General features: G+C 73.9%; 202 protein-coding genes, 2 pseudogenes and 3 riboswitches (2 of these 207 only partly in view). Of the genes and pseudogenes, 105 read left to right on the top strand and 99 right to left on the bottom strand.

Annotated features, from left to right (window positions below; all coding sequences use genetic code 11):
• Nucleotides 1-516, top strand: the 3' portion of a protein-coding gene (locus OU787_RS08485; protein ID WP_268658974.1) for a hypothetical protein. The gene continues 147 nt to the left of window position 1, outside the view; only the last 516 of its 663 coding nucleotides appear in the window; the start codon falls outside the window, past its left edge; the stop codon is at nt 514-516.
• 25 nt (nt 517-541) lie between these two features.
• Here OU787_RS08485 and OU787_RS08480 read toward each other — a convergent pair whose 3' ends face one another.
• A complete protein-coding gene (locus tag OU787_RS08480; RefSeq protein ID WP_268658973.1) occupies nt 542-1,654 on the bottom strand; it encodes an acyltransferase family protein in 1,113 nt (370 codons plus the stop codon).
• Between the two features lie 187 nt (nt 1,655-1,841).
• Between OU787_RS08480 and OU787_RS08475 the strand changes: the two genes are divergently transcribed.
• Complete coding sequence (locus OU787_RS08475) at nt 1,842-4,886, top strand: bifunctional [glutamine synthetase] adenylyltransferase/[glutamine synthetase]-adenylyl-L-tyrosine phosphorylase (RefSeq protein ID WP_442788440.1); 3,045 nt, start codon at nt 1,842-1,844, stop codon at nt 4,884-4,886.
• Nucleotides 4,887-5,019: 133 nt separating this feature from the next.
• Here OU787_RS08475 and OU787_RS08470 read toward each other — a convergent pair whose 3' ends face one another.
• A complete protein-coding gene (locus OU787_RS08470; RefSeq protein WP_030460735.1) occupies nt 5,020-5,970 on the bottom strand; it encodes a phosphatase PAP2 family protein in 951 nt (316 codons plus the stop codon).
• Between the two features lie 343 nt (nt 5,971-6,313).
• On the opposite strand from OU787_RS08470, the gene pulA reads away from it, so the two are divergent.
• From pulA to OU787_RS08435, 7 genes are all read left to right on the top strand, one after another.
• Nucleotides 6,314-11,875 carry a pullulanase-type alpha-1,6-glucosidase gene (gene pulA, locus OU787_RS08465; protein ID WP_268658971.1) on the top strand — a complete coding sequence of 1,854 codons (5,562 nt, stop codon included), beginning with the start codon at nt 6,314-6,316 and terminating at the stop codon, nt 11,873-11,875.
• A gap of 437 nt (nt 11,876-12,312) precedes the next feature.
• On the top strand, nt 12,313-14,658 hold the full coding sequence (locus OU787_RS08460) for a M4 family metallopeptidase (protein ID WP_268658970.1): 2,346 nt from the start codon (nt 12,313-12,315) through the stop codon (nt 14,656-14,658).
• Nucleotides 14,659-14,862: 204 nt separating this feature from the next.
• The gene (locus OU787_RS08455; protein ID WP_030464555.1) at nt 14,863-16,191 is read left to right on the top strand and encodes an ammonium transporter; all 1,329 of its coding nucleotides are present in this window, start codon (nt 14,863-14,865) and stop codon (nt 16,189-16,191) included.
• Nucleotides 16,188-16,526 carry a P-II family nitrogen regulator gene (locus OU787_RS08450; RefSeq protein ID WP_030464556.1) on the top strand — a complete coding sequence of 113 codons (339 nt, stop codon included), beginning with the start codon at nt 16,188-16,190 and terminating at the stop codon, nt 16,524-16,526. The genes OU787_RS08455 and OU787_RS08450 overlap by 4 nt, the downstream gene beginning before the upstream one ends.
• A gap of 281 nt (nt 16,527-16,807) precedes the next feature.
• A complete protein-coding gene (locus OU787_RS08445; RefSeq protein ID WP_030464557.1) occupies nt 16,808-17,956 on the top strand; it encodes a macrolide family glycosyltransferase in 1,149 nt (382 codons plus the stop codon).
• A 312-nt stretch (nt 17,957-18,268) separates the two neighbouring features.
• Entirely contained in the window at nt 18,269-20,392 is a 2,124-nt protein-coding gene (locus OU787_RS08440) for a carbohydrate binding domain-containing protein (protein ID WP_035957726.1), read from the top strand.
• A gap of 115 nt (nt 20,393-20,507) precedes the next feature.
• A complete protein-coding gene (locus tag OU787_RS08435; protein WP_268658969.1) occupies nt 20,508-20,747 on the top strand; it encodes a hypothetical protein in 240 nt (79 codons plus the stop codon).
• A gap of 19 nt (nt 20,748-20,766) precedes the next feature.
• Here OU787_RS08435 and OU787_RS08430 read toward each other — a convergent pair whose 3' ends face one another.
• Nucleotides 20,767-21,513: an SDR family oxidoreductase gene (locus tag OU787_RS08430; RefSeq protein WP_442788439.1), complete on the bottom strand. Its 747-nt coding sequence runs from the start codon at nt 21,511-21,513 to the stop codon at nt 20,767-20,769.
• Nucleotides 21,514-21,919: 406 nt separating this feature from the next.
• Between OU787_RS08430 and OU787_RS08425 the strand changes: the two genes are divergently transcribed.
• The 5 genes from OU787_RS08425 (at nt 21,920) to OU787_RS08405 (ending at nt 26,922) form a co-directional block, all read left to right on the top strand.
• Nucleotides 21,920-22,954, top strand: coding sequence for an alpha/beta hydrolase (locus OU787_RS08425; protein WP_268658967.1), 1,035 nt, complete (start codon nt 21,920-21,922; stop codon nt 22,952-22,954).
• 285 nt (nt 22,955-23,239) lie between these two features.
• Nucleotides 23,240-24,001, top strand: coding sequence for a hemerythrin domain-containing protein (locus tag OU787_RS08420; RefSeq protein ID WP_030463561.1), 762 nt, complete (start codon nt 23,240-23,242; stop codon nt 23,999-24,001).
• A gap of 202 nt (nt 24,002-24,203) precedes the next feature.
• Nucleotides 24,204-24,920: an acyl-CoA-like ligand-binding transcription factor gene (locus tag OU787_RS08415; protein WP_268658966.1), complete on the top strand. Its 717-nt coding sequence runs from the start codon at nt 24,204-24,206 to the stop codon at nt 24,918-24,920.
• Nucleotides 24,921-25,065: 145 nt separating this feature from the next.
• Complete coding sequence (locus tag OU787_RS08410; RefSeq protein ID WP_268658965.1) at nt 25,066-25,821, top strand: SDR family NAD(P)-dependent oxidoreductase; 756 nt, start codon at nt 25,066-25,068, stop codon at nt 25,819-25,821.
• 60 nt (nt 25,822-25,881) lie between these two features.
• On the top strand, nt 25,882-26,922 hold the full coding sequence (locus tag OU787_RS08405; protein WP_030463558.1) for an NAD(P)-dependent alcohol dehydrogenase: 1,041 nt from the start codon (nt 25,882-25,884) through the stop codon (nt 26,920-26,922).
• Between the two features lie 110 nt (nt 26,923-27,032).
• Here the strand turns inward: OU787_RS08405 and OU787_RS08400 are convergent, their stop codons facing one another.
• Nucleotides 27,033-27,506 (bottom strand): pyridoxamine 5'-phosphate oxidase family protein, encoded by a 474-nt coding sequence (locus OU787_RS08400; RefSeq protein ID WP_268658964.1) that lies wholly within the window; start codon nt 27,504-27,506, stop codon nt 27,033-27,035.
• Nucleotides 27,507-27,576: 70 nt separating this feature from the next.
• On the opposite strand from OU787_RS08400, the gene OU787_RS08395 reads away from it, so the two are divergent.
• Complete coding sequence (locus tag OU787_RS08395) at nt 27,577-28,128, top strand: DUF1697 domain-containing protein (RefSeq protein WP_030463556.1); 552 nt, start codon at nt 27,577-27,579, stop codon at nt 28,126-28,128.
• Nucleotides 28,129-28,185: 57 nt separating this feature from the next.
• Here the strand turns inward: OU787_RS08395 and OU787_RS08390 are convergent, their stop codons facing one another.
• A complete protein-coding gene (locus OU787_RS08390) occupies nt 28,186-29,226 on the bottom strand; it encodes a helix-turn-helix transcriptional regulator (RefSeq protein ID WP_268658963.1) in 1,041 nt (346 codons plus the stop codon).
• A 183-nt stretch (nt 29,227-29,409) separates the two neighbouring features.
• On the opposite strand from OU787_RS08390, the gene OU787_RS08385 reads away from it, so the two are divergent.
• Nucleotides 29,410-29,808 carry a VOC family protein gene (locus tag OU787_RS08385; protein WP_268658962.1) on the top strand — a complete coding sequence of 133 codons (399 nt, stop codon included), beginning with the start codon at nt 29,410-29,412 and terminating at the stop codon, nt 29,806-29,808.
• 7 nt (nt 29,809-29,815) lie between these two features.
• On the opposite strand, the gene OU787_RS08380 is transcribed toward OU787_RS08385, so the two are convergent.
• The 4 genes from OU787_RS08380 to OU787_RS08365 form a co-directional block, all read right to left on the bottom strand.
• Complete coding sequence (locus tag OU787_RS08380; protein ID WP_081967285.1) at nt 29,816-30,598, bottom strand: TetR/AcrR family transcriptional regulator; 783 nt, start codon at nt 30,596-30,598, stop codon at nt 29,816-29,818.
• Between the two features lie 128 nt (nt 30,599-30,726).
• A complete protein-coding gene (locus OU787_RS08375; RefSeq protein ID WP_030463552.1) occupies nt 30,727-30,936 on the bottom strand; it encodes a 4-oxalocrotonate tautomerase family protein in 210 nt (69 codons plus the stop codon).
• Between the two features lie 69 nt (nt 30,937-31,005).
• Entirely contained in the window at nt 31,006-31,752 is a 747-nt protein-coding gene (locus OU787_RS08370; RefSeq protein ID WP_232795183.1) for an SDR family oxidoreductase, read from the bottom strand.
• 136 nt (nt 31,753-31,888) lie between these two features.
• The gene (locus OU787_RS08365) at nt 31,889-32,464 is read right to left on the bottom strand and encodes a MarR family winged helix-turn-helix transcriptional regulator (RefSeq protein WP_268658961.1); all 576 of its coding nucleotides are present in this window, start codon (nt 32,462-32,464) and stop codon (nt 31,889-31,891) included.
• A 93-nt stretch (nt 32,465-32,557) separates the two neighbouring features.
• Between OU787_RS08365 and OU787_RS08360 the strand changes: the two genes are divergently transcribed.
• Complete coding sequence (locus OU787_RS08360; RefSeq protein ID WP_030463549.1) at nt 32,558-33,202, top strand: MBL fold metallo-hydrolase; 645 nt, start codon at nt 32,558-32,560, stop codon at nt 33,200-33,202.
• 67 nt (nt 33,203-33,269) lie between these two features.
• Here OU787_RS08360 and OU787_RS08355 read toward each other — a convergent pair whose 3' ends face one another.
• The 5 genes from OU787_RS08355 to OU787_RS08335 all read right to left on the bottom strand — a co-directional run bounded on the left by OU787_RS08355 (nt 33,270) and on the right by OU787_RS08335 (nt 38,374).
• Nucleotides 33,270-34,241, bottom strand: coding sequence for a DUF1152 domain-containing protein (locus OU787_RS08355; RefSeq protein ID WP_268658960.1), 972 nt, complete (start codon nt 34,239-34,241; stop codon nt 33,270-33,272).
• 131 nt (nt 34,242-34,372) lie between these two features.
• Nucleotides 34,373-35,335: a DUF1152 domain-containing protein gene (locus OU787_RS08350; RefSeq protein WP_268658959.1), complete on the bottom strand. Its 963-nt coding sequence runs from the start codon at nt 35,333-35,335 to the stop codon at nt 34,373-34,375.
• 69 nt (nt 35,336-35,404) lie between these two features.
• Nucleotides 35,405-36,244 carry a siderophore-interacting protein gene (locus OU787_RS08345; RefSeq protein ID WP_268658958.1) on the bottom strand — a complete coding sequence of 280 codons (840 nt, stop codon included), beginning with the start codon at nt 36,242-36,244 and terminating at the stop codon, nt 35,405-35,407.
• Nucleotides 36,245-36,384: 140 nt separating this feature from the next.
• A complete protein-coding gene (locus tag OU787_RS08340; RefSeq protein WP_268658957.1) occupies nt 36,385-36,744 on the bottom strand; it encodes an arsenate reductase family protein in 360 nt (119 codons plus the stop codon).
• An 85-nt stretch (nt 36,745-36,829) separates the two neighbouring features.
• Nucleotides 36,830-38,374, bottom strand: a complete 1,545-nt coding sequence (locus OU787_RS08335; RefSeq protein WP_268658956.1) for a glycosyltransferase family 39 protein — start codon at nt 38,372-38,374, stop codon at nt 36,830-36,832.
• A 442-nt stretch (nt 38,375-38,816) separates the two neighbouring features.
• Between OU787_RS08335 and OU787_RS08330 the strand changes: the two genes are divergently transcribed.
• Complete coding sequence (locus OU787_RS08330) at nt 38,817-39,932, top strand: PP2C family protein-serine/threonine phosphatase (RefSeq protein WP_268658955.1); 1,116 nt, start codon at nt 38,817-38,819, stop codon at nt 39,930-39,932.
• Between the two features lie 79 nt (nt 39,933-40,011).
• Here OU787_RS08330 and OU787_RS08325 read toward each other — a convergent pair whose 3' ends face one another.
• The 5 genes from OU787_RS08325 to OU787_RS08305 all read right to left on the bottom strand — a co-directional run bounded on the left by OU787_RS08325 (nt 40,012) and on the right by OU787_RS08305 (nt 44,464).
• Nucleotides 40,012-40,926 (bottom strand): ABC transporter substrate-binding protein, encoded by a 915-nt coding sequence (locus tag OU787_RS08325; RefSeq protein WP_030460738.1) that lies wholly within the window; start codon nt 40,924-40,926, stop codon nt 40,012-40,014.
• A 283-nt stretch (nt 40,927-41,209) separates the two neighbouring features.
• Nucleotides 41,210-41,791, bottom strand: a complete 582-nt coding sequence (locus OU787_RS08320; RefSeq protein WP_268658954.1) for a hypothetical protein — start codon at nt 41,789-41,791, stop codon at nt 41,210-41,212.
• Between the two features lie 83 nt (nt 41,792-41,874).
• Complete coding sequence (locus OU787_RS08315) at nt 41,875-42,372, bottom strand: hypothetical protein (RefSeq protein WP_030460740.1); 498 nt, start codon at nt 42,370-42,372, stop codon at nt 41,875-41,877.
• Nucleotides 42,369-44,132: an alpha/beta hydrolase gene (locus tag OU787_RS08310; RefSeq protein WP_051817047.1), complete on the bottom strand. Its 1,764-nt coding sequence runs from the start codon at nt 44,130-44,132 to the stop codon at nt 42,369-42,371. The genes OU787_RS08315 and OU787_RS08310 overlap by 4 nt, the downstream gene beginning before the upstream one ends.
• A 2-nt stretch (nt 44,133-44,134) precedes the next feature.
• Nucleotides 44,135-44,464, bottom strand: a complete 330-nt coding sequence (locus OU787_RS08305; protein ID WP_157852383.1) for a type VII secretion target — start codon at nt 44,462-44,464, stop codon at nt 44,135-44,137.
• Nucleotides 44,465-44,715: 251 nt separating this feature from the next.
• Here OU787_RS08305 and OU787_RS08300 point away from each other — a divergent pair, with 251 nt between their 5' ends.
• Complete coding sequence (locus tag OU787_RS08300; RefSeq protein ID WP_268658953.1) at nt 44,716-45,450, top strand: hypothetical protein; 735 nt, start codon at nt 44,716-44,718, stop codon at nt 45,448-45,450.
• A gap of 38 nt (nt 45,451-45,488) precedes the next feature.
• Here OU787_RS08300 and OU787_RS08295 read toward each other — a convergent pair whose 3' ends face one another.
• Nucleotides 45,489-47,036: an MFS transporter gene (locus OU787_RS08295; protein WP_268658952.1), complete on the bottom strand. Its 1,548-nt coding sequence runs from the start codon at nt 47,034-47,036 to the stop codon at nt 45,489-45,491.
• 128 nt (nt 47,037-47,164) lie between these two features.
• Between OU787_RS08295 and OU787_RS08290 the strand changes: the two genes are divergently transcribed.
• Nucleotides 47,165-47,956, top strand: a complete 792-nt coding sequence (locus OU787_RS08290) for a TetR/AcrR family transcriptional regulator (protein WP_268658951.1) — start codon at nt 47,165-47,167, stop codon at nt 47,954-47,956.
• Here the strand turns inward: OU787_RS08290 and OU787_RS08285 are convergent.
• The 4 genes from OU787_RS08285 to dacB all read right to left on the bottom strand — a co-directional run bounded on the left by OU787_RS08285 (nt 47,953) and on the right by dacB (nt 53,259).
• Nucleotides 47,953-49,437 (bottom strand): pyridoxal phosphate-dependent decarboxylase family protein, encoded by a 1,485-nt coding sequence (locus tag OU787_RS08285; protein WP_268658950.1) that lies wholly within the window; start codon nt 49,435-49,437, stop codon nt 47,953-47,955. The genes OU787_RS08290 and OU787_RS08285 overlap by 4 nt on opposite strands.
• Nucleotides 49,434-50,792, bottom strand: coding sequence for an MFS transporter (locus tag OU787_RS08280; protein WP_268658949.1), 1,359 nt, complete (start codon nt 50,790-50,792; stop codon nt 49,434-49,436). Before OU787_RS08280 ends, OU787_RS08285 begins: the two co-directional genes overlap by 4 nt.
• The gene (locus OU787_RS08275; RefSeq protein ID WP_051817050.1) at nt 50,789-51,406 is read right to left on the bottom strand and encodes a TetR/AcrR family transcriptional regulator; all 618 of its coding nucleotides are present in this window, start codon (nt 51,404-51,406) and stop codon (nt 50,789-50,791) included. Before OU787_RS08275 ends, OU787_RS08280 begins: the two co-directional genes overlap by 4 nt.
• Nucleotides 51,407-51,639: 233 nt before the next feature.
• On the bottom strand, nt 51,640-53,259 hold the full coding sequence (gene dacB / locus OU787_RS08270; RefSeq protein WP_268658948.1) for a D-alanyl-D-alanine carboxypeptidase/D-alanyl-D-alanine endopeptidase: 1,620 nt from the start codon (nt 53,257-53,259) through the stop codon (nt 51,640-51,642).
• 275 nt (nt 53,260-53,534) lie between these two features.
• Here dacB and OU787_RS08265 point away from each other — a divergent pair, with 275 nt between their 5' ends.
• On the top strand, nt 53,535-54,110 hold the full coding sequence (locus tag OU787_RS08265; protein WP_030460751.1) for a TetR/AcrR family transcriptional regulator: 576 nt from the start codon (nt 53,535-53,537) through the stop codon (nt 54,108-54,110).
• Nucleotides 54,111-54,324: 214 nt separating this feature from the next.
• On the opposite strand, the gene OU787_RS08260 is transcribed toward OU787_RS08265, so the two are convergent.
• Together OU787_RS08260 and OU787_RS08255 are read right to left on the bottom strand one after the other, a co-directional pair.
• The gene (locus OU787_RS08260) at nt 54,325-54,831 is read right to left on the bottom strand and encodes an FBP domain-containing protein (RefSeq protein ID WP_268661835.1); all 507 of its coding nucleotides are present in this window, start codon (nt 54,829-54,831) and stop codon (nt 54,325-54,327) included.
• Nucleotides 54,832-55,150: 319 nt separating this feature from the next.
• A pseudogene (locus OU787_RS08255) lies at nt 55,151-57,613 on the bottom strand (MMPL family transporter); the annotation flags it as partial.
• Between OU787_RS08255 and OU787_RS08250 the strand changes: the two are divergent.
• Together OU787_RS08250 and OU787_RS08245 are read left to right on the top strand one after the other, a co-directional pair.
• On the top strand, nt 57,612-59,009 hold the full coding sequence (locus OU787_RS08250; protein WP_268658947.1) for a sensor histidine kinase: 1,398 nt from the start codon (nt 57,612-57,614) through the stop codon (nt 59,007-59,009). The pseudogene OU787_RS08255 and the gene OU787_RS08250 overlap by 2 nt on opposite strands.
• Entirely contained in the window at nt 59,006-59,686 is a 681-nt protein-coding gene (locus tag OU787_RS08245) for a response regulator (protein ID WP_268658946.1), read from the top strand. The genes OU787_RS08250 and OU787_RS08245 overlap by 4 nt, the downstream gene beginning before the upstream one ends.
• 130 nt (nt 59,687-59,816) lie before the next feature.
• On the opposite strand, the gene OU787_RS08240 is transcribed toward OU787_RS08245, so the two are convergent.
• On the bottom strand, nt 59,817-60,539 hold the full coding sequence (locus OU787_RS08240) for an HAD family hydrolase (RefSeq protein WP_268658945.1): 723 nt from the start codon (nt 60,537-60,539) through the stop codon (nt 59,817-59,819).
• Nucleotides 60,540-60,761: 222 nt separating this feature from the next.
• Between OU787_RS08240 and OU787_RS08235 the strand changes: the two genes are divergently transcribed.
• Nucleotides 60,762-61,490 (top strand): GntR family transcriptional regulator, encoded by a 729-nt coding sequence (locus OU787_RS08235; protein ID WP_030460757.1) that lies wholly within the window; start codon nt 60,762-60,764, stop codon nt 61,488-61,490.
• A gap of 17 nt (nt 61,491-61,507) precedes the next feature.
• On the opposite strand, the gene OU787_RS08230 is transcribed toward OU787_RS08235, so the two are convergent.
• The gene (locus OU787_RS08230) at nt 61,508-62,692 is read right to left on the bottom strand and encodes a zinc-binding dehydrogenase (RefSeq protein ID WP_268658944.1); all 1,185 of its coding nucleotides are present in this window, start codon (nt 62,690-62,692) and stop codon (nt 61,508-61,510) included.
• A 221-nt stretch (nt 62,693-62,913) separates the two neighbouring features.
• Entirely contained in the window at nt 62,914-65,007 is a 2,094-nt protein-coding gene (locus OU787_RS08225) for an alkaline phosphatase D family protein (RefSeq protein ID WP_268658943.1), read from the bottom strand.
• A 384-nt stretch (nt 65,008-65,391) separates the two neighbouring features.
• Here OU787_RS08225 and OU787_RS08220 point away from each other — a divergent pair, with 384 nt between their 5' ends.
• From OU787_RS08220 to phnE, 3 genes are read left to right on the top strand one after another with little or no spacing between them, the layout of a single operon-like run.
• Complete coding sequence (locus OU787_RS08220) at nt 65,392-66,306, top strand: phosphate/phosphite/phosphonate ABC transporter substrate-binding protein (RefSeq protein WP_030460760.1); 915 nt, start codon at nt 65,392-65,394, stop codon at nt 66,304-66,306.
• Nucleotides 66,306-67,019 carry a phosphonate ABC transporter ATP-binding protein gene (locus OU787_RS08215; protein WP_030460761.1) on the top strand — a complete coding sequence of 238 codons (714 nt, stop codon included), beginning with the start codon at nt 66,306-66,308 and terminating at the stop codon, nt 67,017-67,019. The genes OU787_RS08220 and OU787_RS08215 overlap by 1 nt, the downstream gene beginning before the upstream one ends.
• Nucleotides 67,016-67,837: a phosphonate ABC transporter, permease protein PhnE gene (phnE, locus tag OU787_RS08210; RefSeq protein ID WP_268658942.1), complete on the top strand. Its 822-nt coding sequence runs from the start codon at nt 67,016-67,018 to the stop codon at nt 67,835-67,837. Before OU787_RS08215 ends, phnE begins: the two co-directional genes overlap by 4 nt.
• An 81-nt stretch (nt 67,838-67,918) precedes the next feature.
• On the opposite strand, the gene OU787_RS08205 is transcribed toward phnE, so the two are convergent.
• The 4 genes from OU787_RS08205 to OU787_RS08190 all read right to left on the bottom strand — a co-directional run bounded on the left by OU787_RS08205 (nt 67,919) and on the right by OU787_RS08190 (nt 71,565).
• A complete protein-coding gene (locus tag OU787_RS08205) occupies nt 67,919-68,914 on the bottom strand; it encodes a helix-turn-helix transcriptional regulator (RefSeq protein WP_268658941.1) in 996 nt (331 codons plus the stop codon).
• A 175-nt stretch (nt 68,915-69,089) separates the two neighbouring features.
• Nucleotides 69,090-70,268 (bottom strand): hypothetical protein, encoded by a 1,179-nt coding sequence (locus OU787_RS08200; protein ID WP_268658940.1) that lies wholly within the window; start codon nt 70,266-70,268, stop codon nt 69,090-69,092.
• A gap of 107 nt (nt 70,269-70,375) precedes the next feature.
• Complete coding sequence (locus OU787_RS08195; protein WP_268658939.1) at nt 70,376-70,717, bottom strand: hypothetical protein; 342 nt, start codon at nt 70,715-70,717, stop codon at nt 70,376-70,378.
• Nucleotides 70,714-71,565 carry a hypothetical protein gene (locus OU787_RS08190; protein ID WP_268658938.1) on the bottom strand — a complete coding sequence of 284 codons (852 nt, stop codon included), beginning with the start codon at nt 71,563-71,565 and terminating at the stop codon, nt 70,714-70,716. The genes OU787_RS08195 and OU787_RS08190 overlap by 4 nt, the downstream gene beginning before the upstream one ends.
• A gap of 358 nt (nt 71,566-71,923) precedes the next feature.
• Between OU787_RS08190 and OU787_RS08185 the strand changes: the two genes are divergently transcribed.
• A complete protein-coding gene (locus OU787_RS08185; RefSeq protein ID WP_268658937.1) occupies nt 71,924-72,535 on the top strand; it encodes a Crp/Fnr family transcriptional regulator in 612 nt (203 codons plus the stop codon).
• A 30-nt stretch (nt 72,536-72,565) separates the two neighbouring features.
• Here the strand turns inward: OU787_RS08185 and OU787_RS08180 are convergent, their stop codons facing one another.
• Together OU787_RS08180 and glnA are read right to left on the bottom strand one after the other, a co-directional pair.
• Nucleotides 72,566-73,024: a hypothetical protein gene (locus OU787_RS08180; protein WP_268658936.1), complete on the bottom strand. Its 459-nt coding sequence runs from the start codon at nt 73,022-73,024 to the stop codon at nt 72,566-72,568.
• 177 nt (nt 73,025-73,201) lie between these two features.
• Nucleotides 73,202-74,614: a type I glutamate--ammonia ligase gene (glnA, locus tag OU787_RS08175; protein ID WP_268658935.1), complete on the bottom strand. Its 1,413-nt coding sequence runs from the start codon at nt 74,612-74,614 to the stop codon at nt 73,202-73,204.
• A 321-nt stretch (nt 74,615-74,935) separates the two neighbouring features.
• Here glnA and OU787_RS08170 point away from each other — a divergent pair, with 321 nt between their 5' ends.
• Nucleotides 74,936-75,403: an RDD family protein gene (locus OU787_RS08170; RefSeq protein ID WP_030920344.1), complete on the top strand. Its 468-nt coding sequence runs from the start codon at nt 74,936-74,938 to the stop codon at nt 75,401-75,403.
• Between the two features lie 144 nt (nt 75,404-75,547).
• Here OU787_RS08170 and OU787_RS08165 read toward each other — a convergent pair whose 3' ends face one another.
• The 7 genes from OU787_RS08165 to OU787_RS08135 all read right to left on the bottom strand — a co-directional run bounded on the left by OU787_RS08165 (nt 75,548) and on the right by OU787_RS08135 (nt 82,959).
• Entirely contained in the window at nt 75,548-76,234 is a 687-nt protein-coding gene (locus tag OU787_RS08165; RefSeq protein WP_030460766.1) for a DUF4191 domain-containing protein, read from the bottom strand.
• 109 nt (nt 76,235-76,343) lie between these two features.
• On the bottom strand, nt 76,344-76,496 hold the full coding sequence (locus tag OU787_RS08160; RefSeq protein WP_162870027.1) for a hypothetical protein: 153 nt from the start codon (nt 76,494-76,496) through the stop codon (nt 76,344-76,346).
• Between the two features lie 226 nt (nt 76,497-76,722).
• Nucleotides 76,723-77,679, bottom strand: a complete 957-nt coding sequence (gene lipA, locus OU787_RS08155; protein WP_030460767.1) for a lipoyl synthase — start codon at nt 77,677-77,679, stop codon at nt 76,723-76,725.
• A gap of 142 nt (nt 77,680-77,821) precedes the next feature.
• Nucleotides 77,822-78,595 carry a lipoyl(octanoyl) transferase LipB gene (gene lipB, locus OU787_RS08150; protein ID WP_442788625.1) on the bottom strand — a complete coding sequence of 258 codons (774 nt, stop codon included), beginning with the start codon at nt 78,593-78,595 and terminating at the stop codon, nt 77,822-77,824.
• Between the two features lie 148 nt (nt 78,596-78,743).
• Nucleotides 78,744-80,636, bottom strand: coding sequence for a helix-turn-helix domain-containing protein (locus OU787_RS08145; protein ID WP_268658933.1), 1,893 nt, complete (start codon nt 80,634-80,636; stop codon nt 78,744-78,746).
• A 128-nt stretch (nt 80,637-80,764) separates the two neighbouring features.
• Nucleotides 80,765-82,129: an MFS transporter gene (locus OU787_RS08140; RefSeq protein ID WP_268658932.1), complete on the bottom strand. Its 1,365-nt coding sequence runs from the start codon at nt 82,127-82,129 to the stop codon at nt 80,765-80,767.
• Nucleotides 82,130-82,185: 56 nt separating this feature from the next.
• Nucleotides 82,186-82,959: a 3-hydroxybutyrate dehydrogenase gene (locus tag OU787_RS08135; RefSeq protein ID WP_030460771.1), complete on the bottom strand. Its 774-nt coding sequence runs from the start codon at nt 82,957-82,959 to the stop codon at nt 82,186-82,188.
• A gap of 298 nt (nt 82,960-83,257) precedes the next feature.
• On the opposite strand from OU787_RS08135, the gene OU787_RS08130 reads away from it, so the two are divergent.
• On the top strand, nt 83,258-84,856 hold the full coding sequence (locus tag OU787_RS08130) for a regulator (protein WP_232795003.1): 1,599 nt from the start codon (nt 83,258-83,260) through the stop codon (nt 84,854-84,856).
• Nucleotides 84,857-85,054: 198 nt separating this feature from the next.
• Here the strand turns inward: OU787_RS08130 and OU787_RS08125 are convergent, their stop codons facing one another.
• Nucleotides 85,055-86,374: an NAD(P)/FAD-dependent oxidoreductase gene (locus OU787_RS08125; RefSeq protein ID WP_327059364.1), complete on the bottom strand. Its 1,320-nt coding sequence runs from the start codon at nt 86,372-86,374 to the stop codon at nt 85,055-85,057.
• Nucleotides 86,375-86,822: 448 nt separating this feature from the next.
• The gene (locus tag OU787_RS08120; RefSeq protein WP_268658931.1) at nt 86,823-87,746 is read right to left on the bottom strand and encodes a TIGR01777 family oxidoreductase; all 924 of its coding nucleotides are present in this window, start codon (nt 87,744-87,746) and stop codon (nt 86,823-86,825) included.
• A 295-nt stretch (nt 87,747-88,041) separates the two neighbouring features.
• Between OU787_RS08120 and OU787_RS08115 the strand changes: the two genes are divergently transcribed.
• Nucleotides 88,042-88,545, top strand: coding sequence for a GNAT family N-acetyltransferase (locus OU787_RS08115; RefSeq protein WP_030460775.1), 504 nt, complete (start codon nt 88,042-88,044; stop codon nt 88,543-88,545).
• Nucleotides 88,546-88,700: 155 nt separating this feature from the next.
• Here the strand turns inward: OU787_RS08115 and OU787_RS08110 are convergent, their stop codons facing one another.
• The 7 genes from OU787_RS08110 to cobU all read right to left on the bottom strand — a co-directional run bounded on the left by OU787_RS08110 (nt 88,701) and on the right by cobU (nt 97,234).
• Complete coding sequence (locus OU787_RS08110; protein ID WP_268658930.1) at nt 88,701-89,216, bottom strand: DUF4240 domain-containing protein; 516 nt, start codon at nt 89,214-89,216, stop codon at nt 88,701-88,703.
• A gap of 133 nt (nt 89,217-89,349) precedes the next feature.
• Nucleotides 89,350-91,143: a 2-oxoglutarate dehydrogenase, E2 component, dihydrolipoamide succinyltransferase gene (gene sucB / locus OU787_RS08105; protein ID WP_268658929.1), complete on the bottom strand. Its 1,794-nt coding sequence runs from the start codon at nt 91,141-91,143 to the stop codon at nt 89,350-89,352.
• Between the two features lie 58 nt (nt 91,144-91,201).
• On the bottom strand, nt 91,202-92,608 hold the full coding sequence (gene lpdA / locus OU787_RS08100; protein ID WP_106973967.1) for a dihydrolipoyl dehydrogenase: 1,407 nt from the start codon (nt 92,606-92,608) through the stop codon (nt 91,202-91,204).
• 363 nt (nt 92,609-92,971) lie between these two features.
• Nucleotides 92,972-94,468, bottom strand: coding sequence for a leucyl aminopeptidase (locus OU787_RS08095; RefSeq protein WP_123556321.1), 1,497 nt, complete (start codon nt 94,466-94,468; stop codon nt 92,972-92,974).
• Nucleotides 94,469-94,692: 224 nt separating this feature from the next.
• Complete coding sequence (locus OU787_RS08090; RefSeq protein ID WP_442788437.1) at nt 94,693-95,487, bottom strand: adenosylcobinamide-GDP ribazoletransferase; 795 nt, start codon at nt 95,485-95,487, stop codon at nt 94,693-94,695.
• A 56-nt stretch (nt 95,488-95,543) separates the two neighbouring features.
• Nucleotides 95,544-96,662, bottom strand: a complete 1,119-nt coding sequence (locus OU787_RS08085; RefSeq protein ID WP_268658928.1) for a nicotinate-nucleotide--dimethylbenzimidazole phosphoribosyltransferase — start codon at nt 96,660-96,662, stop codon at nt 95,544-95,546.
• An 11-nt stretch (nt 96,663-96,673) separates the two neighbouring features.
• Nucleotides 96,674-97,234 carry a bifunctional adenosylcobinamide kinase/adenosylcobinamide-phosphate guanylyltransferase gene (gene cobU, locus OU787_RS08080; protein ID WP_051817084.1) on the bottom strand — a complete coding sequence of 187 codons (561 nt, stop codon included), beginning with the start codon at nt 97,232-97,234 and terminating at the stop codon, nt 96,674-96,676.
• A gap of 92 nt (nt 97,235-97,326) precedes the next feature.
• On the opposite strand from cobU, the gene OU787_RS08075 reads away from it, so the two are divergent.
• Nucleotides 97,327-97,527, top strand: a complete 201-nt coding sequence (locus tag OU787_RS08075; protein WP_030460953.1) for a hypothetical protein — start codon at nt 97,327-97,329, stop codon at nt 97,525-97,527.
• A gap of 27 nt (nt 97,528-97,554) precedes the next feature.
• Here the strand turns inward: OU787_RS08075 and OU787_RS08070 are convergent, their stop codons facing one another.
• Together OU787_RS08070 and OU787_RS08065 are read right to left on the bottom strand one after the other, a co-directional pair.
• Nucleotides 97,555-98,265, bottom strand: coding sequence for a class I SAM-dependent methyltransferase (locus tag OU787_RS08070; RefSeq protein WP_035955682.1), 711 nt, complete (start codon nt 98,263-98,265; stop codon nt 97,555-97,557).
• 191 nt (nt 98,266-98,456) lie between these two features.
• Nucleotides 98,457-99,059, bottom strand: a complete 603-nt coding sequence (locus tag OU787_RS08065; RefSeq protein WP_030460955.1) for a DUF3043 domain-containing protein — start codon at nt 99,057-99,059, stop codon at nt 98,457-98,459.
• Nucleotides 99,060-99,263: 204 nt separating this feature from the next.
• Here OU787_RS08065 and OU787_RS08060 point away from each other — a divergent pair, with 204 nt between their 5' ends.
• Together OU787_RS08060 and pspAA are read left to right on the top strand one after the other, a co-directional pair.
• A complete protein-coding gene (locus OU787_RS08060; protein ID WP_081966988.1) occupies nt 99,264-100,052 on the top strand; it encodes a PspA/IM30 family protein in 789 nt (262 codons plus the stop codon).
• A 27-nt stretch (nt 100,053-100,079) separates the two neighbouring features.
• Complete coding sequence (pspAA, locus tag OU787_RS08055) at nt 100,080-100,373, top strand: PspA-associated protein PspAA (RefSeq protein WP_030460957.1); 294 nt, start codon at nt 100,080-100,082, stop codon at nt 100,371-100,373.
• A gap of 98 nt (nt 100,374-100,471) precedes the next feature.
• Here pspAA and nadA read toward each other — a convergent pair whose 3' ends face one another.
• Entirely contained in the window at nt 100,472-101,653 is a 1,182-nt protein-coding gene (gene nadA / locus OU787_RS08050) for a quinolinate synthase NadA (RefSeq protein ID WP_268658927.1), read from the bottom strand.
• A 181-nt stretch (nt 101,654-101,834) separates the two neighbouring features.
• Between nadA and OU787_RS08045 the strand changes: the two genes are divergently transcribed.
• The 3 genes from OU787_RS08045 (at nt 101,835) to OU787_RS08035 (ending at nt 104,903) form a co-directional block, all read left to right on the top strand.
• Nucleotides 101,835-102,761 (top strand): NADP-dependent oxidoreductase, encoded by a 927-nt coding sequence (locus OU787_RS08045; protein ID WP_268658926.1) that lies wholly within the window; start codon nt 101,835-101,837, stop codon nt 102,759-102,761.
• 167 nt (nt 102,762-102,928) lie between these two features.
• On the top strand, nt 102,929-103,390 hold the full coding sequence (locus OU787_RS08040) for an Lrp/AsnC family transcriptional regulator (RefSeq protein WP_268658925.1): 462 nt from the start codon (nt 102,929-102,931) through the stop codon (nt 103,388-103,390).
• Between the two features lie 145 nt (nt 103,391-103,535).
• Nucleotides 103,536-104,903 carry a pyridoxal phosphate-dependent decarboxylase family protein gene (locus OU787_RS08035; RefSeq protein ID WP_268658924.1) on the top strand — a complete coding sequence of 456 codons (1,368 nt, stop codon included), beginning with the start codon at nt 103,536-103,538 and terminating at the stop codon, nt 104,901-104,903.
• Nucleotides 104,904-104,906: 3 nt separating this feature from the next.
• On the opposite strand, the gene OU787_RS08030 is transcribed toward OU787_RS08035, so the two are convergent.
• Complete coding sequence (locus OU787_RS08030; RefSeq protein ID WP_030460962.1) at nt 104,907-105,788, bottom strand: GNAT family N-acetyltransferase; 882 nt, start codon at nt 105,786-105,788, stop codon at nt 104,907-104,909.
• Between the two features lie 206 nt (nt 105,789-105,994).
• On the opposite strand from OU787_RS08030, the gene erpA reads away from it, so the two are divergent.
• A complete protein-coding gene (gene erpA / locus OU787_RS08025; RefSeq protein WP_030460963.1) occupies nt 105,995-106,348 on the top strand; it encodes an iron-sulfur cluster insertion protein ErpA in 354 nt (117 codons plus the stop codon).
• Nucleotides 106,349-106,430: 82 nt separating this feature from the next.
• Here the strand turns inward: erpA and OU787_RS08020 are convergent, their stop codons facing one another.
• Together OU787_RS08020 and OU787_RS08015 are read right to left on the bottom strand one after the other, a co-directional pair.
• The gene (locus OU787_RS08020; protein ID WP_030460964.1) at nt 106,431-107,057 is read right to left on the bottom strand and encodes a hypothetical protein; all 627 of its coding nucleotides are present in this window, start codon (nt 107,055-107,057) and stop codon (nt 106,431-106,433) included.
• Nucleotides 107,058-107,142: 85 nt separating this feature from the next.
• Nucleotides 107,143-107,361, bottom strand: coding sequence for a hypothetical protein (locus OU787_RS08015; protein ID WP_030460965.1), 219 nt, complete (start codon nt 107,359-107,361; stop codon nt 107,143-107,145).
• Between the two features lie 204 nt (nt 107,362-107,565).
• On the opposite strand from OU787_RS08015, the gene OU787_RS08010 reads away from it, so the two are divergent.
• Nucleotides 107,566-108,543: a carbohydrate kinase family protein gene (locus OU787_RS08010; RefSeq protein WP_030460966.1), complete on the top strand. Its 978-nt coding sequence runs from the start codon at nt 107,566-107,568 to the stop codon at nt 108,541-108,543.
• A 9-nt stretch (nt 108,544-108,552) separates the two neighbouring features.
• On the opposite strand, the gene OU787_RS08005 is transcribed toward OU787_RS08010, so the two are convergent.
• Nucleotides 108,553-109,947 (bottom strand): cysteine desulfurase/sulfurtransferase TusA family protein, encoded by a 1,395-nt coding sequence (locus OU787_RS08005; protein WP_030460967.1) that lies wholly within the window; start codon nt 109,945-109,947, stop codon nt 108,553-108,555.
• A 353-nt stretch (nt 109,948-110,300) separates the two neighbouring features.
• Between OU787_RS08005 and ctaC the strand changes: the two genes are divergently transcribed.
• The 4 genes from ctaC to OU787_RS07985 all read left to right on the top strand — a co-directional run bounded on the left by ctaC (nt 110,301) and on the right by OU787_RS07985 (nt 114,876).
• On the top strand, nt 110,301-111,161 hold the full coding sequence (gene ctaC / locus OU787_RS08000) for an aa3-type cytochrome oxidase subunit II (protein WP_030460968.1): 861 nt from the start codon (nt 110,301-110,303) through the stop codon (nt 111,159-111,161).
• The gene (gene ctaD / locus OU787_RS07995) at nt 111,158-112,936 is read left to right on the top strand and encodes an aa3-type cytochrome oxidase subunit I (RefSeq protein ID WP_442788436.1); all 1,779 of its coding nucleotides are present in this window, start codon (nt 111,158-111,160) and stop codon (nt 112,934-112,936) included. Before ctaC ends, ctaD begins: the two co-directional genes overlap by 4 nt.
• Nucleotides 112,933-113,349, top strand: a complete 417-nt coding sequence (locus OU787_RS07990; protein ID WP_030460969.1) for a cytochrome c oxidase subunit 4 — start codon at nt 112,933-112,935, stop codon at nt 113,347-113,349. Before ctaD ends, OU787_RS07990 begins: the two co-directional genes overlap by 4 nt.
• A 219-nt stretch (nt 113,350-113,568) precedes the next feature.
• A complete protein-coding gene (locus tag OU787_RS07985) occupies nt 113,569-114,876 on the top strand; it encodes a L,D-transpeptidase (RefSeq protein ID WP_081966994.1) in 1,308 nt (435 codons plus the stop codon).
• A 70-nt stretch (nt 114,877-114,946) separates the two neighbouring features.
• Here the strand turns inward: OU787_RS07985 and OU787_RS07980 are convergent, their stop codons facing one another.
• Nucleotides 114,947-116,380, bottom strand: coding sequence for a purine-cytosine permease family protein (locus OU787_RS07980; RefSeq protein WP_030460971.1), 1,434 nt, complete (start codon nt 116,378-116,380; stop codon nt 114,947-114,949).
• 109 nt (nt 116,381-116,489) lie between these two features.
• Between OU787_RS07980 and OU787_RS07975 the strand changes: the two genes are divergently transcribed.
• Complete coding sequence (locus OU787_RS07975) at nt 116,490-117,122, top strand: TetR/AcrR family transcriptional regulator (RefSeq protein WP_030460972.1); 633 nt, start codon at nt 116,490-116,492, stop codon at nt 117,120-117,122.
• Nucleotides 117,123-117,147: 25 nt separating this feature from the next.
• Nucleotides 117,148-118,752, top strand: coding sequence for an amidohydrolase (locus tag OU787_RS07970; RefSeq protein WP_030460973.1), 1,605 nt, complete (start codon nt 117,148-117,150; stop codon nt 118,750-118,752).
• Between the two features lie 76 nt (nt 118,753-118,828).
• On the opposite strand, the gene OU787_RS07965 is transcribed toward OU787_RS07970, so the two are convergent.
• From OU787_RS07965 to ctaE, 5 genes are all read right to left on the bottom strand, one after another.
• Complete coding sequence (locus tag OU787_RS07965; RefSeq protein ID WP_030460974.1) at nt 118,829-119,194, bottom strand: GntR family transcriptional regulator; 366 nt, start codon at nt 119,192-119,194, stop codon at nt 118,829-118,831.
• A 106-nt stretch (nt 119,195-119,300) separates the two neighbouring features.
• Nucleotides 119,301-120,959, bottom strand: coding sequence for a cytochrome bc1 complex cytochrome b subunit (gene qcrB, locus OU787_RS07960; RefSeq protein WP_030460975.1), 1,659 nt, complete (start codon nt 120,957-120,959; stop codon nt 119,301-119,303).
• On the bottom strand, nt 120,956-122,011 hold the full coding sequence (gene qcrA, locus OU787_RS07955; RefSeq protein WP_232795017.1) for a cytochrome bc1 complex Rieske iron-sulfur subunit: 1,056 nt from the start codon (nt 122,009-122,011) through the stop codon (nt 120,956-120,958). The genes qcrB and qcrA overlap by 4 nt, the downstream gene beginning before the upstream one ends.
• A gap of 8 nt (nt 122,012-122,019) precedes the next feature.
• Complete coding sequence (qcrC, locus tag OU787_RS07950; RefSeq protein WP_030460977.1) at nt 122,020-122,841, bottom strand: cytochrome bc1 complex diheme cytochrome c subunit; 822 nt, start codon at nt 122,839-122,841, stop codon at nt 122,020-122,022.
• A gap of 91 nt (nt 122,842-122,932) precedes the next feature.
• Nucleotides 122,933-123,553 (bottom strand): aa3-type cytochrome oxidase subunit III, encoded by a 621-nt coding sequence (gene ctaE / locus OU787_RS07945; RefSeq protein ID WP_030460978.1) that lies wholly within the window; start codon nt 123,551-123,553, stop codon nt 122,933-122,935.
• Nucleotides 123,554-123,858: 305 nt separating this feature from the next.
• Between ctaE and OU787_RS07940 the strand changes: the two genes are divergently transcribed.
• From OU787_RS07940 to OU787_RS07930, 3 genes are all read left to right on the top strand, one after another.
• Complete coding sequence (locus tag OU787_RS07940) at nt 123,859-124,284, top strand: hypothetical protein (RefSeq protein WP_030460979.1); 426 nt, start codon at nt 123,859-123,861, stop codon at nt 124,282-124,284.
• 131 nt (nt 124,285-124,415) lie between these two features.
• Nucleotides 124,416-125,489: an anthranilate phosphoribosyltransferase gene (gene trpD / locus OU787_RS07935; RefSeq protein WP_030460980.1), complete on the top strand. Its 1,074-nt coding sequence runs from the start codon at nt 124,416-124,418 to the stop codon at nt 125,487-125,489.
• Nucleotides 125,490-125,683: 194 nt separating this feature from the next.
• A riboswitch (SAM riboswitch) is annotated at nt 125,684-125,801 on the top strand.
• Between the two features lie 48 nt (nt 125,802-125,849).
• The gene (locus tag OU787_RS07930) at nt 125,850-127,214 is read left to right on the top strand and encodes an aminotransferase class V-fold PLP-dependent enzyme (protein WP_030460981.1); all 1,365 of its coding nucleotides are present in this window, start codon (nt 125,850-125,852) and stop codon (nt 127,212-127,214) included.
• Nucleotides 127,215-127,218: 4 nt separating this feature from the next.
• Here the strand turns inward: OU787_RS07930 and OU787_RS07925 are convergent, their stop codons facing one another.
• Complete coding sequence (locus tag OU787_RS07925; RefSeq protein WP_030460982.1) at nt 127,219-127,500, bottom strand: Lrp/AsnC ligand binding domain-containing protein; 282 nt, start codon at nt 127,498-127,500, stop codon at nt 127,219-127,221.
• Nucleotides 127,497-128,300, bottom strand: a complete 804-nt coding sequence (locus OU787_RS07920; protein WP_232795018.1) for a rhomboid family intramembrane serine protease — start codon at nt 128,298-128,300, stop codon at nt 127,497-127,499. The genes OU787_RS07925 and OU787_RS07920 overlap by 4 nt, the downstream gene beginning before the upstream one ends.
• A 149-nt stretch (nt 128,301-128,449) precedes the next feature.
• On the opposite strand from OU787_RS07920, the gene OU787_RS07915 reads away from it, so the two are divergent.
• From OU787_RS07915 to OU787_RS07890, 6 genes and pseudogenes are all read left to right on the top strand, one after another.
• Complete coding sequence (locus OU787_RS07915; protein ID WP_030460984.1) at nt 128,450-128,716, top strand: hypothetical protein; 267 nt, start codon at nt 128,450-128,452, stop codon at nt 128,714-128,716.
• A 180-nt stretch (nt 128,717-128,896) separates the two neighbouring features.
• Nucleotides 128,897-130,281: pseudogene (locus OU787_RS07910) on the top strand (NYN domain-containing protein).
• Between the two features lie 184 nt (nt 130,282-130,465).
• Complete coding sequence (locus OU787_RS07905; protein ID WP_030460986.1) at nt 130,466-131,503, top strand: C40 family peptidase; 1,038 nt, start codon at nt 130,466-130,468, stop codon at nt 131,501-131,503.
• A 376-nt stretch (nt 131,504-131,879) separates the two neighbouring features.
• A riboswitch (cyclic di-AMP (ydaO/yuaA leader) is annotated at nt 131,880-132,036 on the top strand.
• 10 nt (nt 132,037-132,046) lie between these two features.
• Complete coding sequence (locus OU787_RS07900) at nt 132,047-133,126, top strand: C40 family peptidase (protein WP_030460987.1); 1,080 nt, start codon at nt 132,047-132,049, stop codon at nt 133,124-133,126.
• Nucleotides 133,127-133,334: 208 nt separating this feature from the next.
• Nucleotides 133,335-134,381 carry a C40 family peptidase gene (locus tag OU787_RS07895; RefSeq protein WP_081966990.1) on the top strand — a complete coding sequence of 349 codons (1,047 nt, stop codon included), beginning with the start codon at nt 133,335-133,337 and terminating at the stop codon, nt 134,379-134,381.
• A gap of 226 nt (nt 134,382-134,607) precedes the next feature.
• Nucleotides 134,608-135,657: a hypothetical protein gene (locus tag OU787_RS07890; protein WP_051817086.1), complete on the top strand. Its 1,050-nt coding sequence runs from the start codon at nt 134,608-134,610 to the stop codon at nt 135,655-135,657.
• Between the two features lie 74 nt (nt 135,658-135,731).
• Here OU787_RS07890 and OU787_RS07885 read toward each other — a convergent pair whose 3' ends face one another.
• Both OU787_RS07885 and OU787_RS07880 read right to left on the bottom strand, forming a co-directional pair.
• On the bottom strand, nt 135,732-136,634 hold the full coding sequence (locus OU787_RS07885) for a carbohydrate kinase family protein (protein ID WP_030460990.1): 903 nt from the start codon (nt 136,632-136,634) through the stop codon (nt 135,732-135,734).
• 103 nt (nt 136,635-136,737) lie between these two features.
• Nucleotides 136,738-138,096, bottom strand: coding sequence for a glycosyltransferase family 87 protein (locus tag OU787_RS07880; RefSeq protein WP_051817087.1), 1,359 nt, complete (start codon nt 138,094-138,096; stop codon nt 136,738-136,740).
• A gap of 256 nt (nt 138,097-138,352) precedes the next feature.
• Here OU787_RS07880 and OU787_RS07875 point away from each other — a divergent pair, with 256 nt between their 5' ends.
• The gene (locus OU787_RS07875; RefSeq protein WP_030460992.1) at nt 138,353-139,498 is read left to right on the top strand and encodes a glycosyltransferase family 4 protein; all 1,146 of its coding nucleotides are present in this window, start codon (nt 138,353-138,355) and stop codon (nt 139,496-139,498) included.
• Between the two features lie 225 nt (nt 139,499-139,723).
• Here OU787_RS07875 and OU787_RS07870 read toward each other — a convergent pair whose 3' ends face one another.
• Nucleotides 139,724-141,520 (bottom strand): AMP-dependent synthetase/ligase, encoded by a 1,797-nt coding sequence (locus OU787_RS07870; protein ID WP_030460993.1) that lies wholly within the window; start codon nt 141,518-141,520, stop codon nt 139,724-139,726.
• A 247-nt stretch (nt 141,521-141,767) separates the two neighbouring features.
• Here OU787_RS07870 and OU787_RS07865 point away from each other — a divergent pair, with 247 nt between their 5' ends.
• From OU787_RS07865 to OU787_RS07845, 5 genes are all read left to right on the top strand, one after another.
• A complete protein-coding gene (locus tag OU787_RS07865) occupies nt 141,768-142,199 on the top strand; it encodes an SRPBCC family protein (RefSeq protein ID WP_030460994.1) in 432 nt (143 codons plus the stop codon).
• A gap of 8 nt (nt 142,200-142,207) precedes the next feature.
• Nucleotides 142,208-143,374: an ArsA family ATPase gene (locus OU787_RS07860; protein ID WP_030460995.1), complete on the top strand. Its 1,167-nt coding sequence runs from the start codon at nt 142,208-142,210 to the stop codon at nt 143,372-143,374.
• Nucleotides 143,375-143,417: 43 nt separating this feature from the next.
• Nucleotides 143,418-143,726, top strand: a complete 309-nt coding sequence (locus OU787_RS34790) for a DUF5304 family protein (protein ID WP_030460996.1) — start codon at nt 143,418-143,420, stop codon at nt 143,724-143,726.
• Nucleotides 143,727-143,922: 196 nt separating this feature from the next.
• Nucleotides 143,923-144,864, top strand: a complete 942-nt coding sequence (locus OU787_RS07850) for an ROK family glucokinase (RefSeq protein WP_030460997.1) — start codon at nt 143,923-143,925, stop codon at nt 144,862-144,864.
• A gap of 160 nt (nt 144,865-145,024) precedes the next feature.
• Nucleotides 145,025-145,795 carry an endonuclease/exonuclease/phosphatase family protein gene (locus OU787_RS07845; RefSeq protein ID WP_051817088.1) on the top strand — a complete coding sequence of 257 codons (771 nt, stop codon included), beginning with the start codon at nt 145,025-145,027 and terminating at the stop codon, nt 145,793-145,795.
• A gap of 51 nt (nt 145,796-145,846) precedes the next feature.
• Here the strand turns inward: OU787_RS07845 and OU787_RS07840 are convergent, their stop codons facing one another.
• Both OU787_RS07840 and OU787_RS07835 read right to left on the bottom strand, forming a co-directional pair.
• On the bottom strand, nt 145,847-146,251 hold the full coding sequence (locus OU787_RS07840) for a hypothetical protein (protein ID WP_327059363.1): 405 nt from the start codon (nt 146,249-146,251) through the stop codon (nt 145,847-145,849).
• 233 nt (nt 146,252-146,484) lie between these two features.
• Nucleotides 146,485-147,264 (bottom strand): alpha/beta hydrolase, encoded by a 780-nt coding sequence (locus OU787_RS07835; protein ID WP_030461000.1) that lies wholly within the window; start codon nt 147,262-147,264, stop codon nt 146,485-146,487.
• A gap of 176 nt (nt 147,265-147,440) precedes the next feature.
• Here OU787_RS07835 and OU787_RS07830 point away from each other — a divergent pair, with 176 nt between their 5' ends.
• From OU787_RS07830 to OU787_RS07820, 3 genes are all read left to right on the top strand, one after another.
• Complete coding sequence (locus OU787_RS07830; RefSeq protein ID WP_268661831.1) at nt 147,441-148,292, top strand: lysophospholipid acyltransferase family protein; 852 nt, start codon at nt 147,441-147,443, stop codon at nt 148,290-148,292.
• A 129-nt stretch (nt 148,293-148,421) separates the two neighbouring features.
• A complete protein-coding gene (gene macS, locus OU787_RS07825; protein ID WP_268661830.1) occupies nt 148,422-149,534 on the top strand; it encodes a MacS family sensor histidine kinase in 1,113 nt (370 codons plus the stop codon).
• Entirely contained in the window at nt 149,524-150,195 is a 672-nt protein-coding gene (locus OU787_RS07820; RefSeq protein WP_030461003.1) for a response regulator, read from the top strand. Before macS ends, OU787_RS07820 begins: the two co-directional genes overlap by 11 nt.
• 13 nt (nt 150,196-150,208) lie before the next feature.
• Here the strand turns inward: OU787_RS07820 and OU787_RS07815 are convergent, their stop codons facing one another.
• The 5 genes from OU787_RS07815 to OU787_RS07795 form a co-directional block, all read right to left on the bottom strand.
• Nucleotides 150,209-151,102 (bottom strand): transporter substrate-binding domain-containing protein, encoded by an 894-nt coding sequence (locus OU787_RS07815; RefSeq protein WP_030461004.1) that lies wholly within the window; start codon nt 151,100-151,102, stop codon nt 150,209-150,211.
• Nucleotides 151,103-151,111: 9 nt separating this feature from the next.
• Entirely contained in the window at nt 151,112-152,101 is a 990-nt protein-coding gene (locus OU787_RS07810) for a hypothetical protein (RefSeq protein ID WP_268658923.1), read from the bottom strand.
• A gap of 2 nt (nt 152,102-152,103) precedes the next feature.
• Nucleotides 152,104-153,003 carry a S1 family peptidase gene (locus tag OU787_RS07805; RefSeq protein ID WP_268658922.1) on the bottom strand — a complete coding sequence of 300 codons (900 nt, stop codon included), beginning with the start codon at nt 153,001-153,003 and terminating at the stop codon, nt 152,104-152,106.
• The gene (locus tag OU787_RS07800; protein WP_051817089.1) at nt 153,000-153,350 is read right to left on the bottom strand and encodes a CU044_2847 family protein; all 351 of its coding nucleotides are present in this window, start codon (nt 153,348-153,350) and stop codon (nt 153,000-153,002) included. Before OU787_RS07800 ends, OU787_RS07805 begins: the two co-directional genes overlap by 4 nt.
• A gap of 105 nt (nt 153,351-153,455) precedes the next feature.
• Entirely contained in the window at nt 153,456-155,393 is a 1,938-nt protein-coding gene (locus OU787_RS07795; RefSeq protein ID WP_268658921.1) for an anthranilate synthase family protein, read from the bottom strand.
• A gap of 303 nt (nt 155,394-155,696) precedes the next feature.
• On the opposite strand from OU787_RS07795, the gene OU787_RS07790 reads away from it, so the two are divergent.
• On the top strand, nt 155,697-157,028 hold the full coding sequence (locus tag OU787_RS07790) for a class II 3-deoxy-7-phosphoheptulonate synthase (RefSeq protein ID WP_030909098.1): 1,332 nt from the start codon (nt 155,697-155,699) through the stop codon (nt 157,026-157,028).
• A 131-nt stretch (nt 157,029-157,159) separates the two neighbouring features.
• The gene (locus OU787_RS07785) at nt 157,160-157,408 is read left to right on the top strand and encodes a (2Fe-2S)-binding protein (RefSeq protein WP_030461010.1); all 249 of its coding nucleotides are present in this window, start codon (nt 157,160-157,162) and stop codon (nt 157,406-157,408) included.
• A 42-nt stretch (nt 157,409-157,450) separates the two neighbouring features.
• Here the strand turns inward: OU787_RS07785 and bfr are convergent, their stop codons facing one another.
• Nucleotides 157,451-157,933, bottom strand: a complete 483-nt coding sequence (gene bfr / locus OU787_RS07780; protein ID WP_030461011.1) for a bacterioferritin — start codon at nt 157,931-157,933, stop codon at nt 157,451-157,453.
• 298 nt (nt 157,934-158,231) lie between these two features.
• On the opposite strand from bfr, the gene OU787_RS07775 reads away from it, so the two are divergent.
• On the top strand, nt 158,232-158,861 hold the full coding sequence (locus OU787_RS07775) for a sulfite oxidase-like oxidoreductase (protein WP_030461012.1): 630 nt from the start codon (nt 158,232-158,234) through the stop codon (nt 158,859-158,861).
• A gap of 10 nt (nt 158,862-158,871) precedes the next feature.
• On the opposite strand, the gene pknB is transcribed toward OU787_RS07775, so the two are convergent.
• From pknB to thiO, 5 genes are all read right to left on the bottom strand, one after another.
• Entirely contained in the window at nt 158,872-160,608 is a 1,737-nt protein-coding gene (gene pknB, locus OU787_RS07770; protein WP_268661829.1) for a Stk1 family PASTA domain-containing Ser/Thr kinase, read from the bottom strand.
• Nucleotides 160,609-160,623: 15 nt separating this feature from the next.
• Nucleotides 160,624-160,941, bottom strand: coding sequence for a hypothetical protein (locus OU787_RS07765; protein ID WP_268658920.1), 318 nt, complete (start codon nt 160,939-160,941; stop codon nt 160,624-160,626).
• 115 nt (nt 160,942-161,056) lie between these two features.
• Complete coding sequence (locus OU787_RS07760; protein WP_030461015.1) at nt 161,057-161,848, bottom strand: thiazole synthase; 792 nt, start codon at nt 161,846-161,848, stop codon at nt 161,057-161,059.
• 3 nt (nt 161,849-161,851) lie between these two features.
• Nucleotides 161,852-162,061 (bottom strand): sulfur carrier protein ThiS, encoded by a 210-nt coding sequence (thiS, locus tag OU787_RS07755; RefSeq protein WP_030461016.1) that lies wholly within the window; start codon nt 162,059-162,061, stop codon nt 161,852-161,854.
• On the bottom strand, nt 162,058-163,212 hold the full coding sequence (thiO, locus tag OU787_RS07750) for a glycine oxidase ThiO (protein ID WP_268658919.1): 1,155 nt from the start codon (nt 163,210-163,212) through the stop codon (nt 162,058-162,060). Before thiO ends, thiS begins: the two co-directional genes overlap by 4 nt.
• A riboswitch (TPP riboswitch) is annotated at nt 163,208-163,320 on the bottom strand. (Overlaps the previous gene by 5 nt.)
• A 78-nt stretch (nt 163,321-163,398) precedes the next feature.
• On the opposite strand from thiO, the gene OU787_RS07745 reads away from it, so the two are divergent.
• From OU787_RS07745 to OU787_RS07730, 4 genes are all read left to right on the top strand, one after another.
• A complete protein-coding gene (locus tag OU787_RS07745; protein ID WP_268658918.1) occupies nt 163,399-164,598 on the top strand; it encodes an NAD(P)/FAD-dependent oxidoreductase in 1,200 nt (399 codons plus the stop codon).
• A gap of 16 nt (nt 164,599-164,614) precedes the next feature.
• Nucleotides 164,615-164,980, top strand: coding sequence for an Rv2175c family DNA-binding protein (locus OU787_RS07740; RefSeq protein ID WP_030461019.1), 366 nt, complete (start codon nt 164,615-164,617; stop codon nt 164,978-164,980).
• Nucleotides 164,977-165,624: a thiamine phosphate synthase gene (thiE, locus tag OU787_RS07735; protein WP_030461020.1), complete on the top strand. Its 648-nt coding sequence runs from the start codon at nt 164,977-164,979 to the stop codon at nt 165,622-165,624. The genes OU787_RS07740 and thiE overlap by 4 nt, the downstream gene beginning before the upstream one ends.
• Nucleotides 165,625-165,842: 218 nt before the next feature.
• Nucleotides 165,843-166,508, top strand: a complete 666-nt coding sequence (locus tag OU787_RS07730; protein WP_268658917.1) for a VanZ family protein — start codon at nt 165,843-165,845, stop codon at nt 166,506-166,508.
• A gap of 7 nt (nt 166,509-166,515) precedes the next feature.
• Here OU787_RS07730 and OU787_RS07725 read toward each other — a convergent pair whose 3' ends face one another.
• The gene (locus tag OU787_RS07725; RefSeq protein ID WP_268658916.1) at nt 166,516-167,622 is read right to left on the bottom strand and encodes a polyprenyl synthetase family protein; all 1,107 of its coding nucleotides are present in this window, start codon (nt 167,620-167,622) and stop codon (nt 166,516-166,518) included.
• A 182-nt stretch (nt 167,623-167,804) separates the two neighbouring features.
• Between OU787_RS07725 and metF the strand changes: the two genes are divergently transcribed.
• Together metF and OU787_RS07715 are read left to right on the top strand one after the other, a co-directional pair.
• Nucleotides 167,805-168,719: a methylenetetrahydrofolate reductase [NAD(P)H] gene (gene metF, locus OU787_RS07720; RefSeq protein ID WP_030461023.1), complete on the top strand. Its 915-nt coding sequence runs from the start codon at nt 167,805-167,807 to the stop codon at nt 168,717-168,719.
• 105 nt (nt 168,720-168,824) lie between these two features.
• Complete coding sequence (locus tag OU787_RS07715; protein ID WP_268658915.1) at nt 168,825-169,643, top strand: hypothetical protein; 819 nt, start codon at nt 168,825-168,827, stop codon at nt 169,641-169,643.
• Between the two features lie 7 nt (nt 169,644-169,650).
• On the opposite strand, the gene OU787_RS07710 is transcribed toward OU787_RS07715, so the two are convergent.
• Nucleotides 169,651-171,039, bottom strand: a complete 1,389-nt coding sequence (locus OU787_RS07710; RefSeq protein ID WP_268658914.1) for a phytoene desaturase family protein — start codon at nt 171,037-171,039, stop codon at nt 169,651-169,653.
• A gap of 45 nt (nt 171,040-171,084) precedes the next feature.
• On the bottom strand, nt 171,085-171,684 hold the full coding sequence (locus OU787_RS07705) for a DUF4126 domain-containing protein (protein WP_030461026.1): 600 nt from the start codon (nt 171,682-171,684) through the stop codon (nt 171,085-171,087).
• Between the two features lie 503 nt (nt 171,685-172,187).
• Between OU787_RS07705 and OU787_RS07700 the strand changes: the two genes are divergently transcribed.
• The 3 genes from OU787_RS07700 to OU787_RS07690 all read left to right on the top strand — a co-directional run bounded on the left by OU787_RS07700 (nt 172,188) and on the right by OU787_RS07690 (nt 174,217).
• Nucleotides 172,188-172,733, top strand: coding sequence for an SAV_6107 family HEPN domain-containing protein (locus tag OU787_RS07700; RefSeq protein WP_244256735.1), 546 nt, complete (start codon nt 172,188-172,190; stop codon nt 172,731-172,733).
• Between the two features lie 124 nt (nt 172,734-172,857).
• Nucleotides 172,858-173,610, top strand: a complete 753-nt coding sequence (locus OU787_RS07695) for a methyltransferase domain-containing protein (RefSeq protein WP_030461028.1) — start codon at nt 172,858-172,860, stop codon at nt 173,608-173,610.
• A 229-nt stretch (nt 173,611-173,839) separates the two neighbouring features.
• Nucleotides 173,840-174,217 (top strand): DUF3040 domain-containing protein, encoded by a 378-nt coding sequence (locus tag OU787_RS07690; protein ID WP_030461029.1) that lies wholly within the window; start codon nt 173,840-173,842, stop codon nt 174,215-174,217.
• Nucleotides 174,218-174,386: 169 nt separating this feature from the next.
• Here the strand turns inward: OU787_RS07690 and OU787_RS07685 are convergent, their stop codons facing one another.
• The 3 genes from OU787_RS07685 to OU787_RS07675 are packed head-to-tail and all read right to left on the bottom strand — an operon-like array spanning nt 174,387 to nt 179,153.
• The gene (locus OU787_RS07685) at nt 174,387-176,807 is read right to left on the bottom strand and encodes a transglutaminase family protein (RefSeq protein ID WP_268658913.1); all 2,421 of its coding nucleotides are present in this window, start codon (nt 176,805-176,807) and stop codon (nt 174,387-174,389) included.
• On the bottom strand, nt 176,804-178,132 hold the full coding sequence (locus OU787_RS07680; RefSeq protein WP_268658912.1) for a DUF58 domain-containing protein: 1,329 nt from the start codon (nt 178,130-178,132) through the stop codon (nt 176,804-176,806). Before OU787_RS07680 ends, OU787_RS07685 begins: the two co-directional genes overlap by 4 nt.
• 1 nt (nt 178,133) lies before the next feature.
• On the bottom strand, nt 178,134-179,153 hold the full coding sequence (locus tag OU787_RS07675) for an AAA family ATPase (protein ID WP_030461032.1): 1,020 nt from the start codon (nt 179,151-179,153) through the stop codon (nt 178,134-178,136).
• Nucleotides 179,154-179,810: 657 nt separating this feature from the next.
• Here OU787_RS07675 and rsmH point away from each other — a divergent pair.
• The 16 genes from rsmH (at nt 179,811) to OU787_RS07595 (ending at nt 198,201) form a co-directional block, all read left to right on the top strand.
• Entirely contained in the window at nt 179,811-180,779 is a 969-nt protein-coding gene (rsmH, locus tag OU787_RS07670) for a 16S rRNA (cytosine(1402)-N(4))-methyltransferase RsmH (RefSeq protein WP_030461033.1), read from the top strand.
• Nucleotides 180,780-180,905: 126 nt separating this feature from the next.
• Nucleotides 180,906-181,373 carry a cell division protein FtsL gene (locus OU787_RS07665; protein ID WP_327059362.1) on the top strand — a complete coding sequence of 156 codons (468 nt, stop codon included), beginning with the start codon at nt 180,906-180,908 and terminating at the stop codon, nt 181,371-181,373.
• Nucleotides 181,374-181,803: 430 nt separating this feature from the next.
• A complete protein-coding gene (locus OU787_RS07660; RefSeq protein WP_327059361.1) occupies nt 181,804-183,657 on the top strand; it encodes a peptidoglycan D,D-transpeptidase FtsI family protein in 1,854 nt (617 codons plus the stop codon).
• A 1-nt stretch (nt 183,658) separates the two neighbouring features.
• Nucleotides 183,659-185,338 (top strand): UDP-N-acetylmuramoyl-L-alanyl-D-glutamate--2,6-diaminopimelate ligase, encoded by a 1,680-nt coding sequence (locus OU787_RS07655; RefSeq protein ID WP_369795018.1) that lies wholly within the window; start codon nt 183,659-183,661, stop codon nt 185,336-185,338.
• Nucleotides 185,335-186,738: a UDP-N-acetylmuramoyl-tripeptide--D-alanyl-D-alanine ligase gene (locus tag OU787_RS07650; protein ID WP_030463148.1), complete on the top strand. Its 1,404-nt coding sequence runs from the start codon at nt 185,335-185,337 to the stop codon at nt 186,736-186,738. Before OU787_RS07655 ends, OU787_RS07650 begins: the two co-directional genes overlap by 4 nt.
• Nucleotides 186,735-187,796, top strand: a complete 1,062-nt coding sequence (mraY, locus tag OU787_RS07645) for a phospho-N-acetylmuramoyl-pentapeptide-transferase (RefSeq protein WP_030463147.1) — start codon at nt 186,735-186,737, stop codon at nt 187,794-187,796. The genes OU787_RS07650 and mraY overlap by 4 nt, the downstream gene beginning before the upstream one ends.
• Entirely contained in the window at nt 187,781-189,223 is a 1,443-nt protein-coding gene (murD, locus tag OU787_RS07640; protein ID WP_268658911.1) for a UDP-N-acetylmuramoyl-L-alanine--D-glutamate ligase, read from the top strand. The genes mraY and murD overlap by 16 nt, the downstream gene beginning before the upstream one ends.
• Before the next feature lie 109 nt (nt 189,224-189,332).
• On the top strand, nt 189,333-190,700 hold the full coding sequence (gene ftsW / locus OU787_RS07635) for a putative lipid II flippase FtsW (protein WP_030463145.1): 1,368 nt from the start codon (nt 189,333-189,335) through the stop codon (nt 190,698-190,700).
• 6 nt (nt 190,701-190,706) lie between these two features.
• Nucleotides 190,707-191,813 (top strand): undecaprenyldiphospho-muramoylpentapeptide beta-N-acetylglucosaminyltransferase, encoded by a 1,107-nt coding sequence (gene murG, locus OU787_RS07630; RefSeq protein ID WP_030463144.1) that lies wholly within the window; start codon nt 190,707-190,709, stop codon nt 191,811-191,813.
• A complete protein-coding gene (locus OU787_RS07625) occupies nt 191,806-192,579 on the top strand; it encodes a cell division protein FtsQ/DivIB (protein ID WP_268658910.1) in 774 nt (257 codons plus the stop codon). Before murG ends, OU787_RS07625 begins: the two co-directional genes overlap by 8 nt.
• 334 nt (nt 192,580-192,913) lie before the next feature.
• The gene (gene ftsZ, locus OU787_RS07620) at nt 192,914-194,131 is read left to right on the top strand and encodes a cell division protein FtsZ (protein WP_030463142.1); all 1,218 of its coding nucleotides are present in this window, start codon (nt 192,914-192,916) and stop codon (nt 194,129-194,131) included.
• Nucleotides 194,128-194,862: a peptidoglycan editing factor PgeF gene (gene pgeF, locus OU787_RS07615; RefSeq protein WP_030463141.1), complete on the top strand. Its 735-nt coding sequence runs from the start codon at nt 194,128-194,130 to the stop codon at nt 194,860-194,862. The genes ftsZ and pgeF overlap by 4 nt, the downstream gene beginning before the upstream one ends.
• A complete protein-coding gene (locus tag OU787_RS07610; RefSeq protein ID WP_268658909.1) occupies nt 194,859-195,647 on the top strand; it encodes a YggS family pyridoxal phosphate-dependent enzyme in 789 nt (262 codons plus the stop codon). Before pgeF ends, OU787_RS07610 begins: the two co-directional genes overlap by 4 nt.
• 194 nt (nt 195,648-195,841) lie before the next feature.
• Nucleotides 195,842-196,465, top strand: a complete 624-nt coding sequence (locus OU787_RS07605) for a cell division protein SepF (protein WP_030463139.1) — start codon at nt 195,842-195,844, stop codon at nt 196,463-196,465.
• A 76-nt stretch (nt 196,466-196,541) separates the two neighbouring features.
• The gene (locus tag OU787_RS07600; RefSeq protein WP_030463138.1) at nt 196,542-196,832 is read left to right on the top strand and encodes a YggT family protein; all 291 of its coding nucleotides are present in this window, start codon (nt 196,542-196,544) and stop codon (nt 196,830-196,832) included.
• A gap of 46 nt (nt 196,833-196,878) precedes the next feature.
• Nucleotides 196,879-198,201, top strand: a complete 1,323-nt coding sequence (locus OU787_RS07595; protein WP_030463137.1) for a DivIVA domain-containing protein — start codon at nt 196,879-196,881, stop codon at nt 198,199-198,201.
• Nucleotides 198,202-198,422: 221 nt separating this feature from the next.
• Here the strand turns inward: OU787_RS07595 and ileS are convergent, their stop codons facing one another.
• Nucleotides 198,423-201,554 (bottom strand): isoleucine--tRNA ligase, encoded by a 3,132-nt coding sequence (gene ileS / locus OU787_RS07590; RefSeq protein ID WP_268658908.1) that lies wholly within the window; start codon nt 201,552-201,554, stop codon nt 198,423-198,425.
• 587 nt (nt 201,555-202,141) lie between these two features.
• Between ileS and OU787_RS07585 the strand changes: the two genes are divergently transcribed.
• The 3 genes from OU787_RS07585 (at nt 202,142) to OU787_RS07575 (ending at nt 204,457) form a co-directional block, all read left to right on the top strand.
• Nucleotides 202,142-202,645: a TraR/DksA family transcriptional regulator gene (locus OU787_RS07585; RefSeq protein ID WP_035956970.1), complete on the top strand. Its 504-nt coding sequence runs from the start codon at nt 202,142-202,144 to the stop codon at nt 202,643-202,645.
• A 136-nt stretch (nt 202,646-202,781) separates the two neighbouring features.
• Entirely contained in the window at nt 202,782-203,474 is a 693-nt protein-coding gene (lspA, locus tag OU787_RS07580) for a signal peptidase II (protein WP_442788624.1), read from the top strand.
• Between the two features lie 113 nt (nt 203,475-203,587).
• Nucleotides 203,588-204,457, top strand: a complete 870-nt coding sequence (locus OU787_RS07575) for a DUF3592 domain-containing protein (protein ID WP_268658906.1) — start codon at nt 203,588-203,590, stop codon at nt 204,455-204,457.
• A gap of 11 nt (nt 204,458-204,468) precedes the next feature.
• On the opposite strand, the gene OU787_RS07570 is transcribed toward OU787_RS07575, so the two are convergent.
• Complete coding sequence (locus OU787_RS07570; protein ID WP_268658905.1) at nt 204,469-205,986, bottom strand: FMN-binding glutamate synthase family protein; 1,518 nt, start codon at nt 205,984-205,986, stop codon at nt 204,469-204,471.
• Between the two features lie 226 nt (nt 205,987-206,212).
• On the opposite strand from OU787_RS07570, the gene OU787_RS07565 reads away from it, so the two are divergent.
• A complete protein-coding gene (locus OU787_RS07565; RefSeq protein ID WP_268658904.1) occupies nt 206,213-207,151 on the top strand; it encodes an RluA family pseudouridine synthase in 939 nt (312 codons plus the stop codon).
• A 1-nt stretch (nt 207,152) separates the two neighbouring features.
• The gene (locus OU787_RS07560; protein ID WP_268658903.1) at nt 207,153-207,629 is read left to right on the top strand and encodes a GNAT family N-acetyltransferase; all 477 of its coding nucleotides are present in this window, start codon (nt 207,153-207,155) and stop codon (nt 207,627-207,629) included.
• A 24-nt stretch (nt 207,630-207,653) separates the two neighbouring features.
• Here OU787_RS07560 and OU787_RS07555 read toward each other — a convergent pair whose 3' ends face one another.
• Nucleotides 207,654-208,664, bottom strand: a complete 1,011-nt coding sequence (locus tag OU787_RS07555; protein ID WP_268658902.1) for a mechanosensitive ion channel family protein — start codon at nt 208,662-208,664, stop codon at nt 207,654-207,656.
• 148 nt (nt 208,665-208,812) lie between these two features.
• On the opposite strand from OU787_RS07555, the gene OU787_RS07550 reads away from it, so the two are divergent.
• Together OU787_RS07550 and OU787_RS07545 are read left to right on the top strand one after the other, a co-directional pair.
• Nucleotides 208,813-211,593 carry an alpha/beta fold hydrolase gene (locus OU787_RS07550; protein WP_268658901.1) on the top strand — a complete coding sequence of 927 codons (2,781 nt, stop codon included), beginning with the start codon at nt 208,813-208,815 and terminating at the stop codon, nt 211,591-211,593.
• Between the two features lie 76 nt (nt 211,594-211,669).
• Complete coding sequence (locus tag OU787_RS07545) at nt 211,670-212,542, top strand: ABC transporter permease (protein ID WP_051818070.1); 873 nt, start codon at nt 211,670-211,672, stop codon at nt 212,540-212,542.
• Between the two features lie 52 nt (nt 212,543-212,594).
• On the opposite strand, the gene OU787_RS07540 is transcribed toward OU787_RS07545, so the two are convergent.
• The 3 genes from OU787_RS07540 to OU787_RS07530 form a co-directional block, all read right to left on the bottom strand.
• Entirely contained in the window at nt 212,595-213,149 is a 555-nt protein-coding gene (locus tag OU787_RS07540) for a hypothetical protein (RefSeq protein WP_030464158.1), read from the bottom strand.
• 118 nt (nt 213,150-213,267) lie between these two features.
• Nucleotides 213,268-215,160: a serine/threonine-protein kinase gene (locus OU787_RS07535; protein WP_268658900.1), complete on the bottom strand. Its 1,893-nt coding sequence runs from the start codon at nt 215,158-215,160 to the stop codon at nt 213,268-213,270.
• Nucleotides 215,161-215,445: 285 nt separating this feature from the next.
• The gene (locus tag OU787_RS07530; protein ID WP_030464156.1) at nt 215,446-216,447 is read right to left on the bottom strand and encodes a serine protein kinase RIO; all 1,002 of its coding nucleotides are present in this window, start codon (nt 216,445-216,447) and stop codon (nt 215,446-215,448) included.
• Between the two features lie 487 nt (nt 216,448-216,934).
• Between OU787_RS07530 and OU787_RS07525 the strand changes: the two genes are divergently transcribed.
• The 4 genes from OU787_RS07525 (at nt 216,935) to OU787_RS07510 (ending at nt 220,857) form a co-directional block, all read left to right on the top strand.
• Nucleotides 216,935-217,348 (top strand): helix-turn-helix domain-containing protein, encoded by a 414-nt coding sequence (locus tag OU787_RS07525; protein WP_268658899.1) that lies wholly within the window; start codon nt 216,935-216,937, stop codon nt 217,346-217,348.
• Nucleotides 217,348-217,728: a DUF4180 domain-containing protein gene (locus OU787_RS07520; protein ID WP_268658898.1), complete on the top strand. Its 381-nt coding sequence runs from the start codon at nt 217,348-217,350 to the stop codon at nt 217,726-217,728. The genes OU787_RS07525 and OU787_RS07520 overlap by 1 nt, the downstream gene beginning before the upstream one ends.
• 204 nt (nt 217,729-217,932) lie before the next feature.
• Nucleotides 217,933-220,146 (top strand): M9 family metallopeptidase, encoded by a 2,214-nt coding sequence (locus tag OU787_RS07515; RefSeq protein ID WP_268658897.1) that lies wholly within the window; start codon nt 217,933-217,935, stop codon nt 220,144-220,146.
• Nucleotides 220,147-220,260: 114 nt separating this feature from the next.
• Nucleotides 220,261-220,857, top strand: coding sequence for a dienelactone hydrolase family protein (locus tag OU787_RS07510; RefSeq protein WP_268658896.1), 597 nt, complete (start codon nt 220,261-220,263; stop codon nt 220,855-220,857).
• 24 nt (nt 220,858-220,881) lie between these two features.
• On the opposite strand, the gene OU787_RS07505 is transcribed toward OU787_RS07510, so the two are convergent.
• Complete coding sequence (locus OU787_RS07505) at nt 220,882-221,985, bottom strand: winged helix DNA-binding domain-containing protein (protein ID WP_268658895.1); 1,104 nt, start codon at nt 221,983-221,985, stop codon at nt 220,882-220,884.
• Nucleotides 221,986-222,035: 50 nt separating this feature from the next.
• Nucleotides 222,036-222,743 (bottom strand): hypothetical protein, encoded by a 708-nt coding sequence (locus OU787_RS07500; protein WP_268658894.1) that lies wholly within the window; start codon nt 222,741-222,743, stop codon nt 222,036-222,038.
• Between the two features lie 167 nt (nt 222,744-222,910).
• Between OU787_RS07500 and dnaE the strand changes: the two genes are divergently transcribed.
• Nucleotides 222,911-226,468 (top strand): DNA polymerase III subunit alpha, encoded by a 3,558-nt coding sequence (gene dnaE, locus OU787_RS07495; RefSeq protein ID WP_268658893.1) that lies wholly within the window; start codon nt 222,911-222,913, stop codon nt 226,466-226,468.
• 81 nt (nt 226,469-226,549) lie between these two features.
• Here the strand turns inward: dnaE and OU787_RS07490 are convergent, their stop codons facing one another.
• The 3 genes from OU787_RS07490 to OU787_RS07480 form a co-directional block, all read right to left on the bottom strand.
• Nucleotides 226,550-227,083, bottom strand: coding sequence for an RDD family protein (locus tag OU787_RS07490; protein WP_051818105.1), 534 nt, complete (start codon nt 227,081-227,083; stop codon nt 226,550-226,552).
• Nucleotides 227,084-227,173: 90 nt separating this feature from the next.
• Nucleotides 227,174-227,623 (bottom strand): type II toxin-antitoxin system PemK/MazF family toxin, encoded by a 450-nt coding sequence (locus OU787_RS07485; RefSeq protein WP_030464260.1) that lies wholly within the window; start codon nt 227,621-227,623, stop codon nt 227,174-227,176.
• A gap of 37 nt (nt 227,624-227,660) precedes the next feature.
• Nucleotides 227,661-228,545, bottom strand: a complete 885-nt coding sequence (locus OU787_RS07480; protein ID WP_030464259.1) for a LysR family transcriptional regulator — start codon at nt 228,543-228,545, stop codon at nt 227,661-227,663.
• A gap of 29 nt (nt 228,546-228,574) precedes the next feature.
• Here OU787_RS07480 and OU787_RS07475 point away from each other — a divergent pair, with 29 nt between their 5' ends.
• Both OU787_RS07475 and OU787_RS07470 read left to right on the top strand, forming a co-directional pair.
• Nucleotides 228,575-229,444 carry a dihydrodipicolinate synthase family protein gene (locus OU787_RS07475; protein WP_268658892.1) on the top strand — a complete coding sequence of 290 codons (870 nt, stop codon included), beginning with the start codon at nt 228,575-228,577 and terminating at the stop codon, nt 229,442-229,444.
• 169 nt (nt 229,445-229,613) lie between these two features.
• A protein-coding gene (locus OU787_RS07470) for an aspartate-semialdehyde dehydrogenase (RefSeq protein ID WP_268658891.1) crosses the window boundary here: on the top strand, nt 229,614-229,785 show its beginning. 857 nt of this gene lie beyond the right edge of the window; 172 of the gene's 1,029 nt are visible here — the first part of the coding sequence; the start codon lies at nt 229,614-229,616; the stop codon falls past the right edge of the window.

The following is a 229,785-nucleotide window of genomic DNA, read 5'->3' as shown; positions in this document are numbered from 1 at the left end:
CGAAGGAACACCGAACTCAAGAACCGCCGCTCGCTGGACGACGCCCGCGCACGACTCGACTACCTGGCCCAGTGGTTCACGACCTATGCGACGGTCGCGCCAGGGCCTGAGGTCGAGTCGATGCGGCGATGGGTGGCCGCCTGCCTGGACACGGAGTTGGTGGCACTCCGAGCGGTGTCCCGGGAGGAACGGCGCGAAGAGCGGATGTCGTTCTGGGGACGGATGAGGGCGCTGCTGCTGCTCCACCCTTTGCACTCGGTGGCCGGCTGGATTGTGAGGGTGGCCTTCTACTTCGGTCTGGTGACGGTCTGCGGTGTGCTTCCCAAGATGTTGTCGGATCCGCGTACGGGTTGGGGCGACCGGATCGGGGCGTCCTTGCTGTTGCTCGTTCTCGGCTTCGGGGTCCTGGCCGGTCTGTGGTTCCTCGCCGTCCGGTTGTCTCCACGGAGTGAGGCATTGCAGGCGTTTCGTTCGGACCGGAGGCCTGGGGGCGGCGGGCCCGACGCCGCGCGCTGATCCGACCGGACCGGCCGGGCCGGACCTACGTCAGCGAGGAGGAGTCCTCGGGCGGTCGGCGGCCGGTCGGCTCACTGGCCGTCCGGGGCCGGACCACCTGCGGGGGCGGGGGAGTGGTGGGGCGGTCGCGCAGGAGGCGTTCCAGGGGTTGTTCGACGAGGTGGTGGAGGGTGCCGGCCAGGGTGAGGGAGGTGGTGAGGAGGAGGAGCCAAACGGCGGCGGTGGGGAGGCCGGGGGCGGGGTGGCCGTAGTGGTGGAGCCAGGGGCGGAAAGTGATCTCGTGGATCAGGTACCAGGCGAAGGACCAGTCGCCGAGGCGGGTCCACGGGCGGCGGGCGAGCGGGCCGGCGGGGCGGTGCAGGTCGGCCTGGGCGGCGGCGGTGATCAGGGCGGCGAACAGCGGGGCGGACAGGAGCTGGGAGGCGATGTACGGGCTGTGCCACGCGGGGTCGGGGACGGCGTGGTGCCAGGGGATCAGAGCGAGATGGAAGGCGGCCACGGCGAGGGCGGTGGGGAGCAGCGGCAGGACGGGCAGGCGGCTGCGGCGGACGGCCAGGGCCAGGGCGGCGCCGAGCAGGAACTGGGGGGTGCGGCTGAGCGGCAGGTAGTCGAGGAGCCAGCTGCGCAGCGAGGCATCGGCGACGGCGGAGCCGGCCAGCCACAGCAGCGGGCCGCTCGCGCAGCACAGCGCGGCGGTGCGCAGGCCGGGCCGCAGCCGCAGCAGCAGCGGGAAGAGCAGGTAGAACCAGCCCTCGTCGCCGAGCGACCAGCCCGCCGGGTTGCCGCCCATCACGGTGCTCCGCCCCCACGGGTGCAGCAGCGGCAGCGACCACAGGGCGGCGGTGACGGGCATGGCGGCGCCGACCGCGGCGAACACCGCGAGCGAGGCGCCGGTGGTCAGGGCGTGCAGCGGCCAGATCCGGGCGAGGCGGCGGCGGTAGAAGCGGAGGGCCGGGACGGGGGCGTCCGCGTACGTCCAGGCGAGCACGAAACCGGACAGCACGAAGAAGAACGTCACGCCCGAACGCCCGTACCAGGCAAGGGGGCTGAGCACCGGCAGGGCGCCCACCTGGCGGGACAGGTGGTAGCAGACGACCAGCAGCGCGGCGAGGAAGCGCAGGCCGGTGAGGGAGGGCAACCGGGAGGGAAGTCGGGCGGGCAGCCGGGCGGGCGGTATCCGGAGAGGTGTCACTCCGGGCCAACGAGCCGGGCGGCGGGGTGTCACGGGCGGGGCGAACGGGTTGACGGTGCGTCACGGGGCGCGTCCGGGGCGGGCGGGAACGTACGCTTCGGAGCAGGGATCGGCGACGGGAAGCGGGAGCACGGTGGAGGAACGGGCCGGGAGCCGGGTCAGCCGGTTGGAGACCCGACTGGTGCGGCGCGGGTTCTCCGATCCGGACCAGGCGGTGCGGCTGCTCGACGAACCGGCGCTGCACGGGCTGGCCGGCGATCCGGTGCTGCTGGACGCGCTGAGTGCCGCGGCCGATCCGGACCAGGCGCTGTTCGGGCTGGCCCGGCTGCTGGAGGCGCTGGATCCGCACGAGCGGCACACCCTGCGCGACACCCTGACCGCCGCCAAGCCGCTGCGGGACCGGCTGCTGGGCGTCCTGGGCGCCTCGACCGCGCTCGCCGACCACCTGGCCCGGCACCCCCGCGACTGGCACGCCCTGGTCTCCTTCGAGCTGCGCGACATCCACCCCGGGCGCGGCGACTTCCTCGGCGAACTCACCCGCCGGGTGTGGGCCGAGCCGGAGGGCGACCGGGCCGACGCGCTGCGCGCCGCCTACCGGCGCTGCCTGCTGGCCATCGCCGCCCGCGACCTGTCCGGCACCACCGACCTGCCGCAGGCCGCCGCCGAACTCGCCGACCTGGCCGGCGCCACCCTGCAGGCCGCCCTCGACATCGCCGCCGAGCAGGACCCGGAGGCCGCCGCGGCCGCCCGGCTGGCGGTGATCGGAATGGGCAAGTGCGGCGGCCGCGAGCTGAACTACGTCTCCGACGTGGACGTGATCTTCGTGGCCGAGGCCCGCGAGGGCGTCGACGAGCAGAAGGCCGTGCAGGCCGCCACCCGGCTCGCCGCGCACGCCATGCGGCTGTGCTCCGACACCACCGGCGAGGGCACCATCTGGCCGGTCGACGCCAACCTGCGCCCCGAGGGCCGCAACGGCCCGCTGGTGCGCACCCTGGCCAGCCACCTCGCCTACTACCAGCGCTGGGCCAAGACCTGGGAGTTCCAGGCCCTGCTCAAGGCCCGCCCGATCGCCGGCGACCCCGAACTCGGCCGCGCCTACGCCGAGGCCGTCGCCCCGCTGGTGTGGCAGGCCGCCGCCCGGGAGAACTTCGTCACCGACGTCCAGCAGATGCGCCGCCGGGTGGTCGACGCCATCCCGGCCGGGGAGCTGGACCGGCAGCTGAAGCTCGGCCCCGGCGGCCTGCGCGACGTCGAGTTCGCCGTCCAGCTGCTGCAACTCGTGCACGGGCGCACCGACGAGGCGCTGCGCAGCGGCAACACCCTGGAGGCGCTGGCCGCGCTCAGCGCCGGCGGCTACGTCGGGCGGGCCGACGCCGCCTCGCTGGACGCCGCGTACCGCTTCCTGCGCACCCTGGAGCACCGGATCCAGCTGCAGCGGCTGCGCCGCACCCACCTGATGCCCACCGACCCCGCCGACCTGCGCCGGCTGGCCCGCACGATGGCCCCCCAGCTCGGCCCGGACAGCAAGGGCGACCCGGTGGCGGCCCTGCAACGGGAGTGGAAGCGGCACGCGGTGGAGGTCCGGCGGCTGCACGAGCGGCTGTTCTACCGGCCGCTGCTGGACGCCGTCGCCGAACTGCCGGTCGCCGAACTGCGGGTCACCGGCTCCGGAGCCGCCGGGCTCAGCACCGAGGCAGCCAAGCAGCGCCTGGCCGCCCTCGGCTACGCCGACCCGGCCGCCGCGCTGCGGCACATCTCCGCGCTCGCCTCCGGCGTCAGCCGCAAGGCCGCCATCCAGCGCACCCTGCTGCCGGTGCTGCTCGGCTGGTTCGCCGACTCCGCCGACCCTGACGCCGGGCTGCTCAACTTCCGCCAGGTCTCCGACGCGCTCGGCCGCACCCCCTGGTACCTGCGGCTGCTGCGCGACGAGGGCGCCGCCGCCGAACAGCTCGCCCGGGTGCTGTCCGCCGGACGCCTCGCCCCCGACCTGCTGCTGCGCGCCCCCGAGGCGGTCGCCATGCTCGGCGACGCCGGCGGCCTCGTCCCGCGCGGCCGGGCCGCGCTGGAGGCGGAGGTGCTGGCCGCCGTCGGCCGGGCCGGCAGCCCCGCCGCCGCAGTCGCCGCGGCCCGGGCCGTCCGCCGCCGCGAACTGTTCCGCACCGCCGCCGCCGACGTCCTCGGCCGGCTCGACGAGGACCCGGCCCGCGCCCTCGACCTCACCGGCGAGGCCCTCACCTCGATCACCGCCGCCACCCTGCAGGGCGCGCTGCGCGCCGCCGTCGACGGCTGGGAGGCCCGGGGCGGCGAGCTGCCCACCCGGATCGCGATCATCGCGATGGGCCGGTTCGGCGGCCACGAACTCGGCTACGGCTCGGACGCGGACGTGCTGTTCGTGCACGATCCCCGGCCCGGCGTCCCCGACGAGGAGGCCGCCCGGGCCGCCCGCGAGGTGGTCGGCGAACTGCGCACCCTGCTGGCCGCCCCGTCCGTCGAACCCCCGCTGCTGGTCGACGCCGACCTGCGCCCCGAGGGCCGCAACGGCCCGCTGGTGCGCACCCTCAGCTCGTACGCCGCGTACTACGCGCGCTGGTCGCACGCCTGGGAGAGCCAGGCGCTGCTGCGGGCCGAGCCGATGGCCGGCGACCCCGAGCTCGGCGCGCGCTTCCGGGAGCTGATCGACCCGCTGCGCTACCCCGGTGCGGGCGTCCCCGACCGGGACCTGATGGAGATCCGCCGGATCAAGGCCCGGATCGAGGCCGAACGGCTGCCGCGCGGCGCCGACCCCACCACCCACACCAAGATCGGCCGCGGCGGCCTGGCGGACGTCGAGTGGACGGTGCAGCTGCTGCAGCTCCGGCACGGCCACGAGCTGCCGGCCCTGCGCACCACCCGCACCCGGGCGGCGCTGGCCGCCGCGACGGAGGCCGAGCTGGTCGACCGGGAGGACGCGGAGGTGCTGGACGCCGCCTGGGTGCTCGCCTCCCGGGTGCGGGCCGCGGTGATGCTGGTGCGCGGGCGCGCGGGGGACAGCTTCCCCGGCGACGCGCGGGAACTGGCGGGGGTGGCGCGCTACCTCGGCTACGGGGTGGGGCACTCGGGGGAGCTGGTGGACGAGTACCGGCGGACGACGCGGCGGGCGCGCCGGGTGGTGGAGCGGCTGTTCTACGGCGGGGAGTAGCGCGCAAGCGCGGGCTTCGGGTGGGCGCACAGCAGGATCGCGGCGCAGGAGGGTGGTCCGTCCTGTGCCGCGATCCTGCGGGAGGTGCGTGGCCGGTCGCGCAGTTCCCCGCGCCCCTGGCGGCGTGCCGGCGCTAGGCGTTGACCTTGGTGTCCCACTGGGCGGGGACGGTGAGTTCCCGGTCGGCCGGTTCGCCGGGCCGGCGGGGGAGGCGGTAGACCCAGGTGTGGTAGATCAGGCGGGCGGAGAGGAAGCCGACGGCCAGGCAGACCTCGCCGCCGACCGCGTCCAGCCAGAAGTGGTTGGCGGTGGAGACGATCACGCTGAGGGTGGCCAGGGGGTAGGCCAGGCCGAGCAGGCGGACCCAGGTGCGGCGGGCGAGGAAGAAGATGGTCAGGCCGCACCACATGGACCAGCCGATGTGCATGGAGGGCATCGCCGCGTACTGGTTGGAGACCGTCGCCCCGGCGCCGGAGGCCAGCGAGCCCCAGGTCTGGTGGAGGGTGACGGTGTCCAGGAAGCCGCCGCCGGTCATCAGGCGGGGCGGGGCCAGCGGGAAGCAGTAGAAGCCGACCAGGGCGATGCCGGTGGTGACGAACAGCACCGTCCGGGCGGCGGCGTAGCGGCCGGGGTGGGAGCGGTAGAGCCAGACCAGCACGCCGATGGTGATGATGAAGTGCAGGGTGGCGTAGTAGTAGTTCATCCCGACGATCAGCCAGCTGACCGAGTTGACGCCGTGGTTGATGGAGCGCTCGACGGCGATGCCGAGGGTGTGCTCCAGGTTCCAGACCCAGGTGGCGTGCTTCTGGGCGATCTCGGCCTGCTCGGGGACGGCGTTGCGGACCAGCGAGTACAGCCAGTAGCTGAGGCCGATCAGGGCGAGCTCGAAGAGCAGGTGCGGCCGGCGCGGGGTGCGGCGCTGCTCGCGCAGGCGGCCGCGGACGGCGGCCCCGGGTGACCGGGCGACGCGGGTGGCTCCGCCGGGCGTACGGGCGGTGCGGTCCGTGCCCGGGTCGGAACCGGTGTGCGTGGTCCGGTCGGCACGTTCGGCGCCGGTTGTCTGGATCTCGGTCGGTTCCCCCATGGACGAGAAGTCTGCCAGACCAGGTGTGGCCGCTTGCTCATCCTCTGGTTGGGGATTCTTCACCGATTGTCCCCCTACGGGGGTAGGGGTCGATCGGTTCTCGAGGCGCATGCCGTCCATTGTGGCGCGCGGGTTACGAGGGGTCGAACCGGGGTCTGGTTCGGGCACGCACCCCGGCGGGGGCGGGGGAGCGGCCGCGGGGCGGGCCGGGACGGGGCTCAGGTCACGACTCGGTATGACTCCGGGGCGAAACCGCTTTCGCATCTTGCTGAAACATCTTGCAGGGCGCTAGGTTCCACGCCACCCACCCCATGCCCGAGCGCCCCCGAGGGAGAGCCCTGCCGTGGCCGACGCCCCGTTCCGCCCCCAGCGCCGCACCACCCCCTACCGCCGTCCCGGACGGGCCGCCGTCCTGGTCGCGGCCTCGCTGATCGCCGCCACCCTGGGCGCCGCCCCGCTGGCCGCGGCCGCGCCCGCCAAGCCCGCGGCCCCGCCGTCCGACAAGGACCTGGCGGCCACCGCGAGCCGGCACGACCTGACCCGCGAGCAGTTCTACTTCGTGCTGCCGGACCGCTTCGCCAACGGCAGCACCGGCAACGACACCGGCGGCATCACCGGCGGCCGGATGGACAACGGCCTCGACCCGGCCGACAAGGGCTTCTACCACGGCGGTGACCTGCAGGGCCTGATCGACAAGCTCGACTACATCCAGGACCTGGGCACCACCGCGATCTGGATGGCGCCGATCTTCAAGAACCAGCCCGTGCAGGGCGCCGGGGCGGACGCCTCGGCCGGCTACCACGGCTACTGGATCACCGACTTCACCCAGGTCGACCCGCACTTCGGCACCAACGCCCAGCTCAAGGAGCTGATCGACAAGGCGCACAAGCGCGGCATCAAGGTCTTCTTCGACGTCATCACCAACCACACCGCCGACGTCATCGACTACGCGGAGAAGACGTACGACTACCGCTCCGAGGGCGCCTACCCGACCCTCGACGCGGACGGCAACCCGGTCGACGAGACCGCGGTCGCCGACGCCCGGGCGCAGTGGCCGAACACCACCAAGGACTCCTTCCCCTACACCCCGGTGTTCCGCGACCAGGCGGGCACCACGGCGAAGACCCCGTCCTGGCTGAACGACCCGTCGCTGTACCACAACCGGGGCAACTCGACCTTCGTCGGCGAGTCCGCGACCGAGGGCGACTTCTCCGGCCTGGACGACCTGGACACCCAGAACCCCAAGGTCGTCGCGGGGATGGAGAAGATCTACCAGCAGTGGGTCGCCGAGACCGGCGTCGACGGCTTCCGGATCGACACCGTCAAGCACGTCAACCTGGCGTTCTGGGAGCAGTGGGCGCCCGCGCTGAAGCAGTTCGCCGCGCAGCAGGGCAACAAGAAGTTCTTCATGTTCGGCGAGGTGTACTCGGGCGACCCGGCGATCACCTCCCCGTACGTCACCAAGGGCAAGCTGCAGGCCACCCTGGACTTCGCGTTCCAGGAGGCGGCCCGCTCGTACGTCTCGCAGAACGGCTCGGCCAAGGCGCTCAGCGCGCTGTACGCGCAGGACTACCGGTACACCACGGCCGACACCGACGCCTACGAGCTGCCGACCTTCCTCGGCAACCACGACATGGGCCGGTTCGGCTCCTTCCTGCAGAGCGACAACCCGGGCGCCTCGAACGACGCGCTGCTGGCCAAGGACCGGCTCGCCAACGAGCTGCAGTTCCTGACCCGCGGCCAGCCGGTGGTCTACTACGGCGACGAGCAGGGCTTCACCGGCGCGGGCGGCGACAAGGACGCCCGGCAGGACATGTTCGCCTCGAAGACCCCCTCCTACAACACCGACACCGTGATCGGCGGCGAGTCGGGTTCGAAGGACCGGTACGGCCAGGACGGTGCGCTGTACCAGGGCATCGCGGGCCTGGCGAAGCTGCGCAAGGACAACCCGGCGCTGGCCGACGGCGCCCAGGTCGAGCGGTACGCGGCGGACGGGCCGGGCGTGTACGCGTTCTCCCGGATCGACGCCAAGGAGCAGGTCGAGTACCTGGCGGCGGTCAACAACGCCGCCGAGGCGAAGACCGTCACGCTGGACACCTTCTCGGCGGGCATGGACTTCGACGGCCTGTACGGGTTCAAGGGCAAGGTCACCAGCGGCGCGGACGGCAAGGTGACGGTCACCGTGCCCGCGATGTCCTCGCTGGTGCTGAAGGCCGAGCACAAGCTGGCCAAGCCGGCGGCCGGTCCGTCGATCACCGCCAGCGCGCCCGACAACGGCTCGTACGGCACCGTCACGCTGGGCGCGAGCGTGCCCGGCGGCGGCTTCAACCGGGTCACCTTCGCCGCGCAGGTGGGGGACGGGGCCTGGCAGACGCTCGGCACCGCCGACAACGGCGTGTACCGCGTCACCCAGAACCTGGACGGGGTCGCGCCGGGGACCGTCGTCCGGTTCAAGGCCGTGGTCGAGGACTCGGCGGGCCGACTGGCCTCCACCACCGGGGAGTTCACCACCGGGCAGCAGCCGGCGGCGCCGGCGCCGAGCGCGGTGTCGCGCGAGTACGCGGTGGTGCACTACCAGCGCAAGGACGGCGACTACGACGGCTGGAACCTGTACACCTGGGGCGACATCGCCGACGGCGAGGCGACCACCTGGCCGGCCGGGCACGGCTTCGTCGGGCGGGACGCGTACGGGGCGTTCGCGTACGTGAAGCTCAAGGGCGGGGCGTCCGACGTCGGGTTCGTGGTGGAGAACAACGGCACCAAGGACGTCGACCAGGACCGGCACATCGACATCTCCGCCACCGGCGAGGTGTGGATCAAGGAGGGCGACGCCACCGTCCGCACCGCGAATCCGGACGCGGCGCAGCCGGTGCCCGAGGGCAAGGCGGTCATCCACTACCGGCGGGCCGACGGCAACTACACCGGCTGGGGCCTGCACGACTGGACCGGCGCGGCCGCGCCCACCGACTGGGGCAGCCCGCTGATGCCGGCCCGGCAGGACGCGTTCGGCGCGGTCTTCGAGGTGCCGCTGGCCCAGGGCGCGACCAGCCTCAGCTACATCATCCACAACGGCGGCGACAAGGACCTGCCGCAGGACCAGTCGCTCGACTTCGCCACCTCCGGCCGGGAGATCTGGATCATCGGCGGCCAGGAGGGCCACCTGCTGCCGCAGGCCGGCGGCACCTCCTCGCAGCTCGACCTGGGCTCGGCCAAGGCCCAGTGGATCGACGCGAAGACCGTCGTGGTGCCCGCCAACTACGGTGCGGGGGACGCCCAGTTGAAGGGCGGCACCAGCGCCCAGCTGATCTACGACCCCGAGGGCGGGCTGAGCGTCGACAAGGGCGTGCTGTCCAAGCCGGGCCACTGGATCCGGCTCAACCAGGCGGCCGGCCTCACCGACGCGCAGAAGGCGAAGTTCCCGCACCTGGCCGGGTACCGGGCGTTCACCGTCGACCCGCGCGACGCGGGCCGGATCACCGCCGCGCTGCGCGCCCAGACGGTGTTCACCGAGCACCTGCCCAACGGCGCCGCGCTCGCCGCCACCGGCGTGCAGACCCCCGGCGTGCTGGACGACCTGTACGCGGCCAAGGCGGCCTCGGCGCAGCTCGGCCCGGTGTACTCGGGCGACCAGGGCAAGGGCAACAACGGGAACGGCAAGGACAAGGACAAGGGCGACAAGCGGAAGGTGACGCTGTCGCTGTGGGCGCCGACCGCGACCGACGTGGCGGTGCAACTGTTCGACAAGGCGAGCGGCGGTACCCCGAGGACCGTGCCGCTGAAGCGGGACGACGCGTCCGGCGTCTGGTCGCTGACCGGGGACGCCAAGGACCTGGACGGCAAGTACTACCTGTACCAGGTGAAGGTCTGGGCGCCCAGCGTCCAGCAGATGGTCACCAACCTGGTCACCGACCCGTACTCGACCGCGCTGGCCGCGGACTCCAAGCGCAGCCTGGTCGCCGACCTGTCCTCGGCCGCGACCAAGCCCAAGGGCTGGGACCAGCACCGCAGTCCGGAGGCGATCCCGGCGGTCAAGCAGCAGATCCAGGAGCTGCACGTGCGGGACTTCTCGTCCGCCGACAGCACCGTGCCGGCCGACGAGCGGGGCACCTACCTGGCGTTCACGCAGTCCAGGTCGGCGGGCATGCAGCACCTGAAGGACCTCGCCAAGGCCGGCGTGACCACCATCCACCTGCTGCCGACCTTCGACATCGCCACCATCCGGGAGAACCGGGCCGACCAGAAGCTCCCGGCCTGCGACCTGGCCGCGCTGGCCGCCGACTCCGAGAAGCAGCAGGAGTGCGTGGCGGCCGTGCAGGCCGACGACGCCTACAACTGGGGCTACGACCCGCTGCACTACACGGTGCCGGAGGGCTCGTACGCCACCGACCCGAACGGCACGGCGCGCACCGAGCAGTTCCGCGCAATGGTGCAGGCGATGCACGAGGCGGGCCTGCGGGTGGTGCTGGACGTGGTGTACAACCACACCGCGGCCGCCGGGCAGGACGACAAGTCGGTGCTCGACAAGGTCGTCCCCGGCTACTACCAGCGGCTCAGCGACAGCGGGAAGGTCACCACCGACTCCTGCTGCGCCGACACCGCGCCCGAGCACGCCATGATGAACAAGCTGGTCGTGGACTCGGTGGTGACCTGGGCCAAGCAGTACCGGGTGGACGGCTTCCGGTTCGACCTGATGGGCCTGGACCCGAAGTCGACCATGCTGGACGTGCAGTCGGCGCTGCGGGCGCTCACCCCGCAGAAGGACGGCGTCGACGGATCGAACGTCTTCCTGTACGGCGAGGGCTGGAACTTCGGCACCGTCGCCAACGACGCCCGGTTCGTCCAGGCCACCCAGACCAACATGGCCGGGACCGGCATCGCCACCTTCAACGACCGGATCCGGGACGCCGGGCGCGGCGGCAACTACGAGCTGTCCTCGGCCCCGCAGCAGGGCTTCGCCTCCGGCCTGTTCACCGACCCGAACGGCTCGGCCGACAACGGCACCCCCGAGCAGCAGAAGGCCCGGCTGCTGCACCAGATGGACCAGGTCAAGGTTGGCCTGACCGGCAACCTGGCGGCGTACAAGTTCACCGACAGCAGCGGGAAGCCGGTCACCGGCAGCGGTGTCGACTACAACGGCTCGCCGACCGGCTACGCGGCCAACCCCGGCGAGGCGGTGGAGTACCTGGACGCGCACGACAACGCGGACCTGTACGACGCGCTGGCCTTCAAGCTGCCGCAGTCCACCTCGCCCGCCGACCGGGCCCGGATGCAGGCGCTCGGCCTGTCGCTGACGGCGCTGAGCCAGGGCCCGGGCTTCGCCCAGGCCGGCAGCGACCTGCTGCGCTCCAAGTCGCTGGACGCCAACTCCTTCGACTCCGGTGACTGGTTCAACTCGATCAGCTGGGACTGCAAGCTCGGCAACGGCTGGGGCCGCGGCCTGCCGATGGCGGCCGACAACCAGTCGATGTGGGCCCGCGACAAGCAGCTGCTGGCCGACCCGAAGCTGCGGATGGGCTGCAACGAGACGGGCGCCAGCACCGCCATCTACCAGCAGTTCCTGAAGATCCGTCAGTCCTCGCCGCTGTTCGCGCTGGCCAGCACGGCGGAGGTGCAGCGCCGGCTGTCCTTCCCGCTGTCCGGCACCGCGGGGGAGGACCCGGGCGTGATCACCATGCACCTGGACGGCACCGGGCTGAAGGGCGCCGAGAAGGGCATCACGGTGGTCTTCAACGCCACCCCGACCGCGCAGACCCAGACCGTGGCGGGCCTGCGCGGCAGCAGGCAGGAACTGCACAAGGTGCAGGCGAAGGGCAGTGACCCGGTGGTGAAGCAGGCCGCCTTCGACCCGGCTACGGGCACCTTCACGGTGCCGGGCCGGACGGTGGCGGTGTTCGTCCAGAACTGATTGTTTCCCGGCGGTAACAGGGGCCTCACCTCCGGGTGGGGCCCCGCTCCGTGGTGGCCGAAAATCGACGCTCGCGGCGAGGTTTGGCATGGACCTTTCCGACGCTGTCCCACATGCCGGACCATGCGGGGGTGTTCGAGGGGTCGAGGGGCAGTCATTAATCGGTCAATCAGTGGCATGCATCTGTCATTCACGAGGTGTTTGCTGCCAGGATTCCCCCGGCTGCGGACCGACAGGTAGCCCCAACTCCCGCCGGTGGAACCCTCCCCAGGACTCCGGCGGCCGCAGCCCGGCACGCGTACCCCACGTGCCCGGTACCGCGTACGTGCACCGCACCCCGAGCCGCGACCGGCGGCAGGGGCCCCCGCTGCGCCGCAACCGCGGCCAGATTCTCTCCACCGCTCGTGACCCCGCGACGGTCGGTAAAGGAGTCCCGCATGTCTCGCTACACGCATGCCCGCGTGAGCATGGCCGCCCTGGCCGCCACCACCGCCCTGCTGGTGACCGCGATCCCGGTGGCCGTGGCCCAGGCCGCCCCCACCGCCGGCGCCCAGGTCGCCGGCCAGCAGGCGGCCGCCGGGCACGCCCAGCTGATCGCCGACGCGGGCACCCGCTCCGCCGGCTTCGCGCAGGGCCTGGGCCTGGGCTCGGCCGAGAAGCTGGTGGCCAAGGACGCGTTCAAGGACGCCGACGGCACCCAGCACTTCCGCTACGAGCGCACCTACAACGGACTCCCCGTGCTCGGTGGCGACCTGATCGTCCACCAGGCGGCCAACGGCACCACCAAGGGCGTCGACCGGGCCTCCACCGCCTCGCTGACCGGCCTGTCCACCACCCCGAAGCTGGCCGCCGCCAAGGGCCAGTCCACCGCGCTCGCCGCCGAGGCCGGCTCCGCCCTGGAGACCGCGCCCCGCCTGGTCGTCTGGGCCGCCGACAACAACCCGCGGTTGGCCTGGGAGACCGTGGTCTCCGGCACCGAGAAGGACGGCACCCCGAGCAAGCTGCACGTGATCACCGACGCCACCACCGGCGCCGTGATCCAGAAGGTCGAGGGCGTGCAGACCGGCACCGGCAACGGCGTCTTCGTCGGCAACGTCACCATCGGCACCACGCTGTCGGGTTCGACGTACCAGATGAAGGACGCCACCCGCGGCGGGATGTACACCACCAACCTGAACAACGGCACCAGCGGCAACGGCACCCTGTTCACCAAGTCGACCGACAGCTGGGGCGACGGCACCGTCTCCAACAAGGAGTCCGCGGCCGTCGACGCCCACTACGGCGTCTCGATGACCTGGGACTACTACAAGAACACCTTCGGCCGCAACGGCATCCGCAACGACGGCGTCGGCGCGTACAGCCGGGTCCACTACGGCAGCAACTACGTCAACGCGTTCTGGGACGACACCTGCTTCTGCATGACCTACGGCGACGGCTCGGGCAACACCCAGCCGCTGACCGAACTCGACGTCGCGGGCCACGAGATGACGCACGGCGTCACCTCCAACACGGCGGGCCTGAACTACTCGGGCGAGTCCGGCGGCCTGAACGAGTCCACCTCGGACGTGTTCGGCACCATGGTCGAGTTCTACGCGAACCTGCCCAAGGACAACCCGGACTACCTGATCGGCGAGCTGATCAACATCAACGGCGACGGCACGCCGCTCCGTTACATGGACAAGCCCTCCAAGGACGGCTCCTCGGCCGACTCCTGGTACAGCGGCGTCGGCAACCTCGACGTCCACTACTCCTCCGGCGTCGGCAACCACCTCTTCTACCTGCTGTCCGAGGGCAGCGGCGCCAAGGTGGTCAACGGTGTCAGCTACAACTCGCCGACCGCCAACGGCATCACCGTCACCGGCATCGGCCGGGACAAGGCCGCCGCGATCTGGTACCGCGCGCTGACCACCTACTGGACCTCCACCACCAACTACGCCAGCGCCCGGGCCGGCATGCTCTCCGCCGCGACCGACCTGTACGGGGCCAACTCGGCCGAGTACAACGCCACCGCCACCGCCTGGGCCGCCGTCAACGTCGGCAGCGCCCCCAGCACCGGCGGCCCGACCGTCACCAGCCCGGGCAACCAGTCCACCGCGCTGAACGGCTCGGTCAACCTGCAGGTCAAGGCCACCGGTGGCACCGCGCCGCTCAGCTACTCGGCCACCGGCCTGCCCACGGGCCTGTCGATCAACGCCTCCACCGGCGTGATCAGCGGCACCGCCACCGCGGCCGGCACCTACAACGTGACCGTCACCGCCAAGGACGCCGCCAACAAGACCGGCACCGCCTCCTTCACCTGGACCGTCACCTCCGGCGGCGGCACCGGCTGCACCCCGACCCAGCTGCTCGGCAACCCCGGCTTCGAGACCGGCACCGCCAGCCCCTGGACCGGTACCTCCGGCGTCGTCGACAACTCCACCTCCCAGCCCGCCCACAGCGGCTCCTGGAAGGCCTGGATGGACGGCTACGGCTCCAGCCACACCGACAGCCTCACCCAGACCGTCACCATCCCGGCCGGCTGCAAGGCCACGCTGAGCTACTGGCTGCACATCGACACCGCCGAGACCACCACCTCCACCGCCTACGACAAGCTCACCGTCACCGTCAACGGCACCACGGTCGCCTCGTACTCCAACCTCGACAAGAACACCGGCTACGCCCAGAAGAGCGTCGACCTGTCGGCCTACGCGGGCCAGAGCGTCACGGTGAAGTTCAACGCGGTCGAGGACTCCTCGCTGCAGACCTCCTTCGTGATCGACGACACCGCCGTCCAGACCGGCTGAACCCGGTGAACCGGCCGTTGCCCGGCAGCCGCACCAGCGGCCGCCGGGCAACGGCGTGTCCGGGGCCGGCACCGGTGCCCGGGGTGCCGGGGACGGCGCCCGGGGTGTCCGGACGGTGAGATTTTGGAAACTCCGGGGAAACCCGAAACACCGCCGAAACACCCGCGACGGCGACGCGAAATCCGGCCCGGCGACACTCCCCGCATGCTCCTCGCTGACTCCCCACCCACCCTGGACAGCGGCGACACCGCCTGGCTGCTGGCCTGCACCGCGCTCGTGCTGCTGATGACCCCGGCCCTGGCGCTGTTCTACGGCGGCATGGTGCGCACCAAGAGCGTGCTCAACATGATCATGATGAGCTTCGTGTCGATCGCCGTGGTCACCGTGGTCTGGCTGCTGGCCGGCTACTCGCTGGCCTTCGGCAAGGACGCCGGCTGGGGCCTGATCGGCTCCCTCGACCACCTCGGGATGGCCGGCATCACCCCGCACAGCCTCACCGGGCACGTCCCCACCCTGCTGTTCGCCACCTTCCAGCTGACTTTCGCGATCATCACCGCCGCGCTGATCTCCGGCGCCATCGCCGACCGGGCCAGGTTCGGCTCCTGGGTGGCCTTCACCGCGGTGTGGACGCTGCTGGTGTACGTGCCCGTCGCGCACTGGGTGTTCGCCCCCGACGGCTGGATCCTGAAGGACCTCGGCGCCCTCGACTTCGCCGGCGGCACCGTCGTCGAGGTCAACTGCGGCGCCAGCGGCCTGGCCCTGGCCCTGCTGCTCGGGCCGCGCCTGGGCTTCAAGAAGGAGGCGATGCGCCCGCACAACCTGCCGCTGGTGCTGCTCGGCGCGGGCCTGCTCTGGTTCGGCTGGTTCGGCTTCAACGGCGGCTCCGCGCTGGGCGCCAACGGCCTGGCCGCCGCCGCGGTCCTCAACACCCAGGCGGCCGGCTGCGCGGGCCTGCTCGGCTGGCTGCTGGTGGAGAAGAAGCGCGACGGCCACGCCACCACCCTCGGCGCCGCCTCCGGCGCGGTGGCCGGCCTGGTCGCCATCACCCCGTCCTGCGGCAGCGTCGACCTGCTCGGCGCGCTGGTGATCGGCCTGGCCGCCGGACTGGTCTGCTGCTACGCCGTCAGCTGGAAGTTCCGGCTGAACTACGACGACTCGCTCGACGTGGTCGGCGTGCACTTCGTGGCCGGCGTCATCGGCACCCTGCTGATCGGCCTGTTCGCCACCGCCGCGATGACCGGCGGCCCCACCGGGCTGCTGCACGGTGGCGGGATCGGCCAGTTCGGCAAGCAGCTGGTCGCCGTCCTGGTGGTCGCCGGGTACGCGTTCGCCATGACGTACGGCATCGGCCGGGCGATCGACCGGCTGATGGGCTTCCGGGCCGCGCCCGAGCACGAACTCACCGGGTTGGACCTCGCCGTGCACGCCGAGACCGCGTACGATCACGGCGTCCTGGGCCACGGCTCCGCCACCGCCCACGCCAGCCTGCACCAGCACGGTGCGCCCGCCTCCGACAGGACCCGCCCCGCATGAAGCTGATCACCGCCGTCGTCAAGCCGTTCAAGCTGGACGAGGTCAAGACCGCGCTGCAGGAGCTCGGCGTGCACGGGCTGACCGTCACCGAGGCCAGCGGGTACGGGCGGCAGCACGGGCACACCGAGGTGTACCGGGGTGCGGAGTACCGGATCGACCTGGTGCCGAAGGTCCGGATCGAGGTGGTGGTGGAGGACGAGGACGCCGAGCGGGTCACCGACGCCATCGTGGCCGCGGCCCGGACCGGGAAGATCGGCGACGGCAAGGTGTGGACGGTGCCGGTCGAGGGCATCGTCCGGGTCCGCACCGGCGAGCGCGGACCGGACGCGGTCTGACGATCCGTCAATCTGCTCTGCTCTCCCGGGTGTTGCCGCGCCCGGGAGTTCTGCCCGCCCGTTAATCCGGATGCGGTCCGGCCGCATCCGGGCTAGGGTCGCCGGCATGTCCTCCTTCCACCAGATCTACGGCTGACGCGGCCGGGGCAGTGCCCCGAGCCCCCGCGTCCCGCCCGCCCCGCGCGCCTTCGTGACGGCGCCCCGGCGGTGCGGTGTGTTGTCCACGCCCCCGTAGAACGGAAGCAGGTGCTCCTCCCGTGACCCGTCGCGCCCACATCGCCATGATCGGCATCCCGGCCGTCAGCCACGTCCGCCCCAGCCTGGAAGTGATCCGCGAACTCGTCGCCCGCGGCCACCGGGTGACGTACGTCAACGACCCCTCGGCCGCCGGGCTGATCGCCCCCACCGGTGCCGAGCTCGTCCCCCACCCCTCCACCCTCCCGGTCGCCGACCACGACTGGCCCGAGGACGCGATCGGCGCCATGCGGGTCTTCCTGGAGGACGCGATCGCCATGCTGCCCCGGCTGCACGCGCACTACGACGCCGATCCGGCCGACCTCTACCTGTACGACATCGGGGCCTACGCGGCCCGGGCGCTCGCCGAGGCGCAGGGCCGGCCGGTCGTGCAGCTCTCGCCGACGCTGGTCGGCTGGGACGGCTACCAGCAGGAGATCGGCGCCCAGCTGCGGCAACTGCCCGGCGCCGACGCCTACTTCGACCGGTTCGCCGGGTGGCTGGCGGGCAGCGGCGCCACCACGCTCGACGTGGACGACTTCTCCGGACGGCCGGTCCGGGCCGTCGCCATGATCACCGAGGCGATGCAGCCGCACGCCGACCGGGTCGACCGGGCGGCGGTCGACTTCGTCGGCCCGTGCTTCGACCTGCGGGCCGAGCAGGGGAGCTGGCGGCGGCCGGCCGGGGCGGAGAAGGTGCTGCTGGTCTCGCTCGGCTCGGCGTTCACCCGGCAGCCGGAGTTCTACCGCAACTGCCTGGCCGCCTTCGGCGACCTGCCCGGCTGGCACCTGGTGCTGCAGATCGGCAGGCACACCGACCCGGCGGAGCTGGGGGAGGTCCCGCCCGGCGTCGAGGTGCACCCCTGGGTGCCGCAGCGGGCGGTGCTGGCGCAGGCCGACGCCTTCGTCACGCACGCCGGGATGGGCGGCTGCGGGGAGGGCCTGCTCGCCGGGGTGCCGATGATCGCGGTGCCGCAGGCCGCCGAGCAGTTCATGAACGCCGACCGGCTGGTCGAGCTCGGCGTGGCCCGCCGGATCGACACCGCGGACGCCACGCCGCAGGCGCTCCGCGCGGCGCTGGCCGAGCTGGTCGGCGACCCGGAGGTGGCGGCCCGCTCGCGCGCGCTGAGCGCGCGGGCGCGGTCCGAGGGCGGCACCGCCCGCGCCTGCGACCTGATCGAGCAGCAGCTGGGCTGACCTCCCCGGGGGCGCCGCACCGCGCCGGTCCACCGTTGACGAACGGTCAGCGGCGGGCCGGCGCGTCCGTTTTCCCGGCCCGTTCTCCCGGTCACGGCGGCCCGCCGCCTCCCTTGACGGGCGTCCGGGCGGACCCTATGGTCATGCCACTGCAAGTTTCCAGCAAGTTTCAACGCCTTTGCAGCGTCCTTGCAGTAGCGACCCTCCCCCCGTCGCGCTGACGGCACACCCCCGCCGTCGCGGCCCCCCACCCTGCCGCCTCCCGTCCCGCGACCTGCGTCCGCGGTGCGGGCCTCCCCCAGGAGCGCTCCCTTGCCCACCTCCGCCCCCGCCCGCAGAAGGCGGCTCGCCGCCGCCACCACCGCGCTCGCGGCGCTCGGCCTCTCGGTCGGCGCCGGGCTCTCGCTCGCCCCCACCGCCACCGCCACCCCGCCCGGCGGCAAGGACGTCACCGCCACCCTGTTCGAGTGGAAGTTCGACTCGGTGGCCAAGGCGTGCACCGACACCCTCGGCCCCAAGGGCTACGGCTACGTCGAGGTCTCCCCGCCGCAGGAGCACATCCAGGGCGCCCAGTGGTGGACCTCCTACCAGCCCGTCAGCTACAAGATCGCCGGCCGGCTCGGCGACCGCGCCTCGTTCCAGAACATGGTCAGCACCTGCCACGCCGCGGGCGTCAAGGTGGTCGCCGACGCGGTGGTCAACCACATGACCGCGGGCAGCGGCACCGGCACCGGCGGCACCAACTACACCAAGTACAACTACCCGGGCTACTACCAGGACCAGGACTTCCACTCCTGCCGGACGCAGATCACCAACTACGGCGACCGCTCCAACGTGCAGAACTGCGAGCTGGTCGGCCTGGCCGACCTGAACACCGGCTCCGGCTACGTCCAGCAGACCATCGCCAACTACCTGAGCGACCTGCTCACCCTGGGCGTCGACGGCTTCCGGATCGACGCCGCCAAGCACATCGCCGCGAGCGACCTGGCCGCCATCAAGTCCAAGATGAGCAACCCGAACGCCTTCTGGGTGCAGGAGGTCATCTACGGCGCGGGCGAGGCCGTCCAGCCCTCCGAGTACACCGGCAACGGCGACGTCGACGAGTTCCGCTCCGCGACCTGGCTGAAGAGCGCCTTCAACGGCGGCAAGATCTCCGACCTGCAGAGCTGGGGCAGCGGCCTGCTCGGCTCCGCCCAGGCCCGCACCTTCGTCGACAACTGGGACACCGAGCGCAACGGCTCGACCCTGAACTACAAGTACGGCTCCGCCTACACGCTGGCCAACGTCTTCATGCTGGCGAACCCGTACGGCTCGCCGAACGTCTACTCCGGCTACGCGTTCAGCAGCAACGACGACGGCCCGCCCAACGGCGGCACCGTCAACGCCTGCTACCAGGACGGCTGGAACTGCACCCACGCCTGGCGCCAGGTCGCCAACATGGTGGGCTTCCGCAACGCGGTCGCCGGCACCGGCATGACCAACTGGTGGTCCAACGGCAACAACGCGATCGGCTTCGGCCGCGGCAGCAAGGGCTACGTGGCGATCAACCGGGAGTCCGGCGCGATCACCCAGACCTTCCAGACCTCGCTGCCGGCCGGCACCTACTGCGACGTCCAGCACGGCGACCCGGTGAACGGCGGCTGCACCGGCCAGACCTACACCGTCGGTTCGGACGGCAAGTTCACCGCCACCGTCGGCGCGGGCGACGCGGTCGCCCTGTACGTCGGCGCCGGCGGCACCGCCACCGCCACGCCCACGCCGTCCGCCTCCGCGTCGCCGTCCGCCTCGCCGACCGGCAGCGGCAACAGCGCCACCGTCTTCTACTCGACCGACAAGAACTGGTCGGCCTACGACCTGCACTACGCCCCCAACGGCGGCAGCTGGACCACCGCCCCCGGCGTGGCCATGGACGCGGCCTGCACCGGCTGGGTGAAGAAGACCGTCAGCCTCGGCACCGCCACCGGCCTGGCCGCCACCTTCAACAACGGCAGCGGCACCTGGGACAACAACGGCGGCAGCAACTACGCCCTGGGCACCGGCAACGTCACCGTCAAGGACGGCGCGATCGGCAGCGGCGACCCGTGCGCCACCGCCACCGCCTCCCCGTCCGCCTCGGCCTCCGCGTCCTCCTCGCCGTCGGTCGGCACCGGCGCGTCCTTCGCGGTCAACGCCACCACCACGGTCGGCCAGAACATCTACGTGGTCGGCGACGCGGCCGAACTGGGCGGCTGGGACACCTCGAAGGCGCTGCTGCTCTCCTCCGCCGCCTACCCGGTGTGGAAGCTCGACGTGGCGCTGAACGCCGGGACCGCGATCCAGTACAAGTACGTCCGCAAGGACGCCGCCGGGAACGTCACCTGGGAGAGCGGCGCCAACCGCACCGCGACCGTCCCGGCCAGTGGCGAGGTCGCGCTGAACGACACCTGGCGCAGCTGAGCCCGGCCCCGGCGGCGATCGGTAGGTCACGGCCCGGGCGGCCAAACCGCCCGAACGGATGGAATCCCGGCTCCGGGGGGAGTCGGGAGGCCCGCCCGCTGGAAGCATCGGGCGGGTGAGCACCACCACCCCCACCCACCCCCACACCCCCATCCTGGACGTCGAACTCCGCGGCGGCCGCTGGGACGGACACCTCAAACGGGTCCGCCCCAGCGCGCCGCCGCCGTCGTTGCGGATGGTGCTGCGCGCCGAACTCCCCGACCCGGCCCGCGGCGAGCAGTGGCCCACCACCAGCGTCTACCGTTACGACCCGGACGGGCCCCGGCCGACGTACCGCCACTCGCACGACGAGTGAGGCCGCCGCCGACGGGCCCTCAGCCCCGGCCGATGTACGGCATCGCGGTGGCCATCACGGTGGCGAACTGCACGTTCGCCTCCAGCGGCAGCTCCGCCATGTGCCGCACCGTCCGGGCCACGTCCGCGACGTCCATGGTCGGCTCGGGCGCGGTCCGCCCGTCCGCCTGCCGCACCCCCGTGTCCATCGCCGCCGTCATGTCGGTGGCCGCGTTGCCGATGTCGATCTGCCCGCAGGCGATCCGGTACGGGCGGCCCTCCAGCGACAGGGCGCGGGTCAGGCCGGTGACGGCGTGCTTGGCCGCGGTGTAGGCGATCGCGTGCGGGCGCGGCACGTGGGCGGAGATCGAGCCGTTGTTGACGATCCGTCCGCCCTGCGGGTCCTGCTCCTTCATCCGGCGGAACGCGGCCCGCGCGCACAGGAACGCGCCGGTCAGGTTGAGGTCGACCACGGCCCGCCAGTCGGCCGCCGCCACCTCCTCGACCGGGGCGGAGCGGCCGAACGTCCCGGCGTTGTTGAACAGCAGGTCGATCCGGCCGAAGTGCCCGACGGCCGCGTCGAACAGCGCCTCCACCTGCTCCTCGTCGGTGACGTCGGCGGGCACCGCCAGGACGCGGTCCGGCCCGAGCCCGGCGGCGGTCTCCGCCAGCGGGGCGGCCCGGCGCCCGGCCAGCACCAGCCGCCAGCCGGCCCGGGCGAGCTCGCGGGCCACGGCGCGGCCGACGCCGCTGCCCGCACCGGTGATCACGGCAACCTGCTGGGACACGCGCACACTCCTCGGGTGGATCCGGGACACCGAACCACCATGATCGCCGGGCCGGGGCGCCGCGTCAGCTGGAGGACCGTCCAAGCCGCGCCGCGCCACCGGACCCCCGGCCCGGTGCGGACTTCCGGCCCGGCGCGGATCCCCGGCCCGGCGCGGATCCCCGGCCTGGTGCGGACCCCCGCCGACCGGCCGGAGCACCCCCGCCGACCGGTGGGTTGTGGGCCCCGCCGCAACCGGCCCGGGGGGAGGCACGTCATAGGATCACGGGAGGCCCGGACCGCCGCAGCGCGCGCGGCCGGGGCCGCAACCCTGGGCGAAGCTGCCGCCCGCGGCAGCCGTCCCCGACACTCACTGACCAGGGCCCCCACCCGGCTGCCGGGCCGGCCCCCCGCCCGGAGAGACCACCGTGCTGCCGCAGCCCCGCCCCGCCGCCCGCCGCCCACTGGCGGCCGCCGTCGCCCTGCTCGCCCTCACCGTCCCGCTCGCCGCCTGCGGCAGCTCCGGCAGCGGCGCCGACGCCGCCCGGGCCGCGATCTCCACCGGCCAGAACTCCGGGTCCGCGGCCGCCGCGCCGCCCAGCAGTGCCCCGCCGAAGCCGACCAAGGTCCTGATGCCGACCGGCCCGGCCACCCAGTTCACCAAGGCCCGGGACACCCCGGCCGGCCCGATCATGATGACCACCCTGGCCGGCGCCAAGTCCGGCGTCAGCGGCAAGGTCTGGATCTGGCTGCCGCCCGAGTACAACGACCCGAAGTACGCCAAGACCGGCTTCCCGGTGCTGACCCTGTACGCGGGCGGGCAGAGCGCCGGCTACAACACCTGGACCGACAACCAGCTGCCGATCCAGGAGATCGACCAGCAGCTGGTCGCCCAGGGCAAGGCCCACCCGTTCATCATGATCATGCCGGTGCAGAACCTGGACTCCAACGAGTCCAAGGCCCTGGAGTGCGCCGACATCCCCGGCCAGCCGAAGATCGGCACCTGGATGGCCGAGGACATCCCGGCCTTCGTCCGCGCCAACTTCCGCACCATCAAGGGCCGGGACGGCTGGGCCGTGATGGGCGCCTCCACCGGCGCGTTCTGCAGCGCCAAGCTCGCGCTCCAGCACCCCGACGTGTTCAAGGCCGCGGTGCCGATCGACGGCTACTGGAACCCCGACTCGCCGCTCTGGAAGGGCCACGAGCAGGAGCGCCTGGCCAACAGCCCCGACCAGCTGATCGCCGCCGGCGCCGCCGACGTGCGGATGCTGGCCACCGCGGGCGGCGCCAACCCGTACGAGATCAAGCTGGTGAAGAACTGGGTCGCCAAGGCCAAGGCCCCCACCACCGTGGAGTACTACGAGCAGCCCGGGGGCAAGCACCTCACCTCGGACTTCAAGAAGATGATCCCCACCACGCTGGAGTGGCTGACCGCCAACACCGCCGGGCCGGAGTCCGACTGACCGCGTCCGCGTCGGCGCCCGCACCTCCTGTGTCCGCGCCCGCACCCTTCCGTGTCCGCGTCCCCTGCGGCCGTGGACACGCCCGGGCCCGGGGAGGCGAAGGCAAAACTTCGCCAAAAACCGGGCCCGGAACCCCCGCAACGCTCTGACCTGCACATCAATCGGTCGTTCATTCACCCCTGATGGACTGCGGTCACCCTGGAGCCGTGGACCGGAGAACTGGACCGGGGTGTCGCACCGCGACCCCCGCTCCGGCCAGCCCCAGACCGTCGTGAAGAGAGCGCCATGTCCCGTCACCTGCTGTCCGTTGGTCCCGAGACCGCCCCTGCCCGGCAGGACCAGGCGCCCGCCGCGACGACCGACCCCGCCCCGACCGCCGACCCCGCCACGGTGTCCGAGCCGATCCCGTTCGCCGGGCTGCGCCTGGTGCACGCCGCCGTCCGGCGCGACCTGGCCCGGATCCCGCAGGCGCTGCGCCTGCTCCAGCCCGAGGACCGCGACGCGGCCGAAGCCCTCAAACGGCACTGGGACTTCGTCAACGCCATGATCACCTGCCACCACGAGCAGCAGGACACCCGGCTGTGGCCGGTGCTGCGCCGCTTCGCGCCCGAATTGCGGCTGCTGCTCAACTGGCTGGAGTCCGACCACCACAACCTCGACCAGTGCTTCACCCGCACCACCACGCTGGTCGGCATCGCCACCCGCGACCCGGCCAGCGCCTGGCCGGTCTCCTACGCGGTCGAGGAACTGGCCGCCCGGGTGGAGACCCACCTGCGGATCGAGGAGCGCCAGCTGCTGCCCCGGATGGCGGGCGTCTTCCAGCCCGGCTCCCGGATCGGCACCCTGCCCGAACTGCTCGACCTGCTGCGGGTCGCCGACGGCCCGTCCGCGTCCGACGCCCTGGTGTGGCTGCTGGAGGGCGTCGCCCCGGAGCAGATCGACCGGCTGCTCGCCGACTGCGACGACGAGACCGTGCGCCACTGGCCGCACTGGCGCGACACCTACGCCCGCTGCACCGACCGGCTGTGGGGGCCGACCGGGCAGTAACGGACCACCGGCCCGCCGCCGCCCGACGGGCCGGTCGTGATGTCCCGGCGGGACTGATGTCCCGCCGGGACATTTTCGGGAGTACGGTGGGGCCATGAACACCGACCGGCCCGCGCCGCACACCGCACCCGCGTCCGGGCCTGCACCCGCGTTCGGGCCTGCGTCCGGGCCCGGCCCCGGGGCTGTGTCCGGGCCCGGGGCTGTGTCCGGGACCGGTGCGCAGGGCGTCCCCGGGCCGCGCGGCACCGGGCCGGACGCGGTGGAGCCGGATGCGGCAGGGCGGGACGAGGCAGGGCCCCGGGACGGGGGCGGGGGTGGGGCCGGGCGGCGCGACCGCAAGGCCCGGCGCACCCGCGAGGCGATGGCCGCCGCCGCGCTGCGCCTCACCCTGGCGCACGGCTTCGCCGCCCTCGCCGTCGAGGACGTCACGGACGCCGCCGACGTCTCCCGCCGCACCTTCAGCCGCCACTTCGGCTCCCGCGAGGACGCCGTCCTGGACTGCCTGCGCGCCGACTTCGCCCGGATCAACGAGGCGCTCGCCGCCCGGCCCGCCGCCGAGTCGCCGGTCGCCGCCTACCGGGCCGCCGTCGCCGCCTGGCTGCACGACCCCGACCCCGAGCACCCCGCCTGGCACCGCCGCCCCGGCATGCGCGACCTGTTCGTCCTGATCGACGAGGAGCCCGCGCTGACCGCCGCGTTCCGCCGGATCTCGGTCGCCGAGGAGGAGCAGTCGATCAGGCTGGTCGCCGCCCGGCTCGGCCTGCACCCGGAGACCGACCTGCGCCCCGCCGTCGCCGTCGGCCTCGGCGTCGCCGCCCTGCACGCCGCCACCCGCACCTGGGTGCGCGACCCCGCGGGCGACCTGCCCACCCTGCTCGACCGCGCCTTCGACCTGGCGGCGGCCGAACCCCCCAGCTGACCACGGAAACTGACGAACCGTCAGCCCGCGGTCCCCACCAGCACCACCCCGCACCACCACGCACCACCCCGCGCCGACCACCCGTCGGCCGGGACCAGTACCACCCGCGCCCACCCCTTCGCGCGGCGCACGAGAGGAACCACCCATGACCACCCAGGAGTTCGCCGGCCGCACCGCCCTCGTCACCGGAGGCGCCTCCGGCATCGGCCTGGCGACCGCCACCCTGCTCGCCGAGCGCGGCGCGCAGGTCGCCGTCGCCGACTACAACCTGGACGGCGCCCGCGCGGCCGCCGCCGCGATCGAGGCCACCGGCGCGAAGGCGCTGGCCGTGCAGCTCGACGTCACCGACCCGGCCTCGGTCGAGGCCGCCGTCCGGGCCACCGTGGACGGCCTCGGCCCGCTCAGCCTCGCCGTCAACAACGCGGGCATCGGCGGCCCGGTCGCCCCCACCGGCGAGTACGAGCCGGAGGCGTGGCGCCGGGTGCTGGCCACCAACCTGGACGGCGTCTTCTACTCGATGCGCTACGAACTGCCGGAACTGCTGGCGGCCGGCGGCGGCTCGATCGTCAACATGGCCTCGATCCTCGGCACCAACGGCTTCGCCGGCTCGCCCGCGTACGTCGCCGCCAAGCACGGCGTGGTCGGCCTGACCAAGACCGCCGCGATCGAGTACGCCCCGCAGGGCGTGCGGGTCAACGCGGTCGGCCCCGGCTTCATCGACACCCCGCTGCTGAAGGACACCGACCCGGAGGGCCGCGAACTGCTGATCTCGCTGCACCCCGCCGGGCGGCTCGGCCGGGCCGAGGAGGTCGCCGAGCTGACCGTGTTCCTGCTGTCCGACCGGGCGTCCTTCGTCACCGGCAGCTACCACCTGGTCGACGGCGGCTACGCCGCCCGCTGAGCCGCCGTCAGGGGGGCCGTTTCCCCGGGGGGGACCCGCGCGCGAAGGAGCGTCGAAACCATGAAGGCAGTCCAGTACCGCACCGTCGGCGGCCACCCCGAGGTGGTCACCGTCCCCGATCCCGAGCCCGGCCCCGGGCAGGTGCTGCTGAAGGTCACCGCCGCGGGCGTCTGCCACTCCGACATCGCCGTGATGAGCTGGTCCGCCGAACAGCTGCCGTTCCCGCTGCCGCTGACCCTCGGCCACGAGGGCGTCGGCACCGTCGCCGGGTTCGGCGCGGGCGTCACCGGCCTCACCGAGGGCGAGTCGGTGGCCGTGTACGGCCCGTGGGGCTGCGGCAGCTGCGCCAAGTGCGCGGAGGGCAAGGAGAACTACTGCCTGCGGGCCACCGAACTCGGCATCATGCCGCCCGGGTTGGGCGCGCCCGGCGCGATGGCCGAGTACCTGGTCGTCGACGACCCGCGGCACCTCGTCCCGCTCGGCGACCTCGACCCGGTCCGCACCGTCCCGCTCACCGACGCCGGGCTGACGCCGTACCACGCGATCAAGCGCTCGCTGCCGAAGCTGCTGCCCGGCTCGACGGCGGTGGTGATCGGCACCGGCGGCCTCGGGCACGTGGCGATCCAGCTGCTGCGGACGATGACCGCGGCCCGGGTGATCGCGCTCGACGTCACCGAGGAGAAGCTCGCCCTGGCCCGCACGGTCGGCGCGCACGAGGCGGTCCTCTCGGACGGCGCGGCGGCCGGCAAGGTGCGCGAACTCACCGCCGGGCTGGGCGCGCAGGCCGTCTTCGACTTCGTCGGCGCCCCGCCCACCACGGCCCTGGCCGGGCAGCTGGCCGCCGTCGAGGGCGACGTCACCATCGTGGGCATCGGCGGCGGCACCCTGGCGGTCGGCTTCGGCGCGACGCCGTACGAGGTCTCCGTCACCTCCCCGTACTGGGGCAGCCGCTCCGAGCTGATCGAGGTCCTCGACCTGGCCCGGGCCGGCGCGGTCGACGTGCACGTCGAGACGTACGGCATCGACGAGGCGCCGCTCGCCTACGAGCGCCTGCACGCGGGCAAGATCAACGGCCGGGCGGTGATCCTCCCCAACGGCTGACGGCCCGTCGGCCCGTCGGCCCGTCGGTTCGTCGGTTCGCGGCCGGTGGCGGCTCCCTGCGCTCTCCGCAGGGGGTCGCCACCGGCCGTTCGCGTCAACCGGCCTTCGTGCTACCGGCGTTCGACCACCCGGACGGGGCCGCCCGGGTGCCAGCTGCTGATCACCAGGTGGTCGCCCGCGACCTCGGTCAGCACCGCGCCGGTGAGCTCCAGTCGGAACGCGTGGTAGGGGCCGGGCGGCGGTTCGGGCAGGCCCGCCTCGTACCCGGCGATCTCCGCCGGGTCGGTCAACTCGACGGCGCGCAGCGAGAGTTTGGCGTCCCCGCCGGCCAGGTCGGTGCCGGGCCCGGGGTTGGCGTGCAGCGCGCAGCGGCCGTCCCGGCGCAGGTCGGCGGCCTTGACCGCGCCGGCCATCGAACCGAGGTACAACTCGGCCCCGTGGAAGTCGACTTCGGTGCCGCTCACCCGGGGCGAGCCGTCCTTGGTGAGGGTGGCCAGGACGTGGTGCTTGTGCGCCTCGAAGCGGGCCCGGATCCGCGGGGCGAGGCCGGGGGCCTGCTGCTCGAACTCCTGCCAGGTCGTCATGGCGCGCAGTGTAGGCGCCGGGCCCGACAGTTCCCGGGAGGTGTCGGCGGCGCGGCCTACACTCGGCCGCATGGAGACCTACATCGCCTTCCTGCGGGCGATCAACGTCGGCGGCCGCACCGTGAAGATGGACCGGCTGCGGGAGCTGTTCGCCGGGCTGGGCCTGGAGGGCGTGCGGACGTACATCCAGAGCGGGAACGTCTTCTTCCGCACCGCCGAGACCGACCGGGCGGCGCTGGCGGCCCGGATCGAGGCGGGCCTGGCGGACGGGCTCGGCTACCCCGTGCCGGTGATGCTGCGGACGGTCGAGGAGGTCGAGGCGCTGCTCGCGCTCGACCCGTTCGCCGCGGTCGAGCCCGCCGAGGACAAGCGGCTGTGCGTGCTGTTCCTGTCCGAGCCGCTGCCGGACGAGGTCGCCGCCGCGCTGCCGGTCGCCTCGCCGAAGGGCGACTGGGAGATGGTCGGCGCCACGGCGGACGCGGCGTTCGTGGTGATGTACGTGCGCAACGGCCGGCTGAACGGGAACCCGGCCACCGCCTTCCCCAAGTCCTACCGGGGGCAGGCGACTTCGCGGTTCTTCCACACCACCGCGAAGATCGCCGCCGCGGCCCGCAAGGGCTGACGGGCCCGGACCCCGGGGCCCGGGCCTTGGGCTCCGGACCCCGGGCCTTGGGCCGCGTCAGTGCGGGCGGGCCGCGGCGGCCAGCCGTTCGGCCAACGCCGCGACCAGGCTGCGGAGTTGCTCCGGTTCGACGATCGTGAACGGGCGGTCGAGGGCCGCCAACACGCCCGGGAGCCAGTCGAGTTCGGCCACCCGCAGCTCGACGTCCGACCATCCGTCGGCGTCCGGTTCGCCGACCAGGGCCAGCCCGGCCGGCAGTTGCGCGCGGATCCGGGCCGCGTCCGCCCGGATCCGCAGCCGGACGCGGTGCCGGTGCGGGGCGGTGGCCAGGGCGTGCAGGACGCGCTCGGCCGGGTCCGGCCCGGCGGGCGGCTCGAAGGTGCCCGGCAGCGGGCGGGGCGCGGCCAGCCGGTCGAGCCGGAACAGCCGCTCCGCGTCCGCCCCGGTGTCCCACCCGGTCAGGTACCAGCGGCCCGCGTGCAGCACCAGCCCGTACGGCCGGACGGTCCGCTCGCGGGTGCGGCTGCCGGTGGCGGCGTCGTCGGTGGCGTCGCCGGTGGGGTCGCCGGTGCGGCGGTCCGCGCTGGTGTAGCGGAAGGCCAGCGGGCGGCGGTGGCGCACCGCGTCGGCGACGGTCAGCAGCGCCTCCGGGTCCGGAACGGCAGCGGAGGCCGCGGCGGCGGAGCTCGCGGCGGCGGGTGCGGCGGTGAAGGCCAGGGTCGACAGCAGGGCGTCCAGGCGGTGGGCGAGCCGGGGCGGCAGGACCCGGCGGATCTTCGCGGCGGCCGTCTCGCCCGCGGTGGCGGAGGCGGCGGACAGCCCCGCCCGCTGCGCGGCGGCCAGGCCGAACAGGGCCGCCAGCGCCTCCTCGTCGGTGAGCATCAGCGGCGGCATCCGGTGCCCGGGCGCGAGCCGGTAGCCGCCGTAGCGCCCGCGGACCGACTCCACCGGCAGGTCGAGGTCGACCAGGTGCGCGACGTACCGGCGGACGGTGCGCTCGTCCACCTCCAGCCGTTCGGCCAGCTCCGCGACGGTGCGGACGCCGCCGGACTGCAGCAGCTCCAGCAGGGCGAGGACACGGGCCAGGGGTCGGGTCATGGCGTCGATTCTCCTCCCGATACCGGGCGGATTCCGTCCGGTATCACCGCTAGCGTCGGAATCCGGAACCGGCCGCACCCGGTGTCCGGCGCCGCAGGCCGGTGCCGGACGCCGGTGCCGGACGCCCGGTGCTGAACGCCGGGGCCGGAACCACCGCACTGGAACACCGCACGGGAGCACCCCATGAACCTCGTCTCCGTCCGACTGATCACCGCCGACGTCGACCGCCTGGTCGCGTTCTACGAGCAGGCCACCGGCCTGACCGCCGTCCGGGCCACCCCCGACTTCGCCGAACTCCGCACGCCCGCCGGGACGTTGGCGATCGGCAGCACCCGCACCGTGCCGCTGTTCGCCCCGGGCTCGGCCGAGCCAGCCGCGAACCGCAGCGCCATCGTGGAGTTCCTGGTCGAGGACGTCGACCTGCTGCACCGCCGACTGGCCGACAGCGGCGCGGAGTTCGTCAGCGGGCCGACCACCCTGCCGTGGGGCAACCGCTCGCTGCTGCTCCGCGACCCGGACGGCACCCTGGTCAACTTCTTCACGCCGATGACGCCGGAGGCCCGGGCCCGGCAAGGGGTCTGACGGTCCGTCAGGAGGCGGGCGGCTGCTGGAGGGTGTTCAGCCAGACCAGCAGCAGGGCCGTCTCCGCCTCGCCCAGCGGGCCGGGGCGCTGCTTCAGCTGGGCCTCCAACTGGCGGGCGGCGGAGGCGAGTCGGTCCTCCTCGGGGGCGGGCGCGGCGGCCGACTCGTTCAGGCAGGAGGCGAAGACCGCGTCCCGGACCCGGGTGGACAGCTCCGGGTCGGCGAAGCGGTCGGGCTGGGAGAGCATGCTCAGAGTGACGCCGACGTTGGCCGCCAGGATCGCCTGCGCGGCCTGCTCGGTGGGGATCCGCAGGGCGCCGGCCGCCGCGCACCGGTCCAGGGTCTGCTTGAGCATGTCGAAGATCCGGGTGGCCGGTTCGGGCACCTCGGGCAGGACGGGCGAGAACATCAGCCGGTACAGCGCCCGGTTGGTCAGCGCGAAGACCATGTGGTCGTCCCAGCCCGCCCGCAGGTCGGCGACCGGGTCGGCGGTGACGGCGAGGGCCCGCTTGCGGTCGATGTAGCGCTCGAAGCCGTGCGCGACCAGCGCCATCAGCAGGCCGTTCTTGTCGCCGAACAGGCGGTACAGCACCGGCTGCTTGACGCCGACCGCGTCGCACACGGCGCGGGTCGAGACGTCGTTGTCCGCGGACTCCTCGAGCAGGTCCTCGGCGGCTTCGAGCATCCGGGAACGGAGGTCGCCGGTCCCCCGGGGGGCGGTGCCGGCGGGGGCAGTGCCGGTGGGGGTGGTACCTGCGGGGGCGGTACCGGTGGTGCCGGCGTCGTGCATGGCCTGTTCCTCGATTCCTCGCTGCCCGGGCCAGCGTAGTGGAGGGCGGCGCCGGGCCCTCCCGGTCGGGCGCGCGGGCGGGCCGGGCCGGGAGGGGGGTGGTGCTGCGGTGGTGCTGCTGTTCGGTGCTACTCGGTGCCGTTGAGCATGGCGGCGGTCAGGACGTGGCCGCCGATGCCCCAGCCGCCGTCGGTGACCTCCTCGACCAGCACCATGGTGTTCTGGCGGGCCCGCTCACCGTAGAGCTCGGCGTACAGGTCGGTGACGCGGTCGACGATCAACTGCTTCTGCTCCGCGGCCAGGGTGCCGGCGGGGACCTTGAAGTTGGCGAAAGGCACGGTGCTCTCCTCGTGAGGGGCGGTACTGGTGACGGTGACGGTGGTGGTGCGGGAGGGACTGGTGGCGGGTCAGACGATCCCGCCGTTGCTGCGGATGTTCTGGCCGTTGATCCAGCGGCCGGCCGGGCCGGCCAGGAAGACGGCCAGTTCGGCGATGTCCTCGGGGGTGCCGAGCCGTTCGAGCGGGGGCTGTGCGGCCAGCCGGTCGATGGTGGCGGCGTCCTTGCCGTCCAGGAACATCGCGGTGGCGGTGGGGCCGGGGGCGACGGTGTTCACGGTGACGTCCCGGCCGCGCAGCTCGCGGGCGAGCACCAGGGTCAGTGCCTCGACCGCGCCCTTGCTGGCCGCGTACGCCCCGTAGGCGGGGAACTGCAACCCGACCACCGAGGTGGAGAAGTTGATCAGCGCCCCGCCCCGGCGCAGTCGGCGGGCGGCCTGCTGGGCGACCACGAAGGTGCCGCGGACGTTGACCCGCTGGACCTCGTCGAAGTCGGCCAGGTCCAGTTCGGCGACCGGCGCCAGCCGCATCACCCCCGCGGTGTGCACGACCACGTCCAGCCCGCCGAACTCGGCCTCCACCAGGTCGAACGCGGCGGCCATGGCGTGCTCGTCCGCGACGTCCCCGCCGACGGCCACCGCCCGCCCCCCGGCCCCGACGACCTCGGCGACCAGCGCTTCGGCCTTGGCCCGGTTGCCGGAGTAGTGGACGGCGACGGGGTACCCGGCGGCGGCGAGCTGCCGGACCACGGCCCGGCCGATGCCGCCGGAACCGCCGGTGACCAGGGCGACCCGGGGTGCTGATTCGGTGCTGGACATGGCACGGCCCTCCGTCATTTCGATGATCTCGCTGTGCTGCTGTCAACGATAACAGAGTTTTGGATCGTTGATACGGAGATTCTGTTGTCATCGAAACGGAGGGGTTGGCCGCCGGGTTCGCCGACGGCCCCGCGGCTCACCAGGCCCCGCTGATCGGCCCCCGGTCGCCCGCCCGTCCCGCACTGCCCGCCGTGCTCGCTTCGCCCGCGCCGTCCGCGTCGCCCGCGTCGTCCGTCGCGCCCAGCTCGGTCGCGATCCGGTCCAGCAGGGGGAGGGCTCGGGCCAGCAGGAGTCGCTCGGACTCGTCCAGGCTCGCGGTGAGCGCACGGGCGAGCAGGCCCACCCGCTGTCGCCGGTCGGCCTCGATCGCGTTCCGGCCCTGCGTGGTCAGGGTGAGCACCTTCTTGCGGGCGTCGTCCGGGTGCGGCCCGGCGGTCAGGTGGCCGGCCTCGGTGAGCTCCTTGACCGTGGCGGCCATGGTCTGGTGCCGCACGCCGCGGCTCGCCGCGAGTTCCGCGGTGGTCATCGGGCCCTGCCGGTCGAGCAGGTCCAGCACCGTCGCCGGGATGGGGGCGAGCTGGTCGTGCGGCCGACCGGCCCGGACCAGGCCGCTGATCGCCGCCCGCAGCTCGGCCGCGAGGTGCTCGGCCGCGAGCCGCTCGGCGGCGGGCTGTTCGGTCCGGGGCTCGGGGGAGGGGGAGGGGTGTGCCATGCGGTCACGCTACCAGTTGCACAGTCCGGACTGTACAGTCCAGACTGCACAGTCTCGCCTGTACATCTCTGCGGTTCCGTGAAAGGACTCCCGATGCGGCTGACCAAGCACGCCCACGCCTGCGTGACGCTCACCAAGGACGGCGCCCGGATGGTCGTCGACCCCGGCGCCTTCACGCCCGACGCCGCACAGGCGGTGGCCGGCGCGGCGGCGGTGCTGATCACCCACGAGCACTTCGACCACTTCGACGAGGAGGTGATCGGCGCGGCCCTGGAGGCCCGCCCCGAGCTGCGGGTCTACGGCCCCGCCGCGGTGGTGGAGCGGTGGACGGCGGCCCGGCGCGGCCAGGTGACGGCCGTCGCCGCCGGGGACGCGTTCACCGCGGCCGGCTTCGACGTCACCGTCCACGGCGACCTGCACGCCGCCATCCACCGCGACATCCCGCGCGTCGCGAACCTCGGCTACCTGGTCGACGGGCAGGTCTACCACCCGGGCGACGCCTACCACGTGCCCGAGGCCCCGGTCGGCACGCTGCTGCTGCCCGCCGCCGGCCCGTGGACCAGGACCGGCGAGGCCGCCGACTACGTCCGGGCGGTCGCCCCCGGGCGGCTGGTGCAGATCCACGAGGCGATGCTCAGCGAGATCGGGCAGCAGTCGATGGCCCGCATCCTCAGCCCGGGCATGCTCACCGACGTCCCGCTGGAGATCGTGCCGCCCGGCGACAGCATCGAGGTCTAGCAGGTCCAGCGGGTCTAGCAGGTCCAGCGGGTCCGGCGCCGGGGTCGGGTGCGGGACCGGGCGGGCCTCAGTGCGGGAAGGGGCGGGCCGGGCGCTGCCGGGGCAGGTCCTCGCGGAAGTCGGCGATCACGGAGGCGATCTCCCGGGTCGTGGCGGTGCCCTCCAGTCGGTCCAGGTAGAGGTTGCGGGCGGCCAGGGCCTCGACCGTGACGCCGAAGTACAGCGTCATCAGCGGGTTGACGAACAGCGTGCTGTCGCCGGTGTGCTCGGTGAAGCGGACGTTGCCGAACTCGCCGCGCAGCGCGGCGGCGACCGAGCCCTGCACGATGCTGGCCCGCTCGGGGTGCTCGGCGCGGGCGCGGGCCACGGCGTCCAGGTAGTGGGCGGCCTCGGGGGAGTCGGCGGGGATCGAGAACGCGCCGAGGTAGCCGCCGTCGCGGTGCAGGGCAGCGAGATTTTCCAGCACCAGGGCGTGGCTGACGCCGTGGTGGGCGTCGACGCCGAAGCCGAGGCAGGCGACCAGGCGCTGCGGCACGTTCCGGAGCCCGGCGACGGCCGCCAGCGAGGCCATGTCCTCCTCCGGGGTGCCCAGGCCCGCTTCGTCGCCGCGCAGCAGGATGTCGGTGCCGCCGTCCACCAGCAGGATCGCGTCGATCCCGAGCCGCCGCACCAGCGTCCGGTAGGCGGTCCGCAGCGGTTTGACCCCGGTCGAGGCGAACGCCCAGACGGCGTCCGGCAGTTGGTGGTCGCGCAGCCAGCGGGCCAGCGAGCGTTCGGGGAACTTGGTTTCGGCGGACGGGGTGTCGGGCGTGATCCGGGCCAGGTGCGGTCCGGCCCAGGCCCCGCCGTCCAGACCGTAGTGGTGGGTGAAGGACAGGTTCGCCAGGTGGACTTCGCGCCCGGCGGCCCGCAGCGCGAGGGCGAGCGGCAGTCCCGCGTACACGTCGTGGCCGCCGCCCGCGCCGGCGATCAGGATCCGTTCGGCGCCCAACAGGCGGGTGAGCAGCGGTGGTTGGAAGAACGCATCGGTGGTGGTCATCGGGGGCGGAGGCTAGCAGCCGCCCGGCACCGGAGGGGACCGGTTTTCCTGCGGGCCACCCGCCCGGGGCCAGGCGCGCAGGGCTGCCGGGCGCGCAGGGCGGCCAGGTGCGCAGGGGGGCAGGGCGGGTCTCAGTGCGGGAAGGCCCGGGGTGGGCGCTGTCGGGGGAGGGAGTCCTGGAAGCGGCCGATGGCGGCGGCGACCTGGCCGAGCAGGACGGTGTGTTCCAGGCGGTCCAGGTAGAGGTGCCGGGCGGCGAGGGCTTCGACGGTGGCGCCGAAGTAGAGGGTCATCAGCGGGTTGATGAACAGGGCGCTGCTGCCGGTGCGTTCGGTGAAGCGGACGTCGCCGAACTCGCCGCGCAGCGCGGCGGCGACCGAGCCGTGCACGATGCTGGGGTGTTCGGGGTGCTCGTCGCGGGCGTGGGCGACGGCGTCCAGGTAGTGGGCGGCCTCGGGGGAGTCGGCGGGGATGGAGAACGCGCCGAGGTAGCCGCCGTCGCGGTGCAGGGCGGCGAGGTTCTCCAGCACCAGGCTGTGGCTGACGCCGTGGTACGCGTCGATGCCGAACCCCAGGCAGGCGACCAGGCGTTGCGGGATCTCGTCGAGTCCGGCGACGGCGGCGAGCGAGGTCATGTCCTCCTCCGGGGTGCCGAGTCCGGCCTCGTCGCCGCGCAGCAGGATGTCGGTGCCGCCGTCCACCAGCAGGATCGCGTCGATGCCGAGCAGGTCGACCAGCGCCCGGTACGCCGCCCGCAGCGGCTGTACCCCGGTGGGCGGGAACGCCCAGACGGTGTCCGGCAGTTGGTGGTCGCGCAGCCAGCGGGCCAGCGAGCGTTCGGGGAAGTACCGGTCGGCCGAGCGGACGTCCGGCGTGATCCGGGCCAGCTCGGGGGCCGCCCAGACGTCCAGGTCCAGCCCGTGCAGGCTGCTGAACGAGAAGTTCGCCAGGTGGACTTCGCGCCCGGCGGCCCGCAGCGCGAGGGCGAGCGGCAGTCCCGCGTACACGTCGAAGCCGCCGCCCGCCCCGGCGATCAGGATCCGTTCGGCGCCCAGCAGGCGGGTGAGCAGCGGCGGCTGCAGGAGACTCGTCACCCGCGGGAAGGTAGCAGCCGCCGGCTCCGGCCCGGGGCCCTTTCCGCAGCCGGGGCCCCGGGGGTCCGGTCAGCCGGGCTGGGAGCGGTGGAGGAGTTCGCGGGCGTCGGCGAGGTCCTCGGGGGTGGGGGCGTCGTCCTGGGTGAGGTGGGTGCGCCAGTAGCCGGTGGAGCGGACGGCGGAGCGGGGGAGGCCGCGGTCCTCGACCAGGTGGCGGCGGAGGGCGCGGACGGTGGCGGCCTCGCCGGCCAGCCAGGCGGGGCCGGGGTCGGGCGGGAGCGCGGCGGAGCGGACGGCGGCGAGCAGGCGGGCGCCGTGCGGGGCGTCCCCGCGGTGCACCCAGTGGGCGGTCAAGTCGCCGAAGCCGAGCAGGGGTTGGTGCTCCTCGGGGCCGGCGACCTCGATCCAGGCGTGGGCCCGGGCGTCGGCCGGCAGGGCCTCGACCAGGGTGCCGAGGGCGGGCAGCGCGGACTCGTCGCAGGCCAGCAGCAGCGGCCGGCCGCCGTCCAGCGGGAACGGGCGGGCGGACTCGGGGGAGGGCCCGGACATCGCCAGCACCTGCCCGGGCCGGGCCCGCGCGGCCCACGCGGCGGCCGGTCCGACCGCGCCGTCCTCCCCGAGGCCCTCCCCGGAGGCTCCGGGCAGGACGAAGTCGACGTCCACGGTGTGGAGTTCGGCGTCGTGGGCGCGCAGGGTGAAGGGCCGCACCCAGGGGCGGCGGGCCGCGGGGACGGCGTGGTACCGGCCCACCAGGTCCTGGCCGGGGCGCGGGAAGTGCAGCTCGACCTGCTGGTCGGGCCCGGCCAGGGCGAACCCGCCGGGCGGCAGCGCGAAGGTGACCCGGACGGTCCGCGGCGTGGGCCGGCACACCGCGGTGACGGTCAGGCGGCGGATCGGCAGGTCGGACACGGTGCGCTCCCGGCAGGCTCGGCGGATGGACCGCCCCAGCCTGCCGGGCCCCGCCCACAGACCGCTGTCATCCCGCTGTCACCCGCCCCAAGGGCTCAAGGGGCGCGAGGGGCCCAGGGCGCTCAGGGCGCTCAGGGCGCTCAGTGCGAGAGCACGTCCTGCACCGCGTCCGGGGTCCGCCCGATCACGGTGTAGCCGTCGTCCGCGGTGATGATCGGACGCTGGATGAGGACCGGGTTGGCGGCCATCGCGGCCACCCAGCGGGCCCGGTCGGCGTCCTCGCGGCCCCAGGAGCGCAGGTCCAGCTCCTCGGCCACGGCCTCGTCCAGCCGAGCCACGTCCCACGGCTCCAGGCCCAACCGGCCCAGCACCTCGGCGAGTTCGGCGGCCGTCGGCGGCTCCTCCAGGTAGCGGCGCACGGTGTACTCCACGCCGGCCGCGTCGAGTTCGCCCTGGGCGGTGCGGCACTTGCTGCACTGCGGGTTGATCCAGATCTCCATGGCCGTCCAGCCTACCGACCCCGGCTTATCGACCCCGGCCCGTCCGAGGTCCGTCCCCGGCCGTCGCCGCCCGCGCGAGGCGCGCTCACTGCCCGCGCGCGAGCAGGGTGAGCGTCAGGCCGCCCGCGTGCGAGGTCCGGACCGGCGTGTAGCGGGACTTGAGCGCCTCGGCCTGGGCGGGGGAGAGGTCCGCGTAGGGGTCGGGCGACTCGCCGACGGCGACCACCCACACCCGCGGGTCCGCCCCGAGGCAGTCCGCGGGGACGGGGCACTCCAGCGCGAAGAAGTCGTTCAGCCGGACGGCGTCGGTTCGGACGAACACGTCCCGCAGCCGGTCGGAGCGCGGCAGGTAGTAGCGCACCCCCAGGTCGAGCATCAGGTAGGACGCGCCCCCGCGGGGCGGGACGATCGCGTCACCGGGGCGGTAGTCGGCGGCCAGCAGCGCGGCGGTGCCCTTCAGGTCGTAGTCGTCGTGCGCGTCGGCGGCGCGCAGCCCCCACTGGGTGGGCAGGGCGAGGGCGCCGAGCACCAGCAGCAGGACCGGCCGGACCCCGCGCCGTCCCGGCACCCCCACCCCCACGCCCACCCCGGCACCGGCCAGCATCGCCCAGGCCGGGACGGTGAACAGCAGGTAGCGGCCGGTCCAGTACGAGGAGGAGCCCTGGGACAGGACCCACACGGCCAGCAGGGGCAGCACCGCCAGCAGCACGGCCTGGAGGGCCGCCGCCCGGGACGCCCGGCGGACGCAGGCCGGCACGGCCACCGCCAGCAGCCCGGCCGCCACGGCCCCGGACCCGAACAGGCTCGGCAGGACCTTCACCAGGCCGGACACCGGCGGCGCCCCGATCCAGGAGATCTGCCGGCCCGCCTGCCGCTGCCCGGCCAGCACGAGCGGCAGCAGGGCGACGGCCGCCCCCGCGCAGGCGAGGCCGTACCCGGGCAGCACGTGCCGCCACGGCCGGCCCCGGAGCCGGACCGCCACCACCGCCGCGTGCCCGGCCAGGGCGGCGACGGCCACCAGGTGGAACGCCCCCGCGAGCAGGACGCAGACCGCGTACCCGCACCACCACCGGGGCCGGACGGGCCCCGGCTCCTCCAGCGCCCGGAGCAGGAACCAGGTCGCCGCGGCCACGGCGAGGACGGCGAAGGCGTACCCGCGGGCCTCCTGGGCGTACCGGGAGACCGACGGGAGGGCCGCGAACAGCAGCCCGGCGGGGAGCGCGGCCGGCGCGCCGAAGAGCTTGCCCGCCCCCAACGCGACCAGCGCGGCCGTGGCGGTCATCGCCAGCAGGCCCGGCGCCCGGAGGCTGGTCGGGGAGTCGCCGAACACGGCGATCCAGTAGTGCAGGGCCAGGTAGTAGGCGCCGGAGACCGCGTCGACGCGGTGCAGCAGGTCCAGCAGTTCGCCGGTGTTCCGGGTGGCGGCGCTCCAGGTGGCGAGCTCGTCCCGCCAGAGCTGCGGGGTGCCGATCCGGTAGGCCCCGAGGACGAACGCGAGCGCGGCCGGCCAGAGCCACCGCCCGTGCCGCTCCCCGCGCAGCGCGGACGCGGAGAGCCGGCCGCGGAACCGGAGCCGAGGACGGGGCCGGGGCCGGGGCAGCGGGAGGGGTAAGACGGGCGCGCCGGTCACGGGGGGAGAGCCGGAGGGCACGCGGAGACGTCGGAACATGAGTGGCCGGTTCCTCACTGGAACGATCGGGTGGACAGGGGTTCCGAAGCCCTCGGCTCCGGTTCGGGCGCTCCCGTCCCGGCCGATCGCACGCCAACCACAGCCCCCCGGGCGCAAACTAGCAACCCCCGGCCGCGGCCGTCCCCCGTTTGCGAACACCCGTACGCATCCACGCGCATCCGTGCCCGTCCGTCCGTGTCCGTCCACGCGCCGTGCCTGTCCGTGCGCATCCGTGCCCGTCCGCGCACCTCGGCGGTGACCCGGCTCACAGCACGTCGTCCTGTTCGGCCGGAACGGGCCGAAGGTCCCGAACCGTCGGGACTTTGGCGTGCGGTGGCCGGGAGCCGCCGCACGCGACGATGGAGGGGAGGACCCACCCGTACCCGCCGTTCAGGAGGTCAGCATGGCAGCGTGGCCCGCCACCGCAGTCCGCCCGGCCGGGGCGCGCTGGGAGGCCGCGATGGCGCAGGCGCTGCGCGCCCCGGCCTGGGTGCGGCTGCTGCCGGTGCTGCTGGTGGTCGCCGACCTGGTGATGGAGTGGTCCATCCCCAGCTCGGTCGCGGCCGGCTTCCTGCTCACCGTGATCCCGGTGGTGGTCGCCTTCAGCGGCGGCCCCGCGCTGGTCGCCTGCTCCACCGCCGTCACCGTCGCGCTCCAGGCGCTGCTCGCGCTGCGGGCCGGCCACCTGACCGAGCAGCACCACCTGTGGACGTACCTGGCCACCGCGCTGGCCGGCGCGATGGGCGCGGGGCTGGCCCGGCAGCGCCGCCGCCAGGCCCGCGACCTGGCCCGGGTGCGCGCCGTCGCCGACACCCTCCAGCACACCGTGCTGCGCCCGGTCCCGGCCCGCGCCGGGGGCCTGCGCGCCGCCGGGCTCTACCACCCCGCGCAGGCGGACGTCGGCATCGGCGGCGACCTGTACGAGGTGTGCGAGACCCAGTACGGCACCCGGATCCTGCTCGGGGACGTCCGCGGCAAGGGGCTGGACGCGGTGCGGACCGTCGCCGACGTGATCGGCGCGTTCCGGGTCGCCGCCTACGAGACCGCCGAACTGGGCGAGCTGGCGGCCAAGTTGGACCGCCAGGTGCACCGGGCCGCCGAACAGCGCGGCGACCGCGAGCTGTTCGTCACCGCGGTGCTGCTCGAACACCGCCCCGGCGGGACCGAGCTCGGCCTGGTCAACCGGGGCCACCTGGCCCCGCTGCTGCTGGCCCCGGGCAGCGTCGGCACCGTCCGCTGCCCCGAGGACCTCCCGCTGGGCCTGGGCCACCTGGCGGCCGGCCCCGTCGAGCCGCCCGCCACCGTCCCGCTGCCGCCCGGCCGCACCCTGCTGCTGCACACCGACGGCCTCACCGAGGCCCGCGACCGCACCGGCGCGTTCTACCCGCTCGCCGCCCGCCTGGGCACCCTGCCCGCCACCGACCCGGACGCCGTGGTCTCCTTCCTCGACCGGGACGTCCGCCGCCACGCCGGCTCCCTGACCGACGACGTGGCGGTCCTCGCCTTCACCACCGCCTGAAGCCCGAAGCCTGAAGCCTGAAGCCTGAAGCCCGAAGCCTGAACGCCTGAAGCCGCACCCGCGGGAACCGCCAGGGGGCTCACGGCCCGTTGGTGACCGCGTTCTGGATCGCGCCGACCTGCAGCTGGTGGTCGTTCAGCACCTGGTCGTAACTGCCGTCGGTGATCAGCCGGTTCATCGCCCGCATCAGGACGTCGCGCAGCTGCTGGTCGTCCTTGCGCAGCGCGATGCCGAACGGGCGGGGCTGCAGCTGCGGGCCGCCGACCTGCAGGGTGTTGCCGTTGTCGACGGTCTGCGCGGCGTACGTGACCTTCGGGTAGTCGGTGACGAAGGCGTCCGCGCGGCCCTTCAGGTTGTCGACGGCGGCGCCGTCGCTGTCGGTCTCCATGACGGTCAGCGGCTTGTTGTTGTGGTCGCAGACCGTCTTCTGCCGGCTCACCAGGTCGGCGTGGGTGGTGCCCTTCTTGACCGTGACGGTGTGCCCGCACAGGTCGTCGATCTCGTGGATGTTCTGCGGGTTGCCCTTGTCGACGGCGATGCCGATGCCGGCCATGAAGTAGTCGACGAAGTCCACGCCGGGGTTGACCTGCTTGCCGTCCTTGTCGACGCCCTGCTCGCGCTCGCGGGTGTCGGTGATCCCGGACATGGCGATGTCGTACTTGTGGTCGAGCAGCCCGGGCAGCACGTTGGCGAACGGCCCGACGTCCTGGAACTCCATCCGGACCCCGAGCAGCGCGCCCAGCTTCTGCGCCAGGTGCGGGTCCAGCCCGTCCGGTTCGTTGCGGTCGTTGCGGTACACCACCGGCGCGGCCGTGAACGAGGCGCCGACGGTCACCACCCCGGCCTTGCGCACCCGTTCGGGCAGCAGCGCGCGCAGGTCCGCGGGTCTGTGCGGGTCGTCGCCGATCCCGGCGATGCCGCAGCCGCTCAACAGCAGCGTCCCGCCCATCACGGCGGCGAGCGCGGCGCGCCCCCGCCGGTTCCACTGAGCCATGTCGTCTCTCCCCGTGGTCGACGCGGAACACGACAAGCCCAGGGACGACGGACGGCACGGCGGCATGGCCGCGGAACGCGGCATGGCAATACCGAGGAAGACCCCTCGGCCGGCCGCCGTTCCGGCTAGATCGTTCCGACTATAGCCAGCATGGTCACGACAGCCCAACGCCGCCCGCCAACTACTCTCCGTCAACCCCGGTTTGACGCCCGATCAGCACCCATCGGCCCCGTTTCGTCCCGCCGCCGCCCCACCGCGGCCCCAGCACGGGGGGTGCGCGGGGTCAGGACCAGGCCGGGTCCTCGAAGGACGGCATGGTGTCGGGGCCGCCGTCCTTCGCGGTGGGCAGCGGGCTCGGGGCGGGCCCGAACGGGGCGGTGGTGCGCGGGTCCTGGACCCAGGCGTCCGCCACCACCGTCACGTTGCCGGGCACGCCGATGGTGACGGTCACCCCGGTGCCGTCGGGGGCGGCGGCGCTGATCTCGTCCGCCGAACCGCCCTCGTTCAGGGTGTAGCCGCGGCCCTTCCAGTACGCCTCGACCTGGTCCAGCAGCCGGGACCGGTTGGCGTCCGAGATCCGGGTCAGCACGTACCGGCGGAGCGTCAGCTGCGCGGTGCCGTCGTTGCCGCGGGCCGCGTTCTCGTGCGGCACCGCCCGGAACGCGTCGTCGGCGTACCGCACCGCGGGGCTGAGCGCCCCGGTGGTCCCGGCCACCAGCTCCTGGAGCCGGGCCCTGGCGGTGTCCAGCGCCACCACCGTGCGGCCCGAGCCGCCAGCCGCCCCGTCACCGCCGGACGACCCGCAGCCCGCCGCGCCCAGGCCCAGCACCAGCACCGCGACGGCACCCGCCACCCGCAGCCTCATCCGACCTCCCGCTCCCCACCGATTCCGGCCCGTACGATCCCTCCGGCCCGTCCGGACCGGCCCGCCCCGCCCTGTCCCCGACCCTAGACCGACCAGAACGGGTCCTGCCGCCGGGGCATGGTGTCCATCGCCCCGTCCGGCCCGATCGGCACCGTGCTGTCGCCGCCGAACGGGTACGAGGTGTCCGGCGCGGTCAGCCCGTCGACCCGGGCCAGCAGCGTGCCGTTGCCCGCGAAGCCGATCCGGAACTCGGCCGTCCCGTGCCCGGACTTCGCCCGCAGCAGCGGCAGCACCGGGTCGTCCTCGCCGTCGACCGTCCAGCCGCGCTCCCGCCAGGCCCGGCCCAGCTGGGCGAGCAGTTCGGGGTAGCGGTGCTCGGCCACCCGGGTCAGCAGGTAGCGCCGCTTCTCCAGGTGCGCGGTGCCGTCCGGCTCGCGGGTGAACGCGTGCTCGTGGGCGACCGCGACGTACGGGCCGTCCGCCCAGACCGCGGGCGGGGTGAGCGCGGGGGGAGCGGAGTCCAGCAGCTCGTCCACCGCGGACCGCGCGGCGAGCAGCTCGCGCGCCAGGTCGTCGTTCATCGGTACTCCTGTCCGGACACCCGGTCGCCGTGGCCGGAGACGATCAAGCCCATGTTGCGCAGCGAGTGCCCGTCCCGGCCGTCGCCCTGGTTCCAGTAGTCCGAGTGCGACTCGAAGCCCAGCGGGCCGTCCGCGACGTCGAAGCGGTGCGCCCCGAACTCGCTGCTCGCCGGGTCCTGGCCGAACCACAGCTCGTGCGGGTCGTCGTGCCCGGCGATCTTGTCGCCGATGAACCCGCCGGCCACCGCGCCCAGCGGGCCGGCCAGCACCCCGCCGATGCCCGCGCCGATGCCGATGCCCTTCGCCTCGCTGTGGCTGGGCAGGTGCGAGACCGGGTCGTGCTCGGCCGCGCCCACCCACACGTGGTCGGCGCCGACGCCCAGCTGCCCGGCCTGCTGCGCGCCGGTGCCGGGCGAGCCGACCAGCACGATGTCGTCCGCGGGGATGCCGCCGGGGCGCTGCGCGGCCTGCCCGACGGTGAACGAGCCGTACGAGTGGCCCAGCGCGGTCAGGTGCGCGGGCTGGCCCTCGTGCGAGGCGCGCAGGCCCTGCAGGAAGCCCTGGTACGCCTCGCCGCCCTGCTTGGCCCGGTCCTCGCCGGCCACCGCGAACATGTCCGCGCTGATGCCCTTGACCTGCGGGGTGTCGTAGCCGAGCCAGGCGATCGAGGCGGTGGAGCGGCTCGGGTCGGTGTCGTGCGCGGCCTGCCACAGGTCGCGGGCCCGGTTGGCGTCGCCGCCCGCCATGTTCTTGACCTCGGTGTTCAGGCCCGGCACGTACGCCACCACGTCGTCCGCGGTGTCCGGGTTGCCGTACGCGATGGCGGCCCGGCCCTGGCCCTGGTCGCCGATCACCATCAGGTAGGCGGGCGGCTGCTTGCCCTGGTCGTCGCGGAGCCGGCCCTGGATGGCCTTGAAGCCCTCCAGCTTCTTCTTGTCCCAGTCGGAGAGGTCCTGACGGGAGGACAGGTCGGCGACCATCCGGTCCAGGTTGATCCGGTTGGCCTGGTCGCGGGCCGGGGTCGGCATGCCGTCGCGGTTGCCGAGCTCGGCCGGGTACTTCTGGATCAGGCGCTGCTGCTCGTCCGGCGGGAGCGACTTCCACCAGGCGTTGACCTCGGTCGGCGGGGCGTCCTTGCCGGGCATGCCCGCGCGGACCAGGTCCTCGTCGCCGCCGAACGGGTTGAGCGCGTCCAGCACGGCGCTGTTCAGGCGCATCGCGGCGGTGCCCGGGTCCAGGCCGGCGCCGGTCCGGGCGTCGTTGGTGTACTGGCGCAGGCGCTGCGCGGTGACCTGGTCGGCGTGCGCGGCCTCGGAGAGCGCGTCGGCGATCCGGTCGCGCAGCTCGGTGCCCTGCCGGGAGCGGTCGGGGGCGTCGGGGTCGTGGCGTTCGGCGGCGCTCGGCGGCGGCCAGGAGATCCCGCCGTCGTCCGAGACGGTGAAGCCGCCCGCGTCGGCGTCGGCGAGCGCGGCCCGGAGCTTGGAGCGGGCCAGCAGGAACGCCTCCGCGCCCTCCCGCAGGACGGGCGCGATCCGCGCCAACTCCAGGTGCGCGGCGGTCAGTTTGCCGGTGGTCCGGGCCAGCGACTGCTGGGCGCTGTCCGCGGCGGTGCCGCGCCAGCCGGAGTTGCGCACCCGGCCGTCCACCCCGTCCCGCCAGGTGTCGGCGTGGCCGGAGAACGCGGCGGCCAGCGAGGCGTACGCGTCGGCGGCGGTGAACAGCCGGTTCGGGTCCGCGTCGCGGAGCGTGGGGATGTCCATGGTCACCGCCCCGCCAGTCCGGTCGCCACGTCCTGCTCGGCGCGCCGGTAGTTCGCGGCGGTCTGCCGCAGGTTGCCGCCCTGCCGGTCCATCTCGGCGGAGAGGCTGTCCAGCAGCCGCTTCCACTCGTCCGTGCAGGAGTTCAACTCACTGCCGGTGGTCCAGCCGCGCAGCCCGGCCTCGGCGTCGTCCGAGGCCCCGAGCACCTGCGAAGTGCTCGGCGGCACCTGCTCGGCGACGTTCCCCGCGGTCTGCCCCGCCCCGTCCAACTCGCCGGGCTCCACCTGGAATCCGCCGCCGCTACCGCCGCTGCCGCCCGGGCCCACACTCAACACGCCATCCCCCACCACCGGTGTCGGTCCGACCACTTGAGCGCGCCATGCTAGCGAACCGGAGGCCCGAAGACCCAGCCGTTCACCACCAGTTGGTGCTCTTCCCGCAATTTCTGCACTTGGCGGGCCCTTTGCCCGGCATTTGCCATTCCGGGCAGCCCCGCCCTTTCCCGGCGGGCCGCCGGTACAGTCGGGTGGCCCGGGGATCCAGCCGCCCCCGAACCGTCGGACCGCGAACCGCAGGAGCCCGAGTGAAGCCCACCAGCACCGCCCGGCGCACCGCTCCGGCCCTCGTGCTGCTCGCCGTGCTGGCGGGCTGCTCGGCCCCGCCCCGGCACGACGGCGGACCGCCGGACCAGGTGCCCGCCGACCCGGCCGTCCAGCTGTCGGCCACCCCGTCCGCCCCTGTGTCCGCCCCGGTGTCCGCCCCGGTGTCCGCCGCGCCGTTCGATCCGGCGGCGTGGCCCACCGAGCCGGCGCCCGTGTCCGGCAGGCAGGGCCCGGTGGCCGTGGTGGTCGAGGCCGGGTACAGCGGGGAGGCGTACCTGCAACGGCTCGCCGCCACCTGGGGCGTGACGATGGAGGAACGGGCGAAGGTCGACTTCCCCGGCCGGCCCGCGGTCTGGCACCGGACCGGCCGCCGCACCGCCGACGGCTCCGCCCTCAGCATCAGCGCGACCTGGACCGAGGGCGGTGACCTCGAACTGGCCGGTTGCACGGCGGCCTTCAGCGCTCCCGGGGCGGCCGAATTCCTCGCGGACTGCGCTCGACTCGACTACCCCGGCGCCGATCCGACCGCCTCCGCGGACTGGGTGCGGGGCATGCTGCCGCGCCTGCACAGTGCCTTCGAGACGGCGAAGGGCGCCGCGGTGGACAGCCCGCTGCGGCAGTCCGGCCCGGTCGCCCTCTTGCTCCAGGAGAGCGCCGACCCGTCGCCCGGCGGGGACAACCGCACGGTCTACCTGATCGGCACCGGCCGGAAGTGACGTCTGGTCGGAACGGCCGTCCGGTCAGGCCGTCCCGGTCAGCGCCGGGCCCCGTTCGGGGGCCGGAGCGGCGGCGGGGGCGGGGGCGGGGCGCAGCAGGACGGCGACCAGGGCGGCGGTGACGGCGAGGGTCGCGGAGCCGCAGCGCAGGGCGAGGTGCAGGGCGTCGACGAACGAGGCGTCGACGGCGGCCCGGACGGGGGCGGGGGCGGGGAGGCGCCGGTGGCGGCGGCGCGGCCGGTGAGGGCGGCGACGGCGTGTGCGGCGCCGTCGGCGGGCAGGCCCAGGCGGTGCAGGGCGGTGGTGAGGTTGCCGGTCAGCCGGGCGGTCAGGACGGCGCCGAGGACGGCGATGCCGAGCACGCCGCCGAGTTCGCGCAGCGTGTTGATGGTCGCGGAGGCCATCCCGGTCTGCGCCGGGGCGACCCGGCCGAGCACCGCGATCGACACCGGGGTGAAGGTCAGGCCCATGCCGAAGCCGAGCAGCACCAGCGTCCAGGCGTACGACCAGTAGTGCGCCTGCGCCGGGTACAGCGACAGTCCGCCGAGGCCGACCGCGCACAGGGCGATGCCCAGCACCAGGGGCGGGCGGACCCCGTGACGGGTGGTCAGGCGGCCGGACAGCGGCGCGGCGAACATGATCACGCCGCTCAGCGGCAGCCCCGCGTACCCGGCGGCGGTCGGCGTCCAGCGCATCACGCCCTGCAGCATCAGCGGCAGGAAGAACATCGCGCCGAACATCCCGAAGCTCACCATCAGCCCGCTCAGCAGCGCCCCCGCCAGCACCCGGTCGCGGAACAGCCGCAGCTCCACCATCGGTTCGGCGGACCGCAGTTCGACCGCGGCGAAGAGCGCCAGCAGGACGGCCGCGGCGGCCCCGCAGCCCAGCACCCGGGTGTCCGTCCAGCCCCGGCCCGGGCCCTCGACCAGGGCGTACACCAGCGCGCCCAGTCCGCCGGCGGAGAGCAGCAGGCCGGGCAGGTCGATCCGCCGTTCGCGCGGGGCGATCTCCGGCAGCACCCGGTGGGCCAGCAGCAGGCCGACCGCCCCGACCGGGACGTTGATCCAGAACACACTGGCCCAGCCGAACGCGTCCACCATCGGGCCGCCGACCACCGGCCCGACGGACAGGCCGAGCGCCGAGACGCCCGACCACAGGCCGATCGCCCGGGCCCGTTCCCGCTCGTCGGTGAACACCTCCCGCAGGATCGCCAGGCTGCCCGGCGTCAGCAGCGCCGCCCCGACGCCCTGCAGCATCCGGGCGGCGACCAGCGCCCCGGTGCCGCCCGCGAGCGCGGCCGCGGCCGAGCCGAGCGTGAACAGCGCCAGCCCGAGCCGGAACACCCGGGTGCGGCCGTACCGGTCGCCGAGCGTGCCGCCGGTCAGCAGCAGCGCCGCGTACACCAGGCTGTAGCCCTCGGCGACCCACTGCAGGCCGCTGATGCCCGCGTCCAGGTCCCGGCCGATCCGGGGGAGGGCGATGTTGACGATGACGTTGTCCAGCATCGCCATGAACATCGTGACGCAGAGCGTGGCGAGCGCCTGCCGCTTGCGCCGGGCGTCCTTGCCGTTTCCCGCTGTCTCCACCGATCCCCCTCCGGGCACGCCGAGTACCCCCTAACGGTGTTAGGGGGCGCGATTGCGCACTCAGCATCGCCCTAACGGTGTTAGATTGCAAGCGCGAACCGTGCCCGCCGCCACCCCGAGGAGCACCCGTGGCCCCGAACCCCGCCACGCCGAACCCCGCCACCCCGTCGGACGCCGTCCTGCCGGACGCCGCCGCGCCGGACACCGACACCCCGCCGGACGCCCCCGCGCCGGACGCCCCGGCCCGCGCCCTCACCCGCGCGTGCATCGCCGCCGCCGCGCTGCGGGTCCTCGCCCGCGACGGCCTGGCCGGCCTCTCCATGCGCAAGGTCGCCGCCGAGGTCGGGGTGAAGGCCGCCTCGCTCTACTGGCACGTCCGCAACAAGGAGGAACTCCTCGACCTGCTCAACGACGCGCTCGTCGCGGGCGCCGAAATCCCGCCCCGCACCGGCGACTGGCGCGCCCAGTACCTCGAGTACGGCCGCCGCTACCGCGCCCTGCTGCTCGCCACCCGCGACGCCGCCCGGATCGTGGCCGGCCGCCTCGCCACCGGCCCGCACATCCTGGCCGTGCTGGAGGACCAGCTCGACCGGCTGCGCGGCGCCGGCTTCACCGACGCCGACGCCGCGATGGCCTCCTACCTGCTCTCCGCCTACGTGCAGGGCTTCGTCCTGCAGGAGCAGTCCCCGCTCTCCGCCGCCGAGGCGGCCGGCGCCACCCGCGGCGAGGTCGCCCGCGCCGCCGGGGAGGTCTTCCGCACCCTGCCCGCCGAGACCCACCCCAACCTGGTCGCCCTCGCCGCCGACCTCACCGACCCGGACATGGACGCCCGCTTCGAGTTCGGCCTGCACCGCCTCGCCGACGGCCTCGCCACCCTGCTCCCGACGCCCCGTCAGACGCCCGGCCAAGAGCCCCGCTAGCCGCCCGGCGCGTCCAGGTACGGGCTGTACAGCGCCGACAGGAAGCGGGTGGCGAGCCGGTCGCGCAGCTGCGGGGGCAGGCCGTCGAGCAGGCGGTTGACGCCCGCCATCCGGGTGCCGGCGCCGGGGGAGAGGTCGAGGCCGGCCGCCGGGAGCAGGGCGGCGAAGGACGCGTCGTCCAGGGCGGTGAAGTCGAGCTGCCCGAGCAGGGCGAGGAGCTCGGCGGGCGGGGCGACCGGCCCGCGGGCGCGGACCGCGGCGACGCTGTCGCGCAGCACCGCGAGCAGCCCGTCGACGCCCTCCCCGCTGACGCCGGTGAGCGTGACGTGCAGGCTGGCGGGCAGCCCGTCGACGCTCAGCTGCGGCTGCAGGAAGAAGCCGCGCCCGCGCGACTCGTCCGCCAACTCCCAGAGGTCCAGCGGGTGTTCGCCCGGAGCGGGATCGGTGCCGATCGCCACCAGCGTGGCGTCCGGCGTGCCGAGCACCCGCAGCCCGTCGATCGCGCCGACGCCCGCGACCAGCCGCCGGGTCGCGTCCAGCGCCGCGCGCCCCAACTCCCGGTAGCCGTCCGCCCCGAGGGCCTGCAGGGTGGCCCAGGCGCCGGCCAGCGGGCCGGCGCCCTTGCTGCTCTGCACGGTGGAGTTGACCACCGGGTAGCCGGGCCACTGCGCGCAGGCGAAGTACGCGGCCAGCCGCAGCGCCTGGTCGCGGAAGAGCAGCACCGACGCCCCCTTGGGCGCGTACCCGAACTTGTGCAGGTCGCAGGAGAGCGAGGTGACGCCGGGCACCGACAGGTCGAACGGCGGCACCTCGGCCCCGGCCTCGGCCAGCCAGGGCAGCAGCCAGCCGCCCACGCAGGCGTCCACGTGGCAGGGCAGCCCGCGTTCGGCCGCCGCCGCGGCGATCGCCGCGACCGGGTCGACCACGCCGTGCGCGTACGAGGGCGCGGAGGCCACCACCAGCACCGTCCGTTCGGTGCAGGCCGCGGCCATCGCCTCGGGGACGGCCCGGAAGGTCTCCGGGTCGACCGGCACCGCGACGACCTTCACCCTCAGGTACGCCCCGGCCTTGAAGAACGCGGCGTGCGCCGTCGCGGGCACCACGATCTCCGGCTCGGCGACCTCCGGCCGGGCGTCCCGGGCGGCCTTGACCGCGAGCAGGATCGACTCGGTGCCGCCGCTGGTGAAGATGCCGGGGGTGCGCTCGTCCCCGCCGAGCCGGGCGGCGACCGCGCCGACCACCTGCCGCTCCAGCGCGACGATGCTCGGGAAGGCCGTCGGGTCCAGCCCGTTGACCTCCAGCATGGCCAGGTACGCGCCCTCCGCGGCGGCCCGCACCCCGGGCCGCCCGGCGTCGTAGGTGTACGCGGTGGTGCGCCCGCCCCGGGTGGGCAGGTCGGCGGCGGTGAGCGCGCGCAGCTCGGCGAGCAGCTCCTCGGCGGGGCGCCCGGAATCCGGGAGCCCGAACTGACGGTCCGTCATGAAACCTCTCCAGCAAGCGAGTCGACGACAACGGCGGGGGCGGCCGCGCGGCGGCGCCCGTACGCGCGCAGGGCGGGCAGCGAGGCCAGCATCAGCAGCGCCGGGACGAGGCTGAAGCCGAGCAGCACGCCCGCCCGGGCGGCCGGGGTCTGCGCGACCGGGTGGTCGGTGGTGGAGGAGGCGAACCCGGCGGCGGCCAGCGCCAGCGAGAACAGCCCCGGACCGGCGGCCAGGCCCGCCGTCTCCCCGGCCGTCCACAGCCCGGTGAACGCCCCGGACTGCAGCCGCCCGGTGCGCGCCGCGTCCGCGTGCACGGTGTCCGGCAGCAGCGACAGCGGCAGCACCTGCAGCGCCGCGTACGCCACGCCCAGCACCGCGCACAGCGCCAGCACCGCGCCGACGCGCACCGCGCCCGCCCCGGCGGCCGGCCACAGCGCGGCCGAGGCCGGCACGAACAGCGCGGTCGCCGCGGTCAGGCAGCGCAGCCGCCCCCACCGGGCGGCGGCCCGGCCCCACAGCGGGACGGCGACCGCGCTCGGCGCGACCAGGCAGACGAACAGCACCGAGGTCAGCCCGTAGCCGCCCAGCCAGTACGTGGCGGTGTAGGGGGCGGCCGCCAGCATGATCGCCACTGCGGCGGCCTGCAGCACGAACGCGCCCAGCAACGCGAAGAACGCCCGGTTCCCGCGCGCGGTGCGCAGCGCGGCCCGCAGCCCCAGCGGCTCCGGCCCGGGCCGGGCGGGCACCCGGCGGGCGCCCAGCGCCGGCACCAGCAGCGTCGCCAGCAGCAGGACGGCGACCACGGCGCCCATCACCGCGTACCCGCGCCGCCCGTCCCCGGCCAGCGACACCACGGCGGGGGCGAGCCCGCCCGCGACCAGGATGCCGACGGTCAGGCAGACGATCCGCCACACCATGATCCGGGTGCGCACCTCGGGCCGGTCCGACATCTCCGCGGGCAGCGCCACGTACGGGACCTGGAACAGCGCGAACGCGCTGGAGGCGAGCACGAAGGTGACCGCGACCCAGGCGGCGGCGCCGGAACCGGTCAGCGGCGAGAGGAACATCGCGGCGAACGCGACGGGCAGCGCCAGCGCCCCGGCCAGCAGGATCCGGGTGCGGCGGCCGGTGCGCAGCGCCTCCCGGTCGCTGGCCGCGCCGACGGTCGGGTTGAACAGCGCGTCCCACGCCTTGGGCAGCGCCACCACCAGGCCCGCGACCCCGGCGGGCACGCCCAGCGCGTCGGTCATGAAGTACAGCAGCAGCAGGCCGGGGACGGTCGAGTGGATGCCCGTCCCGACCGAGCCGATCGCGTACCCGGCCAGCTGCCGTCTTCCGATCTCCCCGCCGCTCACCGCCCGCCCCCGATCCCCAGCTCGCGCAGCACCAGTCCGTGCAGGTGCTCCCGGAACCGCGGCACCTGGGCGCGGATCATCGACCGGCAGAAGCCGTGCACCGTCCACAGCACCGTCCACACCGCCAACTCGGCGCGCTCCGGCGGGACTTCCGGCAGCGCGGCGGCCAGCGCGTCGCGCACCGACTCCAGCAGCGGGCGGGTGTACTCCTCCTCCAGCCCGGCGAACTCGGCGGCGTCCGCCAGCCAGCGCCGCATCCACAGCGCGGGGACGTCCGGCCGCTCCAGGCAGAAGTCCAGGTACCGGTCCGCGAACCCGACCGCCGCCCCCGCCGGGTCCGCCCCCGCCCGCGCCCCGAACTCCCGCAGCGCCCCGGCCACCGCCGCCCGCTCCGCCTCGTGCGCCCGCCGCATCACCTCGCGGTACAGGTCGGCCTTCCCGCCCACGTGGTACGCGACCGTGGCCACGTTCAACCCCGCGGCCCCGGCGATCATCCGGGTGGTCGTCCCGTCGTACCCGCGCTCCGCGAACAGCGCGGTCGCCGCCGCGACGATCCGCTCCCGGCTCAGCTCGGCCTGGTTCTGCGCCGCACCCGGCGCCGATGGCTCGGTCATGGCGGGGAGCGTACGCGCGCCGCTTGTCATCAATCAACTGTTTGATTGATGACAGTTGCGTGACATCCGCAGCGGTTCGAACCCATCACCTGAGAACGCCGACAGGCCCGCGACCGTCGACGGGCCCGCGACCGCCGACGGGTCCGCGAACGCCGACAGGCCCGCGACCGTCGACGGGCCCCGCCGCGCAGTGCGGCGGGGCCCGGACGGGGAGCGGGGGACCGAGCGAGGGGTCAGCAGTGCGCGACGGCCTCGCAGTCCTCCCAGCGGGTGCCGGTGTAGGTGTCCCGGCCGTCGCCCGAGGTCGGGGCGGTCAGCGACTTGACCCGCTGCTGGGCGGTGCCGGCGGGCGCCGCGGCGGGGCCGGTGGCGAGGCGGACGGCGATCGCGTCCAGGAGCGGGCGGGGGCTGGTGCCGGCGAAGTCGTTGACCATCACGGCGAAGACCAGCCGGCGCCCGTCGGGGGCGGTGGCGTAGCCGATCAGGTTGTCGACGCCGCCCATCGAGCCGCTCTTGGCGTGCACGTTGTTCTCGGCCTTGGTGCCGCGCATCCGGGCGGCCAGCGTGCCGCCGACCATCCGCTGCGGGTTGCCGGCCACCGGCAGCGCGTTGTACCAGGCGTCGAACCAGGGCTTGCCCTGGACGATCCGGAGCAGGTCGGCCATCTTGGCCGGGGTGATCAGGTCGTAGCGCGACAGGCCGGAGCCGTCGACCTGCCGCCCGGCCGGGGTGCTCAGCCCGTTGGCCTTGAGGAACGCCTGGACCTGGTTGACGCCGGTCGCCCAGTCGCCGCGGCCGCCCTTGACCTTGCCGATCTCCTTGGTCAGGTGCTCGGCGATGCCGTTGTTGCTGATCTTCAGCATCGGGACGATCAGCTCGGCGAGGGTCTGCGACTGGTGCGACACCAGCGGCTGCGAGCTCTCCCGGCCGGTCGCCGCCTGCACGTCGCCGCGCACCACCTGCACGCCGTGCCGGGCCAGCGCGCCCGCGAACACCCGGCCCGCGTAGGTGGACGGGTCCTCGACGGTCACCCAGGAGGTCACCGGCGCGGCCCCGGCCGCGATGCTGCCGGACAGCGCCAGCTCGTTGCTGCCGCGCTTGCGGTCCACGCCGACGGACGAGCCGCTGCCCGCCGCCCCGGTGGCCACCGATCCGGTGAACGCCATCGGCGCCTCGGCCGGGTTCAGGGTGACCTTCGCGGCCTCCCCGGCCGCCCCCGGGGCCACCGTGACCTGCACGGTGTCCATCATGTACTCGGAGTCGTTGGCGACCGTCAGCCCGGAGATCTGCGGGCTGTACGAGTACGGCTCGTCGTCCCAGGCCCAGCCGGGGCCGAGCGGGGTGGAGTCGTAGCGGCTGCCGTCGGCCAGCACCCGGCCGGTGACGGTGGTGACCCCGGACGCCGCGACCTGGGTGGCCAGGTCGTCGAGGTCCTTCACCAGCAGGCTGGGGTCGCCGCCGCCGCGCAGCACCAGGTCGCCGACCAGGGTGGAGCCGTACCGGGTGCCGGTGGTGCGCACCTCGGTGCTGAACCGGTAGTCCGCGCCGAGCAGGTCGAGCGCGGCGGTGGAGGTCACCGTCTTCATGGTGGACGCCGGGGTGAGCAGCGCCTGCGGCTGGTGCGCGTACAGCACCTGGCCGGTGGCGGCGTCCAGCACCTCGACGCCGGTCTGGGCGTTGGCCAGCCGGGAGTCGGCCAGCAGCGCGTTCAGGTCGGCGGTCAGCGCGGCGTCGGCCGGGGTCGGGTCATCGGCCTGGGCGGAGCCGGCGAGCAGGGAGGCGGCCAGCACCGCGGCGGCGGCCAGCGGCACGCTGCGGCGGTAGAGGCGGTGGCGGGGCGGACGTCCGGGCAAGGCTGCTCCAGGGTGCGGGTCGGCCGGGGTGCGCGCGTCACCCACGCCCCCGTTTTGCCATGGACATTACCATTTGAGGGGGTATCAGCTGATCTTCCCGAACGCCCGCCCCGACGGCCCCGCCCCGGACCCCGCCCCGGCGGCCCACCCCCTACACACGCACCGGAGCGGCAAAAGGTCGCACCCGCGCCCCGGATAAACTGACCGCCCGCTCGAAGGGCCCCCCGGGGGCTCCCCGCTCGGCCCCCCGCGGGGCTCCCCACCGGACGAGGAACATGGCTGCGCACGCTGGGCTGACGGTCGAACGCATCACCCGCGCCGCCGCCGAACTCGCCGACCGGGTCGGCATCGAGAAGGTCACCGTCTCCGCGCTGGCCCGGCAGTTCGGGGTGAAGGACGCCAGCTTCTACTCGCACGTCAAGAACCTCCAGGAGATCCGGGTCCGGGTCGCCCTGCTGGCCTCCGACGAGCTGAACCAGGCCCTCGCCGCCGCCATCGCCGGCCGCTCCGGCGGCGAGGCGCTCACCGCCTTCGCGGACGCCTACCGGGACTACGCGCTGGCCCACCCCGGCCGCTACGCCGCCACCCAACTGCCGCTCGACCCGGCCGAGTTCACCGACACTGCGGTGTTCGCCCGGAGCGTCGAACTGACCTACGCGGTGATGCGCCACTACCGCCTCGCCGAGCCCGACCTGACCGACGCCGCCCGCCTGCTGCGCAGCACCTTCCACGGCTTCATCGGCATCGAGAGCGCCGGCGGCTTCAACCACCCCCGCGCCGCCGCCGACTCCTGGCGGCGCATCACCACCGGCCTCCACCACCTGCTGGCGAACTGGCCCCCGGCCCCCTGAGCGGCCGCTCCCCTGGACCCCCGGCGCCCTGAGCGGCCGCTCCCCGCCGCCCCGGCGCCTTCCGGTCCTCAGTGCGGGGAGCGCCCCCAGCCCGAGCACCAGCGCCGCCCGCACCAGCGCGACCCGCACCACCGCCCGTCGACGGGCGCCCGCACCGGCGGACCACCCGTCCCCGTCCCCGCCCTCGTTCCCGTTCCCACCCCCGCCTCCGCGCTCACGGCCGCAGCACCCGTTCCAGGAACGCCGCCAGGTTGCCCCTGGCCCGGGCGACCTTCTCCTCGGTGCTCAGGCTCTCCCGCATCCGCACCCCGCCCGCCGAGGCCCGCCGGCGCCCCCGCACGTACAGCGAGCAGGCCAGGTCGCCGCAGAAGTACTCGCCCGCCGAGGCGTACTCGTCCCCGGACGCCCGCCCGGCCTTGCGCGCCGTCAGCAGCGCCACCCCGGACGCGGCGTGCACCGTCCGGCAGATCGAGCACATCGCCCCCTGCCGCGCCCCCGCCCCCGCCCGCTGCGCCCGCCGCAGCGCGACCCCCACCGGCCGCCCCTCGTGCTCGGCCACCAGGTACCCCCGGTCGGGAGCGCCCGGATCCCGCCACCCGAGGAAGTCCAGTTCCTCCCACGGCAGTTCGGCCAGCCCGCGGGGCAGCGCGAGCCGTCCGGCCTCGCCCTTGGTGCAGTTGACGAACGATGCCCGGATCGCCGGTTCGGTCAGTTCCCGCATGGTTCCCGTCCTCGCCTCCACTCGCGCCTAGGACATCTAGGCTAAAGCCAAGATAGCCTAGGCAGCAGACCGGGCCAAGCCGGTTTCCCGCCCGCCCCTGCACGCCCCAGCCCACCCCGGAAGCGCCCGAAGCCGCCGCCGGGGCCGGACCGCCGGTGGAAGCCCCCGGCGGTCCGGCCCCGGCGGTCCGGCCCTGGCAGTCGGTCGGGCGGTCAGGACATCGGAACCCGCTCCGGCAGCGCCGCTGCCGAAGCCCCCGACCGCCCTCCCGACCGCCCTCCCGACCGTCCTCCCGGCCCGCCGTCAGCCGCAGCGGCCACCACAGCGCGCGGCCGAGCAGCGCGGCCACCGCCGGGACCACCACCAGCGACAGCAGCAGCGCGGAGAGCAGGATCCCGAGCGTCAGCGCGAAGGCGTCCTGCTCGTTGCCCGGCGTGGTGGCCAGGCTGGCGAACGAACCGCCCAGCACCAGTCCGGCGGTGGCGACGGCGGGCGCGGTGTGCCGCACGGCGCGGGCCACGGCGGCCCGGGCCGGGCCGGGGCGGTGCATCTCCTCGCGGATCCGGTCGGCGATCAGGATGTTGTAGTCGGTGCCGAGCGCCACCACGAACAGGAACAGCAGCAGCGGCAGGGTGAAGGCCACGCCGGGCCGGTCCAGCAGGTGCTGGAACACCAGGACGGAGCTGCCGAGGGTGGCGGCGAACCCCAGCCCGACCGAGAGCAGCAGCGCCACCGGGGCGAGCAGGCTGCGCAGGAGCAGCAGCAGGATCAGCGCGATCAGCCCCGCCGCGACCGGGAACACCACCCGCAGGTCGTGGTCGACCACGTCCGCCACGTCGGCGTACACCGCCGAGGTGCCGCCGACGTGGGCGTGCGTCCCGGCGGGGGAGTGGGCGGCGACGGCGGCCCGCAGCGGGCCGGAGACCAGGGCCCGGGCCTGCTCGCTCTGCGGGTCGGCGACGGGGTAGACGTCGATCCGGACGGCCTTGCGGTCCGGGCTGCCCACCGGGTCGGCGACCTGCCCGACGCCCGCGACCTTGCCGAGTTCCCGGGCCAGCCCGGCGAAGGCGGCCGGGTCGACGGCGCCGCCCCCGTCGGCGGTGGCGTACACGGTGGCCGGGTCGGCCGCCCCGGCCGGGAGCGAGCGGGAGATCTCGGCGGCGGTGGCGGCCGAGGGCGTCTTCGAGGGGCCGCCGAGGCCGTAGTCCATCCGCATCCCGACCAGGCCCGCGGCCAGCGCGCCGAGCAGCGCGACGGACGCCAGCAGCGCGGCCGCGGGACGGCGGGCCACCAGCTCGCCGAGGCGGGCGGCGACGCCCGGGCGCGGCTCCCGGCGCAGCGTGCGCGAGGGCCAGAACATGCCCCGCCCGCAGGCGGCGAGCAGCGCCGGCATCAGGGTCAGGCTGCCCAGCAGCATCACCAGCACGGCGACGGCGATCGCCGGGCCGAGCGAGCGGAACAGGCCGAACCCGGCCACGCCCAGGGTGGCGAACGCGGCGACGATGGTCAGCGCGGCCGAGGTGATCGCCGTGCCGACCCGGCCGGACACCTCGGCGGCGACCTGGCGGGCGGGCGCGTCCGGACGGGCCCGCAGCACCTCGCGGTACCGGAACAGCAGGAACAGCAGGTAGTCGACGCCGATGCCGAGCAGCACCACCGAGATCAGGCCGGGGGTGGAGGCGTCCAGCCGCAGGCCGGTGAGCTCGGCCAGGCCCGCGACCGCGCCGCCCGCCGCACCGCCGACCAGCGCCACCGCGAGCAGCGGCAGCACGGCGGCCAGCACGCTGCGGAACACCAGCACGTTGAGCAGCACGATCAGGCCCACCACCAGGATGCCGCCGACGGTCGCCAGGGTCCGGTTCGCGTCGTTGCTGTCCGCAACCTCGGCCACGCCGCCGGTGAAGCCGGTGCGCATCCCGGCCTCGGCGAACCGCTCCCGGGCGGTGTCCCGGAACGTCCGGTAGACGTCCTGCACGCCCTCGTCGGCGACGCTGCCGGCCAGTTCGACGGCCAGCAGTTCGAAGCCGCCGTCCGGGGCGACCATCGCGGGCGCCACCTTCGGGGTCTGCGAGCGGTCGGTCACCAGGAAGGACGGGTCGTCGGCCTTGCGCGGCATCACCACCCGCTGCCGTCCGAGCCGGTCCGCCTCGGCGTCGATCCGCCGCCGGTCGGCGTCCGTGAGCGGGGCGCCGTCGGCGCGGGCCACCAGCACCGTGACGGTGGTGGCGTCGGGCCGCAGCCCGAAGTGGTCCTCGGCGATCCGCAGCGCCGCCGCCGAGTCGTAGCGGGCGGGCAGGAAGTCCGCGGTGTTGCTCCCGGTGACCTTGGCGAACAGCACCGGCGCCACCCCGGTCAGCGCCACCCCGAGGACCGCCCACACGGCGATCACCTTCCAGGCGTGTCTGGTGGAGAATCCGGTCAGTGCGCGGATCACGGTCGCCCTCCGTCTGCGTTGCTGCTGGTCGGACGACGGTCGCCGTCCGATGAACAGCCCATCAGTCCGGGTGCCCCCGGGGCGTCGGGGCGACGGACGATCCGCACCGGGGCCCGCGGGCCCGCACCGCCCCCGCACCCGGGACCTGGCTCCCAGGACCGCTCGCCCCCGGAGACGACGTCCGCCCCGCCGGGCCGGTGCCAGAATGGAGCATCGGGGCTGGTCAGCGGCAGCGCGGCCCGGAACGAGGCCCAGAACGCGGCCCGGAACGAGGCTCAGAACGCGGCCCGGAGCGAGGCCCGGAACGCGACACGAGCGGGACACCGGCGGAACACGGGGGACGGACATGGGACGACCGCAGCAGCACCCGGACACCGCGGCGGCGCCGGACGGCGCGCCGTGGACCCACACCGACGCCCTGGTCGCCGTGGCCGCGGGCCTGTTCGATGCGCTCGGCGCGCTGCTGTTCGCCGCGCTGGACGGCAACCGGGGGCCGGGCCTGCCCGGCTTCCTGCTCGCGCTGCTGGCCGCCCTGCCGCTGCTGTTCCGGCGCGACCGCCCGGTACCGGCGTTCGCCGCGGTACTGGCGCTCGGCGTCGCCGCCGACCTGGCCAGGTCGGGAGCCCCGCACTTCGGGGCGGTCCTGGTGGTCGCGCTGTACTCGGTGGCCCGGGCGAGCACCTTCGCCACGACCGCCGCGGCCGCCCTGGCCGCCTCGGTGACGACCGTCCTCGGCCAGAGCCACTTCCGGACGCCGACCCTGGCCGCGGTGCTGTCCGCCCCGTGCTCCGCGCTGCTGGTGGCCGGGGCCGGCCTCGCGGTCGCCCGCTGGCAGCGCGAGGTGACGGCCAACCGGCAGCTGCTCGCCGACCGCGCGGTGGCCGAGGAACGCCGCCGGATCGCCCGGGAGCTGCACGACGTCGTCGCCCACCACATCACCACCATGCAGCTGATGGCCGGCGGCGCCCGCGCCAACCTCGCCGACCCCGAGGTGGTCCGGGACGCCCTGGTCACGCTGGAGTCCTCCGGCCGCCTCGCGCTGCGCGAGATGCGCCAACTCCTCGACGTGCTGCGGGCCGGCGACGAACCGGACGCCGTCCCGCCCGCCCCGCAGCCCGGCACCGACGACCTGCCCCGCCTGCTGGAGGAGTCCCGCCGGGCCGGCCTGCCCGCCGACCTCACCGTGCACGGCGAGGTCCGCCCGCTGCCGCCCGCCCTCGGCCTGGCGGTGTTCCGGATCGTCCAGGAAGCCCTGACCAACACCCGCAAGCACGCCGGCCCGACCCGCGCCACCGTCCGCCTGACCTACGCCCCGGACCTGCTCACCGTGCACGTCCGCGACCACGGCCCCGGCGCAGGCGCCGGCCCCGGCTCCGGTTTCGCCCGCTCCTCGACCGAGCCCAGCGGCCACGGCCTGATCGGCATGCGCGAACGCGCCGCCCTCCACGGCGGCACCCTCACCGCCACCCCCCACCCCGACGGCGGCTTCGCCGTCCACGCCGAACTGCCGCTCCCCGCCGAGGAACTGACCGACGAGTCCGACGAACTCCCGCCCCCCGTCGGCGATCCCGCCTCCCCCTCCCCCTCCACCGAACCACCCTCCCTCGCCGGTGAGTTCGCCTCTCGGCCCGCCGAACCCGCCCGCGCTGCCCGCCCTGACCGCGAGTTCGCCGAGCCGACCTCCGCCGAGCCGGTCTTCGCCATCCGCGAGTCCGCCGTGCTCCCCGCGGAGGCCCGCCGATGACCCCGATCCGGATCCTGGTCGCCGACGACCAGCCGCTGGTGCGCCGCGGGCTCTGCCTCATCCTCTCGCCCGACCCGGCCTTCGAGGTGGTCGGCGAGGCCGAGAACGGCGCCGCCGCGGTCGAACTCGCCCGCCGGCTGCGCCCCGACGTGGTGGTGATGGACATCCGGATGCCGGTCCTCGACGGCGTCGACGCGACCCGCGAACTCGCCCGAACGGTCCCCGACTGCCGGGTCCTCGCGCTCAGCACCTTCGACCTCGACGAGTACGTGGTCGCCGCGCTCCGGGCCGGCGCCTGTGGCTTCCTCCCCAAGGACGTCTCGCCGGAGGAGCTCGCCGCCGCGATCCGCACCGTCCACACCGGCGAGGCGGTGGTCGCGCCGCGCCTGCTCACCCGTCTGATCTCCACCTACGTCCGCACCACCGCCCCGCAGGCTCCCGCCGCCCCGCGTCCGGTCGCGGCCGAGCTGACCCCCCGGGAGACCGAGGTGTGGCGCCTGATCGCCACCGGCCTCGACAACGACGCCATCGCCGCCGCCCTCGACCTCAGCCGTTCCACCGTCAAGAACCACATCACCTCGCTCTTCGCGAAGCTCGACGTCCGGGACCGGGCCCAGGCCGTCATCGCCGCCTACGAGTCCGGCCTGGTCGCGGCGGGGTTCCCGGGCAGCGGGTGAGCGGTGCGCTGCTGTCATCCAACTCCTCGGCGGCACCCTGGTACTGCTCGGCCTCGGCACCCGCACCACCGCCGCCCCCCGCCCCCGCCCCGGCCACCACCTGACCGGGGCACCGCCTACCGCCCGCCGCCTACCGCTCCTCGACCCCGTCGAATCCGTCGAACCCGTCGAGCAGCGCGGGCAACTCGGCCACGCTGTCCAGCACATGGGTGTGCGGGACGGTCGCGAAGTCGGCGTCGCCATGGGTGCCGGTGCGGACCGCGGCGGCGACCCGGGCGCCGGCCCGGTGGGCGGCGAGCAGGTCGCTGGTGGTGTCGCCGACCGCGGCGAGCCGGTGCACGGACTCGGCGCGGGTGCGCAGCAGGGCGGTCAGCAGCAGGTCGGGGGCCGGGCGGCCGCGTCCCGCGTCGGCGGGGGAGAGGGCCAGGGTGACCAGGCCGTCCCAGCCGAGCGCGCGCAGCAGCCGGTCGCGGGTGGCGGGGGAGAAGCCGGTGGTGAGCACCACGTCGCGGCCGGCCGAACGGAGCCGCTCGATCGCGTCGGCGGCGCCCGGGATCTCGCGGACGCCCGCGCTGTCGACCGTCTCGTCGTACGCGGCCTCGAAGGCCAGGTTGGCGCGTTCGGCCCGGGCCTCGTCGCCCCCGGTGAGGTGGCGGAACACCTCGATCTTCGAACGCCCCATGGTGTCGAGCGCGTAGCGGACGGCCTCGGCGTGCCCGTCCGAACCGGCGGGGAGGCCGATGGCCGCCAGCGCCCGGTGGAAGGCCGCGAGGACGGCGCCGCCGTCCTCGACGGTGGTGCCGGCCATGTCGAGGCAGACCAGCTGGATCGCGGGGCGGGATGCGGTGGTCATGAGGTGTCCTGTTCCTGGAACGGGGGTCGGTGGGGTGGAGGAAAAAGGGGTACGGCTGCGGTACTTGTCCGGACAAGACGCCGGACGTTCACCCGGAGTACCGCCGGGAGTGGGGATGGCGACGCGGGGAGGACGGCCTTTCCGCAGCTCACCCGAGTGGCGCAACCTGTCATGACAGGGGCCCGGTCTGCGGCGGACCGGCCACCTGTAGGGTCGGTTCCCGTGAAGGAATCACTGCACGGCGTCGTCGCCGCCCAGCTGCGCCAGCGGATCCGGAGCGGCTCCTTGAAGGTGGGTGAACTCCTGCCCTCGGAGGCCGAGTTGTGCGAGGAGTTCGCCGCCTCCCGGACGCCGGTGCGGCAGGCGCTGGCCACCCTCCGGGAGGAGGGGCTGATCAGCGGGGGCCAGGGCCGCCGCTCGGTGGTGCTGGACGCGGTGCCCTCCCAGCCGTTCGAGTCGCTGCTCTCCTTCACCACCCGGGCCCGGCTGACCGGCCACGTCCCGGGCCAGCGCCTGCAGGAGATCGCCCTGCGCCGCCCGCAGGCGGCCGTCGCCGCGGCCCTGGAGGTCGACCCGGACGCCCTGGTGGTGCAACTGCTGCGGCTGCGCCTGCTGGACGGCCGCCCGGCGATGCTGGAACGGATGACGTACGTCGAGGCGGTGGGCCGCCCGCTGCTGGGCGCGGACCTCGACGCGGGCTCGATCTACGCCCTGCTCACCGCCAACGGGGTGGAACTGGCCGCCGCCCGCCACACCTTCGACGCGGTCGCCGCCGACGAGACCGACGCGCAACTGCTGGAGGTCGAGGTCGGCGCCCCGCTGCTGCGCGAGCGCCGGATCACCACGGACGCCCGCGGCGTGCCCGTCGAGTGGTCGGAGGACCGCTACCGCCCGGACGTGGCCAACGTGACGGTCACCAACACCCGTTCCGCCCGCTCCGCCCAGCTCTAGCCCCACCCGCCGACGCGTCACCCGCCGACTCCCGTCCGCGAGACCGACGAGACCGACGCGGCCGACGAGACCGACGCGGCCCGCGCGGCCGACGAGACCTGCGGGGCCACCGCCTGCCGGGGCGCCGCGCCGGTGCGGGCCGCCGCGATCGCGTCCTCGATCCGCTCCAGCGGGTGGGCCGCGGCGACCAGCGCGGCGAACGGGAACACCCGGTGACGCTCGCTCAGGAACCGGACGGCGGCATCCAGGTCGCGCGGCCGGTAGTTGTGCACGCCGACCACGGTGTGCAGGCCGCGGACCAGGCGCTCCGGGTCGAGGGCGACGGCCGGCCCGGGGGAGACCGAGCCGACCAGGACGGCCCGCCCGCCGACGGCCAGCGCGTCCAGGCAGCGCTGGACGGCGGCGGGCCGCCCGGAGAAGTCCAACGCGACGTCCACCTCCCCGGGCCGAGCCGCGCCCCCGTCCGCCACCCCGTCCCCGTCCGCCTCTCCGCCCGCGTCCAGCGCCTCGGCGGCCCCGAACCGCAGGGCCTGCGCCCGGCGTTCGGGGTCGGGGTCGACGGCGCTCACCCGGGCCCCGGCGGTGGCGGCCATCGCGGCGGCGGTCAGGCCGAGCATGCCCGCCCCGGTGATCAGCACCCGCCGTCCGGCGAGCGGCCCGGCGGCGTCCAGCGCGGCCGCGACGGTGGCGGTGGCGCAGGAGGCGGGGCTGGCGACGGCGTCGGGCAGGCCGGGCGGGACGGCGACCACGGCGGTGCCGGGCAGCACCACGCAGTGGGTGGCGAAGCCGCCGTTCAGCGGGGCCCGCTGGGACCACGGCTCGTGGCCGTACTTGCGCAGCCGCAGGCACTTGTGCGGCAGGCCGCGCCCGCACCGTTCGCACCGGCCGCAGGACGCGGTCACCGACCAGACCACCCGCATGCCCTCGGCGACCGGCGTGCCGTCCACGCACCGCACGCCGCCCGCGCCCACGCCGACCACCGTGCCGACCTGCTCGTGGCCGAGCAGCGAGGGCGCGGGGGAGGGGCGGTGGCCGGTGACGGTGTGCAGGTCGCTGCCGCACACGGTGGCGAGGTCGATGCGCACCAGCAGCTCCCCGGGCCCGGGCGTGCGGGCGGTGGCGGCCTCCAGCAGGGCGAAGGGCTTGTCCACCCCCTCCCAGCGGGCCAGGCGGACCGGAATCGTCTCCGTCGAAACACTCATGCCCCGAACTTGTCATGAAAACCCGCGCCGATCAACCACTTGTCATGACAAGTAGCGCGAAGAGCGGGCGACCAACGGGTGAACCCCCGCTCCCCGCCGGTCGAACAGCGGAGAACGGGGGTCGGAGCCAGCCGGAACCGGGGGCCGGGGCCGGAGCCAGGGGCCGGGCCGGAACCGGGAGTCGGAGCCGGGTGCCGGATCTGCCTCCGGCGGCCCTCCGATCAGGCCGGGTGCCCCAACTCGGTAGCCGTGCGCCGGACTTCGAACAGCCGCTTGCCGTCCCGGTCGATCCAGGTGGCGGTGAGCGTGGCCGGCGAGACGGTGGTGTCCGCGACCAGCTTCAGGAAGGTGTACGGCTGGACGGCGCTCGCCACCAGCGCCGGATTGCCCGCGTTCAGGCCGGAGATGGTGCTGCCGTGCAGCGGGCTGACGACGAACTGCCACAGGTCGTAGCCGATCCGCGGCCCGTAGTTCAGCGCCTGCGAGCTGTGGATGTCGCCGCTGACCAGGAAGCAGCCGGGGATCTTCTCGGCGGCCAGGAAGTCGAGGATCGCGTCCTTCTCGTACTGGTAGGTGGCCCAGTCGTCGGTCTCCGCGTTGCCCTTGTCGTCCCAGATCATGCCGGAGGCGATGGCCTTGAACGGGGCGGTGCTGGCGCGCAGGGCGGCGCGCAGCCAGTCCCACTGGACCTGCCCGATGCAGGTGGTCTTCGTGGGGTCGGCGAAGCTGGGGGCGGTGGTGCTGAACCAGCGCGGGTCGAGCAGGAAGACCTCGACCGGGCCGCGCCGGAAGGAGGTGTAGACGCCCTGCCCGGCGGTCCTGGTGGTCAGCCGGGTGCCGTCGGCGGCGTGGCCGAAGGAGGCGTTGGCGCGGTAGTCGACGAAGGCGGTGCGGGTGTTGGCCTTCCCGGAGAAGGAGCCGTTGACGCCGTTGGTGCCGAAGTCGTGGTCGTCCCAGGTGAACCAGGTGGGCGTGGTGGCGATCAGGTGGGCCAGCTCCGGCTGGGCGAGGAAGGTGCGGTGCTTGGTGCGGGCCACGGCGAGGTCGCCGGAGTCGATGTAGGGGTTGTCGCCGAGCATGACGAAGCTGTCGCAGCCCTCGTCGACGATCCGCGTCCACACGCTGTTCGGGTCGGACGGGGCGCAGGAGCCCAGCCCCATGGTGACCACCGCGGCCGCGCCCGCCGCGGGCGAGGTGGTGAACGACCCGGCCGGCAGGGCGAACCCGGGCGCGGCCGCCACCGGAGCGATGGTGAACTCGTAGCGGGTGGCGGGCTGCAGGCCCGCGACGTCCACCAGCAGGGTGTTGTCGTTGGCGGTCGAGACCGGGACGTCGACGGCGGTCGACCAGCCGTCGGCCCGGCGCACCGTGCAGCGCCAGGTCGGGTACGCGACCGGGTCCAGGCCCGGCCGGGCCCAGATCCGGGCGCTGCCGGTGTCCACGTGCCCGACCAGCGGGCCGACCGGCGGCTGCGCGGGCATCGGGGTCGGCACCACGGCGGGCGCCGTCCCGGCCCGGACGGCGGCGACGTACCCGGCCAGCGCGGTGAAGAAACTGCTGCTGTCCTGCACCGCGGCGGCGGGCTGGACGGCCGTCCCGGCGCTGTTGAAGCACTTGTCCACGGTCAGGCTGGTCACCAGGAACCGCCCCGTGCCGTGCGCGCCCTCCAGCAGCGCCGGGGTCGTCCCGCCGGTGGTGCAGGCCAGCAGCACCCGCATCGAGCGCCAGGAGCCGACGGTCTCCCAGCTGACCCGGATGCTCGTACTGCGCCCGGTCAGCACCCGCCCGCCGACCACCGGCAGCGCCGCGACCAGCGGGTGGTCGGTGGCCACCGGCAGCACCGTGTCGTAGTCGGCGTCGGTGCGCACCGCGGCCAGTTCGGACGGCAGGTAGGTGACCGCGGCCCCGAGCTGGTCGGACTGCGCGAGGTCCAGCACGGTGCCGCCGGCCGCCGCGAAGTCGCGCAGCGAGGCGGCCTGCGCGGTCACGTAACCCGGGTACACCGGGCCGTTGTTGGTGAAGCTGCCGAACGCGATCAGGTCCACGCCCTGGGCGGTCGCGGGCAGCGTCGGATCGAGCGGGACGACGGTGAAACCGGCCCGCCGCAGCAGTTCGGCCAGACCGGTGGCCTTGGTCCACTGGTCCAGGTACTCCAGGACGGCGGCCCGCGGCGCCGCCGCGGTCGCGGCGTGGGCGGTGGCGGTGGTGGCGGCGGTGACCGCGGTGATGGCGACGGCGGTGGTCAGCGCGGCCGCGCCGCCGACCAGGAAGGACCTCCGGTGGATCCCGTCCGGACTCATGGTGGTGCCCCTCATCTCTGGGTTCTCCTGACGTGTGACGTGCGACCGAAACCGTCGCAGTGTCGAGCACCCGCCAGCAATGACCTGTCACTACAAGTCATGCACTGTTCACCCGGCCCGGCCGCCACCGTCCCGCCGGTCCGCCGGCTCCGATCCGTCACCACTGCGGCCCCGATCAGCAGCGATTCCCCACCTCCGGCCGCTCCTCCCCTCCCCCCCGCCACCCGCGGCCGAGGCCACCGGGAGATGAACGGCAAATGACTTGTCACAACAAGTGGTTGACCTGGCCCGGCGCAGCTGACAGCGTTCCGGTGCCGGCCCACAGCGGCGCCCCGCCCGGCGATGCCGGGCCGCGCGACCCTGCCCGGCTCCTCCCCGCAGCTCACCCCGGAGCCCACCGTGCGCCTTCGCCCCCTCGCCCTCGCCACCGCCGGCGTCCTCGCCGCCGCCCTCTCCCTCACCGCCTGCGGCAGCGACGGCAGTTCCGCCGGCTCCGCCTCCGGCACCTGTCCCGGCGGGAAGATCCGCTTCGGCGTCGAGCCGTTCGAGGACCCCGCCAAGCTCACCCCGGCGGCCAAGGTCCTCGCCGACGCCCTCGGCGAGCGGCTCAAGTGCCCGGTCCAGCTCACCATCACCGAGGACTACTCCGCCGAGGTCCTCGCCCTGCAGAACGGCAAGCTCGACATCGCCATGTTCGGCCCGCTCGGCTACGTCTTCGCCCACCAGCGGGCCGGCGCCGAGGCCGTCGCCTCCTTCGGCGACAGCACCGGCAAGGTCTCCAGCTACACCGCCGGCATCTGGGTGCCCGCCGACTCCCCCGTCCAGGGCGTCAAGGACCTCGCCGGGCACTCGCTCGCGCTCTCCTCGGTCGGCTCCACCTCCGGCGACGCCCTGCCCCGCAAGGCCGTTGTCGACGCCGGGCTCAAGCCCGAGGACGTCAAGGTCAACTACGCGGGCGGACACGCCGAATCGCTGCTCGCCCTGGCCAAGGGCACCGCCGACGCCGCCGAGATCAACTCCCAGCAGCTCGCCAGCGCCACCGCGTCCAAGACCTTCGACCCCGCCAAGTTCCGCAAGATCTGGTCCTCCGACGCCATCCCCAACGACCCGATCACCGTCCGCGGCAGCCTCGACCCGGCGTTCAAGCAGGCCGTCACCGACGCCCTGCTGCACCTGCCCGGCGACAAGGTCGGCGAGATCGGCGCCCTGCTCGCGGTCAAGCCCGCCGCCCCCCTGGTCGCCGTCGACAAGTCCACCTACCAGCCGCTGTTCGACCTCGCCGACACCCTCCACCTGACCGACAAGGACCTCTGATGCTGGTGCTCTCCGACATCACCGTGCGGTACGGCGACCGGCAGGTCCTGGACGGGGTCCACCTCACCGTCCCGCGCGGCGAGTTCCTCGCGGTGCTCGGCGCCAACGGGTGCGGCAAGTCCACCCTGCTGCGCGCGGCCGCCGGGCTCGAACCGGTGGCGGAGGGCACGGTGAGCGTCGACGGCAGGGCGGGCGACCCGCTCGCCCTCGCCATGGTCTTCCAGCAGATCCACCTGGTGCACCGCCGCAGCGTCCTCGACAACGTCTGCGCCGGCGCCCTCGGCCGGCTCCCGCTGCGCCACTCCCTGCACCCGCTGCTCTTCCCGCGCGAACTGCGCGAGGAGGCGATGGCCTGCCTGGACCGGGTCGGCCTCGCCGACCGCGCCCACGACCGGGCCGGCCGGCTCTCCGGCGGCCAGCAGCAGCGCGTCGCGGTCGCCCGCGCGCTGTGCCAGCGCCCCGCCGTCCTGCTCGCCGACGAACCGGTCTCCGCCCTCGACCCGGCGGCCTCCGAACAGGTCCTCGCCCTGCTCGCCGAACTCGCCCACCAGGAAGGGCTCGCCGTCGTCGCCGTGCTGCACCAGCCCGCACTCGCCGCCCGGCACGCCGATCGGGTGATCGGCCTGCGCGAGGGCCGCATCGTCCTGGACGGCGCCCCCGACCGCGACGTCGACCACCTCTACCAGCCCGCACTCGCCGAGAGCCTGTCATGACAACCGCGCCCCGCGGCCTGCGCCGCCTCCCCGTCCCGCCCCGCCCCCGGCGCCCCCGCACCCTCGCCGCGGCGGCCGCCGTCCTGGCCCTCCTCGCCGTCCTGCACGTGATCGCGTGGAACACCACCGAGATGTCGCTCACCGCCCTCGCCGAGGGCTGGCACGGCATGGCCTCCTTCCTCGACGAGGCGTTCCCGCCCCGCCTCGACTGGTCCGTCCTCAAGCCCAGCATCGACGCCGCCCTGGTCACCCTCTGGATCGGCCTGCTCGGCACCACCCTGTCGATCCCGCCGTCCCTGCTCCTGGCCCTGCTCGCCGCCCGCAACGTCGCCCCCTCCCGCCCGGTCCAGCAGGCCGCCCGCTCCCTGCTCTCCTTCCTCCGCTCCGTCCCCGACGTGGTCTTCGCCCTGGTCTTCGTCACCGCCGTCGGCCTCGGTCCCTTCCCCGGCGTCCTCGCCCTGGTCGTCCACAACATCGGCGTGATGGGCAAACTCTGGGCCGAAGCCCTCGAAGACACCGACCCCGGCCCCGCCCAAGCCCTCCGCTCCGCCGGCGCCACCCGCACCCAGACCGCCCTCCACGCCCTCCTCCCCACCGCCACCCCCCGCCTCGCCGGCCTCCTCCTCTACCGCCTCGACGTCAACGTCCGCGCCTCCCTCATCCTCGGCCTGGTCGGCGCCGGCGGCATCGGCTTCCTCATCAACCAGTCCATCAAGCTCTTCCGCTTCGACGAAATGCTCACCCACATCCTCGTCGTCCTCACCCTGATCATCGCCGTCGACCTCCTCTCCGCCACCACCCGCCGCCGCCTCACCTGACCCCGCCCCACCCCGCGCAGTCCTGCCACCAGCAGGCGCCGGCCGTGCGTGGCCGGGTGGACAGGCCCGAAGGTGGGAAGGTCATTGCACGGCACCCCTTGCGTGGCGAGCACCGTTCTCGATGTCGTCGGCGTGGACGATGGCATCCGGGATGTCCGTGAACTGCATGAGGGCCCTGACGGAAACCTTGTAGCTGCGGCCCGCCCTCGCCACCGGAAGGGGGAACTGCCCCGCCCGGATCAGTCGGTAGGCCGTGGACTCCGGAAGCCCTATCACGCCGGCCGCCTCCCGGAGCCCGATGAACGCCGGATAGAGGTCCGAGGCGTAGTAGTAGAGGTTGCTGTTGGAGAACCGCGAGCGGGACAAGCCGGAAGCCTTGACCGCAGGGCTGATCGACCCGGACCGGCGCCCGGCCCGCATGTCCTCGTGGAAACCCTGCACGGCGTCGAAGCAGCCCAGGCCGTGGAGAAGGGCCCCGAGCCGCTCGCCCCTGATCTGCTCCGCGACCTCCGTATTGCGGATGCGGCTGATGTCGATGATCGACGACGCCCGCAGGGAGCAGTCGACGACCGGAGCCTCTGGCGGGGTGAGGGCGTCGATCTGGTCCGTCATGTGCTCGGGGGAACCGGTCCTACCCCGTTGGAAGGCGACCTCGAAGGCCGCCTTCACCATGCGATCCCGCACGAGGCGCGGCGGAACGCCCGTGGCGCTGGAGGCCCAGACCTCCAGCGCGGTCGCCACCATCGCCGAGCGGATCTCCTCACGCTCGACCCGGAAGTCCCGGGCGATCCGGCTGGAGAGCGAACGGAAGCAGGGGGTGATGCAGTCGAGGACGACCAACCGCCAGGTGTCGTCACCGTCCAGGTCGCCCAGCCGGCCCATGGCGATCAAGGACTCCCACAGCCGGGAACTCGGAGCGGACCGGACCCCGGCAAGGATCGCCTCGGCCCGGAAATTCGGATACGTGGGGTGCCGCTTGATGTCGCAATCCTTGACATTCCCCACATGTACGCACACCGGTTCGTTGCCGAAGATCTTTCGGGTGTGCGACTCGATCTGCTGGAAGATCCCTGACATGGCGCGCGCCTCGATCCGTGGTTGTCGCCTGCTGCCGGATTGCGGCATCCGGTCCTCGGCGTCCGATCTGGTTGATGAAAAGCGTGGAGGGAACAGCGGAGGGAAGGCCTGCGGCCGGACGGTGCCGAGGTGAACGGCAGCCGTCGGCCGCGAAGGCCCGCGGCCGGATCCGGGTTCAGGCCGCCAATTTCCTGGCCCGTAGACTCCATGCCTCCAGCACGGTCATGGCCTCACTGAGTTGCGCCACTGCGGTGGCGATGTCCTGGGCCGGGCCCCGGAGTTCGCGGTGTACGGCGATCATCACGTCCATGACGGTCCGGAACAGGGCGAGGGTCTCGGCCCCTTGACGAGCGGCAGCGGAGATCCCGACCAGCTGGTTCAGGAACCCCCGGTCATCAGCGCTCCAACGTGTGGACGGGACCTTCTGGAAAAGGTCGAGTGCGGCCTGCACGGTGGCATCGATGGCAGTCATCCGCCTGGTGAACCCCTGAGCGGACTTCCTCAGTTCGGAGGCCGGACCGGTCAGCGCGGCCGACAGCCTTTTACTGAAGGCGAGTTGGACGCTCATCGGGCTTCCGTCCCGGGCCGCGCGCCGCATGTCGGGGCCCAACTGCTCGGCTGCTGCGGCGATGGCGGTGACCAGCGCGATGATCGCCGTGATGTGGCCCGACGTCGCCTCCAGGCCCGGTGCCAGCCCGGTGAACCGTTCGAGTAGGCCGGGAGGATCGTCCCCCGGGGGATTCGCGGTTCCGGCCGGGCTGCCACTCGGCGGCCCGTCAGGCTCGGCACCGGTCGCACTGTGGTAGGCACGGACGGGGACGAGCGGGGCGAAACCCTCGCGCAGCATCAGCGAGAGCGCCTCGGCCAGTTCGTCCCTGGCCTTGACCAACTCAGCAGGTGAATGGCTGAAAGCGATGGTGCGGAACGGCGCGACGTCGAACGGCAGTCGGCCCGCCTCCCCGATGTGGATGACCGGCTTGCCCGTGGCGTGCCGCAGGCCCAACCCATACATGACATCCGGATCACCGCCGCTCACGTCGGCGATCACCAGGTCGGCTGCCAGCAGCTGCCGGTAGATCTGCTCGGTGATCTCGCCGGTTCGGGAGATCTGGTCGAACCGCACGGGTTCGATGCCGAGTTGGGAACAGGTCGGTTCGACGATCGTTTCGAAGACCAACGGGGCGTCGGTACGGGTCCGGTGGGCGGGTGAGTCGATCTCGGTACGCGGTTTCCCCGTCGGGCCGATGACGAAGCAGCTCTGTGACCGGTCCGCCGTGCGGATACCGGAGTCGGCAACCGCGCCGTCGCTGGTCGGCTGGGCGAGTACGAGGGCGGATGAGGTGCCGGCGGTCATACGAAGTCCTCCAACAAGTGTGGGTCTGAGGCACTGTCATGGCCGTTCGGGCGGTGTGCGGGTCCTGGGCCTGCGCCATCCGGGATGACGCAGGCCCAGGACCGCCTTCACGGGCCGGTGTCCCCTGGGGGGTCGAGCGGCGCGGCGTCTGGGCCGATCGGGCCGACCAGCCGCCGCCACTGCGCACGCAGTTCGCGGAGCAGCTCCTGGAGGCCGACGGCGAGGCCGTGGGCGGCGTGGGAGGTCCGGCGTTCGCAGGAGCGCGACGGATCGCACGGGCAGGTCGACTGGACGACGATGGTGAGGTTGCCGTTCAGGCCGTACACCGCCATGCCCTGTTGGACGGACTGCCTCAGGTGCTGGTGCTGGCCGGCCGGAACGGGGACCGGCAGGTGCCCGGCTGCCGTTGCTGCCGGGCCCGGGGGTGGGAAGGCGGGAGGCGCTGTCATCGGCACGGCCCCTTGCGGGCCGTCGTCGTGGTGAACGAGAGTTGCACGTTGTCCGTGGAGCTGTTCGCCAACGCCATTCCCTGGCCCACCTCCTGAACGACGTCCGTCCGCATCCGGGGCCCGGGGGCCCGAGTCGGGTCCTCATCCGCCGGGAGCGGCATCGGGGCCACCGTCTCGGACGACGTGCCGGGCGGGGGGACGGCGAGCAGGCCGCCGGAGGGGGCGGGTACGTAGATCCAGGCCGGCGCGCGGAACGTCTTGCCCGGTACGGTAGCGATGGTTCTGACGAACCGGTCCGGGTGCAGTGCGCAGTACCGGGCGGCCACGACGTCCTGGTACACGCGGTCCGAGACGATGGCTCCAAGATGCGTCGCGTGCGGACTGGCCTCCGCCATGGCCCACTTGAGCGCACTGGCGTCCACCAGCCGGTGGGCTTCGTTGCGAGCCGCGCCGTAACCGTCGCTGGGCCCGCCCTCGGCGGGCAGCGGACCGCACGTGATGGCAGCCCGCAACCGCACCTGCCGACTGCCGGACGTGGTGTTGTGGAGGGCGAGGCACGCCTGAAGTGCGGGGAGGAACCGGTCCAGCAGCCCCGGAAGGTACTTCGGCGAGAACCCGAAGACGAACCCATCGCCGCTGTCACGGAGGAACAATTTGTTCTCCCGAACCGACTCGAGACCGGCACGGGAGAGCGCTTCGTCGGTCAGTTTGCCGATCACATTGGCGAATTCGGCCTGGATCGAACCCGGTTGCTGGGTGAATGCTTCCTGATCCAGAACGATGACACCGCGGTGGTCGGGCAGCGGCATGCCCAGGAACGTGCGGTTGCCATGGGCAGGGTTGGTCATCGAGCCTCCTGGGCACGTGCTGTCCCGGCCGGCAGCGGATTGCCGGTCCGGCCGTCCGTTCTCGTCCTCCACCAGTGTGGGGCGGCGAGGAACCGCGGCATGGTGCCGTTGGTACCGAGGAGCGGGACCGGAATGTGCTACGCGCGCGCGGTGAAATGGTGTGGATTGCTTGGAATAACCTCGCCAGAATGACACTGAAGGGTGAAATTTTTCTGATGTTTCCCCAATTTTATTCGAATCGGCGAGGAGTGGGCGGGAATGCAATATCTTGCTGGCCATGTACGGTGCTGGGAATGGACGGCGGGCCCTCCCGGAGGGCGCAACTTTCCGAGGCCTGATGGGTGGCCGATGGAATGAGATGACTGAAGGGTGGCGGCCCAAGGTGCTGGAACCCGGTGATCTGCTGATCCGCCAGGGATCTTCCTCGAGCGAGGTCTTCGCGGTGCAGCACGGTTCCTTCAGGGTCGAACGGTGGGAGGAGTGCCGCGACCAGCCCACTGTGCTGGCCTTCCGCGCCGCCGGCGACCTGGTCGGGGAGACACCCATGATCGAACCGGAAGCGCCGAGGACGGCCCAGGTCGTCGCCCACACCCGGGCGGTGGTGCTGGTCGGGCAAGCCGAACGGCTCAATTGTTTCCTGAGGTTCAAGAAGGCCGAGCGCCTGTTCACCACGTACCTCGCACACCGGGCGCACGAGATGTCGGTGGTCCAGGGCCGGGGGGACGCGGAAGTCCGGCTGGCCACCCTGGTGTGGCCGCTCGTTCGCGATGAGCTCCGCAAGACCGGCAACCGGACCGGGCAGGTGGTGCTGAAGGTCAGCCGGGAGCATCTGGCCCAGGGGCTCCAGCTGGGGCACCGCAGGGCTCGCGGATTGCTGGACGGCCTCTCGATCGGGCACTTCCACAGCAAGGGGATGCTGACGATCTACCTGACCCAGTGGGCGGAGCGAGTGTCGGGGCTGCGAGGCTGATCCGCGTGCCACGACGTGACCGGCCGCAGATCAGCCTGAAGCGACGAAAGCAGCACACGCCTCGAACCCGTGGTGCCAGGCCTGGTCCATCAGATAGGCGCCGTTCAAACCACCGTCGGCGAGGTCGACGAAACGGCCTCCTCTGGTGGCGCGGGCCAACCGGCGGAGCAACTCGCGGCGGTCGGCCGCGAAGTGGCTGGTGGCGGAGAGGATCAGCGCGACCGCGATGCGGGAGGGGCGCAGCCCGAGCGCGAGGGCCCGGTTCGCGGACAGCAGGGCAGCGGCTTGCACTGCGGTGTAGGAAGCCACGTGGGCGGCGCAGGCCCGACGGCCGGCCGCTCCGGACTGCCCCGGTACACCGTCCCGCTGCGTTTTGGTGGCGGCTTGGTGGTCGGTCTGGACCCAGTGATCGGCTACGTCCGCTGAAGCTCTGAGCAGTGCGTAGACGGCGGCGAACCGGGTGGCCCGATGGATGGTGTTCGTGGTCATGAGTGCTCCGGGCGATCAGGTGCTGCTCTGGCAGTTGACGGTCAGGGGCGGTAGCCGTGTTCGTTCGAAGGGCTACGCAATTCGAAGAGCCGCACAAAGCGAAGGCCGCCGCCCCGGCAGGGGCAGCGGCCTTCGATACGGGCAATTTCCTGGTCCGTGGACCGGGGAGCCTCTTACTTACAGGTCGTAGTACAGCTCGAACTCGTGCGGGTGCGGCCGCAGCGCGATCGGGGCGATCTCGTTCGTGCGCTTGTAGTCGATCCAGGTCTCGATCAGGTCGGTGGTGAAGACGCCGCCCGCGAGGAGGTACTCGTGGTCGGCCTCCAGGGCGTCGAGGACGGCGCTGAGGGAGGCGGGGACCTGGGGGACGGCGGCGTGCTCGTCGGGGGCGAGCTCGTAGAGGTCCTTGTCGACGGGCTCGAGCGGTTCGATCTTGTTCTTGATGCCGTCGAGGCCGGCCATCAGCATGGCGGCGAAGGCGAGGTAGGGGTTGGAGGCCGGGTCGGGGGCGCGGAACTCGATGCGCTTGGCCTTGGCGTTGGAGCCGGTGATCGGGATGCGGATCGCGGCGGAGCGGTTGCGCTGCGAGTAGACCAGGTTCACCGGGGCCTCGAAGCCGGGCACCAGGCGGTGGTAGGAGTTGACCGAGGGGTTGGTGAAGGCGAGCAGCGAGGGGGCGTGCTTGAGGATGCCGCCGATGTAGTAGCGGGCGGTGTCGGACAGGCCCGCGTAGCCCTGCTCGTCGTAGAAGAGCGGGGAGCCGCCGGTCCACAGCGACTGGTGGACGTGCATGCCGGAGCCGTTGTCGCCGAAGATCGGCTTGGGCATGAAGGTGGCGGTCTTGCCGGCCCGCCAGGCGACGTTCTTGATGATGTACTTGAACAGCATCAGGTCGTCGGCGGCGTGCAGCAGGGTGTTGAACTTGTAGTTGATCTCGGCCTGTCCGGCGGTGCCGACCTCGTGGTGCTGGCGCTCCACCTCCAGTCCGGCCTTGGCGAGTTCGAGGGACATCTCGGCGCGCAGGTCGGCGAAGTGGTCGACGGGCGGGACGGGGAAGTAGCCGCCCTTGTACTTGACCTTGTAGCCGCGCGCGTCGCCCTCCGCGGAGCCGCTGTTCCAGGCGCCGGCCACCGAGTCGATGTGGTAGTAGGACGCGTTGGCGGAGGTGTCGAAGCGCACCGAGTCGAAGACGTAGAACTCGGCCTCGGGCCCGAAGTAGGCGGTCTCGGCGATGCCGGAGGAGGCCAGGTAGGCCTCGGCCTTGCGGGCGACGTTGCGCGGGTCGCGGCTGTAGGCCTCGCCGGTGATCGGGTCCTGGATGAAGAAGTTGATGTTGAGGTGCTTCTCGGTCCGGAACGGGTCCAGCCGGGCGGTGGCGAGGTCGGGCACCAGGGCCATGTCGGACTCGTGGATGGCCTGGAAGCCGCGGATCGAGGAGCCGTCGAACATCAGGGTCTCGGACGGGTCGAAGGTGTCGGCCGGAACCGCGAAGTGCTGCAGCACGCCCGGCAGGTCGCAGAACCGGACGTCGACGAACTTGATGTCGTTGTCCGCGATGTACTGCTTCACCTCGTCGGCGTTGGTGAACATCCGTACTCCTCCTCGGCGTGCACGGTCTGAGTCTCCGTCAGGGGCGACTGGAGCCCCGGTGCAGGGGGCTCACGATAGGAACGGCCCGTTTCCGGCTCGTGACTCGCTTGTTTCCCACATGTTAACCGGGCCATTCGAACGGACGGCAAAGCGGTATGCTTCCGGGCAAATTCCCGGCCCCGCCGCGCCGCTGATCCGTCACTGGTCCAGACCACTTGCGGCAGCCGGCCGAACGGGGTTCACCCCGACGGGAAACCCGGACGGCGCGCCGCCGCCGGGGCCGCCCCCGGGCCCGGCCGTAAGCCCGGTTAGGGTGGATTCGTGGACACCAGAGAAGCACTCGGATCGTGGATCGACGGCCCGAAGGCGGCCGCCGAGAAGATGGGCGCCGAATTCGGCTACCGCGGCGAGCGCCTCGGCCTCCCGCGGACCGGTCCCGGCTCGATGGCCGGCCCCGGCCGCCGGATCGGCGCGCTGTTCGTCGACGGCTGGCTGGTCAGCCTGGTCGCGTACGGCCTGCTGGCGCGCGGCGAGCAGAGCTCCGCGAACCTGTGGACCACCCCGCTGTTCTACGCGGTGACGGTCCTGTTCCTGGCCACCACCGGCACCACCGTCGGCAAGCGCCTGTTCGGCCTGCGGGTGGTCCGGCTGGACGGCACCCGCGCCACCATCCCGCAGGTGCTGCTGCGCACCCTGCTGCTCTGCCTGGTCATCCCGGCCGCCGTCTGGGACCGCGACACCCGCGGCCTGCACGACAAGGCCGTCGGCACCGTCGAGGTCCGGATCTGAACCACCCGGCAACACCGAGCAGCGCCGAGCAACACCGAGCAGCACCCGGGAACGCCCGGCAGCACCCGGGAGACATCGAACGGCCCCGCTCGCGGAGGGAAACCTCGCGGGCGGGGCCGTGGTGTGGTGTGGGGGAGTCGCGCCTCAGCGCATGCCGCCCTTGGGCATCCGGGCGCCCTTCGGCATCGGACCCTTGGGGATCGGCGCCTTGGAGAGCAGGTCGCCGAGCGCGCGCAGCCGGTCGTTGGTCTCGGTGACCTGGGCGGCGCTGATCGCCCGGGGCAGGCGCATCAGGTGGATCTGCAGCTTCTTGAGCGGGATCTCGCCCTCGCCGTTGCCGACCATGATGTCGTGCACCGGGATGTCGCCGACGACCCGGGCCATCTTCTTCTTCTCGGACGCCAGCAGCGGCCGCACCCGGTTCGGGTTGCCCTCGCCGATCAGCGCGATGCCGGCCCGGCCGACCGCCCGGTAGACCGCGTCCTGGCTGCGGGTGACCGCGACCGGGGTCTGGTTCGAGCTCCAGCCGCGCCGGATGTTGCCCAGCACCGCCGCGACCGCGCCCGGCTGGCCCTCCATCTGCCCGAACGCGGCCCGCTCGGCCCGGCGGCCGAACACGATCGCAACCGCCAGCACGGCCACCACGAAACCGAGGATGCCCAGGTAGATCGGGTGGTCCAGTGCGAAGCCGATGGCGAGGAACACGCCGAAGGTCAGCAGGCCGACGCCGGCGATGATCAGGCCGATCTTGGTGTCGACCTGCTTGGTCATGACATATGCCTGGCGGATCTGTGCGAGCCGCCCAGGGGTATCGGATTTTTGCCTCGCCATACCGCTCATGGTACGTGGCGGCACACGCGATCATCCAAGGCGGTGCCGGTTCGTGACCCTGGTCTTTCCCCGAGGGGACCCCGCCGCGGGCCCGGCCCCCACCAGGGGTTCAGGCGCTGCGCCCGAACACCTGCACGGCCTGCTCGCGTTCGCCCGCCAGCCGCCGGTTCTCGCACACCGCCGCCCACGCGTTGCGGCGCGCGCCGCGGATCAACAACAGCTGCTCGGCCCGCCGAAGCGCGGTCCGGATTCCGGTACGCATGACCCCACCAACTCCTCGACCCGGGTACCGCTCCAGCGTCCCGGACGTCCGTTACCGTACGGTGACCCGGCCGTCAATGCCACGTGAAACGTCGACGCCTAGCCCGGACAGCCCCGCACCGGACCGCCCCGCCTCGCTCCCCGGACCGCCCCGCCCCGCCTGCCGGTACGCGGAAGGGCGGGCCCGTTGCGGACCCGCCCCACCAGGAACCACCGTGCGGACCGCCTCAGACCGCCGCCGCTCGCTCCCGGTGCTCCAGCGCCTGCCGGTACAGCCGCCCGGCCCGGTACGAGGAGCGCACCAGCGGACCGGACATCACCCCGGCGAAGCCCAGCTCCTCGGCCTCCTGCTGGAGCTCGACGAACTCCTGCGGCTTCACCCAGCGCTCCACCGGGTGGTGGCGCAGCGAGGGCCGCAGGTACTGGGTGATGGTGATCAGCTCGCAGCCGGCGTCCACCAGGTCGGCCAGCGCCTCGCTGACCTCCTCGCGGGTCTCGCCCATGCCCAGGATCAGGTTGGACTTGGTGACCAGCCCGGCCGCCCGGGCCTGGGTGATCACGTCCAGCGAACGCTCGTAGCGGAAGGCCGGACGGATCCGCTTGAAGATCCGCGGCACCGTCTCGACGTTGTGCGCGAGCACCTCGGGGCGGGAGGAGAAGACCTCGGCGAGTTGCTCCGGGACGGCGTTGAAGTCCGGGATCAGCAGCTCGACGCCCGTCCGCCCGGCCTCGCGGGCGGCGGTCATCGCGTGCACCTGGCGGACGGTCTCGGCGTACAGCCAGGAGCCGCCGTCCTCCAGGTCGTCACGGGCGACACCGGTGATGGTGGCGTAGTTGAGGTCCATCGTGACGATGGACTCGGCGACCCGGCGCGGCTCGTCCCGGTCGAACTCGGCGGGCTTGCCGGTGTCGATCTGGCAGAAGTCGCAGCGGCGGGTGCACTGGTCGCCGCCGATCAGGAAGGTCGCCTCGCGGTCCTCCCAGCACTCGAAGATGTTGGGACACCCGGCCTCCTGGCAGACCGTGTGCAGCCCTTCCTTCTTCACCAGGGACTGCAGGGCGTTGTACTCCGGCCCCATCTTCGCCCTGGTCTTGATCCACTCGGGCTTCCGCTCGATGGGGGTCTCGCTGTTGCGGACCTCCAGCCGGAGGAGCTTCCTGCCGTCGGGTGCGACAGCGGACACGTGCGACTCCTAGAACTAGACGGGGTACCCCTCAGGGTACGCCTGCACTTCAATGGCCTTCGACCGGCCCCGGGCTTGCCTTCGAAAGGCAACGCTCGGCGTGCCGCGCCGATTCCGCTACTGGACGGCGACGACCGGTCCGCTACCGGACGGCGGCGACCGGCTCGGGCAGTTCGGCGAACACCTCGGCCAGCTTCCGTTCCACCGCGTCCACCGCGTCCGGCACCGCGAACGGCCGGCCCAGCTCGCCGCTGAGCGAGGCCACCCCGGCGTCCCGGATGCCGCACGGGACGATCTTGTCGAAGTACGTCATGTCGGGGTCGCAGTTCAGCGCGAAGCCGTGCATGGTCACGCCGCGGGCCACCCGCACGCCGATCGCGGCGAGCTTGCGGTCGTCGCCGCGCTGGCCCGCGTTGGACGGCGCGTACTCGGGGCCGGCCAGCCGCGGGTCGATGCCGAGCGGCAGGCCCATCCGCAGGGTCAGCTTGCCGATCTCCACCACCTGGGAGGGGTCGACCACCGCGCCGGGGATGTCCGCGCCCAGCTTCCACACCCCGCTGCGGCCCTCGATCCGGGTGGTGTCCACCCCGAACCCGGCGCAGGCCCGGATCAGCGCCTCCTCCAGCCGCCGCACGTACGCGACCACGTCGATCGGGTCGGGCAGCTTCACGATCGGGTAGCTGACCAGCTGGCCGGGGCCGTGCCAGGTGATCTCGCCGCCGCGGTTGACCTCGACCACCGGGGTGCCGTCCAGCGGCAGGTCCTCGGGGTTGGTGCGCTTGCCCATCGTGTACACCGGGTCGTGCTCCAGCAGCAGCACGGTGTCCGGTATCTCGTCCGCGACCCGCAGCGCGTGCAGCCGCTGCTGCTCCGCCCACGCCTCCTGGTAGGGGACGGTCCGCTCGCCGATCCCCATCCGCACGAACCGCACGTTCTCGCTCACCACGCCACTCCCTGCCGGCCGACCAGCCCAACCTCGCCACTGTACGCCCGCCGCGGGCACGAGCCGCAGGGCCGCCTCGGCCGCCCGCCGCTCCGGGCCTTGGAACGGCTCCGGCAGCTCCTCAGCCGCCCGCCAACAGCTGCAGCCGCAGCGCGAGTTGCAGCTCCAGCGCCCGCTCCGGCTGGTTCCAGTCGCGCCCCAGCAGCACCTCCACCCGGTCCAGGCGCTGCACCACCGTGTTCACGTGGACGTGCAGCAGGTCCTTGGCCCGGGTCAGGCCGCCGCCGCAGTCGAAGTAGGCGCGCAGCGTGCGCACCAGCTCGGTGCCGCGCTTGGCGTCGTAGTCGAGCAGCGGGCCGAGGGTGGCCCGGACGAAGCCGTCCACGTCGTGCCCGTCGCCCAGCAGCACGCCCAGGAAGCCCAGGTCGGCCGCGCACGCCCCGTCCCCGTCCCGGCCCAGCACCCGCAGGGCGCGCACGCAGCGCACTCCCTCCGCGTACGCGGCGGCCAGCGCGACCGGGCCGCTGGCGGCGCGCCCGGTGCCGACCGTGACCGGGCCGCCCGCCAGCCGGGCCAGCCGTTCCGCGGCGAGCGCGGCCACCGCGCCGTCGCCGCCGCCCTCGTGCGGGACGAGCAGCACCGCGCCCTCGCCGAACTCGGCGCTGATGCCCCGGGAGCCGAACAGGTAGCGGGCCGCGGCCCCGGCCAGCCGGTCCCGGGCGACGGCGTCCTCGGCGACGGCGACCAGGGCCAGATGCGGCCGGTTCAGGTCGACGCCCAGGCGGCGGCCGCGGGCGGTCAGGCCGGCCGGGTCGCGGTCGGGCGCGGTGAGCAGGTCGGCCAGCAGTTCGCCGCGGACCCGGTTCTCGGTCTCGGCGACCGAGCGGCGCAGCAGGAGCAGCAGCGCGGTGACGACGCCGGCCCGTTCGAACACCCGCCGGTCGGCGTCGTCCAGTTCGGGCCGCCCGTGCAGCACCAGCGCGCCCAGCAGTTCCTGCCCGGCGAGCACCGCGCACACCCACTCGGCGCCGTGCCGCACCGCGTGGCCCTCGGCGCGGGAGGCGGCCACCGCGTCGGCCAGGCCGTCGGGGGCGCCGCCGGGGCCGGTGAGCGGGGCGCCCTCGGCGTCGTGCACGGAGGCCCCGCCGTCCAGCAGCGCGGCCACCTCGGCGGCCACGTCGGCCACCTCCGCGCCGCGCAGCACCAGGTCGGTGAGCCGGTCGTGGGCCTGCTCGGCGCGCTGGACGGCCGCGGCGTGGGCCCGGATGACGGCGTTGGCGGCGGCCAGGTCGGCGAGCGCGGCCCGGGTGTCGGCCAGCGACTTGGCGGTGTCCAGGGCGATCGCGGCGTGCGCGGCCAGCGTGCACAGCAGCGCGACCTCGTCGGGGGAGAAGGCCCGCGGCGAGCGGTCGGCGGCGAACAGCACGCCGATCACGCTGCCGCCCAGCAGCAGCGGCACCCCGATGATCGCCACCAGCCCCTCGTCCAGCACGCCCGCGTCGATCTGCCCGGTGTGCCGGAACCGCTCGTCGACCCGGTAGTCGTGGCTGGCGTAGGGGCGGGCGGTCTGCGCGACCAGGCCGCCCAGGCCGTCGCCCAGGCTGAGCCGCAGGGTCTGGAAGATCGGCGAGACCGAGCCGTCGGTGACCCGCATGTACGTGTCGCCGGCCCGCTCGTCGGGGAGGGTCAGGTACGCGGTGTCGGTGCCCAGCAGCATCCGGGCCCGCCGGACGATGGCCTGCAGCACCGCGTCCAGGTCCCGGGAGGCGGCCAGGTCGCCCGCGGTGTCGAACAGCGCGGTCAGCTCGGCCTCGCGTCTGCGGTGCTGGCGCATCGTGCGGTGCACCCGCAGGGCCTGCCAGGTGGCGTCGTCGATCTCGCGCAGCACCTCGGCGGGCGCGCCCCGGCGGCGGGCGTCGGCGAGCACCTCGCCGAAGTCCTCGGTGGCGGCCCCGGTGGCCAGCAGGTCGAGGAGTCTGCGCAGCGCCGGCGCGGCGGTGGTGTGGCGGTCCATGCGGTCTTCCCTTGTCGCTCGTGCCCCCGTGGCCCCCGTGCCCCCGGCCCGCCGCTGGAGAACCGGAGAACGGGCCGGGGCCGCGCCGCCGGGTGCCCGGTGGCGCGGCCCTGATCCTGCCGAAGTGCTCAGAGGCTAGCGGGCGCCTTCACGGAGTCCCCCCGAGCGTCCGCCCCGGTGTCCTCCAGGTCGCTGCCGCGGGTCTCCCGGCCGCACAGCACGGCCACCACGGTGATCACCGCGGCGATCGCCACGTACACCGCGATCGGGGTGGCGCTGCCGTAGTCCTTCAGCAGCGCGGTGGCGATCAGCGGGGCGGGCGCGCCGGCCGCCACCGAGGAGAACTGGGCGCCGATCGAGGCCCCCGAGTAGCGGGTGCGGGTGGCGAACAGCTCGGAGAAGAACGCCGCCTGCGGGGCGTACATCATGCTGTGGAAGAACAGGCCGACGGTGACGGCGACGGTCAGTTGGACGAAGCTCCCGGTGTCGGCCATCCGGAAGAACACGAACGCCCAGACGCCGACGCCGACCGCGCCGACCAGGTAGACCGGCCTGCGGCCGACCCGGTCGGAGAGCGCCCCGAAGGCCGGGATCAGCGCGAACTGCACCGCCGAGCCGATCAGCACGGCGTTCAGCGCGGTCTGCTTGGGCAGGTGGGTCTGGGTGACGGCGTACGCCAGCACGAAGGTGGTCAGCACGTAGTACGAGATGTTCTCCGCCATCCGGGCGCCCATCGCCACCAGCACGTCCCGCCAGTGGTCGCGCAGCACCGCCACCAGCGGCGGCCGCTCCGGCTCGGTGCGCTGCTCGGCGGCCGCCAGCGCGGCCTTGAACAGCGGCGACTCGTCCACCGCGAGCCGGATCCACAGGCCGACCATCACCAGCACCGCGGAGAGCAGGAACGGCACCCGCCAGCCCCAGGACAGGAACGCGGCGTCGGACTGGACGGCCGTCATCAGCGAGAGCACGCCCGCCGCCAGCAGGTTGCCGGCCGGCGCACCGCCCTGCGGCCAGGACGCCCAGAAGCCGCGCCGCCGGCGGTCGCCGTGCTCGGAGACCAGCAGCACCGCCCCGCCCCACTCGCCGCCCAGCGCGAAGCCCTGCACCAGCCGCAGGACGGTCAGCAGGACCGGCGCCGCCACGCCGACCTGGTCGTAGGTGGGCAGGCAGCCGATCAGGGTGGTCGCCCCGCCCATCAGCAGCAGGCTCAGCACCAGCAGCTTCTTGCGGCCGATCCGGTCGCCGAAGTGCCCGAACACCAGTGCGCCCAGCGGCCGGGCGGCGAACCCGATCGCGTAGGTCAGGAAGGACAGCAGGGTGCCGGTCAGCGGGTCGGCCTTCGGGAAGAACACGTGCCCGAAGACCAGCGCCGCCGCCGATCCGTACAGGAAGTAGTCGTACCACTCGATGGTCGTACCGATCAGCGAGGCGGCGACCACCCTGGGCAGGGAGGCGGGTCTCGGATCGCCGGAGGAGGAGGGGAGGGCAGCCATGGCGGATTCCCTTGCAGGTGAGGGGAGTTGAGGGGAGTTGAGCGAAGGTCGGGAACTCAGTGCGCGGTCCAGCCGCCGTCCACCGGCAGGCTCGCCCCGGTGATGTACGAGGCACCCGGCGAGCACAGCCACACGGCCAGCTGCGCCACTTCGTCCGGCTCGATCAGCCGCTTCACGGCGGTGCGGTCGAGCATGATCCGCTCCACCACCTCGTCCTCGTGGATGCCGTGCGCCAGCGCCTGCGCGGCGATCTGCTTCTCCACCAGCGCGGTCCGCACGTACGCCGGGTTCACGCAGTTGCTGGTCACCCCATACGGGGCGCCCTCCAGGGCCACCGTCTTGCTCAGGCCCTCCAGGGCGTGCTTGGCCGTCACGTACGCCGACTTGAAGGCGCTCGCCCGCAGGCCGTGCACCGAGGAGATGTTGACCACCCGGCCCCACTCGCGCTCGTACATGTGCGGCAGGGTGCGGCGCAGGATCCGGAACGGGGCCTCCACCATGACCCGCTGGATCAGCGTGAACCGCTCCACCGGGAACTCGTGCACCGGCGCGACGTGCTGCAAGCCCGCGTTGTTGACCACGATGTCCGCGTCCGCCGGCAGCGCCTCCACCGCGTCCGGGTCCGACAGGTCCGCGACGTGCGCGGTCCCGCCGATCCGGGCCGCCAGCTCCTCGGCGGGGCCGGCCGCCAGGTCGACGACGTACACGTGCGCGCCCGCCGCGGCGAACGCCTCCGCGCAGGCCCGGCCGATGCCGGAGGCGGCCCCGGTGACCAGGGCGGTGCGGCCGAGCAGCGGGGGTTCGGCGGGCGGGGCAGAAGTGGTGTCCATGGCCGAGAACGGTAGGAATCCGCGCGCCCCGCAACGATGTGGGCGGACACCACAGCACGGCCCGCCCCCATGGTTCCCGGCACCATGCGCCCGGAACGCGGGCAGCGGCTCTCGAACTCAAACACGCGACGCCCGTGCTTCCTCACAACGGGCGGGGCTGGTTCACCCGTTCGGAGGATGGGCGGCCCGAATCCACCCATAGCGTCCCAATGCTCGCTACATTCGCGCCGATTCCCGATCAGGGGGCGCCGTCCCGGGCAGGAGGGGCCGGAACGGCGCCTGAGAGGTGTGGACTGCTATGCCCCAACGGCCAGTGATCGACAGCCCCGCGTACCGACCGCTCGACCCGCTCGACCCGCGCCCGACCGGAGCGGCCGAGACTCCTCCGCGCGCGCCCGAGCAACCCGACCCACCGGCCCCCGCGGCCGGGCGCGCCCAGAACCCGCAACTCGCCGCGCTCATCGAGGAGTCCGGCTTCTCGCACGCCGGCCTCGCCCGCCGGGTCGACCAACTCGGCCTGGAGCACGGCCTCGACCTGCGCTACGACAAGACCTCGGTCACCCGCTGGCTGCGCGGCCAGCAACCCCGCGGCGCGACCCCTGCGCTGATCGCCGAGGTCTTCACCCGCCGCCTCGGCCGCCGCCTCACCGCCCAGGACGTCGGCCTCGACGCCTGCGCCCCGGTCTACGCGGGCCTGGAGTTCGCCGAAACCCCGCAGGAGGCCGTCGACATCGTCGCCTCCATGTGGCGCAAGGACAACGGCCCCTACGCCGAACTCCGCAAGATCGCCTTCACCCCCGCCGGACTCGTCGTCCCCAGCCGCGACTGGCTGATCGGCCGCACCGACGAACGCGTCGCCCGCGACGGCACCACCCTCACCCCCGAGGAGCTCCGCACGCCCCCGCAGGGTGCCCGCGTCCCCCCGCAGGGCCCGCGCCGCCCCGCCGGGACCGAACCCGCCGCCGAGAGCCGGGAGACCAGGCCCCCGGTCCGGGTCGGCCGCGGCGACATCGCCGCCATCCGCGCCGTCGGCGACCTGTTCCGCGCCCTCGACCACGCCTACGGCGGCGGCCACGCCCGGCAGGCCCTGGTCCGCTACCTGGAGAGCGAAGCCGAACCCATGCTCCGCGGCCGGTACGGCGAACAGATCGGCCGCGCCCTGTTCGGCGCCGTCTCCGACCTGACCCGGCTGGCCGGCTGGACCTCCTTCGACATCGCCGCGCACGGCCTCGCCCAGCGCTACTTCGTCCAGGCCCTGCGGCTCTCCCAGGCCGCCGGCGACCGCGTCCTCGGCGGCTTCATCCTCACCACCATGAGCCAGCAGGCCGTCCACCTCGGCCACGCCCGCGAGGCCATCCAGCTCGCCCGGGTCGCCCAGCAGGGCGTCGGCACCACCGCCGCCCCCGTCGTCCAGGCCCTCATGCACGCCGCCGAGGCCCGCGGCCACGCCCTGGCCGGCGACGTCCGCGCCTGCACCACCGCCCTGGTCCGCTGCGAACGCGCCCTGGCCACCGCCCGCAGCGCCGACGAAGTCCCGTCCTGGGCCCGGTACTTCGACGACGCCCAGCTCGCCGACGAGTTCGCCCACTGCTACCGCGACCTCCAGCAGTGGCGCCCCGCCGCCCAGCACGCCGAGAAGTCCCTCCGGCTGCGCGCCCCCGCCTACGCCCGCAGCCGCATCCTCTGCCGGCTCGTCCTCGCCTCCGCCCGCCTCGGCATGGGCGACGTCGACGAGGCCTGCTCGATGGCCACCGACTCCCTCCGCGCCGCCGGCGAGATGCGCTCCGCCCGCACCGTCGAGTACCTCCGCGACTTCCACCGCCGCCTCACCCCCTACCGCACCACCCCCGCCGCCCGCGCCTTCGAAGAGGCCTCCCGCCAGGCGGGGGTGATCTGACCCTCGTCGAAGGCCCCGCCAAGGCCCCGCCCGGGGCCTGCCAAGATCCCGTCAAGGCCCCGCCCGGGGCCCGTCAGGGCCCCGGGGAACGGCGGGCCGATGCTGCTGCCGGTCGGAGCCCATCGAGAAGCCCGTGCTGCCGAGGGCCTTGACCGGCACCCCCGCAGAACCGGACCCCGCCGTCCCCCGGTTCCCGCCCTACGCCGCCTCCGCGACCTCCGCCCCGGCCCGCACCCCGAGGTCGCGCAGCACCGCCTCCGCGGCCCGCCGGCCGGAGACCAGCGCGCCCTGGACCGTCCCGGTGTCCCGGTGGTCGCCGCAGACGTACAGCCCGGCGAGCAGCCGGACGGAGCGGCGGAAGTGGTGCGGCGGCGGCATCGAGACGACCGCGTCGGCGGCGTGGCGGACGGTCAGGAACTCCCACCCCGCGGTGGAGGTCCCGTACAGCTCCGCCAGCCGCCGCCGCACGGCGCCCTCGTCGCCGGCCGGCCCGCCGGAGTCGAAGGCGCGGCGGCCGAGCACCGTGGTGGCGATCAGCGCCCGCCCGTCGGCGGCGTACGAGGGGTCGGCGTCGCTGAGCACCAGCGAGTGCGAGATCCCGGAGCGCTCGGCGTCCAGCAGCAGCACGGCCTCGCCCAGCGGCGAGCGCTCCGCCGCGTGGTAGTAGGTGGTGACGGGGTGGAAGCCGGGCTGCCGCAGGCCCGGCAGCAGGGCGGCGGCCGTTGCCGCGTCGGTGGCGACGACCACCGCCCGGGAGCGGATCCGGCCGTGCCCGGCGGTCTCCACGCCGTCCGTGCCGACCGAGGTGACCTCGACGCCCAGCCGCAGGGCGCCCTCCGGCAGCCGGGCGGCGAGCTGCTCGGGGACGGCCCCGATGCCCGCCGCCGGGACGCAGAGCCGGCCCCGGGCGTACGCGCGCAGCACCAGGTCGGCGACCCGGCTGGAGGTGCCCAGCGCGGGGTCGGACAGCAGCGCGCCGAGCAGCGGGCGCAGGAAGCCGTCGACGGTGCGGGCGGGCAGGCCGCGCTCGGCCAGGGCCCGGGCGGCGGTGGTCTCGGGGCGGGCGTGGATCCGGGCCGGGGGCGTCGCGGCGAGCCGGGCCAGGGCGGCGGCCAGCCGGGCCTTCTCGAGCGGGGTGCCGAGCGGTCCGCGGGTGGCGGCCTGCCGGGCGGGGGTGAGCTGCGGGTCGCCGGTCCGGTAGGTGCGGCCGCCGCTGTGCACCAGGACGCCGGGGGCGAGCGGACGCAGCCGCAGCCGGTCGAGGTCGAGGCGGCGGGCGAGTTCGGGGTAGGCGGTGTTGAGCAGGTGGCTGCCGTGGTCGAGCCGGAAGCCGTCGAGTTCGCGGGCGGCCGCCCGGCCGCCGATGCGTTCGGTGGCTTCCAGGACCTGGACGTCCAGGCCCTGGGCGGCGAGCGCGTCGGCGGCGGTCAGTCCGGCTATGCCGGCGCCGACGACGATCGCGTCGGGGTCGCCGGACCGGCCGTGCCGGGCGCGGCCGATGAAGTCCTGTGCGGGCACGAGTGGGTGCTCCCTCCCTGGCGGAGCCCCCGGCGGCCGCCGCGCGCGGCAGGGCCCGCGGGCGAGCGGGCGGGTGCCGGGGCGGGCAGCGGGGGGCGGACGTGGTCCGCACTGGTGATGCCCCGTCATCCGCGGGTCCAGACCGGTGGGTTCCGCCCAATCGGGTCATCACACCGGGCACGGGCACGCAGCGGGTCCGGACGGTCACCCACCGTGCGCCAAACGGGGCGCGCGGGGCGGGAGCGGGCGCGCACCGTCACCACCCGCACCCCGCGCGCCGCCCACTTGCACCCGTGCGCCCCCCGCCGACGCCCCGTCAACTCCCGTAGGCCGCACCGCTCCCGCGCTCACCCTCGGAGCCACCCGTACCTACTCCTGCCGCCTGCCGCGCCCGCCGACTGCACCCGCCCGTCGCACCGTCCCCGCCGCAGCGCCGCCCGCCGCGCCCCTACCGCAGCCCGAGCGCCGCCGCCACGACCGCCCCCGCGTCGGGGTCGCGGAACTCGAACCCGGCCTCCAGCAGCGCCTTCGGCACCACCCGGTGGCTGCCCACCACCTCCACCGCCATCTCCCCGAGCACGGCGCGCAGCGCCCACTCCGGCACCGCGAACACCGCCGGCCGCCCGAGCTGCCGGGACAGCTCCGCGGTCAGGTCGCGGTTGGTGACGGGGTCGGGCCCGACCAGGTTGACCGGCCCGGAGAGGTCCTGACGCTCGATCAGGAAGCGCAGCGCGGCGACCTCGTCGGCCAGCGAGATCACCGACCAGTACTGCCCGCCGCTGCCCAGCCGCCCGCCCAGCGCCAGCCGGAACAGCGGCAGCAGCCGCGCCCCGGCGCCGCCCTTCGGGTCGAGCACCAGCCCGGTGCGCGGGTGCACCACCCGGATCCCGGCGTCCGCGGCGGGCCGCGCGGCGCGCTCCCACTCCTCGCAGACCCCGGCCAGGAAGTCGCCGCCGGCCGGCGCGTCCTCGTCGATCACCCGGTCGCCGGTCTGCCCGTAGTAGCCGACCGCGGAGGCGCTGACCAGCACCTGCGGCGGCTCCTTCAGCCGGGACAGCGCGGCGGCCAGCGTCTCGGTGCCGAGCACCCGGCTGTCCCGGATCTCCCGCCGGTAGGCGTCCGTCCAGCGCCGGTCGCCGACGCCCGCCCCGGCCAGGTGCACCACGGCCCGCACGCCCTCCAGCGCGGCCGCGTCGATCTGCATCAGCTGCGGGTTCCAGCCGACCCCGACCGTCCCGTCCGGCTGCGGCCCGGTGCGCGAGCGCCGCCGCACCAGCCGCAGCACCTCGTACCCGTCCGCCAGCAGGGAGTCCACCAGCGCGGACCCGATCAACCCCGTGGAACCTGTCACCGCGATTCGCATACCGGCCATCCTCGCAGCCCGCCCCCGCCCACCCGTCCAGAAACCCCGTCCCGGATCGGCCCACCTCCCGCTCCTCGACGGCCGGGGCCGTCGGACGCGGCACCAGGCCCTCTCTTTCGGATCTTGTCGGATTAGCGCGCGGCGGTGGGCTCCCCCAGCCCCGAGGGGGGCTGGGAGGTGCCCCCTTGGCTGGGAGTGCCGGCCCGACGCCCTCGTACTGGATGTACTTGGGTGTTGGGCCGGTGCTTCCAGGCGGGATGTCCGGCGTCGCGCGCCCGGCAAGATCCGAAAGAGAGGGCCTAGCATGACCGCCATGCCCTCCAACGATGTGATCATCAGGCCGGCGCGGGACGAGGACGAGCGCGCGATCCGCGCCGTCGACCACGCCATCTGGTCCCCGCTCAGCGAGGTCGCCCCGCGCGGCCCCGAGGACGCGCCGGTCTTCGACCGGGACCACCGCCCCGACCAGTACCTGCTGGCCGAACTCGGCGGCCGCGTGGTCGGCTACGTCCGCCAGATCCGGGAGATCCCGCTCCCCTCCAACGCCCACGTCCGCCAGATCCAGGGGCTCGGCGTCCTCCCCGAGGCCCGCGGCCGCCGCATCGGCGACGCCCTGCTCACCGCCGCCTGCGAAGCCGCCCGCGCCGCCGGGGCCCGCCGGATGACCCTGCGCGTGCTCGGCCACAACACCCCGGCCCGCCGCCTCTACGAGCGCAACGGCTTCCAGGTCCTCGGCGTCCTGCCCGAGCACTTCCTCCTGGAGGACAGCTACGTCGACGACGTCTGGATGGGCCGCACCCTCGCCTGACCCGCCCCGCCCCGCCTCGGCCCGGCCCGGCCCGACCTGACCCGACCCGCCCGGACGGGGCCGGCCGCCGGAGCTGACGCCCCGTCCGGGGCACCGCCCCGCACAGCACCCGGACGGCCGCCACCCGAAAGGCCCGGCCCCCGCCCCGGCCCCGCTCAGTCCCCGTACAGCTCCCACAGCCGCGGGTAGCGGGCGGCCATCACCGCCCCGTCCGCGAAGTCGAAGAAGACGCCCTCGGCGGCCGGCGGCTGACGCACCCCCAGCTCCGGCAGCGGAAGCCCGGTCAGCCGCTCGTACGCCTCGTCGGCGGCGTAGCCGAGCTCCTCCGCGTCGCCGTCCTCCGCCTCGTCGAAGTCCGGCACCAGCTCGGCCAGCGCGTCCGGCTCGTGCACCGCGCCCTCGAAGACCTCCCGGCCCTGGCCGATCAGCCAGCACCGGAAGTAGTCGAAGCCGTCCTCGGAGGCCCCGCCGAGCAGCAGGTAGGCGGCGCCCCACAGCTCCACCGTGTACGCCCGCTGGAAGCGCGCCTCGAACTGCCGGGCGAAGTCCAGCACGTCGTCCGGGGTGAGCCGCAGCAGTTGCTCGACCAGCGCCTCGGCCTGCTCGTCCGGGTCGCCCTCGGCCGCGTCCCGGGCGTCGTCGACCAGTTGCCAGAATCCCGTCTCGTCCATCACCGCTCCAGCCTCCACGATCGCCGCCCCGTTTGCACCCGATCGGCGGGCCGGTCGGGCCGGAGGACGCGGGAGCCCCGCACCGTCCGGGGACGGTGCGGGGCTCCTGAGGAGTGCTTCGCAGCACGGGGCCTTACAGGCCGAGCTCGACCTCGAACTCGCCGGCCTCCAGGATCTCCTTGACCGCGACCAGGTAGCGGGCGGCGTCCGCGCCGTCCACCAGGCGGTGGTCGTAGGAGAGCGACAGGTAGGTCATGTCGCGGATGCCGATGGCGGTGCCGCCGTCGGACTCGATGACCACCGGGCGCTTCACGGTCGCGCCGATGCCCAGGATGGCGACCTGGTTCGGCGGGACGATGACGGTGTCGAACAGCGCACCGCGCGAACCGGTGTTGGAGATGGTGAAGGTCGCGCCGGACAGCTCGTCCGGGGTGATCTTGCTGTCGCGGACCTTCGAGGCCAGCTCCGCGGTCTTCTTCGAGATGCCGGCGATGTTGAGGTCGCCCGCACCCTTGATGACCGGGGTCATCAGACCCTTCTCGGAGTCCACCGCGATACCGATGTTCTCGGTGTCGAAGTAGGTGATGGTGCCCTCGGCCTCGTTGATCCGGGCGTTGATGACCGCGTGGGCCTTCAGCGCCTGGGCGGCGGCCTTCACGAAGAACGGCATCGGGGACAGCTTCACGCCCTCGCGGGCCAGGAAGGAGTCCTTCGCCTTCGCGCGCAGCGACATGATCCGGGTGACGTCCACCTCGACCACGCTGGTCAGCTGGGCCTGCTCGTGCAGGGCCTTCAGCATGTTGTCGCCGATGACCTTGCGCATGCGGGTCATCTTGACGGTCTGGCCGCGCAGCGCGGAGGGCGCGGCGGCGGCCTTCGCCGGGGCGGCGGCAGCGGGGGCGGCGGCGACCGGGGCCGGCGCGGCCTTGGCGGCCTCGGCGGCGGCGATCACGTCCTGCTTGCGGATGCGGCCGCCGACGCCGGTGCCGGCGACGGAGGCGAGCGCGACACCGTGCTCGGCGGCGAGCTTGCGCACCAGCGGGGTGACGTAGGCGTCACCGGCGTCCGCGGCCGGAGCGGCGGCGACCGGCGCGGCCGGAGCGGCCACCGGGGCCGGAGCGGCCGGCGCAGCGGGGGCGGCCGGGGCCGGAGCGGCGGCAGCGGGCGCCGGAGCAGCCGGGGCGGCCGGAGCCGGGGCCGGGGCGGCCGGGGCAGCGGGAGCCGGAGCCGGAGCGGCGGGAGCAGCCGGAGCGGCGGCCGGAGCCGGAGCGGCCGGAGCCGAGCCCGCGGCGCCGATCAGCGCGAGCTGGCCGCCGACCTCGGCGGTCTCGTCCTCGCCGACCAGGATCTTCACCAGGGTGCCCGCCACGGGGGAGGGGATCTCGGTGTCGACCTTGTCGGTGGAGACCTCCAGCAGCGGCTCGTCGACCTCGACGGTGTCGCCCTCGGCCTTCAGCCAGCGGGTGACGGTGCCCTCGGTGACCGACTCGCCCAGCGCGGGCAGCAGCACCGGGGTGGCGTCGCCGGCCGGAGCGGCGGCGGCCGGAGCCGGAGCCGCCGGGGCCTCGGCGGCCGGGGCGGCAGCCGCGGGGGCCTCCGCCACCGGAGCGGCCGGGGCCGGAGCGGCCTCGGCGGCGGGCGCCGGAGCGGCCTCGGCGGCGGGCGCCGGGGCGGCGGCGGGGGCGCCGGAGCCGTCGTCGATGATCGCCAGCTCGGCGCCCACCTCGACGGTCTCGTCCTCGCCGACCTTGATCGAGGCCAGGACGCCGGAGGCCGGCGCCGGGATCTCGGTGTCGACCTTGTCGGTGGAGACCTCGAGCAGCGGCTCGTCGATCTCCACGCGCTCACCCTCGGCCTTCAGCCAGCGGGTGACGGTGCCTTCGGTCACGCTCTCGCCCAGCGCGGGCAGTGTTACTGAGACCGCCATGGTTCCAGCGACTCCTATCAAGTCTTGCGTACAGGAATGAACGGGGACGGGGGCGCGATCAGTCGTGCGCGTGCAGCGGCTTGCCGGCCAGCGCGAGGTGGGCCTCGCCGAGGGCCTCGGACTGGCTCGGGTGCGCGTGGATGAGCTGCGCGACCTCGGCGGGCAGGGCCTCCCAGTTGTAGATCAGCTGGGCCTCGCCGACCTGCTCGCCCATGCGGGCGCCGACCATGTGGACACCCACGACGGCGCCGTCCTTGACCTGGACCAGCTTGATCTCGCCGGCAGTCTTGAGGATCTTGCTCTTGCCGTTGCCGGCGAGGTTGTACTTGAGCGTGACGACCTTCTCCTTGCCGTACTGCTCGACGGCCTTGGCCTCGGTCAGGCCGACGGAGGCGACCTCCGGGTTGGAGTACGTCACCCGCGGGATGCCGTCGTAGTCGATCGGGACGACCTTCAGGCCGGCGATCCGCTCGGCCACCAGGATGCCCTCGGCGAAGCCGACGTGGGCCAGCTGCAGGGTCGGGACCAGGTCGCCGACGGCGGAGATGGTCGGCACGTTGGTGCGCAGGTACTCGTCGACCAGGACGTAGCCGCGGTCCATCGCGACGCCCTGCTCCTCGTAGCCCAGGCCGGCCGAGACCGGGCCGCGGCCGATCGCGACCAGCAGCACGTCGGCCTCGATGGACTTGCCGTTCTCGGTGGAGACCCGGACGCCGTTCTCGGTGTACTCCACGCCGGAGAAGCGGGACTTCAGCTCGAACTTGATGCCGCGCTTGCGGAAGGCGCGCTCCAGCAGCTTGGAGGAGTTCTCGTCCTCCAGCGGCACCAGGTGCGGCAGGCCCTCGACGATGGTGACGTCGACGCCGAACGACTTCCAGACCGAGGCGAACTCGCAGCCGATCACGCCGCCGCCGAGGATGATCGCCGACTTCGGGATGTAGTCGAGCTTCAGCGCGTGGTCGGAGGAGATGATCCGGTTGCCGTCGATGTCCAGGCCCGGGATCGAGCGCGGCACCGAGCCGGTGGCCAGGACGATGTGGCGGCCCTCGATGCGCTGGCCGTTGACGTCCACCGAGGTCTGCGAGGAGAGCTTGCCCTCGCCCTGGATGAAGGTGACCTTGCGCGAGGCGACCAGGCCCTGCAGGCCCTTGTACAGGCCGGCGACGACGTCGTCCTTGTACTTGTGGACGCCGTTGATGTCGATGCCCTGGAAGGTGGCGAGGACACCGAACTCGGCGGCTTCCTTGGTCTCGTCCGCGACCTCGGCGGCGTGCAGCAGCGCCTTGGTCGGGATGCAGCCGCGGTGCAGGCAGGTGCCGCCCAGCTCGCCCTTCTCGATCAGCGCGACGCTCAGGCCGAGCTGGGCGCCACGGAGCGCCGCGGCGTAACCGCCGCTTCCGCCTCCGAGAATGACTACGTCGAAAACGGTGCTGGCGTCGTTCGCCACGTCACGTCCTCCATGCAAAAGGTGCGGATCGCCGGGCCGGTCGCGGTCCGGTGGGTGAGTGCCCTCGTAAGGCGCCCAGTCGTGCCGGAAATACATCTTTGCACTTGTTGGCGGCAGGTGGCGTCGGCGGGTGCCCCGGGGCGCCCCCGGTGCGGCCCGCGCCTCGGCGGTATGACCCGTTCTCGGAGGTATCGTCGCAGCTCACGGCCGGGAAAACGGCAAGCGGAGGTACTCCGTCCGGGGGTCTTCACCAGGCTGGTTCCGCCCTGCGGAATCAATTTTCGCCGGAGGCGAACACCGGCTCGAATTGGTATCGAGTGCTACCGGCTGGTAATGCGCGTGGGGCCCGGCACCCACCGGTGCCGGGCCCCACGCGTCGGATCACTTGCCCGCGGCGGTGTCCTCCGCGAAGCGGACCAGGGTGCGCACCGCGCTCGCGGTGCCGCCCTTCGGGGTGTAGCCGGACGCGCCGCCCTCGTTGAACGCCGGGCCGGCGATGTCCAGGTGCGCCCAGGCGGTGCCCTCGGCGACGAACTCCTGCAGGAACAGCCCGGCCACCAGGCCGCCGCCCATCCGCTCGCCCATGTTCGCCAGGTCCGCGACGGTCGACTCGACCATGCCCTTGCGCAGGTCGGCCGGCAGCGGCATCGGCCAGGACGCCTCGCCCACCGCGCCCGCGGTCTCGTGCAGACGGGTGCGCAGCGCCTCGTCGTTGGCCATCACGCCGAAGGTGCGGGTGCCCAGCGCCAGCACCATCGCACCGGTCAGGGTCGCCACGTCGACGATCACGTCGGGCTGCTCCTCGCCGGCCCGGACGATCGCGTCGGCCAGCACCAGCCGGCCCTCGGCGTCGGTGTTCAGCACCTCGACGGTCTTGCCGCCGTACATCCGCAGCACGTCGCCCGGACGGGTCGCCGAGCCGGACGGCATGTTCTCCGCCAGCGCCAGCCACGCCGTCACGTTGACCTGCAGGCCCAGCCGCTTGGCGGCGACCACGGCGGCGAACACCGCGGCGGCGCCCGCCATGTCGCACTTCATGGTCTCGTTGTGACCGGCCGGCTTCAGCGAGATGCCGCCCGAGTCGTAGGTGATGCCCTTGCCGACGAAGGCCAGCGAGGCCTTCGCCTTCGGGTGGGTGTACGCCACCTTCACCAGCCGCGGCGGGTTCGCCGAGCCGACGCCCACGCCCAGGATGCCGCCGAAGCCGCCCTTGGCCAGCGCCTTCTCGTCCAGCACCTCGACCTTGAGGCCGTGCTCCTTGCCGGCCGCCTGGGCGATCGCGGCGAAGGACTTCGGGTTCAGGTCGTTCGGGGCGGTGTTGACCAGGTCGCGGGCCCGGTTCATCTCCTCGCCGATCGCCGCGGCGCGCTCCACCGCGACCTTGGCGTCCTTCGAGCCCTTGCGCTCCACCAGCAGCACCAGCTCGGCGACCGGGGCCTTGGCGACCTCGGCCTTGTAGCTGCCGAAGGAGTAGGTGCCGAGCAGGCCGCCCAGCGCGACCGCCTCGACCTCGTCGGCCGAGACCGCCGGCAGCGCCAGCGCGACCTTCTTCGAACCGGCCAGCGTGCGGGCGGCGGTGCCGGCCGCCTTGCGCAGCTCCTCGGCACCGTACGCGCCCTCGGCGGCCGCGCCCAGGCCCACGGCCAGCACCAGCGGCGCCTTGGCGCCGGCCGGAGCGGGAAGCTTGACCGCCTCACCCTCGGCACCGGTGGCGCCCAGGGTGGTGAGGACCTCGGCCAGCTTGCCCTCGAACGCCTCGACGACCGCCTCGGCGCCCGGAGCGACGACCAGGCCCTTGGGCCCCTTCGCCACACCGATCACCAGGGCATCCGCACGCAGGCTCACGGCGGAGGAGGTGCTCACAGACAGTGCAGTCACGACAAATGCGTCCTGTTCTTTTCGCGGTCCACAGCCGGTGACGGCTCCGTTGCCGACCGGCAAAACCCAGGCAGACTCCGCGGCGAAACGGGGCGCAGGGCCAGGGTGCTCACCGCATGGTAGTCCGCATATTGGGATCGCGCCGCCCCGCCTGCCCCGTGCACGAACCGCCGCGAACCGTGACGGTGCGTGAGTTCGCGTACGGGAACAGGGCGGACGCCCGCTCACACCAGCGCGAGCGCCACCAGCGCCGCGGTCGCCGAGGTCTCCACCAGCGCACCCAGCACGTCCCCGGTCACCCCGCCGAACCGCCGCACGCACCGCCGCAGCAGGGCCCCCGCGGCGAGCACCCCGCACAGCACCGCCACCCCCGACTGCCAGCGCACCGCCGCCGCCACCGCGGCCACCAGCACCGTCACCGCCACCGCCACCGCCGGCCGCACGGTGGCCGCCACCATCGCCCCCAGCCCGCCCGGCCGGGCCGCCGGCACCGACCGCAGGCACCCCCACGCCAGCGCCGCCCGCCCCGCCACCGCGGCCACCACCGCCGCCAGCGCACCGCGCCCCGGCGACACCGCGAACTGCCCGGCCAGCGCCGCGACCTGGGCGAGCATCAGCAGCAGCAGCGTCAGCACGCCGAACGGGCCGATGTCCGACTGCTTCATGATCCGCAACGCGTCCCCGGCCGGCTTCCCGCTGCCCAGCCCGTCCGCGACGTCCGCCACCCCGTCCAGGTGCAGCCCCCGGGTCAGCACCGCGCCCACCGCGACCACCGCCACCCCGCCGAGCAACGCCCCGCCCCGCCACGCGACCAGCGCCCCCGCGCCCCCCGCCAACGCCCCCACCACCAGCCCGACCAGCGGAGCCAGCACCATCGCCACCCCGCCCGCCCCCCGGTCCCACCGCTCCACCCGCACCCGGAACACCGTCAACGTCCCGAACGCGAACCTGAGCCCGCCCCCGACCGGACGCCCCGTCAGGGCCGCGGCAGTCTGCGCCGAACCGGCAGGCGAAGACACAGCGCCCTCCGACTCCTGCCCCGTCCCCTGCTGGGCGTGCTCGTTGCCCACCGGGGTCAGTAGCGGTCGAGCAGGTCCGCCGCCGTCGGCAGCTTGGCCGGGGCCCGCGGCGGGAGCGGCTTGGCGCTCGGGACGGCGGCCGGCTCGGCGAGGGTGTCGCCCGCGGCCTGGAGCAGCGGCAGGGCCAGCACCGCGGAGACGCCCTCGCCCATGGTGACGCCCGCCTCGTGCAGCGGTGCCAGGGTCAGCCGGTCGTACGCCTTGGCCTGGGCGGGCTCGCCGGTCAGCGCGGAGGCGCGCCACCACTCGGGGGCCCGGAAGGCGATCCGCTGGGCGACCAGCGCGCAGGCCGCCGAGACCACCCCGTCCAGCACGACGGGCAGCTTGCGGACGGCGGCCTGCAGCAGGAAGCCGGTGATCGCGGCGAAGTCGGCGCCGCCGGTCGCGGCGAGCAGCGCGAGCTGGTCGCCGAGCACCGGGCGGGCCCGGCGCAGCGCGTCGCGGATGGTGGCGCACTTGACCATCCAGGTCCGGTCGTCGACGCCCGAGCCGCGGCCGGTGACGGCGGCGGCGTCGGTGCCGCACAGCGCGCCGATCAGTACGGCGGCCACCGTGGTGGAGCCGACGCCCAGGTCGCCGAGCAGCACCAGGTCGGTGCCGGCGTCGGCCTCCTCGTCGGCGACGGCCATGCCGGCCCGGAAGGCGCGGGCGGCCTCCTCGGCGGTCAGCGCGTCCTCGACGTCGATCCGGCCGGAGCCGCGGCGGACCCGGTGCCGGACGACCTCTTCGGGGAACTCGTTCGGGTCGGCGTCCACGGCGATGTCGACCACCCGGACGTCCGCCCCGTAGCGGCGGGCCAGCACGGCCACCGGCGCGGTGCCGTCGAGCACGGCGCGGACCCGGTCGGCGGTGCCGCCGCGGGGCTGCAGGGTGGAGATGCCGAGCGAGGCGACGCCGTGGTCGGCGGCGAACAGCAGCACCCGGGCGCCGGTCAGCGGGCGGATCGGCGCCTCGCCCTGGGCGGACGCCAGCCAGGCTCCCAGCTCCTGGAGCCGGCCCAGGCCGCCGCGCGGCACGGCCAGTTGCTGCCAGCGCTCCTCGGCGCCGCGTCGCGCACCCTCGTCGGGCCGCTCGACGAGCGAGGAGAAAGTGTCGAGATCCACGGTGGTGTCCATCGGTCGGCAATCTACACGGACACCGCTTTGATGGTCAGCACCTGTCCGGCGACCACCAGCAGCACCTGCTCGGAGGCGTCGGCCACCGCCATGTTCAGCCGCCCGAGGGTGTCCCGGAAGCGCCGTCCGGCGGCGGTGGCGGGCACCACGCCCATCCCGACCTCGTTGGAGACCGCGACCACCTCCCGGGCGGTCCCGGCCCAGGCCGCGGCCAGGGCCGCGCAGCGCTCCTCGACCGCCCGCTGCCCGCCGTCCAGCCAGACCTCGTCCTCCCAGGCCCGGTGCTCGTCCATGACCGCGGTCAGCCACAGCGCCAGGCAGTCGATCAGCACCGGCGCCCGGTCGCGGTCGTCGGCCAGCACCGCCTCCAGCTCGCAGGTCTCGGCGGTCCGCCAGGTCTCCGGCCGCCGGGCCCGGTGCAGGTCGACCCGCCGGGCCCAGTCGGCGTCGCCGTCCCGCCGCCCGGAGGTGGCCACGTACAGCACGTCGGAACGGTCGGCGAGCAGCCGCTCGGCATGGGTGGACTTGCCGGAGCGGGCGCCGCCGAGGAGCAGGGTGCGGGGGAGTGCCATGCGATCATCCTGCCGGACGGAGCTTCGCCCCCTCGCGGGGTGGGCACGCTACCGTCACGATCCCAGTGGCACGATTCGCGGAGGAGCCCGGCATGGTGTGGACCTGGCGGTACGAGAAGAGCGACGGCACCGTGGTGGAGCCGGCGAACGGCGCCGAGGAGTTCTCCAGCCAGGGGGACGCCGAGTCCTGGATCGGCGAGGAGTGGAAGGCGCTGCTGGAGGACGGGGTGGACCGGGTGGTCCTGGTCGAGGACGGGCGGGACGTCTACCCGATGAGCCTGCACGAGGCCTGACGCCCCGTCAGCGCCCCGCCCCCGGCGTCACTTCCCGGCGACGACGTGCAGCAGCGCGGCGACCTGCCGGTACGGGTCCTGCCGGCCGGCCCGCTCCTCGGCGTCCAGCAGCTGGGCGAGCTGCCGGCCGTCGACCGGGGCGGCCTCGTCCGGCATGGTGTCGGTGAACACCCGCACCCCGTACCAGTGCCGGACCGGGACGGCGAAGCCGGCCAGCGTGCCGGAGAGCTCGGCGAGCCGGTCGGCGCGGGCGGGCAGGCCCAGGCGGTTGGTGTAGCGGGTGGAGTCGAAGGCCTCCTGGCAGGCCCGCCAGTCGCCCATCAGCCCGGTCCGCATGGCCAGCGCGTCGCCGTTGCGGACCAGCAGCGAGAGCAGCCCGCCGGGGGCCAGGATCCGGGCCACCGAGGCCAGCATCGGGTCCGGGTCCGGCAGGTACATCAGGGTGCCGTGGCAGAGCACCAGGTCGAAGCTGCGCGGCCCGAACCAGCGCCCGACCTGGTGGCCGTCGCCGGTGAGCAGCTGGACGCGCTCGCGCACCTCCGGCGGCTCGGCGGACAGCGCCTGCTGGGCCAGGCCCAGGGTGGCCGGGTCCGGGTCGATGCCGGTGACGAAGTGCCCGGCCCGGGCCAGCCGCAGCGCCTGGGTGCCCTCGGCGCAGCCCACGTCCAGCACTCGCAGCGCGATGCCGCGGGTGAGCTGCTCGGCGAGCTGGCGGGTCACCAGCTCGTGGCGCACCAGGTTGTGCAGCCCGCCGTGCCGCTCCAGCCACTCGCCCGCCCCGCTGTGGTACGGCCCGCCCCGGGCCGGCAGCCGTCCGTGCCGCCCCTGCGGCGCCCCGTACCCGTGCTGTGCCGGTACGCCCGGTGCGCCGAGGGCCCCGACCGGCTGCTGCGCGGGCGGGGCCCAGTACGGCGGGACGGCTTCCGCGGTCAGGGCCGCTCGCCCCGCTTGACCATCGGCTTGGGCAGCCGCAGCCGGCGCATCTGCAGGGTGCGCATCAGGCCGTACATGACCGCGCCGCGGGTGTTCTCGTTCGGGAAGCGGGTGGCCAGGCCCTTGCGCAGCTGGAGGCCGATCCGGACGAAGTCCAGGATGACCACCACGAAGAAGACCATGAACAGCAGCGTGGAGAGCAGCTGCAGGTAGTTGACCTTGGTGATGCTGAGCACCAGCACCACCACCGCGTACGGCAGGAAGAACTCGGCCGCGGCCCAGCGGGAGTCGATGAAGTCGCGGACGTAGCGCCGCACCGGGCCCTTGTCGCGCGGCGGCAGGGCGCGCTCGTCGCCCTCCAGCAGCGCGGTGCGCTGCTTCTCGCGCTCCGCGCGCATCCGCTCGCGGGCCTGCTTGGCGGCCTCCTTGCGGTCCTTCGGGACGGAGACCCGGGTCTTCCGGTGGGCCTCGGCCTCACTGCGCTTGGGCGTGGGCCGGCCCTTGGGAGCCTGCGGGTCGCGGGCCTGCTTCTCGGCCTCCTTCGTCAGCGTGACGGTGGAGGAGGAGGCGGCGGATTCATCAGAGCGGCGTCGAAACACACTCCCAGCGTACGGGTTGACCGGCGGCTTTCCGGCGCGCCCCCGGACGCGAACCGATATCGATCCTGAGGACGATGCCGAACGGCCGTCCGCCGTAGCAGCATTGTTGCAGGCTGGTGCACTGCGCCGGGGACCCCGCCGCGCATACACTCGACCTGTCACGAGACGCAAACCCAGGCCCGAAGAAGGGGGCTATCGAGGCCCATGAGCGACGGAATCATGAAGCGTATGGGGCTGATCTTCCGCTCCAAGGCGAACAAGGCCTTGGACCGGGCGGAGGACCCGCGCGAAACGCTCGACTACTCCTACCAGAAGCAGCTGGAACTGCTGCAGAAGGTGCGCAGGGGCGTCGCCGACGTGGCCACCTCCCGCAAGCGCCTGGAGCTCCAGCTGACCCAGCTGCAGCAGCAGTCCTCCAAGTACGAGGACCAGGGCCGCAAGGCGCTGTCCCTCGGCCGCGAGGACCTGGCCCGCGAGGCGCTCAGCCGCAAGGCCAACCTGCAGTCCCAGATCACCGACCTGGAGACGCAGTACCAGGCCCTGCAGGGCGAGGAGGAGAAGCTCACGCTCGCCTCCCAGCGCCTCCAGGCCAAGGTGGACGCCTTCCGCACCAAGAAGGAGACCATCAAGGCCACCTACACCGCGGCCCAGGCGCAGACCCGGATCGCGGAGTCCTTCTCCGGCATCTCCGAGGAGATGGGCGACGTCGGCCTGGCGATCCAGCGCGCGGAGGACAAGACCGCGCAGATGCAGGCCCGCGCGGGCGCGATCGACGAGCTGCTGGCCTCCGGCGCGCTCGACGACGCCAGCGGCCTCGGCCGCAAGGACGACATCGAGGCCGAGCTGGAGCGGGTGGCCGGCGGCAGCGACGTCGAGCTGGAGCTGGCCCGGATGAAGGCCGAGCTGACCGGCGGCACCCCCGCCTCCCAGCCGCAGGCGATCGAGCAGGGGAAGAACGACACCCCGCCGCCGACCATCAACTACAACAAGTAAGCCCGGCAGCAGGGGAGACGCACCAGCATGATCATGCGGGTCTTGGGTGAGGGGCAGTTCGAGGTCGCCGAGGGTGACCTGAACCGGCTGAACCAGCTGGACGACGAGCTGCTCCAGGCCGTCGAGGCAGGGGACGAGGCGGCCTTCCGGGCCGCGCTCGGCAGCCTGCTCGCGGCGGTCCGTGAGGTCGGCACGCCGCTTCCGCCGGAGTCGCTGGAGCCGTCGGACCTGATCCTCCCGGACGCCGAGGCGTCCTTGGAGCAGGTCCGCGAGCTGCTGCGGGACGAGGGCGACGGCCTGATCCCCGGCCTCCCGGAGTAGTTCGGGCGCCACACGTGACGAGAGGGCGGGCACCCCTTCCGGGGTGCCCGCCCTCTCGTCACGTGTGGCGCCCGACCCCGCGGGCGCGGGGCGAATCGTTACGGCAGGGCCAGCATCCGGTCCAGCGCGGCCTTGGCGTGCTTCTCGGTCTCGGCGTCCACCGTGATCACGTTCGGCACCCGGCCCTCGACCAGCGACTCCAGTGCCCACACCAGGTGCGGCAGGTCGATCCGGTTCATGGTCGAGCAGAAGCACACGGTGCGGTCGAGGAAGACGACCTCCTTGTCCGGGTGCGCCTTGGCCAGCCGGCGGACCAGGTTCAGCTCGGTGCCGATCGCCCACTTCGAGCCGGGCTCGGCGGCGTCCAGCGCCTTGATGATGTACTCGGTCGAGCCCACCAGGTCGGCGGCGGTGACCACCTCGTGCCTGCACTCCGGGTGCACCAGCACGGTCACGCCCGGGATCCGCTCGCGGACCTCGTTCACCGACTCCACGCTGAACCGGCCGTGCACCGAGCAGTGCCCGCGCCACAGGATCATCTTCGCGTTCCGCAGCTGCTCGGCGGTCAGCCCGCCGTTGGGCTTGTGCGGGTTGTAGAGCACGCACTCGTCCAGCGAGATGCCCATCTCCAGCACCGCGGTGTTGCGGCCCAGGTGCTGGTCCGGCAGGAACAGCACCTTCTCGCCCTGCTCGAAGGCCCACTCCAGGGCGCGCTTGGCGTTGGACGAGGTGCAGATGGTGCCGCCGTGCTTGCCGGTGAACGCCTTGATGTCGGCCGAGGAGTTCATGTACGACACCGGCACGGTGGCGTCCGCGACGCCCGCCTCGGTCAGCACGTCCCAGCACTCGGCGACCTGCTCGGCGGTGGCCATGTCGGCCATCGAGCAGCCGGCCGCCAGGTCCGGCAGGACGACCTGCTGGCGCTCGGAGGTGAGGATGTCCGCGGACTCGGCCATGAAGTGCACGCCGCAGAACACGATGTACTCGGCCTCCGGGCGGGCCGCCGCGTCCCGGGCCAGCTTGAAGGAGTCGCCGGTGACGTCGGCGAACTCGATGACCTCGTCGCGCTGGTAGTGGTGGCCCAGGATGAAGACCCGGTCGCCGAGCTTCTCCTTCGCGGCGCGGGCGCGCGCCACCAGGTCGGGGTCGGAGGCGGCGGGCAGGTCGCCGGGGCACTCCACGCCGCGCTCGCTGTTCGGGTCGGCCTCCCGGCCGAGCAGCAGCAGGGCGAGCGGCGAGGGCGCGGGGTCGGTGCCGTAGGTCTCGGTGGTGGTGGTCACGGGCGGCTGCCCTCCTGGTGCGGCCGGATCAACACCAGCCTTCTCGTCTATCTGACGCTATCTATGATAACCGGTTGTCGTCAGTCTGACGATGGCCGTTCTGTCGATGTGACGAGAACCGCTCACCGGGATGGAGGCTTCCGACGCGAGGACCCGCCTCCCCGTCCGGTTGGCTGGACCCATGAAGGCAATCGTGATCAACCGCTACGGCGGCCCCGACGTGGTCGAGTACACCGAACTCCCCGACCCGAAGGTCGGCCCGGACACCGTACTCGTCCGCACCCGCGCGGTCGGCGTCAACCCCGTCGACTGGAAGATCCGCGAAGGACACCTCGACGGCGTCCTCGACTCCCACTTCCCGCTGGTCATGGGCTTCGACCTGGCCGGCGTCGTCCAGGCCGTCGGCGGCGCCGTCACCGAGTACGCCCCCGGCGACGAGGTGATCGGCTATGTCCGCAAGGACGTCATCGAGAGCGGCACCTACGCCGAACTCGTCTCCGCCCCCGTCCGCACCCTGGCCCGCAAGCCCGCCGCGCTCGACTGGGCCGAGGCCGGCGGGCTGCCCACCGCCGGGCTCACCGCCCAGCAGGCCCTGGTCGGGGCGCTCGGACTGCGCCGCGGCGAGACCGTGCTGATCCACGCCGCGGCCGGCGGCGTCGGCTCGGTCGCCTGCCAGGTCGCCACCGCCCTCGGCGCCCGGGTCATCGGCACCGCCGGCGAGCACAACCACACCTTCCTGCGCGGCCTGGGCGTCGAACCCGTCCAGTACGGCCCCGGCCTGGCCGACCGGGTCCGCGCGCTGGCCCCCGACGGCGTCGACGCCGCGCTCGACCTGGTCGGCGGCGAGGCCGTCGAGGTCTCCCTCGGCCTGGTCGAGGACCCCGCCCGGATCGCCTCCGTCGTCGACTACACCGTCACCGCCCGCGGCGGCCGCTACGTCTTCACCCGCCCCGACCCCGAGGACCTCGCCACCGTCGCCCGGCTCGCCGAGGACGGCCTGCTCACCGTCCCCGTCGCCTCCACCTTCCCGCTCAGCCAGGCCGCCTCCGCCCAGGCCCTCAACGCCGAGGGGCGCACCCGCGGCAAGATCGTCCTGCTGGTGGACTGACCGGACTCCGGCCGTCCGCGACAATGGGGCCCGCAGAGTCGTTCCTCCCACGGCTCACCACCCTCACCCGCACCACCGTGGAGCCCCGCCATGAGCGAGCGCAGCGAGCGCACCATCGAGAAGCGCGCGTGTGCGAAGCGCCTGCCGAGCGAAGCGAGGCAGGGCGCATGAACACCCCCAGGCCGCCCGACCTCGGCCAGGCGGCGCTCGACGACACCGACCGCCTGCTGCTCGAACACCTCAGCCGCGACGGCCGCGCCTCCTACGCCGAGATCGGGCTGCTCACCAACCTCTCCGCCACCGCCGTCCGCCGCCGGATCGACCGGCTGCGGGCGCGCGGCGTGGTCCGCGGCTTCACCGTCGTCCTCGACCCCGCCCTGCTCGGCTGGCGCACCGAAGCCTTCGTCGAGGTCTACTGCCGCGCCCGCACCTCGCCCGAGGAACTGCTCGCCTCGCTGCGCCAGTTCCCCGAGGTCGCCGCCGCCTGGACGGTCACCGGCGACCCCGACGCCCTCGTCCACCTGCGGGCCGCCGACACCCGGCACCTCGAAGCCGTCATCGAACGCATCCGCAAGGAGCCCGGCGTCCAGCGCAGCCGCTCCTCCGTGGTCCTCTCCCAACTCATCTGACCCGTCCGACGCAGCTTTCCTGCGCGCCCCCGTCCGAACACGCAGGAAACCGGCCCCCGGCGGCCGCGTTCCGACGCGCGCCCGCCCACCCCCGCTGCCTACGCTGATCATGCCCCCAGCCCCGCCCGCAGCGAAGAGGACACCCGTGTACGCAGCCCCCGACCGCATGCACAAGCCGGACAACGAGCTGGTCGACCTCGTCTTCGACTACATGCGCGAACGGCTGCAGTACGACCCCGTCCCGCTCGACCACCCCGGCAACGGCGCCCACCTGCGCGAGGCCCTGGCCGGGCTGCTCAACGACCACGGCAACGACCCCGCCGACGTGCTCAAGCTCTACGACCACGAGCTGTCCCGCGCCGTCATCTCCGCCGACAGCCCGCGCTACCTCTCCTTCATCCCGTGCGCCCCCACCAAGGCCGCGCTGCTCTTCGACATGGTCGTCTCCTGCGCCTCCCTGCAGGGCATCTCCTGGTTGGAGGCGGCCGGCGCGATCGCCGCCGAGAACCAGGTGCTCCGGCTGATAGCGGACCGGGCGGGCCTGCCCGCGAGCGCCGGCGGCACCTTCGTCTCCGGCGGCTCGGCCGGCAACCTCTCCGCGCTCGTCGTCGCCCGCGACACCGCCCGGCGCCGCCTGGGCGTCGGGCCCGGGGCCCGGCTGCGGATCGCCGTCGCCGACCAGGTGCACTCCTCGGTCAAGAACACCTTCAACATCATCGGCGTCGAGCCCTTCCTCGTCCCCGCCGTCGACCGCCGCCTCACCGGCGCCGCCCTGCGCGCCGCCCTCGCCGCCGACCCGCACCCCGAGACGGTCATCGCCGTCGTCGGCACCGCCGGCACCACCAACGAGGGCATCGTCGACGACCTGGCCGGCATCGCCGAAGTGGCCCGCGCGCACGACCTCTGGTTCCACGTCGACGGCGCCTACGGCGGCGCGGGCCTGTTCGCCCCCTCCGTCCGCCACCGCTACGACGGCATCGAGCACGCCGACAGCTTCGTCGTCGACCCGCACAAGTGGCTGTTCGCCCCGTTCGACTGCGCCGCCCTGCTCTACCGCGAACCGCGCCTGGCCCGCGCCGTGCACACCCAGGACGCCTCCTACCTGGACGTCCTGCACACCGAGGGCGACGAGTGGAACCCCACCGACTACGCCTACCACCTCACCCGCCGGGCCCGCGGCCTCCCGCTCTGGTTCTCGCTCGCCGTGCACGGCGTCCAGGCCTACACCGACGCCATCGAGACCGGCCTGCGCCTGGCCCGGGACACCGCGCAGCTGATCCGCGACACCGAGCACCTCGAACTGCTCCACGACCCGCAGCTCTCCGCCGTCTGCTTCCGCCGCACCGGCTGGACCCACGACGACTACTACCGCTGGTCCCGGCAGCTGCTCGCCGACCAGGTCGGCTTCGTCACCCCCACCGGCTGGGACGGCGAGACCGTCGCCCGCTTCGCCTTCCTGCACCCGGGCACCACCATGGAGATGGTCCGGGAGATCCTCGACACCATGGCGTAGGCCCTACAGGTACCCGCCGTTGGGGACGTACGGCGCCGGCGGGCGCATCCCGCGCAGGGCCAGGTAGCCGCGGGTGGACAGGGACAGCCCCAGGTCGAGGCCGACGTCCACGGCCCACTCCTGCTCGGCGGTCAGGAAGGAGACGCTCGCCTCGGTGCCCACCGGCACCCGGGCGAGCGCCTCGCGCAGCAGGCGGGCCGCGATCCGCTTGGAGGTCGCGGCCAGCAACTGCACGGTGCCGCCGTCCCGGTAGCAGTAGCCGGTGCCCGCCAGGGTGTCCGCGACCAGCAGCTCCTCGAAGTGCGCCAGCATGAACGGGTGGTCCGGCCCGTGCGCCGCGCCGCGCACCCGGCGGTCGACCGAGTCCAGCAGGTGCAGGTGCGTCGCGTTGCCCGCGTGCACCGGGATGTCGCCCGGGTCCAGCAGCCGCTCCCGGTCCACCTGCCCGGTCAGCCGCATCGCGGGGTGCAGCGTGAACCCGGCCGCCCGGTAGCGCCGCGCCGCCGCCGGGGACGGCGAGGCGCACAGCATCCCGCGCAGGCAGCCCCGCCCGTACCCGGCGGCCCGCTCCAGCAGCAGCCGGCCCACCCCCCGGCCCTGCGCGGCGGGCAGCACGACGAACAGCGGCAGCACCCAGACGCCCTCGCGGCGCAGCGACAGCGCCACCCCGACGGCCTCGCCGTCCTGCTCGGCGATCCAGCACCCCTCCGGGTCCGTCACCGCGAGGTGCCGGGCCCGGGCCAGCGCCCTGATCCGGTGGACCTCGTCGCCGGGCCGGTCGGGGTCGTCCCGGGGCCGGCCGTCCAGGTCGCGGAACGCGGCGCGGGAGACCCGCTGGACCGCCTCGGCGTCCTCGGCGGTGTCCTTGAGCTGACGAATGATCACCCGTCACATCCTGCTGCGCCCGCCGCGCGGGCGGTAGCGGTTTGCCGAAGCGGGCGGTGACCCGTCGGGCCCGGTGTGCGAGCATGGGGTACGTGGGGGAGTGGGCGACGAAAAATGTCCCCCGAACGCACCACCTCCCGGAAATGAATCCGGGGGGCCGCTGGTTGGCACTGGCGGATCACAGTCGTCACAGACCGGGAGTAAGCATGACCGTCCAGGACGAGACCACCGTCGAGAGTGGCATCCTCCTCACCGAGGCCGCTGCGGCCAAGGTCAAGGGCCTGCTGGAGCAGGAAGGCCGCGACGACCTCTCGCTGCGCGTCGCCGTGCAGCCCGGCGGCTGCTCGGGCCTGCGCTACCAGCTGTTCTTCGACGAGCGTTCGCTGGACGGCGACGTCGTCAAGGACTTCAACGGCGTCAAGGTCGTCACCGACCGGATGAGCGCCCCCTACCTGGGCGGTGCCACGGTCGACTTCGTGGACACCATCGAGAAGCAGGGCTTCACCATCGACAACCCGAACGCCACCGGCTCCTGCGCCTGCGGCGACTCGTTCAGCTAGGCCTCGCTCCGAGGCCCGGCGCGCCGAGGGCGGCTCCCCCAGCACGGGGGAGCCGCCCTCGCGGCGTTCCGGGGGCGGCGGGTCAGCGCGGGTCGCCGCCCGCGATGCCGCTCTGCACGGGCAGCTGCTGGCCGGTCGCGGTGTCCACCACGCCGCCGCCGGTCATCGGCGTGGGCAGCGTGACGGTCGCCTCCTGCTCCTTGATCAGCTGCGGGCAGGCCTTGCCCGGCTCGGCGGTCTTGGTGACCACCAGCCGCAGCTTCACCACCGGCGGGGCGTCCTCCTCCAGCCGGACCCCGTACTTGTCGCAGATCCCGGCGGTGAAGAACACCGTCAGCTGGGTCGGGCTGTCCTGCCGGTAGCCGGTCGCGGGGATCTTCACCGCGGTCGGCGGGCGCTCGCCGACGGCTATCCCGGGCGTGGTCGGCTGCCCGGCCGAGGGCTGCGGGCTCGCCTCGGCCGGGGCGGAGGCCGTCCCGCCGGTGCCGGGGCTGGGGTGCGCGCCGGTGCCGGGGTCGGGGCTGGCGCTGGCGGACGGGCTCGCGGACGCACTCGCGGACGGCGAGGCGCTGGCGGTGGCCGTGGCGGGCGAACCCGAGCTGCCGCACGCGGTCAGCAGGCCGGCCGCGAGGGCCGCGCCAGCCAGCGCGGCGGCGGCCCGGCGCGCGTACGGGGCCTTGGTGGAGACGGCTGCGGTGCTGTCGTCCATGATCTGCGTTCCTCCCGAGGGTCGTGCGGCGCCGCGGTGAGCGGTACCGCGCCGGTTTGACGTGCCCCGGAGGAAACCGGTTCCGCTACCCGCCGTACTCCGGCATGGCCGCCACCAGCCGGCGCGCCTCCACCGGCACCCGCACCCCCGTCGCGGCCGGCGCGGCCACCGCCGGGACCGGCCCGGCGACCGGCCAGAAACGGCCCAACCGGCGCGAGGAGTCCAGCAGTTCGGCCAGCGTCTCGGCCTCGGATTCGTCGGAGCGGCGGGCCGACAGCCACCCGGAGGAGTGATCGATCACCATGCGGAACACCTGCTCCGATCGCCGTGCCGCGGCCACGGTGCCGCGGACTGGACGGGGGCCGCGTCCGGCCCCCGTACTCGTGACCCTAGGCCGCCCCCGGGCCGGAAGACAGCCCTACCGCTCGGTAGCACCCGGTCGGGCCGGTACCGTGGGTGGGTTGTTGCCCCCAGCTCCGGCCACTGCCGGGCCGCCAGAGGAGACCCCGTGCGCATCGCCGTCGCCGGCTCGATCGCCACCGACCACCTGACGACCTTCCCCGGGCGTTTCGCCGACCAGCTGGTGCCCGAGCAGCTGCACACGGTGTCACTGTCCTTCCTGGTCGACACCCTGGACATCCGCCGCGGCGGGGTGGGCCCGAACATCGCCTTCGGCATGGGCGTCCTCGGCCTGAACCCCGTCCTGGTCGGCGCGGCCGGCGGCGACTTCGCCGAGTACCGCAGCTGGCTGGACCGGCACGGCGTCGACACCCACTCCGTGCACATCTCGGAGACCCGGCACACCGCCCGCTTCATGTGCACCACCGACCAGGAGCACAACCAGATCGCGTCCTTCTACACCGGCGCGATGGCCGAGGCCCGCAACATCGAGCTCCAGCCGATCGCCGACCGGGTCGGCGGCCTCGACCTGGTACTGATCGGGGCGGACGACCCGGCCGCGATGGTCCGGCACACCCAGGAGTGCCGCACCCGCGGCTACGCCTTCGCGGCCGACCCCTCCCAGCAGCTGGCCCGCCTGGAGGGCGAGGACATCCGGGAGATCGTCGACGGCGCGGCCTACCTCTTCACCAACGAGTACGAGGCGGCGCTGATCGAGTCCAAGACCGGCTGGTCGGCGGACGAGATCCTCCGGCGGGTCGGCACCCGGGTCACCACCCTCGGCCCCAAGGGCGTCCGGATCCAGCGCCTCGACGAGCCCGACATCCTGGTCGGCTGCCCGGCCGAGGAGCGCAAGGCCGACCCGACCGGCGTCGGCGACGCCTTCCGGGCCGGCTTCCTGGCCGGCGTCTCCTGGGACCTCGGCCTGGAGCGCGCCGCCCAGATCGGCTGCATGCTCGCCACCCTGGTGATCGAGACCGTCGGCACCCAGGAGTACGAGCTGCGCGGCGGCCACTTCCTGCAGCGCTTCGAGACGGCCTACGGCCCCGAGGCCGCGGCCGAGCTGCGCGGCAAGCTCAGCCTCTAGTCCCCCTGGTCACCGCCCCTGGCCGGACCGCACGGTGACCAGGTAGGCCGTGCCGTGGCCCCCGCCGTACTCCTCGGCGGGGGCCTCGCCCGCGTAGGTGTGGCCGCACATCTCGCACCAGGCCGGGATGTCGTGCCGGGCCGCCTCGTCGTCGGAGAGGACGGCGATCCGGCCGCCGGGGGCGACCTCGCCGACGTGCTTGGCGAGTTCGATGACCGGGATCGGGCAGCGCTTGCCGAGGGTGTCGAGGACCAGGGCGTCGGCGCTGCCGGTCGGGGGCAGGTCGAGGCCGAGCGGGGCGCGGACCTCGGCGACGACGCGGGGCAGGACCTCGAGGAAGGCGTCGACCTCGGGGCGGGTGGTGCCGGCCGGCAGCGAGATCCGCAGGTTGCCCTCGGTGAGGACGCCCATGGCGGCCAGCACGTGGCTGGGCGTCAGGGTGCTGGAGGTGCAGGAGGAGCCGGAGCTGACCGCGAAGCCGGCCCGGTCGAGCTCGGTGAGCAGCACCTCGCCGTCGACGTAGAGGCAGGAGAAGGTCACCAGGTGGGGGAGCCGCAGCTCGGGGTGGCCGACCACCTCGACGGCGGGGACCAGCTCCGGGACCCGACGGCGGATCAGGTCGACGAGGGCCCGCAGCCGGGCGTTCTCGGCCTCGGCCTCGGCCCGGACGGCGCGCAGCGAGGCCGCGGCGGCCACGATCGCCGGGACGTTGGTGAAGCCGGGCACCCGCCCGCCCTCCCGGTCGTCGGCCGGCAGCGGCGAGGAGTAGCGGACGCCCTTGCGGACGGCGAGCACGCCGACACCGGCCGGGCCGCCCCACTTGTGCGCGCTCGCGGCGAGCACCGACCAGCCGGCCGGGACCGGCAGCCGCCCGGCGCTCTGCGCGGCGTCGACCAGCAGCGGGACGTCGCCGAGCAGCGCGGCGGTCTCGGCGACCGGCTGCAGGGTGCCGACCTCGTGGTTGGCGGACTGCAGCACGGCGAGCGCGGTGTCGGGGCGCACCGCGGCGGCGAACTCCTCGGCGGACACCCGGCCGTGGCGGTCGACCGGGACGGCGGTGGCGCTGCCGCCGTCGGCCTCCCAGCGTTCGGCGGTGTGCAGCACGGCGGAGTGCTCGACGGCGGAGTGCACCAGGTGGGCGCCGCGCCGGCGGTGGCCGCGCAGGGCGCCGAGGACGCCCAACTGGAGGGCCTGGGTGCCGGATGCGGTGAAGGCGATCTCGTCGGCCCGGGCGCCGAGCACCTCGGCGACGGTCTCCCGGGCGGCGTCCAGCAGCATCCGGGCCTGCCGGGCGGACCGGTGCAGCCGGGCCGGGTCGGCCCAGCCCTCGTCGAGGGCGGCGAGCAGGGCCTGCCGGGCGACGGGGTGCGGAGGGGCGGTGGAGGCGGCGTCGAAGTAGGGCACCCGGCCACCGTAGACGACGCCCCATACGGGGTGATTCCTCCCGTCCCGTCAGCCGCCCGACGCCCCGTCACCCGCGTGTCGCAGCAAGGTCGCCCGTTCGGCCGTGAGAGGCTCGGATGTCCGCCATGACCTGCGACTCCATCCGTCGTTCAGAGGTGCTTCACCCCCCGGGGGCTGATCGGGTAGCCGGGCGGCGCGTTACCGGGGGCTGCCCGTGAGTGCCGCATAAGGATGGAGTAGCGTTTGGCCCGCATAAGCATTCAAACCGTGCCCGTGGCCGGATCACCGAGGAGACCTGACAACGGACTCCGGACGGTGGTGCGTTCCCGGGCGAGACTTCGGGAAGGCGCTACGTGAGTCCCAACGGCTCCGACCGCTCGCCGCGGCGCACGATGCGGCGGAAGCTGCCTCAGGCGCTGGCACTGGGCCTCGTCATCGCGACCGCCACCGGCTGCTCGGCCAACGACCTGCCCAGGCTTGGCCTCCCCAGTCCCGTCACGAAGGAAGGCCCGCTGGTCCTTCACATGTGGCAGGGCTCGTGGATCGCGGCTCTGGTTGTTGGTGCATTGATGTGGGGTCTGATCATCTGGAGCGTGATCTTCCACCGGCGCAGCCGCACCAAGGTGGAGGTCCCCGCTCAGACCCGGTACAACGTGCCCATCGAGGCGCTGTACACCGCGGTCCCCCTCGTCATCGTCTCGGTGCTCTTCTACTTCGTCGCCCGCGACGAGGCCACCCTGACGAAGGTCGACGCGAAGCCCCAGCACACCATCAACGTGGTGGGCTTCCAGTGGAGTTGGGCGTTCAACTACGAGAACTCCGAGATCCCGGACCCGGCGAGCACCACCGCCGCGTACGAGGTCGGCAGCACCAAGGAGCCTCCGACGCTCTACCTGCCGATCAACGAGACCGTGAAGTTCCGGCTGACCTCCAACGACGTCATCCACGACTTCTGGCCCGTCAACTTCATGATGAAGATGGACGTCGTGCCCGGTGTGGTCAACGAGTTCCAGGTCACTCCGACCGCGCTCGGCACCTACCGCGGCAAGTGCGCCGAGCTCTGCGGTGTCGACCACTCCCGGATGCTGTTCAACGTCAAGGTCGTCACGGCCGACGAGTACCAGCAGCACCTCAAGGACCTCCGCGACAAGGGCCAGGCCGGCGCGGTTCCCGCAGGCATCCTCCCCACCACGGGAAGTAGTGAAGAGAAGTGACCATCCTCAACGAGCCCGCCGCGGCCGGTGGGGGAGCCGGGGCCGTCACCTCGGGGACTCCGCGGGTGCGCAAGCCGGGCAACGCGATCATCAAGTGGCTCACCACCACCGACCACAAGACGATCGGCACGATGTACCTGGCGACCTCGTTCGCCTTCTTCCTGATCGGTGGCGTGCTCGCCCTGGTCATGCGTGCCGAGCTGGCCCGCCCGGGCACCCAGATCCTGTCGAACGAGCAGTTCAACCAGGCGTTCACCATGCATGGCACGATCATGCTGCTGATGTTCGCCACCCCGCTGTTCGCGGGCTTCGCCAACTGGATCATGCCGCTCCAGATCGGCGCCCCCGACGTCGCCTTCCCGCGCCTGAACATGTTCGCCTACTGGCTGTACCTGTTCGGCTCGATCATCGCGGTGGCGGGCTTCCTGACCCCGCAGGGCGCGGCCGACTTCGGCTGGTTCGCCTACTCGCCGCTGTCGGACGCGGTCCGCTCGCCGGGCATCGGCGCCGACATGTGGATCATGGGTCTGGCCTTCTCCGGCTTCGGCACCATCCTCGGCGCGGTCAACTTCATCACCACGATCATCTGCATGCGCGCGCCCGGCATGACGATGTTCCGGATGTCGATCTTCGTCTGGAACGTCCTGCTGACCGCCGTGCTGGTCCTGCTGGCCTTCCCGGTCCTCGCGGCCGCGCTGTTCGCCCTGGAGGCGGACCGGAAGTTCGGGGCGCACGTCTTCGATCCGACGAACGGTGGAGCGCTGCTCTGGCAGCACCTGTTCTGGTTCTTCGGCCACCCCGAGGTGTACATCATCGCGCTGCCGTTCTTCGGCATCGTCTCCGAGATCATCCCGGTCTTCAGCCGCAAGCCGATGTTCGGCTACTCCGGCCTGATCGCCGCGACCATCGCCATCGCCGGCCTCTCGGTGACGGTGTGGGCGCACCACATGTACGTGACCGGACAGGTCCTGCTGCCGTTCTTCTCGTTCATGACCTTCCTGATCGCGGTCCCGACCGGTGTGAAGTTCTTCAACTGGGTCGGCACCATGTGGAAGGGCTCGCTGAGCTTCGAGACCCCGATGCTCTGGACGGTCGGCTTCCTGGTGACCTTCCTGTTCGGCGGCCTGACGGGCGTCCTGCTCGCCTCCCCGCCGATCGACTTCCACGTCTCGGACTCGTACTTCGTCGTCGCGCACTTCCACTACGTGGTGTTCGGCACCGTCGTCTTCGCCATGTTCGCCGGCTTCCACTTCTGGTGGCCGAAGATGACCGGCAAGATGCTCGACGAGCGCCTCGGCAAGATCACCTTCTGGACGCTCTTCATCGGCTTCCACACCACCTTCCTGGTCCAGCACTGGCTGGGCGCCGAGGGCATGCCGCGCCGCTACGCCGACTACCTGGCGAGCGACGGCTTCACCACGCTGAACACCATCTCGACCATCGGCTCGTTCCTGCTCGGCCTGTCGATCCTGCCGTTCCTCTACAACGTCTGGAAGACCGCCAAGTACGGCGAGAAGGTCAACGTCGACGACCCGTGGGGCTACGGCCGCTCGCTGGAGTGGGCGACCTCCTGCCCGCCGCCGCGGCACAACTTCACCACCCTGCCCCGGATCCGCTCCGAGTCCCCGGCCTTCGACCTGCACCACCCGGAGATCGCCGCGCTGGACTACCTGGAGAACCACGGCGAGGCGGCCAAGCACTTCGAGGGCGTGACCCCCGCGCAGTACGACCGTCCGTCGCTGGGCAAGGGCAAGAAGGAGGGTGACGCCCGATGAAGGAACAGGGCAAGATCTTCGCGGGTCTCTCCGTGTTCGTGCTGGCGATCGCCATCACCTACATGGTGTGGACCATGAAGTCGGACCACGGCCTGGAGGCCGCCGGCACCACTGCGCTGTTCCTGGCCTTCGGCCTGTGCGCCTTCATCGGCTTCTACCTGGCGTTCACCGCCAAGCGGGTGGACACCGGCGCGGGCGACAACCCCGAGGCCCAGGTCTCGGACGACGCCGGCGAGGTGGGCTTCTTCGCCCCGCACAGCTGGCAGCCGCTCTCCCTGGCGATCGGTGGCGCGCTGGCCTTCCTGGGCGTCATCTTCGGCTGGTGGCTGCTGTTCTGGTCGATCCCGATCATCCTCATCGGCCTGTTCGGCTGGGTGTTCGAGTTCTACCGCGGCGAGAACCAGAACCAGTAGTTCCGGATCGCGCAAGCCGCACGGCGGGCCGGGTACTCCCCTCGGGGAGTGCCCGGCCCCGTCGTTTCCCCGGGAACCCCGGGGGTTGTCCCCCGACCGGGTTACCCGGAGTGCCGCTCGGGTGACGCCTTCCTACGCTCTGAGGCAGGTTCATACCCCTGGGAGGTTCCGTTGAAGGGCTCTCGGATACATGGCAGTTCCCGGACCGCGTTGGCCGCCGTGCTGGTACTGGCACCGGCCGCGGCCTGTTCCTCCGGCGGCGGGTCCGCCGAGAAGGATTCGGCCCGTCAGATCGACGTGGCCCCGCTGATCCACACCTCGGCCGCCGGGGAGAAGGCCGACCCGGCGAAGGCGTTCAGCGTCACCACGGACGGCACCGCCAAGCTCGGCACCGTCACCGTCACCGGCCCCGACGGGAAGCCGGTGGCCGGTCAGCTCGCCGCCGACCAGCAGCACTGGCAGACCACCGACCCGCTCCGGGCCGGCGCCGCGTACACCGTCAAGGTCGCGGCCGAGGACGGCAAGGGCGGCCACGGCGAGGCCGACTCCGCCTTCACCACCGCCGACGCGCAGCACGTCGTCACCGCCGAACTCGGCCCCGACAGCGCGGGCAGCGGCGTCTACGGCGTCGGCCAGCCGCTCACCGTCAAGCTCTCCGAGGCGGTCACCGACCCGGCGGCCCGGCAGCAGATCGAACGCGGGCTCGTCGTCACCTCGCAGCCCGCCGTCACCGGCGCCTGGTACTGGGTCGACGACGAGAACCTGCACTTCCGGCCGCAGGAGTACTGGCCCGCCAACACCACCGTCAAGCTCGCCTACGACCTGCCCGGCATCCGGATATCCGACGGCGTCTACGGCGGCGAGGAGCAGACCCTCGCGCTGCGCACCGGTGACCGGATCGAGGCGGTGGTCGACGCGGGCACCGACCAGCTGACGTACAAGCGCAACGGCGAGGTGGTGAAGACCATCCCGGTCACCACCGGCAAGCCCGGCTTCGACACCCGCAACGGCGTCAAGGTGGTGCTCGGCCAGGAGTCCGACGTCCGGATGAGCAGCGAGACGATCGGCATCGCGGCGGGCAGCAGCGAGTCCTACGACCTGGACGTGAAGTGGGCGACCCGGGTGACCTGGAGCGGTGAGTACGTGCACGCGGCGCCGTGGTCGGTGTGGGCGCAGGGCAAGGAGAACGTCAGCCACGGCTGCACCGGCATGAGCACCGACGAGGCGAAGTGGTTCTTCGACAACACCCGGGTCGGCGACATCGTGCAGGTGGTCAACAGCAAGGGCCACGACATGGAGCCGTTCGGCAACGGGTTCGGTGACTGGAACGTGAGCTTCGACGAGTACGTGAAGCACAGCGCGCTGGGCAAGCCGGTCAGCACGGCGGCGCCCGAGGCGGGGGTGAACGCGACGCCGGGCCCGTCGGCGGGCGCGAGCGCGGGTGCGAGCGGTTCGGCTTCGGCTTCGGCTTCGGTCTCGGCCTCGGTCTCCGCTTCGACGGGGGCGGTGCGGGCCGCGGGCCGGTGACGTGCGGCGAGGTCCGCCCGGGGAGCCGTGGGGCTCCGGCCGGGCGGACCTCGCCGTTCGCCGACGCGGGTCAGGCGGTGCGGCGGCGGGGCATCAGGAACCAGTACGCGGCGGCGGCGGTGAGCATGCCGGCGGGCAGGGAGAGGTCGGTGCCGCCGAGGGCTTGCGCGGCCCAGCCGGTGAAGAGCTGGGTGGAGAGGCAGAGGGTGGCGGCGGCGGTGCCGAGGACGAGGGCGGCCGCGCCGGCCCAGTTGACGCCGTGGGAGTACCAGTAGGGGGAGGCGGGGGACTCGTCGGTGAGGTCGGGGCCGCGGTAGCGGTTGCGGCGCCAGAGGATGTCGGTGGCGTAGACGGCCATCACCGGGCCGGTGATGGCGACCATCAGCTCCAGCATGTTGTTGACGGTGTCGAGGAAGTTGGAGACCAGCAGCGCGTACAGGGTCAGCGCGATGCCCAGCGCGCCGTCCAGGGCGACGCTGCGGGAGCGGCGGATGCGCAGGCCGACGGCCTGCAGGGCGAGGCCGGAAGAGTAGGCGGTCATGGCGTTGTTGGCGATCGCGCTGAGGACGATGGCGAGCAGGAAGAGCGGCCGGAACCAGCCGGGCAGGACGGCGGTGAGGGCGGACTGCGGGTCCGTCATGTCGAGGGTGGTGGCGGCGAGGCTGCCGAGGGCGGTGAACAGGACGCTGGGGACGAAGGCGCCCAGCGCCGTCCAGCCGGCCACCGCGCGGGGCGGGGTGGTGCGGGGGAGGTAGCGGGAGAAGTCGGCGCTGGTGGAGTACGACAGCGGGGCGGAGGCGATCAGCGCGGTGCCGCCGGCCAGCGCGGCGACCAGGGCGGTGCCGTGCAGGGGGTCGGCGGGGCGGTAGTGCCAGTCGGTGTGGCCGCCGGTCAGCAGGTAGCCGGTGAGCAGCAGGAAGACCGCGGTCAGGACCAGGGTGAACGGCCCGTACAGGCGGACGATGGTGGCGTGGCCGTAGACCGAGATGGCCAGCGTGGCGGCCGCGATCAGCACGATGACCAGGACCTTGAGCGGGGTGCCCGGGGTGATCCCGGCCCGTTCGGCGAGGCCGAACGCGGCGAGCGAGGCGGCGGCCCAGTTGAGGGCGAGGTAGCAGACCGAGACCAGCCAGCCGGTGACGGCGATGTTCACCCGGTTGCCGCGGACGCCGAACATGGCCCGCATGATGACCTCGCTGGGGGCGCCCGCGGCCGGGCCGCTGACGGCGAGCAGGCCGACGCCGGCCCAGAGCAGGTTGCCGGCCGCGATGACGGCCAGCGACTGCCACAGGTCGAGTCCGATCAGCACCAGGGTGCCGCCGACGACCAGGTTGAGGTAGCTGACGTTGGGGGCGGCCCAGACGGCGAACAGGTCGCGGGGGCGGCCGTGGCGCTCGGCGTCGGGGATGTGGTCGATGCCGTGCGCCTCGATCCGTCCGGCCCGGTCGGCCGCCGGCGGGGGCGTGGGGAGCTCCGTGTGGGGGTCTGGAATCGTGGATTCCATGGAGTCCTCCGAGGTTTCGAGTGCGGGTGCCGGTGCGGTCGGCGGTGCGGGAGCGGCCGATGCGGAAGGCGGCTTGTCTATTGGTCGCACATCCAATAGCGTGCGGGGCATGTCGTCAAGCGGCCAGTCGAAACGGGTGCGCAAGAACCCCGAGGCCAGGCGGGCGGAGATCGTGGCCACCGCGGCCCGGATCGCCCTCGCCGAGGGCCTGGAGTGCATCACGATGCGGCGGGTCGCCGAGGAGCTGGACGTCCGTCCCGGACTGATCAGCCACTACTTCCCGGTCGCCGAGGAACTGGTCGCCGAAGCCTTCGGCGCCGCCGCGTCCGGGGAACTGGCCGAGCTGCTGCCCGACGCCGACGCCGCCCTCCCGGCGGTCCGGCGCCTGGCCCGCTTCCTCGATCGCACCGAGGGGCCGCGCTACGACGAGCTGAGCCGGCTGTGGCTGAACGCCCGCCACCTCAGCCGGTTCCGGCCCGCCCTGCGGGAACGGGTCGGCCAGCAGGAGGCGCTCTGGCGAGACGGACTGACGGCACTGCTGCGCGAGGGCGTCGCGTCCGGGGAGTTCCGCACCCCGGACCCGCACGTCACCGCGATCCAGCTCCTGGTCGTCCTGGACGGCCTGGGGGCGCACGCCAACACCGACCGCACCGGACGACCCGGGGCGGTCACCGGGATGGCGCACGCCCTCGCCGAACGCGAACTCGGCCTGCCGGCCGGGGCGTTCGGCACCCCGCACTGACCGCACCACCGCTGAGGAGCCACCCGTGCACCCCGACCTCGTCCTGACCAACGCCCGGCTGCTCGACCCCGGCAGCGGGGACTTCCTGCCGCACGACGCGCTCGTCCTGAGCGGCGGCCGGATCGCCGGGTTCGGGGCGGCCGCCGCGGCCGGTGCCGAGGTGCTCGACCTGGGCGGCGCGGTGGTCGTCCCCGGGCTGACCGACGGCCACCTGCACCCCGTCTCGGGCGCCGAGCGCACCGCCGGGGTGGACCTGTCGGGGTGCACCGACCTGGAGGGCGTCCGGGCCGCGCTGGCCGGGGCGGTGCGGGAGCTGCCGGCCGGGCAGTGGCTGCGCGGCTGGGGCCTGGACCCGAACGCCTTCGGCGACCTGCCGGTCTCCGCCGACAGCGTGGGCCCGGTGCTGGACGGCGTCCCCGCCGCGATCGACCTGTTCGACGCGCACTCCGTGCTGGCCAGCCGCCGGGCGCTGGAACTGGCCGGGATCGACGGGCCGCGCCGCTTCGAGCAGGGCTCCGCCGAGGTGGTCTGCGACCCGGCGGGCCGCCCGACCGGCCTGCTGCTGGAGGACGCCGCCTGCGAACTGGTCGAGGCGGTCGCCCCCCGTCCGAGCTTCGAGGAGCTCTGCCGGGCCACCGCCGTGGTGCTGCGGCGGATGGCCGCCGCCGGCCTCACCGGCGGCCACGCGATGGACGCCAACGGCGAGAGCCTGGCCGTCTACGCGGCCCTGGAGGAGCGCGGACAGCTCCCGCTGCGGCTGCGGATCGCCCCCTGGGTGCAGCCCGGCGCGAGCCCGGCGGACCTGGCCGAACTGGTCCGGCGCCAGGGCGGGGGCGGCCGGCGCTGGCGGGTCGACGGGGCGAAGCTCTTCATGGACGGCACCATCGACAACGGCACCGCCTGGCTGGAACGCCCGGACTGCCACGGCGAGTCGACCGGCGCGTTCTGGCCCGACCCGGCCGAGTACACCCGGGTGATCGGCGAACTCCACCGGGCCGGGGTGCCGACCGCCACGCACGCGATCGGGGACGCGGCCGTCCGGCACGTCCTGGACGCGGTGGAGCGGGCGGTGGCCGCGCACGGGAGGGGCGCGGTGCGGCACCGGGTCGAGCACGTCGAGACGGTGCCCGACGACACCGTCGCCCGGTTCGCCGCGCTGGGCGTGGCCGCCTCGATGCAGCCCACCCACTGCACCGAGTACACCCGGGCCGACCACACCGACAACTGGTCCCGCCGGCTCGGCGAGGAGCGGGCCAACCGGGCCTTCCGCTGCCGCGACCTGGCCGCGGCCGGCGCCCGGGTGGTGCTCGGCTCGGACTGGCCGATCGCGCCGTTCGAACCGCTGGGCGTGATGGCCGGCGCCCGGCACCGGCGGCCCGCCCGCGACCTGCGGCAGCCGCCGCACCTGCCCGGGCAGGCGCTGACGCCGCTCCAGGCGCTGGCCGGCTACACCCTCGCCCCGGCCTGGGCCGCGGGGGAGGAGGACCGGGCCGGACGGCTCGCGGTCGGCCACCGGGCGGACCTGACCGTCCTCGCGGAAGACCCGCTGACCGTGCCGGACACCGAACTGGCGGGCGTCCCGGTGCTGTTGACGGTCTCGGACGGCGAGGTCACGCACCGGGCGGTGTGACGGCGGCAGGACGGCAGGACGGACGGCGCGGCCGGACCCCGGGGAGGGGGCCGGCCGCGCCGTCGTGCCGTGCCGGTCAGCGGTAGGCGGCGTCCAGGGCGGTGGCGATCGCGGCCAGGGCCTCGTCGTAGCTGAGGCCGAGGTGGGCGGCGCGGGCCGCGTACTCGGTCGCGGCGGTGGCGGCGAGGCGGTGGGAGGTGTCCCCGGTGGGGGCGATGGTGGTGCCGGCCCGGCCGCGGGTCTCGACCACGCCGTCGGCCTCCAGCTCGCGGTAGGCGCGGGCCACCGTGTTCGCGGCGAGGCCGAGCCGTTCGGCGAGGGCGCGGACGGTGGGGAGCTTCAGGCCGATCGGGAGCTCGCCGCTACGGGCCTGGGCCGCGATCTGCGAGCGGACCTGCTCGTAGGGCGGTGTGGGGGACTGGGGATCGATCGCCACGTGCACCCGGCCAACATAACAGGGCGTCAGGGGAAGTCCCGTCCGAATATGCCAGAACCCCCACCGGCCGGGGCCGGTGGGGGTTCTGACGTGGCGTGACAGCTACACGGGATCAGTGGTGGCCGTGGCCGCTGGTGATCTCGTGGTACTCCTCGGTGGTGGGCTTGGCGATCTGGTTGCCCTCGCCGTAGAAGCCCTCGGAGAGCTTCACCCGGGTCTTGGTGATCACGCCGGCCTTGCGGGCCACACCGTTCTCGTCCGTCTCGGCGGGCAGCTCCAGCGGCTGGGGCTGCTCGTGGGCGGTGAGGGTGTGCAGGTCCTTCTGCGCCAGCGGGGTGTGGACCTCGACGAACTCGCCGTGCGGCAGGCGCTTGATGATGCCGGACTCGCGTCCGTGCAGCACCTTCTCCTTGTCGCGGCGCTGGAGGCCGAGGCACCAGCGCTTGGTGACGATGAAGGTCAGGACCGGCACCACGAAGAAGCCGACGCGGACCGCGTAGGTGATCGTGTTGATCGACATGTGCAGGTGGGTGGCGAACAGGTCGTTGCCACCGCCGACCAGCAGGACCAGGTACAGCGCGATCCAGGCCGCGCCGAACGCGGTGCGGACCGGGGCGTTGCGCGGGCGGTCCAGGATGTGGTGCTCGCGCTTGTCGCCGGTGACCCAGGACTCGATGAACGGCCACACCGCGATGGCGACCAGGACCAGCGGGAAGATCATCAGCGGGATGAACACACCCAGGTTCAGGGTGTGGCCGCCCCAGACGGAGACCTCCCAGCCCGGCATGAAGCGGATCAGGCCCTCGGCGAAGCCCATGTACCAGTCGGGCTGGGCGTCGGTGGAGACCTGGTCCGGACGGTACGGGCCGTACGCCCAGACCGGGTTGATCGTGGCGATCGCGGACATCGCCGCGATGATGCCGAAGACCAGGAAGAAGAAGCCGCCGGCCTTGGCCATGTAGACCGGCATCAGCGGCATGCCGACGACGTTCTTCTCGGTCTTGCCCGGGCCCGCCCACTGGGTGTGCTTGTGGTAGAAGACCAGGATCAGGTGCGCGACCAGCAGGCCCAGCATGATGCCCGGGATGAGCAGCACGTGGATGGTGAAGAAGCGCGGGATGATGTCGGTGCCCGGGAACTCGCCGCCGAACAGGAACATCTGGATGTAGGTGCCGACGATCGGCACCGCCAGGATCGCGCCCTCCATGAAGCGGATGCCGGTGCCCGACAGCAGGTCGTCCGGCAGCGAGTAGCCGAAGAAGCCGTCGAAGAAGCCCAGGCACAGCAGCAGGAAGCCGAACAGCCAGTTGATCTCGCGCGGCTTGCGGAACGCGCCGGTGAAGAAGACGCGCATCATGTGGACGAACATCGCGGCCACGAAGACCAGCGCGGCCCAGTGGTGGATCTGACGGATCAGCAGACCGCCGCGGACCTCGAAGCTGATGTTCACCGTGGAGGCGTACGCCTCCGACATCTTGATGCCGTTCAGCGGCAGGTAGGTGCCGTGGTAGACGGTCTCCGCCATGCTCGGCTTGAAGAACAGCGTCAGGTACACACCCGTGAGGATGATGATGATGAAGCTGTAGAGGCAGATCTCGCCGAGCATGAAGGACCAGTGGTCCGGGAAGATCTTGCGCAGGTTGGCCTTGGCCAGGGAGTAGAGCCCGAGCCGGCCGTCGACCCAGTCGGCAGCCGCCTCGGCCTTGTTCGCGGGCTTGGCCCGCGTGCTGGCCGGCTTGGAGGCACTGTTGGTGCCGCTTGCGGAACTCATCGCGGACGCTCCCAGTAGCTCGGGCCGACGGGCTCGTCGAAGTCGCCGGTGGCGACCAGGAAGCCCTGCTCATCGGTGGTGATCTTCAGCTGCGGCAGCGGGTGGCCGGCCGGGCCGAAGATGACGCGAGCGCCGTCCGCCAGGTCGAAGGTCGACTGGTGGCAGGGGCAGAGCGCGTGGTGGGTCTGCTGCTCGTACAGCGAGATCGGGCAGCCGACGTGGGTGCAGATCTTCGAGTAGGCGAGGATGCCCTCGAAGCCCTTGTCCCGGGACTTGGTGTCCTTGATGTCCTCCGGGGCGATCCGGATGAGCATCAGGGCGTCCTTGGCGATCTTCTGCTGGAAGTCCTCAGCCGACTCCTCCAGGCCCTCGGGCTTGGCGAAGGTGAGCGAGCCCTGGATGATGTCCTCGGGCTTCATCGGCTGGTCGGTGTTCATGTTGACCAGCTTGATCGGCTTGCTGGCGGTGGCCTCCACCCAGCCGGTGTGCAGGAGCTTCTTCTCCGGCAGCGGGCCGAGGTCGCGCAGCAGCACCACGCCGGACAGCGGCACCAGGGCCATCGAGCCGATCAGGGTGTTGCGGATCATCTTGCGGCGGCCGAAGGCCGACTCCGCGGCACCGGTCTTGAACTGCTCGATGACGTCGTTGCGGACGTCGTCGTCGGCCTCGATCGGGTGGCGCTCGGCCGGCAGCTCGTGGTCCGACATCAGGGTGCGGGCCCAGTGGACCGCGCCCGCGCCGATGCAGAACAGCGCCACGCCGAGGGTCATGCCCAGGGCGAAGTTGAGCGCGCTGACGTGGCCCAGCGGGAAGATGTAGACGATCTTGTCGGCGTCGATCGACGCGTACGACGCGATGAAGCCGACGGTCGCCAGCATCGACACCACGAACAGCAGCGACACCTGGCGCTCGGCCCGCTTGGCGGCCCGCTCGTCGATGTCGGTCCGACGCGGCTCGTGGGCCGGCAGGCCCGGGTCGGCGAACGGGTCGCCGTGGGTGGCGACGTCCGTGCCGTGGGAGGCGTCGTGCGCCTCCGGCAGGTTCTCTGACATGTCGTGGCTCATGACTTCTTGGCCTTGGTGGTGTGGGCGGCGACCCAGATCGCGATCACGATCAGCGTGCCGAGACCGAAGATCCAGCCGAACAGGCCCTCGGTCACCGGACCGAGGCTGCCCAGGGCGAGACCGCCCTGGTTGGGCTCGTCGTTCGTGTGGCGGACGAACGCCACGATCTCGCGCTTCTGCTCCTCCGGCATGGTGGTGTCGGGGAAGGACGGCATGTTCTGCGGGCCGGTCTGCATGGCCTCGTAGATGTGCTTCGCGTCCACGCCCTCCAGGGACGGGGCGAACTTGCCGTTGGTCAGCGCACCGCCCTTGCCGGCGAAGTTGTGGCACTGGGCGCAGTTGGTGCGGAACAGCTCGCCGCCCTTGGCGACCTGCTCGGCGTTGGTCACCGGGTCGTCGGAGGGCTGGTACTGCTTGCTGTCCGGCGCGACCGGGCCGGGGCCGAGCGAGGCCACGTAGGCGGCCAGCTGGTCGATCTCGGCCTGGGAGTAGATGTTCTTCTTGCGCGGGACCTGGGCGCCCGGCTGCTGGGCCGGCATGCGGCCGGTGCCGACCTGGAAGTCGACAGCCGCGGAGCCGACGCCGACCAGCGACGGACCGTCGGAGGTGCCCTGGCCGTTCAGGCCGTGGCAGGAGGAGCAGCCGACGGCGAAGAGCTTCTTGCCCTCGTCGATGGCGAGCGACTGCGCGGAGCTGTCGGCCTGCGCCTTCTCGGCGGGCGCGAAAGCGGCGTACAGCCCCCCGGTGGCCGCCAGGGCGAGAAGTAGGACGACGACCGCCGCCAGTGGGTGGCGCCGTCGTGCGGAGAGCTTTTTCACGGAATAACCCCGGTGTCAGGATCTGGTCGGCAGCAGCCTGCCCCTGACTCCCACGCGTCCAGGTGACGCCGGGTCAGGGGCGGGGCGGCTGTTACTTGATCAGGTAGATGGTCGCGAACAGGCCGATCCACACGACGTCGACGAAGTGCCAGTAGTACGACACCACGATCGCCGCGGTGGCCTGCTCGTGGGTGAAGCGCCGCGCCGCGTAGGTCCGTCCGAGGACCAGCAGGAAGGCGATCAGACCACCCGTCACGTGGAGTCCGTGGAAGCCGGTGGTCAGGTAGAACACCGTGCCGTACGGGTCCGAGGACAGGGAGAGGCCGTCCTTCTTGACCAGCTCGGTGTACTCGAAGATCTGGCCGCCGATGAAGATGGCGCCCATCACGAAGGTGATCGTGAACCACGAGCGCAGCTTCTTCACGTCACCGCGCTCGGCGGCGAACACGCCGAGCTGGCAGGTGAGGGAGGAGAGCACCAGGATCGTGGTGTTGACCGAGGAGAAGGGCACGTTGAGGGCATGGGCCTTCTCGTGCCAGAACTCGGCGCCCTTGACCGAGCGGAGGGTGAAGTACATCGCGAACAGGGCCGCGAAGAACATCAGCTCCGAGCTCAGCCAGACAATGGTTCCGACGCTGACCAGGTTCGGCCTGTTGACCGCTCCGTGCGCGTGTCCGGTTTCTGTTGCTGTTGCTGTCGCCACGACGGACATTATGTCGGTCCCTTATTCCGTCTTCACGCCGGGGGGTGTCCCTCGGAGTGTCCGGTGCGTGAGGTATGCCCGCCTCGCGCACCGCCCGTTTTCTGACGGTTGTTCGGACCGGGTGAGCCTACTGGGCCGGCGGGGTGAGTCCGGGGCGCGGCGGCTTGAGCGAGATCGCGTCGGGGTCTCCGCAGGACGGGCGCGCGGGAGTAGCATCCGTCCCAGGACGTGGTCCGGGTCACACTGGGCCGTTCGGTCGGGGCCGCCCGGCGTGGGCACACATATAAGAGGACGAGCACCAGGAAGCAGGGGCCATGGCGCAGCACTCCGACGAGACGCTCACCGTTCTCGTCTACAGCGACGACCGCAACACCCGTGAGCAGGTGACCCTCGCCCTCGGCAGGCGGCCCGCCGCGGACGTGCCCGCCCTCGAGTACCTGGAGTGCGCCACCGCCCCCGCGGTGCTGCGCGCCCTGGAGAAGGGCGGCATCGACCTGTGCGTGCTGGACGGCGAGGCCGCCCCGGTCGGCGGGCTGGGCCTGACCCGGCAGTTGAAGGACGAGATCTACGGCTGCCCGCCGGTGCTGGTGGTGATCGGCCGGCCGCAGGACTCCTGGCTCGCCGCCTGGAGCCGGGCCGACGCCGCGATCTCGCACCCCGTCGACCCGGTCGCCCTCGCCGACGCCGCGACCGCGCTGCTGCGGGCCCGGCTGGCCCGGCGGGCGCCCGCCGGGCGCTGACCCGTTCCACCGGCGCGTCTCAACTGGAGAGAAGGGGACGGCAACCCCGGGCGGCCGTCCCCGCTCCCTCGATAGGCTGACGTCATTCCTCTGGGATCCCTCCGGGACGATGACGAGAGCTGGAGTCAGCCATGGTGAACGCGCACTCTGCGAACGGCGGTAGCGACCCCGCGCAGGTGGTCCGCACCTGGCCCGGCCTGCTCAGCTCGCTGCTGGGGGGCAACGACCTCAGCCAGGCCGACACCGCCTGGGCGATGGACCGGATCATGAGCGGCGAGGCCAGCCCCGTGCAGGTGGCCGGCTTCCTGATCGCCATGCGCGGCAAGGGCGAGACGGTCGAGGAGATCGCCGGCCTGGTCGAGGCGATGTACGCGCACGCCCTGCCGCTGGAGATCCCCGGGCCCGCGGTCGACATCGTCGGCACCGGCGGCGACCGGGCCAAGACCGTCAACATCTCCACCATGTCCGCGGTGGTCGCGGCCGCGGCCGGGGCGAAGGTGATCAAGCACGGCAACCGGGCCTCCTCCTCGGCCACCGGCTCCTCGGACGTGCTCGGCCGGCTCGGCGTCAACCTGGAGCTGTCCGCCGACCGGGTCGCGGCGGTGGCCGAGGAGGTCGGCCTGACCTTCTGCTTCGCCGCCAAGTTCCACCCCTCGATGCGCCACACCGCCCAGGCGCGCGCCGAGTTGGCCGTCCCGACGGTCTTCAACATCCTCGGCCCGCTCACCAACCCGGCGAAGGTCACCTCGCACGCCGTCGGCTGCTTCGACACCCGGCTGGCCGGGCTGATCGCCGGCGTGCTGGCCCGGCGCGGCGCGCAGGGCCTGGTCTTCCGGGGCGACGACGGGCTCGACGAGCTGACCGTCACCACCACCTCGCACGTCTGGGTGATCCGCGGCGGCGAGGTGACGGAGCTCGAGTTCGACCCGCGCGAGGTCGGGATCGACCTGGTCGGGATCGAGGCGCTGCGCGGCGCCGACGCCGAGTACAACGCGGACGTCGCGCGCCGGGTGCTGAACGGCGAGCGCGGGCCGGTGCGGGACGCCGTCCTGCTCAACAGCGCGGCCGCGCTGGTCGCGCTGGAGCTCGGGGACGCGCCGCTGGTCGAACAGATCGCGGCGGCGATGGAGCGGACGGCGGCGGCGATCGACTCCGGGACGGCGGGGGAGCTGCTGAAGCGCTGGGCGGAGGCGACCCGGGCCTGACGGCGGGCCGGGGGCGGCCGTTCCGGGTTTCCGGCGCCAGCTGCCCCTGGCGCCAACTGCCCCCGGCGGCAAGGGCTTTCGGCTGGGACGGACAGGGTCGGTCGGCCGTTCTCCGGGCCCCGGCGGGGCCCGGTTCCGTATCGGGATGCGGACAGGTGTTGAGACCGGGGCGGTCTCGTGTACTGTCTTCCGCAGGTCATGAGTGGCAGCGACAAGCCCCAGCTTGCTGTCCGGCAACCCTCCGTCCGTGGCGGGGTGCCCTGGGTGAGGACCGGGCCGCGTGGCGATCAGTCCGCGTGGCAAGCGCGGACTTCCGGTGGGTGCACTTCCGGGGTCCTGACCCCGTGGAGGAGTGCACCCATGTCTGTTGTCACCGAGATCTGCGAGCCGCTGGCGGTGCTGGGCGGGGACGTCGAGGTCCCGCTGGCCTCCGGGGAGAAGGTCGGGTACGCGGCGCTGGACTACGCGGCGAGCGCGCCGGCCCTGCAGCGGGTGTGGGACGACGTGGCGGCGTACGCGCCGTACTACGGGTCGGTGCACCGCGGGGCCGGGTACCTGTCGCAGCTGTCCACCGACCTGTTCGAGCAGAGCCGGCGGACCGTCGCCGAGTTCCTGGACCTGCGCGACGGGGACCAGGTGGTGTTCACCCGGGCGACCACCGACTCGCTGAACCTGCTGGCGGGGGCGGTCCCGGCCGGGACCGAGGTGTTCGCGTTCGAGACCGAGCACCACGCCTCGCTGCTGCCGTGGCGGCGCGAGGGCCTGGCGGTGCGCTACCTGCGGGCGCCGCGTTCGCACGCCGAGGCGGTGGCGGCGCTGGAGGAGGCGCTGCTGGGCGCGGCCGAGGGCCCGAAGCTGTTCTGCGTGACCGGCGCGTCCAACGTGACCGGCGAGCTGTGGCCGGTCAAGGAGCTGACCGCGGTCGCGCACCGCTACGGCGCCCGGGTGGTGCTGGACGCGGCCCAGCTGGCGCCCCACCACCGGGTCTCGGTGCGGGAGTTGGACGTCGACTGGGTGGCGTTCTCCGGGCACAAGCTGTACGCGCCGTTCGGCGCCGGCGTGCTGGCGGGCCGCTCGGACTGGCTGGACGCGGCCGAGCCGTACCTGGCCGGCGGCGGGGCGAGCCGGACGGTGGCCCGGGAGCTGGACGGCTCGGTGGCGGTCGAGTGGCACACCGGCCCGGCCCGGCACGAGGCCGGTTCGCCGAACGTGATCGGCGCGTACGCGATCGCCTCGGCCTGCCGGGCGCTGGACGAGGCGGGCTTCGAGGCGCTGGAGGCCCGGGAGCGGGCGCTGGTGGCGAAGCTGACCGAGGGCCTGGCGGCGATCCCCGAGGTGCGGGTGCTCAACCTGTTCGGCGAGGGCTCGGACCGGGTCGGCGTGGTGTCCTTCGTGGTGCGCGGCTGGAACAGCTCGCACTTCTCGGCCGCGCTGTCCGCCGAGTACGGCATCGGCGTCCGGGACGGGCTGTTCTGCGCGCACCCGCTGGTGCGCACCCTGCTGGGCGGCGAGGAGGCGGCCCCCAGCGAGTGCGGGGCGCCGGAGCCGTCGCTGCCCGGCGAGCGCAGCCTGAACGCGATCCGGGTCAGCTTCGGCGCCGGGACCCCGGTCGAGCACGTCGACCGGTTCCTGACCGCCGTCCGCGAGCTGGTCAGCGACGGCGCGAAGTGGAGCTACCGCAACGAGGGCGGCCGCTGCGTCGTAGACACCCAGCAGCAGCGCTGAGCGCTCAGCCGTCCAGGCCGAGCGAGAACGCGGCCTCCAGGTCGTGCTGGGAGTAGGTGCGGAAGGCGATGTGGGTCTCGGTGTTCGTCACGCCCGGGACCTTGTTGAGGCGGCCGGGGATCACCTCGGCCAGGTCCTCGTGGTTGCGGACCCGGACCATGGCGACCAGGTCGTAGGTGCCGGTGACGGAGTAGACCTCGCTGACGCCCTCGATGGCGGCGATCGCCTCGGCGATCTCGGGGATCCGGTCGACGTCGGTGTTGATGAGGACGATCGCGGTGATCACTGGGCAACTCCCGTTCGAGAAGGTCCGCTCAGGGTATCGCCCGCCGGACGGGCGGCCCACGCGAACAACCAGCCCGTCACGAAGCCGATCACGTGCACCAGGTAGGCCACCCCGTCACCGCCGGAGGTGACCGACCAGGACTGCAGGACGAACCACAGGCCGAGCACCAGCCAGGCCGGAAAGCGCAGCGGGAGGAACAGCAGGAGCGGCACCAGCGCGGTCACCCGGGCCCGCGGGTACAGCCGCAGGAACGCGCCCAGCACCCCGGCGATCGCGCCGGACGCGCCGACCAGCGCCCGCACCGCGTCGGGGGTGCCGGACTCGGCCAGCGCGTAGCCGTAGGTGGCCAGGCAGCCGATCGCCAGGTAGCCGACCAGGAAGCGGACCCGGCCCAGCCGGGCCTCCACGGCCGGGCCGAAGACGTACAGGAACAGCAGGTTCCCGATCAGGTGCAGCCAGCCCGCGTGGACGAACAGCGCGGTCAGCACCGACAGTTCGGGGCTCTTGCCGGGGGTGGCCGGCAGCACGCAGCCGGGCGCCGCCGGGGGGAGCGCCGACAGCTGGGCGGCCGTCAGGGGGCGGCCGCCCAGCAGTTCGGCCGGGACGGCGCCCCAGCGGTGCTCGTAGCGCTGCTCGGCGCAGGCCCGGGCGTCGCCGCTGCCGTACAGCGGGTTGGGGCCGGACGGGCCGAGCAGCATGACCAGGGCGGCCAGCGCGATCAGCAGGTACGTGGCGACCGGGGTGCGGGCGGCCCGCTCGGCCGCCGGCGAACCGGCCCGGGCGGGGGCGGAGAGCACCATACCGGTCAGCATTCCTCGGGGGCGCACCCGCGACACCGGGCGCTGGGCCGGCCGGGTGAGCGTCCGGGCTGTGGACCGGTGATCCGTCCGCCCGGCCGCAGGCAATAGGCTGGAGGCCCGGAACCGGGACCAGCCGAGAGGGACCACTGATGAGCATTGCCGCGCCGACCGCCGAGACCCGCTGGCGCTGCACCCTGTGCGGCAACCTGACCCGCTTCGACGTCACCCGTTCGTCCCGGGTGACCGACTTCCTGCACTTCGACCTCTCCGGCGAGTCCAAGGTCGAGGAGACCCATGTGCTGTCCGAGACCATCGAGTCGGTGCGCTGCCGCTGGTGCAACGCCGTCGACCAGGTCGAGCTGGTGGCCCGTCCCGGGGCCGAGGAGCCCGCCGAGGGCGACGCCCAGCAGGGCTGACGCAGTTCCCACCGCCCCGCGTTCCCGTCCGCCCCGGACGGGGGCGCGGGGCGGACTCGTCGGCGGGGTGCTGTCGGTGCGGCACGGTAGACGGGACAATCGAGCAGTAGCGGCGGACAGCAACGCCCGCCCGGCACCCGCCGGGAGGGCCCGCCCGGACCAGGATCGGAGCCGAGGACAGTGGCGGAGGCAGCGAACGCGCCCGCGGGCACGGACGGGACCGCGCCCGGCCCGGCCCCGGAGCCGCACGGCGGCGCGGAGACGGCCGGGCGCCCCCTGCCCGAGGGCGTGCGCCGGCGGGTGGTCGGCATCGCCTCCGACGCGCTCGGCGGCATCGCGGCGGGCGAACTGCCCGCCTCGCTGCGCCCGTACGCCAAGTTCACCCCGGCCCGGCGGGCCAAGTACGCGGCGACCGCGCTGGCCGCCGCGCTGGAGTCGGACCCGGCGTTCCGGGTCCGGATAGCCGAACGGCTGCGGCTCGGCCAGCCCGACCTGGTGCAGGCGCTGGAGACCGGCACCGTCCCGGCCGCCGCCGACCCGATGGACGTCGCGGCCGCCGCCTACCTGGTCCGCCCGGCCGGCTGGGCCCGGCTGGTCGAGGAGGCCGGCGAGGAGGCCGAGCGGGCCGACGCCGAGGGCGCGGCCGCCGAGGCCGCCCGGCTGGCCGGGAAGCTCCAGGAGGAGCTGGCCGAGGCCCGGGCCGCCGCCCGCGGCGAGCTGGAGCGGCACCGGGCCGAGGCCGAGGGGTGCGCAAGGAGGCGGAGTCGCTGCGCAAGAAGGTCCGCTCGCTGGAGGCGGACACCCGCCGGGCGCAGGCCGAGAGCCGCCGGCTGGCCGGGGAGCTGGAGGCGGCCAGGGCCGCCGCGGCGGCCGAGCGCAGCGCCGCCGAGAGCGAGGCCCGGCGACTGCGGCACCGGATCGCCGAGCTGGAGGCCGCGGTGGAGAGCGGGCGGCGCACCGCCCGGGAGGGCCGCAGCGTCGAGGACATGCGGCTGCGGCTGCTGCTGGACAGCGTGCTGCAGTCGGCGCAGGGCCTGCAGCGCGAGCTGGCGCTGCCGGTGACCGGGCTGCGCCCGGCCGACCTGGTGGAGGCGGTCGAGCCCGGCTCGGCCTCGCCGCACGACGTGGCCCGGCGCGGCCTGGCCGAGGACGACCCGGCGCTGCTGGACCAGCTGCTGGCGATCCCGCAGGTGCACCTGGTGGTGGACGGCTACAACGTGACCAAGACCGGTTACCCGCAACTGCCGCTGGAGCAGCAGCGGTTGAGGCTGCTGGGCGGGCTGGCGATGCTGGCCCAGCGCACCCAGGCCGAGGTGACCTGCGTGTTCGACGGCCAGGACCTGGACGTGCCGGTGATCATGGCGCCGCCGCGCGGGGTGCGGGTGCGGTTCAGCCGGACCGGGGAGACCGCGGACGAGCTGATCCGGCGGCTGGTGCGGGCCGAGCCGCAGGGCCGTCCGGTGGTGGTGGTCTCCGCCGACAAGGAGGTGGCCGACGGGGTCCGCAAGGCGGGGGCGCGGCCGGTGGCCTCGGTGCTGCTGCTGAACCGGCTGGCCCGCAGCTGAGGGGCGGTCAGCGGGCCTGCGGGCGGCCGGGGTGTGACGGTCCGGTGAAGGGGGGCGGGGAGGCGGAACCGGAAGCCCCCGGGAGTGGACGCGGGGGCTGGGACTTCACTAGGGTCTGGCGTCAAACCTATATTCCGGACCTTCACTCGTCGGGGTGAGTCCAGCAGGAAGAAGGAGCTCACCCTTGGCCTCCCACCGCCGTCCCAAGCAGCCGAGCCGTGCGCGGATCTCCGTGTTCACCGCCGCCGCCGCGACCGCGGTCGCCCTGACGGCCCAGGCCAGTGCGCACGCCGCGCCGGCCCAGCCGAACAAGGACGAGGTCAAGGCGCAGGTCGACAAGCTGCTCGAGGAGCAGGAGCAGTCGGCCGAGAAGTACAACGGCGCCAAGGAGCGGGCCGACCAGCTGCGCAAGCAGGCCGACGACCTGCAGGACCAGGTGGCCCGCGGCCAGGAGCAGCTGACCGAGCTGGCTTCCGGGCTGGCGGCGGTGGCCGGCGACCAGTACCGGCAGGGCGGCGTCGACCCGTCGATGCAGCTGATGCTCTCCTCTGACCCGGACCACTACCTCACCCAGGCCACCTCCTTCGGGCAGGCGGCCAGCACCCAGGCCGAGACGCTCAAGTCGCTCAAGGACCAGCAGCGCCGCCTGGACCAGCAGAAGCAGGAGGCCGCCCAGGTCCTGCACGAGCTGGACAGCCAGACCCAGGCGCTCAACGACGCCAAGAACGACGTGCAGAGCAAGCTCGCCGAGGCGCAGAAGCTGCTCTCCAAGCTGAACGCCGCGGACCGCGCCGCGATCCTCCAGGGCTCCGGCGGCACCGCCTCGCGCAGCGCGGACCGGATCGACCCGAAGAGCCTGCCGCCGGCCAGCGGCTACGCGGCGACCGCGGTGGCGGCCGCGCTCAGCAAGCAGGGTTCGGCGTACGTGTGGGGCGCCACCGGCTCCAGCACCTTCGACTGCTCCGGCCTGATGGTGTGGGCGTACAAGCAGGCCGGGGTCTCGCTGCCGCGCACCTCGCAGGACCAGGGCAGCTACGGCACCAACGTGGGCACCGACTGGCACAACGCGCAGCCCGGCGACCTGGTCGTCTACTACGGCGACCGGCACCACGTCGGCATGTACATCGGCAACGGCCTGGTGGTGCACGCGCCGCGCACCGGTGACGTGGTGAAGACGATGAAGGTCGACACCCTGCCGATCTCGACCATCCGCCGGGTCTGAGCGAGCGGGCCTGACGGCCCGACGAATCGGACAAACGCCCCACTGGGCAACAATTGACGCACCGTGACACGCCCGGGCGGGTCGGAATCACCCTGTGATTCGAGACACGCCCGGGTGTGGTGTTTCCCGGGTGAATGGCGGGAAACGCTGTGCTCGGGGTAAGGAATCGATCACGTTCGGTCAGATTTACCGGGGTGTTTGATTCAGAATCAGATTTTTTTCCGACAAGGATTTGAACGGATCACGGATCGGTTACTAGGGTCGTGCCTCGACCACCGCAGTGTCGATCGCCCAAGGGGGGCGGCGGCGGAGGTCGCCGCCGAGTCCGTGACGCAGCGGGCAGACCGTCAACACCGGGTCTGCCGACGGGGATACCCCTGCGGGGGTGCTGTCGAACGGAGCCGGGGAACCATGTTCCCCCGGGGTGAATCGGCGCCCGGTCGACCGCCGCGCGCGGTCGGTGAAGCGCCGTAGGGCATCTCTTCCGGCCCGAACCCGTCAGCTCACCCGGTAGGCGGTGTGAGGAAGAAGGAGTCCGCCTTCGTGGCGTCCCATCGCCGTCCCAAGCCCGTCGGCCGTGCCCGGGTCTCGATTCTCACTGCCACCGCCGCCGCTGCCGTGGCGCTGTCCGCCCAGAGCGGCGCGCACGCCGACCCGGCGCCGACCAAGGACCAGGTCAAGGCCCAGGTCGACGAGCTCAACGAGCAGGCCGAGGTCAAGACCGAGGCGCTGAACGCCTCGGTCGAGAAGCAGCAGGCGCTGCAGCAGCAGGTCGGCCAGCTCCAGGACCAGCTCGCCCGCCAGCAGGAGCACGTCACCACCGCCCGCGAGGCGCTGGCCGGCATCGCCGCCGAGCAGTACCGCACCGGCAGCATGCCGCAGACCATGCAGCTGATGCTCTCCAGCAGCCCGGACGCCTTCCTCGGCCAGGCCGGCGCGCTGAACGCGGTCGGCTCCACCCAGGCCGACCTGCTGAAGACCTTCAAGGACGAGCAGGCGCAGCTCGACGCGCAGCGCAAGGAGGCCGAGTCCAAGCTCGCCGAACTGGACACCACCACCAAGGCCCTCAAGGCCGACAAGGAGGACGTCCAGGCGAAGCTGGCCAAGGCCCAGGACCTGCTCAACACGCTGACCCAGCAGGAGCGCGAGCAGCTCGCCGCCGCCGAGGCCAAGGCCGCCGACGACGCCAGGGCGAAGGCCGACGCCGCCCAGCAGTCGCAGCGGGCCTCCCGCGACACCACCCGGGTCGAGCTGAACGCCCCGGCGTCCTCCAGCTTCTCGGGCAACGCGGTCGGCGCGGCCGTCTCCAAGCTCGGCAGCTGGTACTCGTACGGCGCGGCCGGTCCGAGCACCTTCGACTGCTCCGGGCTGATGCAGTGGGCCTACAAGCAGGCCGGCGTGTCGATCCCGCGCACCTCGCAGGCGCAGGCCGGGGCCGGCACCAGCCTGGGCACCGACATCTCCAAGGCCCGCCCGGGCGACCTGATCATCTACTACGGCGACCAGCACCACGTCGGGATGTACGTCGGCAACGGGCAGATCATCCACGCCCCGCACACCGGCGCGCAGGTCCGCTACGAGTCGGCGACGGTCATGCCGATCAACCGGATCGTCCGGATCTGACGCTCCGTCGGAGCCGTCGGCCCGGTACCCCGCACGGGGTGCCGGGCCGTTTCCGTTCGGGTGTCCGATTCATGGTCAAATATTCGGTGCTGTCGGGGTTTGGACTGGATCGATCCGACTCGCTAACCTCTGCCCCCGGGCCCCCGCGAGGACGGCCGTCCGACCGCGGACGGCGGCGGAGGCCGGTCGCAGAACGGAGCCGTCGCGCGTGTCCGTGCCCCGCCGCACCCCACTGCCCGGCGTCCAGCGCCTCGCCCGGGCCCTGGCGCTCACCGCCGCCGCCACCAGCGCGCTCGGCCTGACCGTCGGCGGCGCGCACGCCGACCCCGCGCCGACCAAGGACCAGGTCAAGGCGCAGGTCGACCAGCTCTACGAGGAGGCCGAGCGGGCCTCCGAGCAGTACAACGCCGCGCTGGAGCAGCAGCGCCGGCTGCAGGCCGAGGCCGGCACCCTGCAGGACCAGGTCGCCGCCGGGCAGGACGAGCTGAACCGGCTGCGCGGCGACCTGGGCGCCGTCGCCGCCGCCCAGTACCGGGCCCAGGGCATCGACCCCGCGGTCCGGCTGATGCTGGACCAGGACCCGGCCGGCTACCTCACCGGCGCCCGCTCGCTCGAACAGGCCACCGCCCGGCAGGGCGACCGGCTGCGCGACGTGGCCGAGCGGGCGCGCCGGCTCGACGAGCGGCGGCACGAGGCCGGCGCCAAGCTCACCGAGCTCGAACAGGCCCGGCAGCGGCTGGCCGCCGCCAAGGACGACGTCCGCGAACGGCTGGCCCGGGCCCAGCGGCTGCTGAACGGCCTCGCCCCCGCCGACCGGGCCGGGATCGCGGCCGACGACGCCCGGGCCGCCCGGCAGCGCGCCACCCGCGGCACCGACCGGATCGACCTCGGCGACCAGCCGCCCTCCTCCGACCGGGCCGCCGCCGCGCTGGCCGCCGCCGTCTCGAGGATCGGCTCCCCGTACGTCTACGGATCGACCGGCCCCGGCACCTTCGACTGCTCCGGTCTGATGTACTGGTCATGGCGGCAGGCCGGAGTGACCCTGCCGCGGACCTCGCAGGAACAGGCCTCGGCCGGCCGGCGGGTGAGCCTCGCCGAAGCCCGGCCCGGAGACCTGGTGATCTTCTTCAACGACAGGCACCACGTCGGCATGTACGCCGGCGGGGGCGTCGTCGTGCACGCGCCCCACCCCGGCGCCCGGGTCCGCTACGAGAGCGTCAGCGCGATGCCGGTCAGCTCGGTGGTGCGGATCTGAGCCTCGTCGACGAACCCCTGGTCACCGACCTGACGACGGCCGCCGGGCCGCCGCGGGCCGGTGCTCCGCTGTCCCGGCGGGCCGCCCTGCTGCTGGCCGCCGCCGGGGCCACCCAGCTGTCGCTGCCCCTGCTGCGGCCCGGCCGCCCGGCCCCCGCCGCGCCCGCCGCGGCGCCCCCGGGCTGCGGGAGACCGCCGTCCGGCTGCTCGGGCAGCGGGCCCGGGCGGTGGCCGGGCGGGACACCGCCGCGCTGCTGGCGGTCTCCGCGGACGGCTCCGAGGAGGCCGACCGGGACCTGCTGGCCCGGACCGCCGGGCTGCGCTTCGCCGAGTACACGCTGCGGCTGACCTCCTTCGCCGAGCCGCCGGCCGACGCGGACCGGGTGCGGGTCGGCGCCGAGCTGGGCTACCGGCTGGCCGGGGTGGACGACTACCCGGCGCTGCTGGAGCGGCAGGTCGAGCTGGTGCGGGAGGCGGACGGCTGGCGGGTGGCCCGGGAGACGGCGACCGGCGCGGCCGCGCCCTGGGACCTGGGCACCGTCCGGGCCGCGGACGGCCGGCACAGCCTGGTGCTCGGCCTCGGCGAGGGGGCGGAACTGGCCGCGCTGGCCGAGCTGGCCGACCGCGCGGTGCCCGCCGTGGAGGCGGTCTGGGGCCCGTTCGCGGGCCGGCTGCTGCTCGAACTGCCGCTCACCGAGCAGCAGTTCGCCCGCCGGATGGACGTCTCCGCGGACGCCTACCAGGGCATAGCCGCGGTCACCCTGGCGGTCGGCGGCGCCCCCGTGCACACCCCCGCCGACCGGATCGTGGTCAACCCCGACGCCTACCGGCAGCTCAGCGAGCTCGGCCGCCGGGTGGTGGTCACCCACGAGGCCACCCACGTCGCCACCCGGGCCGACACCAGGTCCTGGACGCCGCTGTGGCTCTCCGAGGGCGTCGCCGACTACACCGGCTACCGGGACACCGGGCGCACCGTCCGGCAGATCGCCCCCGAGCTGGCCAAGGACGTCCAGGCCGGCCGGATGCCCGCCGCGCTGCCCGCCGACGAGGCGTTCGCGGCCGGGGCGGCCGGCATCGCCCAGGCCTACGAGCTGGCCTGGCTGGCCTGCGACCTGATCGCCCGCCGGTACGGGCAGGACCGGCTGGTGGCGTTCTACCGCACCGTCGGGGCCTTCGGCGAGGGCGGTCTCGAACGCGCCATGAAGGCCCAACTCGGCATCGGGGTCGCGGAGTTCACCAAGGACTGGACGGCCGAGGTGGCCAAGCTCCGGAGCTGAGCGCCGCCCCCGCGTCAGGCGGCGAGCGCTCCTGTGCCGTCTTGCCCCACCGCTTGGTGGCGGCCGCCCCCGCGTCAGGCGGCGAGCGCCCGCTCCAGGCCGGCCGCGTCCAGGAACGCGGTGTGGGTGCCCGCGACGGTGCAGGTGTACGCGCCGGCCACCGCGCCGGCCCGCATGCACTCCTCCACCGGGCGGCCCGCCAGCCGCCGGTGCAGGAAGCCGGAGACGAAGGCGTCGCCCGCGCCGTTGCTGTCCACGACCGGGGCGCCCGGGTCGACGGTCGGGAAGTGCCGGGGCGCGGCGTCCTCGCGGGTGAGCAGGAAGGCGCCGTCCGCGCCCGCGGTGGCCACCACCAGCTCGGCCCGGCCCCGGGCCAGCACCGCGCGCATCGCCGCCTCCGGGCGGCCGCCGAGGCCCGCCGCGGAGAGGAACACCAGGTCCGAGCGGAGGGCGTAGTGCAGGTGGTGCTCGTTGACGCCGTCCCAGGCGTGCAGGTCGGTGGAGCTGCTGCGGCCCAGGCGCTCGATGTCCGGGTACATGTCCCGGTTGACGCCGGTGATCGACAGGTGGACGTGCGCCGAGCGCTCCAGCAGCGGCAGCCAGAACTCGCGCGGCAGCCGGGCGTCCGCCGGGTGCCGGCCGTCGTAGAAGGAGAACCGCAGGCCGTCCCGGTCGACCAGGTTGACGCTGCGCGGGGTGCCGGCCGGGGCGGGCAGGTGGCTGAAGTCCAGGCCGCGGCGGGCGTACTCGGCGAGGATCAGGGCGCCCTGCGGGTCGTCGCCGAGGAAGTCGGCGAACTTGGTGCGCAGGCCGAGCGCCAGGCAGGCCAGGGCCACGCCGTTGCCGGTGTGCGCGGGGTAGTCCAGCACCGGGAGCACGCCCACCGAGTCGCGGCCCGGGGGGACCTCCAGCCGGTCCACCCGCACGATGGTGTCCACGCCGACGCCGCCGACGATCAGGATGTCGTAGTCGATCATCCGGCGATGGTGGCAGCCCGGAAGCCACCCCTGCAAGAGTTTTCAGAAACTTGCAAGGGTGCTTCGGGGGAGTCGGAGCGCCTCCGGAGGACGGAGCCGGAGGTCAGGGGCGGTCGGCCGGGGTCAGCTCGTCCAGCAGGTCCTGCTCGTAGGCGATGCCCGGCCGCACCGGGTACTGCGGGGTGGCCTGCCCGGCCGGCAGCACCACCGTGGTCAGCGCCTCCCGGTGCCGGGTCGAGCGCCACAGCCGGTACGCCGACAGCACCGTGCACACCACCAGCAGCAGGTTGCGGGCGGTCAGCACCAGGATGCCGCTCAGCTGGCTGTGGTTCACCGCGCCGAACATCACCGGGAACTCCAGCGTGGTCAGCGCCGCCGCCACCAGCACCGGCACCGCCACCGGCCGCTGGCTGCTGCCGCGCACCGTCAGGCAGACCGCGACCAGGCCGACCACCCAGATCAGGTACTGCGGGGAGATCACCCGGCTGGTCGTGACGAAGATCAGCAGCGCGCACAGCGCCGCGTCGAAGGTGGTCGCCGCCGTCCAGCGGGCCGCCCGCAGCCGCCACACCAGCAGCCAGCCGAAGCCCAGCACCGACAGCCCGACCATCACCTTGGAGATCACCGGCACCCACGGCCCGAGGAACTCCGTCGAGCCGTAGTTCATCGTCACGGTGCCGTGCCAGGACCCCGCCAGCCGGGCGAAGTGCAGCGGCAGAGCGCCCACCGACTCGATCTCGATGCCGCGCTCCGACTGGAACTTCAGGAACTCGAACGCCCCGTTCATGCCCGCCGTCAGCAGGAAGCCCAGCGCGGCCGCGAACGCCACCGCCGAGGTCCACGCCCGCCTGGTCCGCCGGCCGCGCGGCGAACCGATCAGCGCCAGCAGCGGCCACACCTTCAGCAGCCCGCCCAGGCCCAGCAGCACCCCGCTCAGCGCCGGCCGCCGCAGCATCACCAGCAGGCCCGCGACCGCCAGCGCCGTCACGATGATGTCGTAGCGGCAGTACGCCGTCGGCCCCAGCAGCGGCACGCCCGCCACCCAGTACCAGCCGCCCAGGTAGCTGCGGCCCCGGCGGACGCCCGCGCGCATCAGCAGCGCCATCGCGGCCGCGTCCACCACCCCGCAGATCACGAAGAACGACACCAGGTACGACCAGGGCAGCAGCCCCGGCAGCAGGATCACCAGCGCCGCGCCCGGCGGGTACTGCCAGGTCACGTCGTCCAGCGGGAAGGTGCCGGTGCGCAGCACCTCGTACCAGCTGTGGTAGATCACCGAGATGTCGGAGCTGACGTCGCCGATCCGCAGCACGTTGAGCGCCATCAGGACGATCAGCGCCCGGGTCGCCACCCAGCCGGCGGCCAGCGCCCACAGCGGACGGCGGCTCGGCGCGGCACCGGCCGGGGACGACGGCGCCGACGGCTCCGCGCCACCGGACCTCTCGGCCTGGGCTGACTCCACTGCGCTCCTTCAGGTCGTCGCGTGCACGCCGGAACACCGGACGGACGGGGCCCTCACCGGAAGGACCGCCGCCGGGCCCGAACGGTTGCGGCGGCGCCACCGGCGTCACCGAACCGTGTCCGAACCGCCCGGGGCGGCGGGGCGGCCGGCGCTCCGGCCGGGCCCGGGCCGCGTTCCCGGCGAACGGGCACGGTGACCTATCGTACGGACCACTCACAGGTAGTCCGAGCACCCCCCGACCGAGCGAGCCGCGGCAATGCACAAGACCCTCATCGTCACCAACGACTTCCCGCCCAGGCCCGGCGGCATCCAGGCGTTCGTCCACAACATGGCCGTCCGGCAGCCCGCCGGGTCCGTCGTGGTGTACGCCTCCACCTGGAAGGACGGCCGGGAGGTCGCCGAGTTCGACGCCCAGCAGCCCTTCCGGGTGATCCGCGACCGGACCAGGATGATGGTCCCCACCCCGCGGGTCACCCGCCGGGCCGCGGAGATCCTCCGCGCCGAGGGCTGCACCTCGGTCTGGTTCGGCGCCGCCGCCCCGCTCGGGCTGATGGCCCCCGCGCTGCGCCGGGCCGGCGCCGGGCGGCTGCTCGGCATGACCCACGGCCACGAGGCCGCCTGGGCCCAACTGCCGCTCTCCGCACAGCTGCTGCGCCGGATCGGGGCCGGCACCGACGTGCTCACCTACCTCGGCGAGTACACCCGCTCCCGGATCGCCCGCGCGGTCGGCCCGGCCGCCGCCGCGCGGATGGTCCAACTGCCGCCCGGCGTCGACGAGTCCACCTTCCGGCCGGACTCCGGGGGCGACGCCGTCCGGGCCCGGCTCGGGCTCAGCGAGCGGCCGGTGGTGGTGTGCGTGTCGCGGCTGGTGCCGCGCAAGGGGCAGGACACCCTGATCCGGGCCCTCCCGCGGGTGCTGGCCGTCCAGCCCGACGCGGTGCTGCTGATCGTCGGCGGCGGGCCGTACCGGGCGGAGCTGGAGAAGCTCGTCGACACGGTGGGCGTCCGCTCCTCGGTGGTCTTCACCGGCGCCGTCCCCTGGGAGGAGCTCCCCGCGCACTACGGGGCCGGCGACGTCTTCGCCATGCCCTGCCGCACCCGGCGGGGCGGGCTGGACGTCGAGGGCCTCGGCATCGTCTACCTGGAGGCCTCCGCGACCGGACTGCCGGTGGTCGCCGGGGACTCGGGCGGGGCGCCGGACGCCGTCCGCGAGGGCGAGACCGGGTACGTGGTGCCGGGCGAGGGCGGCGAGGAGCTGCTGGCGCAGCGGCTGGTGCGGCTGCTCGGCGACGAGGGTCTGCGACGCGAGATGGGCGAGGCCGGGCGCAAGTGGGTGCACGAGGCCTGGCGCTGGGACATGCTCGCGGAGCGGCTGACGGGGTTGCTGTCGCCGGAGCGGTAGGGCGGGCGCGGGACGCGGGCGGGATGGTGCGAAAGCAGGGGCGCGGGGAACTGCGCGCGGCGGGAGTCGCACGTCGGTGCGGTCGCGGGATAGTGCAACACGCTGTCCTACGAGGCGATCTGGCTGTGGGTGCTCGGTTGGCCGCGCAGTTCCCCGCGCCCCTGCTTGCGCAGGGCCTGGCGCGGCAGTTCTTCCCGGCGCCCCTGATGTCGCTCGGGTGGGCCCCTAGCGGGTGTAGAGGCTCTCGATCTCGGCGGCGAAGTCCTTGAGGACGACGTTGCGCTTGAGCTTGAGGGAGGGGGTGAGGTGGCCGCCGGCCTCGGTGAAGGTGGTGGTGAGGAGGCGGAACTTCTTGACGGCCTCGGCGTGCGAGACGGCCTGGTTGCCGTCGTCGACGGCGGCCTGGACGGCGGCGAGCAGGTCGGGGTCGTCGCGGAGCTGTTCGACGGTGGCGTCGGCGGGCTTGTTGTTGAGGGCCTTCCAGCGGGGGAAGAACTCGTCGTCGACGGTGACCAGGCAGGCGATGAAGGGCTTGCGGTCGCCGACCACCATGACCTCGCCGACGATCGCGTGGGCGCGGATGCGGTCCTCGATCACGGCGGGGGCGACGTTCTTGCCGCCGGCGGTGACGATGATCTCCTTCTTGCGGCCGGTGATGGTGAGGTAGCCCTCGTCGTCGAGGGAGCCGAGGTCGCCGGTGGCGAACCAGCCGTCCTGCAGGGCGTCGGCGGTGGCGGCGGGGTTGTTCCAGTAGCCGGTGAAGATCTGCGGGCCCTTGAGCAGGACCTCGCCGTCCTCGGCGATCCGGATCGCGGAGCCGGGCAGCGGCTGGCCGACGGTGCCGATCTTGGGCTTGTCGTTGGGGTTGAAGGCGGTGGCGGCGCAGGACTCGGTGAGGCCGTAGCCCTCCAGGACGGAGAAGCCGATGCCGCGGTAGAAGTGGCCGAGCCGCTCGCCGAGCGGGGCGCCGCCGGAGATGGCGGTCTTGCAGCGGCCGCCGAGGGCGGCCCGGAGCTTGCTGTAGACCAGCTTGTCGAAGACGGCGTGGCGGATCCGCAGGCCGAGCGAGGGGCCGCCGGCGTCGAGGGCCCGGCTGTAGGCGACGGCGGTGTCGGCGGCGCGGTCGAAGATCCTGCCCTTGCCGTCGGACTGGGCCTTGGCGCGGGCGGTGTTGTAGACCTTCTCGAACACTCTGGGGACGCCGAGGATCAGGGTCGGCCGGAAGGAGCCGAGTTCCGCGGTGACGTTCTTGATGTCGGAGACGTGGCCGAGCTTGACCGGGGCGATGACGGCGGCGATCTCGGCGATCCGGCCGAGCACGTGGGCCAGCGGCAGGAAGAGCAGGACGGAGGACTCGCCGGTGCGGAACAGCTCGGGCATCCGGGCGGTGACGTTGCCCAGTTCGGCGAGGAAGTTGCCGTGGGTGAGCTGACAGCCCTTGGGGCGGCCGGTGGTGCCGGAGGTGTAGACGATGGTGGCGATCGAGTCCGGCCGGGCCAGCCGCCGGCGTTCGGCGACGACCGCGTCGTCGACGCCGGCGCCGGTCCGGGTCAGTTCGGCGATGCCGCCCCGCTCGATCTGCCAGGTGTGCTTGAGCTCCGGCAGTTCGCCGCGGACCTGCTCGACCACGGCGGCGTGCTGGTCGGTCTCGGTGACGACGGCGAGCGCGCCGGAGTCGCCGAGGATCCACTGCACCTGCTCGGCGGAGGAGGTCTCGTACACCGGGACGGTGATCGCGCCGGCGGTCCAGATCGCGAAGTCGAGCAGCGTCCACTCGTAGCGGGTGCGGGACATCACGGCGACCCGGTCGCCGGGGCCGACGCCGGTGGCGATCAGGCCCTTGGCGACGGCGTGCACCTCGGCGAGGAACTGTGCGGCGGTGAGGTCCTGCCACTGCCCGGCGGACTTGCGGCTGAGCACAGCGACGCCCGGGTGGCGCTCCGCGTTCTGGTGGACCAGGTCGGCGAGGTTGCCGTCGCTCGGGACCTGGTAGCGGGCCGGAAGGCTGAACTCGTCGAGCAAGACTGCTCCTCGTCTGCGACGCTGCGGGACGACTGGACGTTACTGCCGGGTAGGCGGGTTCGGCCAGGGGGGTCGGCCCCGGTGTTCCGATCGTCACACCGCAGGTCGGAAGTGCGGCGGGCCGATTCGCACCCTACGGCAGCGCGGAGGTGACCCGCCGGTAGGTGCCCGCGCGGGAAGCGCGCGGTCCCGCCCGCGATAGCCTCTGCTGGGCGTACAGCAGCACAGGGAGATCGCGGAGGCCGCAATGGCGGAGCACACCAGGTCGAGCATTGTCATCGACGCCACCCCGGCCGAGGTCATGGCGGTGATCGCCGACTTCGCCGCCTACCCGGAGTGGACCGGCGAGGTGAAGGAGATCGACGTCCTGGAGACCGGCCCCGACGGCCGCGCCGCCAAGGTCCGGCTGCTGCTGGACGCCGGGGCGATCCGCGACGAGCACACCCTCGCCTACACCTGGGACGGCGACCGGGTGGTCAGCTGGACGCTGGTCAGCAGCCAGATGCTGCGCTCCCTGGACGGCTCCTACGCGCTCGCCCCCGCCGGGAAGGGCACCGAGGTCACCTACCAGCTGGCCGTGGACGTCAAGATCCCGATGCTCGGCATGATCAAGCGCAAGGCCGAGAAGGTCATCATCGACCGGGCGCTGGCCGGCCTGAAGAAGCGCGTCGAGGGCTGACCCGGCTCGTGGCCACCCGCACCGTACTGGTCAGCGGCCCGGAGTCCGGCCGGATCGCCGCCGCCACCGCCCTGCACCACGCCCGGCAGGGCAGCGACACCCTGCTGCTGGCCGCCGACGACCCGCACCGCGCCGTGGACGACCTGCTCGGCGTCCGGCTCGGGCCCGAACCGGTCGACCTGGAGCGGCACCTGGCCGCCGTCCGGCTCGACGAGCAGGCCGCCTTCCGGGCCGCCCTCGACGGCTACCGCGACCGGCTCGCCCCCGCGCTCGACCTGATCGGCGCCCAGCCGCTGGACCCCGACGAGCTCGCCCCGCTGCCCGGCACCCGCGCCCTCGCCCTGCTGCGGGCGCTGCCCCGGGCCAAGGCCGAGGTGCTGGTGGTCGCCGCCCCGCCGCCCGCCGAGCTGATCGCCACCCTGGCGCTGCCCGCCCAGCTGGAGCGCTACCTGGCCCGGCTGCTGCCCGAGCAGCGGCAGGCCGCCCGGGCGCTGCGCCCGCTGCTGGCGGGCCTGGCCGGCGTCCCGATGCCCACCGACAAGCTGTTCGAGGCCCGGGCCGCCGCGTCCGCCGCGCTCGCCGAGGCGGCCGCCGCGATCACCGCGCCCGGCACCACCGTCCGCCTGGTGCTGGACGCCGCCCGCCCGGCGCCGCGCGCGCTGGCCCGGATCCGGGCCGGGCTGGCGCTGCACGGCCTCCCGCTGGACGCGGTGGTCGCGCACGGCGCGCTGCCCGCCGCCGCGACCGGCTCCGCCGACCCCTGGCTGGCCGCCGCGGCCGCCCGGCAGGACGAGCAGCTGGCCGCCGTCGCCGAGCAGGTCGGCGGGGCGCCGGTGCTGGTCGCCCGGCAGCCCGACGGCGACCTGGAGGCGCTCGCCGAGCGGCTCTACGCGGCCGGCGCGCCCCGGCCGCCCGCCCCGGCCGAGCCCCGGGTCGAGGACCGGCTGGCCGAGGAGAACCGGTTGGTCTGGCACCTGCCGCTGCCCGGCGCCGACCGGGGCGAGCTCGAACTGCTGCGCCGCGGCGACGAGTTGGTGCTCGGCGTCGGAGGTTACCGGCGGGTCCTGGCACTCCCGTCCGGTCTGCGCCGTTGCACGGTCAGCGGGGCCGGACTGGCGGACGGGGTGCTGTCGGTGCGGTTCACGCCCGATCCCGCGCTGTGGCCGCGCGGGTAGACGGGACCGGGGAAGAACGCCGGAGAAGAGAGGGAGTGGCGCGGTGAGCACGGAACAGCAGGACGCGGAGCGGCAGGAGCGGGAACGGCCGTCCGGGGCGGGGGAGTTCGCGCCGCTGGTGGAGGAGGTGCGGAGGTTCGCCACCGCACTGGGCGGCAAGGCCGTGGAGTTCGGCGGCCGGCTGCGCGAGTCGAACCCCGAGGTGTACGGCCACCTCGCCGCCGCGGGCGGTGAGCTGCTGGCCGCCTACCGGGCCGCGGTGGCCGGCCACGAGCGGAGCTGGTCCGCGCCCCAACACGCCGGGACCGAACGGGTGGACCTGGACGGGGCCGACGGGCCCTCCGACAAGTAGTTAAGGCGGTCGAATATCGTCGTCACGCTACGATGAAAACTCATTACCGAACGGTACCGTTGGTATGACTTCTGAAGGCACCATGACCAATGGGTCGGCAATTGCCTTCGAATAATGTACGCCTGGCTGTATACGTGGGTACCCCTCAGCGGGTACGGTTCCGCTGAGCGGGAACGAGTGAATAGCTGAGGGACACATGGCTCTGACCATCGGCGTGGACGTCGGCGGTACCAAGATCGCAGCAGGCGTGGTCGACGAGTCCGGCGAGATTCTGGCCAAGACCCGGGTGCCGACCCCGGCCGACCCCCAGTGGGCGGTCGACGCCATCGCCCAGGGCGTACGGGAGTTGAAGGAGCAGTTCCCCGACGTCGCGGCGGTCGGCGTCGGCGCGCCCGGGTTCGTCAACCGGGACCGCTCCACCGTCCTGATGGCGCCGAACATCGCCTGGGAGAACGAGCCCCTCAAGCAGCGGGTCGAGGAGCTCACCGGCCTGGAGACCGTCGTCGAGAACGACGCCAACTGCGCCGCCTGGGCCGAGTTCCGGTTCGGTGCCGCCGCCGAGTACGAGGACATGGTCCTGATCACCGTCGGCACCGGCATCGGCGGCGGCATCGTCCTCGACGGCCGGCTGCACCGCGGCCGGTTCGGCGTGGCCGGCGAGATCGGCCACCTCAACATGGTCCCCGACGGCCTGGAGTGCGGCTGCGGCGGCCACGGCTGCTGGGAGCAGTACGGCTCCGGCCGCGCCCTGCGCCGCTACGGCCGCGAGCGCGCCGCCGCCGACCCGATCGCCGGCAAGCGGATGCTCGACCTCAACGACGGCGTCGCCGAGACCATCCGCGGCATCCACATCACCGAGGCCGCCGAGGAGGGCGACCCGCTGGCGCTGTCCTGCTACGCGGAGCTCGCCGACTGGCTCGGCCGCGGCATGGCCGACCTCGCCGCGCTGTTCGACCCGGCCGTCTTCGTCCTCGGCGGCGGCGTCTCGGACTCCGGCAACCTGCTGCTCGACCCGGTCGCGGCGAGCTTCGAGAAGTACCTGACCGGCGGCCCGGCCCGGCCCCGCGCCCACGTGGTGCTGGCGTCGATGGGCTCGGCGTCCGGCATCGCGGGCGCGGCGGACCTGGCCCGGATCTGACGACGGGCGCCCGACCGGGGCGCGGGGAACGGCACGGGCCGGGCGGTGACGCCCGCCGCGCGCCGCTCCCCGCGCCCCGGTCGCGTGCTGCGGCACGGCCTCCCGGCCGCTGCACGCTTCCTCAACCAACCGCCGCCCCATCCCTGTTACTGTCGGTCAGGTGACGGACACTGAGGTTGCGTTGGCGTCGTCCGGGGCGGAGCCGGACGGGGCGCGCCGGGTGCGGGTGCTGAGTTACAACGTGCGGTCGCTGCGGGACGACCGGGCCGCGGTGGCCCGGGTGATCCGGGCCTGCGAACCGGACGTGGTGTGCGTGCAGGAGTCGCCCCGGTACTGGAAGACCGAGAAGGCGGCGGCCTGGCTGGCGCACCGGACCGGCCTGGTGATCCTGGCCGGCGGCGGGCGGGTGGCGGCGGGGCCGCTGCTGCTGGGCAACCTGCGGGTGGACCTGCTGGAGCTGCGGGACGTGCTGCTGCCCAAGACCCGCGGGCTGCACGCGCGCGGCTTCGCGAGCGCGCTGCTGCGGATCGGCGGAAGCCGCCCGTTCTCGGTGACCAGCTGCCACCTGAGCCTCGAACCCGCCGAGCGGCTGCGGCAGTTCGGCCTGCTGCGGGGCCAACTGCGGCCGGGCGAACCGGGAGTGATCGCCGGAGACTTCAACGAGCCGCCGGAGGGCCCGGGTTGGCGCGGCCTCGCGGCGGAACTGACCGACGCGCACGCCGCGGCGCCCTGGGGCGGGACGTACACCTCGGTGCCCGCGCAGCCCTACCAGCGGATCGACGGGGTGTTCGCCACGCCGGACGTCGAGGTGCTGGGCTGCGGGGTGCCGTACCCGCTGCCGGGCGTCACGGCGGCGGACCTGCGGGCGGCCACCGACCACCTGCCGGTGCTGGCCGCGCTGCGCGTCCCGGCCCCGGACCCGCAGCCCTAGGGACTCTCAGCCCTAGGGTCTGTCGTCAACCCCCGGGCGGGCGGCGGGCGTTCAGACGACGGCGCCGCCGTTCGGGTCCTCCGGCTCGTCCTCGTCGCGGTCCTTCATCCGGGCCACCAGGGTGCCGAAGCCGCCCAGGAAGGACAGGATGCCGACCCAGGCGGGCCAGCCGGAGACCTCGCGCCACACCACCGCGTCGAACAGCAGCAGCGCGGGGCCGCCCAGGACGGCCAGCCAGGCGAACTTGGCGGTGGTGTCGGCGGCGGGCAGCGGCGGGGGCTCCGGCGGGACGAAGTGGCCCTCGTCCGGGTCCTCGGCGGGGGTGAAGTCGCGCGGACCGTCACCCGGGCGGGGCACCGGGCGCGGGGTGAAGTCGCCCAGGCCGCCGCTGCCGGCGGCGGGCGCGGTCGGCCGGGGCCGCTCGCCGCGCTCGTGCTGGGCGCGCAGGTTCTCCACCTCGGGCCAGGCCGGGTCGGTGAGGTCGACCGGGTCGTCGAACTGGGCGACCAGCGCGGCGAAGATGGCGTCCTGTTCGGCCTGGCTGCCCGCGGCGGGGCGGCGCGGCGCCGGAGCGGGCGCGCCCCGTCGGCCCCGGCGGCCGGGGCGGGGAGTCGGGGGCCGCCGCCGGCTCGTCGCGGGGCAGGTCCTCGTCGTCGTTCGCCTTGCTGGTCTCGTTCACATTCGGCCTTTCAGCCCGAGTGGTTCCCGGCATCGACCGCCGCTGCCGGGGCCAGCCGCCGGACGAAGTCGAGGCTCGCCCCGAAGATCAGACCGGCGTCGTGGTCCAGCGTGGCCACGTGGAAGCTGCGCTCGAGCAGCAGCTCCGTCACATCGGTCGAGGATATCCGGGCGAGCACCAGCGCCGAGTTGCGCGGCGAGACCACGTGGTCCTGCGGACTGTGCATCAGCAGAACCGGCTGGGTCACCGCCGGCATTCCCTGCTGGACGCCCTCCCACAGCTTCGACAGTGACCAGGCGGCGTGCAGCGGCAGGCGGTCGTAGCCGACCTCGGCGGCACCGGGCAGCGCGATGTCGCCGGCCACGCCGGGGAGCGAGGGAAGCAGGTGGCGCAGCACCGGCAGGAGCACCGTCGCGGGGTTGTCGGAACGCACCGACGGGTTGACGAGCACCAGTCCGGAGATCCGGTCGCCGTGCTCGGCGGCCAGTTTCAGGGCCAGCGAGCCGCCCATCGACAGCGCGCAGACGAAGACCTGCTCGCAGTCGGCGGCGAGCTCCTCGAAGGCGGCCCCGGCGGTCGCGTACCAGTCCTCCCAGCGGGTCGGCTGGAGGTCCTGCCAGCGGGTGCCGTGGCCGGGCAGCAGCGGGACGGAGACGGTCAGGCCGGCCTCGGCGAGGTGTTCGGCCCACGGACGCATGGACTGCGGTGAACCGGTGAAACCGTGGACCAGCAGCACACCGACCGGACCGCCCGCGCGGCGGTACGGCTCGGCTCCCGGCAGCAGCGGCATGCAGGACTCCTGGAGGTGCGGGCAGGTGGGGGTGGCTCGATCGTCCCACGGGTGCGATGCGCCGTACAGGGGCCCGGCGCGGGCACCGGCGGTTCGCCGGGTGCACCGGGCGGCAGACGGGGGCATTAGGATCGTCCGGTCCGCACCACAGGAGGCCCCGGTTGTTCTACCGACTGATGAAGATGATCGTCGCGCCGCTGCTGCGGATCTTCTTCCGGCCGTGGATGGAGGGCGAGGAGAACATCCCGGACGAGGGTCCGGCCATCCTCGCCAGCAACCACCTTTCGTTTTCCGACTCGTTCTTCCTGCCGGCGCTGCTCAAGCGCCGGGTGACCTTCATCGCCAAGGCCGAGTACTTCACCACGCCCGGCATCAAGGGCCGGCTGACCGCCGCGTTCTTCAAGGGCGTCGGCCAGCTGCCGGTGGACCGCTCGGGCGCCCGCGGCGCCGGTGAGGCGGCGATCCGCAGCGGCATCGCGGTGGTCGAGCGCGGCGAGCTGTTCGGCGTCTACCCGGAGGGCACCCGCTCGCCCGACGGCAAGCTGTACCGGGGCAAGGTCGGCGGCCTGGCCCGGGTCGCGCTGGCCACCGGCGCGCCGGTGATCCCGGTGGCGATGATCGACACCGAGAAGGTGCAGCCCCCCGGCCAGGTGGTGCCCAACTTCGGCGTCCGGCCCGGCATCCGGATCGGCCGCCCGCTCGACTTCTCGCGCTACCAGGGCATGGAGAACGACCGGTTCATCCTGCGCTCGGTCACCGACGAGGTGATGTACGAGATCATGCGGCTGTCCGGCCAGGAGTACGTGGACATCTACGCGACCGCCGCCAAGCGGCAGCTCGCCGAGGAGAAGAAGGCCGCGGACGCCGACCGCAAGGCGCAGCAGAAGGCCGAGAAGGCGGAGGCCGACGCCGAGGCCAAGGCGGCCAAGGCGGAGGCGGCCAAGGCCGAGGCGGAGGCCGGTTCGGACGGCAAGACGGCTGCGGACGGCAAGGCGGCCGCGGACGACGCGAAGGACGCCGGGGCCTGACGGCCCGTCACGAGGGGGCTCGGGGTGAGCGAGGACCACAGACCCGTCGCGGCGCCGCGGCGCCGGCCGGCCGCGCCGGCCACGCCGGTGGCGCCCGCCGGGGTGGCGGCGGCGGTGGCGGCCGGCGGGATGTCGGTGGAGCTGCCGCTGTGGCGCGCCATGGGGTACTTCCGGGTCCTCGCGCTGGCGTACGCGGTGCTGCGGTACTTCACCGCGTACCGGGAGTTCCTGCACCCGGTGTCCGGCTGGATCTTCCTGGGCGCGCTGTCGCTGTGGACGCTGGCCTCCACCCGGGCGTTCGCCGGGCCGCAGCGGTGCACCTGGCCGGTGCTGGGCACCGACCTGGCCGCGGCCGTCACCGGCATCGTGATGAGCGGGTACATCGACACCCCGGCCCGGATCCACGCGGGCGCGCCGACCCTGCCGACCATCTGGGCGGCCGGCACCGTGCTGGGCTTCGCGGGCAAGGGCGGCTGGCGGCCCGCCGCGTTCGCCGGCGCGGTGATCGGCGCGGCCAACATCCTGGGGCACGGCGGGGTCAGCCCCGACAACCTGCACAACATCGTGCTGCTGCTGCTCGCGGGCTGCGCCATCGGCTACGTGATCGAACTGGCCCGGGCCAGCGAGGCGGTGCTCACCCGGGCGCTCCAGGTGGAGGCCGCCACCCGGGAGCGCGAACGCCTCTCCCGGGACATCCACGACGGGGTGCTGCAGGTGCTCGCCCTGGTCCACCGCCAGCAGGGCGACGCCGCCGAGCTCGGCCGGCTGGCCGGCGAGCAGGAACGGGCGCTGCGGGCCCTGATGACCGGCGGACGGCTGCCCGAGCAGCCCGAACCGGACGGCGAGCAGGACCTGCGCCCGCTGGTCTCCCGGCACGCCGACGAGCGGATCACCGTCGCCGCGCCCGCCACGCCCGTCCTGCTGCCCGCCGCCGCCGCCGCCGAGCTGGCCGCCGCGGTGGCCGCCGCGCTGGACAACGTCCGCCGGCACGCGGGGGAGGGGGCCCGGGCCTGGATCCTGGTCGAGGACGAGCCGGACGCGGTGACGGTGTCGGTGCGCGACGACGGGCCGGGCTTCCCGGCCGGGCGGCTGGCCGAGGCGCAGCGCGACGGCCGGCTGGGGGTCGCGCAGTCGATCCGCGGCCGGATGCTGGACCTCGGCGGCAGCGCCGAGCTGTACTCGGTGCCCGGCGAGGGCGTCGAGGTGGAACTGCGGTGGCCGAGGAGGGGACATGACGGCTGATCAGCCGGTGCGGGTGATGGTGGTGGACGACCACCCGATGTGGCGCGAGGGCGTGGCCCGGGACCTGGCCGAGGCCGGGTTCGCGGTGGTCGCCACCGCCGGGGACGGCGAGGAGGCGGTCCGTCGGGCCCGGGCCAGCACCCCGCAGGTGGTGGTGCTGGACCTCAACCTGCCGTCGCTGTCCGGCGCCGAGGTGTGCCGCCGGGTGGTGGAGGCCGACCCGGCGGTGCGGGTGCTGGTGCTGTCCGCGAGCGGCGAGCACGGGGACGTGCTGGAGGCGGTGAAGTCCGGCGCGACCGGCTACCTGGTGAAGTCGGCGGGCCGCGAGGAGCTGCTCGACGCGGTGCGCCGCACCGCCGTCGGCGACCCGGTGTTCACCCCGGGCCTGGCGGGCCTGGTGCTCGGCGAGTTCCGCCGCCTCGCCGGCGAGCCCGGCACCCCGGCCGAGCCCGCCGCCCCGCAGCTCACCCCGCGCGAGACCGAGGTGCTGCGGCTGGTCGCCAAGGGCCTGTCCTACCGGCAGATCGCCGACCGCCTGGTGCTCTCGCACCGCACCGTGCAGAACCACGTCCAGAACACCCTGGGCAAGCTGCAGCTGCACAACCGGGTCGAGCTGGTCCGGTACGCGATCGAGCAGGGCCTGGACGAGGAACTCGGCTGAGCCGGGCGGGAGTTCAGGCCGAGCAGCGGTCGCCGGCCGAGGTGGTGATCGGCTGGAAGGTGTCGCGGAGCTCCTTGTCGGTGAAGTCGGCCGGGGCGAAGTCGAAGTAGCGGCGCAGGCTGTTCATCCAGTCCGGGGTCTGCAGGTAGTCGTTGATCGCCTTGCGGAGCTGCTCGCAGGCCTTCTGGTGGCCCTTGGGCAGGACCATCATCAGGAACTGGGTCTTGCCGATGTGCGCGTCCCGGGCGACCCGGTAGGCGCGCCGGCCGTTGCTGCCGGAGTTGGCGGCGACGCCCTTGAGGACCAGGTAGTCGGAGAGCACGGCGTCCGCGGTGCCGTCGTCGACCCGGGCCAGGCACTGGGTGAGGTTCTCGCCGTGGACGGGCGGCAGGCCGCCGATCTCGTTCAGCTGGGCCTCGGCGGTGGTGCCGGTCGACACGCACACCCGCAGCGCCCTGAGGTCCTCGGCCTTGCCGACCGCCCGGGTGTCGTCGGCCTTCAGCAGCACGCCGAGCGGGGTCTGCAGGTAGGGGCCGGCCAGGTCGTACTCCTTCTTGAGGTCGTCGCGCTCGGAGACGTCGGCGATCACCAGGTCGGCCTTGTTGTGGTTGGCCTGGCCGTCGAGCAGGGCGTCCTCCCAGTTGGCGGTGGTGACCGGCGTCGCGGTGTAGGTGAGCGGCTTCTTGCCGACCGTGATCGTGCCGGTGACCATGGTGGCCAGGTGCGGTTCGAAGCCGTCGTAGGTGCCCTTGTCGGTGAACTCGGACATGCCGGGCCGGTCGCCCTTGAAGCCGATGTTGATCCGGTCGCTGCTGAACGCGGGCTCGTCGCCGCCGCCGCAGCCGGCCGCGGCCGGGGCGAGCAGGGCGAGGACGACCGCCAGGCGGAGCGGGCGCGGGATGGGCACGGGGGTCTCCTAGCGGGTGAACCGGACGTTCTGGATCTGGACCTGCTGGGCGCAGCCGGCCATGCCGCGCAGCCACAGGTTGAGCGTCATGGTGGTGCGGCCGGGAGGGACGGCGACGGAGACCCGTTGGCCGGGGGCCTGCCAGTCGCTCTCGTCGCCCTGGTCGGTGGTGAGTTGGGCTTTCAGGTCGTGGCAGCTGCCGGTGCCGGGCGCCGGGTCGGCCAGCAGCAGCTGGGCGTCCAGCCGGGTCGCTCCCGCGGGGATGTCCACGGACGCGCTGACCTTGCCGTTCGGCTCGACCGTGGGGCGGGTCCAGATCACCTGCTGCTCCTGCAGGACGGTCGGGCCGTCCGGCAGCAGCAGTACCGTGCCCAGGCCGGCCGCGGCCAGCAGGGCCACCACCGCGGCGGCGGCCAGCACGGGCCGGGGCACCGGCCGCGGCCCCGGCCCGGGCTCCGGCTCCTTGGGCGGCTGCGGGCCGTGGTGGGACTTCTCCACCGCCGCCCGGGCGTGCTGCGCCAACTCCTGCTCCTGCTGGGCGGCGAGGTCCTCCAGCAGCAGGGTGGGGCTGCCGATCACCAGCGCGTGGGTGGCCAGTTCGACCAGCCGCCGGCCGTCCGCCCGGACCGGGGTCACCGGCGGGAAGCACAGCACGCCCGCGATCACCACCAGGTCGGCCCGCTCGCGCACGGTCAGCCCGGGGGCGCCCTGGACCCGGGCCAGGAACGCCACCCAGTCGTTGCGCAGCTGCGCGCCGGTGACGCTGACCAGCCAGTCGTGCAGGTGCCCGATCGCGGCGCCGGGCTGCCCGTGCTCCTCGGCCAGGAAGCGGGCGATCCGGCGGGCGGACACCGACAGTTCGTAGTGCTGGACGTGGACGGGGTAGCGGACGGTCTCGGCCAGGTGCTGCTCCAGGTCCGGCAGGACGGGGGCGAGCTCGTGCCAGCCCGACAGGATGCGCTCCAGCAGCTGCCGGGTCTCCCAGGTGCAGCGGTCCATCCTCACTCCTCCGGGTCGACGGCCAGCAGGGCGGCGAGCTCGTCCAGGGCCCGGTGCGGGCCGCACAGTTCGCGGGCCCCGGCGAGCAGGGCGCGCAGCGCCCGGTCGGGGCGGCGGTGGTGCAGGCAGGCCGCGGCGACGGCGCGCAGGTGCACGGCGGCGTGCGCGTGGTACGGCACCCGGATCTCCTCGCCGGGGCCGAGCCGCTCGCCGACCGCCTGGACCAGCTCCAGCCGGGCCGCCGGGTCCTGGAACAGCGCGGGGGCGCCGAGCAGCCGGGCCACCTGGCCGGCCGTCACCGCCGTCGGGGGCGCGGGGGAGGGGGCGGGGGCCAGTTCCGGGGGCAGCAGCGGGAGCAGCGCGGAGAGCGGGGTGAGCCAGCCGCCGGCCGGGCCGCCGCCGTCCGCGGTGGCCTTGACCACGCCGACCACCCGGCCCTGCCGGTCGACCGCCATGCTGCCGCTCAACCCGCGCTGGATCCAGCCCTGTTGGACCCGCAGCCCGAGTCCGGACGGCCCGGCGACGGCCAGCAGCGCCGACTCCGGGCCGACCTCGCCGGTCACCGGGTTGACCGCGAAGCCGTGCACCAGGACGGCGGAGTCGCCCGCCGGGTCGGCGCTGCCCAGCGGCACCGCCGGGGCGCCGGCCAGCCCGGGCGCGGTGAGCAGGGCGAGGTCCGGCTCCGGGTAGGCGGCGCCGGGCCCGGGCTCGGGCGGGAACAGCCGGACGGCGCGCACCGGGTGGGCCGACCCGCCCTGCCGGGCGGTGAGTTCCGGGCGGCCGTGCACCACGTGCGCGCAGCTGACCAGCAGGCCCGCGCCGAGGTGGAAGCCGCTGCCGAGGAAGGTCCCGGCCGGGTCGGTGAGCCGGACCGCCGCGGCGGGCGCGGTGGACGGGCTCACTCGGCGGGGCGGTCGTCCGGCCGCTTCCAGCTCAGCCGGACCACCAGGCTGGCCTCGCCGCTGGCCTCGGCCAGGACGCCGATCAGCCGGCCGGACTTCATCCCCAGGGTGAGGCCGAACTCCACCTCGAAGCCGTCCGGGTCACCTGCCTCCCGGGCCGTCTCGCGGGCCCACCGCCCGACCGAGCGCACCGTGCGCCGGACTTCGCCGAGGCTGTGCGCGACGGTGGCGGAGACCGCGCCGGCGTCTCCCGCGGCGCGTTCGGAGCCCGGACGGACGGCGGCGTGCAGGACGCTGCCGTCGTCCATGGTGATCTCGACGGTGCCGGGCACGGACGAGTACGTCATGTATCCCCCAACTCATGACTGTGCGGCAGGACATGAATACCAGTCAGGTTCGGCGAGATCCATACCTTTCCGGAACCGGCGGGATCATGCGGCGGTCGGTCGGTCTCAGCCGCCGACGGCCGCGGCGGTGCGCAGCAGGTCGGCGACGATCCGCACCCCCTCCCGGGTGAGCACCGACTCGGGGTGGAACTGCAGCCCGGCGAAGCCCGGCCCGCGCAGCGCGTGCACGTCGCCGGTGCGGGCGTCCCGGGCGAGTTCGACGCCCTCGGCGGCCAGCCGGGCGGCGGCCTGGTCGTCGCAGCGGGCGGTGAAGGTGTTGTAGAAGCCGACGGTGCGGCGGGTGCCGAACAGGTCGATGCTCTCCTGGGCGCCCTGGTAGGGGACGGCCTTGCGGGCCAGCGGCAGGCCGAGCTGCGCGGCGAGCAGCTGGTGGCTGAGGCAGACCGCGAGCAGCGGCGCGGTGCGGGTCCCGGTGCGGGCGGCGGCCAGCGCGTCGGCGACGATCGGGCGCAGCAGCGCCATCTTCGGGTCGGCCGGGTCGGCCGGGTTGCCGGGGCCGGGGCCGAGCACCAGCGGGCCGGGGTGGGCGGCGGCCCGCTCGCGCAGGCCGGGGGTGTCGTGGCGGAGCACGGTGACGGTGTGGCCGAGCGAGCGCAGCAGGTGGGCGAGCATCGCGGTGAAGGTGTCCTCGCCGTCGACGATCAGGGTGTCGGCGCCGGGCAGCGGTGCGGCGGGCTGCTGCATCCGCAGCCAGAACGGGGCCAGGCCGGCCCGGCGGGCGTCGAGCGCGGCCTGCACCCGGTGGTCCTCGCCGAGCCGGGGCCGGGCGGCGCTCTGCCGGGCGGAGCGGGCCGGGCGGGCGCCGATCGCGGAGAGCACGCCGGCGGCCTTGGCGTGCGTCTCGGCGACCTCGGAGTGCGGGTCGGAGTGCCGGACCAGGGTGGCGCCGACCCGGACGACCAGCGAGCCGTCGGCGGGGTCGATGTCGGCGGCCCGGATGCAGATCGGCGAGTCCAGCTGCTGGCCGCCGCTGGCGGAGCGGCCGATCAGGGCGAGCGCGCCGGAGTAGTAGCCGCGGCCGCCGCGCTCGTAGCGGTCGATGACCCGGGTGGCGTTCTGCACGGGGCTGCCGGTGACGGTGGCGGCGAACATGGTCTCCCGCAGCACCTCGCGGACGTCCAGCGAGGTGCGGCCGCGCAGCTCGTACTCGGTGTGTGCGAGGTGCGACATCTCCTTCAGCCGGGGGCCGAGCACCTGCCCGCCGAGGTCGCCGACCGCGCACATCATCTTCAGCTCCTCGTCGACCACCATGGTGAGCTCCTCCAACTCCTTGGGGTCGTGCAGGAATTCGAGCAGCGACTCGGCGGTCGGGCCGGCGGCCGGATAGCGGTAGGTGCCGGAGATCGGGTTCATCACCACGGTGCCGCCGGACTGCCGGACGTGGACCTCGGGGGAGGCGCCGACCAGCACCCGGTCGCCGGTGTGCACCAGGAAGGTCCAGTACGCGCCGCGCTCGTGCTCCAGCAGGCGGCGGAACAGGGTGAGCGCGGTGGCGGTGGAGTACCCGGCCAGCTCGGCCCGGAAGTCGCGCCGGATCACGAAGTTGGCGCCCTCGCCGCGCCCGATCTCGTCGGCGATCACCCGGCGGACGATCTCCGCGTACTCCTCGTCGTCGATGTCGAACTCCCCGCCGCGCAGCCGAACCGGCGCGTCGGGCAGCGCGGCCAGCACCCCGGCCAGCGGCAGCGCGTACTGCTCCTCGACGGACAGCGCCCGCAGCGGGGTGCCGTCCTGCCGGGCCGCGAAGCCGCGTTCGCGGATCTGCGCGTACGGGACGAGGGCCAGCAGGTCGTGCCGGGGGCCGCCGGCGGGGACGCCGGCCGGGACGGGCAGGTCGGCCAGCGCCCCGTGGTCGGAGACCTCGCCGATCAGCAGCTCGACGGTGTCGGGGGCCAGCCGGGGGGCGCGGCGGTGCAGCAGGGCGAAGGCCGGGGCGCCGGGGGCGGTGAGCCGGGCGAGCAGGTCGGCGGTGGTGGTGGTCACGACTGCGGTGTTCCTTCCGGGAGGTCGCTGCGGGGGTTCCGCCGCCTCCGGGAGGCCGTGACGCTGCACACACACGTCGACGGCCGCCCCGGAGGGCGGCCGTCGTTCGTCGCTAGGGACGCGCGATCCGTGGGCCGCCCAACGGGCTGGCCCACCACCAGGAGAAGGTGTGCGTCGCGGTCACGGAGCCGACCTTAGCCCACCGGCGGGCGGCGGCGGGAGGGATCGGCCGGATGTCCACGAGCTGTCTCACCCACCGGGCGGCATCCCCAATCCGGTTGTGCCAACCCGTAGCCTTGCCCTGTGACCGTGACTAACCACTCCTGGCAGTCCCTGCCCGCGGCGCAGCAGCCTGAATGGCCGGACCAAGAGGCTCTGCGCAAGACCCTTGCCGAGCTCGCCTCCTATCCGCCCCTCGTCTTCGCCGGCGAGTGCGACCAGCTGCGCGCCCGGCTCGCGGCCGTCGCGCGTGGTGAGGCGTTCCTGCTCCAGGGCGGCGACTGCGCCGAGGCGTTCGACGCCGTGTCGGCCGACCACATCCGCAACAAGCTGAAGACCCTGCTGCAGATGGCGGCGGTGCTCACCTACGCGGCGTCCGTGCCGGTGGTGAAGGTCGGCCGGATCGCCGGCCAGTACTCCAAGCCCCGCTCGAAGAGCACCGAGACCCGCGACGGCGTCACCCTGCCGACCTACCGCGGCGACTCGGTGAACGGCTTCGAGTTCACCGCCGAGGCCCGGATCCCGGACCCGGAGCGCCTGAAGCGGATGTACAACGCCTCCGCGGCGACGCTCAACCTGGTGCGCGCCTTCACCACCGGCGGCTACGCCGACCTGCGCCAGGTGCACGCCTGGAACCAGGACTTCGTGCGCAACTCCCCGGCGGGGCAGCGCTACGAGCAGCTGGCCCGGGAGATCGACCAGGCGCTGGCCTTCATGAACGCCTGCGGGGTGGCCCCGGAGGAGTTCAAGACGGTCGAGTTCTTCTCCTCGCACGAGGCGCTGATCCTGGACTACGAGACGGCGCTGACCCGCACCGACTCGCGCACCGGCGAGCTGTACGACGTCTCCGGCCACATGGTGTGGATCGGCGAGCGCACCCGCCAGCTGGACCACGCGCACATCGAGTTCGCGTCCAGGATCCGCAACCCGATCGGCGTCAAGCTCGGCCCGACCACCACGGTGGACGACGCGCTGACCCTGATCGACCGGCTCGACCCGGAGCGCGAGCCCGGCCGGCTCACCTTCATCACCCGGATGGGCGCGGGCAAGATCCGCGACCACCTGCCCACCCTGGTGGAGAAGGTCACCGCGTCCGGCGCCCAGGTCGTGTGGATCACCGACCCGATGCACGGCAACACCTACGAGGCCTCCAGCGGCCACAAGACCCGCAAGTTCGACGACGTGCTGGACGAGGTCCGGGGCTTCTTCGAGGTGCACCGCGCGCTCGGCACCCACCCGGGCGGCATCCACGTCGAGCTGACCGGCGACGACGTCACCGAGTGCGTCGGCGGCGGCGACGAGGTGCTGGTCGACGACCTGCACCAGCGCTACGAGACGGCCTGCGACCCGCGGCTCAACCGCAGCCAGTCGCTGGACCTGGCGTTCCTGGTCGCCGAGATGTACCGCGGCCAGTGAGGCCGTAGCGGCAGATGTGACGAAGGCCCCTCCGTTTCCGGGCGATCCGGTGCGGAGGGGCCTTCTTCGTACCCGGAGCGCCAGGTAAGGTAAGGCTCAGTACACCGCACCGAACGTGGAAGGGGCCGCACATGTACGTGTGCATGTGCCATGCGGTCACCGAGGCCCAGGTCAAGCAGAAGATCGACGAGGGGGCCAGCACCCCGCGCCAGATAGCCCAGGGCTGCCGGGCCGGCACCGACTGCGGTTCCTGCGTGCGGCGCATCCAGGCGCTGCTCGGCGAGCACGGCGCCCGCCCCTGCCCCACCGCCCGGCTGGCCGAGCGCCTCGGCCTGGCCGACCCGGGAGCCGCCCCGGAGGGCGCCCCCAGGGCCGCCTGACGCAGCCCCCGGCTCGGCTGCCCCCGCTCGGCTGCTCCCGGCTCAGCTGCTCTCGGGCTGCTCGATCAACTGCGCGATGTAGAGCGCCTCGCCGAGCTTGTCCAGCAGCTCCAGCTGGGTGTCCAGGTAGTCGATGTGGTGCTCCTCGTCGGCGAGGATCGACTCGAAGATGTTCGCCGAGGTGACGTCGTTCTTGGCGCGCATCACCACGATCCCGCGGCGCAGCCGGTCGATCGCCTCGACCTCGACCTGCCGGTCGGCCTCGAACATCTCCTTGACGGTCTGCCCGATCCGGACGTGGAACAGCCGCTGGTAGTTCGGCAGGCCGTCCAGGAAGAGGATCCGGTCGGTCAGCACCTCGGCGTGCTTCATCTCGTCGAAGGACTCGTGCCGGGTGTACTTGGCGAGCTTGGTCCAGCCGAAGTTCTCCTGCATCTTCGCGTGCAGGAAGTACTGGTTGATGGCGGTGAGTTCGGCGGTCAACTGCTCGTTGAGGAACTCGATGACCTCGGGGTCGCCCTGCATGGCCTGCCTTCCTGTGCGCATTCCGGTCGCTGTCCGGATGCCCCGCATCGTGGCAGTTGAACGGGTGCGCTTCCAGTAAGTTCACGCTTACAGACGCGGTCGCGGGCGGTATTTCCGCCCGCTTCGCACCGCTCTGACCTGCGGTGATGTCGGATCGATTAGGCCGTTCGGCGGTATCTGGCCCGAACGCGCGCGCGGATTCGGGGTGCGGTGCCCCCCTCCGGCGGTCGGATTTCCGCCGGGGGTGCGCGGCGGGGGCGCGCGCGATTCGCCGTCCGCCGTCTGTCACCATGGAGGCATGGGTCAGCACCGATCGGAACCGCAGCCGCCGACTGACCCGAGGCTCCCCCCGGGGCAGCGCCCGCAGCGCGGCTGGCCGGTCCTGCACTACGGGCCGGTGCCCCGGTTCAAGCCGGAGAGCTGGGACTTCCAGGTGTTCGGGGCCACCGCCGACGCGGAGAAGGCCAGTTGGGACTTCACCGCCTTCCACGCGCTGCCCAAGACCACCGTCCGCGGCGACTTCCACTGCGTCACCAAGTTCTCGATGCTCGGCAACGAGTGGACCGGCGTCGCCGCGCGGACCGTGCTCGACCTCGTCCCGCCCGACCCGGCCGTCACCCACGTGATGGTCTGGGCCGAGTACGGCTACAGCGCCAACCTGCGGCTCGCCGACTTCGCCGACCCGGCCACCGTCTTCGCCACCCACCACGACGGCCGCCCGCTCACCCTCGAACACGGCTTCCCGGTCCGCCTGGTGGTGCCCCACCTGTACGCCTGGAAGGGCCCCAAGTGGGTGCGCGCCGTCGAGTACATGCGGGCCGACCGGCGCGGCTTCTGGGAGGAGCGCGGCTACCACAACCTGGCCGACCCCTGGCGCGAGCAGCGCTACTCCTACCAGGAGCAGCCCGGGGACGGCCCGCTGCGCTGAGGCCGACCGGCTAGAACAGGCTGACGGTGATCGTCACGGTGCTGCCCTGCCGGGCCGGGGTGCCCGCCTGCGGGGACTGGCCGGTGACCTTGCCGATCGGGATCAGCCCGGCGACCTGCGGCACGAACCCGGCGTCCTGGATCGCCTTGCTCGCGTCCTCCTTGCTCATCCCGCCGACGTCCGGCACCGGGTGCATGCCCTGCGAGACGGTCAGCGCCACCGGCGAGTTCGGCGACAGGGCGGCGCCCGCCGCCGGCTCGGTGGAGATCACCGAGCCCTTCGGCACGGTGTCGCTGAACTCCTCGGTGGTCCCGCCCGCCACCAGCCGGGCCCCGCCCAGCGCCTTGGTGGCGTCCGCCAGCGGACGGCCCGCCAGGTCCGGGACCTGGACCCGCTCCGGGCCGCGCGAGAGCACCACCTTCACCGGGTCGCTCTTGCGGACCCGGACGCCCACCCCCGGGTCGGTGGAGATCACCCGGCCGGCCTGCACCGACTCGCTGAACTGCTCGCTGAACGCCCCGTGCAGGCCCTGCCCGTCCAGCGTCGCCGACGCCTGCTCCCGGCTCTGCCCCAGCACGCTCGGCACCGTCGCGTACACCGCGCTGGACAGCGCGTACGTCACCCCGCCGACCAGCAGCAGCACCACCGCCAGCACCGCCGACCAGATCAGCGGGCGGCGGCCGAAGCCCGAGCGCAGGGCCCGGCCGGGCAGGCCGCGCGGCGGGTCGTCGTTCACCACCGGGCGCACCGGCGGCAGCAGTTCCGGCGGGACCTCCAGCACGCTGGTGCGCTCCAGTGCCGGGACCTTCTCGATCACGGCGGTGGCCTCGCCCGGGCCGTAGCGCGGGGTGGGCCGGGTCGAGGCGGGCGGCTCGGCGTCCAGCTGCGCGGCGGGCAGCGAGCGGCGGGCCCGCTGCACCGAGGCCAGCAGCTCCACCGCGTCCCACGGGCGGGCCTGCGGGTCGCGGGCGGTCGCGGCGGCCACTATCGCGTCCAGCTCCGGGCCCACCGCGGGGGCGGTCCGGGACGGCGGCGGGACGTCCTCGTGCAGGTGCCGGTACATCACCTGGGCGGCGTTCTCCCCGGTGTGCGGCTTGCCGCCGGTCAGCATCTCGTACAGCAGGATGCCCGTCGCGTAGACGTCCACCCGCTGGTCGGTGGGCTCCTGGCGGATCTGCTCCGGCGCCAGGTAGGAGACGGTGCCCAGCAGCTGCCCGGTCCCGGTGGTCGAGGCGGCCGTCGAGTCGGCGCCCGCCAGCACCCGGACCAGGCCGAAGTCGGCGACCTTCACCATGCCGGTGTCGGTGATCAGCACGTTCTCCGGCTTGACGTCCCGGTGCACCAGCCCGGCCCGGTGCGCCGCGCCGAGCGCCGCCAGCACCGGCTCCAGCACGTCCAGCGCGGCCCGCACCGACAGCGCGCCGCGGTCGCGCAGCACGTCGCGCAGGTTGCGGCCGGGGACGTACTCCATCGCCATGAACACCGCCTGCGGGTCGGCGCCCTGGTCCAGCACGTTCACCACGTTCGGGTGCGCGAGTCGGGCCACCGCCTTCGCCTCCCGGATGAAGCGGGCCGTGAACTCGCCGTCCCCCGCCAGGGAGGGGTGCATCACCTTCAGCGCCACGGTGCGGTCCAGCCGGGTGTCGGTGCCCCGGTAGACGGTCGACATGCCGCCCACCGCGATCCGCTGCTCGACCCGGTAGCGGCCGTCGAGCAGCACGCCGTGCAGGGGGTCGTCGAGGGTCATGTCCACCTGAGGAGTCTAGGGGTTCGGTATCGGGACGGGCCCGTCGGCGGGGCGGCGCAGCGCGAACAGCACCAGCAGCAGGGCGGCCAGCAGCAGGTGCGCGACCAGGGCGCCGATCCCGGCCCGCAGCAGCCGCACCGAGGGCGGCGAGCCCGGCCGCGCGGTGCCCGCACCGATCCCGGCGCCGATCAGCACCGGGACCATCAGCACCAGGACCAGCCCCGCCGCCCGGGTGCCCAGGGCCTGGGACAGCGCCCAGCCGTCGAGCAGCGCCACCGGGCCGCAGGCCAGCACCGCGCCCAGCACGTCCGCCTCGCGGCTGTCCGCCCCCACCATGAGATCCCCCCCGGTTCCCGTACGGTGCTGCCATGCTGGCAGCCCGCCCGCGGTCCGGGCACGGCCGCCGGGCGAACCGTTCCCGAACCGGGACACGCGGCGGCCGGGGGCGTCAGAACGCGGGGCGCTCGCGGGTGTCGGCCAGGCCCGCGGTGGGGGAGGACGCCTCGGCGTAGTAGCGGCGCGGGATCCGGCCCGCGCGGTGGGCCAGCCGGCCCGCCTCGACGGCCTTGCGCATCGCCTCCGCCATCAGCACCGGCTCCTGGGCGCGGGTCACCGCGGAGGCCAGCATGACGGCGGAGCAGCCGAGTTCCATCGCCAGCGCGACGTCGCTGGCGGTGCCCGCGCCCGCGTCCAGCACCACCGGGACGTTCGCCGCCTCGACGATCAGCTGGAAGTTGTGCGGGTTGCGGATGCCCAGGCCGGAGCCGATCGGCGAGCCCAGCGGCATGATCGCCGCGCAGCCCACGTCCTCCAGCTTGCGGGCCAGCACCGGGTCGTCGTTGGTGTACGGCAGCACGGTGAAGCCGTCGTCGACCAGCGTCTCGGCGGCGTCCAGCAGTTCGATCGGGTCGGGCAGCAGGGTCCGCTCGTCGGCGATCACCTCCAGCTTCACCCAGTCGGTGCCGAGCGCCTCGCGGGCCAGCCGGGCGGTCAGCACCGCCTCGCCCGCGGTGTAGCAGCCCGCGGTGTTGGGCAGCACCCGGATGCCGTTGCGGGCCAGCACCTCCAGGACCGAGCCCTGGGTGGCGGTGTCGACCCGGCGCATCGCCACCGTGGTCAGCTCGGTGCCGGAGACCCGCAGCGCCTGCTCCAGCACCTCCAGGCTGGGGGCGCCGCCGGTGCCCATGATCAGGCGGGAGTCGAAGGTGGTCCCGCCGATGACGAGTGCGTCGTCCGCCATGGTTCAGCCTCCCTGGACGGCGGTGAGGATCTCGACCCGGTCGCCCTCGCCGAGGGTCGTGGCGGGCCACGAACTGCGGGGCACCACGGCCTCGTTGACGGCGGCGGCGACGCCGGTGTTGGCGGCCGACACCTCGGCGACCACCACGTCCAGCGTGGTGGTGGCGGGCAGGGTGCGCGGCTCGCCGTTGACGGTCAGGGCGACGGTGTTCATGCGGGGACCTTCGGGGCGAAGCGGTCAGGGGTGAAGTCGGCTGCCAGGGCGGGCAGTTCGCCGGTGGCCAGGTAGTCGGCGAGCAGGTCGGCGGTGACCGGGGTGAGCAGCACGCCGTTGCGGTAGTGCCCGGTGGCGGCGGCCAGGCCGGCCAGCGCGGTCGGGCCCAGCACCGGAGCGTTGTCGGGGGAGCCCGGACGCAGGCCCGCGCAGGTCTCCACCAGCGGCAACTCGGTGATGCCGGGCACCAGTTCGTGCGCGTCGCGGAGCAGCTCGTAGACGCCGCCCGCGGTGACGGTGGTGTCGTGGCCCAGCTCCTCGGTGGTCGCGCCGACCACCAGCTCGCCGTCGGCCCGCGGCACCAGGTACAGGTGCTGCCCGCGCACCACCGCCCGCACGTTCCGGGACAGGAACGGCCCGTACGCGGTGGGCATCCGCAGCCGCAGCACCTGCCCCTTGACCGGGCGGATCGCCGGCAGCACCCCGTCCGGCAGGCCCGGCAGCAGGTGGCTGCGCGAACCGGCGGCCAGCACCGTGCGCCCCGCCGCCAGCCGCTCGCCGGTCGACAGCCGCACGCCGGCGGCCCGGCCGTCCGCCACCAGCAGCTCGGCGGCCTCCGCCCGGTGGAAGGCCACGCCCGCCAGCGCGCAGGCGGCGACCAGCGCGGCGGCCAGCCGGCGCCCGTCCACCTGGTGGTCGTCGGCGACGTGCAGCCCGCCGCGCACGCCCGGCGCCAGCATCGGCTCCAGCCGGCGGCACTCGCGGCCGGTCAGCCACTCCGAGGCCAGGCCCAACCGGCCGTGGAAGGCGTGCAGTTCGCGCAGCTCCGCGCGGTCGTCGGAGTCCAGCGCCACCGCCAGCGTGCCGGTGGCCCGGTAGCCGGTGTCCAGCCCGGTCAGTTCGGTCAGTTCGGCGGCGAACGCGGCGTACCGCTCGTTCGACGCCATCCCCAGCCGCAGCAACGGCTCCTCGCCGTACTGCAGTTCGGTGACGGGGGCGAGCATGCCCGCGGCGACCTGCGCCGCACCGCCACCCGGGTGCGGGTCGACCACCGCGACGGACAGGCCGCGCTGCGCGGTGCGCCAGGCCACGCCGAGACCGATGATGCCGCCGCCGACCACCAGCACGTCAGGCGCGTCGGAAGGTGCCACAGCCGCTGATTCTCCCTTCGCCGGCATGACCCGGATCAGGTTCGGACGGTCGCGGGCCGCCACAGCCCGCCTCTCAGCCCGGTGCACCGGGCTCCCGTGTAAGTACCCCCCACCTTAACGCCGCCCCCGCCGCCGCCCGAAGGCGCGTACGCAGGGTGGACGGCGCCGGTGAGTAGGGTGGACGCCGTGGTGGCTGAGCTGAAGGCAACGGACCGGGTCGTCGTGGTCGGCGCGGGCATGGCGGGCGCCCAGACCGCCCTCAACCTGCGGCAGGGCGGCTGGAACGGCCCGCTCGCCCTGGTCGGCGCGGAACTCCACCTCCCCTACGACCGGCCCCCGCTCTCCAAGGACGTGCTGCTCGGCAAGACCGACGCCACCGCCTTCGAGATCGACTGGCACGGCCTCGGCGTCGACCTGCTCACCGGCCGCCGCGCCACCGGCCTGGCCGACGGCGTCCTGCACACCGACCGCGGCGAACTCCCGTACGACGCCCTGGTGATCGCCACCGGCGCCGCACCCCGCACCCTCCCCGGCCTGCCCGGCGCCCGGACCCTGCGCACCGTCGACGACGCCCACGCGCTGCGCGCCGCCCTCACCCCCGGCCGCCGGATCGTGCTGGTCGGCGCCGGCTGGATCGGCGCCGAGACCGCCACCGTGGCCCGCCACCTCGGCTGCGAGGTCACCGTCGTCGAAGCCGCCGCCACCCCGCTGGCCGGCGCCCTGCCCGCCGAACTCGGCGCCCTGATGGCCGACTGGTACGCCGCCGCCGGCGTCGACCTGCGCTGCGGCGCCGGCGTCGCCGGAGCCGCCGACGGCGGGGTGCTGCTCGCCGACGGCACCCACCTGCCCGCCGACGAGGTCCTGGTCGGCATCGGCGCCGCCCCCGCCACCGACTGGCTGCGCGGCGGCCCGCTCGTCCCCGACCCCGACGGCACGATCCCGGTCGACGACCGGCTGCGCACCGCCCTGCCCGGCGTCCTCGCGGTCGGCGACTGCGCCTCCTACCCCTCCGCCCGCTCCGGCACCCGGCTCGCCGTCCAGCACTGGGACCACGCCCTGCACTCCGGCGCCGCCGCCGCGGCCTCGCTGCTCGGCACCCTGGACGCCCCCTACGACCCCGTCCCCTACTTCTGGTCCGAGCAGTTCGGCCGCATGGTCCAGTACGCCGGCCGGCACGCCGGGGCCGACCACCTGCTGTGGCGCGGCTCCCCGTCCGACCCCGACTGGACGGTGCTCTGGCTGCGCGAGGGCGCACTCGTCGCGCTGCTCGCCGTCGACCGGCCGCGCGACCTGGCCCAGGGCCGCCGCCTGATCGAACGCGGCGGCGCACTCGACCCGGCCCGGGCCGCCGACCCGGCCGTCCAGTTGAAGGCGGCGGCCCGGTAGCGCCTAGGCTGGGGGAGTGAGCGAGATTGATCCCAAGATTGACGCCCTGGTCCCCGCGTGGCTGTACCTGCCCGACATCTCGGAGCGGTGGGGCGTGGTGATCACCGAGGTCCGCGCCATGGTGAAGAACCGCACCCTGCTGGCCGTCCGCCGCGGCCCCAACAACTCCCTGCAGGTCCCCGCCGACTTCATCGAGGACGACGGCCTGGTCAAGCACCTGGCCGGCACCCTCACCGTGCTGCGCGACTGCGGCTTCTCCGACCAGGAGATCCTCGAGTGGATGTTCACCGAGGACGACTCCCTGCCCGGCAGCCCGATCCAGGCCCTGCGCGAGAACCGCGGCACCGAGGTCAAGCGCCGCGCCCAGGCCATGGCCCTGTGACCGCCGCACCCACCGCCCGGCAGCGCCTGGCCGACGCCCGGCTCTACCTCTGCACCGACGCCCGCCGCGAACAGGGCGACCTGCCCGAGTTCCTGGACGCGGTGCTCAGCGGCGGCGTCGACATCGTCCAGCTCCGCGACAAGGGCCTGGAGGCCAAGCAGGAGCTGGAGCACCTGGAGGTCTTCGCCGACGCCGCCCGGCGCCACGGCAAGCTGCTCGCCGTCAACGACCGCGCCGACGTCGCGTACGGGGCCCGCCCCGACGTGCTGCACCTCGGCCAGGACGACCTGCCGGTCGCCGTCGCCCGCCGCATCCTCGGCGAGGACGTGCTGATCGGCCGCTCCTGCCACAGCGAGACCGAGGTCGACACCGCGCTCACCGAACCCGGCGTCGACTACTTCTGCACCGGCCCGGTCTGGCCCACCCCCACCAAGCCCGGCCGCCACGCGCCCGGCCTCGACCTGGTCCGCCACGCCGCCGCCCGCCGCCCCGACCGCCCCTGGTTCGCCATCGGCGGCATCGACGCCGGCAACCTCGACCAGGTCCTGGCCGCCGGCGCCACCCGCATCGTCGTCGTCCGCGCCCTCACCGCCGCCGAAGACCCCCGCGCCGCCGCAACCGCCCTGGCGGCCCGCCTCCGCTAGGGCCTTCCGGCCCGACCGCTCCCCGCCCCTGTCAACTCCCGCGCCCCGAGCCCCGTCAGGGGCGCGGGGAACTGCGCGGGGCGGAAGGGCAGTCGGGGGAAGATCCGGTCCAAGAGGAAAGCCCCGTCCCCGGTCGGGAACCGCGGAGCGGAGGGCAGCCGGGGAAGATCCGGTCCCGGGCGGGAACCGGGCGGGGCCGGGCGGTACTCCGTGCAGGCATGGATCAGACCCTGTCCGCCGCCCGTCGCGCCCGCCGGGTGGCGCTCCTCGTGCCGGCGCTGCTCGGCGCCGCCGCCGTCGCGTTCCTCGCCCAGCGGCCGCTCGGTGACCACGCCGGGTGGAACGGCTGGGTGGGGACGGTCAACGGGATCGTGTTCCTGGCGGCGGCCGCGCTGCCGGTGGCGGTGCTGGCGGTGTGGGCGCTGGCCCGTCGCCGCCGGGCGGCCGGGGTGGCGGCGGGGTGGGCGCGGCGTTCGGCGCTGGCCGAGGTCGGCATGGTCTACGGGACGGTGCCGTGGGTGTGGATGATCCTGCTGCCGGGCGTCGACCCGGGCGGTCCGCGCCGCCGGGTGAACCTGGTGCCGCTGCACGACATCGCGGAGATCGTCGGCGCCGGGCCGCCGGCGACCGCGGTGGCGCAGATCGTCGGCAACATGCTGGTGTTCGCGGCGTTCGGGTTCCTGGCGCCGCTGCGGTTCGCGGCGCTGGCCTCGGTGCGGCGGGTGCTGGCGCTGGGGGCGGCGGGTTCGGTGCTGGTGGAGACGGCCCAGTACGTGCTGCGGCTGGACCGGGTCTCCTCGGTGGACGACGTGCTGCTGAACGCGGTCGGGGCGGCGCTGGCGGCGCTGGCCTCGCGCCGCTGGTGGCGGCGCCGGGCTTCCTGACGGCCCGTCAGTACTTGCGGACGGTGGCGGCGTCGGCCAGCGCCCGGAGCACTTCGCGGGTCGGGCCGTCGGCGATCGGGGCGGCGTCGAGGGCGGTCAGGGCCTCGGCGAGCAGGGCGTCGATCCGGGCCTCGACGAGTTCGGGGGCGCCGCTGCGGGTGATCAGGTCGCGCAGGGCGGCGATCTCGCCGGCGTCCAGGCCGGGGGCGCCGAGCCGGGCGTCCAGGCGGGCGGCGTCGGCCGGGCACAGGCTGCGCATGGCGTGGGCGACGAGCAGGGTGCGCTTGCCCTCGCGCAGGTCGTCGCCGGCGGGCTTGCCGGTGACGGCGGGGTCGCCGAAGACGCCGAGCAGGTCGTCGCGGAGCTGGAACGCCTCGCCGAGCGGCAGGCCGAAGCAGCCGAGGGCGTCGACCAGGTCGGGTCCGGCGCCGGCCAGCAGCGCGCCGACCTGGAGCGGGCGTTCGATGGTGTACTTCGCGGACTTGTAGTGCAGGACGGTGCGGGCCCGGTCGATCGCGCCGGCGTCGGTGGAGTCGCCCGCGACCGGCTCCAGCACGTCCAGGTACTGGCCGAGCATGACCTCGGTGCGCATCAGGTCGAAGGCGGGCTTGGCGGCCGAGACGGCGGCGACCGGCAGCCCGGAGCGCTGGAACAGTTCGTCGCACCAGATCAGCAGCAGGTCGCCGAGCAGGACCGCCGCGCTCGCCCCGTACTGTTCGCGGTCGCCGCGCCAGCCGCCGGCCCGGTGCAGGTTCTCGAAACGGCGGTGGACGGCGGGCAGGCCGCGGCGGGTGTCGCTGCGGTCCATCAGGTCGTCGTGGACCAGGGCGCTGGCCTGCAGCAGTTCCAGTGCGGCGGCGGCCCGTTCGATGCCGGGTTCGTCATCGGCGCCGCCGGCCGCCCGCCAGCCCCAGTAGCAGAACGCGGGGCGCAGCCGCTTGCCGCCGTCGAGCAGGAAGTCGCGCAGGGCGTCGGCGACCGGGCCGAGGTCGTCGGAGATGCCGGAGAGCAGGGCGGCCCGCTCGGCCATGAACGCGCCGAGGGTGGTGTTCACGCGCTCGCGCACGTCCTCCGCGTCGACGGGGTTGCGGGGAAGGCGGATGGAGGGGGGCACCTGGAACTCCGGATCGAGGGGGCTGACAGTCAGATTAACGTGCGCGGTCGGGTGCCCCGTTCCACCGAGGCCGGGCCCGGCGCGCGCGGGGCGGCCCGGCCCGCGGCCGGAAATCTCACATGGTGTCTCAATTGCTGGACGTCGTTTGTCCGGGCCGCGCCGCCGACGGCTAACCTGCCTGCATGGCACTCGGCATTCCCTCCACCAGAAGCGACCGCGCACAGACCGTGCGCGACCTGCTGGCGGCAGGCGACCGCTCCTTCTCCTTCGAGTTCATGCCGCCGCGCAACGACGAGGGCGAGCGCAAGCTCTGGGACGCGATCCGCCGGGTCGAGTGCCTGGAACCGAACTTCGTCTGCATGACGTACGGCGCCGGCGGCTCCTCGCGCGGCCGCACCGTCGACCTGGTCGGCCGGATCGCCACCGAGACCACCCTGACCCCGGTCGCCCACCTCACCGCCGTCGACCACTCGGTGGCCGAACTGCGCAACATCATCGGCCAGTACGCCGACCAGAACGTGCGCAACGTGCTCGCGGTCCGCGGCGACCCGCCCGGCGACCCGATGGGCGAGTGGGTGCGCCACCCCGAGGGCGTCAGCTACGCCGCCGAACTGGTCGGACTGATCAAGGACATCGGCGACTTCTGCGTGGGCGTCGCGGCGTTCCCACAGATGCACCCGCGTTCGGAGAACTGGGACGAGGACATCCGGCACTTCGTCGCCAAGTGCCGGGCCGGCGCGGACTACGCGATCACCCAGATGTTCTTCGAGGTCGAGGACTACCTGCGGCTGCGCGACCGGGTCGCCGCGGCCGGCTGCGACACCCCGATCATCCCGGAGATCATGCCGGTCACCAACATCCGCCAGCTGGTGCGCTTCCCGCAGCTGTCCGGCTCCGACTTCCCGCCCGACTTCCGGCGCAAGCTGGAGTCCGTCGCCGACGACCCGGTCGCGGTCCGCGCGGCGGGCCTGGAGCACGCCACCGCGATGGCCGAGCGCCTCCTCGCGGAGGGCGCCCCCGGTCTGCACTTCATCACCCTCAACCACTCCACCTCGACGCTGGAGATCTACCAGAACCTGGGCCTGCACACCCGCTGAGCACGGGCCGCGCGGACGGCCCGGTCCGGGATGCGGTGCTGTTCGCCCGGAGGCTGTACAGTCGCCCGCAACCGCGCGGTGATGGTGGCGTCTGGAGGTTGCGGGATGAGCTTCGGGTACCTGCTCCTCTACGGCGCGCTGGCCCTGGTCGCGCTCTGGCTGACCGCCGAACTCCTGCTCCAGCACCGGGCCCCGCTGCACTGGCGGGCGCTCGCGCTGCTCGGCTTCCTCGGCGTGGTCGCCGGGATGCGCACCTCCTCGCTGCCGGTGATAGCGGCGGGCGCCGCCGCGTTCGGACTCGGCCAGGTGCTGGTGACCGGCTCGGTCAAGCGCGGCCGCCCGGTCGGCTGGTCGCTGCGCCGCCCCGACGGCGCCCTGCCCGGCCCGCTGGCGAAGGTCCCGCTGCTGGCCGCCGCCACCGGCGCGACGGCCGCCGCCGCGGCCGAGCCGGAACCGGTCGCCCCGGTCGGCGAGGTCGGCCCGATCGAGGACGAGTCCGCCGACCCGTTCGACGACCGCTCGGCCGGCTACGAGGAGTTCCAGCAGCTCGACGCGGGCGTCTACGCCGACGACCCGAACGCCTACCAGGTCCCGCAGCAGCCGCAGTACGCCCAGCAGGCGCCGCAGGAGTACGGCTACCAGCAGCAGGACCACGGCTACGCCCAGCAGGAGCAGTGGGCCGACCAGCAGCAGTACCAGCAGCAGTACCAACCGCAGTTCCAGCAGCCGCAGTTCCAGCAACAGCCGGAGCAGCAGCCGCAGTTGCAGCTGATCGGCTACGACCAGTACGGGCAGCCGGTCTACCAGGACCCGTACACCCAGCAGCAGTACCAGCAGCCCTGGATCCCGCAGCAGCCGCAGCCCCAGCAGCAGTCGCAGCAGCAGTCGCCGGACCAGAACTGGTACTACCAGCAGCAGTACTGACGCCCCGTCAGGCCGGGCCGATCAGCCCGGCGGTGATCGAGGCGGACATCCCGACCCGGGCCAGCCCGCCGCCCGGGTGGGCGTGCGCGCCGATCAGGTACAGGCCCGCCGGGCCCGGCCGGTTGGCCTGGGCGAGGTGGCCGCCGGCCAGCGAGGGCACCGGCACCGAGGCGGTCAGCCGGGTCTCCCGCCAGCGCACCCGGGGGCGCAGGTCCAGGCCCGCGGCGGCCAGGTGGTCGAGCAACCGCCCGGCGTAGGCGTCCCGTTCGGCGTCGGAGAGGGTGAGTCCGGCGGGCACCGTGACGGTCAGCACGGCCGCCTCCGCGTCCGGGCCGGGCACCAGCGCCGGGTCGTCCGGGCGCAGCACCTGCACGGTCGGCCGGTCCGGCAGCGCCCGTCCGGCGAACACCGCGCGGGCCTCGGCCGCCGGGTCCGCGGCGTGCACCACGGTGCGGTGCGCGGTGCCGGCCGGGCGGGCGCCGTCCAGCGCGAGCAGCACCGTGAACCGGCCCGGCGCGGGCGCGGCGGGCTCGGCCACCCCCAGGCCGGGGACGGCGGAGAGCACCGCGTCCGCGGCCAGCACCCCCTGGTCGGTGCGGACGCCGACCACCCGGTCGCCGTCCTGCTCCAGGGCCCGCACCGGGGTGTCGAACCGGAACTCCACCCCGCGCTTCCCGCACCGCTCGAACACCGCGTCGGCCAGCGCCCGCAGCCCGCCGTCCACGTACCAGACGCCGAACGACTGCTCCATGTACGGCAGCACCGTCGCCGAGGCGGGCGCGGACCGCGGGTCCAGGCCGTACCGCAGCGCGTACTCGCCCAGCAGCGCGGCCGGGCCCGGGCCGCCGCCCAGCTCCCGGGCCGCGTCGGCCAGGGTGTGCCGCCCGCGCGGCAGCAGCCGGGACAGCCCGCGCCGCGGCGGCACCGGGTACGGGTCCGCCGGGTCGGCGGCCGGGCGCGGCTCCTCCAGCAGCGGGCGCCGGGTGGCCTCCCACACCGTCCGCCCCCGGTTGAGCAGTTCGCCCCAGCGGGCGCCCGTCCCCGCGCCGAACGCCGCGTCCAGTGCCTGGCCCACCCCGCCCCGGGAGGCGTTCGGCAGCAGCAGTTCCGTCCCGTCCGGGAACAGGTGCCGGCTCTCCGGGTCGACCGGCCGCAGCCCGACCAGCTGCTCCAACGGCTCCCGCCCGGTCTTCAGCGCCAGGTCCCGGTAGACGGCGGGCAGCGCGAGCAGCCCCGGCCCGGTGTTGAACCCGAACCCGTCCCGCCGGTACGCCCCGACCTGCCCCCCGTGCGTCCCGGCGGCCTCCAGCACCGTCACCCGGTGCCCGAGCGTGCCCAACCGCGAAGCGGCGGCCAGTCCGCCCATGCCTGCACCGACGACGATGATCCGAGCCATGGCAGCAGATCCTATGCGCCCCCGGGCCGGGCCCCGGTCCCGGCCTCAGGCCGCCGCGGCGGCGCGGGCCAGCCGGCGCTCCCGGCGGCGGAGCCAGAAGCGGCGGATCCGGGAGACCGCGAACCAGACCACCAGCACGCCGAGGGCGAGCAGCACCGCGGCGGTGGACGCGGCCAGCCAGGGGTGGAAGATCGCCAGGGTGACCAGGCCCGCGACCGAGAGGTCCTCGGCGAGGCTGAGCAGGATGTTGGAGGCGGGCTCGGGCGAGGTGTTGGCGGCCATCCGCAGGCCCGCCTTGACGCCGTGGCTGACCAGGGCGGTGGTGCCGCCGAGGGCCCCGGCCGCGACCTCGCCGAGCGAGCCCGGGTCGTGGGCGGCCAGCAGGGCGCCCACCGTCGCGCCCGCGACCGGCCGGACGAAGGTGTGGACGACGTCCCAGACGCTGTCCACGTAAGGGATCTTGTCCAGCACCGCCTCGCACAGGAACAGCACCCCGGCGGCGACGAGCACGTCGGTGCGCTCCAGCACCGGCGGCACCGAGTCGGCCCCGCCGAAGCGGCCGAACAGGCCCAGCAGCAGCACCACGGCGTAGGCGTTGATCCCGCTCGCCCAGCCGCTGGTGAAGATCAGCGGAACGGCTCCCACCGCGGCCCCCTCCCCGTACCCGCCCGGACCTCGGACGGGACGCGGCCACCGTACCCGGCCCGGCCGACGGCCCGGGAGGGGAGGCCGACCGGGCGGACTGAGTATCCGTACTCAGATCGCCGGTTGAGTACCCGCACGGATACCCACCGCTCCCGCCCGGCGGCAGAGTAGTGCGCACCGGGAAGGCCGCCGCCGGGCGGAGCCACCCGGGAGCGCTCTGGGCAGGCCGCCGGTCCGGGGGAACGACGGCCCGCACCACAGGCCCGGAGCGCGACCAGCGGCCGGAGCGGGAGGGCCGGGCACCGCCGACACGGGGCGGCGGAGCCCGGCCCTCCCTCCCCCGGGGGGGGATCCTGGGGATCCGGCCGGACGGGGACGACGGGACGGGGTCGGGGGACCCCGCGGAGTCGGGGGACTCCGAGTTGTCAGACCCCCCGTTCACGATGGATGCATGCGCGGACCGACCGGTCCGGGCAAAGGTCCGGAGTGAACGGGGGAGACCCATGACCATCAGCCGTCCTGAGCCTGTCGCCCGCCCTGCCGTCGATCAATCCGCCGCCGACCGACCCGCCGCCGGGCGGCCCGACCCCGGGCGGCCCGCCGTCGAGCAGCCCACCCTGCCGGCCGGCCGCGGCGGGGACGCGCACCCGGTGCTGCGCCGCAGCTCGGCCTCGCCCGCCGCGCTCGAACTGCTCCGGCACGCGCACCGCACCCTGGTGCACGCCCGGGGCCGACAGGACCCGCTGGAGCGCTACGCCACCGCACACCTCGCCGCGCTGCGCGCCACCGCCGCCGTGCTCGCCGTCCGCGGCCGCCCGGTGCGCCACCCGCGCCGCCGCCAGGCGATCCGCCCGGCCTGGGAGCTGCTGCCCGAGGTCGCCCCCGAACTCGCCGAGTGGGCCGCCTACTTCGCGGCCGGCGCCCGCCGCCGGGCCGCCGCCGAGGCGGGCATCGCCGGCGCCGCCGGGCCGCGGGACGCGGACGACCTGATCCGCAACACCGCCCTGTACCTGCGCATCGTGGAGCGGATCCTGGCCCTGCACCCCTGACCGCAGCGCCCGGCGGCCGCGGCGGCTGCGCCGCGCCGGAGCCGTCCGGCCCCGGCGGATAAGCTGGGAGCCGTTCCCGGCGTGGAAGACCGCCGTGGAAGAACCTGCCAAGAGGGGTGCCGCCTTGTATCCGACTCGTCCCCGCAGTGCGCTGCGTACCGCCGTGGTGTGGGAGGTGCTGCGGGAGGCGCTGGAGCGGCGCTCCGCCGAGCTCGGACGGCCGGTCCTGGAGGTCGTCGACACCGGCGGCGGCACCGGCAACTTCGCGGTGCCGGTGGCCCGGCTGGGCCACCGGGTGACGGTGGTCGACCCGAGCCCCGACGCGCTGTTCGCGCTGGAGCGCCGGGCCGCCGAGGCGGGCGTCACCGAGCTGGTCCGGGCCGTCCAGGGCGACACTCAGACGCTGCCCGACCTCGTCCCGGCCGGATCGGTCGACGCGGTGCTCTGCCACGGCGTCCTGGAGGTCGTCGACGACCCCGCCGAGGCGCTCGGCAACCTGGTCGGCACCCTCGGCGGGGGCGGCCTGGTCAGCCTGCTCGCCGCCAACCGCAACGGCGCCGTGCTGGCCCGTGCGGTGGCCGGCCAGTTCACCGAGGCCCGCACCGCGCTGGACGCCGCCGACGGCCGCTGGGGCGCCGGCGACCCGATGCCCCGCCGCTTCACCGGCGAGCAGCTGGACGCCCTGGCCGCCGGCGCCGGGCTGCGGGTCACCTCCGTGCACGGCATCCGGGTCTTCGCCGACCTCGTCCCCGGCGTGCTGGTCGACACCGAGCCCGGCGCGCTCGACGCCCTGCTCAAGCTCGAGCTCGCGGCCGCCGAACAGCCCGCTTTCCACGCCGTCGCCACCCAGCTGCACCTGCTCGCCGAGGCGATCTGACCCCCGGCGGGGGGCACCAAGCGGGCCCCCCGCTCGTTGCACGGGTGGGACCACCGCCGAGGTGGCCCGAGCCACGCCTGATTGACCACGCCGAACCAGGGCCGTGGACCGTATGATCTGGGTAAAGCCGGTAAGCATGACGGCCAGACCGGTGGGGCATATGGACCACACAGGCCCGAGCCAGGGGTGGCGGACCGGTCGCCCCGCGACCGACGAGTAGGAGGACTCCGTGCCGCTCTCGGAGCACGAGCAGCGACTGCTCGAGCAGATGGAGCGAGCGCTGTACGCCGAAGATCCCAAGTTCGCGTCAGCGCTCGAGGGAACCGGCCTGCACACCTACACCCGTCGGCGGGTCTACCTGGCCGTGGCGGGGTTCGTGGCGGGCGTCGCGCTGCTCATGGGCGGCCTGGTCACGCAGGTCATCTGGGTCAGTGTGGTCGGGTTCCTGGTGATGCTTGGTTGTGCGGTCCTCGCGGTCACCGCGTGGCGGCGCGGCCCGGCCGGGCCCGGCCCACGGCAGGCGGCAGCGCCACGCCGGCGGACCGGCGTCATGGACCGTATGGAACAGCGCTGGCAGCGGCGCCGCGACGAGCAGAGCGGGCTGTAGCAGCACCCACCGAGACGTGATCCGCCCGGCGAGGGGAAACCCTCCGCCGGGCGGATCTTTCGTGTGCGCCCAGGGCGCTCGGGGAGCCCAGGGAGCCCGGGGCACCCAAGGCGCCCGGGGCCCCGGCCGGGCCCCGCGTTCCCCGGTGGTCACCCGGCGGGGCGGGGTCTCACTCCTGCTCCTTCTTCCGCCGCCGGAACGGCCCGGCCAGCGCGGCCCGCACCGCGGCCGCCCGCTCGGCGGTGCGCTCCCGGCGGGCGGCGGCCCGGTCCTGGGCGCGCCACCAGAGGCGGACCGCGGAGGCGGGCAGCAGCAGGGCGCGCAGCCGGCGGGTGCGGGTGGCGCGGACCAGCAGCGCCTGCCGGGCGGTGCGGACGTCCCCGCCGAGGTGCGCGGGCGCCTCGGACTCGCGGGCGTACATGACCCGCTCGGTGGCCAGCGCGACCCGGCCCGCGGCGGCCGCGGCGTCGGCGTCGAGTCCGGCGTCCTCGGCGAGCCGTCGGGCGGCGTTGCGGGGGGTGCGGGCCTCGTCCGGCGGGATGCCCAGGTCCCAGGCGGAGTCGACGAGTTCGGCCCAGGCGGCGAGCACCTGCTCGTCGGTGAGCCGCGGCCCGTCCGCGCCGGACAGGTGGCGGCCGGCGCCGAGGCGGCGGCGGCGCAGCCTGGTGCGCCAGAGCAGCGGGAAGGCCAGCGCGGCCAGCAGCAGCAGGACGGCGAGCACGGTGACCAGGCCCGGCCAGGACAGCCACCACGAGGTGCTGTCGCCCTGGTGGGCGGCCTGGGCCTGCTCGTCGGCGCAGTCGCCGATCCGGTGCTGCTGCGGGGGGCAGCTGCTGGAGGAGGACGGCTGGGCGGAGGGCTGGTCGCTCGGCGCGGCGCTGCTCGGGGCGGTGCTGGGCGCGCTGGTGGGCGTGGTCTGCTGGACGGAGTAGAGCGGGGTGCTGCCCCGGTTCGGGGTCGGCTCGAAGCGCATCCAGCCGTAGCCGTCGAAGTACAGCTCGGGCCAGGCGTGGTAGTTGGAGCTGCGCACCACCCGGTCGGTGCCGTTGCCGGTGCCCGGGGTGAAGCCGATGGCGACCCGGGCCGGGATGCCCAGCGAGCGGGACATCGCGGCCATGGTGGCGGCGAAGTGGACGCAGAAGCCCTCCTTGTCCTGGAGGAACTTGGCGATGGCGTCCGGCCCGGTGCGGGCCTCGATCTTGGTGTTGTAGGTGAAGCCGCCGCTGGTGAAGTACTGCTGGAGGGCGACCGCCTGGTCGTACGGGGTGCTCTTGCCCTTGGTGACGTCCTTGGCGGTCTCGGCGACCACGGGCGGCAGGTTGGACGGCAGGCCCAGGTAGCGCTTGGTGATGTCCTCGGGGGCCGGGCCGGCCGCGCGCAGCTGGGCGGGGGTGGCGTTGACCGCGACCGAGCCGACCGAGTACGTCAGGCCCTTGCTCTTCTGGCCGTTGGCGCCGCTGACGGTGCGTCCGGCCGGGTCGAAGCGCCAGTTCCCGGTGTTCGGCACCTCCAGCCAGGACATCGGGTACGGCATCGGCAGCCAGGCGGTGCTGAGCTGCTCGGTGACGGTGACCTTGGTGCGGACCGTGGTGGTGGGGAGGTTCGGCGCGAGGCCCTCGGGGGCGGGCACGGTGGCGGGCAGCGGCTGGGCGTTCTGCTCGCCGGGCAGCCACTCCTGGCCGTTGAACTCGCTGAGCGCGGCGATCCGCAGGTAGAGCTGGTCGGCGTCGGGCGAGTCGGTGGAGAAGCTCAGCAGCGGGGTGTCGTCGCTGGAGCGCAGGTTGGCGGTGAGCGCGACGACCAGGTTGAGCGAGCGCTCGTCGCCCTTGCCGTTCCCGTTGCCGCCGCCCTCGCCGCTGTGGCCGCCGACGCTGCCGAACAGGCCGGGGCCGACCGCGGGGGCGAACACCGGCAGCAGCAGGGCGGCGGCCAGCGCGATCACGCCGATCCGGCGGCCGCCGTTGGAGAGCGTCACGGCCGAGCGGCCGGTGCCGTGGAAGACCCGGCCCCAGCGGGTGAGCCGGTCCTGGCCCTCGGTGTACAGCAGGGCCAGGAAGCCCGCCGCGCCGAACAGGAACCACAGCCACATGCCGCCGGGGGAGTCGACCAGGCCGCCGGCCACCGAGTACAGGGCGAGCAGCGGCAGGCCCGCGGCGGCGGCCCGGCGGTAGGTGACCGCCAGCGCGTCGACCAGCACGGCGACCAGGGCGATCGCGCCGACCACGATCAGCCGCAGGCCGTCGGTGGCCGGGGCGGGGATCGCGTACTCCTGGATGTCGGTGCCGCCGCTGCTCAGCAGGGTGGAGACGGCGTCCAGGGCGCCCGGGCCGGGCAGCACGCCGAAGCTCATCGCGGACTGCACGGTGGTGAGCATCAGCACGTACAGCACCACGAGCAGCTGCAGCGGCGTCACCAGGGCCCGGGGCAGCGGCAGGGCGCGCAGCCCGGCGCCGGCGCCGGCCGTGACGGCGATCATCAGCAGGCCGTGCGGGGCCAGCGCGAAGGAGTCCCGGAACAGCGGGGACAGGCACAGCGCCGCCAGGGCGGTCGCCAGGGCCGCGCAGAGCGTCAACTTGGCCCGGGTGGTCACGCGCCGACCTCGTCTCGGTAGGGAACGGTGGTGTTCTGGGTGCGGTCCGCGGCCCGCCACAGGGCGGGCAGCGAGTCGCCGGCCCGCACCGGCAGCACCGTCCAGCCGGACTCGCGCAGCCGGGCGACCCGGGCGGCGGCCTCCTCGTCGGGGGTGTCCGGCAGCAGGAGCCGCAGCCCGGACCAGGTGCCGGTGTCCAGCAGCAGGGCGACGGCGCCGCCGGTGCGGCGGCGCAGCCGGGCCAGCCGCTCGGCCTGCTCCTCGTCGAGGTCGCCGACCACCGCCACCAGCAGGCCCTCGCCGCCGAGCCGGAGCACCTCCTCGGCCCGGGCCAGGGTGCCGCCGTCGGAGTGCTCGACCACGGCCAGCGCGTCCAGCAGCATCCCGACCGCCTCGGCCGCCCCGGCCCCGGTGCCGCCGGTGCCGGGGTCGGGCACCGAGAAGCCGGTGTCGGTGAGCAGCCGGGTGCGGTAGCCGCGCTGCACCAGGTCGACGGCGACCGAGGCGGCGCAGGACACCGCCCACTCGAACGAGGACGCCGGGCCGGAGCCGCGGTGCGCGGTCTCCCGGGTGTCCAGCAGCACGGTGGCGCGGGCCTGCAGCGGCTGCTCCTCCCGGCGGACCATCAGCTCGCCGTACCGGGCGGTGGACTTCCAGTGCACCCGGCGCAGGTCGTCGCCGTGCCGGTACTCGCGCGGGATGACGTCGTCGTCGCCGGCCAGCGCCAGGGTGTGGGTGTTGGACTCGCCCTGCCCGCCGGACTCGCCGGGCAGCCGGACCGGCGGCAGGTCCTGGACCTGCGGGACGACGGTCAGCACGTCGGCGGCGCTGAACGCGCGGGTCAGCTCGCACATCCCGAACGGGTCGGACAGCCGCAGCTGCAGCGGGCCCAGCGGGTAGCGGCCGCGCAGGTCGGAGCGGACCCGGTAGGACACCTCGCGGAAGCCGCGCGGCTCGACCCGGTCCAGCACGAAGCGCGGGCGCGGGCCCAGCACGTACGGGACCTTGTCCTCCAGCAGCAGCAGGCCGGTGGGCACCCGGGAGACGTTGTCCAGCCGCAGGTGCACCCGGGCCTCCTGGCCGGCCGCGGCCCGCTGCGGGCTGAGCCGGCGGCCGGAGGCGACCCGGTAGCGGGTGCGCACCAGCAGCGCGGCGGCGGCCAGCGGCAGCGCCGCCAGCAGCACCCCGACCTGGAGCAGGGCGGGCTGGCCGAACAGGAACGCGCAGAGCGCGGCGGTCACACCGGCCGCCAGGAAGGAGCGCCCCCGGGTGGTCAGTCCGCGCAGCGCGGCGCGCACCCCGGAGGCGCGGGCGGGGCGCGCCACCTCAGCGGCCCTGCGGACGCGGGATGGGCAGTCGGGCCACCAGGTCGAGCACCACCTGCTCGACCGTGCGGCGGCTCAGCTGGGTCTCCGAGGTGGGCAGCAGGCGGTGGGCCAGCACCGGGACGGCGAGCGCCTGGAGGTCGTCCGGCAGCACGTAGTCGCGGCCGTCCAGGGCGGCGTGCGCGCGGGCCGCCCGGACCAGGTGCAGGGTGGCCCGGGGGGAGGCGCCGAGCCGCAGTTCGGAGGTGGTGCGGGTGGCGGCGACCAGGTCGACGGCGTAGCGGCGGACCGGGTCGGCCACGTAGACGGTCTTCACCAGGTCGATCAGCTTGAGCAGGTCGGCGGCGTGCGCGACCGGCTGCAGGTCGTCCAGCGGGTTGGCCGCCGAGTGCAGGTCGAGCATGGCGAACTCGGCGTCGGCGCTGGGGTACCCGATCGAGACCCGGGCCATGAAGCGGTCGCGCTGGGCCTCGGGCAGGGCGTAGGTGCCCTCCATCTCGACCGGGTTCTGGGTGGCGATCACCATGAACGGCGAGGGCAGTTCGTGGGTGGTGCCGTCGATGGTGACCTGGCGCTCCTCCATCGACTCCAGCAGCGCGGACTGGGTCTTCGGCGAGGCCCGGTTGATCTCGTCGCCGACCACGATCTGCGCGAAGATCGCGCCGGGCCGGAACTCGAAGTCCCGCTGGTGCTGGTCGAACACGTTGGTGCCGGTGACGTCGGACGGCAGCAGGTCCGGGGTGAACTGGATCCGGCGCACCGTGCAGTCCACCGAGCGGGCCAGGGCCTTGGCCAGCATGGTCTTGCCGACGCCGGGCACGTCCTCCAGCAGCAGGTGGCCCTCGGCGAGCAGCACGGTCAGCGCGATCCGGACCGCCTCCGGCTTGCCCTCGATCACGCTCTCCACGGACTTCCGGACCCGGCCGACCACCGCCGCCAGCTCGGCCAGACCGGCCGGTTCCCGCCGGTCGTAGCGCCCCGGTTCCGGCTGGTCGGTGCCCTGTCCGTTGATGGTCGTCACCCGTACGCTCCCATGTTGCCCAGTCACCGGGCGGCTGGTTCGAGCCCGGCCCACCCCGAATACTTGGCGCATTCTTCCCTGTCCCCCGGTCAGAAGTCACCCGGCCGGGCGACACGCGAAGGCTGTCCCGGTTTGGGACGAGGGACGGGCCCCCGCGGTTTCGCGCGGCCCGGCGGATCCCGCGGACCGGGACGGGCGCCCCGCCCGCCCGAGGGCGGCGCCGCCGGTCCGGCCGGGGCCGTTCGGGCGCCTTCGCCCCGGTTCGCCCGGCGCGGGGGCCGGGCCCCGCGCCCCACCCCCGTCCGGGCCCGCACACCGGCCCCACCTGCGCAAACCGATACCGCCGGCCGGGTGGTGCGCCGGAGCGGAACGTTGACTGCCGGGGCGCGGACGATAGGCTGCAGGCGCAGTGGAGCACGGCGGACGGCGCCCGGCAACCGGGCGGGCGGCCCGCTCTCCGCGCCGGGCCGGCCGGCCCGTACGCAATCCGCGGCCTCCTCCCGCTCCGTGCCCACCTGGCGCACCTTCCCCGGTGCCGGGCGGTCGCTCCTTCCCCCGAGCGAGCGGGCGGGGACCACGGGCGGTGTGCGGGCCGGCCGGCCCGGTGCGCGAGAATGGCCCGGCCACACCGCACCTGAGGAAGGGCCCCGCCCCCGTATGAGTACCGACAGCCCCGCCCCCCGGCACGTCCCGGTGATGCTGGAGCGCTGCCTGGACGCCCTCGCCCCGGCGATCTCGGCACCCGGCTCCGTCGTGGTGGACGCCACCCTGGGCCTGGGCGGCCACAGCGAGGCCCTGCTGACCCGCTTCCCGGACGTCCGCCTGATCGCCGTCGACCGCGACCCGCAGGCCCTGGAGCTCTCCGCGAAGCGGCTCGCCCCGTTCGGCGACCGGGCCACCCTGGTGCACGCCGTGTACGACGAGATCCCGCGCGTCCTGGACGAGTTGGACGTCCCCGAGGTGCACGGCGTGCTGTTCGACCTCGGCGTCTCCTCGATGCAGCTGGACGAGGCCGACCGCGGCTTCGCCTACGCCCAGGACGCCCCGCTGGACATGCGGATGGACCAGACCCGCGGCATCTCCGCCGCCGAGGTCCTCAACACCTACAGCCACGGCGACCTGGCCCGGATCCTCAAGGTGTACGGCGAGGAGCGGTTCGCCGGGAAGATCGCCTCCGCGGTGCTGCGCGAGCGCGAGCGGGAACCGTTCAGCACCAGTGCTCGTCTTGTGGAGTTGGTCCGCAACGCCATCCCGGCCGCCACCCGGCGCACCGGCGGCAACCCGGCCAAGCGGACCTTCCAGGCGCTGCGGATCGAGGTCAACGGCGAACTGGAGGTGCTGGACCGGGCCATCCCCGGCGCGCTGGACGCCCTCGCGGTGGGCGGCCGGATCGTGGTGATGTCCTACCAGTCGCTGGAGGACCGCCTGGTCAAGCAGTACCTCCAGGCGGGTGCCACCTCCACCGCCCCGCCGGGCCTGCCGGTGATCCCCGAGGAGCTCCAGCCCTGGCTGAAACTCCTCACCCGCGGAGCCGAACTGGCCACCGAGGAGGAGATCGAGGAGAACCGGCGCGCCGCGCCCGTGCGGCTGCGCGTGGCGGAGAGGATCAGACGGACCCGGAGGTAGCCAGCCGCCGGGAGCAGCGGAGCGAAGGGGAGTGGAGCGGTGCCGGTGGCCGGCGAGCGGACCCGGGGGAGCGTCCCCGGGCAGGGGGGCAGGGCACGGATCACCGTCCGGCCCGGGGCGCGCTCGATGCGGGGGCGCACCCCCTTCGCGGTGCTGGTGGTCACCCTGCTGTCGGCCGGGCTGCTCGGGCTGCTGATGCTCAACACCGCCCTGAACGAAGGATCGTTCACCCTCTCCCGGCTCAAGAAGCAGACCACCGGGGCCACCGACCAGCAGCAGACCCTGCAGCAGCAGATCGCCGAGCAGTCCGCGCCCGACGCGCTGGAGCGGCGCGCCCGCGAACTCGGCATGGTGGCCGGCGGCGACCCGGCCTTCCTCAACCCCGACGGCACCGTCACCGGCACCGCCAAGCCCGCCGAGGACAAGCCGCCGGTGCCGCGCCCCAGCACTGCCGCGCCCTCCGACCCGGCCGCCGCCGCCTCGCCCGGGGCGAGCGCGAGCCCCGGCGACCCCGGCATCGACCTCGCGCCCGCCCCGCCCGCCTCCGCCACCCCGCCCGCGTCCGCCCCGCCGTCCGCCGGGGCGCAGCGGTGAGCCGCCCGCCCGGGGACGCGCCCCGGCCGCGCCGCACCGCCTCCGGCTCGGGTTCGGGCTCCGGCGCGGGCGCGGGCGCGGGCCGTTCCGGCGGCCGGCCTGGGGCCGACAAGCCGGCCAAGCCCGGTGCGGGGCGCGCCGGTTCGGGTTCCGCCGCGGGGCGCTCCGCCGCGGGCCGTTCCGGTGCGGGGGCGCCGGAACGGGCCGTTCCGCCGAGCAGCCGCCGCGCCGCCGGGTCGCCGAGCCGCGCCGCACCGCCGACGGCGCCCCCGCCCGTCCGGCCCGGCCGCGCGCCGCCGCCGGGCACCGCGAGGTCGCCCCGCCGCGCCGCCCGAGCGCCCGCCCGGCCCGCCGTCCGGCGCCCCGCCGCCCGGCCCCGTCCGCGCCCCGCAGCATCAAGCTGGCCGATCCGCGGCGCCGACTGCGGCTGGTGACGGTCTGTCTGCTGCTGGTGTTCGCCGTCTTCGCGGGCCGGCTGGTGCAGTTGCAGCTGCTGGACTCCGACGCGCTGGCGGCCGCCGCGGGCGCCAACAAGTACGTGCGGGTGTCGCTGCCCGCCGAGCGCGGCTCGATCACCGCCGCGGACGGCACCGTGCTGGCCACCTCGGTCGACGCGTACGACATCACCGCCGACCCGACCATGTTCACCCCGGAGTCCTCCCACCTGCCGGACGCCCCGGAGCAGGCCGCGGCGCTGCTCGCGCCGATCCTCGGGCAGCCGAAGGAGAAGCTGGCCGAGAAGCTGCACCCGAACAGCAAGAACCCGAAGAGCCAGTACGCGCTGCTGATGGCCCGGCAGACCCCGGCGGCGAAGAACCAGATCGCCGACCTGAAGGCCGCGCTCACCAAGCAGACCGACACCGCGGCCTGCCGCGCCCAGGTCCAGCTGCTCAAGAAGCCCGCCGACAAGGGCGGCCGGCAGTTCCTGGACGCGGCCTGCGTCAACCCGCTGGCCGGGATGTTCTGGGAGCAGTCGACCCGGCGCAGCTACCCGGCGGGCGGTCTGGGCGCGAACCTGGTCGGCTTCGTCAACGCCGAGGGCACCGGCACCGGCGGCCTGGAACTGCAGTACCAGCAGCTGCTGGCCGGGCAGGACGGCCACTCCACGTACGCCGCGTCGGGCGGCCGCCGGGTCGCCACCGCGGGCGGCGCCCGGCAGGACCCGGTGCCCGGCACCGACCTGCGGCTGACCGTGAACCCGGACATCCAGTGGGCCGCCCAGCGGGCCATCACCGACCAGGTGGCCAACGCCGGGGCGGAGAAGGGCTACGTGATCGTCCAGGACGTGAAGACCGGCCAGGTGCTGGCGATGGCCACCTCGCCCGGCTTCGACCCGAACGACCTGTCCTCGGCCCGCGCCGACCAGCTCGGCAACGCCGCGCTGCAGGACGCCTACGAGCCCGGCTCGACCGCGAAGCTGATGACCATGGCGGCGGTGCTGGACACCGGCAAGGCGAACTGGGACACCCACGTCGAGGTGCCCAACACGCTGCAGCGGGCCGACCGGGTGTTCCACGACGACGTCGACCACGAGACCTGGTACCTGACCCTGGCGGGCGTGCTCGCCAAGTCCTCCAACATCGGCACCATCGAGGCCGCCGAGCACCTGGGCGCCACCCAGGCCGAGTCCAACAAGGTGCTGGCCGACTACCTGGACCGGTTCGGCATCGGCAAGCCCAGCGGCCTGGGCTTCCCCGGCGAGACCCGCGGCATCCTGGCCAAGCCCGAGGACTGGAACGGCTCGCAGCAGTACACCATCCCGTTCGGCCAGGGCCTGTCGGTGAACGCCCTGCAGGCCACCTCGGTGTTCTCCACCATCGCCAACGGCGGCGTGCGGGTCGCCCCGAGCCTGCTGGCCGGGACCACCGGCCCGGACGGGAAGTTCGCCCCGGCGCCGGCCGGGGCGCAGAACCGGGTGGTGTCCGAGCAGACCGCCAAGACGCTGACCGAGATGCTGGAGTCCGTCGTCACCGACGAGCAGGGCACCGGCAACACCGCGAAGATCCCCGGCTACCGGGTGGCGGGCAAGACCGGCACCGCCAACCGGGTGGACCCGAAGACCGGCAAGTACTCCGGGTACACCGCCTCCTTCATCGGCTTCGCGCCCGCCGACCAGCCCCGGGTGACGGTCTCCTGCGTCATCCAGAACCCGGTCAACGGGCACTTCGGCGGGCAGCTGTGCGGGCCCGTCTTCAAGCAGGTGATGGAGTTCACCCTCAAGTCCCTCCAGGTCCCGCCGAGCGGCAGCGAGGCGCCGAACCTGCCCGTCGACTGGAAACCCTGAGATGAGCGACACCCCAGGGCGCGGACCGCGCCGTGTGAGCAGCGTCACGGAGCAGGCCCGGTTTGGCCCCGGGGGGCGCGGGGCCGATAGCCTTCCGGCCGTGCCGAAACCCGATCAAACCTCCGCGATCCCGCCCCGACCCGGCCGCACCGCGGCGCTGCCCCTCGCCGAGGCGGCCCGGCTGCTCGGCCTGGACCCCCTGGAGGGGCCCGCCGTCACCGGCGTCACCCACGACTCCCGGGCGGTGCGCCCCGGCGACGTGTACGTGGCCTTCCCCGGGGCCAACCACCACGGCGCGGCGTTCGCCGCCGGCGCGGTCGCGTCCGGCGCGGTCGCGGTGCTCACCGACGCCGCCGGGGCCGAACTGGCCGCCGACGCCGGCGTCCCGCTGCTGGTGGTGGACAGCCCGCGCGAGGCGATGGGCCCGCTGGCCGCCGCGGTGTACGGCACGCCCAGCGCGAGCATGCTGATGATCGGCCTGACCGGCACCAACGGCAAGACCACCACCTCCTACCTGGTCGAGGGCGGCCTGCGCGGGGCCGGCCGGCTGCCCGGCGTGATCGGCACCGTCGAGATGCGGGTCGGCGAGGAGCGGATCAAGTCCGAGCGCACCACCCCCGAGGCCACCGAACTGCACGCCGTGCTCGGCGTGATGCGCGAGGCCGGGGCCGACGCGGTGGTGATGGAGGTCTCCAGCCACGCGCTGGTGTACGGCCGCACCGACGGCGTGGTCTACGACGTCGCGCTGTTCAACAACCTGACGCCCGAACACCTCGACTTCCACCCCGACATGGAGGACTACTACCGGGCCAAGGCCCGGCTGTTCGAGGAGGGCAAGTCCCGCCGGGGCGTCGCCAACCGGGACGACTCCTACGGCCGCCGGCTGGCCGCCGAGGCCCGGATCCCGATGACCACCTTCTCCGCGGCCGGCGACCCGGCCGCCGACTGGCGCGCCGCCGACGTCCGGCTCGGCCCGTCCGGCTCGACGTTCCGGGTGCTCGGCCCGGACGGCGAGCGGGCCGACGCCTCGGTGCCGCTGCCCGGCCCGTTCAACGTCGCCAACGCGCTGGGCGCGATCACCGCGCTGGTCACCGCCGGCGTCGACCTGGACGCCGCGGTGGCGGGCGTCGCCGGGGTGGCCGGGGTGCCCGGCCGGCTGGAGAAGGTCGAGGCCGGGCAGGACTACGTCGCCGTGGTCGACTACGCGCACAAGCCGGACGCGCTCAGCGCCGTCCTCGCCTCGCTGCGCGAGGTCACCAAGGGCCGGCTGCACGTCGTCGTCGGCTGCGGCGGCGACCGCGACCCGTACAAGCGCGGGCCGATGGGCGCCATCGCCGCCCGGCTCGCCGACACCGCCGTCCTCACCAGCGACAACCCGCGCTCCGAGGACGCGCTGGCGATCCTGGCCACCATGCTGGCCGGCGCCGCCGAGGTGCCCGAGCCGGAGCGCGGCGAGGTGCTCGCCGTCCCCGACCGGGGCGAGGCGATCGCCCTGGCCGTCGCCCGGGCCCACGCCGGCGACACCGTGCTGGTGGCCGGCAAGGGGCACGAGCTGGGCCAGTACGTGAAGGGCGAGGTCCGCCCGTTCGACGACCGGCAGGTCCTGCGGACCGCGATCGAGCAGCAGGGCGCCAGCGACCGCAACAACGAGCGGGCGAACAACGCGGAGGTAGACCGGTGATCAGCCTGACCCTCACGGAGGCGGCGCAGGCCGTCGGCGGGACGCTCGACAGTGCGGACCCGCAGGCGTCGATCACCGGCGCCGTGGTGCACGACAACCGGCAGATCGAGCCCGGCGGGCTGTTCGTGTGCGTGGCCGGCGAGCGGGTGGACGGCCACGACTTCGCGGCGAAGGCCGTCGCCGACGGCGCGGTCGCGGTGCTCGCCACCCGGCCCGTCGGCGTGCCCGCGATCCTGGTGGACGACGTGGTGGTGGCCCTCGGCCGGCTCGCCCGCGCCGTGGTGGCCCGCTCCGCCGAGGTGCGGATCGTCGGCCTGACCGGCTCCTCCGGCAAGACCTCCACCAAGGACCTGATCGCCCAGGTGCTGACGAAGCACGGCGAGACGGTCTACGCGGCGGGCAACGCCAACAACGAGATCGGCCACCCGCTGACCGCGCTGCGGATCAATCCGACCACCCGTCACCTGGTGCTGGAGATGGGCGCCCGGCACAAGGGCGACATCGAGTACCTGACCGGCATCACCCCGCCCACCGTCGGCCTGGTCCTCAACGTCGGCTCCGCGCACGTCGGCGAGTTCGGCTCCCGCGAGGGCATCGCCGAGGCCAAGGGCGAGATGGTGGAGGCCCTTTCGCCCGAGGGCGTCGCCGTCCTCAACGCCGACGACCCGCTGGTGCGCGCGATGAGCAGCCGCACCAGGGCCCGGGTGGTGCTGTTCGGGGAGTCCCCGGACGCCCACGTCCGGGCCACCGGAGTTCGCCTGGACGCCACCGGGAGGCCGCAGTTCACGCTCAGCACCCCGGCCGGTTCCGCACCCGTGCAGCTGCGCCTGTACGGTGAGCACCACGTCTCGAACGCCCTCGCCGCCGCCGCGGTGGCGGTGGAGCTCGGGATGCCCGTCGACCGCGTCGCCGAAGCACTCAGCGAGGCGGGTGCGCTGTCCCGCTGGCGCATGGAGGTGGTCGACCGGGCCGATGGCCTCACCGTCGTCAACGATGCCTACAACGCGAACCCGGAGTCGATGCGGGCCGCGCTGCGGACCCTGGCGACGATGGCGGGCACCGGCCCGGAGCGCCGCCGCACCTGGGCGGTGCTCGGTGAGATGCGGGAGCTCGGCGAGGACAGCCTCGACGAGCACGACACCATCGGAAGACTCGCGGTGCGGCTGGACATCACCAAGCTGGTGGCGGTCGGCGGACGCGAGGCGGCCCGGATGGAACTGGGCGCGAGGAACGAAGGTTCGTGGGGTGAGGAGTCGGTGCTGGTGTCCGACGCGGACGCGGCGATCGAGCTGCTGCGCAGTCAGGTCCGGCCGGGGGACGTGGTCCTGGTGAAGGCCTCCCGTTCGGTGGGGCTGGAGAGGGTCGCCGAGGCGCTGCTCGCGGACGGTGCCGCGAAGTGAAGCAGATCCTCTTCTCCGGCATGATCGGCCTGGTGCTGACCCTGCTCGGCACCCCCGCCCTGATCAAGCTGCTCGCCAAGCACGGCTACGGCCAGTACATCCGGGACGACGGCCCCAAGGCGCACCACAGCAAGCGCGGCACGCCCACCATGGGCGGCATCGCCTTCATCCTGGCGACACTGATCGCCTACTTCGGGACCAAGGCGATAACGGGCGAGATGCCCACCGCCTCCGGCCTGCTGGTGCTGTTCCTGACCACGGGCCTCGGCCTGGTCGGCTTCCTGGACGACTACATCAAGGTGGTCAAGCGCCGCTCGCTGGGCCTGCGGGCCAAGGCGAAGCTGCTCGGCCAGTCCTTCGTCGCCCTGGCCTTCGCCATCCTGGCCATGCAGTTCAGCGACAGCCGGGGCCTGACCCCGGCCTCCGACCACCTGTCCTTCGTGCAGGACTTCAAGTGGTCGATCGGCCCGGTGCTGTTCGTCATCTGGGCCTACTTCATGATCGCCGCGATGTCGAACGGCGTGAACCTCACCGACGGCCTCGACGGCCTGGCCACCGGCGCCTCGGTGATGGTGTTCGGCGCTTACACCTTCATCGGCCTGTGGGAGCACGGCCAGAACTGCGCCTACGCGATCAAGGCCACCGCCTCCTGCTACGACGTCCGCGACCCGCTGGACCTCGCCGTGGTCGCCGCCGCCCTGATGGGCTCCTGCTTCGGCTTCCTGTGGTGGAACACCTCGCCCGCGAAGATCTTCATGGGCGACACCGGCTCGCTGGCCCTCGGCGGCGCGCTGGCCGGCCTGGCCATCGTCTCCCGCACCGAGCTGCTGCTCGCCATCCTCGGCGGCCTGTTCGTGATCATCACCCTTTCGGTGATCATCCAGGTCGGCTCGTTCCGGATGACCGGCAAGCGCGTTTTCAAGATGGCGCCGCTCCAGCACCACTTCGAGCTCAAGGGCTGGAGCGAAGTCCTGATCGTGGTCCGGTTCTGGATCATCCAGGGCCTGTGCGTCGCCGTCGGACTCGGACTCTTCTACGCGGGATGGGTGACCGGATGAACAACCCGGAGTGGGCCGGACTGCCGGTCGTCGTGGCGGGACTCGGCCTCTCCGGGATCAGTGCCGCCCGCGTCCTGCACGGACTCGGCGCGCACGTCACCGTGGTGGACGGCGGTGACGGCCCGGGCCTCGCGGCCAAGGCCGCCGCCCTCACCGAGCAGGGCGTCACCGTCCGCCTCGGCGACGGCGCCACCCTGCCCGAGGGCACCGCCCTGGTCGTCACCTCGCCCGGCTGGGCCCCCGACAGCCCGCTGTTCGCCGCCGCCGACGCGGCCGGCGTCCCGGTCTGGGGCGACGTCGAACTCGCCTGGCGGCTGCGCACCCCGCACCCCGCCACCGGCGAACCGGCCCCCTGGCTGGCCGTCACCGGCACCAACGGCAAGACCACCACCGTCCAGATGCTGGCCTCCATCCTCACCGCCGCGGGCAAGCGCACCGCCGCGGTCGGCAACGTCGGCGTCTCGGTGCTGGACGCCGTGCTCGCCGAGGAGCCGTACGACGTGCTGGCCGTCGAACTCTCCAGCTACCAGCTGCACTGGGCGCCCTCGCTGCGGGTGCACTCCGGCGCGGTCCTCAACCTCGCCCCCGACCACCTCGACTGGCACGGCTCGATGGAGGCGTACGCCGCCGACAAGGGCCGGATCTACGAGGGCAACCAGGTCGCCTGCGTCTACAACCTGGCCGACCCGGCCACCGAGGCGCTGGTCCGCGAGGCCGACGTCGAGGAGGGCTGCCGGGCCGTCGGCTTCGGCCTCGACGCGCCCGCCGTCTCCAACTTCGGCGTGGTCGACGGCCTGCTGGTCGACCGGGCCTTCGTCGCCGACCGGGCCAACGCGGCCGCCGAACTCGGCGCCGTCGCCGACGTCAACCCGCCGGCCCCGCACAACATCACCAACGCGCTGGCCGCCGCCGCGCTGGCCCGCGCCTACGGCGTCGACGCCAAGGCCGTCCGGGACGGGCTGCGCGCCTTCACCCCCGACGCGCACCGGATCGCGCACGTCGCCGAGCTCGACGGCGTCACCTACGTCGACGACTCCAAGGCCACCAACACCCACGCCGCCGCCGCCTCGCTGGCCGCGTACCGGCCGGTGGTGTGGATCGCCGGCGGCCTGGCCAAGGGCGCCACCTTCGACGAGCTGGTCGCCGACGCGGCGCCCCGGCTGCGGGCCGCCGTGCTGATCGGCCAGGACCGGCAGCTGATCCGCGAGGCGCTGGAGCGACACGCCCCGCAGGTCCCGGTCTTCGAGCCCGCACCGGGCCAGACTGGCGCCGGAGCGATGGCCGCGATCGTCGCGGCCGCGGCCGCCGCCGCCGAGAAGGGCGACACCGTCCTGCTGGCGCCCGCCTGCGCCTCGATGGACATGTTCACCAACTACGGTGAGCGCGGCGACCTGTTCGCCGCCGCCGTCCGGGCCCTGCAGCCCTGAGCCACGCACCCCGAGGTCGCGCCCGCCGGCGGCTCACCGCCCGGGCGCGGCCTCGCCGTCGGAGGACCCCCGGCGCGTTCCCGTCCGTGACCCGAACCGTGAGGAGCCCGTGGTGCCGACCAGGGAGAAGGAGCCACCACAGGGCCTCCAGCTGATCTCGGCGACCACCACCACCTTCAAGTCGGCCGGCCCGATCGCCCGCTTCCGGGCCGCCCGGGAGCGGTTCGGCTACCTGATGGCCCGCCCGCTGACGCCGTACTACCTGATCCTGGGCGCCGCGCTGCTGCTGGTCGTGCTGGGCCTGGTGATGGTGTTCTCCGCCTCGCAGAGCGTGGTGGTCGAGTACGGCCTGCCGATGACGTTCTTCTTCCGCAAGCAGCTGATCGCCCTGCTGCTCGGCGGGGCGATCGCCGTGGCGCTGACCCGGGCCCCGGTCCGGGTGCTGCGGGCCGCCGTCTACCCGCTGCTGTTCGGCGTGGTGGGCGCGCTGGTGCTGGTGGCCATCCCCGGCGTCGGCGTGCGGATCAACGGCAACCGGAACTGGATCAGCCTGGGCTTCTTCCAGGTCCAGCCGTCCGAGTTCGCCAAGCTCGCCCTGCTGCTGTGGGCGGCCGACCTGCTGGCCCGCAAGCAGCGCACCCACATGCTGGACCAGTGGAAGCACCTGCTGGTCCCGCTGGTGCCCGGCACCGTCGTGCTGATGATGCTGATCATGATCGGCGGCGACATGGGCACCACCATGGTGCTGATCGCCATCCTGTTCGGCCTGCTCTGGATGGTCGGCGCCCCGCTGCGGCTGTTCGCCGCGACGCTGGGCATCGCGGTGGTCGCCTGCACCGCGCTGATCATCACGGTGCCGCACCGGCTGGGCCGGCTCTCCTGCGTCGGCGTCACCAAGCCCGACCCCTCGATGGACTGCTTCCAGGCCCTGCACGGCCTGTACGCCCTGGCCGCGGGCGGGCCGTTCGGATCCGGACTGGGCGCCGGGGTGGAGAAGTGGGGGCAACTCCCGGAGGCCCACACCGACTTCATCTTCGCCGCGACCGGCGAGGAGCTCGGCCTGGTGGGGACGCTGTCGGTGCTCGGCCTCTTCGCGGCACTAGGCTACGCGGGTATCCGAGTGGCCCTCGGCACCACGGACCCGTTCGTGCGGTACGCGGCGGGCGCCGCCACCACGTGGATCATGGCTCAGGCCGTGGTCAACCTGGGGTCGGCGCTGGGACTCCTGCCCATCGCGGGCGTCCCGCTGCCGCTGTTCTCGTACGGCGGTTCCGCGATGCTGTCGGCCATGTGCGCCGTCGGGCTGCTGCTGTGCTTCGCACGCAGCTCCCCGGCGGCGAAGGCAGCGCTGGCTGCCCGGCCCCGCAGATGGCGAAAAGGGGCCAACTCCCGGTTCGGGCCCGTCCTGGACCGGGTGCTGCCAGGTAGGAAAACCACAGCGCGCAAGGCCCCCCGGCCGCCGCGCAGGGAGCGGTGAATTTCGGTGCATGTCGTACTCGCCGGCGGCGGGACCGCCGGTCACATCGAGCCGGCCATGGCGCTCGCGGACGCGCTGCGCAGGCACGACCCGTCCGTCGGGATCACCGCCCTCGGCACCGAGCGCGGCCTGGAGACCCGGCTGGTCCCCGAGCGCGGCTACGAGCTGGCGCTGATCCCGGCCGTGCCGCTGCCCCGCAAGCCCACCCCGGAACTGATCACCGTCCCGGGCCGGCTGCGCGGCACCGTGCGCGCCGCCCAGGAGGTGATCGAGCGGGTCAACGCGGACGCGGTGGTCGGCTTCGGCGGCTACGTGGCGATGCCCGCCTACCTGGCGGCCAAGCGGGCCGGCGTCCCGATCGTGGTGCACGAGGCCAACGCCCGCCCCGGCCTGGCCAACAAGATCGGCGCCCGCTACAGCGACTTCGTCGCGGTCTCCACCCCGGACTCCAAGCTGCGCGACTCCCGGTACATCGGCATCCCGCTGCGCCGCACCATCGCCACCCTGGACCGCGGCACCGTCCGCCCGGAGGCCCGGCACCACTTCGGCCTCGACCAGCGGCTGCCCACCCTGCTGGTCTCCGGCGGCTCGCAGGGCGCCCGCCGGCTGAACGAGACGGTGCAGGCGATCGCGCCCCGGCTCCAGCAGTACGGCGTGCAGATCCTGCACGCGGTCGGTCCGAAGAACGAGCTGCCGACCATCGACGACATCCCCGGCATGCCGCCGTACCGGGCGCTGCCGTACCTGGACCGGATGGACCTGGCCTACGCGGCGGCCGACATGATGCTCTGCCGGGCCGGCGCGATGACGGTGGCCGAGCTGGCCGCGGTGGGCCTGCCGGCCGCGTTCGTGCCGCTGCCGATCGGCAACGGCGAGCAGCGGCTGAACGCCCAGCCGATGGTCAAGGCGGGCGGCGGCCTGCTGGTCGACGACGCCGAGCTGACCCCGGACTGGGTGCTGAAGAACGTGCTGCCGGTGCTCACCGATCCGGCCAAGCTGTGGGAGATGTCGCGCTCCGCCGCCGAGTTCGGCCGCCGGGACGCCGACGACCTGCTGGTGCAGATGGTGTACGAGGCGATCGAGGCCGCCCGCGGCGGCCGCCGCCGTGGCTGACGAGGAGTACGAGGAGGAGCTGGGGGAGGAGGGCGGCCCCGCCCGCCCGCCCCGGCTCCGCCTGTCCCGCCGGGGCGTCGCGGTGCTGGTCGCGCTGGGCGCGCTGGTGGCGGGGGCGCTCGGCTGGACGGTGTTCTTCTCCTCCGCCCTGGACGTCCGGGGGGTGGCCGTCCAGGGCCTGGACTCGGGCCGGTTGACCCAGCAGGACGTCGAGCGGGCGCTCGGCGGCACCGCCCGCGGCCCGCTGGCCCGGGTCGACCTGGACGAGGCCCGGGCCGAGGTGGCGAAGGTGCCCCGGGTGGCCAGGGCCGAGGTCTGGCGCGGCTGGCCGCACACCCTGCGGGTGAAGGTCACCGAGCGCCGCCCGGTGGCGGCGATCCAGCACGAGGGCGGCGGCTTCGTCCAGGTCGACGCGGACGGTGTGGAGTTCGCCACCGAGCCGCAACCCCCCGCCGGCGTCCCGGTGGTGGCGCTCGACCTGAGCGGGCCCGCGCAGGACGCGCTGTCCGTGATCGACCGCCCGACCCTGGTCCGCGCGGCCGTCACGGTGGCGGCCGGCCTGCCGCCGGAGGTGGCGCAGCAGGCCGGTTCGCTCACGGTCCACTCCTACGACGACATCCGGCTGAAACTGGCCTCCGGCGCGACGGTGCGCTGGGGCAGCGCGCAGGACACCGGTCGGAAGGCGAAGGTGCTGACCGCCCTGCTCGGTCGGAAGGCGTCGAATTACGACGTGAGTGCGCCGGATGCCCCGGCGGTGTCCGGCTGATCCGGTAAGTTCTGTAGCCGGGGGCGGTATTGACGGAGTCACGGCTCCGGTCCGACCCTTGGTGGTCACCCCGGTTTCACCGTGGGGTCGATGATCACATAGGCTCAAAAGAAAAAGGGAAGCTCGGCGTGTTCGTTGAAACGCGCGCCGGTTGCGACCTACTGTCCTGTGTCAACGAGCTGTGCTCGACACCGAGGTGACACCGGCACAGCCATAACCCTCAACCTCAAGTTTAGGGTTCGGGTTGGAACCACGTGCTTCCCACCCATCGACATCCGTCGGCCTTCACAATCCAGGGGAGCCGACCCGGAAATTCGAGGCGAGAGGCCCCGACGTGGCAGCACCCCAGAACTACCTCGCGGTCATCAAGGTCGTCGGCATCGGCGGCGGCGGAGTCAACGCCATCAACCGGATGATCGAGGTCGGGCTCAAGGGCGTCGAATTCATCGCGATCAACACCGACGCCCAGGCGCTGCTGATGAGCGACGCCGACGTGAAGCTCGACGTCGGCCGCGAACTCACCCGCGGCCTCGGCGCCGGAGCCAACCCCGAGGTCGGCCGGAAGGCCGCCGAGGACCACCGCGAGGAGATCGAGGAGGTCCTCAAGGGGGCCGACATGGTCTTCGTGACGGCCGGCGAGGGCGGCGGCACCGGCACCGGCGGCGCGCCGGTGGTGGCCAACATCGCCCGCTCGCTCGGTGCCCTCACCATCGGCGTGGTCACCCGGCCGTTCACCTTCGAGGGCCGCCGCCGGGCCAACCAGGCCGAGGACGGCATCGCCAGCCTGCGCGAGCAGGTGGACACCCTGATCGTCATCCCCAACGACCGGCTGCTGTCGATCTCCGACCGCCAGGTCTCGGTGCTGGACGCGTTCCGCTCCGCCGACCAGGTGCTGCTCTCCGGCGTGCAGGGCATCACCGACCTGATCACCACCCCCGGCCTGATCAACCTGGACTTCGCGGACGTGAAGTCGGTCATGTCGGACGCCGGTTCGGCGCTTATGGGCATCGGCTCGGCCCGCGGCGAGGACCGCGCCAAGGCCGCCGCGGTGATGGCGATCTCCTCGCCGCTGCTGGAGGCGTCCATCGACGGTGCCCGCGGCGTGCTGCTCTCCATCTCCGGCGGCTCCGACCTCGGCCTGTTCGAGATCAACGAGGCCGCCCAGCTGGTCAGCGAGGCCGCCCACCCGGAGGCGAACATCATCTTCGGCGCGGTCATCGACGACGCGCTCGGCGACGAGGTCCGGGTCACCGTGATCGCCGCCGGGTTCGACGGGGGGCAGCCGCCCGCCATCGTCCGCGAGCCGGTGGTCAAGTCGACCTCCTCCTCCGCGGCGTCCTCGTCCGCCCCGGCCCCGGAGCGCCCGGCCACCCGCCCGTCCTACGGCTCGATCGGCTCGGTCACCCGCGCCGAGGAGCCCTCGCGCACCGCCGAGGCCCCGGCCCCGGTGACGGCCGCCGCCCCGCCGGTGCCGCCGCAGGTGCAGCCGGTGCGGCAGCCGTACGTCGAGAGCCCCGCGGAGGAGCTCGACGTACCGGACTTCCTCAAGTGATCCATACGTTCTCCCGACACGGTGCTCACTTCGCCTCCACCACCCGGTGGGGCGGGGTGAGCACCGCGCCGTACGGGGAGCTCAACCTCGGCGGCGCGGTGGGCGATTCGTCCGAATCCGTCAAGCAGAACCGTTTCTTCGCGGCCGGGGAGCTGGGGCTGGATCCGGCCGATGTGGTCTGGATGAACCAGGTGCACGGCGCCGAGGTCGCGGTGGTGACGGAGCGCCAGCCCGAGGGCACCGCCCCGACCGTCGACGCGGTGGTCACCGACCGCCCGCTGGCCCTGGCCGTGCTGACCGCCGACTGCACCCCGGTGCTGCTGGCCGATCCCGCCGCCGGCGTGGTCGGCGCGGCGCACGCGGGCCGGCCGGGCCTGGCCGCCGGGGTCGTCCCCGCGGTGGTCGCCGCGATGCGCGAACTGGGCGCCCGCCCCGAGCGGATGCTGGCGGCGATCGGCCCAGCGGTCTGCGGCCGCTGCTACGAGGTGCCGGAGGCGATGCGCGCCGAGGTCGCCGCGCTCGTCCCGGCCGCGCACGCCGAGACCTCCTGGGGCACCCCCGCGCTGGACGTCCCCGCCGGGGCCGCCGCACAGCTCGCCGCGGCGGGCGTGCAGGATGTGGTCCGATCATCCGTCTGCACCCTCGAATCGCCGGACCACTACTCCTACCGCCGGGAGCAGCGGACCGGCCGACTCGCGAGCTACGTCTGGCTGGGGCCCTCACACTCATGACGAACGACATCTACGGTCCGTTCCCGGGCGGACCGGACTTCGCCGCCGCCCTCACCGAGGGGCAGCGCGCCCGCTACGAGCAGCTCGGCGCCAACCTCGACGTGGTCGAGCGCCGGATCGCCGACGCCTGCGCCGCGGCCGGCCGCCCGCGCGCGGAGGTCACCCTGATCGTGGTGACCAAGACCTACCCGGCCGAGGACACCGCGCTGCTCGCCGGGCTCGGCGTCACCGACGTCGCGGAGAACCGCGACCAGGACGCCGCCCCCAAGGCCGAGCGCTGCGTCGAACTCCCGCTGACCTGGCACTTCGTGGGCCAGTTGCAGACCAACAAGGCCCGCTCGGTGGTCCGTTACTCCGACGTCGTGCACTCGGTGGACCGGGCCCGGCTGGTCGACTCGCTGGCCGCCGCCGTCCGCGCCGCCGAACGCCCGACGCTGGGCTGCCTGGTGCAGGTGGCCCTGGACAAGGAGGCGGGCGAAGGGGAGCACCGGGCCGGGGTGGCCCCGGCCGAGGTGCTCGCGCTGGCCGAGAAGATCGCCGACACGCCCGGGCTGCGGCTCGACGGCGTGATGACGGTCGCCCCGCTCGCCGGCCCGCTGGCGGGCGACCCGGCGCGCGCCTTCGCGCGGCTGGCGGAAATCGCAAGCGACGTACGCGCGGCCCATCCGGCTGCAACCATGGTCTCGGCAGGGATGAGCGGGGACTTGGAGCAGGCGATCGCCGCCGGAGCGACACACGTACGCGTCGGTACGGCGGTACTCGGAGTGCGGTCACCGCTCGGGTAACGTCACCGAGTAAGTAGATCAGACTGCAGGACAAAATAGGACAGAACCTAGCAGATGATCAGTCTGCAGGTAAACCGTGGATCGCATCCGAGCGCCTCTCCGCGGTCTGACGGACCGTCGGCCTGACAGATCGTAGGGGAACCGCGGCATCCGCAGGGCGACACGGTGGGCGCATGAGCGGAGGAGACAGCAGCATGGCCGGCGCGATGCGCAAGATGGCGGTCTATCTCGGTCTGGTCGAGGACGAGACCTACGACAGCCAGGGGTACGACCCCGACGACGACTACGACGCGGACCCGGAGCCGATCCGCACCGGCCGGACCGAGGACCTCCGGGCCGCGCCCGCCCCCGCTCCCGCCGCGCCCGCCCCGCAGCCGGCGCCCGTGGCGCACATCGCGCCCCAGCCGGTGCCCGCCGCGGTGCCGATCCGGCAGGAGCAGCCGCGGATGGCTCCCGTGTCGTCCATCACATCCGAGCGCCACCGCAACCTGGAGAAGAGCACCCCGGTGATCATGCCCAAGGTCGTCAACGAACGAGAGCCGTACCGCATCACCACGCTGCACCCGAGGACCTACAACGAGGCCCGTACCATCGGGGAACAGTTCCGCGGCGGGACGCCCGTGATCATGAATTTGACCGAGATGGACGACACGGACGCCAAGCGGCTCGTAGACTTCGCCGCTGGACTGGTCTTCGGTCTGCACGGCAGTATCGAGCGCGTGACACAGAAGGTGTTCCTGCTGTCGCCTGCTAACGTCGATGTAACGGCGGAGGACAAGGCTCGGATCGCCGAGGGTGGGTTCTTCAACCAGAGCTGACCCGACCACGACTACATGTGTGGGTCTGTTGACAGAGCGTCACTGACGGTACGTCGGACAGGGAGAGGGAGACGCGATGGGGATCTTCGGTTCGGTGCTCTACTGGGTGCTGACCGTGTTCCTGCTGATCCTGCTCTTCCGACTCGTCATGGACTGGGTGTTCCAGTTCGCCCGTTCATGGCGTCCCGGGAAGCCCATGGTCGTGGTGCTGGAGGCCACGTACACTGTCACGGATCCGCCACTCAAGCTTCTTCGGCGTTTCATTCCGCCGTTGCGTCTCGGGGGCGTGGCGCTCGACCTGTCCTTCTTCGTACTGATGATCATTGTGTATGTCCTGATCTCGCTCGTGCAGCGCCTGTCGTTCTGAACGATGCGACAGGATGCCGGTCCGACGATCACGTTGAGGTGAAGAGATGCCATTGACCCCCGAGGACGTTCGGAACAAGCAGTTCACGACCGTCCGGCTGCGCGAAGGCTATGACGAGGACGAGGTCGATGCCTTCCTCGACGAGGTCGAAGCCGAGCTGACCCGCCTGCTGCGCGAGAACGAGGACCTGCGCGCCAAGCTGGCCGCCGCCACGCGTGCCGCCGCGCAGAACCAGGCGAACATGCGCAAGGAGCAGCAGGCTCCGCAGGACGGTGGCCGCCCCGGCGCTCCCGTCCCCGCCGCCATATCCGGCCCGCCGGTGCCCGGTCAGCAGGGCCCCGGTCCGCAGCAGCTCGGCGGTCCGCAGCAGCTCGCCGGCCCCCAGCAGGGGATGGGCAACCAGCAGGGCATGGGCAACCAGCCGCTCGGCCTGCCCTCCGGCGCCCCGCAGCTGCCGGCCGGTCCGCAGCAGGGCATGGGCGGCCCGATGGGCAACCCGATGCAGCAGCAGATGGGCCAGACCATGGGCGGCCAGCAGCAGTTGGTCCAGCCGATGGGCGGCCAGATGCTGCAGCCGATGGGCAACCCGATGCAGCAGCAGATGGGCCAGACCATGGGCGGGCAGCAGCTCCAGCCGATGGGCGGGCAGCAGCTGCAGCCGATGGGCGGCCCGATGGGCAACCCGATGCAGCAGCAGCAGAACCCCGGTGGCGACAGCGCCGCCCGCGTCCTGGCGCTCGCCCAGCAGACCGCGGACCAGGCCATCTCCGAGGCCCGCTCCGAGGCCAACAAGATCGTCGGCGAGGCCCGCAGCCGCGCCGAGGGCCTGGAGCGGGACGCCCGTGCCAAGGCCGACGCCCTGGAGCGGGACGCCCAGGAGAAGCACCGCGTCGCGATGGGCTCGCTGGAGTCCGCCCGCGCCACCCTGGAGCGCAAGGTCGAGGACCTGCGCGCCTTCGAGCGCGAGTACCGCACGCGGCTGAAGTCCTACCTGGAGACCCAGCTGCGCCAGCTGGAGTCGCAGGCGGACGACTCGCTCGCCCCGCCGCGGATCCCCGCCACCGCTTCGCTGCCGCCGGCCGCGTCGTCGATGGCGCCCGCCGGTGCCAGCGCGATGTCCTCCCCGGCGCCGTCCTTCGGCTCCACCCCGTCCTTCGGCGGGAACCAGTCCTTCGGCGGTTCCTCCTTCGGCGGCTCGTCCGGCGCCCCGTCCTTCGGCGGTGCCTCGGCGAGCAGCGGCAACGGGGCGATGGCGCCGGCGGGCATGACCCAGCCGATGGCGGCCGTGCGGCCGCAGCCCCCGCAGCCGATGCAGCAGGCGCCCGCTCCGATGCGCGGCTTCCTGATCGACGAGGACGGCGACAACTAGGCGCTCCGCGACGCGTCACCGAAAGGGCGCCCTTGGCCTTCACGGCTGGGGGCGCCCTTCGCCGTGCGTGCGCCGTGCGGGCGGGGCCGTCAGCGATGATCGCGAGGAGGGTGGTGGTTCGCCGCTTCCTCGCAACCTTGCCGAGGTGCCTGGTCGGGCGCGCAGTTCCCCGCGCCCCCGGTTGTCGCCTTCTGCCGGGGGCGCGGGGAACTGCGGGGGGATCAGGCCTTGCGGAGGGTGAACTCCAGGGCGAGGTTCTCGTCGGTGAAGCGCGGGGCGTCCGGGTCGGTGAGGGTCAGGCCGAGGGACTCGGCGAGGACCTCGGCGGCGATCATGGACTGGTGCTCGGTGAGGCCGGCCCGGGTCTCCGGGTCGGTGCTGGTGAGCTGGAGGTGGATCCGGTCGGTGATCTCCAGGCCGGAGTTCTTCCGGGCGTCCTGGATCTGCCGGATCGCGTCGCGGGCCACGCCGAGGCGCTTGAGCTCGGGGCTGATCGCCAGGTCGAGGGCGACGGTGGCGCCGGACTCGTTGGCGACGGACCAGCCCTCGCGCGGGGTCTCGGTGATGATCACTTCCTCGGGGGAGAGCGCGACGCTCTCGCCGTTCAGCTCGACCGAGGTGGTGCCGGTGGCGCGCAGCTCGGCGGAGAGCCGGGCGGCGTCGGCGGCGGCGACGGCCTTGGCGACGTCCTGGACGCCCTTGCCGAAGCGCTTGCCGAGGGCGCGGAAGTTGGCCTTGGCGGAGGTGTCGACCAGCGAGCTGCCGACCTCGGCGAGGGACTCCAGGGCCAGCACGTTGAGCTCGTCGGCGATCTGGGCCCGCAGGTCGGCGGGGACCTCCTCCCAGCCCTGGGCGGCGATCAGCGCGCGGGACAGCGGCTGGCGGACCTTGACGCCGGACTCGGCGCGGGTGGCCCGGCCGAGCTCGACCAGGCGGCGGACCAGTGCCACGTGGCGGGACAGCTCGGCGTCGACCAGCGTCTCGTCGGCGACCGGCCAGCTGCTGAGGTGCACGGAGAGCGGGGCGTCCGGGGTGACCGGGACGACCAGGTCCTGCCAGACCCGCTCGGTGATGAACGGGGTGAGCGGGGCCATCAGCCGGGTGACGGCCTCCAGCGCCTCGTGCAGGGTGGCCAGTGCGGCGGCGTCGCCCTGCCAGAAGCGGCGGCGGCCGCGCCGGACGTACCAGTTGGACAGGTCGTCGACGAAGCCGGACAGCAGCTTGCCGGCCCGCTGGGTGTCGTACGCCTCGTAGGCGGCGTCGACCTCGCGGACCAGGGTGTTCAGCTCGGAGAGCACCCAGCGGTCGAGCACCGGGCGGTCGGCCGGGGCCGGGTCGTTCGCGGAGGGGGACCAGCCGGCCGCGCGGGCGTACAGGGCCTGGAAGGAGACGGTGCTCCAGTAGGTGAGGAGGGTCTTGCGGACCACCTCCTGGATCGTGCCGTGGCCGACCCGGCGGGCCGACCAGGGGGAGCCGCCGGCGGCCATGAACCAGCGGACGGCGTCGGCGCCGTGCTGGTCCATCAGCGGGATCGGCTGCAGGATGTTGCCCAGGTGCTTGGACATCTTGCGGCCGTCCTCGGCCAGGATGTGGCCCAGGCAGACCACGTTCTCGTAGCTGTTCCTGTCGAAGACGAGCGTGCCGACGGCCATCAGCGTGTAGAACCAGCCGCGGGTCTGGTCGATCGCCTCGGAGATGAACTGCGCCGGGTAGCGCTTCTCGAACAACTCCTTGTTGCGGTACGGGTATCCGTACTGCGCGAACGGCATCGAGCCCGAGTCGTACCAGGCGTCGATCACCTCGGGCACCCGGACCGCGGTGGTGGAGCACTGCGGGCAGGGGAAGGTGACCTCGTCGATGTACGGGCGGTGCGGGTCCAGGCCGGACTGGTCGGTGCCGGTCAGCTCGGAGAGCTGGGCGAGCGAGCCGACGCAGGTCAGGTGGTCGTCGGCGCAGCGCCAGATCGGCAGCGGGGTGCCCCAGTAGCGGTTGCGGGACAGCGCCCAGTCGATGTTGTTGTTCAGCCAGTCGCCGAAGCGGCCGTGCTTGACCGTCTCCGGGTACCAGTTGGTGGCCTCGTTCTCGCGGATCATCGCGTCCTTGACGGCGGTGGTCCGGATGTACCAGGACGGCTGCGCGTAGTAGAGCAGCGCGGTGTGGCAGCGCCAGCAGTGCGGGTAGCTGTGCTCGTACGGGAGGTGGCGGAACAGCAGGCCGCGGGCCTGCAGGTCGGCGACCAGGGTCTCGTCGGCCTTCTTGAAGAACACCCCGCCGACCAGCGGAACCTCGGGCGCGAAGGTGCCGTCGGTCTCCACCGGGTTGACCACGGGCAGGCCGTAGCGGCGGCAGGTGGCGAGGTCGTCGGCGCCGAAGGCGGGCGACTGGTGGACGATGCCGGTGCCGTCCTCGGTGGTGACGTAGTCGGCGGTCAGCACGTAGTGCGCGTCCGGGATCTCCACCAGCTCGAACGGTCGCCGGTAGGCCCAGCGCTCCATCTCGGCGCCGGTGAAGGACTCGCCGGTGGCCTCCCAGCCCTCGCCGAGGGCCTTGGCCAGCAGCGGCTCGGCGACCACCAGGCGCTCGGTGCCGTCGGTGGCGACCACGTAGGTCACCCCGGGGTGGACGGCGGCGGCGGTGTTGGAGACCAGCGTCCACGGGGTGGTGGTCCACACCAGCAGGGCGGCGGTGCCGGCCAGCGGGCCGGAGGTGAGCGGGAAGCGGACGAACACCGAGGGGTCGACCACGGTCTCGTAGCCCTGGGCCAGCTCGTGGTCCGAGAGGCCGGTGCCGCAGCGCGGGCACCAGGGGGCGACCCGGTGGTCCTGGACCAGCAGGCCCTTGTCGAAGATCTGCTGCAGCGACCACCAGACCGACTCGATGTAGGACGGGTCCATGGTGCGGTAGGCCTGGTCGAGGTCGACCCAGTAGCCCATCCGCTCGGTCAGCTCGGCGAAGGCGTCGGTGTGCCGGGTCACCGACTCGCGGCACTTGGCGTTGAACTCGGCGATGCCGTACTTCTCGATGTCCGGCTTGCCGGAGAAGCCCAGCTCCTTCTCCACCGCGAGCTCGACCGGCAGGCCGTGGCAGTCCCAGCCGGCCTTGCGGGCCACGTGGTAGCCCTTCATGGTGCGGAAGCGCGGGAAGACGTCCTTGAAGACGCGGGCCTCGATGTGGTGCGCGCCCGGCATGCCGTTGGCGGTGGGCGGGCCCTCGTAGAACACCCACTCGGGGCGGCCCTCGGACTGCTCCAGGCTGCGCCGGAAGACCTGGTTGTCCTGCCAGAAGGACAGGATCCCGTGCTCCAGCGCGGGCAGGTCGACGGCGTTCGGGACGGCGTTGTAGACGGGGGGCATGGCGGGCGTTCAACCTCCGGCGGATGCGTGGACTGGCTCCGACGGAGGGACGAGACGGCGAGCCGCCCCGCGGTACCACCCTCCTTGACCGCGCGCGCTGCGGCCCTCTCTTTGGGTTTTGCGGCCGGTTCTACTGGGCCCGCTCACGCGGGCCGTTCTTCCGGCGGCTCCGGGGTGATCTTCCCGCCGCGCACACCCCCGGGCTCCCACCGCCCCCGGGTCGCTCCTGGCTGCGTACGTCGGTACTCGTCCCATCTGCGCCTTGCAGGGCCCAGTGTATCGGCCCCCGCAAGCCGCTTTGCGCACCCGCGAGCCGGGGGCCGGGTGGTTAGCCGGGGGCGATCTGGGCACAACTTGTGCAGCGCCGGCCCGACGGCGGCTGCGCGGGTGGGATCGGTGAGGCGCTTCGGTATGTCCCGTTGTGGGGCGATTCGATGGGGTTTATCGTTCCGGGACCGGCAAGATCGTCGGGAACCGACGCTTCTGATCATTCGTGAATGAGGTCGAAAGCCATGGCTGAGAAGGCGACAGGAACCGTGACCAGGAGGTCGCGCGAGGCCGTGGCGGGCGACCCAGGGGAGGGGACCGTGAGTACTGCGCGGCGAAAGACCGGCACCACCGGACACACCGCGGCGAGCAGCCGCACCCACGTGCCGGCGGGCGCGGGAGCCCGCGGCGGCGCCGAGGCGGTGGACCCGGCCGAGCTGCCGGTCCGCCCCGGCGAGGACCCGTGGACGGCCGAGGAGGTCGCCGAGCTGCACGAGGAGCTGGCCGCCGACATCGTCCGCCTGCGCGCCGAGATCGAGGCCTCCGAGGCCGCCGTCGCCGGTCTGATGCGGGACTCCAACGACGGCGCGGGCGACGACCAGGTCGACGCCGGCACCAAGAACATCAACCGGGAGAGCGAGCTCGCGCTCGCCAGCAACGCCCGCGACAGCCTCGCCCAGACCGAGCGCGCCCTGGCCCGGCTGGAGGGCACCGGCTTCGGCCTGTGCGAGTCCTGCGGCCAGCCCGTCGGCAAGGCCCGCCTGCAGGCCTTCCCGCGCGCCACGCTCTGCGTCAGCTGCAAGGCCAAGCAGGAACGCCGCTGACCGCGGATGCCGGTCGGCCGTCCCCGCGGGCCGGAGGTTTCCGGCCGCGGCGGCCAACGGGGCGGGTGGTGCCGTACCCTCGTCCCCAGTACGTCGACCGGCATTCCACCCGGCATTCCACACGGCAGCGGAGCGGATCATCAGCACGCCAGGTTCCCACCAGACCCAGGACGACGCCGTCCCCACCGCCCGACCCAGCGGGGCGGGTGAGCCGGTGAGCCGCCCGGCGGCCGAGCCGGAACACCCGGCCGAGGAGGCCGGCGCGACCGCGGCCGAGGGCGCCCGCGTGGTGGTCCGCCGCCGCCGGATCGGCCTGCTGCTGGCCGTCGCGGTGCTCGCCTACCTGATCGACCTCGGCTCCAAGCTGCTGGTGGTCTCCGGACTGGAGGGCCGCAGCGAGCCGATCAAGGTGATCGGCGACTGGATGACCTTCCAGGTGATCCGCAACGGCGGCGCCGCGTTCGGCATGGGCCAGGCGATGACGGTGCTGTTCACCGCGATCGCGGCCGGCGTCATCGTGGTGATCTGGCGGATCGCCCGCCGCCTGTACAGCCTGCCCTGGGCGATCGCGCTGGGCCTGCTGCTCGGCGGCGCGCTCGGCAACCTCACCGACCGGCTGTTCCGCTCCCCGTCGGTGTTCCGCGGGCACGTGGTCGACTTCATCTCGGTCCAGCACTTCGCGGTCTTCAACCTGGCCGACTCGGCGATCGTCTGCGGCGGCATCCTGGTGGTGCTGCTCTCCTTCCGCGGCTCCAACCCGGACGGCACCGTGCACGGCGCCCCGGCGAAGAAGGAGCCGGCGGAGCAGGACGGCGGCGGCGAGGGCTGAGCCCGCCCCGCGCCCGCGGTGCCCGCCGGACCCGGTCCGGCGGGCACCGGTGTGTCCGGGGCCGTCCGATCGGGCAGAGTGCTCCGGGAGAAGGCGGCGGCCGGGGAGGGCGCGTGGGGTGGGACTGGTTCCTGCGGCTGTGGTGCGCGGCGTGGGGCGCGGTGGCGCTGGTCGGCACGGTGCGCTCGCTGGCCGGGGTGACGAAGGCGCAGCGGACCGTCCGGCTGGCCGGGCGGATCGAGCGGGTCGGCGAGGTGCGGCACGGCGCCTCGCGGATCGGCGGCATCCCGGTGACGGTCTCCTGGCGGGACCCGGACTCGGGGCGGGAGGTCGTCGTCCAGGGGGACGACGGGCGCGGCGAGACGCTCACCGCGGCCTGGGCGGGCCGGGAGATCGGGGTCAGCCACCCGAGGGGCCGACCCGACGAGCACCGCTTCGCCAACGCCCCCGAACCGCCCTCGCGCGGGCTGGCGGGCCCGGCGGGCGCGCTGTTCGCGGTGTACGCGGGCCTGGTGGCGCTGGCCGCGGTCCGCTGGGCCTGGCCGTGGGCGCTGGTCGGCGGCGCGGGTCCGTGGGCGCTGTCCGGCCTGGGACACCTGCCGTGGACCGTCCGGGACCGGAGGGCGAAGCGGGAGCGGCTGGCCGTGATGGACGCGGTGCCGGGGCGGATCGTCGCCGTGTTCCGGGACGACCGGGTCGACGAGGACGACGGCTCGACCCTCACCGCCCTCACCCCCGTCGTCGTGTTCACTACCCGGGACGGCACCGCCGTCACCGCGCACTGCACCGCGCACCTGGCCGACCCGGCGCGGGCGCGCGGGCGCGAGGTGACGGTGTATCACACGCCCGCGGACCCGGCCGAGTTCACCCTGGACCCGGCGGCCGACCGGCGCTCCTGGGCCTGGGACGTCGCGGTGCACGTCGCCGCGGTGGTGGTGCTGGCGGCGACGGCGGCGGTCGGCGTGGCGCTGCTGGTGCGCTGAGGCCCGACGGCTCAGGCGGTGAGCAGGGCGGTGATCTCCTCGGCGAGCTCCGGGCCGAGCCGGCCCCAGCCCTCCTTGTAGCCGTAGACCGAGGCCAGCGTGCGGGCCTCGTAGTCGCCGTTCAGCACCTCGATGTCCTCGGGGGTGATCAGCGACGGGTGGGCGACGCCGACGGCCGAGGAGACCTTGGTCAACTCCCGGCGCAGGGTGCGCAGGTAGACCGCGGCCCGGGTGGCCTTGGAGGCCGGGTCGATGCCGCGGGCCAGCCACGGGTTCTGGGTGGCGATGCCGGTCGGGCAGCGGTCGGTGTGGCACTTCTGGGCCTGGATGCAGCCGATCGACAGCATCGCCTCGCGGGCCACGTTGACCATGTCGGCGCCCAGCGCGAAGGCCACCGCGGCGTTCTCGGGCAGGCCGAGCTTGCCGGAGCCGATGAAGGTCAGCCGGTCGGTCAGGCCCAGCTCGGCGAAGGTGCCGTAGACCCGGGAGAAGCCCATCCGGAACGGCAGCGACACCGAGTCGGCGAACATCCGCGGGGCCGCGCCGGTGCCGCCCTCGCCGCCGTCGACGGTCACGAAGTCCACGCCGCGGTCGCCGCGGGCCATCATCGAGGCCAGCTCCTGCCAGAAGCCCAGCTCGCCGACCGCGCTCTTGATGCCGACCGGCAGGCCGGTCTCGGCGGCCAGCAGCTCGACGAAGTCCAGCATCGAGTCGGCGTCGCCGAACGCGCTGTGCCGGGACGGCGAGGCGCAGTCCTGCCCGACCGGGATGCCGCGGATCGCGGCGATCTCCGGCGTCACCTTGGCGCCCGGCAGCATGCCGCCCAGGCCCGGCTTGGCGCCCTGCGAGAGCTTGATCTCGATCGCCCGGACCGGGGCGGACGCCACCACCTCCTTGAGCTTGCCGAGGTTGAAGCTGCCGTCCTCGTTGCGGCACCCGAAGTACGAGGTGCCCAGCTGCAGCACCAGGTCGCCGCCGCCCTTGCGGTGGTACGGGGACAGGCCGCCCTCGCCGGTGTTGTGCAGCGCCCCGGCCTGCGCGGCGCCCTCGTTCAGGGCGGTGATCGCGGCGCCGGAGAGCGAGCCGAAGCTCATCGCGGAGACGTTGACCACGCTGGCGGGCCGGAACGCCCCGGCGCGCCCGCGCGGGCCGCCCAGCACCTTGGCCGAGGGCAGCGGCGCCTGCGGGTCGTGGGCGTCGGGCAGCGGGCCGGCGAAGGTGCGCTGCTTCAGGTAGGCGTGGCCCTGCACGTGCGCGACGTCCACCTCGGTGCCGAACCCGAAGTAGTTGTTCTCCTCCTTGGCCGAGGCGTAGATCCAGCTGCGCTGGTCGCGGCTGAACGGACGCTCCTCCTCGTTGGAGGTCACGATGTACTGCCGCAGCTCCGGGCCGATCCGCTCCAGCAGGTAGCGGGCGTGCCCGGCCACCGGGAAGTTGCGCAGCAGCGCGTGCCGCTTCTGGAGCAGGTCGCGGGCGGCGAGCGCGGCCACCGCGGCCGCGGCGGCGGTGCCTATCGTGCGGGCCTTCATGGGACTTCCCCCTCGTGTTCGGCCCCGTCCCCGTTGACCGGGCCGTCGTGTGGTGGTGCAGACCGATGCTAGGAGGCGGACCCGGGCGGTCGGCGGCCAGGGTGCGGAGGGGGCCTGGAGGGGCCCTGGAGGGGCTCCGGCCGGTGCGCGGCGGGGCCTCGGGCGGGGCGGTGGGACGGGGGCCGGTGGGGTCGGGGGGAGGTGCGGGTCGGGCATACTCGGGTGGGTGAGTATCGCAGCGCAGACCCGTAGCCTCCCCGTACCCGACGGCCTGGAGGGCGAGCGGCTGGACGCCGCCCTGGCCCGGATGTTCGGGTTCTCCCGCACCAAGGCCGCCGAACTCGCCGCCGAGGGCAAGGTGACGCTGGACGGCGCGGTCGCCGGGAAGTCGGACCGGGTCACCGCCGGGTCCTGGCTGGAGGTCGAGATCCCGGCCCCGGCGGCGCCGGTGCAGATCGTCGCCGAGGCCGTCGAGGGCATGCGGATCATCCACGACGACGACCACGTCGTGGTGATCGACAAGCCGGTCGGCGTGGCCGCGCACCCCAGCCCGGGCTGGACCGGCCCCACCGTGATCGGCGGCCTGGCCGCGGCCGGCTACCGGATCTCCACCTCCGGCGCCGCCGAGCGCCAGGGCGTCGTGCACCGCCTGGATGTCGGCACCTCCGGGATCATGGTGGTCGCCAAGTCCGAGCGGGCCTACACCGACCTGAAGCGGCAGTTCCACGACCGGGTCACCGAGAAGAAGTACAACGCGCTGGTCCAGGGCCACCCCGACCCGCTGTCCGGCACCGTGGACGCGCCGATCGGCCGGCACCCCAGCAGCGACTGGAAGTGGGCCGTCACCCGGGACGGCAAGCCGTCCGTCACGCACTACGACCTGATCGAGGCGTACCGGGCGGCGTCGCTGCTGGACATCAAGCTGGAGACCGGCCGCACCCACCAGATCCGGGTGCACATGTCGGCGCTGCGCCACCCCTGCGTCGGCGACCTCACCTACGGCGCGGACCCGACGCTGGCCAAGCGGCTGGGCCTGACCCGGCAGTGGCTGCACGCCGTCTCGCTGGGCTTCGAGCACCCCGAGGACGGGCGCTGGGTGGAGTTCACCTCCAGCTACCCGGAGGACCTGCAGCACGCGCTGGACGTCATCGCGGCGGAGAGCTGAGATGGGCACCCCGCTGACGGGCGTGTCGATCCGGGTGGTCGACGGGGACGCGGAGATGGCGCTGGCGCGCGGCGTGCGGCACGAGGTGTTCGTGGTCGAGCAGAACGTGCCGCCGGAGCTGGAGTACGACGAGTACGACGCCACCTCGGCGCACCTGCTGGCCGTCGGCCCCGACGGCGCGGCGCTCGGCACCGCCCGGCTGATCCACGGCGCCGAGGCGCTGGCGATGACCGGCGGCACCGAGGGCCGGGTGCTGCTCGGCCGGCTCGCCGTGGTCGCGGCCGCCCGCGGCACCGGCCTCGGCGCGCAACTGGTGCGCGCGGTCGAGGAGTTGGGCCGCGAGCACGGGGCGCGCGAGGTCGAGCTGCACGCGCAGGTGCAGGCGCTCGGGTTCTACGAGCGGCTCGGGTACGCGGCCGAGGGGCCGGTGTACGACGACGCCGGGATCCCGCACCGGACGATGACCCGGGTGCTGTAGCGGCGGAGCGGTCCTGCCGCGCGTTCAGTCGGTGCGCACGCGCGGCAGGGACTCCGGGTGGTGGTCGCGCAGGTACGCCAGCAGGTGTTCGCGGGCGGCGAGCCGGAGGGCGGCGGTGGTGTCCGGGTCGCGGGCGGTCATGGTGGCGCGGACCACGACGGTGGACGGGGTGGTGTCGGAGACGGCCAGGGACCAGTCCCGGCCGTCCCAGAGCTCGCTGCCGGCCAGGTAGCGCTCCAGCTCGGCGCGCAGCGCGTCGACGGGGGTGCGGTGGTCGAGGTGGAGCAGGACCCAGGCGAGCAGGCCGGGGTCGCGGCGGGTCCAGTTCTCGTACGGTTTGGAGACGAAGTAGGAGACCGGGACGACCAGGCGGCGCTCGTCCCACAGCCGCAGCACCAGGTAGGAGAGGGTGATTTCCTCGACGGTGCCCTGCTGGCCGTCCACCACGACGGTGTCGCCGATCCGGACGGTGTCGCTGAAGGCGATCTGCAGGCCGGCGAAGAAGTTGCCGAGTGCGGACTGGGCGGCGATGCCCGCGATGATGCCGATGATGCCGGCGGAGGCGAGCAGGCTGGCGCCGACGGTGCGCATGGCGTCGAAGGTGAGCAGCAGGGCGCCGGCGGTGACCGTCCAGAGCACGGCGGAGCCGACCCGGCGGACCAGGCCGAGCTGGGTGCGCACCCGCTGGATGCGGGAGGCGTCCTCGGTGACCGTCTGGTAGCGGCTGAAGGCGGCTTCGACGACGGCGGCCAGCACCCGGACGGTCAGCCAGCCGAGCGAGCCGATCAGCACCAGCAGGACGCCGTGCCGGAGCGCGTCGTCGTCGCTGTGGAAGATCCGGCGCACCGGCTGGGCCGCCAGCAGCAGGGCGGAGAGCAGCACCAGTTGGAGCGGGACGCGGCAGCGGCGCAGCTGGGCCCAGACCGGGGCGTCGGGGTGGCGGGCGTCGAGGCGCTGGAGGGTCTGGTCGACCAGCCAGCCGGCGAACAGGGTGGCGAAGACGGCGGTGAGCAGGCTGGCGAGCGGCCAGAGCACGGGTCACCTCGCTGGCGTCCGGCAACGGGGGATTCGCACCCTATCGTGGGGGATCGTGGCGGTTCGTCAGCCGGGCCGGGAGGGAGCGGGACCGGATCGTCGGCGGGCTGATGGGTTCCTTACCTGCCGCCCGGTTAGGATCACCGCCATGGGCTTCGGTGGGGCGTGGCGAAGGTGGCTGACCCGGCGCAGGGCGGTGCTGGCCGGTGCGGTGGCGGCCGCGCTGCTGGTCGGCGGCGGGGCGGTCGCGGTGGCGGGGCAGCCGGAGCGGGTGCACCGGGAGGACCGGTTCCTGGACCTGCCGGAGAGCGCGGGCAGCCCGGAGACCGTCCGGATCGACACCTCGTTCTTCACCGCGGGCGGCTCCGGACGGCGGCCGGCCGTGCTGCTGGCGCACGGCTTCGGCGGCTCCAAGGACGAACTGCGCTCCCGTGCCGAGGAGTTGGCCCGGCACGGGTACGCGGTGCTGACCTGGTCGGCGCGCGGGTTCGGGAAGTCGACCGGGCAGATCGGGCTGAACGAGCCCGAACGCGAGGTCGCCGACGTCTCCCGGCTGGTGGACTGGCTGGCCCGGCGCCCCGAGGTGCAGCTCGACGGGCCCGGCGACCCGCGGGTCGGCGTGACCGGCGCCTCGTACGGCGGCGCGGTGTCGCTGCTGGCCGCCGGGTACGACAGCCGGATCGACGCGATCGCCCCGCAGATCACCTGGTTCGACCTGGCCGACGCGCTGTTCCCGCAGGCCGCGCAGGGCAGTTCGGCCGCCGACGGGGTCTTCAAGAAGCTGTGGGCCGGGATCTTCTTCACCACCGGCTCCTCGGCCGCCTTCGGCGACGGCTCCGCCGCACCGTCGGCCCCGGCTGCTCCGGCCGCCCCGGCGGCTCCGTCCGCTCCGGCCGCCGGGCCGGTGGGCTGCGGGCGGTTCCGCGAGGAGCTGTGCGCGATGTACAACCGGGTCGCGGCCGCCGGACGGCCGGACGCCGACGCGGTGAAGCTGCTGGAGCACTCCAGCCCCGCCTCGGTGGCCGACCGGATCAAGGTCCCGACGCTGGTCGTCCAGGGCCAGCAGGACTCGCTCTTCCCACTCGACCAGGGCGACCGGATCGCCAAGGCGGTCGCCGCCAACGGCGCCCCCGTCGCGGTGGACTGGTTCGGCGCCGGCCACGACGGCGGCCAGGAGACCAGCACCCGCGCCGACGCCCGGGTCACCGCCTGGTTCGACCACTACCTCAGGGGCACCGGCGCGGACACCGGCCCCGCGTTCCGGGTCACCCGCACCGGCGGCGTCGACTCGACCGGCTTCCAGGCCGTGCTGCGCGGCGCCGACGCCGACGCCTACCCCGGCCTGGACGGCACGGCCCGGCAGGAGGTCGCGCTGACCGGCCGGGAGCAGCGGATCGCCAACCCGCCCGGCGGGGCCCCGCCGAACATCTCCACCCTGCCCGGCATCGGCGCCCTGGCCCAGCTCTCCTCCGTCGGGGCGGGCCTGTCCATCGACTTCCCCGGCCAGTTCGCCTCCTTCGACTCCCAGCCGCTCGGCAGCGCCCTGCACCTGACCGGCGCGCCCGCCGTCCAGGTGCGGGTGAAGGCCGACACCCCCGAGGCGGTGCTGTTCGCCAAGCTGTACGACGTCGCCCCCGACGGCAAGCAGACCCTGCCGCAGCAGCTCGTCGCCCCGCTGCGGGTGACCGGCGCGGACGCCGACGGCGGCCGGACCGTGCAGGTCGCGCTGCCCGCCGTCGACCACGAGTTCCCGGCCGGGCACCGGCTGCGGCTGGTGCTGGCCAGCACCGACCTGGCGTACGCCTCGCCCGCGCAGGCCGCCACCTACACCGTCTCCGCGGCCGGCCCGCTGAGCGTCCCGACGGTGCCCGGGCTGCGCACCGAGGCCGCACCGCTGCCGAACCGCACCTGGGTGCTGCCGCTGGTCGCGCTGGCGCTCGGCGCGCTGCTGGTGCTCGCCCGGCGGCGCCGCGACACCACCCCCGCCCCGGACCCGGCGCTCGCCGACGTGCCGCTGCAGATCACCGGCCTGGCGAAGAAGTACCGGGGGGCCACCGACCGGTACGCGGTGCGCGACCTGTCCTTCCGGGTGGAGACCGGGCAGGTGCTCGGCCTGCTCGGCCCCAACGGCGCGGGCAAGACCACCACGCTGCGGATGCTGATGGGCCTGATCCGCCCCGACGCGGGCGAGATCCGGGTCTTCGGCCACGCGATCCGGCCCGGCGCGCCGGTGCTCTCCCGGGTCGGCGCGTTCGTCGAGGGCGCCGGCTTCCTGCCGCACCTGTCCGGCCGGGCCAACCTGGAGTCGTACTGGGCGGCCACCGGACGGCCCGTCGAGGACGCGCACTTCGCCGAGGCGCTGGAGATCGCCGGCCTCGGCGAGGCCCTGGAACGCGCCGTCCGCACCTACTCGCAGGGCATGCGGCAGCGCCTCGCCATCGCCCAGGCCATGCTCGGCCTGCCCGACCTGCTGATCCTCGACGAACCCACCAACGGGCTCGACCCGCCGCAGATCCGCGAGATGCGCGAGGTGATGGTCCGCTACGCCGCCGCCGGGCGCACCGTCATCGTCTCCAGCCACCTGCTGGCCGAGGTCGAGCAGTCCTGCACCCACCTGGTGGTGATGGAACGCGGGCAGCTCGTGGTCGCCGGGCCGACCGCGGAGATCACCGGCGCGGGCGAGCAACTGCTGGTGTCCGTCGAGGCGGGCTTCGGCGGAGGCGAGGCGGTCGCCGAGAAGCTGGCCGCACTGGACGGCATCGCGCAGGCGCAGGCCGTGGACGCCGGGCTGCTGGTCCGGCTGGACGGCCTGCCCGCGAGCCGGCTGACCGCCGAACTGGTGCGCCTGGGCGTGCCGGTGACCGGCATCGGCCCGCAGCGCCGGCTGGAGGACGCGTTCCTGTCCCTGATCCGGGGGGCCGAGGCATGAGCGGGGGCGTCGGGTGCGAGGTCGGTGTCAGTGACGGTGTCGGTGGCGGACGTGGGGCTGTGGACGGAGGGACGGCATGAGTGACGCGACCGTGCTCGGCGCGGGGCGGGACACCGCCGCGCCCGGCTACCGGCCCGGGCGGACGCTGCCGCTGCGGGTCGAGGCGATGCGGCAGTTGCGCCGCCGCCGGACGCTGGTGGTCGGCGGGGTGCTGGCCGTGCTGCCGTTCGTCGTGCTGGCGGCGTTCCAGATCGGCGGCACGCCCGGGCGGGAGAACCGCACCACGTTCATCGAGCTGGCCACCGCGTCGGGGGCGAACTTCGCCGCCACGCTGCTGTTCATGGGCACCGGCTTCCTGCTGGTCATCCCGGTCGCGCTGTTCGCCGGCGACACGGTGGCCTCCGAGGCGAGCTGGTCCTCGCTGCGCTACCTGCTGGCCGCGCCGGTGCCCCGGGCCCGGCTGCTGGTGCGCAAGTTCGCGGTGGCGATGGCCTTCTCGGCGGCCGCGGTGGTGCTGCTGCCCGCCGTCGGGCTGGTGGTCGGGACCGCCGCGTACGGCTGGGGCGACCTCAAGCTCCCCACCGGGGCGACGCTGTCGGCGGCCGAGGCGCTGCCCCGGCTCGCGATCGCCGTGCTGTACGTCTTCCTCGCCGAGATCGTGGTCGGCGCACTGGCGTTCTGGCTCTCCACGGCCACGGACGCCCCGCTCGGCGCGGTCGGCGGCGCGGTCTTCGCCTCCATCATCACCGGCGTGCTGGACGCCGTCACCGCGCTCGGCTCGCTGCGCGAGTGGCTGCCCGCGCACTGGCAGTACGCCTGGGCGGACGCGCTGCAGCCGCAACTGGAGTGGGGCGGCATGGTGCAGGGCGTGGTGCTGTCGCTGTCGTACGCGGTGGTGCTGTTGGCGCTGGCGTTCCGCGGGTTCGCGGCGAAGGACGTGGTGTCCTGAGGGACAGTGCTGGGCGGGCGGTGCGGGTGGTGCGGTCGGGTGCGGGGCGGGGTCAGCGGGTGCCGTCGCGGATCAGCAGCAGGTCGAGGTCGAGGGCGTGCGCCCGGGAGGCCCAGACCGGGAGGTGCTCGGTGAGGAACCAGGCCGCCTCCTCCATGTCGTCCTCGTCCAGCGCCTCGACGTCCTGCTCGTGGATCGACTCCGAGGCCAGCGCGGCGAGTTCGGCGAGCAGGTCGGCGGTGTCGGCGCGGGCCGCCAGGGTCGGGTACGGCCACGGCCAGTCGTAGCCGGCGTCGGCCGGGAACGGCCACGGGCGGGACCAGAGCGTGGCCAGCGCGGGCAGCTCCAGCCCCGTGAACACCTCCGTCAGGTCGTCCCAGTGCCGGCCCGGGACGGAGACCGCGCCCAGCGGCGTACCGAACGCGCCCGCCAGCGCGGGCAGCAGCGCGGTGTAGCGGGAGTCCGCGTCGGCGCGCAGCCGGCCGGAGAGCAGTTCGGTGAGCGCGGCGGAGGGCGGCACGCCGGGCAGCACGCGCTCGCCCGAGCCCGGCAGGCGGTGCAGGACGGCGGCGTCCACCGCGAAAGCGGAGAAGTACTGTTCGGCCATGCCCGCATTCTGCCCCGGCCGGGGGACAACTCGGTTGGTGGGGCCGGAGGTTGGCGGCCGGGTCGGACGGGGGCGGTGCGGGCGGCGGGCGGTGCGGGTGCGAAGGGGGTCCCGGCGCTCAGGAGAAGCGGAAGAGCTGGGACTCGGAGTCGGGCGTGCAGGTCTCGGTGGTCATGGTGTTGCCGCTTCCGTTGTCGGTGAGGCAGGTCTGGATGCCGTAGCCGAACTTGACCTGGAAGGCGCCGGAACCGGCGTCCGCGATCGTCCAGTAGATGATGCTGGCACCGGGGTTGCTCGATCCGGCGAGTTCGACGATGCGGGGGCCGGTGCCGCTGTATTCGCCGCCGAGGGTGATGCCGCTGTCGGCCTTGCACGCGGTGAAGGTGGTGCGGCCGAAGCTGTCGACGGCCCGGATCCAGCCGTAGGCGCTGTAGCCGCCGCCGACCACGGGCATGTTGGCGACCAGGGCGTCCGCCTTGGGGCCGATGGCCTGGCCGCTGCCGACGCTGATCAGACGGCCCCAGCCGCTGCCGCCGCAGCCCTTGGCCGGGCCCGAGCCGGTGGCGGGCGGGGTGGTCGGCTTGGGCTGGTTCGGGGTGCTGCCACTGCCGCTGTTGCTGGAGCCGCCGCCGGAAGCCGAGCCGGGGTTGCTGCCCGAGCCGGTGCCGGGGTTGCTGCCGCCCGAACTGTTCGTGGTGCCACCGGGGTTGCTGACGCCGCCGTTGCCGGTGCCCGGGTTGGCGCCGGTGCCGGGGTCGGTGCCCGGCGGGACGGGGTTGCCGGCCTGGTCGGTGGCCGGGGCGGAGGCGGGCGGGGTGGGGTCGGCCTGGGTGGTGCCCGGGGCGGTGGACGGCGGGGCGGCGCCCGCGGCCGGGCCGGTGGCGGGGCCGCCGGGGCTGCCGGGGCTCGGGGCGGAACCGGCGGTGGTCTGCTGGTCCGGGTGCTGCCAGGGCAGCAGGTCGAACTGCTGGGCCGTCACGCCACCGCCGCCGACCAGGACCACCGGCAGGATCAGGGTGGCCAGGCGGCGGCGCCCGGCGCGCTTGTCCGGGGCCGGGGAGCTCTCCGGCACGGCGGGGGCGGGGGGTACGGCGGGCGTGGCGGACGCGGCCGGTGCCGGGGCCGGGAGGGCCGGTGGGGGTTCGACGGGCTCGGGTGCGGAGAGCACCGCGCCGAACCCGGCCGGGGTGGACATCGCCTGGCGGGCGGCGAGGGCCATCGCCGCCGCGTCCCGGTGGCGGTCCTCGGGCTGCTTGGCGAGCGCCCGGGCGACCAGCGCCCGGACCGGCGCGGGTATCTCCGCGGGCAGCTCGGGCACCGGCTCGCGGACGTGCTTGAGCACCACTTCGAGTGGCGTCCCGCCGGTGAACGGCACTGCGCCGGCCAGCAGTTCGTACAGCACCACGCCGACCGAGTACAGGTCGGACACGGCCGAGGCGTCCTTGCCCTCGGCGCGTTCCGGGGCCATGTACAGGGCGGTGCCGATCACCGCGTGCGAGGTGGTGATCCGGCTGTCGGCGAGGGAGCGGGCGATGCCGAAGTCGGTGACGGTGATCCGGCCGTCCGCGTCGATCATCAGGTTGGACGGCTTGATGTCCCGGTGCACGATGCCCTGCTGGTGCGCGGCGTGCAGCGCGTCCAGCACCTGGGCCGCGACGTCCAGCGCCCGGTCGGGCGGGAAGGCGGTGCGGCCGCGGGCCCGGTCGAGCGGCTTGCCGGTCAGCAGCTCCATCACGATGTACGCGGTCCGGGCGTCCGGATCGGTGCCGTCCTCGCCGTAGTCGTGGATGTGCACCACGCCGCGGTGGTTCATCGCGGCCAGCACCGTCGCCTCGCGGCGGAACCGGGCGGCGAAGACCTCGTCCTCCAGCAGCGCCGGAAGCACGATCTTCACCGCGACCTGACGGCCCAGCACCTGGTCCTCGGCCCGCCAGACCTCGCCCATCGCGCCGCTGCCGAGCCGTTCGGAGAGGGCGTAGCGGCCCCCGAGCACGGTCCCCCGACCCCACATGTCCCGCAGTCCCCCGAGCATGTTGTACGACGTGTCAGCAGTGATTCTCGCTGTTCGAACGCGCGGGGGGAAGCCGCTGCCGCCCCCGACCCCGTCCGACCGCGGCGACTCTACACCCGTTGCGCGGCACAACTGCCGGACGGAGGCGACGGGATGAGGGGAGGTCAGCTCGGGAAGCCGGCCGGGGAGCCGGCCGGGGAGGCGGCCGCCCCGTGCGTGTGCGGTGCTCCCGGAAGGGCGGGGCCGGGGCCGGGGTGCGGCCGGGCCCCGCCCTCCGGTGGGAGGTCAGCGGCGCAGGCGGGCGTCGGCGGCGAGGGACTCGACCAGGGCCTCGACGCTCGCGGGCGGGAGGCCGCGGGAGACGAACCAGGCGCCGACGTTCCGGACGTCCCGCTCCAGGAAGGAGAGGCCGCGCGGGTTGGCCACCACGTCGACGATCTGCGGGACGTCGATGATCACCAGGCGGCCGCGGTGCACCAGGATGTTGTACGCCGACAGGTCTCCGTGGGCGTAGCCGTCGTAGGCCAGCAGCGCGAGGCTGCGGCCCAGCTGGGCCCACAGGTCGTCGATGTCGGCCTCCTCGGTGCGGAGTTGGGCCAGCCGGGGCGCGGCCGTGCCGTCCTCGTCGCCGACGAACTCCATCAGGATCTCGGTGCCGGTGATCTGCACCGGGTACGGCACGGCGACACCGGCCGACCAGAGCCGGCACAGCGCGGTGAACTCGGCCGCCGCCCACTGGCCGGCGATCGCCTCCTTGCCGAAGGCGGTGCGCTTGGCCATCGCCCGGCTGACCCGGGACTCCTTGTGCTGGCGGCCCTCGAGGTAGCCGGAATCGCGGTGGAACATCCGGTGCTGGGCGTCCCGGTACCGCTTGGCGGCCATCAGGGTGCGCCGGCCGGTGTCGGGGACGGCGCGCTCCAGCAGGAAGACGTCCGCCTCCTTGCCGGTCTTCACGATGCCCAATTCGGTGTCCACCGCGGCGAGTTCGGTGACGACCCAGTCGGGGCGCGGCTCGGGGCCCTTCTCGGTCGGGGTGGACTGGTCCCAGGTGGACCAGCGGTCGCCGACGGCGGGGCCGTCGGTCACCGGGACGAGGAACTCCTGCTCGGCGTCGTCGTAGTCGTAGCCGTCGGTGCTCTCGTGGCCGTCGGCCTCGAACCCGGCCGGGGCGAAGTAGTCGTACTCGGGCTGGGAGTCGTCGAAGCGGTCGGCCCGGCGGCCGCGACGGGAAGCGCCCTTGGGGCGGATGCGGGAGAAGGAATCGCTGTCGGCAAAGCGCTCGCGCACTGCGGTGGCTCCTGTGGAGTGGCCCACCGGGGCGCGGGATGACGCGCGATCAGCCGGTGGGAAGAAGACGGGGGGAGGCGTATGGCGCGCACACGAAGGCGCACCGCGTCACGGCGGCAACCATCGGTCTGCACCTCCTCTCGTCGGGCCCGCGAACGCGCAGTGGCGCGGCGGGACGTGGACCACTCTAGCGAGTGGGGGGCGGGGCGCAAGGGGTTTTTCGGAGGGGGATCGGAGCGGGGGGAGGAGGAGCGGGGCGGCGGCGGGGCGGGTGGCCGGGCGCGCAGTTCCCCGCGCCCCCCGGCGGGGCGCGGGATGGGGGAAGCGGGAGGGACGGGAGGGGGCGATGGAGAGGGGCGATGGAGAGGGGCGATGGAGAGGGGGCGGGAGGGGGAGGCGGGCGGGAGGAGGAAGGGCGGTCGGTGTGGCGGGGTGGGGAAGTTCCCTATCAGGACGTAAAGTGGGGTGGAATAGGGAAGGATAGGGAATGAATGATTTCTACTCCGTCGAGGACGTGGCGGAGCTGCTCGGCCTGCACGTGAAGACCGTGCGGGGGTATGTGCGGGACGGGAAGCTCAAGGCGGTGCGGATCGGGAAGCAGTACCGGATCGCGCGGGCGGAGGTGGAGGCGTTCACGGGGGGCGGGATGCCTTCGCGGCCGGCGCGGGTGGACGTTTCGGCGGTGGTGCAGGTGGAGGGGGTGGGGGCGCGGGACGCGGACCGGTTGGTGACGGGGGTGCTGGCGGCGGCGGGGGCGTGGTCGGGCGGGCCGCGGCCGCTGTGGGTGCAGGCGGTGCGGGAGGAGGAGCGGAGCGCGTTGCGGTTCGTGGTGATGGGGCCGCCGCGGCGGGTGGCGGACATGTTGGCGTTGATCGACGACCTGACGGGAGAGGTGCGCTGATGGAGGTTCAGGAGCTGGGCGGGGCGCGGGTGTTGGTGGCCGGGGCGGCGGGGGAGCCGGTGGCGGGGGAGCGCGAGGCGCTGGACCTGCTGGGCGACGCGTACTACCAGGAGGCGTCCTGGGTGGCGCTGCCGGTGGAGCGGCTGGGGGCGGAGTTCTTCCGGCTGCGCAGCGGGGTCGCGGGGGCGGTGGTGCAGAAGTTCGCGCAGTACCGGATGGGGCTGGCGGTGGTGGGGGACGTCTCGGCGCGGGTGGCGGAGTCGGACGCGCTGCGGGACTTCGTCCGGGAGAGCAACCGGGGCCTGCAGCTGTGGTTCGTCGAGGACCTGCCGGGGCTGGCCGGGCGGCTGGCGGACCGGGGCGTTATCCGGGGCAGTTGACTTGGACGCGAGGTCTTCCGGTGCCAGGTGACATGTGCAATTGTACATGTCACCTGGCCGTCGGGGGTTGCCCCGACGGCCTCCGACCCTCCGCCGCGGACCCCCACCGCGGCGTCACATCGGCCCGGAGGCCCCCACGTGCGAACCTTCCGGAAATCAGCCGCGTCCGTAGGACGGGCGACGAGTCTGCTGCTGTCCCTGAGCATGGCCCTGGGCTTCGTCGGCGCGCTGGCGCCGACCGCCGGCGCCGCCCAGGCCGGGCAGCAGGCGGCCGCGGCCAAGCCCGCGAAGCCGGCCAAGTCGGCGAAGTCGGCACCGCGCAGCACCGAGGCGGCCGAGCGCCGCAAGGACTCCGACCGCGACGTGCGGGCGGACGCCAGCAAGCGGCCGCCGCTGGCGGCCAAGGGCGAGCCCGGCGCGGCGCGGTCGCTGGCCGCCGCGGCGACCTGCAGCGCCTCGGACTTCACCGGCCGCACCGGCAGCGCCCTGGTGACGCAGATCAAGGCGTCCACCGTGGACTGCGTCAACTCGCTGTTCCTGCTCAAGGGCAACGACGCGAAGCTGGCCTTCAACGAGTCGCAGATGGTCAGCGTGGCCAACGCGCTGCGCGACCTGTCCGCCAGCTACCCGGGCGACGACTCCACTTCGGCCACCCAGGTGGTGCTGTACCTGCGGGCCGGCTACTACGTGCAGTGGTACAACCCGGACGTGGTCGGCACGTACGGCAGCAGCCTGAAGAGCGCGATCGAGGGCGGCCTGGACCGCTTCTTCGGCAGCGCGCACTCGCAGGACGTCACCGACGCGAACGGCGCCACCCTGGGCGAGGCGGTCACCCTGATCGACAGCGCCGCCGAGAACGCCCGCTACCTGAACGTCGTCAAGCGGCTGCTGAACGGCTACAACAGCAGCTACGACGCGTCCTGGTACATGGTCAACGCCGTCAACAACACCTACACGGTGCTCTGGCGCGGCCACCAGAACAGCGACTTCCTGCCCGCCGTGCAGGCCGACCCGAGCGTGCTGGACGCCCTGCAGTCCTTCGCCTCCCGCAACAACGCGATGCTCGGCGGCAGCAACGACTTCCTGGTCTCCAACGCGGGCCGCGAGCTGGGCCGCTTCCTCCAGTACCCGGCGCTGCAGGCCAAGGTCCGGCCGCTGGTGAAGAGCCTGCTGGACCAGAGCTCGATCACCGGCCGCACCGCCGCGCTGTGGGTCGGCCTGGCCGAGATGACCGACAGCTACGACCGGGCCAACTGCTCGTACTACGGCACCTGCGACCTGGCGAACCGGCTCAAGGCCGCGGTGCTGACGGTCAACTACACCTGCAGCCCCAGCATCAGGATCATCGCCCAGGCGCTGACCGCCGACCAGCTGACCACCGCCTGCACCAGCCTCAAGGGCCAGGACGCCTACTTCCACAGCGTGGTCCGGGACACCGGCGCGGTGGCGAACGACAACAACTCCACCATCGAGGTGGTGGTCTTCCACTCCAGCAGCGACTACCAGACCTACGCCGGCACCATCTTCGGGATCTCCACCGACAACGGCGGCATGTACCTGGAGGGCGACCCGGCCGCGGCGGGCAACCAGCCCCGGTTCATCGCCTACGAGGCCGAGTGGGTCCGCCCGGCCTTCCAGATCTGGAACCTCAACCACGAGTACACCCACTACCTCGACGGCCGGTTCGACATGGCCGGCGACTTCAACGCCGGCATGACCACCCCGACCGTCTGGTGGGTCGAGGGCTTCGCCGAGTACGTCTCCTACTCGTACCGGAACGTCGAGTACACCGACGCGCTCACCCAGGCCGGGCAGCACACCTACGCGCTGTCCACCCTGTTCGACACCACCTACGACAACGCCGACCAGACCCGGATCTACAACTGGGGCTACCTGGCGGTCCGCTACATGCTCCAGTCGCACCGCTCCGACCTGGACGCCGTGCTGGCCAAGTACCGCGCCGGTGACTGGAACGGGGCCCGGACGATCCTCAAGACCACCATCGGCACCCGCTACGACGCCGACTTCAACGCCTGGCTGACCGCCTGCAACACCGGCAACTGCGGCACCCCGACCACCCCCACCGTCCCCGAGTGCACCGGCGCCGACACCCGGCAGCTCGACCGGGGCTGCGGCCGCTCCAGCGTCGCCGCCACCGTCGGCAACTACGCCTACTTCTACCTGTACGTCCCGGCCGGCACCACCAGCCTGACCATCACCGCGAGCGGCGGCACCGGCAACGCCGACCTCTACTACAACGGCGCCAACTGGGCCACCACCGGCTCCTACACCGCCAAGTCCACCGGCAGCGGCAACGCCGAGACCCTCACCATCAGCAACCCGCCCGCGGGCTACAACTACGTCAGCCTCTACGGCCAGCAGTCCTTCAGCGGCGCCTCCGTCAGCACCTCGTACTGACCGGCCCCGCGCCGAACGGCCCGGCCCACCCACCGGTGGGCCGGGCCCCCGCGCGTCCCGGGATGGGCGATCATGGAGGGTCCGCACCACCCGCAGCACCGAGGAGCCCGACCCGTGGCCGAGATCGTCCTGTTCCACTCCGCGTACGGCCTGCGCCCCGCCGTCACCGAGGCCGCCGACCGGCTGCGCGCCGCCGGGCACACCGTGCACACCCCGGACCTGTACGAGGGCCGGACCTTCGACGAGCTGGAGGAGGGCATGGCGTACCGCGACGAGGTCGGCAACGACGAGCTGCTGCGGCGCGCGGTCGGCGCGGTCGCGCCGCTGCTGCCGGCGGCGGGCGGGCTGGTGTACGCCGGGTTCTCGCTCGGCGGGTCGCTGGCGCAGAACCTGGCGCTGGCCGACGAGCAGGCCCGCGGCCTGCTGCTCCTGCACGGCACCTCCGACCTGCGGGAGGACGCCGCCACGGAGATCCCGGTGCAGCTGCACGTCGCCGAGCCGGACGCGTTCGAGTCCGAGGACTGGCTGAACACCTGGTACCTGCTGATGACCCGGGCCGGGGCCGACGTCGAGGTGCACCGCTACCGGGGCGCCGGGCACCTGTACACCGACGCGGACCTGCCCGACCACGACGCCGAGGCCGCCGAGCGGACCTGGGCGGCCGCGCTGGCGTTCCTGGCCGAGCTGGACGAGCAGGACGAGCAGGGCTGACGGGCCGTCAGGGCCGGCGGGCGCTCAGGACGCGAAGACCACCGTGCGGCTCTCCGCGCCGGGCTCCAGGAAGGCCAGCAGCCGCTCGCCCTCCCGCTCCAGCTCCGGGCGCCAGGCGTGCGGCAGCAGCGGGGTGAGGGTGAGCACGGCCGCGCCCCGGGTGCAGCGGTGCTCCCAGACGCCCGCGACCAGGCCGTCCACCAGATAGGAGGCCAGCAGCGTCCCGTTGACCGCGCGGTAGACCTGCCGGTGGATCGCGGCGGGCAGCATCCGGGTGCGGTCGGCGTGCGAGAGCAGCGCGGCGTCCCACTTCGGCAGGAAGCGCACCGGCAGCTCGCGGTCCGGGTCGGACGGCGGCGGGGCGCCGGGCAGGTCGAGCAGTTCGCGGCCGTCCTCGGCCCGGTGGCGGACCAGCCCGCCCTGCCGGTCCAGTTCGGCCAGCGCCGGGTCGACCTGGCCCAGCCGCAGGCCGCCGAAGTGCGCGACGTCGGCCCGCGAGGCCGGGCCGTAGCCGGCCAGGTAGCGGCGCACCAGGCGGGCGGTGGCGGCCGGTAGATCTGTCGGCAGCTCGCCGTCCCACAGCACCATCCGGGGCTTGCCGTGCGCCCGCCAGTGTCCGGACGGGGCGACGTGCACCAGCGGGAGCAGCGCCCGCGGGTAGTGCAGCAGGTCCTCGGTGCGGACCCGGCCGCCGGAGGCCAGCGCGGTGTGCTCGCGCAGCTCCTCGGCGCTGCGCGGGACGGCCGCGAAGGCCCGCAGCGAGGCTTCCAGGGCCGCCTCGTCCAGGCCGGTGTCCCGGTGCCGGCCGCGCAGCTCGGTGAGCCAGCGGCGGCGCCAGGCCGCCGCCAGGTGCCCGTAGTCGGCGCCGGAGACCAGGTGCAGGGTGCCGCGCATCAGTGTCGACTTGACCACGGTGCCGTCCCGCAGGGCGGCCTCCAGCTCAGGCTGCCCGAAACCGGGCAGCCGGGCCCAGAGCGCCAGGTGCGGCGACGGCGAGTACTGCGCCTGCAGCGCGGCCAGCCGGGACACCGCCGCGGCGGCGGTCAACCCCTCGGTGCGGTGCAGCAGTTGGCGCTCGAAGTAGCCGACCGTCAGCTCGCGGTCGGACAGGGTGCGGACGTCGGGCATCGCCGGGCCTCCCGGGCACGGTCGCAGGGACGGCCCATTCTGACAGCCGGTCAGGACACCGGTGGGACGGGCGGCGGCGGGGGGTAGGCGTACGCGGCGCCGTGGCCGGCCGCGGGCGGTTGCGGCGGGGCGGCGGGCGGCTGCGGGGCGCCCGGGGGAGGCGCGCCCCACGGGCCGGGCGCGGGCGCGGACGGGCCGGGCAGCGGGCCGGGGCCGGAGGCCGGCACGTGGCCGGCGGGGCCGGGGGCGAACGGCGGCTGCGGGTAGCCGGTCGGGACGGCCCGGGCGCCCGGGGCCCGGGTGGCGGCCACCGCGAGGACGACGACCAGGAACACCACCACGTTCAGCACGTGGGTGAGGGTCAGCAGCAGGTGGTCGAGCGGCTTGGTCGCGTAGCCCGCCTCGCCGAGCGGCCCGGTGAACAGCACCCACAGCTGGGTGGCCGAGGCGTACCCGACGTACCCGGTCAGCGCCACCGCGGCCCCGCGCACCCAGGCCGCCCCGGCGAACGCCCGGAACGCCGTCACCAGGGCGACCACCAGGTAGGCGGCGGAGGCGCCGCCGAAGACGGCCGGGCCGGCCATCATCCGCTGGTAGGAGAAGCCGAGCGCGGTGGGCAGGTAGCCGCTGCCCGCCTTGTTCAGGTCGTACGCCAGGACGGCGACCAGGGCGAGGGCCTGGAACAGCAGCACGGTGCCGATCACCGGCAGCCCGCCGGGCCTGCGGGGCGACTGGTAAGGAGGTGGTGCGAAGGCCATGGCGTCTCCCCCTGGGAACGTCCGCGCGGGTCGCGCGGTGGTGTGAGGGGACGGTACCGGAGGGGATTAGACTCGGGGGCGCGATCCCGGAAGCCGTGGTCCGAGCCCTGGTGGTGGCTCGGGCCTTACGTGTTTCAGCCCTCTCCCAGGACCCCGGAGGCCCCGCCTTGAGCGACCAGCCGTACGCGCACCTGCACGTCCACACCGAGTACTCGATGCTGGACGGCGCCGCCCGGCTGAAGCAGCTGTTCAAGGAGGTCGAGCGGCTGGGGCAGACCCACGTGGCGATGACCGACCACGGCAACATGTACGGCGCCGCCGAGTTCCACAAGCAGGCCACCGCGGCGGGCATCACCCCGGTGATCGGCATCGAGGCGTACGTCGCGCCGGACTCCCGGTCCAACACCAAGCGCGTGCTGTGGGGCCAGCCGCACCAGAAGAAGGACGACGTCTCGGCGTCCGGCGCGTACACCCACAAGACCATCTGGGCCCGGAACAAGGAGGGCCTGCACAACCTCTTCAAGCTGACCTCGCGCTCCTACGCAGAGGGCTGGCTGGTGAAGTGGCCGCGGATGGACAAGGAGATCATCTCCGAGCACGCGGCGGGCCTGATGGCCACCACCGGCTGCCCGTCCGGCGAGGTGCAGACCCGGCTGCGGCTGGGCCAGTTCGACGAGGCGGTCCGCTCGGCGGCCGAGTACCAGGACATCTTCGGCAAGGAGAACTACTTCCTGGAGCTGATGGACCACGGCCTGGACATCGAGAAGCGGGTCCGCGACGGCCTGATCGAGATCAGCAAGAAGCTGAACATCCCGCCGGTGGTCACCAACGACTCGCACTACACCACCGAGGGCGACGCGGGCGCGCACGACCTGCTGCTGTGCGTGCAGACCGGCAAGAACCTCTCCGACCCGGACCGCTTCCGGTTCGACGGCACCGGCTACTACATCAAGTCGGCCGCCGAGATGTACGGCCTGGACTCCTCGGACGCCTGGCAGGAGGGCTGCCGCAACAGCCAGCTGCTGGTCGCCCAGCGGGTCGACACCGCCGGCATGTTCGAGTTCAAGAACCTGATGCCGCGCTTCCCGATCCCGGAGGGCTTCGAGTCCGAGGCGGACTTCTTCAAGTCCAAGGTCTGGGAGGGCATGGACTGGCGCTTCCCGGGCGGCTACGACGAGGAGCACAAGAAGCTCGCCGAGTACGAGATGGACACCATCATCCAGATGGGGTTCCCGGCGTACTTCCTCGTGGTCGCCGACTTCATCATGTGGGCCAAGAGCCAGGGCATCGCGGTCGGCCCCGGCCGCGGCTCGGCGGCCGGCTCGCTGGTCGCCTACGCGATGGGCATCACCGACCTCGACCCGATCCCGCACGGCCTGATCTTCGAGCGCTTCCTCAACCCCGAGCGCATCTCGATGCCCGACGTCGACATCGACTTCGACGAGCGCCGGCGCGGCGACGTGATCCGCTACGTGACCGAGAAGTGGGGCTCCGACAAGGTCGCCATGATCGTCACGTACGGCACCATCAAGGCGAAGGCCGCCATCAAGGACTCCTCCCGGGTCCTGGGCTACCCGTACGCGATGGGCGACCGGATCACCAAGGCGATGCCGCCGGACGTGATGGGCAAGGGCATCCCGCTGTCCGGCATCACCGACTCCTCGCACCCGCGCTACGGCGAGGCGGGCGAGATCCGCGGCCTGTACGAGAACGACCCGGACGTCCGCAAGGTGATCGACACCGCGCGCGGCATCGAGGGCCTGATCCGGCAGCCCGGCGTGCACGCGGCCGGCGTGATCATGTCCGCCGAGCCGCTGACCGACCACATCCCGGTCTGGACCCGGCACACCGACGGCGTGACGATCACCCAGTTCGACTACCCCACTTGCGAGGGCCTCGGCCTGCTCAAGATGGACTTCCTCGGACTGCGCAACCTGACGATCATGGACGACGCGGTCAAGGCGATCGAGAAGAACAAGGGCGTCAAGATCGAGCTGCTCCAGCTGCCGCTGGACGACAAGCCCGCCTACGAACTGCTCGCCCGCGGCGACACGCTGGGCGTCTTCCAGCTCGACGGCGGCCCGATGCGCTCGCTGCTGCGCCTGATGAAGCCCGACAACTTCGAGGACATCTCCGCCGTCCTGGCGCTGTACCGACCGGGCCCGATGGGCGTCAACTCGCACACCAACTACGCGCTGCGCAAGAACGGCCAGCAGGAGATCACCCCGATCCACCCGGAGCTGGAGGAGCCGCTCAAGGAGATCCTGGAGCCGACCTACGGCCTGATCGTCTACCAGGAGCAGGTGCAGAAGGCCGCGCAGATCCTGGCCGGCTACTCGCTCGGCCAGGCCGACCTGCTGCGCCGCGCGATGGGCAAGAAGAAGAAGGAGATCCTGGAGGCCGAGTTCGTCCCGTTCCAGAAGGGCTGCCGGGAGCGCGGCTACTCGGACGCGGCGATCCAGGCGGTCTGGGACGTGCTGGTGCCGTTCTCCGGCTACGCCTTCAACAAGGCGCACACCGCGGGCTACGGGCTGGTCTCGTACTGGACGGCGTACCTGAAGGCCAACTACCCGGCCGAGTACATGTCGGCGCTGCTCACCTCGGTCAAGGACGACAAGGACAAGTCCGCGGTCTACCTGAACGAGTGCCGCAAGATGGGCATCCAGGTGCTGCCGCCGGACGTCAACGAGTCGGACGCCGACTTCACCCCGCACGGCAGCGAGACCGTCCGGTTCGGCCTGACCGCGATCCGCAACGTCGGCGGGCCGGTGGTGGAGTCGATGATCCGCACCCGCAAGGCCAAGGGGAAGTACGCCTCGTTCCCGGACTTCCTGGAGAAGGTCGAGTCGGTGGTGTGCAACAAGCGCACCGTGGAATCGCTGATCAAGGCCGGCTCCTTCGACTCGCTCGGGCACACCCGCAAGGGCCTGAGCGCCCAGTTCGAGCCGATGATCGACAACGTGGTCGGGATCAAGCGCAAGGAGGCCGAGGGCCAGTTCGACCTGTTCAGCTCCGCTGACATGGGGCACAGCGGCGGCGACAGCGTCTCCGACGAGCCCTCGTTCGGGCTGGACGTGGTGTTCTCCGAGGAGGAGTGGGAGAAGTCCTTCCTGCTCACCCAGGAGCGCGAGATGCTCGGCCTGTACGTCTCCTCGCACCCGCTGAACGGCATCGAGCACGTGCTGGCCGACAAGTCGGACTGCGCGGTCGCCGACCTGGCCGAGCGGCCGGACGGCACGATCGTGACGATCGGCGGCATCATCTCGGGCCTGCAGCGCAAGATGACCAAGCAGGGCAACGCCTGGGCGATCGCCACCGTCGAGGACCTGGCCGGCTCGATCGACTGCATGTTCTTCCCGGCCAGCTACCAGCTGGTCTCCTCCCAACTGGTCGAGGACGCCGTGGTGTTCGTCCGCGGCAAGCTCGACAAGCGGGAGGACGTGCCGCGGCTGATGGGCATGGAGCTGTCGGTGCCCGACCTGAGCAACGTCGGGGCGCAGCTGCCGATCGTGATCACCGTGCCGGAGAACAAGCTGACCCCGCCGATCGTCACCCGGCTCGGCGAGGTGCTGGGCAGCCACCGGGGCAGCACCGAGGTGCACGTCCACCTGCGCGGCCGGACCAGGACGGTGGTGCTGCGCCTGGACCGGCACCGGGTGAAGTCCGACCCGGCGCTGTTCGGCGACCTCAAGCAGCTGCTCGGGCCGAGCTGCCTGGCCGGCTGAGCGCGCGGGGCGCCGGAAGGCGCGAAGGGCCCCGGCGGAGCGCGTCTCCGCCGGGGCCCGGGTGGCCGTGCCGAAGGGGCGTCAGAACTCCTTGACCACCACGGTCTTGCCGCCCTTGTCGTGGAAGCACTGCTGGAGCGGCTTGTCCCAGAGCAGGGACAGGCAGTTGACCAGCGAGAACAGGCCGCCGATGTACGGGACCAGGAACGGGCCGCCGTAGACGCCCGCCCGGGTCCACAGCTCGTTGTCGGTCGGACGGCCGCCGGTGGCCGCGCTGACCACCCGCAGCCGCATCGCCTTCTTGCCGACGGTCTGGCCGTGCTGGGTCAGCATCATGCCGCCCTCGTAGGCCACCAGGACCACCGCGGCGAGCAGGTAGTAGAGGAAGCTGCCCATCGTGATGACGGCCACGATGATCAACGGGACGATCAGGACCGCCGCGTCGATCAGGCGGGCCAGGAAGCGGTCCACCGGCGCGGCGAGGACCCGGGTGCCCGGCACGGGCTGGGCGCCGGGCGGCGGGGTCGGGCCGAGCCAGCCCGGGAACGCACCCTGCGGGGTGCTGCCGTAGGGGTCCTGCGGAGGCCCGTAGCCGGGAGGGGTGTTGCTGCTCATGCGTGCGACTCCAGCTCAACTGTGGGGAATCCTGGAGTTGTTGTACCGGTCCCGGGGTGAACCAGGGAAGGAAGATCCGATAATCGTTACTCAGCGCCAGTGGTAACGGAGCCGCAACGCGTCCACCACCAGCCGGAACCGGGCCCGGTCCAGCGCGCACGCCTCGCGCCGCATCCCGCCGTCCCGCACCCGGAACACCCGGTCCAGCGCCACCCAGGAGTCCCGCCCGCTGCGGTCCCACGGGCCCGCGCCCAGCGGCACCCAGTCCCGGTCGTCGTCGTGCCCCTTGCTGGAGAGCATCACCGTCAGCAGCGAGCCCCCCGCCTCCCGGGCCACCACCAGCACCGGCCGGTCCTTGCCCCGCCCGTCGTTCTCCTCGTACGGCACCCACGTCCAGACGATCTCGCCCGGGTCCGGGTCGCCGTCGTGGTCCGGCGCGTACTCGGTGCGCACCGGGCCCACGCCCTCGGCCCGGACCTCCACCGTGGCGTCCGGCCCGAACCGGCCCGGCTGCTCCTGCTGCTCGTTCAACTGATGCATGGCGGAAGGCTATCGACCGCCCCCCGGGAACGGGAGGTCAGGCCGAGCGCAGTTCGGCCGGGACGGCCGCGTGCAGGGCCGCCGCGAAGGCCGCCACCGCCGGGTGCGCCGCCGCACCGGCCCGGAACGCGGTGCGGGTGCGCCGGTACAGCGGCAGCCGGGTCAGCGTCACGCCCGGCGGGCAGCGGCCGATGCCCAGGTGCGGCACCAGCGCCACCCCCTGGCCCACCGCCACCAGGGCCAGCTGGGCCGCGAAGTCGTCCACCAGGTGGCGCACCCGCGGCGCGAACCCGGCGGACTGGCAGACCCGCTGCACCATCGCGTGGCAGAGCGTCCCGGCCGGCGCGGTGATCCACGGGCTGTCCCGGTGCCCGGCCAGCGTGCCGCCGGAACGGGCCGCCAGGTACAGCGGCTCGGCGAACACCGGACCGGTCAGCGCCACCCCCTCCTCCGGCTCGCCCGGCACCAGGTCGTACTCGTGCACCAGCGCCACGTCCAACTCGCCCGCGCGCAGCGCCCCGGCCACCGCCGCCGGGTCCACCTCGCTCACCATTGGCTCCAACTCCGGGTGCCGGGAAGCCAGTTCGGCCAGCGCCGCGGGCACCAGGGCGCGCACCGCGGACGGGTAGGCGCCGATCCGCAGCGGCCCGGCCGGCCCGCTGCGGGCGTGCGCCAGCTCGGCGTCCGCCCGCTCCAGCAGCTCCAGCACCGCCTCGGTGTGCCGCACCAGGTTCCGCCCCGCCGGGGTCAGCGCCACCCGGCGCCCGGTCCGCTCCAGCAGCGGCACCCCCGCCTCCCGCTCCAGCACCGACAGCTGCTGGGACACCGCCGAAGGGCTGAACGCCAACGCCTCCGCGACCGCCGCGATCGTCCCCAGCCGGGCCAGTTCGCGCAGCAACCGCAACCTTCGCACCTCGAGCATCGGCCCAGCTTACGAGAACCATCGGAAATGTGAACTGGACCCGCACGGTCATCGCCCGGCAGGCTTCCCGCATGGAACTGCACGGCATCCACGTCCCGCTGGTCACGCCCTTCACCGCCGACGGCGCCGTCGCCCTCGACGCCCTGGAACGGCTCGCCCGCGACAGCCTGGAAGCCGGCGCCGCCGGCCTGGTCGCCCTCGGCACCACCGGCGAGCCCGGCTCGCTCACCACCGCCGAACAGGACGCGGTGATCGAGGTCTGCCGCCGGGCCTGCGACGCCCACGGCGCCCCGCTCACCGTCGGCGCGGGCCACGGCGGCACCGCCCGCACCGCCGAGGCGCTCGCCGCGCTGGACGGCCGGGCCGACGCCGCCCTGGTCGCCGTCCCCGCCTTCGTCCGCCCCGGCGAGGCCGGCGTCCTCGCCCACTTCCGGGCCCTCGCCGGGACGAGCCCGCTGCCGCTGGTGATCTACCACATCCCCTACCGCACCGGGCAGCCGCTCGGCGCCGCCACCCTGCTGGAGCTGCTCGCCCTGCCCGCGGTGGCCGGGGTCAAGTACGCGCCCGGCGGCATCGACGAGGAGACGATCGCCCTGCTGGCCGCCGGACCGCGCGGCGTCATGGCCGGCGACGACCTGTTCCTCTCCCCGCTGCTCGCCCTCGGCGCCGACGGCGGCATCCTGGCCTCCGCCCACCTGGAGACCGCCCGCTTCGTCGCCCTGCACCGGGCCTGGCAGGACGGCGACGCCGCACTCGCCCGCAAGCTCGGCGCCGAACTCGCCGGACTCTCCCGCACCGCCTTCGCCGGCCCCAACCCGACCGCGCTCAAGGCCCTGCTGCACCGCGCCGGCCGCATCCCCACCCCCGCGGTGCGGCTGCCGCTGCTCGCGCACGACTGAGCGGCGGCCGCTCGCACGCAGGATTTCCGGCGGGAACGGGCCCGCGCAGGAGGGATTTCCGCCGCGGACGGCAAGCGTTCACGCTTTGGGACGCCCCCGCGAAAACCCGCTCTGACAAGGCATGATGGGCCGGGACAACCGGCCCAACCGGTAGCAGGAGGAGAGACGGATGAGGATCGGCATCGTAGGTGCCACCGGTCAGGTCGGCGGCGTGGTCCGCGAGATCCTGGCGGAACGGAACTTCCCGGTCGAGCAGCTGCGGCTGTTCGCCTCGGCCCGCTCGGCGGGGCGCGCCCTGCCCTGGAAGGACACCGAGGTCACCGTCGAGGACGCCGCCACGG

The organism is Kitasatospora sp. YST-16 (genome assembly GCF_026802215.1).
GTDB lineage: Bacteria > Actinomycetota > Actinomycetes > Streptomycetales > Streptomycetaceae > Kitasatospora > Kitasatospora cineracea.
The sequence above is the reverse complement of the archived record's forward strand: the minus strand, read 5'-3'. Positions and strand labels throughout refer to the sequence as shown.

Bases quoted from the DNA above. Each gene is read 5' to 3' on its own strand.
- OU787_RS08470 (WP_030460735.1), bottom strand. From the start codon at position 5,970: ATGGGGGAACCGACCGAGATCCAGACAACCGGCGCCGAACGTGCCGAC.
- OU787_RS08460 (WP_268658970.1), top strand. From the start codon at position 12,313: ATGTCTCGCTACACGCATGCCCGCGTGAGCATGGCCGCCCTGGCCGCC.
- OU787_RS08455 (WP_030464555.1), top strand. From the start codon at position 14,863: ATGCTCCTCGCTGACTCCCCACCCACCCTGGACAGCGGCGACACCGCC.
- OU787_RS08450 (WP_030464556.1), top strand. From the start codon at position 16,188: ATGAAGCTGATCACCGCCGTCGTCAAGCCGTTCAAGCTGGACGAGGTC.
- OU787_RS08445 (WP_030464557.1), top strand. From the start codon at position 16,808: ATGATCGGCATCCCGGCCGTCAGCCACGTCCGCCCCAGCCTGGAAGTG.
- OU787_RS08420 (WP_030463561.1), top strand. From the start codon at position 23,240: ATGTCCCGTCACCTGCTGTCCGTTGGTCCCGAGACCGCCCCTGCCCGG.
- OU787_RS08410 (WP_268658965.1), top strand. From the start codon at position 25,066: ATGACCACCCAGGAGTTCGCCGGCCGCACCGCCCTCGTCACCGGAGGC.
- OU787_RS08405 (WP_030463558.1), top strand. From the start codon at position 25,882: ATGAAGGCAGTCCAGTACCGCACCGTCGGCGGCCACCCCGAGGTGGTC.
- OU787_RS08400 (WP_268658964.1), bottom strand. From the start codon at position 27,506: ATGACGACCTGGCAGGAGTTCGAGCAGCAGGCCCCCGGCCTCGCCCCG.
- OU787_RS08395 (WP_030463556.1), top strand. From the start codon at position 27,577: ATGGAGACCTACATCGCCTTCCTGCGGGCGATCAACGTCGGCGGCCGC.
- OU787_RS08390 (WP_268658963.1), bottom strand. From the start codon at position 29,226: ATGACCCGACCCCTGGCCCGTGTCCTCGCCCTGCTGGAGCTGCTGCAG.
- OU787_RS08385 (WP_268658962.1), top strand. From the start codon at position 29,410: ATGAACCTCGTCTCCGTCCGACTGATCACCGCCGACGTCGACCGCCTG.
- OU787_RS08380 (WP_081967285.1), bottom strand. From the start codon at position 30,598: ATGCACGACGCCGGCACCACCGGTACCGCCCCCGCAGGTACCACCCCC.
- OU787_RS08370 (WP_232795183.1), bottom strand. From the start codon at position 31,752: ATGTCCAGCACCGAATCAGCACCCCGGGTCGCCCTGGTCACCGGCGGT.
- OU787_RS08365 (WP_268658961.1), bottom strand. From the start codon at position 32,464: ATGGCACACCCCTCCCCCTCCCCCGAGCCCCGGACCGAACAGCCCGCC.
- OU787_RS08360 (WP_030463549.1), top strand. From the start codon at position 32,558: ATGCGGCTGACCAAGCACGCCCACGCCTGCGTGACGCTCACCAAGGAC.
- OU787_RS08355 (WP_268658960.1), bottom strand. From the start codon at position 34,241: ATGACCACCACCGATGCGTTCTTCCAACCACCGCTGCTCACCCGCCTG.
- OU787_RS08340 (WP_268658957.1), bottom strand. From the start codon at position 36,744: ATGGAGATCTGGATCAACCCGCAGTGCAGCAAGTGCCGCACCGCCCAG.
- OU787_RS08330 (WP_268658955.1), top strand. From the start codon at position 38,817: ATGGCAGCGTGGCCCGCCACCGCAGTCCGCCCGGCCGGGGCGCGCTGG.
- OU787_RS08325 (WP_030460738.1), bottom strand. From the start codon at position 40,926: ATGGCTCAGTGGAACCGGCGGGGGCGCGCCGCGCTCGCCGCCGTGATG.
- OU787_RS08320 (WP_268658954.1), bottom strand. From the start codon at position 41,791: ATGAGGCTGCGGGTGGCGGGTGCCGTCGCGGTGCTGGTGCTGGGCCTG.
- OU787_RS08315 (WP_030460740.1), bottom strand. From the start codon at position 42,372: ATGAACGACGACCTGGCGCGCGAGCTGCTCGCCGCGCGGTCCGCGGTG.
- OU787_RS08310 (WP_051817047.1), bottom strand. From the start codon at position 44,132: ATGGACATCCCCACGCTCCGCGACGCGGACCCGAACCGGCTGTTCACC.
- OU787_RS08285 (WP_268658950.1), bottom strand. From the start codon at position 49,437: ATGACGGACCGTCAGTTCGGGCTCCCGGATTCCGGGCGCCCCGCCGAG.
- OU787_RS08275 (WP_051817050.1), bottom strand. From the start codon at position 51,406: ATGACCGAGCCATCGGCGCCGGGTGCGGCGCAGAACCAGGCCGAGCTG.
- OU787_RS08265 (WP_030460751.1), top strand. From the start codon at position 53,535: ATGGCTGCGCACGCTGGGCTGACGGTCGAACGCATCACCCGCGCCGCC.
- OU787_RS08260 (WP_268661835.1), bottom strand. From the start codon at position 54,831: ATGCGGGAACTGACCGAACCGGCGATCCGGGCATCGTTCGTCAACTGC.
- OU787_RS08250 (WP_268658947.1), top strand. From the start codon at position 57,612: ATGGGACGACCGCAGCAGCACCCGGACACCGCGGCGGCGCCGGACGGC.
- OU787_RS08245 (WP_268658946.1), top strand. From the start codon at position 59,006: ATGACCCCGATCCGGATCCTGGTCGCCGACGACCAGCCGCTGGTGCGC.
- OU787_RS08240 (WP_268658945.1), bottom strand. From the start codon at position 60,539: ATGACCACCGCATCCCGCCCCGCGATCCAGCTGGTCTGCCTCGACATG.
- OU787_RS08230 (WP_268658944.1), bottom strand. From the start codon at position 62,692: ATGAGTGTTTCGACGGAGACGATTCCGGTCCGCCTGGCCCGCTGGGAG.
- OU787_RS08225 (WP_268658943.1), bottom strand. From the start codon at position 65,007: ATGAGGGGCACCACCATGAGTCCGGACGGGATCCACCGGAGGTCCTTC.
- OU787_RS08215 (WP_030460761.1), top strand. From the start codon at position 66,306: ATGCTGGTGCTCTCCGACATCACCGTGCGGTACGGCGACCGGCAGGTC.
- phnE (WP_268658942.1), top strand. From the start codon at position 67,016: ATGACAACCGCGCCCCGCGGCCTGCGCCGCCTCCCCGTCCCGCCCCGC.
- OU787_RS08205 (WP_268658941.1), bottom strand. From the start codon at position 68,914: ATGTCAGGGATCTTCCAGCAGATCGAGTCGCACACCCGAAAGATCTTC.
- OU787_RS08200 (WP_268658940.1), bottom strand. From the start codon at position 70,268: ATGACCGCCGGCACCTCATCCGCCCTCGTACTCGCCCAGCCGACCAGC.
- OU787_RS08195 (WP_268658939.1), bottom strand. From the start codon at position 70,717: ATGACAGCGCCTCCCGCCTTCCCACCCCCGGGCCCGGCAGCAACGGCA.
- OU787_RS08190 (WP_268658938.1), bottom strand. From the start codon at position 71,565: ATGACCAACCCTGCCCATGGCAACCGCACGTTCCTGGGCATGCCGCTG.
- OU787_RS08185 (WP_268658937.1), top strand. From the start codon at position 71,924: ATGACTGAAGGGTGGCGGCCCAAGGTGCTGGAACCCGGTGATCTGCTG.
- OU787_RS08180 (WP_268658936.1), bottom strand. From the start codon at position 73,024: ATGACCACGAACACCATCCATCGGGCCACCCGGTTCGCCGCCGTCTAC.
- glnA (WP_268658935.1), bottom strand. From the start codon at position 74,614: ATGTTCACCAACGCCGACGAGGTGAAGCAGTACATCGCGGACAACGAC.
- OU787_RS08165 (WP_030460766.1), bottom strand. From the start codon at position 76,234: ATGGCGAGGCAAAAATCCGATACCCCTGGGCGGCTCGCACAGATCCGC.
- OU787_RS08160 (WP_162870027.1), bottom strand. From the start codon at position 76,496: ATGCGTACCGGAATCCGGACCGCGCTTCGGCGGGCCGAGCAGCTGTTG.
- lipB (WP_442788625.1), bottom strand. From the start codon at position 78,595: ATGGGGATCGGCGAGCGGACCGTCCCCTACCAGGAGGCGTGGGCGGAG.
- OU787_RS08145 (WP_268658933.1), bottom strand. From the start codon at position 80,636: ATGGACCGCCACACCACCGCCGCGCCGGCGCTGCGCAGACTCCTCGAC.
- OU787_RS08140 (WP_268658932.1), bottom strand. From the start codon at position 82,129: ATGGCTGCCCTCCCCTCCTCCTCCGGCGATCCGAGACCCGCCTCCCTG.
- OU787_RS08135 (WP_030460771.1), bottom strand. From the start codon at position 82,959: ATGGACACCACTTCTGCCCCGCCCGCCGAACCCCCGCTGCTCGGCCGC.
- OU787_RS08130 (WP_232795003.1), top strand. From the start codon at position 83,258: ATGCCCCAACGGCCAGTGATCGACAGCCCCGCGTACCGACCGCTCGAC.
- OU787_RS08120 (WP_268658931.1), bottom strand. From the start codon at position 87,746: ATGGCCGGTATGCGAATCGCGGTGACAGGTTCCACGGGGTTGATCGGG.
- OU787_RS08115 (WP_030460775.1), top strand. From the start codon at position 88,042: ATGACCGCCATGCCCTCCAACGATGTGATCATCAGGCCGGCGCGGGAC.
- OU787_RS08110 (WP_268658930.1), bottom strand. From the start codon at position 89,216: ATGGACGAGACGGGATTCTGGCAACTGGTCGACGACGCCCGGGACGCG.
- sucB (WP_268658929.1), bottom strand. From the start codon at position 91,143: ATGGCGGTCTCAGTAACACTGCCCGCGCTGGGCGAGAGCGTGACCGAA.
- OU787_RS08085 (WP_268658928.1), bottom strand. From the start codon at position 96,662: ATGGACACCACCGTGGATCTCGACACTTTCTCCTCGCTCGTCGAGCGG.
- cobU (WP_051817084.1), bottom strand. From the start codon at position 97,234: ATGGCACTCCCCCGCACCCTGCTCCTCGGCGGCGCCCGCTCCGGCAAG.
- OU787_RS08075 (WP_030460953.1), top strand. From the start codon at position 97,327: ATGGTGTGGACCTGGCGGTACGAGAAGAGCGACGGCACCGTGGTGGAG.
- OU787_RS08060 (WP_081966988.1), top strand. From the start codon at position 99,264: ATGAGCGACGGAATCATGAAGCGTATGGGGCTGATCTTCCGCTCCAAG.
- pspAA (WP_030460957.1), top strand. From the start codon at position 100,080: ATGATCATGCGGGTCTTGGGTGAGGGGCAGTTCGAGGTCGCCGAGGGT.
- OU787_RS08045 (WP_268658926.1), top strand. From the start codon at position 101,835: ATGAAGGCAATCGTGATCAACCGCTACGGCGGCCCCGACGTGGTCGAG.
- OU787_RS08040 (WP_268658925.1), top strand. From the start codon at position 102,929: ATGAACACCCCCAGGCCGCCCGACCTCGGCCAGGCGGCGCTCGACGAC.
- erpA (WP_030460963.1), top strand. From the start codon at position 105,995: ATGACCGTCCAGGACGAGACCACCGTCGAGAGTGGCATCCTCCTCACC.
- OU787_RS08020 (WP_030460964.1), bottom strand. From the start codon at position 107,057: ATGGACGACAGCACCGCAGCCGTCTCCACCAAGGCCCCGTACGCGCGC.
- OU787_RS08015 (WP_030460965.1), bottom strand. From the start codon at position 107,361: ATGGTGATCGATCACTCCTCCGGGTGGCTGTCGGCCCGCCGCTCCGAC.
- OU787_RS07990 (WP_030460969.1), top strand. From the start codon at position 112,933: ATGAAGGAACAGGGCAAGATCTTCGCGGGTCTCTCCGTGTTCGTGCTG.
- OU787_RS07980 (WP_030460971.1), bottom strand. From the start codon at position 116,380: ATGGAATCCACGATTCCAGACCCCCACACGGAGCTCCCCACGCCCCCG.
- OU787_RS07975 (WP_030460972.1), top strand. From the start codon at position 116,490: ATGTCGTCAAGCGGCCAGTCGAAACGGGTGCGCAAGAACCCCGAGGCC.
- qcrB (WP_030460975.1), bottom strand. From the start codon at position 120,959: ATGAGTTCCGCAAGCGGCACCAACAGTGCCTCCAAGCCGGCCAGCACG.
- qcrA (WP_232795017.1), bottom strand. From the start codon at position 122,011: ATGTCAGAGAACCTGCCGGAGGCGCACGACGCCTCCCACGGCACGGAC.
- ctaE (WP_030460978.1), bottom strand. From the start codon at position 123,553: ATGTCCGTCGTGGCGACAGCAACAGCAACAGAAACCGGACACGCGCAC.
- OU787_RS07940 (WP_030460979.1), top strand. From the start codon at position 123,859: ATGGCGCAGCACTCCGACGAGACGCTCACCGTTCTCGTCTACAGCGAC.
- trpD (WP_030460980.1), top strand. From the start codon at position 124,416: ATGGTGAACGCGCACTCTGCGAACGGCGGTAGCGACCCCGCGCAGGTG.
- OU787_RS07930 (WP_030460981.1), top strand. From the start codon at position 125,850: ATGTCTGTTGTCACCGAGATCTGCGAGCCGCTGGCGGTGCTGGGCGGG.
- OU787_RS07920 (WP_232795018.1), bottom strand. From the start codon at position 128,300: ATGGTGCTCTCCGCCCCCGCCCGGGCCGGTTCGCCGGCGGCCGAGCGG.
- OU787_RS07915 (WP_030460984.1), top strand. From the start codon at position 128,450: ATGAGCATTGCCGCGCCGACCGCCGAGACCCGCTGGCGCTGCACCCTG.
- OU787_RS07885 (WP_030460990.1), bottom strand. From the start codon at position 136,634: ATGATCGACTACGACATCCTGATCGTCGGCGGCGTCGGCGTGGACACC.
- OU787_RS07875 (WP_030460992.1), top strand. From the start codon at position 138,353: ATGCACAAGACCCTCATCGTCACCAACGACTTCCCGCCCAGGCCCGGC.
- OU787_RS07865 (WP_030460994.1), top strand. From the start codon at position 141,768: ATGGCGGAGCACACCAGGTCGAGCATTGTCATCGACGCCACCCCGGCC.
- OU787_RS07850 (WP_030460997.1), top strand. From the start codon at position 143,923: ATGGCTCTGACCATCGGCGTGGACGTCGGCGGTACCAAGATCGCAGCA.
- OU787_RS07835 (WP_030461000.1), bottom strand. From the start codon at position 147,264: ATGCCGCTGCTGCCGGGAGCCGAGCCGTACCGCCGCGCGGGCGGTCCG.
- OU787_RS07830 (WP_268661831.1), top strand. From the start codon at position 147,441: ATGAAGATGATCGTCGCGCCGCTGCTGCGGATCTTCTTCCGGCCGTGG.
- macS (WP_268661830.1), top strand. From the start codon at position 148,422: ATGTCGGTGGAGCTGCCGCTGTGGCGCGCCATGGGGTACTTCCGGGTC.
- OU787_RS07820 (WP_030461003.1), top strand. From the start codon at position 149,524: ATGACGGCTGATCAGCCGGTGCGGGTGATGGTGGTGGACGACCACCCG.
- OU787_RS07810 (WP_268658923.1), bottom strand. From the start codon at position 152,101: ATGGACCGCTGCACCTGGGAGACCCGGCAGCTGCTGGAGCGCATCCTG.
- OU787_RS07800 (WP_051817089.1), bottom strand. From the start codon at position 153,350: ATGACGTACTCGTCCGTGCCCGGCACCGTCGAGATCACCATGGACGAC.
- OU787_RS07785 (WP_030461010.1), top strand. From the start codon at position 157,160: ATGTACGTGTGCATGTGCCATGCGGTCACCGAGGCCCAGGTCAAGCAG.
- bfr (WP_030461011.1), bottom strand. From the start codon at position 157,933: ATGCAGGGCGACCCCGAGGTCATCGAGTTCCTCAACGAGCAGTTGACC.
- OU787_RS07775 (WP_030461012.1), top strand. From the start codon at position 158,232: ATGGGTCAGCACCGATCGGAACCGCAGCCGCCGACTGACCCGAGGCTC.
- pknB (WP_268661829.1), bottom strand. From the start codon at position 160,608: ATGACCCTCGACGACCCCCTGCACGGCGTGCTGCTCGACGGCCGCTAC.
- OU787_RS07760 (WP_030461015.1), bottom strand. From the start codon at position 161,848: ATGGCGGACGACGCACTCGTCATCGGCGGGACCACCTTCGACTCCCGC.
- thiS (WP_030461016.1), bottom strand. From the start codon at position 162,061: ATGAACACCGTCGCCCTGACCGTCAACGGCGAGCCGCGCACCCTGCCC.
- OU787_RS07730 (WP_268658917.1), top strand. From the start codon at position 165,843: ATGGATCAGACCCTGTCCGCCGCCCGTCGCGCCCGCCGGGTGGCGCTC.
- metF (WP_030461023.1), top strand. From the start codon at position 167,805: ATGGCACTCGGCATTCCCTCCACCAGAAGCGACCGCGCACAGACCGTG.
- OU787_RS07715 (WP_268658915.1), top strand. From the start codon at position 168,825: ATGAGCTTCGGGTACCTGCTCCTCTACGGCGCGCTGGCCCTGGTCGCG.
- OU787_RS07710 (WP_268658914.1), bottom strand. From the start codon at position 171,039: ATGGCTCGGATCATCGTCGTCGGTGCAGGCATGGGCGGACTGGCCGCC.
- OU787_RS07700 (WP_244256735.1), top strand. From the start codon at position 172,188: ATGACCATCAGCCGTCCTGAGCCTGTCGCCCGCCCTGCCGTCGATCAA.
- rsmH (WP_030461033.1), top strand. From the start codon at position 179,811: ATGAGTACCGACAGCCCCGCCCCCCGGCACGTCCCGGTGATGCTGGAG.
- OU787_RS07665 (WP_327059362.1), top strand. From the start codon at position 180,906: ATGCGGGGGCGCACCCCCTTCGCGGTGCTGGTGGTCACCCTGCTGTCG.
- OU787_RS07655 (WP_369795018.1), top strand. From the start codon at position 183,659: ATGAGCGACACCCCAGGGCGCGGACCGCGCCGTGTGAGCAGCGTCACG.
- murD (WP_268658911.1), top strand. From the start codon at position 187,781: ATGGGTGACCGGATGAACAACCCGGAGTGGGCCGGACTGCCGGTCGTC.
- OU787_RS07610 (WP_268658909.1), top strand. From the start codon at position 194,859: ATGACGAACGACATCTACGGTCCGTTCCCGGGCGGACCGGACTTCGCC.
- OU787_RS07605 (WP_030463139.1), top strand. From the start codon at position 195,842: ATGGCCGGCGCGATGCGCAAGATGGCGGTCTATCTCGGTCTGGTCGAG.
- OU787_RS07600 (WP_030463138.1), top strand. From the start codon at position 196,542: ATGGGGATCTTCGGTTCGGTGCTCTACTGGGTGCTGACCGTGTTCCTG.
- OU787_RS07595 (WP_030463137.1), top strand. From the start codon at position 196,879: ATGCCATTGACCCCCGAGGACGTTCGGAACAAGCAGTTCACGACCGTC.
- ileS (WP_268658908.1), bottom strand. From the start codon at position 201,554: ATGCCCCCCGTCTACAACGCCGTCCCGAACGCCGTCGACCTGCCCGCG.
- OU787_RS07570 (WP_268658905.1), bottom strand. From the start codon at position 205,986: ATGAAGGCCCGCACGATAGGCACCGCCGCCGCGGCCGCGGTGGCCGCG.
- OU787_RS07560 (WP_268658903.1), top strand. From the start codon at position 207,153: ATGGGCACCCCGCTGACGGGCGTGTCGATCCGGGTGGTCGACGGGGAC.
- OU787_RS07550 (WP_268658901.1), top strand. From the start codon at position 208,813: ATGGGCTTCGGTGGGGCGTGGCGAAGGTGGCTGACCCGGCGCAGGGCG.
- OU787_RS07545 (WP_051818070.1), top strand. From the start codon at position 211,670: ATGAGTGACGCGACCGTGCTCGGCGCGGGGCGGGACACCGCCGCGCCC.
- OU787_RS07540 (WP_030464158.1), bottom strand. From the start codon at position 213,149: ATGGCCGAACAGTACTTCTCCGCTTTCGCGGTGGACGCCGCCGTCCTG.
- OU787_RS07535 (WP_268658900.1), bottom strand. From the start codon at position 215,160: ATGTGGGGTCGGGGGACCGTGCTCGGGGGCCGCTACGCCCTCTCCGAA.
- OU787_RS07525 (WP_268658899.1), top strand. From the start codon at position 216,935: ATGAATGATTTCTACTCCGTCGAGGACGTGGCGGAGCTGCTCGGCCTG.
- OU787_RS07520 (WP_268658898.1), top strand. From the start codon at position 217,348: ATGGAGGTTCAGGAGCTGGGCGGGGCGCGGGTGTTGGTGGCCGGGGCG.
- OU787_RS07515 (WP_268658897.1), top strand. From the start codon at position 217,933: ATGGCCCTGGGCTTCGTCGGCGCGCTGGCGCCGACCGCCGGCGCCGCC.
- OU787_RS07505 (WP_268658895.1), bottom strand. From the start codon at position 221,985: ATGCCCGACGTCCGCACCCTGTCCGACCGCGAGCTGACGGTCGGCTAC.
- OU787_RS07500 (WP_268658894.1), bottom strand. From the start codon at position 222,743: ATGGCCTTCGCACCACCTCCTTACCAGTCGCCCCGCAGGCCCGGCGGG.
- OU787_RS07490 (WP_051818105.1), bottom strand. From the start codon at position 227,083: ATGAGCAGCAACACCCCTCCCGGCTACGGGCCTCCGCAGGACCCCTAC.
- OU787_RS07485 (WP_030464260.1), bottom strand. From the start codon at position 227,623: ATGCATCAGTTGAACGAGCAGCAGGAGCAGCCGGGCCGGTTCGGGCCG.
- OU787_RS07480 (WP_030464259.1), bottom strand. From the start codon at position 228,545: ATGCTCGAGGTGCGAAGGTTGCGGTTGCTGCGCGAACTGGCCCGGCTG.